Origin of the sequence: Tatumella morbirosei (assembly GCF_000757425.2) — a bacterium.
GTDB classification, from domain to species: domain Bacteria; phylum Pseudomonadota; class Gammaproteobacteria; order Enterobacterales; family Enterobacteriaceae; genus Tatumella; species Tatumella morbirosei.
Window position 1 is genome coordinate 288,357 of the sequence record NZ_JPKR02000004.1, and the last position, 230,686, is coordinate 519,042.

The window sequence follows — 230,686 nt, forward strand, 5'->3', positions numbered from 1 at the left end:
CATTAAGCAGGTAGCGGAAGAGCACAATTATCAGACGATTATTGCCAGTAACGACTATGATCCTCTGACCGAACAGCAAAAAATTATCACCCTTTTGTCATATCACATTGATGCACTGATTCTGACTGGCAGACAACACAGTACCGCTGCGATCGGCAGCATTCGTGCCTCCGGTGTACCGGTGGCTGAACTGATGGAAATTGGTCCTGGTGCGCTGGATTTGCAGGTGGGTTTTGATAACCAGCAGGCTGCCTGCGATATGACTGAACAACTGATTACCCGTGGGCGACAGCATATTGTTTTTCTGGGCTCGATGGATGATCCGCGGGATATCAGCCGCTACCGGGGTGTTCAACAGGCCCTGCAGCGCCGGGGAATGACAGGGCGGCATATTGTCCCGAAAGAGATCTCGTCAATGGCCCTTGGACAGAAAATGTTCGGGCAGATTATGCAGAGGTATCCGCAAACCGATGCGGTGTTCTGTACCAATGATGACCTGGCCGTGGGGGTTTTACTGGAATGTCAGGCCCGGAAAATCGAAGTTCCGCAGCAGATCGCGATTGCCGGATTCCATGGTCTGGATATCGGTCACGCCAATCAGCAAAAACTGGCCAGTGTGATTACGCCAAGGCTGGCTATCGGCCAGGTCGCGACCCGCCAGCTATTGAACAGACTGGAAGAAAACGGTAACCCGGCGGCGGCTGAACTCTGTATCGATCTGGGATACCGGCTATTTATGGGGGATACCCTGTAGCCGGTATCCCTTCCTGCTGCATCGGGCAGAGCCTGCCAGAAGCTGCGGTCAGCTTCCGGCACCGGCTTAGCGACGCGAACGTACCAGTTGATATCTCCGTGTCAGATACTCAACCGGCGCACTCCAGATATGTACCAGCCGGGTGAACGGGAACAGTAAAAACAGTGTCATCCCCAGCACCAGGTGTATCCGGTAAATCACCGCAACACCTTCCAGACTGGCCGCTGCATTTCCCCGGAAGGTTACTACGGATTGTGCCCAGCCTACCAGTTTCATCATCTCATTTCCGTCCATATGCTGTGCTGAGAACAGAATCGTTATCAGCCCCAGGCACGCCTGAATCAGCAATAAACTGAGGATCAGGATATCGGCACGGGTAGAGGTGGCACGAATACGCGGATTATACAGCCGGCGTTTCAGCAGCATGCCACCCCCCACCACGGTCATGACTCCGCAAATCCCCCCTGCCAGCATAGCCAGTTTCTGTTTGGCGGCAATCGACAGGAATGGCTCATATACCCAATGTGGGGTCAGCAGACCAAAAAGATGGCCGAATAAAATACCAAGAATACCAATATGGAACAGATTCGAAGCCAGAGTCATGCCTTTTTTATCCAGCATCTGACTGGAAGATGCCCGCCAGCTGTACTGGCCATAATCATAACGAAGCCAGCTACCCGCCAGAAACACCGTGCCACACAGGTAAGGGTATAGATCGAACAGAAAGGTATTCAGCCAGTTCATCATTTGCGGCCTCCTGCGGATAAATCCAGATATTGTGGGGTCACCTGCTGACTGAATCGCTGCCGGTATTGCTGTTCAGCCGCCTGCTTACACGCCGGATCTTCGATAAATTTCACCTGTTCCTCCTCCCAAAGTGCATCCATTGCCTGTGGGGTATCATCCCGGGATTCACCGGCAATCTTTTCCAGTACGCTGCTACTGCGCAACGGGCTATCTGCCAGGCTGAGTAGCGTGTCGAATAATACCCGGAATTCACTGTCACGCTGAGCCAGACGGCCACCGAGCAACGCCAGAATTTCTGCGATATCCCGCAATCCCTGTCGGCCTTCTTCTTCAGAACAGAGCGATAAATACTCCAGATAGACGGGCAGGTAGTCAGGTAGCTCACGGCTGTCAGCTTCAAGACCGGCAGCCCGATACTGTGCCAGAAGGTCGACCATCGCCTGACCCCGGTCACGGGATTCCGCATGGACATGTTCAAACAACAATAATGACGTGGCCCTGCCACGATCGAACGTCTCACACCACTGCTGTTGGCAGTCCAGCAGAGGTTTCTGCAGATAATTCCGGACAAACGGGTAGAGATCCGGGCAGTCGGCGGCCGTCAGTACCATGATTTCATCCGCCGCCTCCCATAACGCCGGGGACGGGTATTCGAGCAGGACGGCAATCAGTTTTAACGGTGACATCACTGGTCTCCTGTTTTGCCGGACACATCAATAGCATCGATACGGCGACTGTTAAACAGGTTGAAATGTGAATCACTTCCCTGGCAGCCATCGCCAAAACTAAAACCACAGCCGTTACGTTCCGGAAATGCGTCACGGGCCAGTTCACGGTGGCCGGAAGGCACGACAAAACGGTCTTCATAGTTGGCTATCGCCAGATAACGGTACATCTCTTCTGCCTGTTCGGCTGTCAGTCCGGTTTCCTCTAAGGCCCGGGTATCGGTAATGCCTTCAACGGTTTGGGCCCGTTTATAATGGCGCATTGCCATCATGCGTTTCAGTGCAGACAATACCGGCGCGGTGTCACCGGCCGTCAGCATATTGGCAAGATAACGCAGCGGTATCCGTAACTGTTCTACCGCCGGCAGCACGCCTTCAGACTCAAGCATTCCGGATTCGGCGGCAGACTGAAGGGGGGAGAGTGGCGGTACGTACCAGACCATTGGCAGAGTACGGTATTCCGGATGCAATGGCAGGGCCAGTTTCCATTCCATCGCCAGTTTCCAGACTGGCGAATTTTGTGCCGCTTCCAGAACATTCTGCGGAATGCCCTGTTGCAAAGCTTCAGCAATCACCTGCGGGTCGTTCGGGTCGAGGAAAACCTCTGTCTGGCGCTGGTATAAGTCCTGCTCACCGGCGGTGCTGGCGGCTGACAGGATTTTATCTGCGTCATACAGAAGCACACCGAGGTAACGAATGCGACCAACACAGGTTTCAGAACAGACGGTCGGCATTCCCGCTTCGATACGCGGATAACAGAAAATGCATTTCTCAGATTTTCCGCTTTTCCAGTTGAAGTAGATTTTTTTATACGGACAGCCACTGATGCATAAACGCCAGCCACGGCAACGGTCCTGATCTATCAGGACGATACCGTCTTCTTCTCGTTTATATATTGCGCCGCTCGGACAGGTGGCTACACAGGCCGGATTGAGGCAGTGCTCACACAGCCTCGGCATATACATCATAAAGGTATGTTCGAACTCGCCGTAGATCTGCTTTTCCATCTGTGCAAAGTTCTGGTCAGCAGAGCGTTTTTCGAACTCACCCCCCAGTATTTCTTCCCAGTTGGGCCCGGAGGAGATCTTATCCATTCGCTGACCGCTGATCAGGGAACGCGGACGGGCAGTAGGCTGATGTTTACCCTGCGGTGCGTTGTGCAGATGTTGATAATCAAAGGTAAAAGGTTCGTAGTAATCATCAATCCCCGGCACGACCGGGTTGGCGAAAATTTTACTCAGTACTCCGACTTTATTCCCCAGCCTCGGGGTGATGTGGCCATTAATTTTACGAATCCAGCCGCCCTGCCATTTCTCCTGATCCTCCCAGGCGGCGGGATAACCGATGCCTGGTTTACTTTCAACGTTATTGAACCAGGCATATTCCATACCTTCACGGCTGGTCCAGACGTTTTTGCAGGTCACAGAACAGGTATGACAGCCAATACATTTATCAAGGTTAAGCACCATGCCAACCTGGGAACGTATTTTCATTACTCCGCCTCCTGTATCTGGTCGCGGCCTTCATCATCCAGCCAACTGATATTTTTCATTTTTCGCACAATGATAAATTCGTCTCTGTTCGATCCGACGGTGCCGTAATAGTTGAATCCATAACACTGATGAACATAGCCACCAATCATATGCGTGGGTTTCGGGCTGATACGGGTCACCGAGTTATGGATGCCACCACGCATGCCGGTAACCTCCGAACCTGGAATATTGGTTATCCGCTCCTGAGCGTGATACATCATGGTCATCCCGGCAGGTACGCGTTGACTGACTACTGCGCGGGCCGTCAGAGCGCCATTGCTGTTAAATGCTTCTATCCAGTCGTTATCCCGAATGCCCATTTCCTGTGCATCCTGTTCGCTCATCCAGACAATCGGCCCGCCACGTGACAGCGTCAGCATTAGCAGGTTTTCGCTGTAGGTAGAGTGAATTCCCCATTTCTGATGCGGCGTCAGAAAGTTGAGTGTTTTTTCCGGATAACCGTTTGACGGAATATGGCTGAGTTGTTCAACGCTGCGGGTATTGACCGGTGGCCGGTAGCTCACCAGACTTTCACCGAAAGCCCGCATCCACGGATGATCCTGATATAACTGCTGACGGCCGGTGAGTGTTCGCCATGGGATCAGTTCATGAACATTGGTATAACAGGCGTTGTAAGACACATGCTCATCTTCCAGCCCTGACCAGGTAGGGCTGGAAATGATTTTCCGCGGTTGTGCCTGAATGTCCCGGAAACGGATCTTTTCATCCTGTTTTGGCATGGCGAGATGGGTATGGTCGCGGCCGGTGATTTTTCCCAGCGCCTGCCAGGCTTTGACGGCCACCTGGCCATTGGTTTCCGGGGCTAGTGCCAGAATCATTTCAGCGGCATCAATCGCGGTATTGAGTTGTGGCTGACCTTTCCCGGCTCCGGAATCACAACGATGGTTCAGTTGCCGCAGCAGTTCGACCTCTTTTTCGGTGTTCCAACTGATGCCTTTCCCGCCATTTCCCAGTTTTTCCAGCAGCGGACCCACAGATCCAAAACGCTCACTGAGTGCCGGATAATCCCGTTCCACCACCATAATATGCGGGGCGTTTTTACCGGGTTGCAGTGCGCATTCGCCTTTATGCCACTGTTTCACCTCATAAGGCTGTGCAAGCTCGGCTGGCGAATCATGCTGAATGGGTAATAACACCACATCACTTTCTACCCCGAGATGTCCCGGGCAAAGTGCCGAAAATGTTTTAGCAATCCCTTTATAGATATCCCAGTCGCTGCGTGACTCCCAGACCGGATCAACGGCGGCAGAGAGAGGATGAATAAACGGATGCATGTCCGAAGTATTCATATCATCTTTCTCATACCAGGTAGCGGTCGGCAGGACAATATCGGAAAACAGGCAGGTACTGGACATCCTGAAGTCCAGGGTGACCAGCAGATCGAGTTTGCCTTCGCGGGCCTTGGTCTGCCAGTCGACTTCTTCGGGCGACATCCCGGGCACGGCCACGGTTTCGCTGCCCTGGATACCGTGCTCAATACCCAGCAGATAGCGCAACATATATTCGTGCCCTTTGGCTGAGGAACCGAGCAGGTTGGAACGCCAGACAAACAGGTTACGCGGGTGATTGCTGCCGCTATCAGGTTGTTCACTGGCAAAGCGTAGTTTTCCGTTTTGCAGCGCCTCCACGGTATAATCTACCGGTGAAAGCCCGGCGGTTTTGGCATGCTGTGCAATATTCAGCGGATTGGTATTCAGTTGTGGAGAAGAGGGCAGCCATCCCATCCGTTCGGCACGGACATTAAAATCGATAAGCTGACCAGTAAATTCATCGGGATTAGCCAGCGGCGAAAGCAATTCTTTGACGGTGAGCTTTTCATAGCGCCACTGTCCGGAATGATTATAGAAAAATGAAGTGCTGTTCATATGGCGTGGCGGGCGGGCCCAGTCCAGGGCAAAGGCCAGAGGTTGCCAGCCGGTCTGTGGGCGGAGTTTTTCCTGACCCACATAATGGGCCCAGCCCCCGCCGGTTTGGCCAACGCAGCCGCAGAAAATCAGCATATTCATCAAACCACGGTAGTTCATATCCATGTGATACCAGTGGTTCATTCCCGCTCCGACGATAATCATCGAACGGCCGTGTGTTTTATGGGCGGTGTCGGCAAATTCCCTGGCGATACGGATAATCTGCTGGCGCGGAACACCACAAATCTGTTCTGCCCAGGCTGGGGTGCAGGCTTTCAGCTCATCATAACTGGCAGCCGACTGTTCATCGCCAAATCCCCGCTCTACACCATAATTGGCCAGGGTCAGATCATATACACTGACCACCTGGCCCTGACGGCCATCGGCCAGGGTAATCTGACGAACCGGCAGGGTATGAATCAGAATGGGTGACTGCTTCACATGACGGAAATGCGGAGATTCCTGACCGCCAAAATAAGGGAAAGCTACCCCGCATAAATCATCGTAACCGTCAGCCATTGTCAGTCGCAGTTCCTGATCCTGATCGGCGGCCCGGGCTTCAAGATTCCATTTTCCCTGCTGTCCCCAGCGGAAACCCGCGGAACCGTTGGGAATAACCAGTTGCCCTTGCTGATTAAAGGCGACGGTTTTCCAGTCCGGATTATTGGTTTCTCCCAGGTTTTCCGGCAGATCGGCGGCACGTAGTAGCCGCCCGGGCCGGTAATAGCCTTCACTGGTGTGCTCCAATAATACCAGCATTGGCATGTCGGTATAACGGCGACAGTAATTCAGGAAATAGTCACTGGGGTTCGTGATATGAAATTCTTTAAGAATCACATGGCCCATCGCCATCGCCAGTGCTGCATCGGTACCCTGTTTGGGTGCCAGCCAGTGGTCGCTAAGCTTGGCGACTTCGGCATAATCAGGGGTGATAGCTACTGTTTTGGTACCTTTGTACCGGACTTCAGTAAAGAAGTGAGCATCCGGGGTGCGTGTCTGGGGCACGTTAGAACCCCAGGCAATGATATACGCTGAGTTATACCAGTCTGCTGATTCCGGTACATCCGTCTGTTCACCCCAGGTCATCGGCGAGGCGGGGGGCAAATCACAGTACCAGTCATAAAAGCTCAGGCAGGTACCTCCCATCAACGACAGATAACGGGTACCTGCGGCATAAGAGACCATTGACATGGCCGGAATGGGGGAAAAGCCAGCAACGCGGTCCGGGCCATAATTTTTAACGGTCCAGATATTGGCTGCAGCAATCAACTGATTCAGCTCGTTCCAGTCAGATCTGACAAAGCCACCCCGGCCACGGGCCTGTTTATAGCTGGCTGATTTCGCTTCATCGTTGACGATACTGTCCCAGGCCATCACCGGATCACTGTGCTGCTGTAATGCTTCGCGCCACAGCCGAATAAGTTGCTTACGTACCAGAGGATATTTCAGGCGGTTTGCACTATAGATGTACCAGGAGTAGCTGGCTCCTCGTGGACAACCCCGCGGTTCATGGTTGGGTAAATCTGCGCGGGTACGCGGATAGTCTGTCTGCTGAGTTTCCCAGGTAACCAGACCGTTTTTGACATAAATTTTCCAGCTACAGGAGCCGGTACAGTTTACCCCGTGGGTTGAGCGGACGATTTTGTCATGTTGCCAGCGTTGCCGGTAACCGTCTTCCCAGTCACGGTTACTGTTCATCATCTGGCCGTGTTCCTGCGAGAAGGTGCCTTCTTTTTGCTTAAAATAGCGGAGTTTATCCAGTAATTTGCTCATATTGCTCTCTCTACAAAACCTGATTTATCGCTGTTGTTCTGTCAGACGCTGCTTATTCTCAACCTGTAAAGGGTTGAGTCATTGGCGGGCTGATTTTTTTCGGCCGTAGACCAGCCCTGTTATCAGTAAACAGACGATGTAAAAGATCAGGAAAAGTTTCATTGCACCCACGGGGGAGCCGGTGAGTGCCAGTGAAGTGCCGAAGGCTTTCGGGATAAAAAATCCACCAAAGGCTCCGATAGCGGAAATAAATCCGAGAGCTGAGGCAGTTTCGGTGACCGCTATCTGGCCAGCTTCGGCTTCGCTGGCACCGTCGGCCAGAGATTTGCTGATAGTCAGGCGGCGGAAAATCACCGCGATCATCTGGAAAGTCGAACCGCTACCCAGACCGGCAGTCAGGAATAAGCCCATAAATACGCAGTAGAACGCATTAAAATTACCTGAGCCTGCAGTGCCGTCCGGCAGAGTGATAAACAGTAATCCGCAGAAAATAACCATGAACAGGTAGTTGATGAATGTCACACGAACGCCACCAAATTTATCCGAGATAATCCCGCCGCAGGAACGGGCCAGAGCGCCGATAAATGGACCAAAAAAAGCCAGTTTCAGGATATCAACTCCCGGGAACTGGGTTTTAGCCAGCATCGCAAAACCGGCAGAAAAGCCGATAAATGAACCGAAAGTAGTAAGATACAGCAGGCTGAGCAACCACATATGGCCGCGTTTAAGTACCGGCAACTGCTGAGCTACCGACATACGTGTCCCGGGAACATCGTTCATTCCAAACCACGCGGCGAAAGTGGCGATTAACAACAGCGGCACCCAAATCCAGGCGGCGTTCGACAGCCAGAAAACCGAACCATCCGGCAGCAAAGTGCCCTGGCCTGCCATCTGGCCAAACAGCGGCACTACCAGAACCATCGGGGCCGCCAGTTGCATCACGCTGACTCCCAGATTCCCCAGGCCCCCGTTGATTCCTAACGCGCTGCCCTGGCGGGCTTTGGGAAAGAAAAAACTAATATTCCCCATGCTGGAAGCAAAATTGGCCCCGGCAAAACCACACAGCAGAGAAATAATAATAAAGGTGTTGTATCCGGTGGTGGGATCCTGAACGGCAATACCTAACCACAGGCAAGGAATAATCAGTATTACAGTGGAAATAGCTGTCCACTTACGACCACCTATTAATGGCACCATAAACGAGTAAGGTACCCGCAGAATAGCGCCCGACAGAGCCGGTAATGCCGTGAGCATAAATAATTGATCGGTAGTAAAATTAAATCCGGCTTTATTCAGATTAATCGACACCGCGCTGAATAACATCCAGACGCAAAATGACAGCAATAACGCAAATACCGAAATCCACAGATTACGTTGTGCTATCTTTTTTCCGGAATTTTCCCAGAATTGCTGATTTTCCGGTTCCCATTGTTTCAGAAGCCCGGAACGATGATTGTTTAACGACATGGCCTGGTCCAGTGTTGTAGGTGGATAACATTACCTGCATCAGGTAATAAGAATTTTAAAGGTGGTAAATTTCGGCAGTAATAAATGATTATCATTTTTAACTGCGGGTATATTTTTAATTATCAGTTACCAGTGAGTTAATTTTACCCTGAGTGACAGGGGGGACTGATTGATCCCGGACAGTATTTCGACGGGCACTATCAGTGAATAACTCTGTTTATTTGCTGCCTTATTATTTTTCTATTGTTCTCAGGCACCGGATAATTCCCGGGGAATACCGCGGCGGGTGGGAAATTCGCCAGCCCCGGCGATCAGCCGCCTTAACAGACTGTCGCTAAAGCAGGCTGAACCCCGGTTTTTCTGTCAGACAGATAAGCCATCATGATTGCCGTGCAATGTTACCGGTTAGCTTTCAGAAGGCGGATTATCGCACTGCGCAATGATTCCGGTTGCCTGCAACTGAACTCTGCCATCGACCACCCGCACCGGGTAAGCCGCCACTGAAAATTTTCCCTCTTCCAGACACCAGCCATCCCGCAGGCGGAAATGCTGTTTTTTCAGCGGGCTGGCGACCCACAATTCACCGTTATGCTCAGCAATAATGCCGCGGCTAAGAACGCTGGCCTGAAAGAACGGGTCAATATTACTAATGGCAAATAGTGACAGCGCTTTCGCAGGGCGAAACACCGCAATTTGCTGATTCTCCAGCAGAGCACAGACACCGGTGGCGGGCAGAATATCTTCAGCCAGGCAAATATCGGTCCATTGGCTCATGACGGGTCCTCCTCATACACTTGCGGAATACGTTCTGTGGGGGTGGCCGGACGATGCTGGTGGCCTTCCGGGACCATCTGTATCAGTGGGTCACGTTCGCAGCTGTTGATGAAATGCCGGAAACGCAGTTGCATCTCCGGTTGCCGGACTGTTTGCTGCCATTCACACTGGTATTGCTGACGGAGCAACTGCAACTCATCCTCTGACTGCTGTGCAATTTCCAGCTGATCATCAATGATGACCCGTTTCAGGTAATCAATACCGCCTTGCATATTGTCCAGCCACACCGAGGTTCGCTGTAATTTATCGGCAGTGCGCAGATAAAACATCATAAAACGGTCGATATAACGGATCAGCGTCTGCTGGTCGAGATCAGCCGCCAGTAGATCCGCGTGCCGGGGTTTCATTCCGCCGTTACCACACACATACAGGTTCCAGCCTTTTTCGCTGGCAATCACGCCAATATCCTTGCTCTGTGCTTCGGCACATTCACGGGTGCATCCTGAAACACCGAATTTCATTTTATGTGGGGTACGGATCCCTTTATACCGGTTCTCCAGCAATACCCCCAGACTGGTGCTGTCGCCGACACCGTAGCGACACCAGCGGCTTCCGACACAGGTTTTTGCCATACGCAGCGCCTTGGCATAGGCATGTCCGGTTTCAAAACCGGCTTCAGCCAACCTGTTCCAGATGGCAGGTAAGTCATCCTTTTGAACCCCGAACAGGGCTATCCGTTGAGAACCGGTGATTTTGCTGTACAAACTATATTCAGCGGCAATATCTCCCAGCACCCGCAGTTGTTGCGGCGTAATTTCTCCGCCGGCGGTGCGTGGGATCACTGAATAGCTGCCATCTTTCTGGATATTGGCGAGGAAATTGTCATTTGAATCCTGCAGCGGGACCAGCGCTGGCTGCAGAATATATTCGTTCCAGGCAGATGCCAGCAGGCTGGCCGCTGCGGGTTTACAAATTTCGCAGCCGTAACCTTGTCCGTATTTCTCCAGTAATACGGAAAAAGTTTTTATCTGCCCGACACGGATCAGGTGAAACAGCTCCTGGCGTGAGTAGGGGAAGTGTTCACAAAGATGGTTATTGATTTCTATTCCCTGGCGCGCCAGCTCACTGTTAAGTACCTGAGTCACCAAAGGCAGGCATCCTCCGCAGCCGGTTCCGGCATGAGTGGCGGCCTTGAGTGCTGCAACGGTGTGGCATCCTTGCTGAATGGCGTTAATTAACGCCCCTTTAGTGACATCAAAGCAGGAACATATCTGAGCGCTGTCGGGTAATTTATCGACCCCCATCACCGGTGCCGCATTTCCGGCTGTAACCGGCAGAATCAGTTGTTCGGGATTATCCGGCAAGTCGATATTGTTGAGCATCAGTTGCAGCAAATCACCGTAACTGCTGGTATCTCCCACCAGAACGGCGCCGAGCAGGCGACAGGGGGACTGGCTGACAATCAGGCGTTTGTAGACTTCTTTGCTCTCGTCCAGATAAACAAAACTCTGGCAACCCGGGGTGCGTCCATGAGCATCGCCAATGCCGCCCACATCGACACCCAATAGCTTTAATTTGGCGCTCAGATCCGCTCCATTGAAGCTTTCTGACTGGCCTGACAGTTGTGCGGCGGTGACCCGTGCCATCCGGTAGCCCGGGGCAACCAACCCGTAAATGTGCTGGTTCCAGCTGGCACATTCCCCGATGGCATAAATATCCGGATCGCTGGTCTGACAGTGATCGTTAATCACTATGCCACCTCTGTCGGCAACCTCAAGTCCGCACTGACGGGCGAGCGCATCCTGCGGCCGGATTCCGGTTGAGAATACGATAAAATCGGTTTCCAACTGAGAACCGTCGGCAAAGCAGAGTGTTTTGCGGGCTTGCTGGCCTTGCTGAATAATCTGCCGGGTATTTTTTCCGGTATGTACCCTGACCCCCAGGCGTTCGATTTTTTTTCGTAGCAGTTCGCCACCCTGGCGGTCGAGTTGCTCTGCCATCAGGACATCGGCAAATTCAACGACATGAGTCTCTATTCCGAGACTTTTCAGCGCGCCTGCCGCTTCCAGCCCCAGCAGTCCGCCACCGATAACGACTCCGCGTTTGCTGCGTAATGCACAGGTCTCAATAGCATTTAAATCGCCAATCGTCCGGTAAACAAAGCAATCCGCAGTATCACTACCCTCAATGGGGGGGACCCATGGCCGGGAACCGGTGGCGATCACCAGTTTGTCATAAGTCACAATGCGCCCGTGCCCGGAGCTGATCTGTTTCCGCTGACGGTCGATATTTACAGCCCGTTCCCCGGTAAAGACCCGCACCTGATGTTTTTCGTAGAAGCCTTCCCGCACCAGAGATAAATCCTCAGCGGTATGATGTGAGAAATAAGAGGAGAGATGGACGCGGTCATAGGCAACCCGGGGCTCTTCACAGAACACCGTAATCTCCAGGGTGTCGGCGGGCTGTTTATCGATCAGTTCCTCAATCAGCCGATGTCCCACCATGCCGTTGCCGATTACACACAGTCTGATATTACTCATTATGGCCTCATCATCATCAGGGAGTATTGACTCTACGACAAGGCAGGGTGGGACATATTGATGCACATCAAATGCATCTTTTGTTGTTCAGAAGACAATACCCCGGTTGGGTACAAGGCAAACACTGCGGCAATTCCCCCCAAAAAATCAGGAGAATGCGCTGGCTGAATCCTGCACAGAAAAATTGCGCGAAAACAGTCTGTTTATGGCTGTTATTACCCAAAGTGGTAAGAGAATTCTGTATTATCCGGAGTTGCCTTGTCAGGGTGAATATTGGCTGCTAGGGTTGATTCACAAGCAAAAACAAGGAAAACCATGATGAAAAAGACATTAACTGCTGTAGCAATTTCTATGACTTTCTTCACAGCTCACGTATTTGCAGAAACTACCAGCCAGCAACTGCAGGAACAGACGCAGCATCTGAAAAATTCAGCGTCTGAAACCTCGGAGAAAGCCAAAGACCGGACTTCCGAAGCGGCCACTGAAGCCCAACACCGTTTGCAGGAAAAAAACTCAGCAAGCTGTGAATAAGCTGAAAGGCGATAACAGTAAAAGTACTTCTCTGAAAGAAAAATCTCAGGAAACCTGGAATAAGACCAAAGAAGGTACTCAAAAAGGCTGGAACAAAACCAAAGAGACCACGCATTCGGCAGTCAACAGCACCGAAGAAGGCGCAACTAAAGCGTGGAATAAAACCAAGGATGCTGCTGCAAGCGCGAAAAAATCGATTACCGATTAATCAGCGCGAGTCCGGGCCCACGGGTCCGTTCAGCGATTTGCAAAAACCCCGGCCAGAGTGCCGGGGTTTTTGTCTGTAACACCGCTGTAATCTGGAGCCCGCAGGTTTTCCTCAATACATGAACTCGCCCACAGGCGGCAGAGATTATGGAAGATAGCGGCCATAGGTAGTCATCAGGCAGCGGGTGACACCGTTAGTCCAGCCGAAACCGTCCTGCAGAGGATATTCTCCGCCACCGCCGGGCCTGGCGCGCTGGCCGCTGATATCATATTTTTCAACCAGCTTGTGATGCAGCGAATAAAAATGGTTCACCGTGGTTAGCCAGTTAACCGCAATTTCTCTGGCCAGCCGGGTTTCGCCATAGGCATTCAGTCCTTCAATAGCCATCCATTGTAACGGAGCCCAGCCGTTGGGATTATCCCATTGCTCGCCACTGTCGACCATGGAGGATAACAACCCTCCGGAGGTCAGCAGCAGGTGACGCAGTTCAAGGGCCATCCGCCGTGCTTGTTCCTGAGTCGCAAGCCCGGTAAACAGTGGAACCACGGCAGCGGCAGAGAAACTGCCGGCAATTTTACGGCGCCAGTCGTAGTCACGGTAGACACCAGAAGTATCATCCCACAGGTAGTGGTTCATCGCTTTGCGTCTCGCATCGGCTTTCTTCTGCCAGCTGCGGGAAGTCAGTAACTCGCCTTCCTCTTCCGCCAGCCGGACGATGGTGGTTTCCAGCTTGTAGAGGAAAGCATTCAGATCGACCGGAATATACTGAGTGGTACGAATACTGGCTAAGCGTTTGGAATCCCGCAGCCACCGGGAAGAGTAATCCCAGCCAGAGGCCGCTCCGGCACGCAAATCACGGTACACCTCACTGGCGGGTCGGCCGGACTGCTTTGCCGTGGCGACATCTTCGCGCCAGGATTCGTCACGCGGGGTATCCCGGTCATCCCAGTAGCGGTTCAGAAAACTGCCGTCCGGCATTCTGACCACATGACGATGGGCCTGATCCGGCAACAGCGCCCCGGCACCATCCATCCAGTACTGATATTCACGAATGAGCTGCTGCAAATAGCGGGTACTGCCCGGCAAACCTGCCTGTTCAAACAGCTCGATCATCAGCGCAAATACCGGCGGTTGTGAACGACTCAGGTAGTAGGTCCGGTTGCCGTTAGGAATATGGCCATAAGTTTCTATCAGCCAGGCAAAATTATCCGCCATATCCTGCAACAAGTCTTTCCGGTTGCTTTCCGCCAGCCCCAGCATAGTGAAGTAGGAATCCCAGTAGTAGACTTCGCCAAAACGGCCGCCCGGCACCACATAGGGTTTCGGTAACGGCAACAGCGAAGAGAACGGCTGATGGTTACCTGGTTCGCGAACCAGTACCGGCCAGAGGTCATCAATATGCTGACACAGGGGTTTATTGGGATCTTCATTGTGATAAACATCGCCGACAGGGGGCGGCGTAAAATGTTGCCTGACAAAAGCATGCAGATCGAAGCGGCGGTTTTCACGGCGCTGACGGCGGTATTCAATCAGGATATCCAGCGGATCGCTGTTTGGAGAGCAGTCAGCGAAGGTTTTACTGTCTGCAAAGATCCGTGCTTTCTGAACATGCTCAAATAATTCGAGGTAGCGATCCGCCGGGGTCAGGGCATCGGCGGCCGGAAGCCCGTCAATAAGTTCCGGTTCTGGCTCATAATCTTCCATACCTTCCAGAATCAACTCATGCGGGTCGTTGTAATATTCGATCTCGTCGCTTAGCTGAGTCGCTTGTTCCGGAAAACGGTTCAGGGATGAAGTATTGATAACGACCTCCTCATCATCTTAGCCAAAAAATATTCATCACAGGGATTAAGTATAGACAATGTCGGGTTTACCAACGGTATTGCAGTGTAAAGCCAGCCGGGTAAAACGTTGCAAAATGCAAGCACCGTGGAACACGGTGCCTGGAAAGGTAGATTATTTTAGAGTATCGGCAATCGTCTGACTGAAAGGCGTTGTGGCCCGGCCAATCAGTTGACTCAGGGTTTTACTGTCGTCAAACAACCCTCCCTGAGCGGCTCCTGCATCTGAATTCGCCAGCATCTCTGCCAGTCCGTCCGGTAATCCGGCCTGTTTTAATGCGCCAGCAAATTCTTGCTGAGACAGATTGATATATTCGACTTTCTCCCCGCTCTGACGGGCGATTTCGTCACTGAATTGTTGCAGCGTATAGGCATCGTCGCCGGCCAGTTCGTAAATTTTTCCTGCCTGGTGGTCGGTGGTCATCACTTTAGCTGCGGCTTCTGCGTAATCCTGACGGGACGCTAAAGCGATTTTCCCCTCACCAGCAGCCCCGATAAAGGCATGATGAGTGAGTGCGGGGCCGATACTGGCCGCATAGTTTTCGCTGTACCAGCCATTACGCAGCAGTGCGTAACCGATACCCGATTTCGCCAGCCTGGCTTCGGTGGCACGGTGTTCGGTGGCGAGGCCCAACGGAGAAGTATCCGCATGCAACAGACTGGTATAGGCGATAAATTTAATCCCGGCCTGAACCGCGGCATCGATGACCGCAGCATGTTGTGCGTCACGTTTACCCACTTCACTGGAGGAGATCAGCAGGAGTTTCTCAGCACCCTGCAAAGCCGGCAGCAGTGTTTCCGGACGATTATAATCGGCTTCCCGCAAGGTAATACCGGCAGGTAATTTCTCTGCGGCACCGGCGGGATCTCGAACCAGCGCAATCAGCTCGCTGGCGGGCAGGGTTTTAAGCAGTTGTTGAATGACTTTACGACCTAGCTGGCCGGTAGCTCCGGTAATAGCAATCATAATATTCTCCAGGTTGAAATCCGGTGACAGTGATTACTATAAAAACTAAACTTACTTTTAGTAAGTACTTACAAAAAGGTTAGTCTGAAAAAATGTCAGGAAATTTACATCAAAAATATATCCGTGGTGAGTTGCTGAACGTGAACTGTTCATCCCGCCATATCCTGAAACGTCTTACCGGGCGCTGGAGTGTGCTGGTCATGCTGGCTCTGAAACAGGATGTTTTACGCTTTAGTGAATTACGCAGAAAAATTGGCGGCGTCAGTGAACGTATGCTGTCCCAGACTCTGCGTCACATGGAGCAGGATGGTTTTATCGCCCGTAAGGCCTATGATGTGGTTCCGCCGCATGTGGAATACTGGCTGACACCCCTTGGGCATGAAGCGGAGCAGAAGCTTATTGGTCTGGCTGACTGGCTGGAAGATAATGTGCAGCGTATCCAACAAAATCGTGAAGAGTTTGAGCAGCGCAAGGAGTCGCCGGAGCCCTGAACCTTCAGGATAAGAAGATTTTGTGGCCAGTGGAAAGATACATAAAATGCGATTAACCACTGCCAGATTAAAATTATTTATCCGTCTGTTTTTATTAAATTTATCTTACTATTCCTGACGAATAGTTGTCTCTGTGTTCGACATTCAGGTTATTTTTTCTTGTGGTAAAGATATATCATAGATAGATTATAGATCAGTAAATGAGAATCATTACATAACTCTGTGGCCAGCGGGATCACAGACTGATAACAGTAAAACTGAGAGAAATTCTATGTCTGCATCATTATCATCAGGACGTGCATTACCAAAGCGGGTAAGAAATGAGTTACGTTTTCGACAACTGACAGTGAGTCAGAAAACGCTGGTTGCCGGGAAGTTCTGGCGGGTAGAGTTCACCAGCGAAGCACTGGCGGGTTACCACTCTCCGGGTTTTGATGATCACAGTAAGATCTTTTTCCCTGACCCACAGACCGGCAAACTGCTACTGCCGCAGGTGACCGACGAAGGTATTGCCTGGCCTGACGGAGAACGCCCGATATCACGTGACTACACTCCGCTGTTTTTTGACGGAAAAACCCGCCTGACGCTGGATTTCTTCCGTCATGAACACGGTGTTGCCAGCCAGTGGGCAGAACAGGCGCAAGTCGGGGATTCCCTGGCTATCGGCGGACCACGTGGTTCGATGATTATCCCTGTCGATTACCGTGTCCAGCTGTTGGCATTTGACGAAAGCGGCCTGCCTGCCGTACAGCGGAGGTTAGCTGAAACTCAGGCTGAACGGCTAATATTACTGGCATTCACTGATGAAACACTGGTGAAAAATTATCTGCCGAACCTGCCGGCAAAGGCTGAACTCACTTGTTATGGCAGCGGGACAATGAACAGCGAAGGTATTGAGCGTTGCCGTCAGCAACTGGCGTCATTACAGCTACCGGAAGATGACTATTTCATCTGGCTGACAGGGGAAGGAGAGGCGGTTAAAGTGCTCAATGATTACTTTATTGAACAACGCCACTGCCACCCGGGACTGGTGCGTGGTGTAGCTTACTGGCACCGCAAAGGGTAACATTGGCCCCTGCCTGAAACCGGCAGGGGATAAAGGAACATTAACGATGAATATTGCTAAATCCGGTTTGCTGCAACGCCGCCGCCGTGAAAAGATTCTGGATGCCGCAGAAATCAGATTACTGGTGCTGAGTTTTCTTCAGCAACAACCCGCGCATGGCTATGAGCTGATAAAGTCGATTGAAACTCTCGCTCAGGGAGAATATACCCCAAGCCCGGGGATTATCTATCCGGCACTGATGTTGCTGGAAGAGATGGATGCTATTGTGCCGCAAAACCCGGATGCCGGACGAAAAAGCTATCAACTGACAGAGTACGGGCAGCAGTTACTGGAACAGGGACGTGCGCAGTTACTGGAAATCTCCGAACGACTGAAAATGCTGGCCGTTGTCGGGAAAAACCGCCGGATTCCGCAGATAGAAAGGGCGGTACATAATCTTAAAATGGCGCTGAACACGCGGCTGGCAGAACCTGACTTATCCCGCGAAACGCTCTATGCCCTGATTGATGCCCTGGACGACGCGGCAAAACGTATTGAGCGTAGTTGAACTGCGCTTACACCGTGGGCTGTTTATGATTATCGATATGACCAAGGTTTCTCTCAGGAAAACAGTAATCCCTGACCCGTTGCTTCAGTGTGACTGCATCCGGAAAACCTCCATCCCGTTTCCTCTCCCATAACAGTTCGCCGTCAGCGTGAATTTCAAAGATACCGCCACGCCCTGGCTGTAAGGTCACTGCGGCCAGGTCGTCGGCGAAGGTACTCAGGAGTTCCTGGGCCATCCATGATGAGCGCAGCAACCACTGGCACTGGCTGCAATAATGGATAGTAATGGTCGGGCGGTGAGTCATCTTAATGTTCCTGAATAGTTGATATTACTGGCCTGACGATGCGTTGTCGGCAGAGGGCTGGCAGTTGACAATCAGTCTGCCACGAACCTGACCGTTAAGTAAGTCATCTGCGCCACCAATGGCTGCCGCCAGCGGAATCACCCGGGCAATCTCTTCAAAGGTCGTCGCATCATAAACTTCCGCCAGCCTTTGCCAGGCCTCTCGACGCTGTGCCAGCGGACACATGACACTGTCTACCCCTGTCAGAGTGACTCCACGCAGAATAAAAGGCGCGACACTGGCCGGTAAATCCAGTCCCTGTGCCATACCGCAGGCTGCAACGACACCATTGCGAACGGTAGCCGCTAAAACGTTACTTAACGTGTGGCTGCCGACAGTATCAATCGCAGCTGCCCATTGTTCTTTAGCCAGGGGTTTTCCCGGCTGGTTTAGCCTGTCACGCGAAATAGTCCGCGATGCCCCGAGTGTACCGGTCAGATAGTCTTCATCGTCCTGGCGCCCGGTACTGGCCACGACCTGATATCCGGCCTGTGCCAGTAGCCAGACAGCAAAACTGCCCACTCCGCCACTGGCACCGGTCACCAGCACTTCCCCCTCTGCTGGTGTAATGCCTTGTTTTTCGAGTGCCATCAGGCACAGCATGGCCGTCAGCCCGGCGGTACCGATAGCCATAGTGCTGACCGGAGGCAGGGCGGCTGGCACAGGAACCAGCCAGTCACCTTCCACCGCCGCTTTTTCGGCCAGACCGCCCCAGTGATTTTCACCGACACCCCAGCCGGTAAGAATTGCCAGATCGCCGCTCTTCCATTGTGGATGCTGGCTGGCGGTAACTTCGCCGACAAAGTCGATGCCTGGTACCATCGGAAATGTACGGACGACAGGCGCACGATTCACAATAGCTAATGCATCTTTATAATTCAGACTGGAATATAAAACGTTAAGTGATACCGTCGCCGGTGGCAACTGAGACTCGTGTAACTGGCTGAGTGTCGTGCGGTAACCCTGTTCATCTTTTTCAATCAAAATTGCCTGAAACATAGTGACTCCCGGAGAAAGTGACGCCCGGCACTAAAGCGGTGCCGAAAAGCACAGGAAAGCATAATGCAGCATATCAGTGCCGGTGGTTTATCACAAAGTAGTGTGCACAGGAAAAATCGGGCGGGTAGCTGGCGGAAGGGGAACCCTGTCATCTTCGCCGTGACAGGGATAGTCGGGGTTATTTTAGCCTCTTACTCTTCAGGCAGACTGTTTGTGGCGAAACACTGTTTTCCGGCGGTGACGCGCGGTTTTTTCTCCGCCGCTGCCACCAGTATTTCAGTGATTTGGCCAGCTGGATGTAGCCGATAAACGGTTGCCGGGATCTGTTTTCATGAAATTCCATCTGTCGCCTCCTGTCATGTCTGAATCCTTATTTTCAGGAGCTTTACCAAAATAATACAGACGCAAAAAACATATTTATTTACCATACAGATGTGATAAGAGTGTCGCTGATGGTGATTTTACCTATCATTCTGTACTGTTTTATTTGTCTGTATGGTCATAACGGGGGATACAGTGTGACACGCTACCAGCAACTTGCCAGCCTGATTAGCGAAAGGATTATTCAGGGGTTATATCGGGAAGGGGAAAAGTTACCTTCAGTACGTACGCTGAGTCAGGAACACGGCGTGAGTATCAGTACGGTTCAACAAACCTATCAGTTACTGGAGCAGCAACGTCTGGTTACCGCGCAGCCTCGCTCTGGTTATTTTGTCGCCCCCCGGGAGGCTCCGCCCCCTGTCCCGGCGGTTTCCCGGCCGGTACAGCGCCCCGTGGACATAACGCAGTGGGATCAGGTCTATACCTTGCTGGAAGACAGCAAAGATCCTCAGATTGTCTCTTTTGGCGGAGGTTTCCCGGATGTCTCGCAACCCAGCCTGCAACCTCTGTGGCGTGAACTTAACCGTTTAATTCGTCAGCAACCGGCAGAAGTTCTTAATTATGATGAACTGGCAGGTAATTATGCTTTACGTGGTGAAATTGCCAGACTCATGCTCGATAGCGGTTCGCTAGTGACGGCGGATGACCTGATTATTACCAGTGGTTGTCATAATGCTTTGTCGCTGGCTCTGCTGGCGATATGCCGTCCCGGTGACATTGTTGCTGTTGAATCCCCGGCTTACTACGGCACGATGCAACTTTTGCGCGGGCTGGGGCTGAAAGCCATCGAAATCCCCACCGATCCTCAAAGCGGGCTAAGTACAGAGGCACTCGAACTGGCGCTGGAACAGTGGCCGATCAAAGGGATAATCCTGGTCCCGAACTGCAATAATCCGCTGGGCTTTATTATGCCGGAATCGCGTAAACGGGCAATTCTGTCACTGGTCCAGCAGCATGATATCGTTATTTTTGAAGACGATATATATGGCGATTTGGCCACAGAATACCCACGGCCGCGCACGATTCATTCTCTGGATATTGATGGCAGAGTGATGCTGTGCAGTTCGTTTTCCAAAACTATCGCGCCGGGCCTGCGTATCGGCTGGATAGCGCCGGGACGCTATTATGACCGTCTGCTACAAATGAAGTATGCGGTCAGTGGCACCAATGTCCCGGCGACTCAACTGGCGACTCTGGCATTTCTGCAAGGGGGACATTACTACCCACATGTCAGGCGTATGCGGCAAATCTATCTGCGGAATATGCAAACCTACACTCACTGGTTGCGTGAGTATTTCCCCGAAGGTATCTGCGTTACCCGGCCAAAAGGCGGGTTTATGTTATGGGTTGAGTTACCTCCACAGGTAGATATGGTATGTGTGGCCAATAAGTTAGCTCAGATTAAAATTCGGGTCGCACCAGGCTCTTTGTTCTCTGCATCAGGAAAACATCGTAACTGCCTGAGAATTAACTGTGCTTTGGCACCCGAAGAGAAATATCGCAAAGTCATGGAAAGACTCGGGGACGCTATTCACCAGGCGATGGAATAAGCGCTGTAGGTAATCCGGGTAGCCCCGGTTACCCTGCCACTGTGTCGGGGAATCCGGCGACGGGATGAATATTAAGTCACTAAATGTGTTTTTTCATTCCATAAGTTTTAATAAAATATTTATTTATCAATGCGTTGATTTGATGTTTGTTAATGGTGGCTGATTAATTATCTCTTGCCTGAGCCTTGCAAAGATGACATTATGAGCGCCGTTTATTTTTTGCCATCTACCAGCCTGCGAGGATATTACGGTGAACACTGTTTTCTGTTCTGCTCGTAATTTGATCATCTGCCAGCACTCCTGTGCTGTGTATCAGGGCACCTGCCGGAATACTCCGTTTTTCACCATGCGGTGAAGCCAGCCTGTGGCTGCTTGTTGGGCATGAGTAAAAACAGAGACAGTTCTGATTTTACTGATGTCCGTCATCCCGAACTGAACCAGGTTCACAGCCAGATATCTGACATTATTCGCCGGGGAATTTTCCCCATGCTGTGCCTTCGTGCACCCACTCATCCTTGACCTTTGGGGATTTGTGTTATGACACCTATGAAAATTGCGGCCAGTGCCGCGCTGATTCCGGTAATTTCTTCTGAGCGGCCGCTGGTGGCGCTGGAACACACTGATTTTACCGACGTTGCTGCGGTAGTGCTGACAGTGGCCGATGCCAGCAAAGCAATGCTCTCTTTGCTGAAGCGCAGTGGTTTTAACTTGCCGGTATTTGTGGCGGGTTCGTTGCCGTCTCAGGATAGCTCCGGAGTGATTACCGGTGAATATCATCCTGATACAGAAGGTAACGCGGCACTGGAACAGGCTGCCGCTCATTATCAGGAAGCGCTACTGCCGCCTTTTTACGACACACTGACCCGTTATGTCGGAATGAAAAACAGTACCTTCGCCTGTCCTGGTCATCAGGGCGGGGAGTTTTTCCGCAAACATCCCGCCGGCCGGCATTTCTATGACTTTTTTGGCGAGAATATTTTCCGTTCAGATATGTGTAATGCGGATGTCCGGCTGGGCGATCTGTTGATCCATGAGGGTTCTGCCAAAGATGCCCAGAAGTTTGCGGCAAAAGTCTTTAATGCGGATAAAACCTACTTTGTGCTGAACGGCACCTCCAGTGCCAACAAAGTGGTGACTAATGCGTTACTGACCCCGGGTGATCTGGTGCTGTTTGATCGCAATAACCACAAATCGAATCACCACGGTGCGTTAATTCAGGCCGGGGCGACACCGGTCTATCTGGAAGCGGCCCGTAATCCTTTTGGTTTTATCGGTGGTATTGATGCGCATTGCTTTGATGAGGCTTACCTGCGTAAGCAACTAAAACAGGTGGCGCCGGAGCGGGCCAAAGAAGCCCGGCCATTCCGCCTGGCAATTATCCAGCTCGGAACCTATGACGGTACCGTGTATAACGCGCGTCAGGTTGTCGATAAGATTGGTCATCTGTGTGATTACATCCTGTTCGACTCGGCCTGGCTGGGTTACGAACAGTTTATCCCGATGATGGCCGATTGTTCGCCATTATTGCTGGATTTGAATGAAAATGATCCGGGGATCTTTGTGACCCAGTCCGTGCACAAACAACTGGCCGGATTCTCTCAGACCTCGCAGATCCATAAGAAAGATAACCATATTCGTGGACAAAAGCGTTTCTGCCCGCATAAGCGGCTGAACAATGCCTTTATGTTACATGCTTCAACCAGTCCGTTTTATCCGCTGTTCGCTGCGCTGGATGTCAATGCGAAAATTCACCAGGGGCAGGCGGGTCGTCAGCTGTGGCAGGAGTGTGTCACTCTGGGTATTGAGGCACGTAAGGCCATTCTGTCACAGTGCCGGATGATACGTCCGTTCCTGCCGGAAACGGTGGATGGACAGCGCTGGGAAGATATTCCGACGCCAACTCTGGCTTCTGACCGTCGTTACTTCAGTTTTGAACCCGGAGCCCGCTGGCACGGTTTCGCCGGATATGCACAGGGACAGTATCTGGTCGATCCCTGTAAGTTATTGCTGACCACACCAGGGATTGATGCGGCCACCGGTGAGTACAGCAGTTTTGGTATCCCCGCGACTATTCTCGCCCACTACCTGCGGGAAAACGGTATTGTGCCGGAAAAATGTGACCTGAACTCGATTCTGTTCCTGCTGACCCCGGCAGAAAGCTCCGATAAGATGGCAAAATTGGTGGCTAAACTGGCTCAGTTTGAGCAGCATGTTGAACAGAATGCGTTACTGGAAGATGTTCTGCCGACCATTTATCGTAAATATCAGCAGCGCTACCAGGGATACACCCTGCGTCAGTTATGCCAGGAGATGCATTCACTGTATGTCAGCTACCAGGTGAAGGATCTGCAGAAAGCGATGTTCCGTCAGCAGAGCCTGCCAGCGGTAAGAATGAATGCGCAGCAGGCTCACCACCTCTATCTGAGGGGCGAAGTGGAGTTGGTACCTCTGTCGCAGGCGGAGGGAAGGATCGCCGCCGAAGGGGCCTTACCCTATCCGCCAGGTGTGTTATGTGTCGTGCCAGGCGAACTGTGGGGTGGCTCTGTTCAGCGCTATTTCCTGGCGCTGGAAGAGGGGATCAATCTGCTGCCAGGATTTTCTCCTGAGCTGCAGGGGGTTTATATCCGTGAGGATGAAAATCACACCCAACGTCTGTACGGCTGGGTATTGTTACCTGATGCGCTAAACTAAACGACGGCCCCCGCTACCGGCTAACCGGTAACGGGGAACGGTTAATAGCGATAATAGCTGTGCTGAGCGTTGTTTACTTTGTACAGATAACGCCGTGACTCCATCGCCGGGTGGTTATTGACCAGTGTCTGGTAAACTTCATCCGGTGACATGCCATTAATGATGCTAAAGGCACGATCTTTGTTAGATGAGAAGATACGTAACACACTTCCGGCACCGCCGTTGTAGGCCGTGATCACCGCGTAACGCCGCGAGACCGGATTAGTGATGCCTGCCAGATAGCTATTTTGCAGCAGTGACAGATAGGCCGTACCCGCATCAATATTATTGGCCGGATCCAGCAGATATCCACGGCTGGGTTTGCCCCATTTACCCTTCATCCGGAACACATCCACCCCGGCAGTATGCTGAACGACCTGCATCAGACCGAGTGCATCCGAGTTGCTGACCGCATACGGGTTAAAACTGGATTCGGTTTGCATAATCGCCAGGATCAGAGAAGAGTCAACACCGTACTGTTCTGAAGCTTTGCGGACCAGCGGCAGATACTTATGCGCACGTTTATTCAGATGGTTAGGAACCATCGGAATGGTGACCGACCAGATAACATGCAATCCTGACATCCGGCGCTGGAGTTTATATTTCAGCAGGTAGTCAGCAAAGCTGGCTGCCCGGCCTTGCCAGCGGATAGGATGACCGGTGTTATCCAGTACCTCTCCGTACAGCAGCGGTTCCTGGCTGAGTTTTATATCGTTAGCATCGGAGTAGAGGTCCACGTTACCGGGGTTTTCACCCACCAGTAAGGTGGTAATAATTGCCTGGCGCAGGCTGGCCATCGGGTCAGTACCGGCAATGGTCTCGATGGTGATATTACCGCTTTCAAAGTTAATATGACTGCGGGTGTAGTAGTTGTCGCTATATTTTACGTAGTCTTTTGGCCCGGCAATCAGTACCTCATTGATACCCCAGATATTCTCAATGTTATGGGCAAACTGCCCCATCAGAATGTCAAAGCCGTTGGTGTCTTTCACCCAGGCTTCATTAAATGCCGGGGTCTTATGGCTGGAGCAGGAGACCAGTAGCGGAGCAATCAACAGTAGCGGGTACAGTTTTTTCATTTTTTCTGTTTGGCTGATTGTGGGTAGCGAACGTTTTCAGGTAACACAGAATATTACGGTGCCGGAGGAGTATAGCCTTCAATATGCACATCTTTGCCCTCAAACAGAAAATTTATCATCTCCTGTTCCAGCACTTTACGATCTTCAGGATTCATCATGCTGAGTTTTTTCTCGTTGATCAGCATGGTTTGCTTGGTCATCCACTCCTGCCAGGCAGGTTTAGAGATTTCCTGAAAAATACGTTTCCCCAGTTCACCCGGATATAACTGAAAATCCTGTCCTTCAGCTTCGCGTTGCAGGTAAGTACAAAAAATTGTGCGACTCATTATTCTTCCTCGTTTGGCTTACGCGAATGTAAGACCAGTTGTTGCGGGTGTCTCAGCTCATTTAACAGGCGCTCTACCGGAGCGGCCAGCCCGACCTCGGGAGCACGCGCTAAGTTATACCAGAGACTGCTGCTTTCATCCATTAAAGAGCCGAAAGCCGGCTTGTTCAGATAACAGGGAATGATATCAAGATGAAAATGGCTGAAAGTGTGACGAAATGCGGTCATTTGCTGTAGTGAGCCACTTATTCCCTGTTTTTCCAGCCAGTTATGCATGGCTTGTTCGCTGTCGAACTGCGGAAAACAGTATAATCCCCCCCAGATTCCCACTGGAGGCCGCTGTTGCAACAGCACATTTTCACCCTGTTGCAGTAATAAAAACCAGGCTGTTTTCACTGGCTGGGCCTTTTTCGGTTTTTTCCCGGGATATTTCTCCCAGCTGTGGTGAGCATAAGCGATACATCCACTGCTTAGCGGGCAAAGCTCGCATTTGGGGCGTGAACGGGTACAGACCATGGCCCCGAGGTCCATCATGGCCTGATTAAACTCCCCGACACCCTGCGCGGGCGTGACCTGCTCGCTGAGTTGCCACAACCGTTTTTCTACCAGGCTTGTTCCAGGCCAGCCATCCACCGCATAGCAACGGGCCAACACCCGTTTTACATTGCCATCGAGGATAGGGTAGTGCTGTCCCAGCGACAGAGAGAGGATGGCGCCGGCGGTCGAGCGTCCGACGCCCGGTAAATCTGCGACATCTTCGAAGTTTTGTGGGAAAATCCCCCCGTGCTTTTCTGCCACCTGGCAGGCAGCCTTGTGCAGATTACGGGCCCGGGCGTAGTATCCCAGGCCGGTCCACAGATGCAGTACCTCGTCGAGCGGCGCGGCAGCCAGATCGGTGACCGTCGGGAAACGGGCCATAAAGCGTTCAAAATAAGGGATTACGGTGGCAACCTGAGTCTGCTGTAGCATCACTTCAGACAACCACACCTTATACGGGGTTTTTTGCTGTTGCCAGGGCAGGGTCTTACGCCCATATTTCTGGTACCAGTCGAGTGTGTACTGCGCAAATTGCGATGGTTGCATCATGACCGCGAAAATTTCCTCCAAAAGCTCACAAGGGGCAGGAATTCCAGCACAGACCTGCCAGACTGTAAACATGAACATTGCAAAGGCTTGCTTCCGGGGGCGAAGTTTGCATAATTCCCGTCTTTATTAAATATCAACCTACAGGCATTACTATGATCAATGATGTCATCACGCCGGAATTTGACGAGAATGGTCGTCCGTTACGGCGTATCCGCAGCTTTGTCCGTCGTCAGGGGCGGCTGACCAATGGCCAGCAGCATGCGCTGGACAATTACTGGCCGGAGATGGGGGTTGAGTTTACACCTGAACCGGTGAACTTTGCTGCACTGTTTGGCCGTGAAGCGCCGGTCGTATTAGAAATCGGTTTCGGTATGGGGGCTTCGCTGGTCACTATGGCACAGCAAAACCCCCATCAGGATTTTTTTGGGATTGAAGTTCATGCGCCCGGAGTCGGCGCCTGCCTGGGCGCGGCCCATGAAGCCGGGGTGACCAACCTGCGGGTGATGTGCCACGACGCAATGGAAGTGATGGAATCGATGATCCCTGATAATTCACTGCGCATGGTGCAGTTGTTCTTCCCGGATCCGTGGCATAAAGCCCGTCATAATAAACGTCGTATCGTTCAGGTACCTTTTGCTGAGCTGGTATTACGTAAGTTAAAACTGGGCGGTGATTTCCATATGGCGACCGACTGGGAAAATTATGCAGAGCATATGCTGGAAGTTATGCAGAGCATCCCGGGTTACCGTAACCATTCGAAAGAGGGGAACTTTGTACCGCGTCCGGAAAGTCGCCCGTTAACTAAGTTTGAACAACGTGGCCAGCGTCTGGGGCACGGGGTTTGGGATTTGATGTTTGAGAGGATTAAATAATGGCAGTACAGCGTAGTCGTCGTTTACGTAAGAAAATGCACCTGGCAGAATTCCAGGAACTGGGTTTTTCAGTCAGCTGGACCTTCGCAGCCGGGACTTCAGAGCAGGAGATTGATGCCACTCTGGATGCTTTTGTCGATGAGGTGATTGAACCTAATGGTCTGGCCTATGACGGCAGTGGTTATCTGCAATGGGAAGGGCTGGTCTGCCTGCAGCAAACCGGCAAATGCACCGATGAGCACCGCCAGCTGGTTCGCGAGTGGCTGGAAGCCAGAAAACTCTCAGAAGTCAAAGTTACGGAACTGTTTGACGTCTGGTGGGACTAAGTATCTGCAGGTAATTTTCCTGTTGTTATCAGTCAGTGAACCAGAGCCCGAAAGCAGAACATGTTTTACCGGGACAGAAAGGAGTATGCATGTTACGTGAAGTGATCGCTGTCGGGGTTTTGCTGGCTACCACCCCGGCGTGGGCAGATTATCAGTGCCCGGTAAAACCTCAGGATGATGTCGCTGTCACGGCGCAGCAGGTGGTTGTCAGCGGCAGTAATGGTAATCTGACCATCTCTCCGCAGGGAGAGATGACGTTTAACGGTAAGCCGGTGCAGGCTGACCAGGCACTCCGTCAGCAGGCGGTTGCCTATCAGGCCGCGTTACGCAGTGACTTACCCTGGATTGACCAGGGGGCCCGTCAACGGCTGGAAACCAGTCGTAGTGCGCTGGATAAAGTGATAGTTGAAAAACTGGGCTCTGACAGCCATGTGCGCACTCGCCTGGCAACACTGGACAGCGGCCTGAAAACACAGATGGATCGTGTGATTGAACACCGTGATGGCGGGCTCTATTTCCACCACGCAGCTATTGATCAGGTTAGGGCGGATGGTGAGAAGCTGGTGCAGAATGCCATGGGTGGAATACTGCAGGACAGCCTGAATGAACTGGGCAGTTCCAAATCATCAGGAGATAACCCGTTACAGGCATTAATGGGCAACCTCGGTGGTCTGCAGCAGTCTATTCGTAGTGAGGTCAGTAAGCAGGAAAAAGATTTCCAGGCGTTTGGTCAACAGGTGTGCGGCAAGGTCGGGGCACTTGAACAACAGCGCAAGGTTATCTGGCAACAAGTCAGTCAGTAATCTCTCCGGTATCAGCAGTATCACAGCCCCTGATACTGCTGAATTTCGGAATTAATTATTCCTGTTCCAGAAAAAATTCCAGCAGGCTGTTCAGAAACAGCCGTCCTTTCTCTGTCACCTGCCAGCTGGCTGTAGTCTCCTGCAAATAACCGGCCTGGATAGCCTGGTTCAGAGCAGGGCGAATGTGTTGTTCACTCAGCCCAGTCAAACGGCTAAATTCATCCCGCGGGCAGGGTTCAGATAACCGGAAACGGTTCATAAAAAACTCAAACGGTTTTTCGTCATCCGGCACGCTGTAACGTTTATCCAGGTATTCTCCGCGCATAAACCCTTTCGGGTGGCGGGTTTTCACGGTACGGATAATTTCTCCGTCAGCCTGCGTGAGTTTACCGTGGGAACCACAACCGATACCCAGATAATCACCAAAACGCCAGTAGTTGAGATTGTGCTGACATTGCAGGCCGGGCCGGGCATAAGCAGAGGTCTCATATTGCTGATAACCGGCATCAGTCAGTAGCTGGTGCCCCTGCTCGAAGATATCCCATAATGCATCATCATCCGGTAATACCGGGGGTCGTGAGGCAAACAGCGTATTGGGTTCAATCGTTAGCTGATACCAGGAGAGATGCGGCGGCGATAACGCAATCGCCTGTCGTAAGTCGTCTAAGGCTTCTTCCAGCGACTGATCCGGCAGGCCATGCATCAGATCCAGATTAAAACTACGTAGTCCCAGTCCGGCAGCCAGCTTAGCCGCCCGTTTTGCCTCCTCCGGCCCATGGATACGTCCCAGTCGTTGCAGTTTGGCCGGGCTGAAACTCTGTACCCCAATCGAAATACGGTTGACCCCTGCCTGCTGATAACCGCTGAAACGATCGGCTTCTACCGTGCCAGGGTTAGCTTCCATAGTAATCTCGGCATCGGCTGCCAGCGGTATACGCTGACGGACACCGTCCAGCAGCGCCTGCATGGCTTCGCTACTTAACAGACTGGGAGTACCACCGCCGATAAAAATCGTCGAAACTTCACGCCCTGAAGTCCGGGGGATATCAGAGTCCAGATCAGCCAGCAGATGCCCCACATAGTCCATATGCGGGACATCGCCTTTCAGGGCATGTGAATTAAAATCACAATACGGGCACTTCTGTACACACCAGGGAATATGAATATACAGACTCAGTGGTGGCAGATTACCCATTACGCAGAGCATCCAGCAGCAGTTTCAGTGCCTGCCCACGGTGTGAAATTGCCAGTTTTTCGGCTTTAGTCATCCCTGCCGCCGTGATATTCAGCTCTGGCAGGAAAAAAATTGGATCGTAACCAAACCCGCCTTCACCCTGACTTTCACGGGCAATAACACCGGGCCACTGACCATGAAACACCAGCGGTGTCGGGTCATCGGCATGGCGCAGGTAGACCAGCACGCAATGGAATGCCGCCTGGCGCTTTTCATCGGGAATCTCCTGCATCGCTGTCAGCAGTTTTTCCAGATTCTGTTGGTCAGTCGCCTCGACACCCGCATAACGGGCAGAGTAAATACCAGGAGCACCCCCCAGCACATCGACGGCCAGCCCTGAGTCGTCAGCAATTGCCGGCAGGCCGGTAACACGTGCTGCGTGGCGGGCTTTTATCAGCGCATTTTCGATAAAGGTCAGGCCGGTCTCTTCCACAGAATCGACGCCCAGATCGGTCTGAGCCACAATATCAAAACCAAAATCAGCCAGGGGTTCGGCCAGTTCACGCACTTTGCCGGGATTACCGGTTGCCAGTACAACTTTTTGCATAATCATTCCAACGTTCAGAGTTACAGCAGATACCAGAGTCCCGGAAACAGATCCATCCCGAGATAATTCAGTGCATAGAGAATCAGAATCACTACCATGGCAGAGAAGTCGATACCGCCCATGGCCGGCAGAATGCGGCGAACAGGTGCCATGAGTGGCTCTGTCAGCTGTACCAGCACATAATCTATCGGGCTGCGGCCCTGGCTCACCCAGCTCATCAGTGAACGGATCAGAATCACCCAGAACACCAGGTTACCGGCAGCTTTCAGCAACGACAGAACGCCAATCAACACATTACTCAGGCCAATCACAAAGCCACCGGACTGGATCAGCATCAGCAGTGGGAACTTGATAATGGTCAGTACCAGTGCCAGTACTAAAGACGCGGTATCAATCGGGCCCATTGCGGGGATAATACGGCGTAGTGGGCGGATCACCGGCTGAGTCAGTTTGACAATAAATTGTGCCAGTGGATTATAGAAATCACAGCGGGCCCACTGCATCCAGATACGTAGCAGCAGAACCATGACGTAAAGATCGATAACCGTTTTGACCAGAAAAGTCAGAGTGTACATGTGTGTCCTCAGTTATTGGGGGGAAGGGGTTGGATACTGGCGCGCACCAAAAATGGCGGAGCCAATACGAACCATCGTACTGCCGGCTTCAATGGCGGCGTCCATATCATCGCTCATTCCCAGCGACAGGGTATCAATCCCGCTGAATTCCGCCTGTAAAGCGTGAAATGCTGCGGCCATCTGTCGGCATACCGCCAGCTGTGACTGATAATCTTCTGATGGTGCGGGAATTGCCATCAGGCCACGTAATTTCAGATGGGGTAACTCAACAATCTGCCGGGCAAGGGCCGGAATATCACTGACACTGATCCCGGACTTGCTGGATTCATCGCTGATGTTAACCTGAATCAGCACATTCAGGGGGCCACGGTGTGGTGGTCGCTGATCGTTTAGTCGTTGTGCCAGTTTCTGTCGGTCCAGCGTATGGCACCAGTCAAAGTTTTCGGCCACCAGACGGCTTTTATTGGATTGTAACGGACCGATAAAGTGCCATTCCAGCCCGGCTAAATCTGCGGTCTGTGCGACTTTATCCACCCCTTCCTGGACATAATTTTCGCCAAAGCAACGTTGTCCCGCCAGCCAGGCTTCGCGGATGTCGCTCACAGGTTTGGTTTTACTCACTGCCAGCAGAGTAATCTGCTGTGGATCTCTGCCGCAACTTTCGGCAGCAGCGCGAATACGCTGACGGATCTGCTGTAAATTATGCTGAATGGAAGTCATCACCGGGCTGATTTATGGAGTTAGATGAAATTGTTGCGCTTAGTGTAAAGCATAATGCCTCTGATCTGCACCTTTGCTGTGGACATTTACCCTGGTGGCGTTGCCAGGGGCTGCTGACAGCTGTCCCGGGAATGGCCCCGGTCACTGATGCGACCCTGCAAAATTTTTTTGATGACTGTCTGACGGATGAGCAACAGCAACAACTCCGGATCCACGGCCACTGTGATGCCGCACTAACCATGGCAACAGGAACCCGGCTGAGAGCCTGTATTTTCCGCCGTAACGGCGGCATATCACTGGCATTACGCATTCTGCGCCAAAAAATCCCCTCCATGGAGAGCCTGGGTATGCCTGCCGTCTGTTACCGCCTGACCGGTGAAAATGCCGGACTGATACTCTTCAGCGGGGCGAGCGGTTGCGGAAAATCGACATCGCTGGCGGCGATGATGGGGGCAATCAGCCGTCAGCGGGCGCTGCATATTATTACCCTGGAAGATCCGATCGAGTATCTCTACGACAACCACCGATCTCTTATCCAGCAACGGGAAGCGGGAAGGGATTTTTCCTGTTACAGCCAGGGACTGATGGCGGCACTCCGCCAGGACCCGGATATCATTATGTTGGGAGAATTACGTGATCATCAGACGATCCGGCTGGCTTTGACAGCCGCAGAAACCGGACATCTGGTGCTGGCGACCCTGCATACCAGGGCGGCTGCACAAACTGTTGAGCGGCTGGTGGATAGTTTTCCTGCAGGCGAAAAATCGCTGGTCAGCAGACAGCTGGCCGCCGGTCTGACGGCAGTGATTGCACAGCGGCTGGTGAATGACGAAGCGCAGGCTACCCGGCAACGGGCGGAATTTGAAGTTATGCTGAATACCCCTGCAGTGGCCAGTGTCATCCGTGAAGGAAAAACGCATCTGCTGGCAGGGATAATACAGACCAGCTCGGCTGACGGAATGCAGAGTTTTCCACTCGCTGTTGGTGTAGAAACCGCCTCGTCGGCACAGGCAGGTTGGCTTGCTGACGAGGCGGGGAGAGGTGTCGCTGGTATCTGGCCAGGTGAGGCTTAAGGGGCTGCTGAGATAACCAGCCGGATACTGTTCTCATGCCAGTCAGCGCTGTCAAACGTCCTGCCATAAATCATTTTCAGGGTTGAAGTGCCGGCTTTACGGCCAATAAGATAAAATGTCTGCTGACCCGGGCATCCCACCATGCCGGCTTTACAGTCGGGTGACTGCTGGTAACTGCCGGGAATCAATAATACACCGGCAGGTAACTGGCTGACCATCCATTGATAGCCGGTGGATGGATTAGCCTCCAGCGTCAGCTTAACCGGTTTGCCTGCCACACCGTCCAGCTGTACAGGCACATCGGCTGCAGCCGCCGTAAACGTCATACAGCCCAGTGCCGCAGCCAGAAGGTAAACTAATCTGTTCATTGCTAAAACCCCGTTTTATGCTGTGATAAGCAATGATTATAGCATTAATTACTGATTATGGCAGCGCTGGGAGAGAAAGGACGTTGTTATTTCGCAGTCAGTAAAAGATAACCACAGGGGTTAATGATTATCGAACCAGCTTTCGAGGATGATCACCGCTGAACCTGAATCGACTTTTCCTTTGGTCAGTGCACGATAACCGCCGGTTTCGAACAGACCTGCACGGGCTTCCACAGTGCTTAAGCGTTCGTCCTGTAATTCAACCGCGACACCAAATCTGCCGTGCAGACGGTTGGCAAATTTACGGGCACGGGCAGTCAGTGGTTGCTCTGTCCCATCCATATTCAGTGGCAGACCGACCACCACTAAATCCGGCTGCCACTCTTTAAGCAGTTTTTCGATCACATTCCAGTCAGGGACCCCATCCTGTGCTTTGATGGCTGTCAGGGGTCTGGCGGTACCGGTCAGTTGCTGACCCACAGCCACACCGATACTCCGGGTGCCGAAATCGAATCCGAGTAAGGTTTTCACTGACATCAGGCATGCCCCGCTTCGCTGCTCATCTGACTGATATCGATCCCGATATGTTTAGCCGCGTTACGCCAGCGCTCTCCCGCCGGAGTATGGAACAGAATTTTTTCACTGGCCGGAATGGTCAGCCAGGCATTTTCCAGTATTTCATTTTCCAGCTGCGATTTTTCCCAGCTGCAGTAACCCAGCGCCACAATGATATTTTCGGGTTGCTGGTCGCTGCCCAACGATTCGAGAACATCTTTTGAGGTCGTCAGCACCGTGTGCTCAGAAATAGTAATACTGGAAGTAAACCTGTTTTCCGGTGAGTGCAGAATAAAACCGCGATCTTCTGCAACCGGGCCGCCGTTATACACCGGATTTTCTAATGAGTGTCCAGCATCATTTTGTTGCGGCGTAATGTCTAGTTTATTCAGCACCCCCTCAATGGTCAGGTTTTCCATGGGCTTATTCACTATCAGGCCCATGGCTCCTTCGTCGTTGTGCTCACAAACATAGATTACAGACCGTTTGAATATCGGGTCCTGTAATGAGGGCATCGCGATCAGAAAATGGTGCTGTAAATTCATACTGACTCTGTAAGTTTATCTGAAAAAAATATCCGGCAGCCTCCGGGCCGCCGGGCAAAACGCAGGCCGGAATTAGTGGCCCAGGCGTTTCTCGATAGCATCCATCAGCATGCCGGTAATCGAGATTGGGAATGCGGCCTCAATTTCACGTACACAGGTCGGGCTGGTGACATTAATTTCGGTCAGCCGGTCGCCGATAATATCCAGTCCGACAAAAATCAGGCCTTTTTGCTTCAGGACCGGGGCAACTTTACGGGCAATAGCCCAGTCACTGTCACTCAGCGGACGGGCTTCACCCCGGCCACCGGCCGCCAGGTTACCCCGGGTTTCGCCGGATTTAGGTATTCTTGCCAGGCAATAAGGCACCGGTTCTCCGTCGACGACCAGCACTCGCTTATCACCTTCTTTAATCGCCGGCAGATAGTTTTGTGCCATACAGAAGGTGGTATTCTCATGAGTCAGTGCTTCACAGATCACCGAAAAGTTAGGATCATCCTGTTTCACGCGGAAAATCGAGGTGCCACCCATGCCATCCAGCGGTTTCATAATGATATCGCCGTGTTCCTGCCAGAACTCGCGCAGTTTCTGCTGACTGCGGGTGACCAGGGTATCCGGAGTTAACTCCGCAAACCATGCAGTGAACAGTTTTTCGTTACAGTCACGCAGGCTCTGCGGCTTATTAACCACCAGGGTGCCCTGTTCTTCGGCACGTTCCAGAATGTAAGTGGCATAAATAAATTCGGTGTCGAACGGCGGATCTTTACGCATCAGAATCACATTCAGGTCTGCCAGCGGGATTTCCTGCTCGCTGCCGAACTGATACCAGCCGTCGTAGTTTTGTTCCACGGTAAGCAAGCGGGTGCGCGCGCTGGCTACACCACCACGCAGGTACAAATCATTCATTTCCATATAATGGATTTCATAACCCCGGCGCTGTGCTTCCAGCAGCATTGCAAAACTGGTGTCTTTCTTAATATTGATGTCCGCAATAGGATCCATCACTATGCCAAGCTTAATCATTCTTATCTCCTCGGAAGGCAGTAATGACTACCTTATCATTAACGGATTTTACCGGTTCAGGATCGTCAGGGCTTCACCGCAGGTGCCGGTTACAGGGCAGATTACCCTAAATCACCAAATCTTACCTGCAATGCTGTTAGCACGGTCAGTGCGGCGGTTTCGGTACGTAACACACGCGGCCCCAGCAGGATATCAGTAAATCCCTGACGAGAGGCCATGTCGATTTCATCGGCACTCAGACCGCCTTCCGGGCCAATCAGCATCCTTATCCTGTTGACTGGCAGCGGCAAAGTATTAATGCTCTGTGAAGCCCGCGGATGCAGATTCAGTTTCAGCCCCTGCTCCTGTTCTGCGCACCAGTCACTCAGTGACATCACCGGGCGGATTTCCGGGACCACATTTCTGCCCGACTGTTCACAGGCTGCAATGGCAATTTTCTGCCACTGCTGGCGCTTTTTCTCCAGCCTTTCAGCATCAAGTTTAACTCCGCAGCGTTCCGAAATTAGCGGTGTCACCTGATTCACCCCCAGTTCTATCGATTTCTGGATAGTAAACTCCATTTTCTCGCCACGTGACATCACCTGACCCAGGTGGAGAAATAGCGGCGATTCACGATTATCGGTGGTGCCTTCAGTGACCTGTACAGTAACGCTTTTTTTATCGGCACGCACAATGGTGGCACTAAAGGTCTGATTACTGCCATCGAATAGCTCCAGTAGCTGTCCTGCGGTCATCCTCAGTACCCGACCCACATGATTCGCTGCCTCTTCGCTAAGCTGAAATTCACTGTGATTCGTTATTGTTTCAGGGTGATAAATGCGGGGTATACGCATGAAAAATCTGCCAGTTCCGGGCCGGTATCTTATGACCAGCCCTCAGTAAATTTATGAGTCAGCAGTGTCTCTGCCCGTGATGAGAACGTCAACCGTGACACGTTGTTTTTTAACCAGCCAGTATTGACCGCTGTCGTTGCATTATGCCATAGCCGGAGCGGAGGAGGGCAATATTAGCAGAGACCTCAGGCCTGAAACTCGCCACGGGTCAGTTCACTGCCACAGTGGGTACAACGGTAGCGGGTTTCGCCGCGTAATACCCGGTTATGGCGTCGTACCGTCAACTGATGCTGTCGGCAGTGGCAGGTATAGGCAAAGGTCTTCTGTACAGTGTCGGTGCTAAAGCGATGAGTGCGGCTGGCGCTAACGCCTAACACCGTTTCCATCATCCATTTCCACTCCTTACCATGCGGAGCGACACGGCCAAACTCTTTCCAGACCAGCAGATGCGCCAGTTCATGGGGCACCACCTCGTCGATAAAGGGCTGTTTATTTTCCAGCAACAACACCGGGTTAAGACGAATTTCCCATTGTTGCAGCCAGGCCGTACCGGCAGTGGTTCCCCGTTGCTGATAGAGAACAGAGGGTTCAGGATAAGCCTGTTTCAGACTGTCATTAGCGCGCTGTAAGTGTTCACGCAGCGAACGCATAACGGCTTGCTGAAGGGCGATGGGCAGACGAGGTGTTTTCATAGCGGCAGCATAAAGCCAGTCAGGGCAGATTACAATCCGGGGCAGGGTAGCTCCAAAACAAAACAGGCAACGTTTCCGTTGCCTGTCGGGGTTACCGGGAGAAAGAATTAATTCTTATCACCGATATTACGTAATTTTTTACCCTGCATCAGGTTACGTTCGATGTGTTCCAGAGAAACGCTTTTGGTTTCAGGAATCAGAACCAGTGTCAGGATAATAAATAGTACGTTCAGTGCGGCGTACAGTCCGAAAGTCGCTGCATTTCCCAGAGTATTCAGCAGGGTCAGGAAGGTCGCGCCGACAATCATATTGGCAATCCAGTTAGTCGCTGTAGAAACGGTGATACCAAAATCACGTCCTTTCAGCGGCTGGATCTCAGAGCACAGTACCCAAATCAGCGGACCGGCACTCATCGCAAAACCGACGATAAAAATCAGCAGCATGGCGATAGCAAAATATTGCTGTCCCAGTGAATGCATGCCGATATGTAACATGGTTCCCAGGATACCCATACCTGCGGCCATCACAATAAAGCCGAGGATTAGCGTAGGTTTACGACCCCAGCGGTCAACCAGGCCGATAGCGATAAAGGTCGCCAGAACGTTGATACCGCCGACAATCACTGTCCCCCACATCTGCTGGGTGGTGTTGGTGAATCCGGCAATTTCAAAGATTTTTGGCGCGTAGTACATAATCACGTTCATCCCGGTAAACTGCTGCATCACCTGCAACAGAACACCCAGATAGACCGCACGACGGAAGTTCGGGTTAGAAGTAAACAGTGCCCAGCCAGTCTGCTTAACCTTCAGACTTTCACGGATTTCATCCAGCTCACGTTTAGCCTGTTCGCTGGTGTCGCGCAGCCGGTCAAGTACCCGTTGTGCATCCTTAAAGTTTCCTTTCGCCGCCAGCCAGCGTGGGCTGTTAGGCAGGAAGATAACCCCAACCAGCAGTAACAGGGCCGGGATAGTAATCACGCCCAGCATCCAGCGCCAGTCACCCGTGTAGCTGAACGCGGTATCTGAAAGATAAGCACCGACAATCCCGATGGTAATCATCAGCTGATACAGGGAGATCATACTGCCGCGGATTTTTTCCGGCGCGATCTCAGACAGATACAAAGGTGCAGTATAAGAGGCGATACCGACAGCCAGGCCTAACAGAACCCTGGCGGCAATCAGTACTTCCGGATTGCTGGCGAAGGCGGAGCACAGCGAGCCTGCCACAAACAGGATAGCTCCGGCCATCAGGCTCTTCTTACGGCCCAGTTGTGAAGACATCCAGCCACTACCGACGGCGCCCACCGCCGCACCAAACATCATGGAGCTGACGATCCATTCCTGCTGATGAGCCGTCACGTTAAATTCTTTTGCGATGAAAGGCAGGGCGCCGGCAATTACACCGATATCCAGACCAAACAGTAAACCCGCAAGTGCCGCAAGGAAGCAGACAAAAAATGTCATCATTTTGTTCGAGCTTCTGCTTTTATTAGTATTGCCGGGCATTTTAGCCTCCGCTGTTAACTATCATTCTTGTTGTAATGTTAAAAAAATCCCTTCAATTTATCAGTGAGCCAGATCACATTGATGTAATCGGTTACACATGATAACCCGCTGAAAGAAATATTTAATTCGAAAAAAACCTTTCAGCGCCAGCCGCAAGATTAAATTTTGTTTCCGGCAGGGTTCAGATTATAGCCTTGCACTGACGACTCAAAGCAACCCATTTTTAACGATTGAATTAATTTGTTATACCCTGAAAAATCTGAGAAATAATTATCAGGACGCTGTAATCGTTACCACTTGAGCTATATCACAAAATTGAGAGTGGTTTTCACAAAAGGCAGGAATAAGAAATCTGATTTCACAGCATTTTTTGTTTAGCAGGATTAATCATTAAGGTGGGGTATAGCCGGAAATAACGGGGCAGCAGCGCTGCCCCGTAACAACAATTACAGCCCGGCGGCTTCGCGCAGAGCTGCCGCTTTGTCGGTTTTTTCCCATGGGAAATGCTCACGGCCAAAGTGGCCATAGGCAGCAGTCTCACGGTAGATTGGGTGCAACAGATCCAGCATCTGGATCAGACCATATGGACGCAGGTCGAAGAATTCACGAACCAGCAGGGTCAGTGTTTCGGTTGGTACTTTCTCAGTGCCAAAGGTTTCAACCATGATAGAAGTAGGTTCAGCGACACCGATAGCATAAGACACCTGGATTTCACAACGGTCTGCCAGGCCTGCGGCCACGATATTTTTAGCTACATAACGAGCCGCGTAAGCTGCTGAACGGTCAACTTTAGACGGATCTTTACCAGAGAATGCGCCGCCACCATGACGAGCCATGCCGCCGTAGGTATCAACGATGATTTTGCGTCCGGTCAGACCACAGTCACCCATAGGTCCGCCAATCACAAAACGGCCGGTCGGGTTAATAAAGAATTTGGTTGAGCTGTTCAGCCATTCTGCGGGCAGTACCGGCTTGATAATGGTTTCCATTACTGCTTCCTGCAGCTCTTTCTGGCCAATATCTTCCGCGTGCTGGGTTGACAGCACCACCGCATCGATACCGACGATTTTACCGTCGTCATACTGGAAAGTGACCTGGCTTTTTGCGTCCGGACGCAGCCATGGCAGAGAGCCATCTTTACGCACTTCAGACTGACGCTGTACCAGGCGGTGTGCATAAGTCAGTGGTGCAGGCATCAGAACATCAGTTTCGTTAGTCGCATAACCAAACATCAGTCCCTGGTCTCCGGCACCCTGTTCCAGCGGATCTGCACGGTCAACACCCTGATTAATATCCGGCGATTGTTTACCGATAGCGCTTAATACTGCGCATGAGTTCGCGTCAAAGCCCATATCTGAGTGGATATAGCCGATATCACGGACCGTTTTACGGGCGATGTCTTCGATATCTACCCATGCACTGGTAGTGACTTCACCACCTACCAGTACCATTCCGGTTTTCACATAGGTTTCACAAGCTACGCGAGCTTTCGGATCTTGTTCAAGAATGGCATCCAGCACTGCATCAGAGATCTGATCAGCAATTTTATCGGGATGCCCTTCTGATACGGACTCGGATGTAAATAGGTGTTTTGCCATTTGTTCCTTACCTTACTCTCTGGTTTCAATTCAATCGCCTGGCGAACATCAATCATGCTCACTTTCGCTTCTTCAGACAACGCTGTGAGCGGTACAAGGTGTGCTTAAAAGCACAGACTGGAAAGACACTGCCTGGTTCTTAATCGTTTAGATGGAAAACCATCCGGACGTCCATTCTAGGGCAGTCTCCGGCCCGAATTCCAGACTTTTTTTCAGATTAAGCCATTGCGAAATGTAAAAGAGTGGAACACTGTACCCGTTTACGCCAATAATTCTTTGCTTTTTCAGGCCCTGAACGGTATAAACAGCCGCTGCTGCCCGTGAGGGTAGCCGGTGTTTCGTAGCGCCAAAATTGCGCTGCTGCAGGGTCGGGATGACGGTGATTCTGACCTTCACCCTCAGTACGTTTTCCGTATGCTTCTGGCATATGTGGAGGTGATAAAACTAATGAACCAGCCTTACTCATTATCTTTTGGTTCTCTGCCTGGTCCTGTTGTGCCGGGGTTCCTTTCTGTTGTCTCCGCAGGTTCTTATCCGCAAAATTTTTCCCGACGAAGTTACCTTAGCTGTGGTAATTATTCCGACACCTGCGCCGGTTAAGGTAGGCTTTCAGGTTCGGTATGACTGCGTCGCGTCGCCTGTGGCACTGTCCCAAAGGCTGATGTGATATCCGGTGATTTACCCTGAAGTCGCCACGCTTGCCAGCAGAGTGTGCTATACCTGGTGACAGAAGCAGGCACTTCGGTCAGGAGAAAAATCTCCATGCGAGAAAACAGCTGTTTCACATTTCAATCTAAGATAGAGGTTCGCGATGTCTGACGACATGAAGACTATTAAGGGTTCGTCAGCAGGCGAACATGGGGAACTGCGCTCAATGCAGGAAGTTGCAGTGAATGATCAGGAAGCCAGCCGGATGTTAAAGACCTATAACATCGCCTGGTGGGGGAATAACTATTATGACGTGAACGAACTCGGTCATATCAGTGTCTGCCCTAATCCGGATAAACCTGAGGTGCGGGTTGACCTGGCGAAACTGGTGAAGGAACGTGAGGCCCAGGGCCAGCGTCTGCCGGCACTGTTTTGCTTCCCACAAATTCTGCAACACCGTCTGCGCTCTATTAACGCTGCGTTTAAGCGTGCGCGTGAATCCTTCGGCTATACCGGTGATTACTTCCTGGTGTATCCCATCAAGGTGAACCAGCATAAGCGGGTCATCGAATCACTGATTAATTCCGGAGAACCGCTGGGGCTGGAAGCGGGTTCCAAAGCTGAACTGATGGCGGTGTTGGCACATGCCGGACAGACCCGTTCGGTGATTGTCTGTAACGGTTATAAAGACCGTGAATATATCCGCCTGGCCCTGATTGGTGAAAAGCTGGGCCATAAAGTCTATCTGGTTATCGAGAAGATGACTGAGGTGCGGCTGGTGCTGGAAGAAGCTGAACGCCTGAATGTGACACCGCGGCTGGGGATCCGTGCCCGGCTGGCTTCGCAGGGTTCCGGCAAATGGCAGTCAAGCGGGGGTGAAAAATCGAAGTTTGGTCTGTCAGCGTCTCAGGTACTGCAACTGGTAGACATTATGCGTAATGCCGGCCGGCTGGACAGCCTGCAACTGCTGCATTTCCACCTGGGGTCGCAGATGGCTAATATCCGCGATATTTCGACCGGGGTGCGTGAGTCTGCCCGTTTCTATGTGGAACTGGCAAAACTCGGCGTGAATATCAAATGCTTCGATGTGGGTGGCGGTCTGGGGGTTGACTATGAAGGTACCCGTTCTCAGTCTGACTGCTCAGTAAACTACGGGCTGAACGAGTACGCCAATAACGTGATTTGGGCAATTGGCGGCGCCTGTGATGAACATGGTCTGGAGCACCCGACGGTTATTACTGAATCCGGGCGTGCCGTGACGGCTCATCATACCGTTCTGGTGTCGAATATTATTGGTGTGGAACGTAATGAATTTACCACCCCACAGGCCCCGGCAGAAGATGCTCCGCGACCTATCGTCAGTATGTGGGACACCTGGCAGGAGATGCATGAGCCTAATGTCCGTCGTTCGCTGCGCGAGTGGCTGCATGACAGCCAGATGGACCTGTCTGATATTCATACCGGTTACTCTGCAGGGACTTATGATCTGAATCAGCGGGCCTGGGCAGAACAGCTCTATCTCAGCATCTGTCATTACACCCGTCAGCATCTGGACCCGAGCAACCGTGCCCACCGGCCGATTATCGATGAGTTGCAGGAACGGATGGCAGACAAGATCTATGTCAACTTCTCGCTGTTCCAGTCGATGCCGGATGCCTGGGGGATCGATCAGTTATTCCCGGTACTGCCGCTGGAAGGACTGAATAAATCGCCTGAACGTCGGGCGGTGCTGCTGGATATTACCTGCGATTCAGACGGTACTATCGACCACTATGTGGATGGTGACGGTATTGCGACCACCATGCCGATGCCGGAATATGATGCTGAAAACCCACCGATGCTGGGCTTCTTTATGGTCGGTGCTTATCAGGAAATTCTTGGCAATATGCATAACCTGTTCGGTGATACCGAAGCGGTGAATGTTTATGCTTTCGATGACGGTTCGGTCGATGTGGAATTGTCAGATGAAGGGGATACTGTCGCGGATATGCTGCAGTATGTTCAGCTGGATCCACGGGAATTACTGGAACTGTTCCATAAACAGGTCAATGCCAGTGTTATCGAAGAGGAACTGCGCGATCAGTTCCTGTCAGAATTTGAAAGTGGTCTGTATGGTTACACTTATCTGGAAGATGAGTAACCCGTTACCGCGGCGGGCAATGGCTGAACGCATGATTAGTGATTGCAGTCATTGCAGCGAAATACCATAATCATCTATCGCCCTTGTGCGTCGGGTTTAACGACACACAAGGGTTTTTTTTCGTCAAAATCAGGCCGGAATACTGCTCTTTTTCAGCAGATTACCGGTTTACGGAAATATAGAGGAACAACTATGTACCATACCCTGGGTAATGAATATGACAACTCTCTGGTGTCTAATGCCTTTGGTTTTATGCGGTTTCCGCTGAATTTTCAGCCTTATAACAGCGATGCTGAATGGGTGATCACCGGGGTTCCTTTTGATGCTGCCACCTCTGGTCGTCCTGGCAGCCGCCTGGGCCCGGGCGCTATTCGCCAGATTTCCACCAATCTGGCGTGGGAAGGCTGCCGCTGGCCATGGGACTTTGATCTTCGTCAGCGCCTGAAGGTGATCGACTGTGGCGATCTGGTGTATGCCTTTGGCGATTCTCAGGATATGTCGACTAAACTGCAGGCCCATGCCGAAAAGCTGCTGGCTAACGGCAAACGCATGCTGACGTTTGGGGGTGACCACTATATTTCTCTGCCATTATTGCGGGCACATGCCAAACATTTTGGCAAAATGGCGCTGGTACATTTTGATGCCCACACTGATACTTATTCGAACGGCCCGACCTTCGATCACGGTACCATGTTCTACCATGCGCCTAACGAAGGACTGATCGATCCGAATCATTCGGTGCAGATTGGTATCCGGACCGAATATGACAAACAACTGGGATTCAACGTGCTGGACGCAGCCCGTGTCAACGATCTGCCGGTAGACAGTATCCTGGCCGAAATTAAAAACACGGTCGGTGACCTGCCGGTGTATCTGACGTTTGATATTGACTGTCTGGACCCGGCACATGCCCCGGGTACCGGAACCCCGGTAATAGGTGGCCTGACATCCGATAAAGCCGCTAAACTGGTGCGTGGATTACAGGGGCTGAATATCGTGGGTATGGATCTGGTGGAAGTGGCACCGGGTTATGATCACGCGGATATCACGGCTCTGGCCGCAGCGACACTGGCGCTGGATATGTTGCACGTACAGGCAGCGAACAAAGCATAACTGACTTGTGTTCGTCTGCTGAAAAATGAAACGAACACCGAATGGGAAGGAGATTGACATGGGTTTACTGGATGAGCTGGTGGGTTCGCTGACTGGTGGTCAGCAAAATAATCTGGGCCAGTTACAGGCAGTCTGGAACTGGGTCCAGGAGCAGGGTGGAATTGAGGTGCTGATTCAGAAATTTCAGCAGGGTGGACTGGGCGAGGTTTTATCTTCGTGGCTGAGTAATGGCTCTAACCAGCCGGTCAGCAGTGGTGATATTCAGTCTGCATTCAGCAATGAAGACTTGCAGTCACTGGCAGATAAACTCGGTACTGACGTTAACGGCGCTTCCGGCACCTTATCTCAGTTGCTGCCACACCTGGTAGATAAAATCTCTCCACAGGGTGAAGTTCATCCTGAAGCCACTAGCAGCAACAGCCAGCTGGACCTGGGATCGCTGGTGAATAGTATTTTCAAAGGCTGATAGCCGCCAGTGTCAATTCAGCCGGTCTTCTGCAAGCAGGCCGGCTTATTTCATCACAGGCTTCAGCCAGCCGCAGACGTTTTTTCGCTCACCGGTGCCCTCAGAGCTATTTGGCGTAATATTCCCTGTCAACTGGCAACTATCCGGTGTGGTGAGGGTTTACACGGAAAATATTCCGCTATCATCGCTTCGGGCGGCAGATCTGTCGCCGAACTCGCATCAGTCGCACAATTCGCCGTCTGCGGCATATACTTTTGCCCTGTTTTTCATGTACATTGAAGGACTAAAGTATTTCTGCCTTGCCTGATAATTGTTGATTTTCAATGAAATAGCCAATTTCACTCAGGGAAGGCTTTTTGCCGATCTGGAGTTAAAACATGCCCTCACATAAAGAACTCGCCAATGCGATTCGCGCTCTCAGTATGGATGCCGTTCAGAAAGCCAATTCCGGTCACCCGGGTGCCCCTATGGGAATGGCGGACATCGCTGAAGTGTTATGGCGCGATTACCTGAACCATAACCCGCAGAACCCGTCATGGAGTGATCGTGACCGCTTCGTGCTGTCCAACGGCCACGGCTCAATGCTGATTTACAGCCTGCTGCACCTCACCGGTTATGATCTGCCGATTCAGGAACTGGCGAACTTCCGTCAGCTGCACTCACGCACTCCGGGCCACCCGGAATACGGCTACACGCCGGGCGTTGAAACCACCACCGGCCCTCTGGGACAGGGGATTGCCAATGCCGTCGGTTTCGCGATTGCTGAACGCACCCTGGCGGCACAGTTTAACCGTCCGGGCCATGACATCGTCGATCACCACACCTACGTGTTTATGGGCGACGGCTGTATGATGGAAGGGATCTCTCACGAGGTCTGCTCACTGGCCGGCACCCTGAAACTCGGTAAGCTGATGGCGTTCTATGATGACAACGGTATCTCTATCGATGGTCACACCGAAGGCTGGTTTACCGATGACACCGGACTGCGTTTTGAAGCTTACGGCTGGCATGTGATCCGTGGTATCGACGGTCACGACAGCGAAGCGGTGCGTAAAGCGATTGAAGAAGCCCGTAGCGTCACAGACAAGCCGTCACTGCTGATGTGTAAAACCGTGATTGGTTTCGGTTCACCGAACAAAGCCGGAACTCACGATGCACACGGAGCCGCGCTGGGTAACGAAGAAATTGCACTGACCCGTAAACAGCTGGGCTGGAACTATCCTCCGTTTGAAATCCCTGCCGATATTTACGCGGCCTGGGATGCCAAAGCGGCCGGTCAGGAAAAAGAGCAGGCGTGGAACCAGAAATTTGCCGCTTACCGCGAAGCCTTCCCTGAGCTGGCCAAAGAGTATGAGCGTCGTACCACCAGCCAGCTGCCGGCCAACTGGCAGGCAGAATCTCAGAAATATATTGAGCAACTGCAGGCGAATCCGGCGAATATCGCCAGCCGTAAAGCCTCACAGAATGCGATTGAATCTTTCGGCAAACTGCTGCCGGAATACCTGGGCGGCTCTGCTGACCTGGCGCCAAGCAACCTGACCATGTGGTCCGGCTCCAAACCGATTAACGAAGACCCGGCCGGTAACTACATCCATTACGGTGTCCGTGAATTCGGTATGACCGCGATTGCTAACGGTCTGGCTCTGCACGGTGGTTTCCTGCCATACACCGCCACCTTCCTGATGTTCGTGGAATATGCCCGTAACGCGGCGCGCATGGCCGCCCTGATGAAAATCCGTCAGGTACTGGTCTATACCCATGACTCCATCGGTCTGGGTGAAGACGGCCCGACTCATCAGCCGGTAGAGCAACTGGCCAGCCTGCGCACCACGCCTAATATGAGCACCTGGCGTCCGTGTGACCAGGTGGAATCTGCCGTGGCCTGGAAATATGCCATTGAACGTCAGGAAGGACCGAGCGCCCTGATTTTCTCCCGCCAGAACCTGACCCAGCAGCCGCGCAGCGCAGAGCAGCTGGCGAACGTGGCCCGCGGCGGTTATATCCTGAAAGACAGTGAAGGCCAGCCGGAACTGATCCTGATTGCGACCGGTTCAGAGGTTTCTCTGGCGGTGGACGCGGCAGACAAACTGACTGCTGAAGGGCGTAAAGTGCGGGTGGTTTCTATGCCATCCACCGATACCTTCGACAAACAGGATGCGGCGTACCGTGAATCTGTACTGCCTGCGGCGGTCAGCGCCCGTGTGGCGGTGGAAGCAGGAATCGCCGACTACTGGTACAAATATACCGGTCTGAACGGTGCGATTGTGGGAATGACCACCTTCGGTGAATCTGCTCCGGCGGACCTGCTGTTTAAAGAGTTCGGCTTTACCGTAGATAACGTGGTGGCGAAAGCGAAAGCGATTCTGTAACGGCACTTTCCGTCAGCGTAAATTTCAGCATGGCAGATCTCTGCCATGCTGTTTTTTTAACTGTAGCCGGCAGCAGCTAACTGTTTTTTTTATGCACAGTCATTGGTTAAAAATGTGAAGTTGATCGAAATATTAAGATCCCGGTTGATCTCAGTCATTCCCCGGTGACATGGCATGATTTATTCTCAGCTGAAGCGTTTCAGTTGGGCTGGTTCACTAGCATCAGTGGTTTGATTATTCTGCTGATGTCTTCAGACTGACAGAGGCTGTGACGGTCGCGGAGCGTACCGTGGCGGCAGTTTAAGGTAATGGTAGTGAAATGACCATCAGAATTGCTATTAATGGTTTTGGACGTATTGGCCGGGGTGTGCTGCGGGCGCTGTATGAAAGCGGACGCCATACCGAAATTTCGGTCATCGCAATCAATGAGCTGGCTGACAGTGAAGGGATTGTCCATTTACTGAAATACGATACCAGCCATGGTCGCTTCGCTTATGAGGTCCGGCTGGAAGATGAATTGCTGAAAGTGGGCCGCGACACCATTCGCCTGCTGCATCAACCCCTGATTAAAGATTTACCGTGGTCTGAGCTGGATATCGATATTGTCCTGGACTGTACCGGTAAATATGGCAGCCGTGCCGATGGCGAAGCACATCTGGCAGTCGGTGCCAAAAAGGTCTTGTTCTCGCACCCCGGAGGCAATGACCTGGATGCGACCGTGGTGTTTGGTGTCAATCACCAGTCGCTGCGGGAACAGGACCGGATAGTGTCGAATGCTTCCTGCACCACCAACTGTATTATTCCGGTGATTAAATTGCTGGATGATGCTTTCAGTATCGTGTCGGGAACCGTCACCACTATCCATTCATCGATGCACGATCAACAGGTCCTGGATGCATACCATGAGGATTTACGTCGGACCCGGGCCGCGAGTCAGTCGATTATCCCGGTAGATACCAAACTGGCGGCCGGGATTACACGGATACTTCCGAAATTTTCGGACCGGTTTGAAGCGATAGCGGTTCGCGTCCCGGTGATTAACGTGACGGCGATTGACCTGAGCGTGACACTGGAAACGGCAGTCTCTGCCGCAGAAGTTAATGCCGTGTTGCAAAACGCTGCTCACGGGGTATTTCGTGGTATAGTCGACTATACGGAATTACCGTTAGTTTCTGTCGATTTTAACCATGATCCGCACAGTGCCATCGTGGATGGTACGCAGACCCGGGTCAGTGGTCAGCACCTGGTGAAAACCCTGGTATGGTGCGATAACGAATGGGGCTTTGCTAACCGGATGCTGGATACTACGTTAGCAATGTCTGCAGGTAATTTCAGGTAAGGCGCGCTTGCGTCTGGCAAAACTTATGAGAGTTAACGAGAGGATTCACCATGTCTGTAATTAAAATGACCGATCTGGATCTTGCGGGTAAACGTGTACTGATTCGTGCCGACCTTAATGTGCCGGTAAAAGAAGGGAAAGTTACATCAGATGCCCGTATTCGTGCATCACTACCCACGATTGAATCGGCGCTGAAGCAGGGTGCGAAAGTGATGGTGACCTCGCATCTGGGTCGTCCGACGGAAGGTGAGTACAACGAAGAATTCTCCCTGTTGCCGGTGGTGAACTACCTGAAAGATAAACTGAGTGGTACCAGCGTGAAACTGGCAAAAGATTACCTGGACGGTGTTGATGTGCAGGCCGGTGAGCTGGTAGTGCTGGAAAATGTCCGTTTCAACAAGGGCGAGAAGAAAGACGACGAGACCCTGTCTAAAAAATACGCGGCGCTGTGTGATGTGTTCGTGATGGATGCTTTTGGTACCGCACACCGTGCTCAGGCATCCACTCACGGTGTGGGTAAATTCGCGCCAATCGCCTGTGCCGGCCCACTGCTGTCAGCAGAACTGGAAGCCCTGGGTAAAGCAATGAGTAATCCGGCTCGTCCGATGGTTGCTGTGGTTGGCGGGTCAAAAGTCTCTACCAAGTTTGATGTGCTGCAGTCTCTGGTCAATATTGCCGACACGGTGATTGTCGGTGGCGGTATCGCCAATACCTTCGTGGCTATCGATAATAAGGTCGGTAAATCACTCTACGAACCAGAATTTGTCGACGCAGCGAAAAAACTGCGCGATCAGTATGGTATCCCGGTGCCAGTTGACTCCCGTGTAGGTACAGAGTTTTCTGAAACCGCACCTGCTACCGTGAAAAAAGTGTCTGAAGTTCAGGACGACGAAGAGATCATGGATTTCGGTGACGAAACCGCGCAGGCGATGGCGAAGATCCTTAAAGAAGCCAAAACCATTCTGTGGAACGGTCCGGTGGGGGTCTTCGAGTTCCCTAACTTCCGTAAAGGCACCGAAATTGTGGCGAATGCGATTGCTGACAGTGAAGCATTCTCTGTAGCCGGTGGCGGCGATACTCTGGCCGCGATTGACCTGTTCGGTATTGAGAACAAAATCTCTTACATCTCAACCGGCGGCGGCGCATTCCTGGAATTTGTTGAAGGCAAAAAACTTCCGGCAGTTGCTATGCTGGAAGAGCGCGCAAAACAGTAATTCAGCAGCAGGTGCGGCCCGCTGGCTGCACCGATTTTGCCCGATTGACGGGCTTCCGTTTACGGCCAACGAAACAGGACAACGTTATGTCTAAAATTTTTGATTTCGTAAAACCTGGTGTAGTTACTGGCGAAGATGTGCAGAAGATCTTCAAAGTAGCCAAAGAAAATCACTTTGCTCTGCCGGCAGTTAACTGTGTAGGCAGCGACTCAATCAATGCGGTACTGGAAGCTGCGGCGAAAGCCAAAGCACCGGTCATTATTCAGTTTTCTAACGGCGGTGCTGCGTTTATTGCCGGTAAAGGCTATAAAACTGACAAACCTCAGGGTGCGTCAATCATGGGAGCCATTGCCGGTGCGCATCACGTGCATCTGATGGCAGAAGCCTATGGTGTGCCGGTGATCCTGCATACCGACCACTGTGCGAAGAAATTACTGCCGTGGATCGACGGGCTGCTGGATGCAGGTGAAGCGCACTTTGCAAAAACCGGTAAACCCCTGTTCTCTTCTCATATGATTGACCTGTCAGAAGAGTCACTGGAAGAAAATATCGAGATCAGCAGTAAGTACCTGGCCCGTATGGCTAAGATGGGTATGACACTGGAAATTGAACTGGGTTGTACCGGTGGCGAAGAAGATGGTGTCGACAACTCTCACCTGGATAACTCCGCGCTGTATACCCAGCCTGAAGATGTTGATTATGCCTATACCAAACTGAATGCTATCAGCCCGAACTTCACTATCGCGGCTTCATTCGGTAACGTTCACGGTGTCTATAAACCAGGTAACGTTCAGCTGACTCCAAAAATTCTGCGTAACTCTCAGGATTATGTGAGCGAGAAACACGGTCTGCCGCACAATGCCCTGAATTTTGTTTTCCACGGGGGTTCTGGTTCTTCTGCGGAAGAGATTAAAGAATCTATCGGTTACGGTGTGATTAAAATGAACATCGATACCGACACTCAGTGGGCGAACTGGCACGGTATTCTGGAGTTCTATAAAAAGAACGAAGGCTACCTGCAGTCACAGCTGGGTAACCCGGAAGGCGAAGATAAACCAAACAAAAAATACTATGACCCGCGCGTTTGGTTACGTGCTGCTCAGAGTTCTATGGTTGTTCGTCTGGAACAGGCCTTTAAAGAACTTAACGCTATCGACCGTTTGTAATCACTCAGAGGGTCAGAGAAAGCCTGCCGGTTGGCAGGCGTTTTTTTTGCGCCATGACCGGTCGCTTAACGCTTACCGGCCCTCTGCATCGGCTAAGTTGTCGCGGGGACCAGTGCTTTATTTTATATCGTTCGATATATAATTAATTGACAATTGGCGTGGTGTCCCATAAATTTATATCGATCGGTATTTAAATCATGCCGCGTCAATGTTTAACATCTCACTTGCCGGCGACAGCAGAATAAACCCGCAGTATCCACCGGCCTGTCGCCGGTTCATTCACTCTGTTTTTCCGGAAATCACTATGCACAATTTATCGTCACAGGTTATCGTCTATGTTACCTATCAGGGTACTGCTGACAGCCGGTTTGACCGGCGTTACTACACTGAACATCATCTGCCGTTGGTCATGCGGGCATGGCAACAGTACGGACTGGAGAGTGTCAGCGCCTTTTTTCCTGCAGAGACACGTCCCGGAACCCTGGCGATTTGCGAATGTATCTTTCGCGATGAACAGGCGGTTCAACAGGCGTTTAATGCCGAAGATGTCATGGGGGTAATACAGGACGTCCCGAAGTTTACCGATCTTATTCCTGCCCGTATCCGCGGCGTATCTTTGTAATCAGAAGGAGTGTGTGATGGAGTATGGCTTAATTGGGTTAGGGGCAATGGGGCGCGGCATCGCTGGCCGGTTACTGGCGGCAGGGCACAGCGTAAAATGCTGGACCCGATCCGGCAAGACTATGCCGGGTGTCGGGGCGGTAAATACCCCGGCGGAAGTTTTTCAGTCTGATGCTGTGCTGACGATGCTTTCTGATGATGCGGCGATTCGTGAAGTCGTCTTTGCCGGGGATTTTTTCAGCCAGTGCCGGCCCGGAGTTATTCATATCGTCAGTTCCACACTGTCGGTGGCTATGTCAGAGCAACTGACTGACTACCACCGTAAGGCTGGGATCGGATTTATTGCCGCGCCGGTACTGGGCCGCCCGGATGTGGCAGCCCGTGGAGAACTGAATATCCTCGCGGCCGGTCATCCGGATTTAATTGCCCGGGCTGAGCCGTTGTTTCAGGCGATTGGCCGCAAAGTCTGGCCGCTGGGAGATCACCCTCCCGCCGCTCATGCGGCCAAAATTGCCTGCAATATGATGATTGCGATGACAATTGAAGCCATCGCCGAGGCGGTCGCTCTGACCGATGTCAACGGTGTGCCCCGCGATGACTTTTTCGAGCTGATTCTGGGCACCCTGTTTGGCGGCCGATCCTATCAGGTCTATTCGCAGCTGATTGCCGAAGGGGAATACCAGCCGGGCTTTAAAGCCACTCTTGGGCTGAAAGATCTCAATCTGGCGACTGAGGCTGCGACACAACTGGCCGCACCCTTACCTATGTTGTCAGCGGTTCATCAGCAGATGTCGCGTGCCATTGAAGACGGGGGAGGGGAGCGTGACTGGTCGATTATGGCTGATTACACGCTACGCACCAGTCAGCCCAAAAAAGCTGAATAATCCGGAGAGTTAACCGGGGATATTCCCAAAATTGATAACAGCGGGTAATAATTTCCTAAAAACAGTGACTCAGCCGCCGGCGGATTTGGCAATCCGCCATTAATTGTTTACCCTTGGCGCTGATCGGCTGATAACAGCCTCTGTGGTTTCATTCAGGAATTTATTACAGGATTATTCGATGCAAGACTTAAACGTCGTTGATAGCATTCACAATGCCGGCAGCTGGCTGGCACGTAACCAGGAACTGTTACTAAGCTATGCGGTAAACGTTGCCGCCGCTCTGGCTATTTTGTTTGTGGGTTTTATTGTTGCCCGCATATTATCTAATGGTTTTAATAAACTCCTGCAGGCCCGCAGCATCGATCAAACAGTCGCCGACTTTTTATCGGTGTTGGTACGCTATGCCATTATCGCCTTTACGCTGATTGCCGCACTGAGCCGTGTCGGCGTTCAGACCGCATCGGTGATCGCTGTACTGGGTGCCGTAGGTCTGGCCGTGGGTCTGGCACTGCAAGGGTCCCTGTCTAACTTTGCCGCCGGTGTACTGCTGGTGACTTTCCGCCCGTTCCGTGTCGGCGAATATGTGGATGTAGGTGGTGCCGCCGGGACAGTCCTGAGTGTGCAGATTTTCTCAACCACCCTGAAAACCGTTGATGCAAAAATTGTGGTCGTACCTAACGGTAGTATCATTGCCGGTAAAATTATCAATTACAGTCGTGAACCCTTACGTCGTAATGAATTTATTATTGGTGTGTCTTACGATGCTGATATTGATAAGGTTTCAGAGATACTGCGTCAGGTGGTAGACGCCGACAGCCGTGTACTTAAAGACATGCCTGTGGTGGTGGCATTAAATGAGATGGCACCATCATCGTTAAACTTTATTGTCCGTTGCTGGAGCACCAGTGGTGATCTACAGCAAGTGTACTGGGATTTAATGGCTGCCTTTAAACGGGCGCTGGATGCCAACAGCATCGGTATTCCTTATCCGCAGATGGATGTGCATATCATCAATCCAACAGCGGAAAAAGCTGAAGAAAAAGCCTAATCTCTCCTGCCTGCCGGTGAGACTATCCCCGGCAGGCCTTTATTTTCCCCGCCTGATTAATTTTTCTAATTACGGATAAGTTCTTTCCATTTCACTTTTTGCCGGAAAATCGCCAGACTCTGCGCATTAATTGCCGGAGAACACTCTATGTTATTCTATTTACAAGGAATTACCCTTGGGGCAGCGCTCATCCTGCCGCTGGGACCACAAAATACCCTGATCCTCAATCAGGGAATATTACGCCGCTATGCTCTGATGTCTGCCAGCTTCTGTATTCTGAGCGATGTGGTACTGATTTGTGCCGGAGTATTTGGCGGAAGTGCGGTTCTGCAACACTCTCCGTTGGCGCTACAAATAATTACCTGGGCAGGTTGTGCCTTTCTGTTGTGGTATGGATGGGGAACCTTACGCCAGGCCCTGTGGCCTTCGACGCAACGCAGTGATCCGCAAACAGTTCAGCAGCAGCGTTTTAAAATTCTGCTGACCCTGATTGCGGTCACCTGGCTGAATCCTCATGTCTATCTGGATACCTTTGTGGTGCTCGGCAGCCTGGGAAGCCAGGTGCCGGCAGAGTCCCGGGGGTGGTTTGCGCTGGGGGCGGTAACGGCGTCGGTGGTCTGGTTTTATGCACTGGCTCTGCTGGCCAGCGCGCTGTCACCCTGGCTTAAACAGGGGCGTACTCAGCAGGTGATTAATCTGCTCGTCGCCGGCATGATGTTTTATCTGGCCATCAGGCTGGGCAGCGAAGGCGTGGCCATGCTGCGTACCGTAGTGTAAAACTGTGTCTGCCGCCGAACTTTCAGACGGCATCTGACTGCAATTTCCCGCTATTGCCTGTAATCTCAGGCGGTAAATTGCAGACAGGGAACCCTTATCGTGAAATTATTTCAGCTCGTTATCCCTGCCATCCTGGCGGGAAGCTTAACCTCAGTCGCGGCTCTGGCCGCAGAAGTTCCGGACTCACCGCATATCTCCACCTCCGGCCACGCTTCGGTTCAGGCAAAGCCGGATATGGCAACACTCAGCATTGTGGTGCAGCTCACCGCGCAACAGGCAACTGAGGCGAAAAAACAGGTAGACGCCAGGGTCGCCAAATATTTCGATTTTCTGCATAGCCAGGGAATAGAGAATAAAGATATCGATGCGGCCAATATCAACACCCAGCCGCAATATGATTACAGCAAGCAGGGCAAACCTCAGCTGACGGGCTATCAGGCCACCCGCCAGGTCACTGTGACGGTGCGGAAGATTGATAAACTCAATGATTTGCTGGATGGTGCCCTGAAAGGCGGGCTGAATGAAATCCGTTCGGTCACTCCGGGAGTCGCCGATGCAGCCCGCTATCAGCAGCAGGCCCGGCAGGAAGCGATTAAAGATGCCATCAGCCAGGCACAGGCTTTGGCTGCCGGTTTCCATGCCGAACTGGGGCCGGTATGGAGCATTCAGTATCATACCGGCAGTGACCGGCCACAGCCGGTGATGCGGATGTATGCACTGGCAAAAGCCAGCGCAGACACCACCCCGCAGGAAACTTATCAGCAGCAGAGCATCAATTTTGATGATGAGCTTAATGTGGTGTTTGAACTGAAACCACAACCTGCAACGACGAATTAACGCCGCAGGCAGGAAGATTAGCGGGCCTGGCCGGAGGGCGAATCGACCCCGGCCGGGAAATCATCCTGACGCAATACACCGTGACCATGTTCCAGCAGTGCGTCAGTCACACGGCGCATCAGTCGGCTTTCAGGCGCAAAACGATGCCAGTACAACATCCGCCGTTGGTAGAGCCCCGGGGTTAAATCGACCAGTTCACCGCGGGCGAGTTCACCACCGATCTGCAGATGGGGGATCATACAACAGACCGAACCTTGTCTTGCCAGCTGGACAAAGGCTTCTGATGAATTGACGATATGGCAGGGGACACTGCCCGGTGGCAAATCGAAATATTGTTGTAAGAAAGCCTGATGCATATCATCCAGATGATCGAACGCCACCGCCGGCGCTTTCAGCAGTGCGGAACGGGTTACCCCGTTGGGGAAATAGCGTTTGGCGAAATCCGGAGAGGCAACGAACAGATAATCCAGTGCGCCCAGCTGATCGACCAGACAACTTGGCAGGGCCTGAGGCTGGATACTGACTGCACCCACCACCTCACCGCGCCGCAATCGCTCCTGGGTACGGCTTTCATCTTCTACCTGTAAATTCAGACGTACCGGCGAATCGGCCAGCACATCTTTCAGCGCGGGTAACAGCCAGGTCGCCAGACTGTCGGCGTTGACCGCAATCGACAGTAACAACGGCGTGCTGCCGCCGGTTTCATCGGCCAGCCACTGTTCTTCCAGCATTTCAACCTGATGCAACAATGCCAGTAATTTCTGACCCTGCTCGGTCGGACGCGGCGGTACAGTCCGTACCAGCAGCGGCTGACCAAACAGATTCTCAAGCTGTTTAATTCTCTGCGAGACTGCAGACTGGGTAATACAAAGTTTTTGTGCGGCACGTTCAAATCCGCGCTCGCGAATAACTGCATCCAGAGCCTGAAGGGTTCGGTAATCCGGGCGTTTCATAGTTTTGCTCTCTGCTTCAGGGAGGACGTATCCTGCATTATAGTGTTTGCTTTGTGCTGTACGCCGCATTGTCAGAAAAAAATTGCGGTCTGCAATACAATCCACGCAATCTGCCCGCAACATTAATTATTTTTCCTGCTGCTTGTTTTATACTACGCCAACGAACAGAGCGTACAGGTTTAAACATATCATGAGCCGGGATGAACTTAAAAAAGCGGTAGGCTGGGCAGCACTCAGGTTTGTACAGCCGGGGTCAGTGGTTGGTGTAGGTACCGGTAGCACGGCAGCCCATTTTATTGATGCATTAGCGACAATAAAAAATGACATCGAAGGTGCGGTATCCAGCTCCGATGCCTCGACAGAGAAATTACTCAGCTATGGTATTCAGGTGTTTGATCTGAACACTATCGATCGTTTGTCGGTGTATGTCGACGGTGCGGATGAAATCAACCCGCAGATGCAAATGATCAAAGGAGGCGGGGCGGCACTGACCCGCGAAAAGATTATTGCGGCTGTGGCGGATAAATTTATCTGCATTGCCGATGAAAGCAAGCAGGTCGATGTGCTGGGGCGCTTCCCCCTGCCGGTTGAAGTCATTCCCATGGCAAGGTCTTACGTGGCCCGTCAGTTAGTTAAAATGGGGGGCTTACCGGAGTACCGTCAGAATGTGTTGACCGATAACGGTAATATTATTCTGGATGTTCATAATCTGAGTATCGTGAATCCACGGGAACTGGAGATTATGATTAATGCGCTGCCGGGTGTGGTGACAGTCGGACTGTTCGCCGCCAGGGGGGCTGATGTGGCATTAATTGGTACCGATCACGGAGTGATTACACTGACCAAAGACGACTAACTGTCGTCTTTTTTTTATCGCAGATTTTAGTGATTTATATCACAGTTTAGTCAACGACTGATAAAATCTGCTTCCCGGTAGCGTTCAGGATCTGCTTTTCCCCGCAATCTGCTGTAGCCCGCTGCCGGGCATGCTTTCAGGGCAATCGGTTTCTATTGCCCGTAGCGTAATATTTGTTATGTTGACAGAAGAAATTCTTATATTCGTCTCATTATCGTTAACCATAAGGTCGGGCAATGGCAAAGGTATCACTCGAGAAAGATAAAATTAAGTTCCTGCTGGTGGAAGGTGTTCATCAGACAGCACTGGATAATTTACGCGCAGCAGGCTACACCAACATCGAATTCCACAAAGGCGCGCTGGATACAGACGCTCTGAAAGAGTCGATTCGTGATGCGCACTTTATCGGTATCCGTTCCCGTTCCCAGTTAACTGAAGAAGTTTTCGCTGCCGCCGAAAAACTGGTCGCTGTCGGTTGTTTCTGTATCGGCACCAACCAGGTTGACCTGGATGCAGCCGGTAAACGTGGTATCCCGGTATTTAATGCACCTTTCTCTAACACCCGTTCGGTGGCAGAACTGGTGATCGGTGAACTGCTACTGTTACTGCGTGGCATTCCTGAAGCCAATGCCAAAGCGCACCGTGGAATCTGGAACAAAAATGCCAAGGGTTCCTTCGAAGCCCGTGGTAAGAAACTGGGGATTATTGGTTACGGCCACATCGGGATGCAGCTGGGTGTACTGGCGGAAAGCCTGGGCATGCATGTGTTCTTTTATGATGTGGAAGATAAGCTCCCGCTTGGGAATGCCACCCAGGTGAAAAAAATGCACGACCTGCTGGCGATGAGCGATGTGGTCACTCTGCATGTTCCTGAAACACCGAACACGCAGAATATGATCGGTGCTGAAGAGCTGGCCGCGATGAAAAAAGGCGGACTGCTGATCAATGCCTCACGCGGGACTGTTATCGATATTCCTGCGCTGTGTGACGCTCTGGCCAGCAAACATGTTGGCGGTGCAGCCATCGACGTTTATCCGGTGGAACCTGCGTCTAACAACGATCCGTTTATCTCTCCGCTGTGTGAGTTTGATAACGTGATCCTGACGCCGCATATCGGTGGATCGACCGAAGAAGCTCAGGAAAATATCGGTCTGGAGGTCTCTGGTAAGTTAATCAAATACTCTGACAACGGTTCTACCCTGTCAGCAGTGAACTTCCCGGAAGTCTCCCTGCCAGCCCATGCTGCCAGCGCCAGCCGTTTGCTGCATATTCATGAAAACCGTCCGGGTGTACTGACTGCCATTAACCAGATCTTTGCGGACCAGGGGATCAACATTGTCGGCCAGTACCTGCAAACTACTCCGTTTATGGGCTATGTGGTTATCGATATTGATGCACCACAGGAAATTGCTGATAAAGCGCTGGAAGCGATGAAAGGTATTCAGGGGACACTGCGCGCCCGTCTGCTGTACTAATGAGTGACTGACCACCCCGGGGGAGCAGTTTCTCCCCGTGATGAAAAGGGAAAAGCCTGGCTTTTCCCTTTTTTGTCTGCGGCGTACAGATGAGCAGATTCCACTGGCTGCTCATATCGCGCTAAGCGGCTCTCTGATCCCTGCTCTGTCTTTAGTTTACCGGTGAGTCACTGGCCGGTACGGGCGGTGGCCATTGCCAGACTCTGTCCGGGGTAATCAGTGCCGGCAGCGGGATATCCCAGTCTGCGACCGGTAACTCGCCGACCTGTTGACAGTGATGGGCAAATCCGACCGGCAGACAGCCATGTTGCTGCCAGCGCTGGAGTGTCCGGTCGTAATATCCGCCTCCCATCCCCAGCCGTTGCCCTTGGGCATCAAACGCCACCAGTGGCACCAGAATAACATCCAGCTCATCCAGAGTGGCCATCTGACGGATATCTAACCCGGGTTCAGGGATTCGTAGCTGGTTAGGGCGGAGCAGCGTTTCCGGCTGATAACGGATAAACAGCAAATTACCGGCAGAGAAGGGATGCAGCACCGGCAGGTAAACCTGCTGGCCCCTCTGCCACAATAATTCGATCAGCGGGCGGGTATCCAGTTCACCATCTACCGACAGGAACAGGGCGATTTTTTTTGCCTGACTGACAGGCAGAAAACTGACCGCCTGTTGCGCTGCCTGTTGTGCAGCCAGCTGTTGCTCTGCACCACTCAGCGCTCTGCGGCGGCGGCGGATTTCGCTACGAATCTGCTGACGTTGGTTGTCAGAGGTGGTTTCCACGATGCTGTCCATGATAATTGAGCAGGTCAGTCACTCTAACACAGAGTAAGCAGCGGGCAGAATGGTCAGCCTGTGTGGGGCAATGCATTCGCTTCAGACCCGGGGCCGCGCTCAGGAATCATAAGCACCTGCCGCCGGCAGAAACGGCTGTAATAACCGGAACCATTAAGTGCCAGGGGTACGCCCGCAAGAGGACAGGGTAACGACTTCAGAGTCAGTTCAGTACTGTATCAGTACGACATTAATACGACAGAGGGGAAATTTAGAAACCGAACTACAGAAAGGAGATCTCCGGGATGCCGCTACAGGCTGTAACCCTTGAACCCTTGGTTCAAGGTGAACATGTCGTCATTATCATCAGGCTTCCCGGACGAACCGGGCATGCTCACAGTTAATGAAGCGCCATATTCTGTTTGGTATGAAATATCGGCTCAGGGGACTGGCCCGTTCACAAACATCCCAGAGAATATTTACTTCATGATTAGTTTAGCACAGGATTCATGAAGTGTTATTCGAATTTTGGACCCTGACGATCAGTGATCCGACCCTGCTCGACTAATGCCTGTTCAATAGTCTGCTGTAACATACGAATACGTTGTTCCATATTCGATGCATAATCACGGGTCTTGTTCTTTTCCTGCGCTAACTCATGACAAATGTTTAACGCAGCGATAAACACCAACTGTTCGGTGTTGTTTACCCGGGTTCGGACTTTCAGGTCCTGTAAGCGCTGGTCAAGGTCAGCTGCTGCCGCAGTTAACGCTTCCTGCTGTTCCGGCGGACAATTGACTCTTAACGAACGACCAAATATCTGAATATCTACTGGTTGCGCAGACATGCCACCTTCCTGACTGATTACATTACCCGCTTCCGATGCTTTATATCGGGGAACGGGGGCCACTATATAGGCCTGAATAATAACTTACAACCCCTTTTCTGGAATCCTTCAGGCTGCTAGTGGTAGCATACCATGAACTTAACTCTCCAACATTGATGATTAACTATGTCCTTACAGAACGCACTACCTTCTTTTGAAGCCTTATCGGCCACCTTGTCGTTGCAGGGCGTAGGTATGACCGCGTCGGAGATGCACGGTCTGATCAGCGGTATAATCTGTGGTGGCAATCAGGATCACAGCTGGAAAACCCTGGTCCATGACCTGGCGAACGACGGTATGGCTTTCTCCCAGACTCTGTCTCAGCCATTGCAGCTGTTGCATGACTCTGTTCAGCAAACGCTGGAAGATGACGGCTTTATGTTCCGTCTGTTAATGCCCGATGACAGTAAAACCAGCGTATTCGAACGTGCGGATGCACTGGCCGGCTGGGTAAATCACTTCCTGTTGGGACTGGGCGTGACTCAGCCAAAACTGGATAAAGTCACCGGCGAAACCGGCGAAGCCATTGACGATCTGCGTACCATTGCTCAACTGGGGTACGATGAAGATGAAGATCAGGAAGAACTGGAGCAGTCACTGGAAGAAGTGGTGGAGTACGTCAGGGTTGCGGCGGTACTGTGCTATGAAACCTTTAACCGGCCACAACCGACAGCACCAGAAGTACAGAAACCTACGTTACATTAATCAATTTCCGTGCCTGAGCGCCGGGTAAACAGGGAGCCTGATTATGATTACTCTGGAAAATTATCTACAACGCCGCCAGTCTTTGCTGGCCAAAATGGTGCCCGGCAGTGCCGCATTAATCTTTGCCGCTCCGGAAGTCACCCGCAGCCGTGACACCGAGTATCTGTTTCGTCAGAACAGTGATTTCTGGTACTTCACCGGATTTAACGAACCAGAAGCGTTGCTGGTATTGATTAAAAGCGATGAAAATCATAATCACAGTGTACTGTTTAACCGCGTCCGTGACCTGAATGCTGAAATCTGGTTTGGCCGTCGTCTGGGGCAACAAGCGGCCCCGGAAAAGCTGGGGGTGGATAAGGCGTTACCCTGGGAGGATGTGGACCAGCAACTCTCGCAACTGCTCAATGGGCTGGATGTTGTTTATCACGCGCCGGGTGAGTATCCGTTTGCCGACCAGAAGCTCTCTTCCGCGCTGGAGACCTTACGCAATGGCAGCCGTCAAAATTTGCAGGCCCCGGCGACCGTCACTGACTGGCGGCCGTGGGTGCATGAAATGCGGTTATTTAAAGATGCCGAAGAGATAGCTATCCTGCGCAAAACCGGCAAAATTTCGGCACTGGCACATCAGCGTGCCATGGAACGCTGCTGCCCCGGGATGTTTGAATATCAGTTGGAAGGCGAAATCCTGCATGAGTTCAGCCGCCACGGTTCGCGGTTTGCTTCCTATAACACCATTGTGGGTGGCGGTGAAAATGGCTGTATTCTGCACTACACCGAAAATGAGAGCGAGTTGCGCGATGGTGATCTGGTCCTGATTGATGCCGGATGCGAACTCTATGGCTATGCCGGCGATATCACCCGGACGTTTCCGGTTAACGGACGTTTCAGCCCGGCACAACGACAGATTTATGACATAGTACTGGCCTCGCTGGAACATGCCTTATCGGTCTACCGGCCGGGCGTCAGTATCCGTGAAGTGAATGACCAGGTGATCCGTATTATGGTCAGCGGGCTGGTTGAACTGGGCGTGATGCAGGGCGATGTGGATACCCTGATTGCTGAAAATGCCCACCGGCAGTTTTATATGCACGGACTGGGTCACTGGATGGGGCTGGATGTGCATGATGTGGGCGACTATGGTTCTCCTTCCCGTGAACGGCTGCTGGAGCCAGGCATGGTACTGACCGTGGAGCCAGGGCTTTACATTGCGCCGGATGCCGATGTTCCTGCACAATATCGCGGGATTGGTATAAGAATTGAAGACGATATCCTGATTACTGAGCACGGTCATGAAAACCTGACCGATACTGTAGTAAAAACAGCAGATGATATCGAGGCACTGATGGCTGCGGCCAGAAAGTCACACCAGTAACGGATAAAATACGCCAGCATGAGCATGATAATTGCGGGGGGAGGGATGACCGGTGCGACCCTGGCACTGGCCGTTTCTCACCTGACGAATGGAAAACTTCCTGTCACTCTGATTGAAGCGACCACACCGGGTGAACGTGGTCATCCCGGCTTTGACGGCAGGGCCATCGCTCTGGCGGCCGGCACTTGTCAGCAGTTGCAGAATATTGGTGTCTGGCCTTCACTGAGCGACTGCGCGACAGCGATTACCGATATTCATGTCAGTGATCGCGGGCATCCAGGCTATGTCGGCATCAGTCACCGTGAATACGGGGTGCCAGCGCTGGGTAATGTGATTGAACTGCACGAAGCCGGTCAGCGTTTATTTGAGCGGCTAAAAAAAGCCCGTGGTGTCACGGTGATTTGCCCTGCACAGGTTACAGAGGTACATCGGACAGCAGAGCAGGTGACAGTAAGCCTGAATGATGGTCAGCAACTCAGCGGCAGTCTGCTGGTGATGGCAAATGGTTCGGGTTCCCCGCTGGCGGCAGGATGTGGTGTTCACTGGCAAAGAGAGGACTACCGGCAACTGGCAGTTATCGCCAATGTGACCACCAGTGAGCCCCCACGCGGCAGGGCCTATGAACGCTTCACCACCGACGGGCCACTGGCACTGCTGCCGATGTCCGGAAATCGTTTTTCGCTGGTTTGGAGCCTGCCGGCAGAACTGCGTGAACAGGTTCACCATTGGAGTGACCCGCAGTTTCTCGACCAGCTGCAACAGGCCTTTGGCTGGCGTCAGGGGCGTTTTCTGCACTGTGGCAAACGCGATTACTATCCTCTGGTGTTACAGCAGGCGACGGAGATCACCCGCCACCGGCTGGCGCTGGTGGGAAATGCCGCACAAACGCTGCATCCTATTGCCGGACAGGGATTTAATCTCGGGCTGCGAGATGTGATGACCCTGGCCGAAACCGTGGCGCAGGCCCATACGGAAGGGCAGGATACTGGCAGTTATTCGGTGCTGGAACAGTACCGGCAGCGTCGCCTGCCGGACAGACAGAAAACGGTCGCCATTACCGACGGACTGGTCAGGTTATTCTCTAATCAGGACCTGCCGTTAATTATCGGCCGAAATGCCGGTTTAAGTGTCATGGGTAAATTGCCGTGGCTTAAGCACCAACTGGCCGGGCGCACTCTGGGCTGGGTAAAACGTTAATGAGAGAACAGTGATGCAAAGCTTTGATGTTGTGATTGCCGGAGGCGGTATGGTCGGACTGGCCGTCGGCTGTGGGCTACAGGGGAGTGGGCTGAAGGTGGCGGTGCTGGAACAAACACCTCCCCGTGCTCCTGATATGCAGGCTGCCCCTGCCATCCGGGTGTCGGCAATCAACCTTGCCAGCGAACGGCTGCTCAGCCATCTCGGCGTATGGCAGGATATTCTGGCGATGCGGGCCAGTGCTTACCACGGGATGGAAGTCTGGGAAAAAGACAGCTTTGGTCATATCCGTTTTGATGAACGACCCCAGGGCATCGCCAGCCTGGGACATATTGTTGAAAATCAGGTGATTCACCATGCACTCTGGCAACGTGCCAGTCAGTGCAGCGATATCCAACTGATAGCGCCTGCTCAGTTACAACAGGTAGCCTTCGGTGATAACGAAGCCTTTGTTACCCTGCAGGACGGTACGATGTTAACCGCCAGATTGCTGGTGGCTGCCGACGGTGCCAACTCCTGGCTACGCGACAAAGCTGATATCCCTCTGGTATTCCGGGACTACCAGCATCATGCGCTGGTCGCCAATATCCGTACCGAACAGCCCCACGGGTCGGTCGCCCGGCAGATTTTTTATCCGGAAGGTATTCTGGCGTTTCTGCCATTACAGGACCCGCACCTCAGTTCCATCGTCTGGTCCTGTGATCCACAGCAGGCCAGCCGGGCGCAGGGCATGTCCGAAGATCAGTTTAATCAGCAACTGGCGGTAGCCTTTGACATGAAACTGGGGCATTGTCAGCTGGAAAGCGAGCGTAAAACCTTCCCGCTGACGGCCCGCTATGCACGTCAGTTTGCCGCCCACCGTCTGGCTCTGGTGGGCGATGCCGCCCATACCATCCATCCGCTGGCGGGGCAGGGCGTGAATCTCGGCTTTATGGATGCGGCTGAACTGATGGGTGAAATTCGCCGCTTACAGCAACAAGGGAAAGACATTGGTCAGCACCTCTATCTGCGTCGCTATGAGCGCAGCCGGAAACACAGTGCGGCCCTGATGCTGGCTTCGATGCAGGGCTTTCGCGATCTGTTTGCCGGTAGCAATCCGGCCCGTAAACTGCTGCGGGATATTGGCCTGAAACTGGCGGATACCTTACCCGGGGTGAAGCCTCAGTTACTTAAACAGGCGATGGGTCTGCATGATCTGCCTGACTGGCTGAAAAATAGTTAACTTTGCAATCCGGCCCGCATTCCTGCGGGCCACAATAAGATAATCTCCCCCCCTGTTCAGTGATTCATCACAGAGGCTAAGCGGTTCACCGGTTTTTGCTTCCGGTAAATGTCTCCCCGCCGGATAAGAAACTCCTATTATGGTAAAAATTTCACAGGGAATATAGTGCTTTAAGTATCTGAAATATGAACCTATAATCGGGCATTGCGGTTAGCGATGGTCATAATCTGAACGTCGGTTGCCCTTCGCCTGGCGCCGGTGCATTGCGACAGCGCTTATTATAATGACGGGGATAATGTTATGCAGTCATCAGCGACCACGGTGCCGGCGAATGACCAGCACAGCGCGTTAATTATTGTCGATGTACAGAATTGCTTTGTCACCGGCGGAACACTGGCGGTCGAGGGCGGTGAAACCATTATCCCGCTAATCAACCAGCTGGCAAGCCGCTTCTCCAACGTTATCCTGACCCAGGACTGGCATCCGGCCGGACATATCTCCTTCGCGGCGAATCATCCGGGGAAGCAAGCGGGTGAATTTATCGATACTCCCTACGGTCCGCAAATTCTCTGGCCGGTTCATGCGGTTCAGGGCAGTGAAGATGCTGCTCTGCATGCTGGTTTGCAGGTCCCTCATGCGCAGCTGATTATCCGCAAAGGTTGCCATTCCCATATCGACAGTTATTCGGCATTTACTGAAGCTGACCGGCAAACCACCACCGGACTCGCCGCTTACTTACGTGCCCGCGATATCCACACACTGTATATCGTGGGACTGGCAACCGATTTTTGCGTCTCGATGACAGCCATCGATGCCAGTCTGGCGGGCTTTACGACCTCGGTGATTGAGGATGCCTGTAAAGCTATCGATATACAGGGTTCACTGGCTGCCGCCCGCCAACAGATGCTTTCCCGGGGTGTGCAACTCATCCAGTCTTCTGCGCTTAACTAACACTATCCTGACAGGGAGACTCTATGTCTGTACTGACCACAGATCTGCCTCCTGCGGCGGACCCCGGGGATTCACGACCGATCCGGCTGGAAATTAATAATCTCACCGTGCGTTACGGGGACGTCACCGCGCTGAGTAATGTCAGCCTGCAGGTCCGGGAAGGCGAGTTTATCTGCATTCTTGGCGCTTCAGGCTGCGGCAAAAGTACCCTGTTTAACGTGGTCTCCGGGCTGCTGCCGTCCAGTGAAGGACGGATTATGCTGGAGGGAAAAGATGTCACGAATAAGCCAGGCCAGGTCGGCTATATGCTGCAAAAAGATCTGATGCTGCCGTGGCGTACCGTGCGCGGTAATATCACCCTGGCCGCCGCGTTAACCCGTGGAGTGAGTGCGGCCGATCGCCATCAGGCTGAGGAACTGGCGACCCGTTACGGGCTGGGGGATTTTCTCGACCATTATCCCCATGCGTTGTCGGGCGGAATGCGCCAGCGGGTAGCGATGATGCGAACCGTCGCCGCCGGCAAAGAAGTGATGCTGCTGGATGAACCCTTCGGTGCTCTGGATGCCCAGACCAGATTCAGTATGCAGGAGTGGTTATTACAAATCTGGCGTGACCTGAACCGCACGGTGCTGTTTGTCACCCACGATGTGGATGAAGCGATTTTCCTGGCGGACCGGATTGTGGTGATGACCCCGCGTCCGGGACGGATTGCCGAAATCCTGACGGTGCAACTGCCAAGGCCCCGCACCCTGGAAGATCTGACCGGAGAGACGTTTGTGCAGCTGAAACGGCAAATCATGAGCCGCCTGTATCACGATGAGAAACAAAACGGAGGGCGCCATGAATAATACTCAGCAACATCCCTGGCGGGCGGTGCTGGTCTGGCTGATTTCGCTGGTGATGATTATCGTGCTGTGGCAGTTGGTAATCTGGGTTTCCGGGCTGCCACAGTATGTGATTCCTTCTCCGCTAACCGCCTTCCGGACCCTGGTGGAAAATGGACAGCGCCTGCAGTTACTGACCTGGCAGACATTATCTGAAACCGCCATGGGGTATCTGCTTGGCGCGGTGGCGGGCTTTGTACTGGCATTGCTGATGGGGCAAATTCCACTGGTTCAGCGACTGGTCATGCCGGCGTTAATCGTTTCCCAGGCAGTGCCGATTGTCGCGATTGCCGCACCGCTGGTGATTATTTTTGGTTTCGGTCTGCTGCCTAAGCTGATTATCGTGGCCTGGATTGTCTTTTTCCCGGTGGTGGTCAATGTGCTGGACGGGCTGGCGGGCATCGACCGCGATATGCTGAACCTGGCCAGGCTGATGGGCGGCAAACCGCTGCGGGTATTTATGCTGGTCAAACTGCCGGCCTGCGTAGGTCCGTTGTTCTCCGGTCTTAAAATCGGGGCGACCTATGCGGTAACGGGCGCGGTGATCGGTGAATGGACGGCCTCGGCACAACAGGGGTTGGGCACATATCTGCTCAGCGCTAATGCGCGAATGGATACCGCCGGGGTATATGCGGCGATGATCCTGCTGACATCGATTGGCGTGGGTTCGTTTCTGATTGTCCTGGGCCTGGAAAGGATAGCTACCCCTTGGCGTAGCCGGACCAAAGCCCCGCGTTATTTACGTTAAGCCCGGTGAAACTCACCGTAACCTATTATCCCGACAGAGGTAGACACAGTGAAAGCAGCTATTATTCGTACCGCCATTCTCAGTGCATTACTGTCCGGTGTTTCGGCGGGCTTTGCGCATGCCGAAACTCTGACTCCGATCCGCTTTGTTTATGACTGGGCCGGCGCTGATCACGAATTGATCCCGATTGTGGTCGGGCAGGAAAAAGGTTTCTACCAGCAGGCGGGGCTGGACGTGAAAGTCATATTCCCGCCAGATTCGCAAACCACCGCCCGGATGCTGGCGCTGGGCCAGGCCGATGTTGGTCTGAATGCCACCACAGACGTGGTGTTTGCGGCCGATCAGGGGCTGCCGGTGATCGCGGTGGGTCTGTATGCCCAGCATAATAACTGGGGGCTGTTCACCCGCCCCGGAGTGCCGGTGTCACTGAAAGATCTGAAAGGTAAATCGATCGCGATCTATACCGATTCCTGGAGTAAAGCGATGATGCCGTTTGTGCTGAAAGCGGCAGGACTTCAGGAAAGTGATGTGAAATTTATTATTGCCCAGGACAGTGATGTGCCGTTGCTGCTGGCCGGTAAAGTGGATATTGCCACCAATACCAATAACTTCCTGGTTCCGGATGTGGAACTGTCACAAAACAAGACTCCGGGACAGCTGGTGGGTAAAGATGCCGGAGTGCCGGATGTGCCGGTATGGGCTTATACCGCCTCGACCCGCTATCTGCAGCAACATGGTGATGTAGCGAAGAAATGGATGCAGGCCACGATTAAAGCCACCGAATGGGCAGCGGCTCATCCGGATGATGCCGCAGAACTGTTGCATAAAGCCTATCCGGACAGTGGTTCAGTGGCTCTGAGCACCAAAGCCTGGAAAATTATCTCACCGGATATGAAAGGGCCGCAGGGTTACATGATGCAGAATGATGACAACTGGTTGCCGATTGCCAAAGCTTTGCAGGCGACCGGTCAGATTAAGACGGTGTTACCGGCCGATAAATACTACACCAATCAGTTACTCAAATAAGCGACTTATCACGACAGGCTCTGCGGAACGATATCCGCAGGGCAGGAGAGGGTATGGAAAAGATAATTATCGATTGTGACCCGGGTGTTGATGATGCTGTGGCATTAATGATGGCACTGGCCGCGGGTGAGCAGCTTGAGGTGTGCGGAATTACTACGGTAGCCGGTAATCTGCCTTTGCCGGCGGTCACCCGTAATGCATTACGTATTCTCTCTTTCCTGCAGCGGGAAGATATCCCGGTGTTTGCCGGATGTTCGCGGGCGATTTTTCCGGGACCCGCCCGCCTCTCGTCAGTACACGGCGCAGATGGCCTGGGCAACAGTGGCCTGCCTGAATCGGAGCTACGTCCCGCACAACAACATGCCGTCGATTTTATTATCGACACTGTGCTGGCGGCAGCTGGTGAGATTACACTCTGCGTGCTCGGCCCAATGACCAACATTGCCCTGGCTCTGATTAAGGCACCGGAAATAGCCCCGCAAATAAAACAGATAGTCGTGATGGGCGGGGCGGTATTCTGTCCGGGGAATACTACCCCGGCGGCTGAGTTTAATTTTGCCTGCGATCCCCATGCCGCCGAAGTGGTACTGGCGGCCGGAGTGCCACTGACCCTGTTCGGACTGGATGTGACCTCAAAGGCGCTGTTAACCGCACCGCGCATCGAAGCGTTGCGGCAATCGGATTCAGCGTCCTGTCAGCTGGCAGCCGTAATGCTGGCAGATTACGGCGCAGCCGATCCTTGTCTGCATGATCCCTGTGTGATCGCCGGACTGTTAGATCCTGACTGTTTTACGGGGATTCCGGCATGGGTGAGTGTCGACTGTACCCCCGGCATTAACTACGGGCGAAGTGTCGGTTTTGTCAGTGAACGGCATCTGGCCGGACGTCAGCCCAACGCGAAAGTGATTACCGGGGTCGATGACCAGCGGCTGTTCCGGTTACTGATGGATTTACTTAACCGCTGAATGTTGAGTAATGGAGCCTCGTTATGACGAATACGGCAGCCGGGATACGAGTCAACCTTACGCCGCTTTTCTGGTGGCTGTGGATGATGAATTATCAGCCCATGCGGCAGTTGATAACAAAGACTGGAAAGCCTCAGCAGCCGGGAGACATCGTGAATTGAACGATAATGGAGATATGAGAAGTAAAGAAACAGCGACACACTCAAAGCAAGCACTACAGGGTGAATGATATATTCAAGAAATCGATTAATATTTGTTAAAATATTAATCAGGTAAATAGTCAATCACGGGAATATCTTATAAATGGTCAGGTTTATTGTTGCTGGAATAGCTGTATTGTTATCAATAGGTAATGCAACTGCCGCTATTGAAGTATTCCTTGCACCTCCAGGCTGGCAACGCAGTACTGACTCTACTGTGGAAATTAAGGATTACCTTACCAGCAAAAAATCAGGTGACAAGACTGTTGAAAATTCGTATTTACCGGTAATTTTTTCTGCTGTTGAAATTTATCGTAATCAGGTTCAAAAACAGATTAATGGTATGTTTACTCAGACGGAACTGAAAAAATATTCTGGTACAATTTGCAAGATAGACATCACCACTGGAAATACAGCTATTGACGATCCCGACCCTCCGGAATTATTCGCATTAGACTACTATGCTGATAATTCCCGGGCTGGTTGTCAGGTCTTAATCAAAAAATTAGAGAAATTAGTTACTCATGGTCGCTTCCGACAATATCCTGTGCGCGCGAAAGAACATGGAATGCTATCTATTGATATGCTTTGGGTTTATAGCTAAAAGATATTCAAGTAGGCATCACACCTGATATTATATGTTCAATGCTATCTCGTTTGTATCAACGGTGGTTCGTTTACTGGGGTATTGTCAGGCAGATTAGAAAAGCAATTTGATGAGATGACCAGGGATTACAGTAAAGATCGCCTTCTGGCTGCGGGTTTCACGGTGAAGGAGTTACAGAAACTACAGAATAATATCGATAACTTTGGCGGTACGTTTAAGGAAGTTATCACAGAGTTAGCCCGAAGGTTTAAAATTTTCCTGTGGGTTTTCTGTTGTTGTGTTGCCTGTTTTTTGTTTCTTTGTTTTTTGAAGATTGATGACTCCGGATATATTTTTGGTGGTGGTATATCGTTACTTGTTGCAGTATTTATCATTGGGTTTTCTCAACCGCCAGTCATCTCATTTAAATGCTGGCAGTTTTGTCGGATAAATAAAGATTAGTTATTCTCTATGCCGGGGCGCGAATGGCATAAGTAAAGAAGTTGCCCATTATGCAATGGATAATCAAACCTCAGAGGGTTTGGTTGCTGATGCAACTATGTCCACCGCTGAATTTATGGGATTTAGCCGTCATAGTGGGCTCGGGCTATATAAATCAGTCTCGCTGGTTGCAAATGCCTGTAGCATATTCGGTCTGTTCAGACGCCCCGGGACATGGCGTTTATTTCGATATCTGCCCGCCGATGATTACCGGAAAGTCAGCACCCTAAGCCGTCCAAAACTTACAATGAAAATTGTCGGTTATGGTGTTAAAGCTAAGATCATATTTGACCTTATGTCTATTAATGATACGGCTTCGAATGAGTGATTAACCTGCGAAAGCGCCATGACTTATATGCCAGTTTCGCTGGCGTTAAATACCATATAAAAGGTAATACAACCGCCAGTGTGGTCGCAAGCGTGATGCTGGTAGCTACAGATGCCAGCATCAGTGTGAAAGCAAGCAGGGTAAAAGCAGCGATAGTTATCCACTTTGAGGCATTAAAGCGGTTAGCCAGATCATGGGTCACGGAATCCAGCGATCCGCCGTAATGAGCAATATTGTTTTTCAGTTTTTCCAGGTCTGCATGACTAAACCCTGACCTGAGTAGCATCACTCACTTTCATAGCAATCCACCTTCCATCCTTAAAATGCAGATACCACTTTGCAGCAACTATACACAAAAATTCCGGACAACGCCGGGTCATATTTAATCATTGGCTCTCAGGTTTTGTATATCACTTCAGCGGTAAGCCACCGTTCATTAAGCCTGAATTATATCGGGCCCGATTTACCTGTTTTTCTCAGATGCGGAATTTCCTGCATGAACCTCGAGTGATTGCCGGGACGCAGGATTCTGACTGTTTCACGCTAGACTCAGCACTGCTCAGCCTTGATTGCACCGTAATGGATCCTCGTTTGATTTATTCTAATTTGACGCTGTGCTTTGCCTTACTTTTTCTAATCCGAAGTGTTGGGAATGGAATCCTGTCTTAACATTAACCCCTACCGATACTCTGCAAATATGCTGAGTAAAGCTCATTATTCTGGAGTTTTAAACTGCCGTTTTATTATATTGTGATGTTTTTATCTGTAATTATTTGCGCACCATTATAGTGCACACCCCTGTTTCGCCATTATTTTGCTTATAGTTAATTTTGCCTTTCAGTGGTAAGTTTTTGCTAAGGATAACGTTTGCGTTGCGACAGAGAATCGTGGCGGCCTGACGGCTCAGGGTAAACCCTTACTTATCAACGGGACAGTTATGACTCAGCACACACCTTTGTTTGAACAGCATCAGGCCTGCGGGGCCAGAATGGTGGATTTTCACGGCTGGATGATGCCTCTGCATTACGGTTCTCAGATTGATGAACATCAGGCCGTCCGCCACGATGCCGGAATGTTCGATGTTTCACATATGACCATCGTGGATATCACCGGGCCGCGCAGCCGCGAGTTCCTGCGCTATCTGCTGGCGAATGATGTCGCCAAACTGACCGTTCCGGGCAAAGCCTTATACAGCGCGATGCTGAATGCTTCCGGAGGGGTGATTGATGATTTAATTGTCTATTTCCTGAGCGAGGAGTATTTCCGGCTGGTGGTCAACTCTGCCACCAGAGAAAAAGACCTGGCCTGGTTAACTGAGCATGCCCGCGGGTTTGGGGTGACATTACAGGAACGCAGCGAACTGGCACTGATAGCGGTGCAGGGGCCGCAGGCACAGCAGAAAGCCCGCAGCCTGTTTACCGACAGCCAGCGTCAGCAAACCGAAGGGCTGGCACCGTTTTTCGGGGTACAGAGTGGTGATTTGTTTATTGCCACCACCGGTTACACCGGCGAAGCAGGCTATGAAATTGCGCTGCCCGCCAGCCAGGCCGCTGACTTCTGGCAGAAGTTACTTCACGCCGGAGTGAAACCGGCCGGGCTCGGTGCCCGTGATACCCTGCGGCTGGAAGCCGGCATGAATCTGTATGGTCAGGAAATGGATGAGTCAGTGTCCCCGCTGGCGGCGAATATGGGCTGGACTATCGCCTGGCAACCGGAGGATCGCCAGTTTATCGGGCGTGAGGCACTGGAACAGCAACGCCGGCAGGGCCACGAAAAACTGGTCGGTCTGGTGCTGAAAGAAAAAGGTGTATTGCGAAATGAGCTGCCGGTGCTGTTTACTGACAGTGACGGTGTACAGCAGCAGGGGATTATCACCAGCGGTTCATTTTCCCCCACCCTGGGCTGCGGTATTGCCCTGGCAAGAGTTCCTGCCTCAATCACTGATACTGCGGTGGTACAAATTCGCCAGCGTGAGATGCCGGTCACCGTCACCCGGCCGGTGTTCGTTCGCGCCGGCAAACCTTTGGTATAAAGAATAATTTCAGGAGATAACCCTAATGAGCAATGTCCCGGCTGAACTTAAATACCGTGAAAGTCACGAGTGGGTGCGTTTTGAACAGGATGGCAGTGTAACGGTCGGCATTACCGAACATGCCCAGCAACTGCTGGGTGACATGGTGTTTGTTGACCTGCCTGAGGTGGGCGCTCAACTGCAACAGGGGGATGATTGTGCGGTGGCCGAATCCGTCAAAGCCGCATCCGATATCTATGCACCGCTTAACGGTGAAGTGATTGCTGTTAACCAAGCGCTGGGAGAAAACCCGGAGCTGGTCAACAGCGACCCTTACAGCGAAGGCTGGTTGTTCAGACTGCAACCTGCCGGTGGTGAAGATGGCCTGCTGGATGCAGCAGCCTATCAGGCCGCCATTGGCGAATAACTGCCAGACCCCGGCTGCACAGTCTGTGGCCGGAATGACCTTAAACGGCAGTCGCCAGTGATGCTGCCGTATTAATTCCAGCCTGATTCAGGACGCACAGCGATGACCCGGACTCTCAGCCAGCTTGAAAACCAGAACGACTTTATCTCCCGCCATATTGGCCCGACCGAACAGCAGCAACAAACCATGCTACAAAGCATCGGTGCGGACAGCTTACCGGCACTGATTAATGCGATTGTTCCGCAGTCCATCCGTTTGCCGGAACTGCCGGCGACAGGTGAAGCGGTCACTGAGCAACAGGCTCTGGCTGAGCTTAAGGCAATTGCCGGAAAAAATAAGTGTTATAAATCCTGGATAGGGATGGGTTACAGCGCGGTCATTACCCCGCCGGTGATCCTGCGAAATCTGCTGGAGAATCCGGGCTGGTACACCGCCTATACACCTTATCAGCCGGAGGTTTCTCAGGGCCGGCTGGAAGCACTGCTTAACTTTCAACAACTGACCCTGGATTTAACCGGCATGGATATCGCCTCGGCCTCGTTGCTGGATGAGGCGACTGCGGCGGCCGAAGCGATGGCCATGGCGAAACGCGTCAGTAAACTGAAAAATGCCAACAAATTCTTTGTAGCCGATGATGTCCATCCGCAAACCCTGGATGTGGTACGGACCCGTGCCGAAACCTTTGGTTTTGAACTGATCATTGACGCGGCAGAACGGGCGGCTGACCATCAGGACCTGTTTGGCGTCCTGCTGCAGTACTGCGGTACCCGCGGTCATCTGCATGACTACCGTGAAATCATCGCTCAGCTAAAACAACGCAAGGTGATTGTCAGTGTTGCCGCCGATTTTATGGCGCTGGTATTACTGACCTCACCGGGCGCTCAGGGCGCGGATATTGTCTTTGGGTCATCACAGCGTTTTGGTGTGCCTATGGGCTATGGCGGACCGCATGCGGCGTTCTTCGCCAGCCGTGACGAGCATAAACGTGCCATGCCGGGCCGGATTATCGGGGTATCACGGGATGTCAGCGGTAATCAGGCGCTGCGTATGGCCATGCAGACCCGTGAGCAACATATCCGCCGTGAAAAAGCCAATTCTAACATCTGTACCTCGCAGGTGTTGCTGGCCAATATTGCCGGAATGTATGCGGTGTGGCACGGGCCACAAGGGCTAAAAACCATTGCCGAACGTATTCACCGGATGACCGATATCCTGGCGGCCGCGTTGCAGCAACGGGGTATGAAAATCCGTAATCTTCAGTGGTTTGATACCCTGATGGTGGAAGTGAAAGACAAAGCGGCGGTACTGCAACGTGCGGCTGAGCATCAGGTTAACCTGCGCACCGATCTGCACCAGGCGGTGGGGATCACGCTGGATGAGACCACCGTGCGTCAGGATCTGCAGACTCTGATAACCATTCTGACCGGTGATACGGCACCCGCAGATATTGAAAGTCTCGATCAGTTACTGGCGGCAGAAAGTCACTCGATCCCGCAGGCGTTATATCGTACTGATGCCATCCTCAGCCACCCGGTGTTTAACCGTTATCACAGTGAAACGGAAATGATGCGTTATCTGCACCGGCTGGAGAAAAAAGATCTGGCTCTGAATCAGGCGATGATCCCGCTCGGTTCCTGCACCATGAAACTGAATGCCGCTGCAGAAATGTTGCCGATCACCTGGCCGGAATTTGCTGGGTTACACCCTTTTTGTCCGACCTCTCAGGCAGCCGGTTACCTGCAGATGATTGATATGTTGTCACGCTGGCTGGTGCAACTGACCGGCTACGATGCCCTCTGTATGCAGCCCAATTCCGGGGCCCAGGGGGAGTATGCCGGCCTGCTGGCTATCCGCCGTTATCATGAAAGCCGCCAGCAGCCGGAACGCAATATCTGCCTGATTCCGGCCTCTGCCCACGGCACCAATCCTGCCTCGGCACAAATGGCAGGGATGGAAGTGGTGGTGGTGGCCTGTGATAAACAGGGCAACATTGATCTGGATGATCTGCGTCTGAAAGCCGGGCAGGCGGGTGAACAACTCTCCTGTATTATGGTCACTTACCCCTCGACCCACGGTGTCTATGAGGCCACTATCGGTGAGGTCTGTGAAATTGTTCATCAGCACGGCGGCCAGGTCTATCTGGACGGTGCCAATATGAATGCCCAGGTCGGGCTCACCTCGCCCGGATTTATCGGCGCAGATGTTTCGCACCTTAATCTGCACAAAACATTCTGTATTCCGCATGGCGGCGGCGGGCCGGGAATGGGACCGATTGGCGTTAAAGCGCACCTGGCCCCGTTTGTTCCGGGCCACAGCGTGGTACAACTGGACGGCGTTCTGACCCGTGAAGGGGCGGTTTCGGCGGCACCTTTTGGCAGCGCCTCTATTTTGCCTATCAGCTGGATGTATATCCGGATGATGGGCGCAGAAGGTTTACGCCAGGCCAGCTCGGTGGCGATTCTGAATGCGAACTATATTGCCCGCCGGCTCAGCGATGCTTACCCGATTCTGTATACCGGCGCGCACGGACATGTGGCGCATGAATGTATTCTGGATATCCGCCCACTGAAAGAGCAGACCGGGATCAGTGAGATGGATATTGCCAAACGGCTGATTGACTACGGTTTCCACGCACCGACCATGTCATTCCCGGTGGCCGGCACACTGATGGTGGAACCTACCGAGTCGGAAAGTCAGCAGGAACTGGACCGGTTTATCGCCGCCATGCTGGCGATCCGCAGCGAAATAGACAAAGTGGCCGCGGGTGAATGGCCGGCGGACGATAACCCGCTGGTCAATGCCCCACATACCCAGCAGGAAATCACGGGGGACTGGCAGCACAGTTACTCCCGTGAACAGGCCGTTTTCCCGGCCGGCAGTGAGGATAAATACTGGCCGACAGTCAAACGGCTGGATGATGTTTATGGCGATCGTAATCTGTTCTGCTCCTGTGTACCGATCAGCGATTATCAGGCACAGTAAGGCTATTGCCGTCATAAAATTCGGTTAATGTTACTACCGCGGCTGTTTACAGACCGCGGTTTTTTATTGGGGAGGATCGATGAAGAAACTGAACACTGCCCGTCTGACCGGACGCCGCTTAACCGCACAGGACTGGCCGTTCTTTTTCCGGCTCTACCAGGACCGACAGGTAATGCGCTTTATCAGTGATCCGCTGACTGAGCCGGAAATCCGTGAACGCTTTAATCAACGCCTGGTTGACTGGGATCGCCACAGCAACCACTGGCTCTGTCTGTTACTTTGCGAGGCTGAACAGGGCAGGCCGGTCGGGCTTACCGGCTGGTGCATGACCGAGCCCGGGATTGCTGAAGCGGGTTTTATTCTCAGCCGTGACGGGCAGGGCAAAGGCTATGGCAGTGAGTCGTTGAATGCGCTGAGCAGGGCATTTTTTTCCGGCCACTACGGCCACCGGTTGTTCTGCCGGGTGACTGAAGGTAACAGCCCCTGCATACGCCTGATGGAGCGATGCGGTTTTCAGCACGAAGGTTGTTTAAGGCAAAGCTTCTGGCTTAACGGGGAGTGGCACAATGACCTGTTGTACTCACGGTTAGGCAGTGACCCGGCAGCCGCTGAACCGGTCCGCGCCGATTGATTTTGCACAGAAACGGGGGGATGCAGGGCCGGTCCCTCTGTCAGGTAATCCGGTTACAGCCGTTCACAAATTTATTTCGGCTTACAACTGTACACTGAAAATATTCTTCGCTACGCTGTCGGTGATTTATCAGGAATCCGGGAATAATTCAGGAAGCATTCGATGACCAAACACCGTTTTTTTCCGAAGGGATACTCCGTCGCCGAAGAAGTCGCCAACAGTGTCAGTCACGCCCTGGGATGTGTATTCGGTATTGTCGGGTTGGTATTATTACTGACTAAGGCAATTAAGACCCAGGCCGGTGCAATGGCAATCACCAGTTACAGCCTGTACGGTGGCAGCATGATCCTGCTGTTTTTTGCGTCCACGCTCTATCATGCCGTTCCCTCTCCGGGGGCGAAACCCTGGCTGAAGAAATTTGACCACTGTGCGATTTATCTGCTGATTGCCGGTACCTACACCCCGTTTTTGCTGGTGGGGCTGAAATCTCCGTTAGCCTACGGACTGATGGTAGTTATCTGGTTACTGGCGCTGGCGGGGATAATTTTTAAGCTGGGGTTTGCTCACCGCTTTAAAATCGTCTCGCTGGTCACCTATTTGCTGATGGGCTGGTTATCGCTGGTGGTGATTTATCAGATGGCGACGCGGCTCTCGCCCGCCTGTGTCTGGTTACTGGCCATCGGCGGGATTGTCTATTCGCTGGGGGTTATTTTCTATGTCTCACGGCGAATTCCGTTTAACCATGCCATCTGGCACGGCTTTGTGCTGGGGGGCGCAGTCTGCCACTTCTGCGCCATTTACTTTTACCTGCAATAAACTCCTGCTCGCGGCAGTGCCAGACTCAGACACTGCCGCAGAAGGTCAGTCGGCTTCTGCCAGGGAATAGGGCAGGGGTTGCACGTTAAGTACCGCGCCTTCATCCCCTTCCGGACGCAGAACCGCGTCACTCTCCAGGTCATTATTCAGTACCGCCTGCAGTGACAGTTGGCCGTTACTCAGCCTGACGGCAGCCAGCACGGTGCCGGTCCGGCGCCATTTATCGCCCATTTGCAATTCCAGCGAATCTCCGGCGGCCGGAGTTTTTTCACTGTGACCCGACAGCCAGTAGAGGGCACGTTTATTCGCGCCACGATATTTTGCCCGCGCCACCATCTCCTGACCGGTGTAGCAACCCTTTTTAAAACTGATGGCATTCAGAGCCTGCAGATTGGTCGCCTGCGGAATAAATTCGGCGCTGACAGCGCTGTCAATCACCGGCTCTCCGGCGGCGATATTCAGCGCCAGCCATTGCTGACTGTCTGCCGTCTGTGCGTTGTTTAACGCCTGACGTAATGCCGTGGTTTGTGGTTCACCGGCAATCACCAGAAAACGTTCCTCCGGTAACGGCAACCACAGCAGCAGGGTTTCACCGGCCATCACCCGTGGATTCTCACCGTCCGGTAACTGAGCAAATTGCCCGGCCAGTGCCTCGCGGGCGCCGCTGCCCGCCACGCCGGTCAGTTGACGGCTGTCGTCAATAGTCAGAGTGACTTTGGAAAATACCGCATATTTTTTTAGCTCGGTCAGTTGCTGTTCGCGGACCTGGCGGCGCAGCAGATAGCCGTAATCCTCAAGGTCATGGAACAGGCGCAGGCTACTCCACATCTTGCCTTTCGCATCACAATGGGCGGCCAGCCGGTGATCATTCTCCTCAAGGGCTGCGACATCCAGCGTAAGCTGACCCTGCAGATAGCTGGTGCTGTCAGGTCCGCGGGCGGTCACCAGTGCCCAGTCGTCGAGTGCGATAACGGTCAGTGGCAGGGCGTCTGCCGGTGCCGGGTATGAAAGAGTATTTGCGGGCATAAGAAGATCCTGTGACTGAATCTGAAGTACCGGTGCGCAAGAATCGGCGGTTGACCGTATTCCCGCACCGGTGACGAAATTGACCTGTATCTGCGCATTATTCACCAAAGCGGCGTTGCTGAAAAGGGCACAACCACACCACAAATGCGCAAGGAGAGGGATTTTGCCGGAAACCGACGACGAATTTAAGCTCACCCTTGCCGGCATGCGGCGCGGTGCGCAATTTTAACCGCCGGTCAGCGGAGAGAGTCGCAAGGGGCAGGTTATCCGGGGTAAACTGTCTGCCTGTCGGTTAACAGCACAGGATAAATAATGCCGAACATGACCTCCCCGGGAATCGAAGATAAATCCCGCGTTCAGTGGGCCTGCCGCCGTGGCATGCTGGAACTGGATATCGCGATTATGCCGTTCTTTAAATATGAATATGATTCGCTCAGTGACCACGATAAACAGTGCTTTATTAACCTGTTGCGGGCCGATGATCCTGATTTATTTAACTGGATGATGGAGCACGGCGAACCGGCAGACCCTGAGCTGAAACGGATGGTGAACCTGATTCGTGAACGCAACGCACAACGCGGGCCGGTGGCACTCTGAGCTGATGGCCTCACGGTGGGCAGTGCGGATTCAGCGGGGGGCAGAGGTTTTGCTGTTCATGTCGCTACTCTGTTCGCCCTGGCCGTTACTGTGGTCACCCCTGAAGCTGCTGGCTTTCCTGCTGGTCTGGCGGGAAGGGAAGCTGGCACGGCGGCGATTTTCTCAGCGCTCTGGAGCGATACAGCTCGATAATCAGGGTATCTGGTACTGGCAACAGCAACGCTGGCGGACGGTGCGAAATCCGGGCTGGCTTCCTTGTGCCGTATTACTGACACTGGAAAATGAACACAGCCAGCGAATCACATTCTGGCTGATGCAGGATGCCATGCCGGAAACTGACTGGCGTGGCCTGCGCATGCACTGGTTTTATTGTTGCAGGTTACCCGACTAACCGGCAGACGGGGCAGGTATTCCGCAGCACGGGCATCTGTTTCGTACTGATAATAATTTCTGACTGGCCCGGGCTAACTGAGTGTTCAATGTGCTTTACTGGCCGCAGTGAGAAATTTATCTGGTGCCAAACCGGCAATCGTGCCGCACTACATGGCCGCCGCAGGAGGTTGGCAGTAATAATTTCGGGCGAATATTAAGTACAAATATTATCCAAACAGGTCAGGCGTAAAAACTCACCGCTATACCCCCTCGCTGCCAGGGGATAGCGACTACGTGCCGCAGAGAAGTTATATAAGTTCCGTTACAGCAGATCTGACATTTCGGTCAGAATCTGTTCGCACCACTGCTCAATCCGTTCATCGGTCTGTTCAAACTGATTAACATCATCCAGCGCCAGCCCGACAAATTGTGAGCCTCCCGGCACTACCGCTTTCTGGCTGATAAACTCAAAGCCTTCGGTCGGCCAGTAGCCGATAAAGCGAACCCCCATCGGTTGCAGTAAATCATGCAGCATACCCAGCGCATCGAGAAACCATTCGCTGTAACCAATCTGATCGCCCATTCCGTACAGCGCCACAATTTTCCCCTGCAGCTGTAAGTCCGGCAGCATCGGCCAGATGGCTTCCCAGTCTTCCTGCAACTCACCGAAATCCCAGGTCGGGATACCCATAATCAGCAGGTCATAGTACTGCATGGATTCGGTGGTTCCGTCTTTGACATTGTGCAAAGTGACCAAATCCGCGCCGATAAAATCGCGGATTTTTTCCGCCACTATTTCGGTATAGCAGGTACTGGAACCATAGAATAATCCTATTTTCATACCATCAGTTGCTCAGTTGATCGAAAACTGCGGCGTATGGTAGCAGAGAATGGCGCTAAAGGCGCTGGCGTTATCCGGCTAATACAAGGTGAATTTGTGACTATTACGGGCAGGCCAGCCCAGCCAGTGCCGCCGGGGCTTGCGGAGATTATCTTAGCCATCCCCTGACCATTTCAGGCATAATGGCGGCACGGCGATAAATCTGTCGGCTAAACGTAAACAGCTGTGTTGCGAAAAAAGGAGGAAAGGTGCAGGAACAACAGCAACAGGAAGAAAACCTCAGCAGAATCGAACTGTTCCTCGACACGTTGTGGATTGAACGTAACCTGGCGCAAAATACCCTTTCCTCTTATCGCCAGGACCTGCATCAGCTCACCGACTGGCTGGCTGCGCATCAGCTCTCGTTACTGGAAGTGACCGCCGAAGATTTACAGAGTTTCCTTGCCGAACGTCTGGAAGGTGGTTATAAAGCCAGCAGTTCGGCCCGGCAACTCAGCGCAATGCGTCGCTTATTTCAGTATCTGTATCGGGAAAAGCTGCGCGGTGATGACCCCAGTGCGGTACTCTCATCGCCAAAACTGCCACAGCGGTTGCCCAAAGACCTGAGCGAATCACAGATTGAACGCCTGCTGCAGGCGCCTTCGACAGAAATTCCTCTGGAATTACGTGATAAAGCCATGCTGGAGTTACTCTATGCCACCGGATTACGGGTCTCTGAACTGGTGGGGTTATCCGTCAGCGACATCAGCCTGCGTCAGGGCGTGGTTCGGGTGACTGGTAAAGGCGATAAAGAACGGCTGGTACCTCTGGGGGAAGAGGCGGTGTACTGGCTGGAGCAATATCTGGAATATGGCCGTCCCTGGCTGACCAATGGCCAGTCAATGGATGTGATGTTCCCCAGCAACCGCGCACAGCAGATGACGCGGCAGACATTCTGGCACCGGATAAAGCACTACGCGTTGCTGGCCGGTATCGACAGCGAAAAGTTGTCACCGCACGTTTTGCGCCATGCCTTTGCCACGCATCTGTTAAATCACGGTGCCGATTTACGGGTAGTACAAATGTTGCTCGGTCACAGCGACCTGTCAACGACACAGATCTATACTCATGTAGCTAACGAACGGCTACGACAGTTACATCAACAGCATCATCCCCGGGGCTGAACCGGTGGACATAAAGGACGAGATGTTCATGAAAAAAACGCTTTTAGCAATGACCTTGTTGTGGTCAGCACTTTCCGGTCTGGCCCATGCAGACGATTCAGCAATTCAGAGCACTCTGCAGCGGCTGGGTGTTAAAGTGACCGATATCCAGCCATCGCCATTACCGGGCATGAAAACTGTGCTGACCGACAGCGGCGTTTTCTATATGAGCGATGATGGTAAGCAAATGATTCAGGGCCCGTTGTACGATGTCAGCGGTCCGCGTCCGGTTAACGTCACTTTCCGCCAGCTGGGCAAGAAAATGGAACAGATGGTGCCGGATATGATTATCTATAAAGCACCGAAACAAAAATATGTGGTAACGGTATTTACCGATATTACCTGTGGTTACTGCCGTAAGCTGCATCAGCAAATGGCGGATTATAATGCGTTAGGCATCACCGTGCGGTATCTGGCGTTCCCCCGTGAGGGGATGGGCGGCGAAGTGTCAAAAGCGATGCAATCGGTATGGTGTATGGCTGACCGTAATAAAGCCTTTGATGCGGCCATGAATGGCCAGACCCCGTCAACGGCCAGTTGTAATATAGACCTTGCCCGTCAGTACCAGCTGGGACTGATGTATGGCATTCAGGGGACGCCGGCCATCATTACCGAAAATGGCACACTGATCCCGGGCTATCAGGGACCACAGGAACTGAAACAATATCTCGATAGTCTGAATACAGGTAAGTAACTTTTGGCCGGAAAACATGTTTCGCAACTGCGCCGTCGTCAGGTGACCGCAGAAGTTGTTTTACCTGACGATATGCCGGCATTATTGCGTCGGTTATATACATTGCGCGGTGTTTGTTCAGCTACTGAGCTGGAACGCGGGGCCGCGGCCCTGTTGCCCTGGCAGGGGCTGAACGGAATTGAAACGGCGGCGGCACTACTGCACCAGGCGATGCTTACAGGGCAGCGGATTATGGTGGTGGGGGATTTCGACGCCGACGGCGCCACCAGTACCGCATTATCACTGCTGGCATTACGGGGTATGGGGGCAGAGAATGTTGATTTTCTGGTCCCTAACCGCTTTGAAGACGGCTATGGCCTGAGCCCCGAAGTGGTGGAACAGGCCCGGGCCCGTGGTGCAGAACTTATCCTGACCGTGGACAACGGTATTTCCTCACATGCCGGGGTGGCGCTGGCCAGTGAATATGGCATCCAGGTAGTGATCACCGATCACCACTTACCGGGCGACACCCTGCCGGCCGCCGCCGCGATCGTTAACCCTAATCTTGAAGAGTGCGGATTTCTGTCGCGTTCACTGGCGGGCGTTGGCGTGGCGTTTTATCTGATGCTGGCGCTGCGGGCGCATTTACGCGATCAACAGTGGTTCAGTGACCGCCCTCAACCCAACCTGGCCGAACTCCTCGACCTGGTGGCGCTGGGGACCGTCGCCGACGTGGTGCCGCTGGATGCCAATAACCGTATCCTGGTCTGGCAGGGGTTACAGCGTATCCGTGCCGGGAAATGTCGTCCCGGTATCCGTGCTTTACTGGAAGTCGCAAACCGCCAGCCGGCAAAACTGGTGGCCAGCGATCTCGGTTTCGCCCTCGGCCCGCGGTTGAATGCCGCCGGTCGGCTGGATGACATGTCGGTCGGTGTCGCATTATTACTGTGTAACGATACTCAACAGGCCCGGATGCTGGCCAGTGAACTGGACGCTCTGAATCAGACCCGCAAAGAGATTGAGCAGGGGATGCAGGCCGAAGCATTAAGCCTGTGCGACTCACTGGAACAGCAGCAACAGTTACCTAACGGCCTGGCTTTCTATCATCCGCAATGGCATCAGGGCGTGGTCGGCATTGTCGCCTCACGGCTGAAAGAGCGTTTTCATCGCCCGGTGTTCGCCTTTGCCCCTGCGGGCGACGGTACTCTGAAAGGATCGGGGCGTTCCATCAGCGGTCTGCATCTGCGCGATGTGCTGGAACGGCTGGATACCCTGAATCCCGGACTGATACTTAAGTTTGGCGGCCACGCGATGGCGGCGGGACTGTCACTCAACGAAGATCAGTTTGAACCCTTCCGGCAGGCATTTGCCGAACTTGCCGGAGAGTGGCTGGACGAACAGCAGCTCCAGGGAGTGGTCTGGTCCGATGGCGAACTTTCCGGCCAGGAACTGACTCTGCATACCGCCGAAATTCTGCGCGAAGCAGGCCCCTGGGGACAGGCTTTCCCGGAACCGGTGTTCGACGGTAAATTCCGCATCTTACAGCAACGGCTGGTCGGCGAACGCCACCTGAAACTGATGCTGGAGCCACTCGGCGGTGGCCCGCTGCTGGATGGTATCGCGTTTAATATCGACACCAGCCTGTGGCCGGATAACAGCATACAACAGGCGGAACTGGCCTATAAACTGGATGTAAATGAGTTTCGTGGCCAACGTAATGTGCAGCTGCTAGTCGAGCACCTCTGGCCGGTCAGCTGATCTTTCTTAATAAACGGGTTTTTCTGTGCAACAAATAGCCGCTTGCTGCTGCACAGGGGATACCCGAAACTTCACCTTTGCGGTACACTGTGTGGCCTTAATTAAGCCAATAACCGACCAACTAAAAGAACTATTACGCCATGTTTGAAATTAATCCGGTCAGAAACCGTATCCAGGACCTTACTGAGCGCAGCAATGTGCTTAGGGGGTATCTTTGACTACGATGCTAAAAGTGAACGTCTCGAAGAAGTAAATGCTGAGCTGGAACAGTCCGATGTGTGGAACGAACCGGAGCGCGCACAGGCGCTGGGTAAAGAGCGTTCTTCACTGGAAGTGATTGTTAACACCCTGAATCAGCTGGCTCAGGGGCTGGAAGATGTCAGCGGTCTGCTGGATCTGGCGGTGGAAGCGGACGACGAAGAGACATTCAACGAAGCAGTGGCTGAACTGGATGATCTGGACAAGAAACTGGCCGAACTGGAATTCCGCCGGATGTTCTCCGGGGAGTACGACAGTGCGGACTGCTATATCGACCTGCAGGCCGGGTCTGGTGGCACCGAAGCCCAGGACTGGGCCAGCATGCTGCTGCGCATGTATCTGCGCTGGGCCGAAGATAAAGGCTTTAAAACGGAAGTGATTGAAGAGTCTGATGGTGATGTCGCGGGGATTAAATCGGCGACTATCCGTATATCCGGGGAATATGCCTTCGGCTGGCTGCGTACCGAAACCGGCGTTCACCGTCTGGTACGTAAGAGTCCGTTCGACTCCGGCGGCCGCCGTCATACCTCGTTCAGCTCGGCATTTGTTTACCCGGAAGTCTCGGATGATATTGATATCGAGATTAACCCGGCCGATTTACGTATCGACGTTTACCGTGCCTCGGGTGCCGGTGGACAGCACGTTAACCGGACCGAATCGGCAGTGCGTATTACCCACATTCCGACCAACACGGTCACCCAGTGTCAGAATGACCGCTCCCAGCATAAAAACAAAGACCAGGCGATGAAGCAGATGAAGGCTAAGCTGTACGAGCTGGAAATGCAGAAAAAGAATGCCGAAAAACAGGCGCTGGAAGACAACAAATCTGATATCGGCTGGGGCAGCCAGATCCGTTCTTATGTACTGGATGATTCGCGGATTAAAGATCTGCGTACCGGCGTGGAAACACGTAATACCCAGGCGGTGCTGGATGGCGACCTCGACCGTTTTATTGAAGCAAGTTTAAAAGCAGGTTTATAAGGAACCCCCATGTCTGAACAACAACCACAGCACGCTGATGACAGCCAGGAACTCAACAACGAACTGAAAAGTCGTCGTGAGAAGCTGGCCGCGCTGCGCCAGAATGGCGTAGCATTCCCGAACGATTTCCGTCGCGATACCCTGTCGGACAAGCTGCATAAACAGTTTGATGATAAAGACAGTGAGCAACTGGAAGACCTCGGCATCGAAGTCAGCGTGGCCGGACGTATGATGACCCGGCGTATCATGGGGAAAGCCTCTTTTGTCACCCTGCAGGATAACGGCGGCCGTATTCAGCTGTATGTCTCCCGGGATGATTTAGCGGAAGGCTACTACAACGAACAATTTAAAAAATGGGACCTGGGCGATATCCTCGGGGCCCGCGGTAAATTGTTTAAAACCAAGACCGGTGAACTGTCGATCCATTGCAGCGAACTGCGTCTGCTGACCAAAGCACTGCGTCCGTTACCGGATAAATTCCACGGTCTGGCCGACCAGGAAACCCGCTATCGCCAGCGTTACCTGGACCTGATTGCTAACGAAGAATCCCGCCATACTTTTCAGGTGCGTTCTAAGATTATGGCGGGTATCCGTCAGTTCATGGTAAAACGCGAGTTTATGGAAGTGGAAACCCCGATGATGCAGGTGATCCCCGGCGGTGCGTCAGCCCGTCCGTTTATCACTCATCATAATGCGCTGGACATTGATATGTACCTGCGTATTGCGCCGGAACTCTATCTGAAGCGTCTGGTGGTCGGTGGTTTTGACCGGGTATTTGAAATCAACCGTAACTTCCGTAATGAAGGGATTTCGCCACGCCACAACCCTGAGTTCACCATGATGGAACTCTATATGGCGTATGCGGATTACAATGACCTGATTGAACTGACAGAAAGCCTGTTCCGTACCCTGGCAGAGAAAGTGCTGGGGCACACCGAAGTGGCCTACGGCGAACAGACGTTTGATTTTGGTAAGCCGTTTGCCCGCCTGACCATGCGTGAAGCGATTAAGAAATATCGTCCGGAAACTGAGCTGAGTGACCTGGATGATTTTGATAAGGCCACGGCCATTGCCGCGTCGCTGGGGATTAAAGTGGAGAAAAGCTGGGGGCTGGGACGTGTGGTCACCGAGATTTTCGAGGAGACTGCCGAAAGCCAGCTGATTCAGCCTACCTTTATTACCGAATATCCGGCCGAAGTATCACCGCTGGCACGGCGTAATGATCAGAACCCGGAAATCACCGACCGCTTTGAATTCTTTATCGGCGGTCGCGAGATTGGTAACGGCTTCTCGGAACTGAATGATGCCGAAGACCAGGCCGACCGTTTTCAGCAACAGGTGAATGCCAAAGATGCCGGTGATGATGAGGCGATGTTCTACGACGAAGACTATGTGACTGCCCTGGAGCATGGCCTGCCGCCAACCGCCGGGCTGGGGATTGGTATCGACCGGATGGTGATGCTGTTTACCAACAGCCATACCATTCGTGATGTGATTCTGTTCCCGGCGCTGCGCCCGGAAACAAAGTAATTCCCGCCTGCACCCCCGGGCAGTGAAGGCTGACCGGGGGGAGCTCAGATATCTGCGGTCCCGGGCGATATTGCCTGCCCGCAGCCATTTCACCCCGTTCATCTTACCCAAAACCATTCACCAGGCCTGCCCCTGCGCCTTACTCTCTCTGCCACACCTCAATGCTGGCCATTCTGCATCATCGATAAATATTGTAGTGCCGCTAATGTATTCTTTAGCGGAGAACTCTTATTGGTAGTCGTCACCAGGGGGCTGTTCCTGCGCTATTTTTAGCCAATTTCAAGTCTGACTGTCAGTAAAGGTAAAAAACCAGGAATTTCTCTATATATTTACCTGAATTAATTCTTAATAATTGGCAGATATTGCTGGAATTGTTGAACATTTGTTGAGACTTTATCCGGTGTCATTTTCGGAACTGCTTCCGGAAGGGCGAAAATCTGCAGATCTGCGCGGGCGGGTATCACCGGAAGACCGGCTGAACCTCTGCCTGAAGTGTACGGGTAGCTGTAAGCCCGGGGCGGTAGCGTGTCTGTGAAACGGTTTTTAGTACTTTTCTGCAAAAAAAAGCAGTCTAATCAGTAAACTCTGCTATTTTCTTAGTCATCCGCTAAAAGATCTGGTTAACCCCGAACAATTGTGATGAAAAAATCTACAGCGATTGCCCTTAATCCGCAGGCTCTGGCAGAATCATCAGCAAACGGGGTGAGTTAAGCGAAGTCACACTAAGAATAACCACAAATTCACCTTTATTTATATGTTAACGTCAGCCGGCTGCCACAGCCATACAGATTGTGCGGCCCGCAGGACAGCAAAGGAGACAGCACTGATGCATAACGCCTTAACCGGGGCAGATGACCTGCAGCCCAGCCAGCCGCGTCGCGGTGTAAAGAAGAGCCTGTTAGCTCTGGCCGTGGGTCTTGCATTATTGCCTGCTGCCAGCAGTTTTGCCGGCGGACTGGTATTACCCGACAGTGATTTACGTTCAGACCTGAGCTGGCTGGCCGATCGCGGGGTAATTCACCTTAGCCTGAGTACCTGGCCGTTAAGCGAAGATGCTATCGAAGCGGCTCTGGATAAGGCCCATCCTTCTTATGCTTCTGAGCAACTGGCACTGCAGCGGGTTCAGGAACGGTTACGGGTACTGAAATCTGATGTGCGGGTAAAAGCCTATACCTCTACCGACGGTTCCGGCCAGCCAAAACCTTTTGCCCAGTCTACCCCGGCCGATAACAGCCTGTCGGTGATTGCCAGCAACAGTGGTGACTGGTGGGATGTTAACCTGCAGGGTAACCTGGAGGCGGGGGAACAGATTGAATCCCCTTCCCGGGCCAACCTGAATAACAGCTATGGTGCGGTAAAAATCTGGGGCCAGTGGCTCTCATTTGGTCAGACCCCACAGTGGTGGGGGCCGGGTTATGAAGGCAGCCTGATCCGTTCCGATGCCGCCCGCCCGCTGACCGGGTTTATGCTGCAGCGTGATAAGCAGACCGCCCCGGAGACCTGGTGGCTGAACTGGATTGGCCCGTGGCAGTATCAGATTTCGGCTGCTCAGGAATCACAATACAACGCCGTACCTCATACCAAGATTATCGGCATGCGGCTCAGTGTGTCGCCGTGGCAGTCACTGGAACTGGGCGCCAGCCGGATTATGCAGTGGGGCGGTCAGGGGCGCCCGGAATCATTAAGTAACTTCTGGAACGGCTTTGTTGGTGATGATAATACTCCCAACGATCCGAACGAACCGGGTAACCAGCTGGCAGGCTTCGATGCCAAACTAAAACTGGAACCGACCCTCGGTATCCCGATCAGTATTTATGGTCAAATTATTGGTGAAGATGAGGCCGGTAAACTGCCTTCCTCGAATATGTATCTGGCCGGGGTGGAAGGGCACTACAGCATCGGCAAAAATGCACTGAACTGGTATGTGGAAGGTCACGATACCCGTACGGATATGGGCCGCACCAACTACAGCTATACCCACCACATCTATACCGATGGCTACTACCAGCAGGGTTATGCGCTGGGTGACAGCATTGGTGGCGATGGTCGCTTGCTGGCCACCAAAGCCGAACTGGTGACCGAAGATAACCAGCGCTGGAGCGTAAGGATGTTCTACGCCAAGGTAAATCCTAGAAACCAACGTATTAATTATGCTTTCCCGCATGCCGATACCCTGAAAGGGATACAGCTGGGCTGGGGGGGCGATGTGTATAAATCGGTGCGTCTGAACCTGAGCAGCTGGTACACCGATGCAAACCATAACGATAATAATGATCTGGGCGCCGGTGCCTCACTGGAAGTACCGTTTAATTTATAGTACTGACTACCCATCCTGCATAACAGCAGTCAGCGGCCGGGTTGGCACGCAGCAGAGTGCAGCAGGAGCCAGGGACGGTGAGAGTCAGCAGTGTCTACTATTAACTGATGAAATAAATTGATGAAAACAACCGTACTAAAATTAACCGCAGCAGCAGCCCTGGTGGGCCTGCTAAGTGGCTGTACTGTAGTGCCAGGACAGGGGCTAAACAGCCTGCGTAAAAATACCGTCGAACTGCCGGACAGCGACTATGACTGGGATAAACTGGTGAATGTTTATCCGATGACCCCGGATTTAATCGATCAGCTACGCCCTAAGCCGGTGGTGGCCCAGCCCAATCCGCAACTGGACAGCCTGCTCAGCAGTTACCAGTACCGTATTGGCCCTGGCGATGTACTGATGATTACCGTGTATGACCACCCGGAACTGACTACCCCGGCCGGTACCTATCGTAGTGCCAGCGATACCGGTAACTGGGTCGGTGCCGACGGAAATATCTTCTATCCGTATATCGGTAAGGTGCATGTGGCCGGTAAGACCCTGGATGAGGTGCGCGGTGAGCTAACGCGCCGGTTAGCCACTTATATCGAAAGTCCGCAGGTCGATGTAAGTGTGGCCGCCTTCCGTTCACAAAAAGCCTATGTGACCGGTGAAGTAGCGAAATCTGGCCAGCAGCCGATTACCAATGTGCCACTCACCATTATGGATGCGATTAATGCTGCCGGCGGCCTATCGGCAGACGCCGACTGGCGCAACGTGGTGCTGACCCATAATGGTAAAGACCAGTTAGTTTCCCTGCAGGCACTGATGCAGAAAGGGGATTTAATGGAAAATCACCTGTTGTATCCCGGCGATATTCTGTTTGTGCCACCGAATGACGATCAAAAAGTATTTGTGATGGGGGATGTGGGACAACAGAGTACCCTGAAAATGGACCGCAGTGGGATGACGCTGGCTGAGGCCCTGGGCAGTGCCCAGGGGATTAATCAGGCTACATCAGATGCGTCAGGAATATTTGTTGTCCGTAAAATACCTAAGGATAAAGACGGCCGCATTGCTAATATCTATCAGCTAAATGCCAAAGATGCTTCAACCATGGTACTAGCCAGTGAGTTTCAGTTGAAACCTTACGATATTGTGTATGTAACAGCTGCACCTGTGGTGCGTTGGAACCGCGTAATTTCGCAATTAGTACCGACAATTACTGGCGTTTACAATATGACCGAAACGGCAAATTACTATGGAAATCTGAAATAACTATGTTTAATTCAATCCTGGTGGTTTGCACCGGAAATATTTGTCGTTCACCGATCGGTGAACGAATGCTGCGCCGGGCATTGCCCGGTAAAAAGGTCGATTCGGCCGGGGTCGGGGCACTGGTGGACCATGCCGCCGATGCCTCGGCAATTAAAGTTGCGGAAAACCATAATCTGTCTCTGGAAGGGCATCAAGGACGGCAGTTTACCGGTACACTGGGGCGGCAATATGATCTGATCCTGGTGATGGAAAAACACCATATCGAACAGGTAACTAAAATTGCCCCCGAAGCACGGGGCAAGACCCTGCTAATTGGGCACTGGTTGTCAAATAAAGAGATCCCCGATCCGTACCGGCAGAGTATGGAAGCGTTTGAATTTGTCTATCAGTTACTGGACCAGGCATGTAACAGCTGGGCCGGTAAACTGGGCGGTTAACCTTAGGAAGTTAATGCATGTCATCCACAGTCACAAATAAAACAGCCAGCCCGGACTCTGATCAAATCGATCTGGGCCGTCTGGTTGGCGAAATTATCGATCATCGTAAACTGATTATCAGCGTTACAGCACTATTTACCGTACTAGCTATCGTTTATTCATTGTTTGCTACTCCTGTTTATCAGGCTGATGCGCTAATTCAGGTTGAGCAAAAGCAGGGTAATGCACTTTTGAGTAGCCTGAGTCAGATGTTACCAGATAGCCAGCCGGAATCTGCCCCTGAAATAGCACTACTGCAGTCCAGGATGATTCTTGGGAAAACGGTAGATGACCTTAACCTTCAGGCCCAAATAGAACAGGAGTATTTTCCTATTTTTGGCAAGGGATGGGCTCGGCTGACAGGCCATAAGGAAGGAAAGTTAACTGTAAGTAGACTATATGTAGCTAACCAGGATGGTAAAACTCCCAGTTTACTAGTGACTGTAGGATCAAATGGACAGTATACCTTGACAGGGGGAGAATATAACCTCACAGGACATATAGGAAAATTGTTAGAAGCAAGAGGGATTTCGATCCTTGTGTCTGATTATAATGCGGAAAAAGGTACGAAATTCAAAATAAATTATATAACACGTTTAGCAGCTATAAACACTTTACAACAATCATTCTCTGCTGCTGACCAAGGTAAAGACACAGGTATGCTAAACCTAGTTCTTTCAGGGGAAAATCCAGAAAGAATAAAGGAAATATTACAAAGTATCAGTGATAACTATCTGGCACAAAATATTGCTAGGCAGGCTGCACAAGATACAAAAAGTTTAGATTTTCTGAATAAGCAACTCCCTCAAGTACGTAGTGATTTAGATGCTGCTGAAGATAAGCTTAGTGCTTATCGTAAACGCAGTGATTCAGTCGACCTGAATATGCAAGCTCGGTCCGCCCTAGATCAAATTGTAAATGTCGATAATCAGCTTAATCAGCTAACCTTCAGGGAAGCCGAAGTTTCGCAACTTTTTACAAAAGATCACCCGACTTACCGTGCACTCTTAGAAAAGAGGCAGACATTAATTCAAGAAAAGGCAAAGTTAAACAAACAAGTATCAGGGATGCCTGCAACACAACAGGAAGTATTAAGACTGAGTCGAGATGTTGACTCTGGTAGAGCGGTATATATGCAATTACTAAATCGTCAGCAAGAGTTGAATATTGCAAAAAATAGTGCTATTGGAAATGTACGAATTGTTGATGATGCAGTCACAGAGCCTAAACCGATAAAACCTAAAAAAACACTAATAGTACTTATCGGAATTATACTAGGTAGTTTCATTTCAGTGGCTGTAGTGCTATTGAGAGTATTTTTACGCCGAGGTATTGAGTCACCGGAACAACTTGAAGAGCTGGGTATTAATGTCTATGCCAGTGTACCGGTATCCGAGTGGATGGCCCGCCAGACGCCAAAACGCTCACTAAAAGTTAAAGGTAAACAGAAAGAAAATACCAGCTTCCTGGCAGTTGATAATCCGGCCGATCTGGCGATTGAGGCGGTACGTAGCCTGCGTACCAGCCTGCACTTCGCAATGATGGAAGCACGTAATAATGTATTGATGATCTCCGGTGCCAGCCCGAATGCCGGTAAAACCTTTATTACCACCAACCTGGCGGAGGTGATTGCTCAGGGTGGCCAACGGGTACTGTTTATTGATGCGGATATGCGTAAAGGCTATGCCCACCAGATCTTTAAACACAGTACCGACCACGGGCTTTCGGATATTCTGTCCGGTAAATCCACCGTATCTCAGGGAATTAAACCGGTCTCCGGGGCTGGATTTGATTTTATAGCCCGGGGGGCAATACCACCTAACCCCGCAGAACTGTTGATGCATTCTCGTTTCCGGGAGTTAATAGACTGGGCCAGCCAGAACTACGATCTTGTGCTGGTGGATACCCCGCCAATTCTGGCAGTGACTGATGCGGCTGTAATAGGCCGTTATGCCGGAACCACACTGCTGGTGGCTCGATTTGAGCAGAATACCGCCAAAGAACTCGAGGTTAGTATTCGTCGCTTTGAACAGAGTGGCGTAGAAATTAAAGGATGTATCCTCAATGGCGTAATTAAAAAAGCCAGCAGCTACTATGGTTATGGTTATAATCACTACAATTATGATTACAACTCAAAATAATTTTTAAGATAAGCAAAGCTAAACAGCAAAGGGACTTGCTAGTAACAGCTTGAGGTTTATGATTTATGCAATCTGAATTAAAAATACATGCGAATGTGAAAAAAAAATAAATTTTATTCTTATGGTTCTCTTTATTTTTACATTCAGTGGTGTAGTTAACGTAATATCAGTAAAATTAGACCTCAAAATATTAAGAGTCTGGAAGGAAATACTGATTATACTGATTTTCTTAATGTCAGTACTTGATCTATTTATCAGGCGCGAGTCGAGTAAAACAAGACTATTTGTGTTGATATATATCATAATCCCTCTGATCATTTTGTATTTTTTAATGCCTTTCGGAGAGGATTTCACATTAATAGCTTATCAGTTTAAGGGGGATATGATTCCCCTCTTGGTTCCTGTATCTTTATATTTCATAATTAGAAATGAAAATGAATGGTATTATTTCTTTAGAAAATTCATCTATGTGATTTTATATACTGCAATAATAAATTCTTTTTTTATTTATTTTGAATCGGCATTTTCCAATCTATTTATAAGTACATTAGGGCTGAGCGAATATTACAATAATCGTGGTGGTGCTTCCGGAATTAGATTGGATAGCACACTGTGGGGCCTGCGTGCTATGGGAACGACTACAAGTTTTGGTATCGCAGGCACATTAACATTTCTCGCTTCGCTGATAATTATTGAGCTTAAACCTTTTAGTTTCAGGAAGAACTTCATATATTTCTTTTTTATTGTCGGAGCAATGGTGGCAACTACATATAAAACAACAATGATAGCCTTTGTTTTTTATATGATATATAAAGTAATTTCAATGTTTTTAAAAAATATAAAAAGTAAAAAGGTTTTTTATTAATATTTACAGTTATATTACTTTCGCTAATGAGTTATGTTTTTAATAACATGGCGTTCTATAATTATCTGGCAACAACAAAATATAAAGAGATTGCCTGGAGCTCTATATATGTTCGAGTTTTACAGCATCAAGATGTTACAAATGAGCTATCCCAACGGAACGATGATCTTTTAGGCGTTGGGCTTGGGGTTAATGGAACATCAGGGCCTCAAGATGCACTAAAAATGGAGAGTAAGGCCCTTGATAGTTTATATATTAATATTGTAAGTAACTATGGATTTCTTGGGTATTCGTTGTTTCTATTTGTTATGGGAATTGTATTTATATATTTGTGTTTAATAAATAATGTATTTAGTACTCTGGGATGCTTGGTTATATTTTATATAGTGGGTGTAGAAATGTTTACAAACAATACGCTAGGGGCCTTTCCTACTAATGTATATTGCTACTCCATAATTGTTTTAAGTTTGATGTACCCATATAGCAAATTAAAATTTCTGAGGAGATAGTTAACCATGAGGAAAATATTGGCCTTTATTATTATACTGTTATCGACTGAGGCTTTCAGTTTTGATTTAGGTGCTGGAGTACATTTCAATGAGAAAGATGATAATACAATCCAGCTTCTTTCTTCGTTGGGAATGAATTCATTTAGAACTGATTTTCCTTGGCAATTAGTTGAGAATGAAAAAGGGAAATACAAGTTGCGGGGTCGTCTTAAAAGTATTGACTTAGCGATTAATGAGGGGTTAAAGAAAAAAATCACCCCATTGCTAATTTTAGATTATGGAAATACTAATTATACTGATGGCTCATATCCAGAAAGTGATGATCAAATTAAAGCTTTTGCTGACTATTCTGGATGGGTAGCAAATAAATATAAAGGACGTGTAGAAACATATGAAATATGGAATGAATGGCTAGCGGGGACTGGATTAAAAAAACATAAAACGCCCCCACCACCTGAAGTTTTCATAAAGTTAATTAAAGAAACATCAAAGAGAATAAGAAATATTGACCCAAATGCAAAAATCATCGCAGGTGGGGCATCAGTGATTAAACCAGATGATTTGGTCTGGATGAATAAACTAATTGACTTAGGAGTACAGAAATATATAGATGGAATTTCAATTCATAACTATAACTATCATGAGAAAAACATCACTAATAGGGATGTAGAATACTCTGTGCAGTCCATAATTAAATTTGAAAATGAAATTAAAAAAATACAGGTAGAATTATACCACTATATATAACTGAAGTAGGATTTCCTAGTTGCGTTATGCATGATTATTGCATAACTAAGAAACAGATAATTAGTAATTATGAACTTTTTGTAACAGAGATGAAAAAATTGCCATATATAAAAGGTGTATGGTGGTATGATTTGAAAGATGATGGCAATAATAAGTTAGATAAAGAAAGTAACTTTGGACTCTATAATATAGACAGCACATTGAAATAAATTAAGGGTTAGTGAGTATGATTTATATCAACGGAAGGTTTTTCTCACAGCCAGTGACTGGTGTTCAAAGGTTCGCTAGAGAGATTACATCTAATTTAACACTAATAAGAAAAGATATTTGCGTATTAATACCTAAAGGACAGGCACAATATGTACCGGAAAACATACCTTTCAAAGAAGTTGGCATTTTAAAAGGTAGTTTATGGGAGCAGTTTGATATTCCATTTCATCTAAGAGGCAGGGATGATATATTAATTAACCTGACCAATACTGCCCCAATGTTTTATTGTAATAATATATTCACATTGCATGATATTATTTTCAATATATATCCTAAGTCATATAAATTAGCCAATAGATTTTATTATAAAATTAGTAGCTATGTTAACCTGAAGTATTCAAGAAAAATATTGACTGTAAGTGAATATTCAAAAAAATCTATCGTTGAATATTATGACTTCCTGGAAAGGGATAAAATTGACGTAATTTATAACTCAGTACCAAACTCTCTAATAAACTACCATTCTGAAGTGGATATGAGTTCAAGCTTAAAAAATAAACTAGGCGTGAATTTCTTCAAAGAAAAAAAAGTATTCAGTACCTTGTCATCATTTGATGAAAATAAAAATTTGAGTGTGGTTATTGATGCCTTTTTGAAAAGAAATGACGATACCACTCTTTTACTTATCGGTGGACATGTTTCAAATAGTCCATATATGAAATCTTTGCTACACGTTGAGAACATAGCTGTCACTGGTCGAGTTAGTGATGAGGAATTGATCAGTATTTATAAAAACTCTTACGGGTTTATAATACCATCTAAGTTAGAAGGATTTGGTATCCCTCCGCTAGAAGCGCAGTCTCAAGGTTGTCCTATTATATCTTCAGATAGGTCTTCACTGCCCGAAGTTTTAGGAGATAGTGCACTTTATTTCAACCCAGAATCATCACTTGATCTTTCGGATAAGATTAACATTATGATTAACAATTCAGAAATATATAATTCTCTGAAAAATAAGGCAAAAAATAATATTTGTAGATTTAGTTTTTTTGCTTCTGCAGAAAAACTTTCAAAAATAATTGATGAGATTTTAGATGATGGAAATAAAAAAGAAATTAAGTTCTTTTTAGTTGTTTCTACCCTCGGACGCAAAAAAGAACTAAAGTTATTACTTGAATCACTACATAAGCAAACATACAAAAAATTTCAACTTCATATAGTTGATCAAAATCGGGATGGCTTACTAGATGAGCTAATGGATGAGTATAAACACTTTATTGATTTATACCATCACAAGGTTGATTTTAAAGGTGTATCGAAAGGCAGATCATATGCATTGAACTATTTAAATAAATCGTTTGATGTTGTTTCTTTTCCTGACGATGATTGTATCTATTCATATAATTGTCTTGAAAAGGTAGCAAATAACTTTTTGAGTAACAAAATACATATTTTTAGCGGCACAAATGTAAGTCTTGAAGAGTATGAAGAATTCAACAAAGTAAATGATACTTCACGCGAATTAAATCTCTTTAATGTGTGGAAAAACGGTCCTACATATGTTTTCTTTTATAGTAATGAAGCAGTATCTACTGTAGGTGGATATGATGAGAACCTTGGCCCATCACCCAATGCTCCATATCTCTCAGGTGAAGATAGCGATTATTCTATTCGAATAATAAAAAAATATGGTAATGGAATTAAGGATAGAGATCTGAAAATAGCACACCCAAAATTAGTAGTGAATAAAGATGTGGATTACTATAAATGTGTTGGATATTCTCTGGGACGAATGAAAGTGATGGAAAAACACTCGTATCCATTTTGGTTTATTCTTATTAATAAGCTATATCCTATGAAGGGAGTGTTGTTAAATTTATTTGATAAGAAAATGAGGAAGTATTATTTATTGCAGCTTGTTGCTAGATGGTAGGGTTAAAATGAAAGTGTTATTAATCAATACTTATTATTATCCCTACGAAATAGGTGGGGCTGAAAAATCGGTTAAGTTACTGGCAGAAACACTAATAAACTTTGGGCATGATGTAACAGTATTGACATTGGGAGAATCTCACGATGTTGTCCTCAGTAATATTAATGGTGTCCGAATAGTAAGAATGCCTATGCAGAACTGTTATTGGCCTCCAAATGGCAATCAATCGATAATAAAAAAATTAAAATGGCACTGTGTTGATTTATATAATCGAAAATCCCTTTACTTTGCTTATAATTGTTTGAAAGGTGAAAATTTCGATATAATACACTCTAATAATATTTCCGGTTTTTCAGTGAGTATTTGGGGACTTTCAAAAAAATTAGGAGTTCCGCTTATTCACACGACCAGGGATTATTATTTGTTCCATCCGAATTGTACTCTTTTTAAAAATGGTATTAATCTAAGTGTTAATTCACTAAGTGTCAGACTACTGTCATTTTTCAAAAAAAAGTATTCTAAAAAAGTTAATGGCTATATTGGGATTAGCAATTATATAAAAAATTTACATTGTGATTCTGGATTCTTTAAAAAATCAATTTCTACAGTGATTTATAATAGTATTGATAAACCACTAAATCATTCAGAATACAATCAAGTTAATGTGAATATAGGCTCTTATAGTGACGGCAGTGAATTGTATAGAGGAATAGTATTCGGATATTTAGGGCGTATAGAGAAGGAAAAGGGAGTTAATTTTCTTTTGGAAACGCTTCAGGAATATTCTAAACCTTTTACTTTATTAATAGCTGGTGATGGTGATAAAGCATATATTGATTCTTTAAAAAAAATTAATTGGCCAAAAGATAAAAAAATAGTTTTCCTCGGTAAAACTAGTATTGAGGACTTTTTTCCAATGGTAGATTTACTTATTGTTCCATCATTGTGGAATGAACCAATGGGAAGGGTAGTAATTGAAGCTTATTCTTTTTCTGTACCTGTCATATCATCACAAGTCGGCGGACTTAGTGAGTTAATAGAGGATAAATCGACAGGATTTACGTTTATTGCTCATAACAAAGATAGTTTGCTCAATGCAATAGACAGTTATGAAAGAGAGTCTAGTCTTGAACTTAGAAAAAACGCTTTATCTAAATCAGATGAGTTTTCAAATAAGATTTTATATACAAATATTCTTTCTTTCTATAAAACTATAATTGAAAGTTATAAAGGTGAATGAAGTGATAACTCCAGTAATTATAGCCGGTGGCACCGGTAGTCGACTCTGGCCGATGTCCAGAGAATTATATCCTAAGCAATTCTTGAATATTTATGGCGAAAACTCGTTGCTTCAGGAAACACTCATTAGATTGAAGGGATTATCAATAAACGAATCAATGGTGATTTGCAATGAAAAGCATCGGTTTTTAGTAGCTGAACAATTACGCCAGATAGGGAATGATAACAATAGTATTATTTTAGAACCGGTTGGTAGAAACACTGCGCCAGCAATTACTTTAGCTGCTATAAATGCTCTAAAATCAGGAAATGACCCTCTTTTATTAGTACTTGCTGCAGATCATGTAATAGAAAACATAGATGAGTTTCATTCTGTTGTTGAAAAATCGATCTCCCTCGCTGAAGCGGGAAAAATGGTCACCTTTGGAATTGTGCCATCATCGCCAGAAACGGGATACGGATATATTAAACGCGGAGAAGAAATCACAGATGGTGGTTACCAAGTTTCTTGTTTCGTTGAAAAGCCAAACAGAGAAAATGCAGAATTATATTTTAAAAGTAACGAATACTATTGGAATAGTGGGATGTTCCTATTCAAAGCGAGTCGTTATATAGAGGAATTAGAAAAATTTAGGCCAGACATCTTATCTTCATGCGAAAAATCTATGGCTGGAGTAATTTGTGATGCTGAGCAGAGTTTTATAAGAATAGATGAAACTTCTTTTTCATCTTGTCCAGATGATTCCATAGACTATGCTGTTATGGAAAAAACTGGAGATGCAGTTGTAATACCGTTGAATGCAGGATGGAACGATGTAGGTTCGTGGTCAGCACTATGGGATATAGCTAACAAGGATGATAGAGGTAATGTATTAATAGGTGATGTATTTATTAAAGATACCAATAATTGTTATATCAACGCTGATGAAAAATTCGTTGCTACAGTAGGAATTAATGATCTGGTTATTGTCAACACAAAAGATGCATTGATGATAATAGATAAAAATAAAGTTCAGGATGTTAAAAAAATTGTTGAGTTTTTAAAGGTTAATAATAGAACTGAACACTCTAGTCACCGTGAATCATTTAGACCATGGGGAAAAAGTGATAAAGTAATTTCTGAAAATCGGTATACCATAAATAAATTAACTGTACGTCCAGGAGGTCGATTTTCCTTACAGCTACATCATCACCGAGCAGAGCACTGGATTATCCTGTCTGGAACAGCGAAAGTTACCATTGATGATGAGATTTCCTTATTAACGGAGAACCAATCGACCTTTATTCCTGTAGGTTCAATTCATATGTTAGAGAATCCTGGAAAAATACCACTAGTGATTCTTGAAGTTCAATCAGGAAGTTATTTAGAGGATGATGATATCATCCGAATTAAAGACTCTTATGGTCGTTGTTAGGAATTAATTATGTCAACTAAATTGTCTTGTTTTAAAGCATATGATATTCGTGGGAAGCTCGATGTTGAGCTCGATTGTGATGTTGCATACCGTATAGGGCGTGCGTACGGTCAATTTTTGAATCCTAAAAAAGTTGTTATCGGTGGAGATGTAAGGTTAACAAGTGAAAACCTTAAACTGTCTTTAGCCAGAGGTTTACAGGATTCAGGGGTGGACGTTATTGATTTAGGCACTACGGGCACGGAGGAGGTATATTTTGCCACATCTCATCTAAATGCTGATGGTGGCATCGAAGTAACAGCTAGTCATAACCCACTAGATTACAATGGTATGAAACTCGTAAAGGAATTCTCTAAACCAATAAGTGGTGACACTGGTCTTAGGGATATACAGCGTTTAGCAGAAGAAAATAGTTTTCCTGACGTTGTTAATTCCCAGAGAGGGACGTACAACCAACTAAGTACATTAGTTCAATATGTAAGTATGATTTTGAACTTTATTGATCTCAAAAATATATCTAGACCGATAAAACTAGTTGTCAATTCAGGCAATGGTGCAGCAGGTCATGTTATTGATGAAATTGAAAAAATATTTATAGAGAAAAAGGTACCTATCAGCTTTATAAAAATTCATCACAATCCTGATGGCAACTTCCCTAATGGAATCCCAAACCCATTATTACCAGACTGCAGGCAAGATACTACCGATGCAGTCATTGCGCATAATGCTGATATGGGAATTGCTTTTGATGGTGATTTTGACCGTTGCTTTCTGTTCGATGAATGCGGATGTTTTATCGAAGGCTACTATATTGTTGGTCTCTTGGCTGAATCTTTTCTTGAAAAAAATGTTAATGAAAAAATTATCCATGACCCTCGATTAAGTTGGAATACTATTGATATAGTAACAACTTGTGGAGGAATTCCAGTCGAATCTAAAACAGGTCATGCTTTCATAAAAGAAAAAATGCGATCTGAAGATGCTGTTTATGGTGGTGAAATGAGTGCTCATCATTATTTCAGAGATTTCTTTTACTGTGATAGTGGTATGATTCCGTGGCTATTAGTTGTCGAGCTTCTATGCGTAAAGAATACGACTTTAAGTAGTTTAGTTAATAAGCGAATTGATAAATATCCAGCATCTGGTGAAATAAATATTAATTTAAAAAATCCATCTGTTGCTATTGATTATATCCATTCTTATTATAAAGGAATCGCTGTTAATATTGATTTCCTTGATGGTCTCAGTATTGAATTCGAAAATTGGAGATTTAATTTAAGAAGTTCAAATACTGAACCTGTAGTTCGTTTGAATGTTGAATCAAAAGGTAATAAATCTCTGATGCAACTTAAAACGCAAGAGTTATTAGATATTCTTAAATCGTTTTAATTTGTTACCAGCATCATATGATGCTGGTGTATCATCGATAGGTGTGAAATGAAAAATAGTTTGGATGTAGGTATTGTTACAGATTGGCTTGTCACTTACGCTGGTGCTGAGAGAGTCATATCTGAGTTTATTAATTGTTTTCCTGATTCTAATGTTTACGCATTAATAGATTTCCTTAATAAAGAAGATCGTAAGAATTTTAGAGACAAGCATGCAGTGACTAGTTTTATTCAAAAATTGCCCTTTGCTAAAAATAAATATCATAATTATTTACCTTTAATGCCACTCGCAATTGAGCAAATTGACGTTTCAAAGCATGACTTGATCTTATCAAGTAGCCATGCTGTGGCGAAGGGTATTATAACTGGACCGGAACAACTTCACATAAGTTATGTTCATTCACCAATAAGGTATGCATGGGATCTTCAACATCAATATTTGAATGAAGCTGGACTTAGCCGCGGTCTAAAATCTGTACTAGCAAGAATTATTTTACATAAGATGAGAATATGGGATTATAGAACAGCTAATGGAGTGGATCACTTTATTGCTAATTCAAAATTTATTGCTAGGAGAATTCATAAGGTTTATGGAAGGGAATCGGATGTCATTTATCCTCCTGTAGATGTAAATAGATTCACTTTGTTTGAAAATAAAGAGGATTTTTACTTTACTGCATCCAGATTAGTTCCATATAAAAGAATTGATCTCATAGTAGAGGCTTTTAGTCACATGCCTAATAAGCGCCTGGTTGTTATTGGTGATGGAACTGAAATGGCGAAGATTAAGTCTAAAGCTACTTCTAATATTGAAATCCTTGGCTACCAATCTAATGATGTAATGGTTGATTGTATGCAAAAAGCAAAAGCTTTTGTTTTTGCTGCTGAAGAAGACTTTGGAATAACCCCTGTCGAAGCTATGGCATGTGGTACCCCAGTAATTGCATTAGGCAAAGGTGGTACTCAAGAAACAGTAAAATCTCTAGGTTCAGATAATCCAACAGGTATACTTTTCCAAAATCAGACCGTATCTGATATAATTGATGCCGTTAATTTATTCGAGGAATCTCAAGATAATATTCTGTCTTCGGATTGTCGAAGTAGAGCTATGGAATTTTCAATTGAACGCTTTAATAGAGAAATTAGTAATTATGTTAATAATAAGTGGTCGCTATTTCAGGCAAACAAAAAAGTAAATTATTGATTTTTTGTTATTACAATTAAAGGAATGGTATGGCTATTCATTATCAGAGATCCCGACCTAAAACCAATGCTTCTATAATTTCTATGCTGCAGCGGTTTTCAGATATATTTGTTATTTTGCTATCGCTTTTAACTGTCTCCTTTTTGAATGAAAAGTTTTTTGGGTACCATTATTTAGTCGTTTTTCTAATTGCTCTTGCGTTCTTTCAAATGATTGGCGGTATTACTGATTTCTACAGGTCATGGCGGGGTATAAAATTTTCCTCTGAAATGATTTTAATTATTCAAAATTGGACTTTAAGTTTATTCCTTTCTAGCGGTGCTTTATTTTTTTTGATAGTATATCAATATCCGGCACTATAATTTTAGAGTGGTATTTTTTAGTATGCTTTGGTGCTTTTATTTCCCGATTGTCTATCAGGTACTTTTCTGGTTTATTTAGGAAGTTAGGTTACAATACTAGAAATGTGGCAGTAGCTGGCAGTCTTGAGAGTGGTTTGTCATTGCTGTCAGGACTAAAAGAGCAGTCATGGCTTGGGTTTAATGTAGTGGGCTACTATCACGAGAATAACTGCCCAAGTACTAAATATCATTCTGATATAACTTATAAAGGTTCTCTACATGATCTGATCTCAGATGCTAAAAATGGATTGCTTGATCGAATTTATATCGCTTTGAAAATGAGTGATGAAGACCAAATCAAATGGCTTTTGAGTGAGCTTGCTGATTCAACATGTTCAGTTTTCATTATACCTGATTTGTTTACTTTCAACATATTGCAGTCGAGAACAGAAGAAATAAATGGTGTCACTGTTGTACCTATGTATGATACCCCGATGAATGGAATAAATATGCTTTTAAAAAGAATTGAAGATATTCTATTTTCATTTTTTATATTGCTTTTAATATTTCCATTGCTTATCTTAATCTCATTGGCCGTTAAATTAAATTCACCCGGTCCAGTTATATTCAGACAAACACGTTATGGAATTGATGGTAAACCCATTAAAGTTTGGAAGTTTCGTACAATGGTTGTGATGGAAAATTCTGATGTTGTAAAGCAAGCTAAAAAAAATGATTTAAGAATAACTTCAGTAGGTAAATTTCTCAGAAGATCTTCTCTTGATGAATTGCCACAATTTTTTAATGTACTTTTCGGAAGCATGTCAATTGTTGGACCCAGACCGCATGCTGTTGCTCATAATGAACAATATAGGAAATTGATCAAAGGTTATATGTTAAGACACAAAGTTAAACCAGGTATCACTGGCTTAGCTCAAATAAGTGGTTGGAGAGGTGAAACTGATACCCTTGATAAAATGGCTAAAAGGGTCGAATGTGATTTAGAGTATATTAGGTCTTGGAGTCTTTGGCTTGATTTTAAAATTATTTTTTTAACTATCTTTAAAGGCTTCTTTAGCAAGCAGGCTTATTAAATATCGGGTTTAATAATGAGAGTTACTATTTCTTACTTTCCAAAAAAAACTCTTCAGAATGCCTATTCTAGTAGAATGCTACAGATTTTGTCTGATGACTTTAATGTAGATGATTCTGATCTGAAATCTATAACAAAGGAATTGGTTAATTTTAATTTCTCTAAAAAAGAAGTTGTAATATTAAACTGGTTCGAGAATTCATTAATAAATAATCAAGGTAAAGTTACATTAAAGAAAGTTATTTTGACATATATAAAATTCATAATATTGAAACTTAAATATAAGAAATTAATTTATGTCAAACACAATGTATTCCCACATTCGACTGATAAAAAATATATAAATAATGCCATAAGACATATGGCTCTAATGACGCGATTTTCTAATGTAGTAATAGTTCACTCTCCTGCTTCTTTGTTGTCAGATGAGAAATATGTACCTCATCCTTTATATTCGCCAGTTAGACGAATGTCAGGTGAAACTAAAGATGAAAGTTTATTTGTGATCTTCGGCAGAATTGCTAGATATAAAAAGATTGAAGATGTTATCTTACATTTCCCTAAAAATAAAAAGTTGTTAGTTATAGGTCCCTGCGATGATGTATCTTATTTGAATCTATTAATTAATCTATCTAATAAGTTACCAAATGTTAGGGTTGTTGAAGGTTTTATGAATGATCACGAGGTTGTTGATATTTTGTCTTCAGCATCAAGAATGCTTATCACCCATTCGGACACAGATATGATAGTTTCAGGTAGTTTTTTTTATGCTATAGCAAATAATATACCAGTATTTGCAATTGAAACTCCTTTTTTAAAGTGGGCCGAAAACCGTTTGGCCTCTTCTGCACTTAATTGTTTTTCAAATCTTGATGATTTAATGGTCGCAATTTCTGGTTCTGTGGATAGTTATACTTATTCGCAAAAAGTTAAGGATGTCATTAAACGTGAGTTTGGTGACGCAGTAGTTAGGAGTAGAATGAGAGATGTTATAAATTGTAGCTTGAAAAAAAATAATCATTAATGGTGAGTTTTATGTCTCTACTTTCAAATGCTAAATGGAATGGCTTTTCCCAACTGTTCAAAGTTTTTGTTCAGGTTGTTAATTTAGTTTACTTGGCTAAAATTATACCTCCAGAGCAATATGGAATCCTAGCAATGGCCGCTGTTATTGTTAATTTAGGTGTTCTGCTACGAGATCTTGGAACTTCTTCCGCAATTATACAAAAAAAGGTTCTTAACGATAGGCTTAAAAATACAGTTTTTTGGCTCAATGTTGTACTTGGTTTTAGTGTCTTAGTTATTATTTTATTATTATCCCCACTTGTTTCAAGTTATTACCATCAGCCAGAAGTAATGCCTGTTCTCATGCTTCTTAGTTTAACCTTTCCACTGTCAAGTTGTGCCGCTGTTCATCTTGCTTTAATGGAACGAGAATCTAAATTCCGAGTAGTATCAAGTATAGAAGTTTCTTCGTCTTTACTTTCCGTTATAGTTGCAATTGTTTTAGCTAACTTAGGTTTTGGAGTATATAGTTTAGTTGCGCAAGCAATAGTTCAGAACCTTTCTTCTGCCATTTTGTTTTGGTTTTTCTCTAAGTGGTATCCGTCATTCAAATTCTTCATTAATAAAGAAGATTTATTTAGTATTTTGGGTTTTAGTACTAATGTTTCTTTGTTTAATATAATAAATTATTTATCACGCAATGCAGATAGTTTTATTATAGGTAAGTTTATGTCTGCTTTTATTTTAGGTAGTTATAATCTTGCTTATAGAATCATGCTCTTTCCTCTTCAAAGTTTAACTTTTGTTGTTTCCAGATCTTTATATCCTTTAATGAGCCACTACCAGGATGATGAAAACAAAGTTCAAGATATGTATTTGAATTCTGTTTTTGTAATAGTTTTGATTACTTCTCCTCTTATGAGTGGTATAGCTTTTTATGCTAAGCCTATAGTATATATAATCTTTGGGTCTAAATGGTATTTGACTGCTAGTGTTTTAGTATGGTTAGCACCAACTGCTATTATCCAATCTGTTTTAAGCACTACAGGTTCTGTTTTCATGGCTAAAAATAGAACTGATATACTTCTTAAACTTGGTATTCTTGGTGCTTTTTTGCAGGTGGGAGCTTTCATTATAGGTTCTCATTATTCGATTGTTGCATTTTCTAAGTTTTATCTAATAGCTAACGTGATTAATTTTTTTCCAGCTATGATATGTTTGCTTTCGTTGCTCAATGTTAGTTTTTTCTCTTTTTTCAAAGTTATGCTACCAGTTTTAATTTCTACTTTGCTTATGGTCTTAATGCTTTTTGTATTAAATTATTATTTTTTACCAGTTTCTGAAATTACTAACTTTGTCAGACTATTTTTTTGCTCATTAGTGGGTGTGGTTAGTTATATTCTTTCTCTGTATTTTTTATCTTCTAGGTTTCGTTTTTTTATTAAATCAAAACTAATTGTAAAGTAAGTGAATATTATGAAAAAACTTAAAAATGTCATTCAATATTATACTTGGGGTTCAAGTTCTTATTTGTACAATCTTCTCGGCATTGAGAATTCAGCTTCTCTACCTGCTGCTGAGCTTTGGATGGGGGCGCATCCGAAAGGTAGTTCTACTATTTTTATTAATGATGTCGAAGTTTCACTTAATAACTTCATATCTGAAAAACGCTCAATAGTTCTCGGTAATAAAATCCAGCAACGCTTCGGTGAATTGCCATTCCTTTTCAAGGTGCTTTGCGCGGATAAAGCTCTCTCGATTCAGGTTCATCCATCAAAATCGGCAGCAGAGGAAGGATTTTCGCGGGAAAATGCCTCCGGAATACCTCTGGATTCACCTGTTCGTAACTACAAAGATCCTAATCATAAGCCTGAGCTGGTTTTTGCCTTAACTCATTTTCGGGCAATGAATGCTTTCCGTGATTTAACCGAAATGGCTCAATTACTTGAACCTGTTAAAGATGCTCATCCTTCAGTAGAATCATTTATTAATTCGCCTGATGCTGAGCAACTGAAAACAGTTTTTGCCGACTTACTCAATCTGCAAGGACAGCAAAAGACTCATGCTCTTTCAGTGCTTAAATCATCACTTAAGGTCGAAAAGGGCATTGCATGGGAAACCATAAGCGACCTACTGTCAGACTATCCTGATGATGTTGGCCTGTTTATGCCATTGTTGCTCAATGTGATTGAATTACAACCTGGCGAAGCTATGTTCCTTCATGCAGAAACACCTCATGCTTACTTTAAAGGTGTTGGGCTCGAAGTGATGGCGAATTCAGATAACGTACTCCGTGCGGGGTTAACCCCGAAACATATTGATGTCCCTGAACTCCTTGCTAATGTAGTTTTCAAACCGGTTCCTTTCGATTCCCTCAAAACATCCCCGGTCACTGAAGGTAATACAGACTATTTCCCGGTTCCTGTCGATGACTTCTCTTTTTCGGTGCATCATGCAACCGAACATCCACAGGCTGTAAACCAGGACGGACCCGCTATTCTTTTCTGTATTGATGGTACGGTGAACTGTTCTGATAATGAACAAACCCTGGTATTGAAACCCGGAGATTCAGTTTTTGTTGGTGCTGAAGAAAAGGATATCACAGTAAGCGGGAATGGTCGTATCGCCCGTGCCTACGCCGAGCTTTAATCAATTCCCCGGGAATTCATTCCCGGGTTTTATCTGTATTAATCGTTGTGAAAGCCGTGTTTTAGGGCGCTAACGATATCGCCCTGTATACAATTACCCCTGCTTAAATTACATTCTGCCTGTCATTTTCTAAACTAATAATCATTGTTCAGCGCATAATATTCAACCAGATCCTCTGAATTATAATATATTTATCTAACCACCTCTCTTGCAGAATTTTCCCTTCCTTGTACTTCTTTTTGTATTTCTCCTGTTTATTTTTCTGAATAATCAAAATTTTGTGATCATGACCAATATATCTTCTCATTGTACTATTTCGTGGAACCGGATTATGCCATCATTTTCTTACATCAATGGTTAGCGTTAGAAATGATTCTGATTATGCAGGGATACATCAGACAGTACCTGCTATTTATCTGATGAGCAGCTAACCGGTCAGGTACCCGCCGAAACAAGGACTCTAATGGATACCGTAGAGCAATTAAATGGAAAGTATTTCTTTAATGGATTGTCTAATATTTCAGCTGCCGAACTGTATTTTTGGATTTTTTTAGATGAAACATCTAAACAATTAGGTGTGGATGACCTTTTTACACTTGCTTTGATAATTTTAGGGCAACCTTTAAAAAATACCCGGGCTAAACCCGCCGGTGCAACCAAAGGTACTTCATACCTGAGTTATTATCTGCGTCAGTGGCTTAAATCAGAAGTTAGAAACTGGCCAACGCTGACCACAGGTAGTATCAAACGTCGAAAATTCACCTATGTTAATAATTTAGGTGCATTTGTTGGCCGGTGGATTCCAGTCGTCGGAATAGTCATTCAGGCTTATAATGTGTCATCAATAACTTATAAAACAACCCTCAGATATAACCTGATTGCTCGTGGTAATGATAAATTATGGCGCTGACGCTGACAGAAAACACTGTTATCGAATGGTATAAAACCCGCTGGAACGGGCGTTTTTTTTCTCAAAGCAACCCTGGCCGGTAAGCCTGGATACCAGCCTTTCAACAGGTGATCATGCCTGGGTTGTTGAGACTGGTGAGGAAATCATGAATGATTTTTTTCAACGGTTTGAGGTTTCACCGGCAAGATTTAACTTGCTGACCTATTGGCCCATCGAGCCTGGATGGATACCCAATATACTTTTACCAGAATCGATGAAAGTTAACTATACCGCCCCCGAGGCACTGACACTCAAAATGCTGGCAGAATCGGTGAATGCCGGCTATTGGCTATACGATTAATTCAGCGACCGAGCGATAAAATTGCTGTAGCTGTCTATTTATTTCTGACCGATGACGGTGGCCCGGTTATCCGTGGCTCATCTGATGTACATCACCGGGAAGGGAGTATGGAATTCACTGCATTGCATTACGGATTAACTCTGCCTGTTGGTCCGATGACTGGCAAGATAACCGGTCCCCGCCAGCACTCTCCATTTCAGTTAACCAAACACCCGGATAGTGCATCACCTTATCTGTTCTAAGCCGCAGCAACGGGCCAGTCGCTTAAATCAGCTGAGTTTCTTTTTTATCATTAAATATTACTAATCCTCTCCCGGTACCTCTGGCGATATCCATTAGTAAAAAAACATTAATATGAGAATGATATTCATTTACATTGTGTGTGATTGGCCTTAGCTTTCCTGCAGGGGCTGGCGCATGGGGTTCCAGCCGGCAACAAATTGTTAGGAGCTAAAAGCAGAATGAAATCTTCAAAGTTACTTATAGGTGTAGCGCTGGGGTCGGTGATGTTTTCCGGGGCGGTGTTTGCCAAAGAATATCCGATTGGCGGGCCGGTTGAACATGACGGGATGCAGATTGCTTCATCTTATCTGCTGAACATTGAAACCAGCCCTTCGCCACAATCCATGGTGATGGGCAAAGATGTTATTCATCTGGAAACGGATGTTCATGCTACCAAAGGGAACAAGTGGGGCTTCTCTGAAGGTGAATGGATCCCGTATCTGTCGGTGGATTATGTGGTTCAGAAACAGGGTGACAGTAACTTCCTGGAGTTTGGCCAGTTGTTGCCAATGTCTGCCGATGACGGCGCACATTATGCCCATAGCGTGAAAATGGCCGGTGCCGGTACCTATAAAGTCACCCTGAAATACAATGCACCGGACGAGGCAGGCTACGCACGGCACATCGATAAGGCCACGGGTATTCCACAGTGGTTTGCACCCTTTACCGAAACCTTTACCTTCCATTACCCTCAGTAATAACCGCCGCGGTCTGTCCCTGTGGGGCAGGCCGGTCAGTGGTTATCTCTTTCCCCGCCTTTCCAGCCAGTTCCTTGGTTTATTCATTTGTTGTGCTGTGCGAAGATTATTGTTCCTGCCATCCTTAATCCGCCGGTTTCCTGTATCCAACTCATTAATCTGTCACAGTTTATTACTTTACTCCTTAATTCATTTGCGAATACTTTTGCCAATGGATGGTCTGTTTAGAAAAATCTGATTATTGCTGGTTTTATTTTACCGGTCACTTTTTTCAGATGATTTACCTGTGGTTTGGGGCGGGTCTCTTTTGCAATAAGTGCCCTGATGGTATTTATTTAATAAATATTTGCGCCAGATCTCATGTTTGTTGGTTGCTGTAGGTTAACTAACGGTTTGCCGTAATTAATGTTTTATATTTTTACCGGAATCCGAACGGGCAGATGCAACAAGGAACAGTGATGGATAAATTAATTAATACCATTCAGCATTATGACTGGGGCAGTAAAACCACATTAACCGAATTGTACGGTATTGAAAATCCTGAAAATCTGCCTATGGCCGAATTATGGATGGGCGCACATCCGGATGCCCCCTCCCGGGTAGTTGTGGCAGGCCAGCCTGTGAGCCTGGCGGAGTTAATTCGTCAACAACCCCAACAGTTACTCGGTGAGAAAGTGGCCCGCCGCTTTTCCGGGCTGCCTTATTTATTCAAAGTGTTATGTGCGGCCGGCCCTCTGTCAGTACAGGTGCATCCGGATAAGCAGGCCGCAGAGCAGGGTTTTCAGCGCGAAAATCAGGCCGGTATTCCGTTAAGCTCACCGCTACGCAACTATAAAGATAACAACCATAAACCTGAACTGGTGTATGCCCTGACACCGTTCAGGGCGATGAATGGTTTTCGCCCGCCGCAACAGATTGCCGGATTACTGGAGCCGCTTGTCGGTGCACATCCGCAAATTGGCGCTTTTGTCGCCAGGCCAGAGATGGCCGGGTTAAAAGCACTTTTTGCCGTATTGCTCTCCTTGCAGGGGGATGAGGCTGCGCTGGCGCTGAAATGGCTGGCAGAGGTCAGTGCCGGCTTACCGGGAGAGACCTGGCAGACCGTACGCAGCCTGCAGCACAGTTATCCGGGGGATATGGGGCAGTTTATGCCATTGCTGCTTAACGTGGTGGTGTTGCAACCGGGCCAGGCGATGTTTCTGTTTGCCAAAACCCCGCATGCTTATTTGCAGGGCAGCGGGCTGGAGATTATGGCGAATTCTAATAATGTGCTGCGCGCAGGGCTGACCGCTAAGCATATTGATATCCCCGAGCTGCTGGACAATGTTGAATTTGTCAGCCACCCGGCGGAACAGTTACTGACTCAGCCAGTTGTTTCGCAGCATGAAATTAGTTTTCCGGTGCCGGTGGATGACTTTAGCTTTGCTGTACATCAGTTGCAGCCCACGGCACAGGCGCTGTCATGGCCGGGTCCACGGATCATTTTGTGTCTGGAAGGTACGGCCCGTTGTGAGTGTTCCGGCCAGCAACTGACCCTGCGGCCCGGGGAGTCGGCGTTCATCCCGGCGAATGAAGGGCCTTTAACGGTCAGTGGCCAGGGCAGGCTGGCCGGTTCTTTCTGTGATATTAACTGAATTGTTTTTGCTGGCGGCAGAGAAAACTCTGCCCGCTATTTTTTGTGATCTTTATCAAGTTTGTTTTTATTTTTTTAATCATCTTAAAGATTTCTCCCGGTAAATCATTACGATAATTGAATTTAATATTTTTATTTTCATCAGGCTGACACTGGAAAAATCTGAGTTACACCGGTTTAACCGCGTTGTTATCAATATGTCACCCTGGTGAAATATATTAGTTTTAATAATGTCAGCTATCAGATAAGGTCGATTTAATCCCTCAATTTACTGCGCTTCATCACATATTTTATTTTTTTTAGAGAATAAAATAACTCCGTGAATGAATACACTTTCCTGACACCTGCGTGGCTTTTTTATCATAACAATGGCAGGTGCGGGACCTTTGAGAAAGATGTAGTTCAACGGGAGGTAGCAAGTGACTATTGCTATTGTGATTGGTACTCATGGTTGGGCGGCAGAACAACTGCTGAAAACCTCAGAAATGCTATTAGGTGAACAGGGAAACGTCGGCTGGATTGACTTTGTTCCCGGCGAGAATGCTGACACGTTAATTGAAAAATATACTGCGAGGTTAACTGAACTCGATACCAGTGAAGGTGTGCTGTTCCTGGTGGATACCTGGGGGGGCAGCCCGTTTAATGCCGCCAGCCGCATTGTGGTGGATAAAGAAAATTATGAAGTCATTGCCGGGGTTAACGTCCCTATGCTGGTCGAAACCTTTATGGCAAGAGACGATAACCCGACCTTTGCCGAACTGGTCGCACTGGCACTGGAAACCGGTCGCGAAGGTGTCCGGGCCCTGAAGCATCAGCCGGAAGAAGCCGCAGCCCCTGTGGCGGCACCTCAACCCGCCAAACCTGCCGTGGCCGCCCCGGCTAAACCTATGTCCGCCAGTGATTATATGGTCATCGGCCTGGCGCGTATCGATGACCGTCTGATTCATGGTCAGGTGGCGACCCGCTGGACCAAGGAAACCAATGTGACACGTATTATTGTGGTCAGCGATGAAGTGGCGGCTGATCAGGTGCGTAAAACATTGCTGACTCAGGTGGCTCCTCCCGGAGTGACGGCTCATGTCGTGGATATCGCCAAGATGCTGCGGGTGTATAACAACCCTAAATATGCCGGCCAGCGGGTTATGCTGCTGTTTACCAATCCAACGGATGTGGAACGGGTGGTCGAAGGGGGAGTGAAAATCACCAGCGTGAATATTGGGGGTATGGCGTTCCGTCAGGGTAAAACCCAGGTGAATAATGCCGTTTCTGTTGACCAGAAAGATATCGAGGCGTTCAAAAAACTTAATGCCCGGGGCATTGAGCTGGAAGTCCGGAAAGTCTCAAGCGATCAGAAACTCAAAATGATGGATCTTATCGGCAAAGTGAGCCAGTAGCCCTGGCCGCGGTGTCGCATTATCAGTTTAACCTCACAGGAGAAGTACAATGGAGATAACGACCCTTCAGATTGTACTGATATTCATCGTTGCCTGTATTTCCGGCATGGAGTCGATACTTGATGAGTTTCAGTTTCACCGTCCTCTGGTGGCCTGTACCTTAGTCGGTATAGTGCTTGGTGATATGAAAACCGGGATTATTATCGGCGGTACCTTAGAAATGATTGCTTTGGGCTGGATGAATATCGGTGCCGCGGTGGCCCCGGATGCTGCCCTGGCGTCAATTATATCCACCATCCTGGTTATTGCCGGGCATCAGGGTATCGGTGCCGGTATCGCGCTGGCCATTCCTCTGGCGGCGGCCGGCCAGGTATTAACCATTATTGTTCGTACCATCACCGTCGGCTTCCAGCATGCGGCCGATAAGGCGGCGAATAACGGTAACCTGACGGCACTCTCGTGGATACACGTTTCGGCATTACTGCTGCAGGCGATGCGTATTGCTATTCCTGCGGTCATTGTGGCTATTTCGGTCGGTACCAGCGAAGTGCAGTCTATGCTCAGCTCCATTCCGGAAGTCGTCACTAACGGCCTGAACATTGCGGGCGGCATGATAGTTGTGGTCGGTTACGCCATGGTCATTAATATGATGCGTGCCGGCTATCTGATGCCTTTCTTTTACCTGGGTTTTGTGACCGCAGCCTTCACCAATTTCAACCTGGTGGCGCTGGGTGTTATCGGGGCGGTCATGGCGGTGCTGTATATCCAGCTCAGCCCTAAATATAACCGTTCTGCGGCACCGGTGTCGGCGGCAACAAACAACGACCTTGATAACGAATTAGATTAAGAGGTGAGAGAAATGGTTGATACAGCTCGTCCTACAGAGAAAAAACTCACCCCCGGCGATATTCGTGGTGTCTTTATCCGTTCAAACCTGTTTCAGGGGTCATGGAACTTTGAACGTATGCAGGCGCTGGGGTTCTGTTTTTCGATGGTTCCGGCTATCCGCCGGTTGTACCCGGAAAATAACGATGCCCGTCGTCAGGCTATCAAGCGTCATCTGGAATTCTTTAACACCCATCCTTATGTGGCGGCGCCGGTACTGGGCGTAACACTGGCGATGGAAGAAAAACGTGCCAACGGCGCGGAAATCGATGATGCGGCGATAAACGGTATCAAAGTCGGTCTGATGGGCCCACTGGCCGGGGTCGGTGACCCGATTTACTGGGGAACGGTTCGTCCGGTATTTGCCGCTCTCGGGGCAGGGATTGCGATGAGTGGCAGCCTGCTCGGACCTTTACTGTTCTTTGTGCTGTTTAATATTGTGCGCCTGCTCACCCGCTATTACGGCGTGGCTTACGGATACCGTAAAGGGATTGATATCGTCAAAGATATGGGCGGTGGCTTCCTGCAAAAAATGACGGAAGGGGCGTCGATTCTCGGCTTATTTGTCATGGGGGCTTTGGTTAACAAATGGACCCACGTCAATATTCCGTTGGTGGTGTCAACTATCCGGGATCAGAACGGTGCTGAACATGTCACCACCGTGCAGACGATTCTCGACCAGTTGATGCCAGGTCTGGTGCCGTTATTGCTAACCTTCGCCTGTATGTGGCTGCTGCGTAAGAAAGTGAATGCGCTGTGGATCATTATTGGTTTCTTTGTCATCGGTATTGTAGGTTATGCGATAGGTTTGCTGGGTCTGTAATCTTAGTGTTTAAGCGGGGGCGGTCAGCCCCCGCTATGTTTTGGAGTGCTTATGTCGCTGACCGAGGTGGTTCTGTTGCTGTTTGTGGTCTGCCTGATGGGCTGGTTACTGTTTGATGAAGTGGTGACCGGCTGGCTGAAAGGGCCGACAACGCTGAAGGTGGGGTTATTACGCGGCAAGCGGATTGACGGGGCCATTTTTATCGGGCTGGTCGCGATATTGCTCTACAACAATATCCATAACCAGGGGTCAGCCCTGACCAACTGGTTGTTGTCGGTTCTGCTGCTGGCGGGTGTCTACCTTGTCTGGCTACGCCGGCCGATGTTGTTATTTAAACCCGGGGGATTCTGGTACTCTTCGTTGTTTATTCCTTACTCGCGGATTCAGAAAATGAATCTGTCAGAGGACGGGGTGTTAGTCATTGGTCTCGAATCACGTAATCTGCTGATCCGCGTACGAAACATTGATGATCTTGAACAAATTTACCGCACTATGGTGGCAACACACGGCTGAAAGCCGTGTTTTACTGTCCTTTATTACCCAGACCCCATTCCTCCTGATTCCTAAAAGCGCAAAAAATCTCATAATTTGTTTGGTTGTTATCGCCGGCAACGGCACAATAGCCTTCATTATTCCGCTCTGCCTGAGCATCGCAGAGTCTGGCAGTTTTACGCTTACTCAATGGACGTATGTACTATGAAAATTGCTATTGCCGGTACCGGCTATGTCGGGCTTTCTAATGGTATTCTGCTGGCACAACATAATGAAGTGGTCGCATTAGACATCGACCAGGCCAAAGTAGATAAACTGAATAACGGTATCTCTCCGATTGTTGATACCGAAATCGAACATTATCTGGCGACCAGACAGCTGAACTTTACCGCCACCACAGATAAGCAGCAGGCGTATGCCGGCGCCGATTATGTGATTGTCGCCACGCCAACCGATTATGATCCGGTCAATAACTACTTTAATACCAAAAGCGTTGAGTCGGTGATTAACGATGTGCTGGCGATTAACCCGCAGGCAACCATCGTGATTAAGTCGACTATCCCGGTGGGTTTTACCCGCGATCTGAAACAGCGTCTTGGGGTAGGCAATATTATATTCTCGCCTGAGTTTCTGCGCGAAGGTCGTGCGTTGTACGACAACCTGTACCCGTCCCGTATCGTGGTTGGCAGCCAGACCCCTGCCGGAAAACGCTTTGCCGAGCTGCTGGTGGAAGGTGCAGAGAAAGAAGATATTGCGGTACTGTTTACCGATGATACGGAAGCCGAAGCGATTAAACTGTTTGCCAATACTTATCTGGCGCTGCGCATTTCCTACTTTAATGAGCTGGACAGCTATGCCGAGCACCACGGCCTGAACAGCCGTCAAATCATCGAAGGTATCGGTCTGGATCCGCGTATCGGCAGCCATTACAACAATCCGTCTTTTGGCTATGGCGGTTACTGCCTGCCGAAAGATACCAAACAGTTGCTGGCTAACTATCACAATGTGCCAAACAACATTATCAGTGCGATTGTTGATGCAAACCGTACCCGTAAAGATTTTATCGCCGACAGTATTTTAAAGCGTAAACCGAAAAAAGTGGGTATCTATCGGTTGGTGATGAAGGCCGGTTCAGATAATTTCCGTGCCTCGGCGGTGCAGGGCATTATGAAGCGCCTGAAATCTAAAGGCGTAGAGGTGATGGTCTATGAACCGGTGCTGAATGAACCGCTGTTCTTTAATTCGCCGGTGACTCATGATGTGAATGAGCTGAAACAGCAGTGCGATGTGATTATTGCCAACCGTCTGGTCGACGAACTAAAAGATGTCAGTGATAAAGTCTATACCCGCGATCTGTTCGGCAGCGATTAAGTTTTTGTGAAAGAAAGCCCCGCCGCAGTGATCTGTTGTGGGGTTTCCCGATATTCTGAGTAAATCTCTCCGCGAAGAACATAAATTCAACTATTTAGTGATCTGGCCAGAAAATACTGTCTTTTCTGATGATTGCTCACGTCAGACTATGTCTACACTATCTCTGTTTCCGAAAATCAGCGTAGTCGTATTCAGGTGCGTCGATCAGAAATGATACGACTGATTAAAAGTGTGGGACAATAACAGTTGATCGCATGCCTGCGATCAACTGTCACTATTGAAAGTGACCGGTGGTGAGAAAATTGATCAGCCCTATGCTGTTGTGGACGGATGGCTAACTATGAAAATTGTGGTAACTGGTGGTGCCGGATTCATCGGTTCCGCAGTGGTAAGATACCTTATCAGGCACACTTCTGATGAGATAATTGTCATTGATAATCTGACTTATGCAGGCCATCTGTCCTCATTATCTGAAATCGCTGGCAACGAAAGATTTCGGTTTGAACGTCTTGATATCTGTGACAGAAAAGGCATAGAGGCGCTGATACTAAAGGTGCAGCCTGATGTGATAATGCATCTGGCCGCAGAAAGTCATGTAGACCGGTCTATTGATGGTCCTGCAACATTCATTAATACCAATATTGTCGGTACCTATAATTTGCTGGAAGCTGCCAGGTGCCTGTTGAATCAACGGGGGCAGGGGAGTCGAAGCAATTTTCTGTTTCATCATATCTCTACCGATGAGGTATACGGAGATCTGGATAATCCAACGGATTTCTTTCGGGAAGACACTCCATATGCACCCAGTAGCCCCTATTCGGCCTCAAAGGCTGCCAGTGACCATCTGGTGCGGGCATGGCACAGAACCTATGGCCTTCCGGCGATTGTGACCAATTGCTCAAACAACTACGGTCCCTATCATTATCCGGAAAAACTGATTCCTTTGACTATCCTGAATGCCCTGGAAGGAAAAACTATTCCTGTTTACGGCGATGGTAAACAGATCCGTGACTGGTTGTATGTCGATGACCATGCCCGCGCTCTGTATCAGGTCATAACCCACGGGAAGCCAGGAGAAACCTACAACATCGGTGGTAACAACGAACATACCAACATCGACGTTGTGACCCGTATTTGTGATCTGCTTGAAGAGTTACATCCGGTTAAACCGCAAGGGGTGTCACATTATCGGGAGTTGATTACTTATGTTACTGACAGACCCGGTCATGACAAACGTTATGCGATAGATGCGACTAAAATTAAATCTGAGCTGGGCTGGGAGGCTCAGGAGACTTTTAGTAGCGGATTACGTAAAACCGTACAATGGTATCTTGAACATACGGACTGGTGGCAGGCGGTAAGAGACCAAATGTCTGAAGCCTGAAGTCCCGGGGCGGATAATGATGAACACAGGAGAACTAATGAAAGGAATAGTGTTAGCAGGTGGAACCGGATCTCGTCTGTATCCCATAACCCAGGGGGTCTCTAAACAGTTGCTGCCGGTCTATGACAAACCGATGATCTACTATCCAATATCGGTCCTTATGCTTTCAGGTATCCGTGATATTTTAATCATCACTACGCCGGAGGATAATTCCTCTTTCAAACGTTTGTTGGGTGACGGGACGGCTTTTGGGGTTAATTTCAGTTATCAGATCCAGTCAGTTCCGGCGGGTCTGGCAGATGCGTATTTAATTGGTGAGGAATTTGTACAGGGCCAGCCTTCCGCATTAGTGTTAGGCGATAATGTTTTTTTTGGTCAGGGATTTGGCAGTAAGTTATCAGATGTCGCTCAGCGCACTTCAGGGGCGACAGTGTTTGGCTACCAGGTAAAAGATCCGCAACGCTATGGCGTGGTTGAAATAGACGAAAATACCAAAGCCCTTTCCCTGGAAGAAAAGCCGTTATTACCAAAATCTAACTGGGCGGTGACCGGTCTCTATTTTTATGATGAGCAGGTCGTTGAAATGGCGAAACGTGTTAAGCCATCTGCGCGTGGCGAACTTGAGATAACCTCGATTAATCAAATGTATCTTGAGGCCGGTCAGCTAAATGTCGAACGTCTGGGACGTGGTTTTGCATGGCTGGATACGGGGACTCACGAGAGTCTTCTTGATGCATCTCAGTTTATTCACACGATAGAAGAACGGCAGGGTTTTAAAGTGGCATGCCTTGAGGAGATTGCCTTCAGAAATGGCTGGTTAAGCAAAGAACAGGTTGCGGAACAAGCCAAAAGACTGGATAAAACGGGCTACGGGCAATATCTCGGACAGCTTATTGCTGGTTTTTGATATGAAGATACAGGATACGTTAATCCCGGATGTTAAAATCATCCAGCCGTCTGTTTATGACGATAATCGGGGTTTTTTCTTAGAGACTTTTCAAAAAAAACGTTATCAGCAGGCCCTGAATATTAATTTTGATTTTGTACAGGATAATCACTCCCGTTCTGCCAGGGGAGTTCTGAGGGGGATGCATTTTCAGAAGAAAAATCCTCAGGGTAAATTAGTCAGAGCTGTACAGGGTGAAATTTATGATGTGGTTGTTGATATACGAAAAGATTCTTTAACTTATGGGAAGTGGGTAAGTGCGAACTTATCTGAGACTAATAAATTCCAGTTATGGGTTCCTCCGGGACTGGCTCATGGGTTTTTGGTTCTGTCAGAAAGTGCCGATGTAGAGTATAAATGCACTGCGGAATATGAAGCCAACTATCAAATGAGCTTATTATGGAATGATCCTGATGTGGGAATTATATGGCAAACAGATTCCCCTTTTCTTTCTGAAAAGGACCAGCAAGGAGTATTGCTGAAGAATATATAAATGAAAGTTCTTCTTTGCGGCGGAAATGGTCAACTTGGAAAATATCTGCAAAGAGAAAGTCCACAGGAATGGCAAGTCACAGTCACCGGGAGAGATGAGTTAGACATTAGCGATCTTTCTGCAGTTGATATTTTTATCAGTGAACTTTGCCCGGATTATATTATTAATGCGGCAGCTTATACGGCTGTGGATAGGGCAGAGTGTGAGCCTCATCTGGCTGACGCTGTTAACCATCAGGGCGTCAGGAATCTGGCCCTGGCAGCGAAAGCGGCCGGAGCAAAATTAATCCATATTTCGACTGACTATATTTTTGATGGCCTGGCTGAGTCAGGCTACAGCGAATGTGTTTTACCAAACCCTGTCAATACATATGGGGCAACTAAGCTGGCCGGAGAAGAAATTCTTAAACAAATATTGCCCGGGGCTTTGATAATTCGCACCAGTTGGGTGTTTAGCGAGTTTGAAGGGAATTTCCTGCGCACTATTTTGCGTGTCTCCGGTGAAAGAAACTCTGTAAATGTCGTGTCGGATCAGTTTGGTTGTCCAACGTATGCAGGTGATTTGGCTAAAGCGATAATAGTTTTATCACAATCAGTAATATCGGGGGGGACATTTAATTTTTGCAATTATCCACCCGTTAGCTGGTATCAGTTTGCTGAATGTATTATTGATCAGGCTTTTGTTCAGGGATATCTGGCCGTGAAACCAGAACTGAATGCCATTAAAACGGCTGAGTATAACAGCGTTGCGGCCAGGCCAAAAAACACCAGTCTGGACTGTCAAAAGATAAGCCAGTATTTAGATTTATCGGACTGGAAACCATCGGTTGACTGGATTATTAACCGTCTGGTCGAAGAACTGAAAGATGTTAGCGATAAAGTCTATACCCGCGATCTGTTCGGCAGCGATTAAGTTGTCGTGAAAGAAGGCCCCGTCGCAGGCGTATTGCTACGTTACGTGCTGCGGGGCCTTACTTTACTCCCTGTTATACTGCAGCATCCGGGGTGCCCTCTGGCATCCTTGCCAGTACTGACACCCCTTCAGGGAGTCACTGCTTAGATATGAAGTCATAAGACATGTTTTGCTTAACAGCGGGATCGCTGATAAGTGATTACCTACTACTTACTTCTTATTTCTTACTTCTTACTTCTTACTACTTACTACTTACTTGTTACTTCTTCTTCTACTACTTCTTCTACTTCTTCTTCTACTTCTTACTGCCACTGCTTTCCTGACTTAACAGGACACCATGAAGTCTTGCGCAGACGGGCTGCTTATTGCTGATGGTTCTTACGGTCGGCCAGTAATTCATCAACAAACCGGGTATCTGCCGACTGAGTCGCTTCTATGCGGGCGATTGCATCGCTGAATTGCGGCAGATATTTTTTATGAGCGTATAACAACTGGTCCAGTACCTGGCGGGCGGTATCTCCGGCACGAATGAGTGGATTGATGGTGAAAGCATGCAGAGCCGCGCCGTAGTCACCCGTCACCGCGGCTTCAATCACCGTCTGCTCCATAGCTTTCATCAGTTGTACCATGCCGCGTGCGGCAGGGGGCAGGGTTCCCCATGTCAGAGGCTCGGCACCATGCGAGGTAATATAGGCAGAGACTTCTGCGATACAGTCATAAGGCAGGTCAGCCAGCGCACCGTTATTACGGGTGCTGACCACCATCAGTTTCCGGCTGTCGTTGTAAATTGATTCAATCAGGTCACAGGCCGCATCACTGTAATGAGCACCACCACGCTGCGCCAGTTCCGGCGGTTTTTCTTTCAGGTCCGGATTTTTATACATTTCAAACAGACGACTTTCGGTGGCTTTGACCACTTCGGCGCGGGTGGCGTAGTTTTCGAAATCTTCAACCGCATGCCCCAGCATCTGTTGTTCCAGATAATAATAGCGATGGTAACCGCAGGGCAGCAGACCGAGATGGCGAACCTGCTCAACATTAAACGGAATCTGATGAATATTGGTCAGGCCTTCGTTTTGCTGTTGTTGTGCATAAATCGCTTCCAGCAGGCCGGCGGTTCGCTCCGTTCCCTGTTTATCCCACACGCGATGCCAGTGGAAGTGATTCAGCCCGGCAAATTTAAAGAACAATGACTGTTCCGGTTGGTCCAGCAGCGTCTTTGCCTGCTCAATATGGCTGAACGGCACATTACACAGGCCGATAGTTTTCTCCCACTGACCGTAACGGATAGCCGCTTCGGTGACCATTCCTGCCGGGTTAGTGAAGTTAACCAGCCAGGCATTTGGACATTGCTGGCGCATATCTTTAATAATATCGAGGATGACCGGAATGGTACGCAGTGCTTTCATAATTCCGCCTGCGCCATTGGTTTCCTGACCCAGGTAACCATGGGCTAAAGGAATACACTCATCTTTCAGCCGGGCTTCCAGTAATCCAACGCGGAACTGTGTGGTGACAAAATCGGCATCTTTCAGTGCGGCTTTGCGGTCTAACGTCAAACGTACCTGCCAGGGGAGTCCGGCAGATTCAATCATCCGTCGGGCCATGTCGCCGACAATTTGTAACTTCTCTTTGCCTTCCTCAATATCAACCAGCCAGATCTCTTTGATCGGTAATTTATCTTTGCGGAGAATAAATCCTTCTATCAGCTCCGGGGTATAGCTTGAACCGCCCCCGATAGTGACTATTTTCATTCGGCTTCCTTTCTCTGTGAGGTGAGTGAATTGAATTTCTGATACAGCGCGACAATCTCTTCCGCCATTTCTCTGCACAGCATGGCATTCATGATATGATCCTGAGCGTGTACCATAATCAGGCTGACCGGTATTTTGCCGCAGCCTTCATCCAGGCCTATCAGTTGGGTCTGGCTGTTATGACACTGCCGGGCCGCCAGGGTAGACTGTTGCAGACAACCGGCGGCCTGTTCCCACTGGCCGCTACGGGCCGCCTGAATCGCTTCCATGGCGAAGGATTTAGACTCTCCGGCGCACAGAATTAAGTTGATCATCATTTCTTCGGTGATATCCATATCAGACTCCGCTGTTTTGTTCTTCGGCCAGTAAACTCCGTTCATAAAGCTTGCAGAACGGGTAGTAGATCAGTGCCGAGCTGCACACCAGCACCAATACCAGCAGTGCGGCATTAATATCCCAGCCGGTCGCCCAGGCAGCACCTATCGGGCCTGGCGAGGTCCAGGGGGCCAGTGAGACAATATGCGCCACCAGACCATATTTAATCGCAAACCACGCCAGTACCGCATTCACCACCGGGGTCAGGATAAACGGGATAAAGAACAAGGTGTTCATCACTATCGGGGAACCAAAGATCACCGGCTCATTGATGTTAAACAGCGAGGGAACCAGCGAGATTTTCCCGATAGAACGCAGATGGGCAGATTTACTGCGCAGGTACAGCAGTACCAGCCCGAGGGTGGCCCCGGAACCGCCGAGGGTAATAAAGAAAGCCCAGAAGGGTTCGACAAAAATATGTTCTGCCGGCAGGCCACTGGCCAGTTTGCTCTGGTTAATCCCAAGATTCGTCAGCCAGAATGCCTGTAGGAAGCCGCTGACAATGGTCGCGCCATGAATCCCCGCAAACCACAGCACGTGGCAGATAATGACCGCGATGATTACCGCCGGTAATGAGTCTGAGGCGGATAATAACGGGCTGAACAGCGCCATAATGGCCTGCGGAATCAGCATGCCGCTAAGTGACTGTACGGCCAGGCTGACCGGAAACAGGATTAACAGCACCAGTGATAAAGGAATTAACTGATTAAATGATTTACGGATATTATCCGGCACCTGCTCAGGCAGGCGGATACCGATGTTTTTCTGGTGTAAGACGCGTGACAGTTCACAGACCAGCACCGCGACAATAATGGCGGTGAAAATTCCGGAGCCGCCCAGATAGCTGCTCTCCATGGTGCCATTGTTCAGCGGGCAGCAGATCAGTAAAAAGGCGACCAGTGCCAGCAAGGCGGTATTCAGCCCCTCCAGTCGGTAGTGCCGCGCCAGGCAGTAACTAATGGCCGGGCAGATATACACCGACATAATCCCCATGGTCATATTATAGGGGGTGAGGAGCTGCTGTTTGTATTCGGCCGCTATATATAGCCAGCCGCGGGCAATAAAAAACTGGTTGTCTTCAGAAAAGGGCGGGTAAGCAAATATCAGTATAAAGGAACCGATAATCATAAATGGCATCACCGCGATAAACCCGTCACGGATGGCCATAATATGCCGCTGAGATGATATTTTGGCGGCAACCGGTAACATTACCTGCTCCAGCGAAGAAAACATGCGGTTAATATCCATATTTCCTCCGGGATTACATTGCCAACGCCGATTCCAGCACTTTATCGCCGCGCATCATGCCATAATCCCGGATATCGATAACGGCAACCGGAATATTCAGTGGCGCCAGTTTTTGCTGCACTTCGGCCAGTTTATATTTAACCTGGGGTCCCAGCAGACAACAGTCGATATTGGCAAGGTGGGAGTCTAATTCGTTGATACTTATGGCATTGATTTCTACGTCAATCGCCTGGTCTGCGGCATATTTCTGCATCCGGCTCACCAGCATGCTGGTGGACATTCCTGCGGCACAACAAAGCAGTATATTTTTCATGTTCATTCCCTGAGTACGTGAAATTCATCCTGAATGAAAATAATGCGCTATCGGGTTTATACAGGTTCTGATTAATTTATAGTGTGCGGAAAATCACATGTGGAAAATATAACCACTGTTTTTATTTTTATTATGGCCGACTGGTGAGTGATAACTTTTACCCGAACCATTAATTTATTTTTATTTTTGACTAAAGAAATTCCGGCTGTCGGAATAAACAGTGAAATATTTCAGTGTTGTTGTTTATTCGTGAAACACTCTGTATCCGCAGGCTCAGTTTTCACTTTTGCGGTTAGCGCAATTATGAATTGCAATCATAGTAGTTTGACCCGCGGCTGAGCTGTGCTTTACTAACAGGTGAGCTGTGCTGTTACATTCAATCATCCAGTCTGACCCGGTGGGGACCTGCACCTGTCGCCGGGTATCGTAGTTTCTAAAAATTATTACAGGAGTCTTTATGCCCGTAGCTCTACTGGCACTGGCACTGAGTGCGTTTGCTATCGGAACCACTGAGTTTGTGATTATGGGATTACTTCCCGAGGTGGCAGGGAATCTGCAAGTCTCCATCCCGTCAGCCGGCTGGCTTATCAGTGGCTATGCGCTGGGGGTGGCGATAGGGGCGCCGATTATGGCGTTGGTCACGGCGCGTCTGCCCCGTAAACGTACCTTATTGCTGCTGATGCTGATTTTTATTCTCGGTAATCTGATGTGCGCAATGGCGCCCAACTATCATCTGCTGATGCTGGCCAGAATCGTGACCGCGCTCTGTCATGGCGCCTTTTTTGGTATCGGTTCTGTGGTCGCGGCCAGCCTGGTGGCCCCTAATCGTCAGGCCTCAGCCGTAGCGCTGATGTTTACAGGGCTGACGCTGGCTAACGTTCTGGGCGTTCCTCTCGGAACCTGGTTCGGCCAGCTGTATGGCTGGCGTGCCACCTTCTGGGCGGTAGGCGGCATTGGGGTGCTGGCCTTTATCGGGCTGGCGCTGAGCCTGCCGGTTAACCATGAAGAAAAACCGGTCGACCTGATGAGCGAAATCAGTGCGCTGGCCAACGGCAAACTCTGGTTATCGCTTCTGATGACCGTGTGCTTTGCCGCAGCGATGTTTGCCTTGTTCAGCTATATCGCGCCGCTACTGTTGCAGGTGACCGGAATCAGTGACAAAGGGGTCAGTTGGACACTGTTCCTGATGGGGGCAGGCCTGACGCTGGGTAATATCCTGGGCGGACGGCTGGCGGACTGGAAAGTCTCTTTCAGCCTGTTGTTAAGCTTCACCCTGATTGCGGTATTTTCGCTGGTGTTCCGCTGGACCAGCAGCGAGATCTGGCTGGCTGAAATTACGCTGTTTATCTGGTCGATGGCGACGTTCTCGACCGTACCGGCGTTGCAAATCAATGTGGTACGCCATGGTAAAGATGCCCCGCATCTGGTCTCTACCCTGAACATTTCCGCCTTTAACCTGGGGAATGCCATTGGGGCATGGCTGGGCGGACTGGTGATTGGCCGTGGCCTGGGGCTGACCTTTGTGCCTGTCACCGCAGCAGCACTGGCCGTTGTCGGCTTACTGGTTGCGCTGCTTATCTTCCGTGGCGGGTCGCATGCACCGGCGCAGGAGCTGCGCCAGCAGTAACCACTTGCGTCAGCGACCGCCAGCCGGCAGTAGCTGATGTTCAATCTGCCGGACAAATTGTCCGGCCTGTTGTTGCAGGTGGCGAATAAATGCCCCGGTCAGCGCGGATGCTGGCCGGTGTAATGGCCGGATCAGGCTGACAGTAAACGGCACACTAATACTAAAACGTCGCATGACCACCCCACGCCCGGCGTAATCCAGCGCCGTCAGCGGATTAATAATCGATACCCCAACCCCCGCTTTCACCATGGCACACACCGATGCCGCACTGTGCGTCTCCATGCGCAGCATCCGGCTGACGTGCTGTTCGCGGAACAGATTATCCAGTAACTGCCGGTAACTGTCGTCTTTAGACAGGCTGATAAACGGCAATCCGGCAAAATCGGCTGGCGTCAGTTGTTGTCTGGCGGCCAGCGGATGCTGCTCCGGTAATACACAAACTTCATCAACGGTCAGTAGCGGTAGCCGCTCGGTACCTGCGGGTACGCTGTGGGTTTCGGTCATTCCCAGATCATAGCGCTGGGCAGAGAGCCACTCCTCAAGTAACGGCGATTCCCGGGGAATAATATTCATACTGACCGTCGGATAGAGTTCCAGAAACGGCTGGCAAAGTGCCGGTAGCAGAGACTGGGAGAAGGCTGGCAGGCAGGCCACCGAGAGTTCTGCCTGGTGAAAATCCCTTAATCCTTCGGCCACTTCACGTATCCGTTCCATACCATACCAACTGCGTTCGACCTCTTCGAACAGTCGTAACCCTTGTACTGTCGGTTGCAGCCGTCCACGTACCCGGCTAAACAGGCTGACGGACAGTTGATGTTCAAAACGGGCCAGTTCGCGGCTGAGGGTCGGCTGAGAAGTATGAAGGAACTCGGCCGCCTGGGTGAGGTTGCCACGGGTCATGATGGCGTGGAAGATCTCAATCTGACGCCAGTGTATTTTTTGCATAACTCAGAATACCAAAAATGCCCCGTTGACACGGGGCAGGGCAGGAGCAGAGGTGGCTCAGAACATGGTGTTAGTGTTGGCCGAGGTCGCCGGCACATCCTGGACCGAGTCCCAGTGCTCGACAATTTTGCCGTGTTCTACCCGGAAGATATCGACGATGGCACGGCCACGGTCGTCAGCATTTTTTACCGAATGAACCCGCAGGAACACCCGGTCACCGTAGGTGCCGTACTGGGTGATTTCAGAATGGGCCTGCGGGTTCGCCTTGAAATATCCGGCGAAATAACTGACAAACGGGGCACGCCCGTCAGGAACATGCGGATTATGTTGTTTATATCCCGGCGATAAGTCACGGTCGGCCGCCTGTAAATTGTGCTGGTTAAAAAATTCCTGATAGAACTGGTAAACCAGCTTCAGATTCTGGTTTTCCTGTTGCAGGTTCCGTGCCGGGCTGTTGTCTGATGGCGGTGGAAAGGGCTGACTGGCGGCGGCCAGGGCGCCGGCCGAACAGAACAGACTGACTGCCAGGATAACTGCATGCTTCATAAATTAATCTCCGTTTATTTCACAGAAGAGCCTCTGCCGGTGTCCGGTTCAGCTCTGACGATTCTGGTAGAGATCCCAGCGGTTACCGTACAAATCTTCAAATACCACCACGGTGCCGTACTCTTCTTCGCGCGGGTCTTCGCAAAACTGAACACCGGCTTTTAACATCTTATGGTAGTCACGCCAGAAATCATCGGTCTGCAGAAACAGGAACACTCTGCCACCACACTGGTTCCCGATAAATTCGGTTTGTCGCGGCTCAGACGCGCGGGCAAGCAGCAGATTGCAGTCGCTGTCCGGGTTAGGGGTCACCACCACCCAGCGTTTGCCGGGTTGCGGAGTATCTTCCACCAGAGTAAAACCCAGGCTGTGAGTATAGTAGTCAATCGCGCGGTCGTAATCGTCGACCACAATCGCCACATAGCCCATACATCTTTTCTGTGTTCGCAACGGAGGATTCCTTAGATAAGAACAGGTCAGGGGCGGCCAGAAGACAAAGCACTCAGGCAACCCATATCAGAAGTAAATAGATATCAGATGAAATGATATTTTTCAATATGGTCAGGCTGTGGCTTACTGTGGCTATCAGCACAGGAGAATAAAAATTATGCCACGCCCGTTAACCACCACCGACACCGCTCTCAACCAGCAAAACCTGCTGCCTCTGGCACAGCGTTATCAGGGGCCATTCTGGGCCTATGATGGCGAAGTGATCCACCGGCAGATCGAAAAGCTCCGTGACTTTGACGTGATCCGTTTTGCCCAGAAAGCCTGCTCAAATATTCATATTTTACGGCTGATGCGCGCCGCAGGCGTTAAAGTGGATTCGGTTTCGCTGGGAGAAATTGAACGGGCGTTAGTCGCCGGTTATCCGGCCGGAGGGGACGATATCGTGTTCACTGCTGATGTGCTGGATAATGCGGTATTACACCGGGTGGCTGAGTTGAAAATTCCGGTGAATGCCGGTTCGATAGATATGTTGCATCAACTGGCGGAAGTGTCTGCCGGTCATCCGGTATGGCTACGGATTAACCCGGGATTTGGTCATGGCCACAGTCAGAAAACCAATACCGGCGGTGAAAACAGTAAGCACGGTATCTGGTATCTGGCACTGAATGAAGCCTTACAGGTGGTCCGTGACAAAGGGCTGACGCTGGCGGGTCTGCATATGCATATCGGGTCCGGAGTCGATTATCAGCATCTGCAACAGGTATGTGACGCGATGGTTGACCAGGTGATTAGCAGTGGAGCCGATGTTCCGGCCATTTCTGCGGGGGGAGGATTATCCATCCCTTACCGCTATGCGGAAGCAGAAATCGACCCGGCGCACTATTACACCCTGTGGAACGGTGCGCGTCAGCGGATTGCCGATCATCTGGGGCACCCGGTCACCCTGGAAATTGAGCCGGGGCGTTTTCTGGTGGCGCAGTCCGGGGTGTTGGTCAGCCAGGTCCGTGCGGTGAAACAGATGGGAAGTCGCCATTTTGTGCTGGTGGATGCCGGGTTCAGTGACCTGATGCGCCCGTCGATGTACGGCAGTTATCATGAAATTTCGGTGATGCCCGCCGACGGACGTCAGGCTGACAGCAGCGTGACCTTTGATTCAGTGGTGGCCGGCCCGTTGTGTGAGTCCGGGGATGTGTTTACCCAGCTGGAAGGGGGCATGGTGGAGCCTCGTACACTGCCTCAGGTCAGCGTTGGCGATTACCTGGTATTTCATGATACCGGGGCGTATGGCGCATCTATGTCGTCAAACTACAACAGCCGGCCGCTGATCCCCGAAGTATTGTTTAGCGAGGGGCAGCCGCGTGAAATTCGTCGCGCCCAGACCATCGGTGAGTTGTTAGCACTGGAGTCAGAGACCCGCCAGTAATGGCAGGCGCCGGGCGGTTTAGCCCGGCTGATCGTTATATCTGGCGACCGAATGGCGGATCACCAGGGTAGGGTGAAACAGATGGGTGACCGGCGGAGCGGGTTCGTTCTTCGATAATGCCAGCGCCAGTGCGGCCGCCTGTTGGGCCATGGTGACAACCGGATACCGGATAGTGGTAAGACGAGGCCGCAGGTAACGGGAAACCAGCACATCATCAAAAACCCATCAGTGACATCTGCTGTGGTACCTGAATGCTGTTGTCATTGAGTGCCGCCAGCGCCCCTGCCGCCATGGAATCGTTATAACAGGCGACGGCGCTAAACTCTTTACCCTGGGCCAGCAAACTGATCATGGCCTGCTCGCCCCCGGTTTCGTCCGGCTCGCCGAAGGCGACCAGTTGTCGGTTGGCCGGAAGCTGATGATCGCTCAGAGCGCGGTAATAACCCGCCAGCCGGTCACTGGCATCTGAAATTGCGTGGTCAGAGCAGATAAACGCAATATTTTCATGGCCCTGCTGAATCAGATGGCGGGTGGCCAGCCAGCCTCCGTAATTGTCATCCAGCGCAATGCAGCGCTCTTCGAAGCCTGGCAGGGTGCGGTTAATCAGCACAATCCCCGGGATATAACGCATTAATTCCGACAGTTCATCATCCGGTATTTTTTTAACATGCAGCACCAGGGCTTCGCACTGATGGCGGATCAGTTGCTGAATGGCCAGCCGCTCCTGATGTTCATCGTGGTAGCCGTTACCAATCAGCAGGAAGTTATTGGTCTGGCTGGCAACTTCATCCACCGCTTTTACCATCGCCCCGAAGAAGGGATCCGCCACATCCGCCACGATAAGACCAATGGTCGCCGTGGTTTGTTGGGCCAGTGCACGGGCATTGGCGTTGGGCTGATAATGCAGTTCCTGCATCGCTTCCTGTACTGCCTGGCGTGAAGCTTCACTGGCTTTCGGCGAATGGTTGAGCACGCGTGAAACAGTGGCGACTGAGACGCCGGCGAGTCTGGCGACATCCTTTATCGTTGCCATGATGGGATTCCGGGAAAACGTTTACACATTGGACCAGTGTTACGGAAAAGCCGTCGGACTGCAAGCTGAGAAAATGTCGGCTAACCCGCAAATTTGATTTAAATAGTCAGGTTTTTCAGAATAATGACAGCGGTCCGGTGAGGCAGTGGCGCACAGCACCGGGTGGGCCTGGCAATCTGCAGGGGAGTGCGTAGAGAGTGCAATGTATTTGAAGCGTTAATCTCTAAATAGCTGCTTACATTTTGCGGACAACTGTTGCGTTTATGTTGTAGAGAGAAACAGTGGAAACCTGGTAAATTAAAGGTCCCAGAGGTATTGATGGGTGAACATCAAAAGTTTTGATTACACCAACCTGCGCTGAAGCGCAGGTTTTTTTTTGCCTCCGGTTTCTCATTTCTTCCGTTGCCCTGATATGCTATCAATGTTCACTCTCATTAAAGATTACCAACTGATACACACTTTCGCTGTGATCCTGCGGGTAAATTCATTATAAGACTGTGTTAATACGCCTTATTATTCATAATTCAGCGGAATGTTATGCCCCGGATAAAGAAGATACTGGGAAAAGACCAGATCAAATCAACGTTTAACCCTTTTCGTTTTCGCCTGGTATGTCTTGGTGTCGTAGGTTGCCTGGTATTTCTGGTACTGCGGGTAGGTGATTTGCAGTTACTGGATCATCCGATGCTGGAAAAAGAAGCTGACCAGCGTTCGCTACGTGAGGTCGTGTTGCCGACCAACCGTGGCACCCTGCTGGACAGAAACGGTGATACCCTGGCACTGAGCGTGCCGTCGCGGGATATTATTGCCGATCCACTCAAGGTGCTGGAAGCAAACCCCAATTTTTACGACCCGAAATGGGCCTATCTGGCGGCGGCACTGGATATGCGTCCTGAGCAGCTGGCGGCACAAATCACTGCCAGTCCGAAAAAACGTTTCCTCTATCTGGGCCGGAAAATCGAACTGGGTATCGCCAAAGACATCAGTCAACTGCATCTGACCGGGATCTCTTCGGTTTATGATGACAGCCGTTTTTATCCGATGAGTGATGCGGCAGCCCCGCTGATTGGCATTGTCGGTGCCGATAACAGTGGTCTGAACGGTATCGAGAAGAGTTTTGACAAAATTTTGCAGGGTGAACCGGGGAAAGAGAAGTACCGCCAGGATCGCCACGGCAATATCATTTCGATGATAAGTTACCAGCCACCCACCCAGCCGCCGACGGTACAGCTGAGTATCGATAAGTTTATCCAGTACACCATGTACAGTAAGCTGCGTGACGGCGTGTTACTCAACAAAGCAGACTCAGGTGCCGCGGTGATGGTGCGGGTAGACACCGGGGAAATCCTCGGCATGGCCTCTTATCCTTCGTACAACCCGAATAATTATGAAGATGCCACTCCGGCCCAGATGCGTAATGTCGCGATTAACGACAGCTTTGAGCCAGGGTCTACCGTTAAACCGCTGGTGGTGATGGAAGGATTGCAGCGCCATCTGGTTCGTCCGGATTCGGTGATTGATACTACCCCTTATACGGTGAATGGCCATCTGATTCGTGACGTCGGACACTGGCCGCGGCTGACCATGACCGGCATATTGCAGAAGTCGAGTGATATCGGGGTATCCCACATTGCGCTGGCGATGCCGGCAGAAGTGTTGGTGAATACTTACCGTTCCTTTGGTTTAGGCAGGCCAACCGATCTGGGGCTGACCGGTGAAAGCACCGGTTACTTCCCGCTGCACCGCCAGCGCTGGGCGGATATCGAGCGGGCGACGTTTGCGTTTGGTTATGGTTTACGTCTGACTCCGCTGCAGATTGCCCGTGAATACGCCACTCTGGGTTCATTCGGTATTTATCGCCCGTTATCGATAACCAAGGTTACCCCGCCGGTGGAAGGGACCCGGGTGGCCGATGAAGATGTGGTCCGTAGCGTGGTGCATATGATGGAAAGTGATGCATTGCCTGGTGGTTCAGGGGTCCGTGCCGCAGTACCTGGCTATCGTCTGGCGATTAAAACCGGTACCGCCGAAAAAATGGGCAGTAATGGTAAGTATGATGGCGGATATATTAACTATACTGCCGGGGTCGCTCCCGCCAGTCATCCGGTGGTGGCGTTAGTCATCATGGTGAACCACCCGACAGCAGGTACTCACTTCGGGGGGACGGTGGCCGCGCCGATTTTCGGTAATATTATCGGCCCGGTGCTGAAGTATCTGAATGTTCCGCCGGATGCACTTTACAGTACCAATGCCAGCCTGCCGCCGGGCACGGATACCTCAACTCCCGCCGATTAATCAACGGTGTACCGCAGACGGCGTCGTGGGACGAGATGTTCCCGGCGCTGCCTGCGCTGTTGTATCCTTCGGCTGGCCGCCCACTCTACTCGCCAGTGATAATAATCGGTCATTGTCATTGGCCGTTTCAGCCCCCTTACATTATATTTTGAAGCGCTTTACCTGTCAGGACTGACAGGGTTTAACGAAATTCTTACGTTTTGGCGGTGGAAATATAGCGGCTCTGTTGTCAATAATAGTCAGGATTTAATTTCATATCACCGTACAAAGATGACTTCTGTCTGGTGTATTCACATTCTCTGATAATCACGAAATCTGATGACTAATAACCAAAAGAAACCTGTTCGAACTCACTGGCTGAGATGGCTGTTGTTAGTGATCCTGTGTGCGATTATTGGCGGAGTCGTCTGGCGGGTGTGGTTTTCCGGCGGTGCGGCGGGGGGCTTTGCCGGCCCTGGTGGTCCCGGCGGCCATGGCCGTGGCGGAGAAACGCAAAAGCATCAGGGAGGCGGCGGCGGTCGTTGGGGCGGGATGGCAGGTGGCGGGGCGGCATCCATCGTGCATGCCGGCGTTGCCAGCCAGGCCGATGTCCCGGTCTACCTGAGTGCCCCTGGCACCGTGATCCCCAATGCCAGTGTCACCGTGACCAGTCGGGTCGACGGACAGTTAGAGAAAGTCTATTTCACCGAAGGTCAGAAGGTAAAAGCCGGCCAGTTGCTGGCACAAATCGATGACCGTACCTATCAGGCGACGCTGGCCCAGTATCAGGGGGCGCTGGCTCAGAATCAGGCATTACTCACCAGCGCACGGTTAACCCTCGCCCGTTACCGTAAACTGTTTGCCGAAGACTCACTTTCCCGCCAGGACCTGGAGACTCAGGAAGCCACCACCGGCCAGTACGCGGGTGCCGTAAAAGAAGATCAGGCTCAGATTGACAGTGCCAAAGTCAACATCGGCTATGCACGAATTACCGCGCCGATCAGTGGCCGGGTGGGGTTACGGCTGATCGATCCCGGCAATATGGTACAGAGCTCATCCACCACCGGGATTGTGACTATCACCCAGATGCAGCCTGCGGCAGTCACCTTCAGTGTGCCGCAGAGCAATATCCCGACCCTGATCAAAGCGCTGCATCATGGCGAAGCGTTACCGGCGACCGCTTTTGATCAAAACAACACGACGGTACTGGCGCAGGGTGAAGTCCGCTTTATCAGTAACAGCATAGATACCAGCACCGGCAGTATCGAAATGAAAGCCACCTTTGCTAACCAGGATGAAGCCCTGTATGCCAACCAGTTTGTGAATCTGCGCCTGCAGACCAGTGTGCTGAAAAATGCCACGGTGGTGCCGGTACAGGCCGTGCAGTTGAGCAGCGACGGCAGCTTTGTGTTTGTGATTAACGCCGACAACACGGTGACCCGCAAACAAATCACCCCCGGTCCGGTCTACGGTACCGATAAGCAGGTGGTGCTGAGCGGGGTGAATCCGGGTGACCGGCTGGTGACCGATGGCATCGATCGTCTGACCACTGGCGCGAAAGTGTCAGTCGCCACAGACACTACAGTCAACAGTACCACCACCGACAGTGCCGCCTCTGCAGCGGCAGCTGAAAATAAAGACAGTACGCAGGCAAGTCAGTAATGAATCCGTCCCGGCTATTTATTCAGCGCCCTGTCGCCACCATCCTGCTGATGGTGGGTATTTTGTTATCAGGTATCTTCGCTTACCGCTTTCTGTCGGTGTCAGCACTGCCGGAGGTCGATTACCCGACCATTCAGGTCACCACGCTCTATCCCGGGGCCAGTCCCGATGTTATGTCAACCTCGGTGACCTCACCGCTGGAACGTAATCTGGGAGAAATGGCGGGCTTGAGTCAGATGACCTCTGACAGCTCCGGTGGATCCTCGATTATTACCCTGCGTTTTGATCTGAATCTCTCGCTGGATGTCGCCGAACAGGAAGTTCAGGCAGCGATTAATACGGCAACCAGCCTGTTACCGGATGATCTGCCGAATCCGCCAACCTACAAAAAGGTCAACCCGGCAGATACGGCAGTGATTACCCTGGCGGCGACCTCCGATAACCTGCCACTGACCCGTATTCAGGATTTGGTGAATACCCGGGTCGCCCTGAAACTGTCACAAATCAGCGGGGTAGGGATGGTGACTCTGGCCGGCGGGAATCAGCCGGCTATCCGCGTACAACTGAATCCGCAGGCGCTGGCTGCCCATAACCTGACCCTGCAAGACGTGAATACCCTCATCTCCAACAGTAACGTTAACGGTTCAAAAGGCGGATTTGACGGTAAATACCATTCGGTCACCATTGATGCCAATGATCAGCTAAGAACCCCGGAAGAGTACGGTAATCTGATCCTCACCTGGCAGAACGGTTCAGCTTTACGCCTGAAAGATATTGCCACTATCACTCAGGGGGCTGAGAACCGTTTCCAGTCCGCGTGGGCCAATAAGAAACCGGCCATCATTATCAGCGTGCAGCGCCAGCCCGGGGCCAACGTTATCCAGGTGGTGGACGGTATTAAAGCGCAGTTGCCGAAATTGCAGGCAACCTTACCGGACGGGGTCAAACTGACGGTAGTTTCTGACCGTACCCAGACTATCCGGGCCTCGATCGAGGATGTGCAGTTCGAACTGTTACTGTCGGTGGCGCTGGTGGTGATGGTGACTTTCCTGTTCCTGCGTAATATTGCCGCCACCCTGATTCCGAGTGTTGCGGTGCCGCTGTCACTGGTGGGTACCTTTGGGGTGATGTATCTGCTGGATTTCAGCCTGAATAACCTGTCACTGATGGCGCTGACCATTGCCACCGGCTTTGTTATCGATGATGCCATCGTGGTGGTGGAAAATATCTCGCGCCGGCTGGAAGACGGGGAGTCGCCGATGCAGGCGGCCCTGAAGGGGTCGCAGCAAATCGGTTTCACCCTGATATCCCTGACATTCTCACTGATTGCGGTACTGATCCCGTTATTATTTATGGGAGATGTGGTCGGCAGACTGTTCCGCGAATTCGCGATTACCTTGGCGGTTTCGATACTGGTGTCGCTGGTGGTCTCGCTGACGCTGACCCCCATGCTCAGTGCTTATCTGTTGCGCCATATTCCCAAAGAGAAACAGTCACGCTTTTCCCGCAAAGGGGAGGAGGTGTTTGATAAGATTATCCGTGGTTATGATCGCCTGCTGACGGTTGTGCTAAACCATCAGAAAATAACCCTGCTGGTGGCACTGGCGACCTTTGCACTGACGGCACTGCTGTATCTGGCGGTTCCGAAAGGTTTCTTCCCGCCACAGGATACCGGGCTGATTCAGGGCGCCACTATTGCGTCTCAGGATATCTCATTCCAGGAGATGTCCCGGCGCCAGCAGCAACTGGCGGATGTGGTGTTGCAAAACCCGTCGGTGGAGTCGCTGACGTCGACTATCGGGATTGATGGTTCCAATACCAGCCTCAACAGTGGCCGGTTGCAGATTAACCTGAAACCCTTCTCTGAACGCAGTGACAGCGGGGCGGAAATCGTTAAACAGCTACAGCAGGCTGCGCTGCAGGTGCCGGGGATTAAGCTGTATATGCAACAGGCGCAGGATCTGACGGTTGATGATCAGGTCACCCCGAGCCAGTATCAGTTCACGCTGGCCTCGCTCGACAGTGAAGATCTGGTGAACTACACCCCGAAACTGATCGCAGCCCTGGCAAAATATCCGGAATTTAACAGTGTGGTCAGTAATCTGCAGGATCAGGGGCGGATAGCTTATGTCGATCTGGACCGCGATAAAGCAGCCCGTCTGGGGATTACCGCCTCCGATGTCGATACCGCCCTGTATAACGCCTTCGGTCAGCGGCTGGTATCGACCATCTTTACCCAGGCTAACCAGTATCGGGTGGTTCTGGAAGTGGCGCCGCAATATCAGCAAAGCCCGCAGTCGCTGAACGATATTTACCTGCAGTCCTCGGTGAAGACCAGCTCTGCCGCCGACAGCAGTGCATCCACCTCCACCACTGACAGTACCAGTAGCACCAGTACCTCTTCGGATACTACGACCACCACCGGCATGGTGAAACTGACCTCGATAGCCACTATCCATCAGCGACTGGGTTCACTGATGAATATGCGGCTTAATCAATATCCGGCGGTGATGGTGTCGTTTAATCTTAATCAGGGCTATTCGCTTGAGCAGGCACAGCAAGCGATCAGTGAAGTCAGCAAACAACTCTCGATGCCTGCATCAATTACCATGGCGTACCAGGGGGAAGCTTCGGCGTTCCAGGCGGCGACCGGCAATACGCTGTGGCTGATCCTGGCCGCACTGCTGACCATGTATCTGGTGCTCGGGATCCTCTATGAAAGCTTTATCCACCCGGTGACGATTCTGTCGACTCTGCCCTCGGCGGCGATTGGTGCGCTGCTGGCCCTGTTGCTGACCGGCAATGAGTTCAGCCTGATAGCACTGATCGGGGTGATCCTGCTCATCGGTATCGTGAAAAAGAATGCGATCATGATGATCGACTTCGCCCTGGAAGCCGAAAACAAACAACATATGTCACCGCGGGAGGCTATCCATCAGGCGTGCCTGTTACGTTTCCGGCCGATTCTGATGACCACCATGGCGGCGTTGCTGGGGGCATTACCGTTGATGCTGGCGACCGGGTCTGGATCTGAATTACGTGCACCGCTGGGGCTGGTGATTGTCGGCGGACTGATTGTCAGCCAGGTACTGACCCTGTTCTCTACCCCGGTGATCTATCTGTGGTTCGACGGGATTTCTCAGCGTGGTAAGCGTTACATAAAACGTAAACGCAACCCGCGGGGGGCCTCATGAATATCACCCGGCTGTTTATTTTCCGGCCGGTTGCCACCCTGTTGCTGACCATGGCCATACTGCTGTTGGGCGCGCTGGGTTACCGGCTACTGCCGGTGGCCCCGTTACCACAGGTGGATTTCCCGACGATTATGGTCAGTGCCAGCCTGCCTGGCGCCAGTCCGGAAACCATGGCAGCGACCGTCGCTACCCCGCTGGAGCGTTCGCTGGGGGAAATTGCCGGGGTCAGCGAAATGACCTCCAGCAGTTCGCAAAGCTCCACCACCATTATTTTGCAGTTTGATCTGAGCCGCGATATCAACGGTGCTGCCCGCGATGTGCAGGCGGCTATCAATGCTGCCCGCAGCCTGTTACCGAGCAGTATGCCGTCGTTACCCACTTACCGTAAGGCCAACCCGTCAGACGCGCCGATAGTCATGCTGGCGCTGACATCGCCAAACCGGACGGCGGGTGAGTTGTATGATATTGCCGAAAGTAAAGTCGAGCAGGTACTGGCGCAGGTCAACGGGGTCGGGGCCGTCAGCCTGTTTGGCAGTGCGTTACCGGCAGTGCGTATCGACCTGCAGCCGGCGAAACTGACCCAGTATGGTATCTCTCTGGATACGGTACGTCAGGCGGTGGCTAACAGTACCTCTAACCTGCCAAAAGGTTTTTTGCAGGGGGATAAACTCTCCTGGTCTATCGACAGTAACAGCCAGTTGGAGAGTGCCGCTTACTACCGTCACCTGATTGTGGTTTATCAGAATGGTAATGCCGTGCGACTCAGCGACGTGGCGACGGTGTATGACAATGTGCAGGATAAATTCAATGCCGGTTTCCTGAACGGAAGTCCGGCGGTGATGCTGGGGGTGACCCGGCAGGCCGGGGCGAACATGCTGCAGACCATTGATGCGATTAAAGCCCAGTTGCCGGCATTAAGAGCCAGTATTCCGGCCGACACCGCCCTGAAACTGGTGGTGGACCGTTCGCCGCTGGTACGCGCATCACTCTATGATACCGAAGAGACCCTGCTGGTGGCCGTGTTACTGGTGATTGCCGTGGTATTTGTGTTCCTGCATAACTGGCAGGCGGTACTGATCCCGGCGGTCGCACTGCCGGTGTCGCTGATTGGCACCTGTATGGTGATGTACCTGTTGGGTTACAGCCTGGATAACCTGTCGCTGATGGCACTGATTATTGCCACCGGGTTTGTGGTCGATGATGCCATCGTGGTGCTGGAAAATATCATGCGCCATATTGAATCCGGGCTGGGGCCGGTGCGGGCGTCAGTGCGGGGTGCCAGAGAGGTGAGCTTTACCGTACTGTCGATGACGGTCTCTCTGATAGCGGTATTTATCCCGATCCTGCTGATGGGCAGTATCGTTGGTCGTTTGTTCCGGGAATTTGCGGTCACTCTGACCATTTCGCTGGTCATCTCGATGGTGGTGTCGTTGAGTCTGACCCCGATGTTGTGTGCGCGGCTGTTGAAACGCCATTCACCGGTCACCAAACGTCCCCATCCACTGTTTCGCTGGATAGAAACTCAGCTAAATCGCCTGTTAACTGCCTATACCCATGGGCTGAGCTGGGTGATGGCACACCAGAAACTGACGATGTTCAGCCTGCTGCTGACCATCCTGCTGAATCTGTTCCTCTATTCCGTGGTACAGAAGGGCTTCTTCCCGAATCAGGATACCGGATTGCTGATCGGGGCCGTACGTGCGGATCAGAATATTTCATTCCAGGCGATGCTGCCCAAAGTGAAGCAGTTTACCCAAATTATTCGTTCCGATCCGGCGGTAGACTCGGTGATGTCGTCAATGGGGGGCGGTATGTTCGGTTCCCGTAACTCAGCAACGTTCTTTATTCGTCTGAAAGACTTCAGTCAGCGCTCTGCAACCGCCACCGAAGTCGCTAACCGGCTGACGATGAAAGGCAGCCATGTGGCGGGCGCGCAGATGTTCCTGATGGCAGCCCAGGATATTCATGTCGGCGGACGCAGTGCTAACGCGACCTACCAGTTCAGTTTGCAGGCCGATGACCTCGATCTGTTAAGGGTCTGGACCCCGAAGGTGGCGGCCGCACTCAGGGCGATTCCGCAGTTGACCAGTGTCGATTCAGATTCACAAACCGGCGGCCAGGAAGTGATGATCGATATCGACCGTGACCGGGCCACCCGCTTAGGGGTGAACGTGAATATGCTGGATACCCTGCTGAACAACTCGTTTAGCCAGCGCCAAATTGCCACCATTTATAAAACGCTGAATCAGTACCATGTGGTGATGATGCTGCAAAGCAGTGATACTCAGGATCCGACGGAGCTTCAGCATCTGTATGTCATTAATAACAGCGGAGACAGGATCCCGCTTTCCGCCTTTGCCAGCTTCAGAGGAGGCAATGCACCGTTGTCTGTGGCGCATCAGGGGCAGTCAGCCACCAGTACCATTGCCTTTAACCTGGCGGATGGTGTTTCGCTGGAACAGGCGCAGCAACTGATAAACCAGGCGATGGCGAAGATTGCGCTGCCGGATACTATCTCCGCCGGCTTCCAGGGCACGGCGAAAGCCTTTAGCCAACTGACGGCGACGATGCCGTGGCTGATTGCCGCAGCACTGCTGGCGGTGTATATCGTGCTGGGGATGCTGTATGAAAGTTATGTCCATCCACTGACGATACTCTCTACGCTGCCTTCCGCCGGCGTCGGGGCCTTATTGTTACTGCTGCTGACCAATACACAGTTGACCGTTATCGCGCTGATTGGGATTGTGCTGCTGATTGGGATTGTGAAAAAGAACGCGATTATGATGATCGACTTTGCGCTGGATGCTGAACGCCGGCAGGGGCTGACGCCACAACAGGCGATTACTCAGGCCTGTATTCATCGTTTCAGACCGATCATGATGACGACTCTGGCGGCATTCTTTGGCGCACTGCCACTGGCGCTGGGCCATGGCGGTGATGCCGATCTCCGTAGCCCGTTAGGGCTGGCGATTGCCGGTGGCCTGGCCCTTAGCCAGTTACTGACTCTCTTTACCACCCCGGTGGTGTATTTGTGGCTGGACCGGTTAAGCCGGGCCACTAAACGACAATGGCACCGTGTCCGGGCCCCAGGATCCTGATTGATGAAATTCACGAAAAAACTGACACCGGTCTGTCTGGCATTACTGCTCAGTGGTTGTATGGTGGGGCCGGACTATCATCGCCCGTCAGCGGATATTCCGCTTCAGTACAAAGAAGCGAAGGGCTGGCAACAGGCCCGGCCCGGGGATTCACTTCCCAAAGGGGAATGGTGGCGGGTCTACAATGATCCGGTGCTGAACCAGTTGATGCCACAGGTGGCGATTTCTAACCAGAACATCGCCATGTATCTGGCGCAATACCGGGAGGCTCAGGCGCTGGCCGCTCAGTCGAAAGCCGCGCTGTTCCCGACCGTTTCCGGCAGTGCCGGTTCAACCCGAAGTGCCAGCCACAGCAGTGGCAGCAACCCGGTGCAGAGTATTTCCAACAGCCATACGGCAGAGTTGTCTGCCAGCTGGGAACTGGATCTGTGGGGTAAGCTGCGGCGGACCCTGGAAGAAAACCGCGCCACCGCCTCGGCCAGTGCGGCGGAGTTGGCGAATGCCACCCTCAGTGCACAGTCTGAACTGGCGCAGGATTATTTCCAGCTACGCTTTATGGATCAGCGCATCGCGCTCTACCAGCAGAGTATCGATGCCTATAGCGGCTATTTAAGAGTGATTAATAACAAATACCAGGCCGGCAGTGAGGACAGAGCGACGCTGGCGCAGGCGCAAAATCAACTGGCAAGTACCCGCGCCACGGCACTGGACTATCAGTGGCAGCGTGCCCAGCTTGAACATGCGATAGCCTTATTACTGGGCAAAACACCTTCCGAATTCTCGTTGCCGGTAGCGCCTTTGCAGGGAACCCTGCCATCCATTCCGGCAGCCGTTCCCGGCACTCTGCTGCAACGCCGTCCGGATATCGCCTATGCCGAACGTAATGTGGCCGCGGCCAATGCGGCGGTGGGGGTGGCGATTGCCGGTTACTTCCCTGATCTGAGCATCAGTGCCAGCGGCGGATTCAGTTCATCCGTATTGCACAATTTATTCTCACTCCCGCAAAGGGTCTGGTCACTGGGGCCAGAGCTCAGCGGCACGGTACTGGACTTCGGTGCCACCTCTGCCGAAGTGAACCAGGCAAGGGCTTCGTATGATGCCAGTGTCGCCACCTATCGCCAGACCGTGCTGACGGCTATCCAGGGCGTTGAGGATGACCTGGTGGAACTGAATACCCTGCAACAAGAGATAGCGGCTCAGCAGGAAGCCACTACCGCGGCGATTGAATCTGCCCGGGTCACCCGTAATCAGTACGACGCCGGAATGATCGATTATCTGGATGTCGCGACCACCGAAAATACCAGTCTCAGCTCCCGCCAGAGCCTGCTTTCACTGCAGAGTACCCAGTGGGTGACCAGTGTTGCGTTGATAGCGGCACTGGGCGGTGGCTGGGACAGTTCACAGCTGCCTGACGCGCCAGCCGCCAGCCGCCAGTAATCCTGCCCCTTACAGCCACAGGTTTCTGAGTTTTCAGCGACCTGTGGCTGAGCACTAATTGCACAAAAATAGCGACATTTTCTGCCGGGGAATTGTGTCAGGCGACACAAACGTGTTTAATTCCTGATATTACTATCTGAAAGCTAAGGAGAGTGGATGTTTAGCTTGTTGCGAGGACTTTGTCGGGTACTGTGGCGCATCCGTGTTCAGGGAGACTTATCGGTACTGAATAACAGCAAAGTACTGCTTACGCCTAACCACGTCTCTTTCCTTGATGGTGTACTGCTGGCACTGTTTTTGCCGGTAAAACCGGTGTTTGCCGTCTGGTCCGGGTTGTCTGATAAGTGGTATATGAAGGCGGTTAAGTCACTGGTAGAAGTGGTGACACTCGACCCGTTAAAACCGATGTCAGTCAAACAGCTGATCCGCATTGTGGAACAGGGGCGGCCGGTGGTGATTTTCCCGGAAGGCCGGATTTCGGTGACCGGCTCGCTGATGAAAGTCTACAGTGGCGCGGGATTTGTGGCGGCGAAAAGCGGTGCCAGTGTGGTGCCGGTGCGGATTGAAGGTGCCGAATACAGCTGGTTTGCCCGTAAAAGTGGTGAAATCCGGCGTCGTGCTTTTCCTCAAATCTCCCTGCATATTCTGCCTGCCACCGTGATTCCGATGCCGGAGGCTCCCTCTGCCCGCCAGCGGCGTGCCCGGGCCGGTGAACACCTGCAACATATAATGATGGAAGCCCGGATGGCGGTGCGTCCCCGGCAAACCTTATTCGATGCCTATCTCAGCGCGGCCAAACGCTATGGCTGGCACCGTCCCTGTCTTGAAGATGTACAGTTTTCGCCGGACAGTTACCGTGGCTTATTGAAGAAAATTCTGGGTGTGGCCCGGTTGCTGGATAAATATTGTCCACCCACTGCCACTCCCGGGCTGTTACTGCCGAACACCTCCATCACCCCTGCGGTTATTTTAGGGGCGATACTGCGGGGCCGTGTTCCGGCGATGCTCAATTATTCCGCCGGGGTGAAAGGATTACAGGTGGCGGTCACTGCGGCGAAGATCACCACGATTTTTACCTCCCGCCAGTTCCTGGATAAGGGAAAACTCTGGTACCTGACCGAAGGGATCAGCGGGGTCAACTGGGTCTATCTGGAGGATTTGAAACCGGCACTGAAGTTCGGCGACAAACTGTGGATACTCTGGCATCTGGTGGTACCGCATAAAGCTCAGGTGGCGCAACAGCCGGAAGATGCGGCCATGATTCTGTTTACTTCCGGGTCTGAGGGGAACCCGAAAGGCGTGGTGCACAGCCATAAGAGCTTGCTGGCCAATGTGGAACAGATTCGTACCGTCGCGGATTTCCGGCCCGGTGATCGTTTTATGTCCTCGTTGCCACTGTTTCATGCCTTTGGCTTGACCGTCGGGTTGTTAACACCGCTGTTTACCGGCGCAGAAACCTTTCTGTATCCCAGCCCGCTGCACTACCGGATTATCCCCGAACTGGTCTATGACCGGAACTGTACCGTGCTGTTTGGTACCCCGGCCTTCCTGGCCCGCTATGCACAGTATGCGCATCCTTATGATTTCGCCCGACTGCGGTATGTGGTGGCGGGTGCCGAGAAGCTGCGTGACTCCACCCGCGACCTCTATATGGAGAAATTCGGGCTGCGTATTCTTGAAGGCTACGGAGCGACCGAATGTGCGCCGGTATTATCCATTAATGTGCCGATGGCTGCCCGCTTCAACACCGTTGGCCGTATCCTGCCGGCAATGGATTACCGCCTGATTTCCGTCCCGGGTATTGAAGATGGCGGGCGCTTGCAGGTCTGTGGTCCAAACCTGATGAAAGGTTACTTACGCCTGGAAGCCCCGGGGGTGATTGAGCCTCCGGCGGCAGATAACGGTGAAGGGGTGAGTGAAGCTGGCTGGTATGATACCGGCGATATTGTCAGCTTCGACAGCGAAGGGTTCTGCCAGATCCAGGGGCGGGTGAAACGCTTTGCCAAACTGGCAGGGGAGATGGTTTCTCTGGAAATCCCGGAACTGGTGGCTTTGCATGTTTCGGCTGATTATCAGCATGCATCATCAGTTAAATCTGATCCTCTGCGCGGTGAAGCCCTGGTATTATTTACCACAGATCCGCATCTGAACCGGGAGCGGTTACTCCAGGCCAGCCGTGAGCTGGGCTATAGTGAATTAACCGTCCCGCGGGATATCCGTTATTTGTCGCAGTTACCTGTGCTGGGTAGTGGAAAGCCCGATTATCAGCAACTGAAAGTGATGGCCGCAGACGCGGAACCGCAACCTGTCGGGAGTGATAATGAATGATTTGAGTTCAGGTCCTGCGCCCGAACGGAGCTCCGGTTTACGACCGGTACTACTGGCTCAGTTTTTTTCCGCCTTCGGTGATAACGCTTTATTATTCGCCACCCTGGCGGTGCTGAAACGCGCCGATTATGCCGAATGGACACAACCCGTGCTGCAAATGGTATTTGTGGTGGCTTATGTCGTGCTGGCCCCCTTTGTCGGACAGTTTGCCGACAGTTTCCCCAAAGGTCGGGTCATGATGTTAGCCAACGGGCTGAAATTTATCGGTGCCGCGTTGATTGGCATTAATTTTAATCCGTTTGTTGGTTATGCGCTGGTGGGTATTGGCGCGGCGGCTTACTCACCGGCCAAATACGGTATTCTTGGCGAGCTGATGAGCAAAGAGCAGCTGATTCGTGGCAATGGCCTGATGGAAAGCTCCACCATTGCGGCCATTCTACTCGGATCGGTAACCGGCGGTGTGCTGGCTGACTGGCATATCTCTACCGCGTTGCTGGTGTGTGCGGTGATTTATGCGCTGGCCGTGCTGGCGAATATGCTGATCCCACCTCTACCGGCGGCTAAGCCCGGTAAAAACTGGCGCTGGCGGCACATGGTCAGCCGTTTCCGTCAGGATGGGCAGGCCCTGTGGCAGGACACCGACACCCGTTTTTCGTTAATTGGTACCAGTATGTTCTGGGGCGCCGGAGTCACGTTACGTTTTCTGCTGGTACTGTGGGTGCCTGCCGCCTTGGGAATTGTGGATAATAAAACGCCGACATTGCTGAATGCGATGGTGGCTATCGGGATTGTGGGCGGCGCGTTACTGGCGGAAAAACTCATCTCTCTGAAGCATACCAGGCGATGCATGCCCGCCGGAATTCTGGTCGGCCTGGTGGTGGTCGCCTTCACCCTGACGCACCATCTGTACAGTGGAGGATTCTGGCTGATTATGCTCGGTATTTGTGGCGGGCTGTTTGTGGTGCCGTTAAATGCCCTGCTGCAGGTGCGTGGTCAGGCTTCTGTCGGGGCGGGGCCGGCGATCGCGGTACAAAATCTGGGTGAAAACATGGCCATGCTGGTTATGTTAGCCATCTATACGTTGGCTGTGCGTCTGGGAGCTTCTGCGGTATTGACGGGGATTGCCTTCGGTAGTCTGTTCTCGCTGGCGATTGTCGGTTTATGGATCTGGCAATGGAACCGGCAGCGTCAGCACTCACGTCAGCAGCCGCTGTAGCCTGCCGCGGCAGGCTACAGCTAAGCTGTTAAGGCGCCGGATAAGTATAGCGACGATGAATGGCTTCCAGTTGCTGCATCAGTTCTTCATCCAGTGTCAGATTAAAACTGTCAATATTCACCTTCAGCTGTTGTAGCGTGGTCGCGCCCAGCAGGGTACTGGCGACAAAAGGTTGCTGACGAACAAACGCCAGCGCCATCTGAGACGGGTCCAGACCATGTTGTTGTGCCAGGGCAACATAGGCCGCCACCGCTTCAGCAGACTGTTCTCCGGAGTAGCGGGTAAAGCGGCTAAACAGGGTATTTCTGGCATTCGCGGGTTGCTGACCGTTCAGGTACTTACCGCTTAAGGTCCCGAATCCGAGGGATGAATAGGCAAGTAACTCTACCCCTTCGTACTGGCTGATTTCCGCCAGTCCGACTTCAAAACTCCGGTTCAGCAGGCTGTAGGGGTTCTGGATGGTCACAATGCGCGGCAGTTCATGTTTTTCTGCCAGTTGCAGGTAGCGCATCACTCCCCAGGGGGTTTCATTCGAGACTCCGATATAGCGGATTTTTCCCGCCCGCACCTGTTCAGACAACGCTTCCAGGGTTTCCAGCAGTGTCACCGGCACATTTTCTTCGGTGTACTGATAGCCCAGCTTGCCAAAAAAGTTGGCGGGACGTTGCGGCCAGTGGATCTGATACAAATCGAGGTAATCGGTATTCAACCGTTGCAGGCTGGCATCCAGTGCCGCCCGGATATTTTTGCGGTCAACCGCCTGACCGGGACGGATCTGCGCATCACTGCCTCTGGCAGGGCCGGCCACCTTACTGGCCAGGATAATCTTGTCACGGTTGCCGGTTTTTTTCAGCCAGCTGCCAATATATTGCTCGGTCAGCCCCTGAGTTTCCGGGCGGGGAGGGACCGGATACATCTCGGCGGTATCCACCAGGTTGATTCCCTGGCTCAGGGCGAAATCTAATTGCGCATGTGCATCGGCTTCACTGTTTTGCTCGCCGAAGGTCATGGTACCCAGGCCCAGCTGACTCACTTCCAGCGAACTATGGGGAATGCGATGATAGAGCATTGCTGGTTTCCTTTTTGTCATGGTTGTCATGATGGGTAAAGGGAAATCTACACTGGCACCCGGCGCAAGTCCAGACCCGCCGGACGTCGCGGTCTGTTTCGCCGGAACAGGGCGGCAGGGATTCCCGGACAGGCGTAAACTCAGCTTATCTGCTGTTTGGCGTTCGACGTCCGGACCCATCAGCTCCGGTCAGGAGAGTGTAGAAAATATTGTCGGGAGGGGAGCATCACCGAAAAAACGATAACCTGCTGCCGCGATCTCTGTCACTGTCTTATCAGAAAGTGGTAATGTCGGGCAGCACCTGAAAGAATTATTCTGAACGACCTAGCGTTCAATAATACCGGAGATTTCGTCACCATTAATCTGGATGAGATTGCCAGCTTCATCGGTGTATTCCACCAGACCGGTATCTTTATCTATTTTGGGTTTCCCGTCAGTCATGATCATCCGGCCATCTTTGGTCGCCATCACGTAGTGGCTGCTGCAGCCCGCTAACAGTGCACTGCCCAACAAAATGCCACACAGGGCGGTTTTTTTTAGATTTTTCATTCTGTTCCCCGACAGGTTTTAGATTCATTATTCCTGGTATAAATGATTTACACAAGGTAAACCAACCGGACAGGTCTGAATTAAAAAATAAACAGCCAAAAAGCAGTAACTAAATATTAACGGGGAGTGACCGGCAGCCCACAGTGGCGTTTTGCACTGCTGACTACCGGCCAGAAAGTATGGCGGAAACTTAGTGGGTGTTTTTCTTACCGCGCAGCAGATTGAGTAATTCGACCCCCATCGAAAAGAACATCGCGAAATAGATGTAGCCTTTTGGCACGTGTACAGCAAAACTTTCCAGTATCAGGGTAAAACCCACCAGGATCAAAAATGCCAGCGCCAGCATTTTTATCGTCGGATGGCGCTCAACAAACTCACCAATCGCCTTTGCGGCAAACATCATCATCAGTACGGCAATCACGACCGCAGCCATCATAATAAACAGATGGTCTGACAAACCGACGGCAGTAATTACTGAGTCGAGGCTGAAGATGATATCCAGCAGCATGATTTGCACTATCGCACCGATAAAGGAATGAACGCGGCTCTGCGGCGCTTCTTCATCTCCCTCGATAGTTTCGTGGATCTCTTTACCGGATTTCCAGATAAGAAATAATCCCCCGGCCAGCAATATCAGGTCTCTGGCAGAAAAATCATGACTCATCAGGGTAAATAATGGCGTCGTCAGACGCACCACCCAGGCGATGGAAGCCAGCAATGCCAGTCTCATCAGCATAGCCGCCATCAGGCCTAAACGCCGCGCACTGTTTTGCTGATGTGCCGGCAGTTTAGACACGACCAGCGAAAGAAAAATGATATTGTCGATACCCAGCACAACTTCCAGAACAATCAGTGTCCCGAGCGCCAGCCAGGCATTAGGGTCCGCAATCCACTCGAACATACTCACATCAATCCTAAACGAAAGCTAAACAGGGAGTATAACCGGGCTATATTCTGCGACTAAAGTAAAAAATGACGGGCCAGCAGGGGGCCGGTAAAGGTTTTCTTCAGATAAAAACCCCGTGGCAATGTCATGACGGGTTCTCCCTGCGGACCGATGCCTTCGGTCAGGGCTTTACTATTGGCCGCTTTGGGACGGATTTGCAGATACTGACCATGCCTGGCGGTAATCTTATCCACCTCACCCAGCACAATCATATCCATCAGTTCTTCCCAGTCTGCCCGCAGCATTTGATCCTCCTGTTCCGAAGGGCTCCATAACAGCGGGCTGCCTATCCGGCGCTGTTTCAGAGGGATGGTCCTGGAGCCTTCAACCGGAATCCATAACACCCGGGACAGCTTGTGCCGAAGATGGCTGTGTTGCCACTCTACGCCTGTGTTGCCGGTTAAAGGTGCAACACAGACAAAGGTAGTTTCCAGCGGACGCCCAAGGCTATCCACCGGGATGGTTTTCAGTTCAATTCCCAGGTGAGCGAAGTCCTGCTCTGCTTTGCTACCGGCACTGGCGCCCAGATGAAGTTCAATCAGGGTACCGACCCAGCCTTTATCCCGTCGCAGATCTGCCGGCACAGAAAGTGCCAGTGCCGCAGCCAGTTCCTCCAGAGACTGGCCCGCCAGAGCATAGGCTCGTTGCATCAGTACCTGCTCATTTTCCGGGACAGGAACGGGTGGGGAAGGATAATTCATAGGGCTCCCGGGGTTGATTAAAAATTGCCCTGCTGTGATCTGTGAACCATACACAGGATAAATTACAGGGGATAAACCAGATAATAGCATGATTAATCGTGATTTTTTATCCTGTTGTTCGCTGCAAACCGCTCAGGACCCCGGGTTTATACCTTGTTGTCATCAATAATAAACAGGATTATACGCCCTGTTATCCACAGAAAATTGGGATAACTGTGAATTAACCCGACTACTGGTTCGATTTACAGCCTTGACTTTACCTGAAAGTGCCAAATTTTTGGCTGTTGTGGGCAACATCTCGCCATAAACTGTGGATAAAAATGGCGGTGGTTAAAATTTGTGCATTGAGCTAAGTGCGGTTTGTGATGGATGAATTTTTTGTGAATCTTTAGAGTGGAAAATATGATTAACTTTATAATATATATGGGTTATTTTATTTTTGTTTCGCGAGGTGAATCGTATTTATCTACTGCATTATTCAGGGAATTCCCGCGTTCTGCACAAAGCTATCCACAGAAAAGGTGCATAAAATTACCTTTCATTGACCGTTTCTGTTTATAACTTGACTAAAAATTGTGAGTTATCCCGGAATTATTATAGTGAAAGCCCATCAGCCAATGGTTTACCGCCTGTAAGGAGTATGAAACAATCAGGCTATCTAAAGATAGCTTTGAGGTAGTCTGGTGATCGATGATGATGGCTACCGCCCGAATGTTGGGATTGTAATCTGTAACAGGCAAGGACAGGTTCTGTGGGCCAGGCGGTTTGGACAACATTCCTGGCAATTTCCTCAGGGAGGAATTAACCCTGGTGAAACCCCGGAACAGGCGATGTATCGCGAGTTGTTCGAAGAAGTCGGGTTGCATCGTAAAGATGTACGTATTATCGCCTCTACCCGTAACTGGCTACGTTACAAGTTGCCTAAACGTTTGGTGCGTTGGGATACCCGGCCGGTATGTATCGGCCAGAAACAAAAATGGTTTCTGTTACAGCTGCAATCTCATGATGGCGCTATCAATGTCCAGGGAAGCAGTACGCCTGAATTTGATGGCTGGCGCTGGGTAAGTTTCTGGTATCCGGTGCGGCAGGTTGTTTCTTTCAAACGGGATGTGTATCGCCGGGTGATGAAAGAGTTTGCTACTGTCGTGATGTCTGTCGCGGAAAATTCACTGCAACGCAGTCAACCCTCTGGCAGAAGAAAAAGAGGATAGAGCATGCCGCTGATGCTCACTCAGTTGCGCGATATTGTCGAAAAGGTGGCCAGTGCTTCCCGGTTGAATGAGGCACTGGAGATCCTGGTCCACGAAATTTGCCGTGTGATGGAAACCGAAGTCTGCTCGGTGTATCTGGCCGACCAGGAGCGTCAGTGCTATTACCTGATGGCGACCCGCGGTTTGAAAAAGCCGCGGGGTCGCACCATTACTCTCGCTCTGGATGAAGGGATTGTCGGGCTGGTCGGCCGGCTTGCCGAGCCGATTAACCTTGCTGATGTTCAAAGTCACCCCAGTTTCAAATTTATCCCGTCGGTAAAAGAGGAGAACTATCGTTCATTCCTCGGGGCGCCCATTATCAACCGCCGTCAGGTGCTGGGGGTTTTGGTCGTTCAGCAGCGTGAACTGCGTTCCTTTGATGAGACCGAAGAGTCGTTCCTGATGACCCTGGCCACCCAGGTCGGAACCTTACTCTCTCAGTCACAGGTCGGACAGCTGTTTGGCGTGTTTCGCCAGAGCCGCATCCGGGCGATTGCGGCTTCTCCCGGGGTCGCTGTCGCCCCCGGCTGGGTAGACCATATTCAGCCGACGCTGGACCAGGTCACTCAGGCTTCCACCCTGAATACAGGGCAGGAAAAAGAACGTTTACTGCAGGCTATCAGTGAATCCGGCGACGAGTTTCGGCGTTACAGTAAACGCTTCACCTCCAGTGTGCAGAAAGAAAGTGCGGCGATTTTCGATCTCTATTCCCACCTGCTCAGCGATCCGCGTCTGAAGAAGGATCTGCTGGCGGAGATTGATCGGGGTTCCGTAGCGGAATGGGCGGTGAAAACGGTGATTGAACAATACGCCGGACAGTTTGCCGACCTGAAAGATGCCTATCTGCGTGAACGCAGCGGGGATATCCGCGAACTGGGCCAGCGTTTGCTGTTCCACCTTGATGACAGTCTGCAGGGCACCAATGCCTGGCCGGAACGCTTTGTGCTGGTGGCCGATGAACTGACAGCCACCGCGCTGGCCGAAGTACCGCCGGAACGGCTGGCGGGGGTCGTGGTACGTGATGGTGCCGCCAACTCTCATGCCGCGATCCTGACCCGTGCCATGGGGATACCGGCAGTGATGGGGGCGGATATTCGCCCGGAACAGCTGAATAAACATCTGTTAATTGTTGATGGTTACCGTGGCGAGTTACTGGTCGATCCGGAACCGATCCTGATTAAAGAGTATCAACGGCTGATCCGCGAAGAGAATGCCCTGAGTAAAACGGCCGAAACAGTGGCAGAACAACCGGGTGAGCTGAAAAGCGGCGAGAACATTGAGATTCTGTTGAATGCGGGGCTCAGTGCTGAACTGGAACAGGCACTGAACAACTGGGTTGACGGGGTTGGACTCTACCGGACCGAAGTGCCGTTTATGTTACAAAGCGGTTTCCCTTCTGAAGAAGAGCAGGTTGCGCAGTATCAGGGAATGTTGCAACTGTTTAATAACAAGTCGGTCACGCTACGAACTCTGGATATTGGTGCGGATAAACAGCTGCCTTATATGCCGATTAGCGAAGAGAACCCGAGTCTGGGATGGCGCGGAATTCGCCTGACACTGGATCAACCGGATATTTTTCTGGTGCAGGTCAGGGCGATGCTGAGGGCGAACGCGGCATCCGGTAATCTGAATATTCTGCTGCCGATGGTCACCAGCATTGATGAGATTGATGATGCCCGTAAACTGATTGAGCGGGCAGGTCATGAGGTCGAAGAGATGCTGGGCTACGTGATCCCCCGGCCGAAGGTTGGCATCATGATTGAAGTGCCGTCGATGGTATTTTTGATCCCTCAGGTTGCCCGCAGTGTGGATTTTATCTCCGTGGGCAGTAATGACCTGACCCAGTACCTGCTGGCGGTGGACCGGAACAACACCCGGGTGGCCAATCTGTACGATCCCTTACATCCGTCGGTTTTGCAGGCGCTGTACCACATTAGTGCGGAAGCCCGCAGGCATAATCTGCCGATGAGCTTGTGCGGGGAAATGGCCGGCGATCCGATGTGTGTGGCCTTGCTGATAGGTATGGGGTTCCGTCATCTGAGCATGAACGGCAAAAATGTGCCCAGGGTTAAGTATCTGTTACGCCACCTGGATTGCAGTGAAACGGAACAGCTGGCTGAGCAGGTGTTACAGGCCAGTACCGCCAGTGAAATTCGTTATCAGGTCGCGGTTTTTATGGAGCGGCGTGGATTAGGAGGCTTGATCCGTGGCGGGCGCTAAGTGCTCATTCATGTTTACATTTGCCTCTCACACCGACTGAGAGGCTGTGCTATCATGCGCTCCTCTTTACTGTCTGGCTCCCGGGAATCCCCGTGACGGCAGGCTTTCAGATAGAAAGAATAATGGTGAAAGATGACTAACGGCTATCTTGCTTTTCCAAAATTTGACCCGGTGATTTTTTCTGTCGGTCCGGTTTCGCTTCACTGGTACGGTCTGATGTATCTTGTCGGTTTCATTTTTGCCATGTGGCTGGCGGGTCGTCGGGCGAATAAGCCAGGCAGTGGCTGGACCAAAAATGAGGTCGAAAATTTACTCTATGCCGGTTTCCTGGGGGTCTTCCTGGGCGGACGTATCGGTTATGTCCTGTTCTATAATCTGCCGCTGTTCCTGGCGAATCCCCTCTATTTATTCAAGGTGTGGGATGGTGGCATGTCATTCCACGGGGGACTGATTGGTGTCATTATTGTGATGCTGATTTTTGCCCGCCGTACTCACCGTACTTTCTTTCAGGTGTCTGATTTTATTGCCCCGTTAATCCCGTTTGGTCTGGGGGCTGGTCGTCTGGGGAATTTTATTAACGGTGAGTTGTGGGGCCGTGTTGACCCAAACTGTCCGTGGGCGATGCTGTTCCCGGGGTCCCGTGAAGAAGATGTGGCACTGGTAGCGACGCATCCACAATGGCAATCGTTGCTGGATACCTATGGGGTATTGCCACGTCATCCGTCGCAGATTTATGAGCTGTTACTGGAAGGGGTGATTTTGTTTATCATCCTGAATGTGTTTATTCGAAAACCGCGCCCACGGGGAAGTGTTTCTGGTCTGTTCCTGATTGGTTACGGCGCTTTCCGGATTATTGTGGAATTTTTCCGTCAGCCGGATGCCCAGTTGGGACTGTTCGATGGCGTAATCAGTATGGGGCAGATCCTCTCCATACCAATGATTCTGGCCGGTGTTATTATGATGATTTGGGCTTACCGTACCAGCCCCCTGAAACAACCGGGTGAAGTAAAATGAAACAGTATCTGGAACTGATGCAGAAGGTGTTAAACGAAGGCACAGCCAAAGACGACCGTACCGGCACCGGGACGTTGTCGATTTTTGGTCATCAGATGCGTTTCGATCTGCAGCAGGGCTTCCCGCTGGTTACCACCAAAAAATGTCATCTGCGTTCCATTATTCATGAACTATTATGGTTCCTGCAGGGTGACACCAATATTGGTTACCTGAAAGACAATAAAGTCAGTATCTGGGATGAATGGGCGGATGAAAATGGCGATTTAGGCCCGGTTTATGGCAAACAGTGGCGTAGCTGGCCCGCCGCCGATGGTCGTCATATCGACCAGATCAGCGAAGTGATCCGCCAGCTAAAACAAGACCCGAATTCACGGCGTATTATTGTTTCTGCGTGGAATGTCGGTGAGCTGGATAAAATGGCGCTGGCGCCGTGTCATGCCTTTTTCCAGTTTTATGTGGCTGACGGACGCCTCAGTTGCCAGTTATATCAACGTTCCTGTGATATTTTCCTCGGACTGCCATTTAATATCGCCAGTTATGCTCTGCTGGTCCATATGGTGGCACAGCAATGTGATCTGCAGGTGGGGGATTTTGTCTGGACAGGCGGGGATACCCATCTGTACAACAATCACCTGGAACAGACCCGTTTGCAGTTAACCCGCGAACCACGTCCGTTACCGGTGCTAAAAATTAAGCGTAAGCCGGAATCTATTTTCGATTATCGCTTTGAAGATTTCGAGATTGAAGGTTATGACCCGCATCCGGCTATCAAAGCCCCGGTCGCTGTCTGATTTCACTTCTCCGGTCCTGAAATAACGCGGCAGAGCCTGACAGCTCTGCCGTTTTTTTTGGGTTGATGTCTCAGAATTGCGGGGGCTTTCTGGTTTGCCCTGCGGGTGTCTGCAATCTGTATTCCGGGCCTACGGCCAGCCACCTAAACCCTCAGTTTTCGCCTGTCGTCTGGATAAATTGTTCGCCACACTGGGGCAATGAACAGAAACCGATTAATGATATCCACCGGTGGATTCACGATACCGGAACTGATGGTCGTTTTGCTGATTATTGCCCTGCTGGCCGGTGGCGCCGGGCATTTCTGGCAAAACTGGCGTCACCGGCAGCAACTGTCAGAAACCGCCCGCCAGTTGCATTTTTTCCTTACCGGGATTCGTGAATATGCACACCGCACCAACCGCGATTTACCCTTGACGGTAACACAGCGCGACGGTTACTGGTGTGTTGATGCTCATCCGCGGCCGGAAGCCAGAGACTGTAGCCAGCCGGGGCGTTTTGTCTGGCGATCACCCTATCCTCAGCAGGCCGCTCCTGAGGTTAACGGAGAACCCGGGTTCTATGGTCGTCGGAGTGTGGCGCGGGCCGGAAGTATTGAGTTTGGGCCGGCAGAGCTGCGCTGGCGGGTGATCATTTCGGCGTATGCCCGAATCCGGGTCTGCCCGCCGGAACAGGAGGGGTGTGTGTGAAAAAATTCCCGCGGTTACCTTCATCGCAAAGGATTACGGCCGGCTTTACTTTAGGCGAAATGCTGCTGGCACTGTTACTCACCGGCATCATATTTCTTGCCGCCGGGCAGTTTTTTCCGCAGTTGTTTCAGCAAACCCGCCGGTTACAGCAACAGCAGTTGCTGGCTCAGGAGATTCAGCAGTTGATGCTGATTCTCGAAAAAAGCCTGCGCCGCGCAGGTTATTGCCAACAGGCGCCCTGTATCCTGCCCGCCATCACGATAAGTCAGGATGGACACTGCCTGATTGTGCGGGGTCAGGAGCGACGCCGGGTGTCAGCCGGACTGGCTGGGGCATTACACAATGAAAGTTATGGTTACCGCTGGCGTGCAGGGCAGATAGAAACCCGGCGCGGTGTGACCGGGTGTCAGGGCAGTGGCTGGGAACGGCTGACAGACCCAGCGACTCTGCGGGTGGATGAACTGGCTTTTAGTCTGCAGGCACCCCGCATTGGCATCAGCTTACGGGTGTCAGCCGGGCCGGATATCCGCCTGCAACGTCAGCACTGGTTACTGGCGGAAAATTTGTGAACCGCCGGGGCAGCAGTCCGCTATTAATGGTGATGGGACTGTTATTGTCAGGGATTATATTACTGCATGGCAGCGCCCGGTTACTGGAAAACAGCATGGCAGGCATAGCGGATGAAACAGTTTATTTGCGGGACTTCTACCAGGCGCAGTCGGCATTGCAATGGGGGTTATCACGCCAGTGGCCGAAGGCGGCCGGCTGGCAATGCCAGTCTCCCGATTCCCTGGAGTGGCGGAGTTGTCTGTTATGGCAAACCGCCGATACCGCACTGTTACTGGGACAGTCAGCCAACGGTGAAAAAAATCTTTGGCGGCAGGTGGCTGCCGCTAACACGGCTGGCCGGAAGGTGGTGGCGGTGCCTGTCGGATGGACCGACCTCTGTCCGCTACCGGACGAGGCATTGTGCGCCGTGTCGTCGCCAGGGGTTTAGTCTGGCAGAATGTCTGATTGCGTTACTTATTTTATCACTGAGCGTTTTGCTGCTTTCCGGATATCATCAGCAACTGGTATATGGTTTCCGGGTACGGCAGGCACAGCGTGATGCCGGTTGGGCAGCGACCCAGGTGCTGGCCGGTAAACCCCCGGCAGGATGGGACAGTGAGTTGCAGCGGAAAATGACGGAGGATGGCTGTCTGCGGATTACCGCGAAAGTGCAGGGGCCGTTTAACCGGCATGCTGAGCTGGAACAGTTGTTTTGTCCGCCGTTTAATCAACACCTGCCGCAATAAGTGTGCTAAGGCTTGCAACCGGTGGGTGAGCAGGTAGAGTGACGGGCATAGCCGGCAGCAGTTTCAGGAGAGAATATGTTCAGCGTTTACCATTCCAATCATCTGGATATTTTGAAGGATCTGACTGCCCATATCATAAAAGTGCAGCCGCTGGAGGATCCTTTTGCCAGTGAAGTGGTGTTGGTGCAAAGCCCGGGGATGGCGCAGTGGTTGCAGATGTCACTGGCAGAAACCTTTGGGATTGCGGCGAATATAGAATTTCCGCTGCCAGCCACCTTTATCTGGCAGATGTTTGTCCGGGTATTACCCGATATTCCTCAGCAGAGCGCGTTTAATAAAAGTGCAATGAGCTGGAAGCTGATGACGCTGTTACCAGAGATGCTGGAACGCGACGATTTTCTGCCTCTGCGCCATTACCTGACTGACGATGAGGATAAACGTAAGCTCTTTCAGCTCAGTAGCCGTATTGCCGACCTGTTTGACCAGTATCTGGTCTATCGCCCTGACTGGCTCAATTTGTGGGAGCAGCAGCAGATGGCTGAGGGACCTGGCGAGGCTCAACTCTGGCAGGCCCCGTTATGGCGCGCGCTGGTGGAATATACCGCCGAACTGGGCCAGCCAGAATGGCACCGTGCTAACCTCTATTCACGGTTTATTCAGGCGCTGGAGCAGAGTACTACACCGCCACCCGGACTGCCGCCACGGGTATTTATCTGCGGTATTTCGGCATTACCCCCGGTATACCTGCAGGCCTTACAGGCACTGGGCCGGCATATTGATATTCACTTGTTGTTTACCAACCCCTGTCGTGATTACTGGGGGGATATCCGTGATGCTGCGTTTCTTGCCAGGCTACAAAACCGCCAGCGCCGGCTCCATAACTCCTCGCAGCAACGGACAATGTTCCGCCAGCCGGATCAGGCTGCATCGCTGTTTACTGCCGACGGGGAACAGCAACTGACCCAGCCGTTACTCGCCTCCTGGGGTAAACTCGGGCGGGATAATCTCTATTTGCTGGCACAGATGGATGCGCTGGACAATGAAATAGATGCCTTCGCCGAACCCGGTCGTGATACTCTGCTACACAGCCTGCAACAAGATATTCTTAACCTGGAAGATCATGCGGTGACCGGGCTGACGTTAGAACAATTCAATGATAGTGGCCGTAAGCGACGTCTGGCCACAGATGATGAGTCGTTTTCGCTACATGCCTGCCATAGCCCACAACGTGAAACCGAGGTGTTGCAGGATTACCTGCTGGCTCTGATGGAAGCCGATCCTGAGCTGAAGCCGCGGGATATCATTGTGATGGTTGCCGATATCGACAGTTACTCGCCGTTTATTCAGTCGGTGTTTGGCGGAGCTGACCGGCAACGTCATATCCCGTTTGCCATTTCAGACCGACGAGCCAGCCATGCTCATCCGGTCATTCAGGCGTTTCTGCAGCTGTTGTCACTGCCTGACAGCCGTTTTACGCCGGAAGATGTGCTGGCGTTGCTGGAGGTTCCCGCGCTGGCAGCCCGATTCGCGATTAATGAACAGGGGTTAACCACCTTACGGCACTGGGTAGATGAATCCGGTGTTCGCTGGGGGCTGGATGACCACAGTGTCAGTGAGCTTGCGCTGCCGGTGACCGGACAACATACCTGGCAGTTTGGTCTGCAGCGAATGTTGCTGGGGTATGCACTGGACAGTGACCAGGGCGACTGGCAGGGGATTTTACCCTACGATGAAGCTGCCGGGCTGATGGCGGAACTTGCCGGGCAGTTGGCGGAATTACTCAGTTGCCTGGCGGAGTGGCGCCAACGTTTACGACAGAATCTGACCCTGACTGACTGGCAGCCCTGCTGTCGCGAGATGATGACGACTTTTTTCGCGGGGGATGCAGACAGTGAAGCCGCCCTGGCTATTATTGATGAGCAGTGGCGACAGTTGACTGAGCAGGGGATTGAGGCCCGTTATCCGGCCGAAATTCCGGTCACGATACTGCGTGATGAACTGCGTTCGAAACTCGATCAACAGCGGATCAGCCAGCGTTTCCTGGCAGGCCAGGTGAACTTCTGTACCCTGATGCCAATGCGTTCTATCCCCTTTAAAGTGGTTTGCCTGTTAGGAATGAATGATGGCGTTTACCCGCGAACCCTGACGCCTTCAGGGTTTGACCTGATGCAACAATCCCCCCGTCGGGGAGATCGCAGCCGTCGGGATGATGACCGTTACCTGTTTCTTGAAGCCCTGGTGTCTGCCCGTGACCGGTTGTATATCAGCTATATCGGCCGAAGTATTCAGGACAACCGGGAGCGGCTGCCCTCGGTTCTGGTCAGTGAACTGTGCGAATATATTTCGCAGAGTTTTTGCCTGCCAGGAGATGAAATACTCAATGTGGACGACAGTGCACGGCGGGTCGCTGAACATCTGGTACATCATCACAGCCGCACCCCGTTTGCGGAACAAAACTTTATTCCGCACCGTGGCGGGCAGAGTTTTGCCAGTGAATGGCTGCCTTCAGCCCTCGGACAGGGAGAGGCGATGCCTGACTTTGCTCAGCCACTGCCCGATTTTCAGTGTCAGGAAATCACCCTGAATCAGCTGATAAGCTTCTGGCGACATCCGGTACGGGCATGGTTTACCGAGCGTCTGGGAGTACGGTTTGTCGATCAGCAGGAGGATCTCCCCGATACCGAACCTTTTGAACTGGATAATCTGCAACGTTATCAGCTAAATCAACAGTTACTGAACACGCTGATTTTCGGACAGGATAGTGAACTGTTTTTCCGCCGTCAGCGTCTGGCAGGGCATCTGCCCTATGGCGCATTTGGCTCAATTTTGCGTGAGAAACAGCTGGCTGAGATGCAGGAAATTGCCGGTCTGGTGCAGGGACAAATCGCAGAAACCCGCAGCATCGAGGTCGATCTGGAACTGTCGGTACGGCTGACTGGCTGGCTGACCGGTGTTCAGCCGGATGGCATTTTACGCTGGCGTCCCGGGGAGCTGAACCTGAGTGATGGCCTGCTGTTATGGACAGAGCATATGGTGTATTGCGCACTGGGCGGTCAGGGTATCAGCCGGATGTATGGGCGTAAGAACAGTTGCTGGCGTTTTTTACCGCTGCCTCAGGCAGAGGCCACTGAGCAACTCGAACGTCTGATAGCCGGTTACAGGCAGGGAATGAATCAGCCGTTGCTACTGCTAAAAGGTTGCGGCGGAAGCTGGCTGACGGCCAGTCTGGGGAAAGATAATCAGCTGTTGAAGGATGAAGAGACCCAACGCAAAGCCCTGCAGAAACTGACCGATGCCTGGAATGGTAATTTTCTGGTGCCTGGTGAAGGGAGTGACCCTTGCCTGAAACGGCTATCCCGTGAGGCAGACCCGCTGATGATTCAGGAGATATGCTCCGCGGCTGAGCGGTGGTATCTGCCGGTGATTTTAGCCCATGTCGCCGAATAAGCTGGCGGCGTCGGGACTGATAATATTAACCATGAGTAACTGATGATGAGTTTGCAACAGGCTGAAACACTGGAACCGTTACTTTTGCCTTTGCAGGGCCAGAGACTGATTGAAGCCTCGGCCGGCACCGGTAAAACCTATACCATTGGTATTCTGTATCTGCGTTTGTTGCTGGGACTGGGCGGCGAACACGCCTACAGCCGTCCGTTATCGGTCGAAGAGATATTGGTGGTGACTTTTACTGAAGCCGCCACCGCAGAATTACGCGGACGTATCCGTGACAATATCCATGGTTTACGGATTGCCTGTATTCGTGCGGTTGACGGTAAGCGCCGTGAAGCCGAATCCACCGCCCCGTCAGACCAGCCTCTGGTCGAACAGGACAGCGCCTGGCAACCTTTGCTGCAACAGATTACCGATTTACCGGCCGCCGCCGGGTTATTGCTGGCGGCAGAGCGTCAAATGGATGAAGCCTCAATATTCACCATCCATGGCTTTTGCCAACGTATGCTGAATATGAATGCCTTTGAGTCCGGGATGCTGTTTGAACAACAACTGGTGGAAAACCAGCAACAGTTACTGAGCCAGGCCGCCGCCGATTTTTGGCGCCGTTACTGTTATCCGCTGGAGATGGATACTGCCCGCGCAGTTCTGGATAACTTTAGCGGTCCTGAGCATTTACTGGCTTCTCTGTTGCCGTGGTTGCAGGGGGAGATGCCGGAGATTAAAGCCCCGGTCGCTGAAGATCAGAGTCTGCAACAATGCCATCAGCAGAATATGCAGCGTATTGATGCGCTGAAACAGGCCTGGTCTGCGGCGTCGCGGGACATCCGGGAGTTGGTTGAGCAGTCTGATGTAGATAAGCGCAGCTACAGCAAAAAGAATTTACCGGTCTGGCTGGAAAAACTGGATCTTTGGGCCGCAGATGCACACAGCGGTTATCAGCTGCCAAAAGAACTTGAAAGATTTACTCAAAGTGCACTGAACGAAAAAACCAAAAAGGGCCAGGCTCCACAGCATCCGGTATTTACGCAAATTGAACTGTTTTTACAGCAGCCAGTCACCCTTTATGATTGTCTGGTCAGTCATGCATTGCGCGAAATTCGTCTTTCTGTGGTACAGCAAAAGCGCCAACAGGCCTTGTTAAGTTTTGATGATCTGCTCAGCCGGCTGGATTATGCCTTGCAACACGAGGCGGGGCCGGCGTTGGCCGAATCTATCCGCCAGCGTTACCCTGTGGCAATGATTGATGAATTTCAGGATACCGACCCGTTACAGTACCGGATCTTCAATACACTGTATGGTGGCCAGGCGCAAAATGCCATGTTGCTGATTGGTGATCCAAAACAGGCTATCTATGCCTTTCGTGGCGCGGATATTTTCACCTATATTACCGCTAGAAAACAAGTCAGTGCTCACTATACGCTGGGCACCAACTGGCGTTCGTCACCGGCGATGGTCGCCGGCGTAAACCGTTTGTTCTCCGGCACAGAAAACCCTTTTATCTTCAGCGACATTCCTTTTCAGCCGGTCGCTTCCAGTGAGCGTAACCAGGCGCTCAGCCTGCAACTGGACGGAGAGATCCAGCCGGCACTGCGCTTCTGGCTGGCCCCCGGCGAAGGCATGGGGGTAAGTGAGTACCAGCAAATCATGGCGAAACAGGCGGCGAATGATATTGCCCGCTGGCTGACGGCCGGACATCAGGGTAAGGCCTGTTTTATCGACAGTAAGCAGCAGTCAAGACCGGTGACGGCTGCAGATATTACGGTGCTGGTGCGTAGCAGCCGTGAAGCCGGAATCATCCGTGAAGCCTTACAGGCCAAAGGGATTGCCTCGGTATATCTCTCCAGCCGCGACAATGTCTGGCTGACGACCGAAGCCCGGGAACTGTTGTGGATTTTACAGGCAATACTGGCTCCTGAGCAGGAGCGGACGTTACGCACTGCGCTGGCCACTTCCATTATTGGTACCGATGCCGCGACCCTGGAACAGATAAGCCAGGACAGTCAGCGCTGGGACGAGGTTACGGACCAGTTTGCCGGCTGGCAGTTGTTGTGGCGCCAGTCCGGAATCCTGCCGATGTTACGCGACCTGATGATTCAGCAACGGCTGGCAGAAAATTTACTGGCCAGTGAGGGCGGAGAACGGCGTCTGACTGACATCATGCACCTGGGTGAGCTTTTACAGGAAGCCTCTGTACAACTGGACAGTCCCCACGCGCTGGTCCGCTATCTCAGCCGGCAGATTCTGCATCCGGATATCAACGCCAGCAGCCAGCAGTTGCGACTGGAAAGTGATCGTCATCTGGTGCAGATAGTCACTATTCATAAATCGAAAGGGCTTGAATATCCCCTGGTATGGTTACCCTTCGCCGCCAGTTGGCGACAGGCGGAAGCCGCTTTATATCATGACCGGGAAAGCTATTCGGCGGTGCTGGATTTACAAAAGCAGGAACAGAGCCTCGAACTTGCCGAGGAGGAGCGACGTGCCGAGGATTTAAGGCTGCTCTATGTCGCGTTGACCCGTTCGGTCTGGCATTGCAGTATCGGTCTGGCTCCGCTGTTCCGTGGAAACCGTAAAGCTCAGGGAGAGACCGATATCCATCACAGTGCTATTGGTTATCTGTTACAGCAGGGGCAGCCAGCCACGGCAGAACAGCTACGTCAGTACTTACTCAGCCTGGAAGACGGGAATATCGGGGTGGTGAGTGCTGATAATGCCGAGGCCGGCGACTGGCATGACACAGTAATCTCAGATAAGGCGCTGTCCAGCCGTCAACTGACCAGATCACTCAATGATTTCTGGCGGGTCACCAGCTACTCGGGCCTGCAACGACACGGCGGCTCACGTCTGCTGGATATCATGCCGGGTTTTGATATTGATGCAGCCGGTGAGCAGCAAAATGAACAACCCTTGTCACTGACCGCGCATCACTTTCCGCGTGGCGCAGGTCCGGGGACATTTCTGCACAGCCTGTTTGAACAACTGGAGTTTAGTCAGCCGGTGTCTGAACAGTGGCTGGCCGACCAGCTGGCCGCACACGGTTATCCGCCTCACTGGGTTCCGGTATTGCTGCAGTGGCTGAATACTTTGCTTAACACCCCGCTGGCGACTGACGGGTTATCATTATCGGCGTTGTCGCCACAGGACCGGCTGGTGGAAATGGAGTTTTATCTGCCGATTGGTCAGTTGTTACAACCGCAGGCACTGGATAACCTAATGCGACGTTTCGATGATTTGTCTGCGCGGGCTCCGGCGGTGGATTTCTTCCAGGTGAAAGGCATGCTGAAAGGCTTTATCGATTTGGTCTTCCGCTGGCAGGGTAAATATTACCTGCTGGACTATAAGTCAAACTGGCTGGGTGCTGACAGTAGTGCCTATACCCCGCAGGCGATGCAGCAGGCAATGATTGATCATCGTTACGATATGCAATATCAGTTGTATAGCCTGGCGTTGCACCGTTACCTGCAGCAGCGGATTAACGGTTACCAGTACCAACAACATTTTGGTGGGGTGTTCTACCTGTTCCTGCGGGGAATGGGAGGAGAACAGCCGGATAACGGGGTGTTTTATACCTGCCCGGAAGAAGACTTTATCCGGAGTCTGGATAACCTGTTTGCCGGGAATGAGGGAATGACTGATGTCTGAATTTGAACAGTTGCTGAGACAGGCTCAGGACGCTCAGATGTTTCGACCACTGGACCTGCGTTTTGCCAGGCTGGTGGAGCCCGGTGGGACGTCCCCGGAGTTACTGGCTGCCGCCTGTCTGAGTGCCGGCAGTGGAGAAGGGCATGTTTGTTTACCGTTATCCCTGCTTCGGCCGGATAAGCTATTTTCCGGTCGTCAGTTAGCGCTGGCCACAGAGCTCTGGCAGGCCGCCCGGGCACCACAGGAAGCAGAGTTATGGCAGGAACGGCTCAGTCACTGGAATGCGGTGAGTGATGGCTCACTGGCCGCTCCACTGGTGCTGGACAACCACAGGCTTTATTTGCACCGGATGTGGCACCAGGAACGCCAGGTGGCTGATTTCTTTTCCAGTGAATTACCGGCGAAACTTCCCGAAACTTCAGAAGTGAGAGCTATCCTTGATCAGTTATTTGGTGAGGAAGGTAATAACTGGCAGAAAATAGCCGCGGCAGTGGCCCTGACCCGGCAACACTCCGTGATCTCCGGCGGCCCGGGGACCGGCAAGACCACCACGGTAGCCCGGCTGCTGGCGGCCTTACTACTGCTGGAACCACAACGGTTACGTATCTGTCTGGCGGCTCCCACCGGTAAAGCGGCCGCCAGGCTGACGGAGTCGCTGGGTAAAGCGTTACAGGCTTTGCCGGTCAGTGATGCCCTGAAATCCCGTTTTCCGCAGGAAGCGACCACCCTGCACCGGTTACTGGGCGCCAGGCCGGGCACCCGTAGCCTGCGTTATCATGCCGGGAATCCGTTACATCTGGATGTTCTGGTGGTCGATGAAGCATCCATGGTGGATTTATCAATGATGGCTTCTCTGATCAGTGCCTTGCCGCCTGCGGCACGGGTCATCTTTCTCGGAGATCGTGATCAGCTGGCCTCGGTGGAAGCCGGGGCGGTGCTGGGGGATATCTGCCGTTGCGCGGAGTATGGTTACAGCCCGCAGCGGGCCAGCGAGCTTGCTGAGCTCACCGGCGCCAGCCTGAGTGGAACAGTGGTTGAGCAGGCACCTGCGGTGCGTGACAGCCTGTGCCTGCTGCGCCAAAGTTACCGTTTTTCTGCCGGTTCCGGTATCGGGCAACTGGCGGCTGCGGTTAACCAGGGCGATTTGTCCCGGCTCGACACTATCCGTCAGGGCGACTATCAGGATATTGCTCTGCGCTCTCTGGGCTCAGCCGATGACTGGCTGGAGATGCTGGGAGAAATCAGTGACGGTTATGCCGGAATGCTGGAAATGATCCGTCAGCAGTCTGCCCCTGAAGCCGTTCTGCAGGCCTTCGGCCGCTACCAGTTGCTTTGTGCATTGCGTGAAGGACCCTTTGGCGTTAGTGGTCTGAATCAAAGGATAGAGCAACGCTTACGCCAGCAAAAGCGCCTCGCCCCGGCCAGCGGCCAGTGGTATTCAGGAAGACCGGTGATGATAACCCGTAATGACAGTGCATTAGGGCTGTTTAACGGCGATACCGGCATCACCATGGCGGATAGTCACGGGCAACTGAAGGTCCACTTTATGCTTCCGGAAGGGGATGTTAAAGCGGTGCAGCCGAGTCGTTTACCCCCGCATGATACTGCCTGGGCGATGACCGTGCATAAATCTCAGGGGTCGGAATTTGACCACACCGCACTGATATTACCGCCTCAGTTCAGCCCGGTGCTGAGTCGTGAACTGGTGTATACCGCCATTACCCGTGCCCGTAAACAACTGACCATTTACAGTGACGAACAGCTGTTTAACCGGGCGGTTCAGTCGCGAACGGTAAGACGCAGTGGACTGTCGTGGCAACTGGCACAGACCGAAGCCTGACGTATTTCTGCAACGCCCGCCTCTGTCTGACAGAGACGGGCGCTAACTCAGGTCAGGTTCAGCATCAGCACTTTGGAACGACGCTGATAGTTGTACATTTTCTTTTTGGTTTCCGGCAGGGATTCGATATCCACCGGAATAAAGCCACGTTCCTGGAACCAGTGGATACTGCGGGTCGTCAGAACAAAAATTTTCCGCAGCCCCATCATTCGTGCCTGCAGGCAAACATGCTGCAACAATAACTCACCTCTGGACGAACTGCGGTATTCCGGATGCACCGCCACGCACGCCATCTCGCCAATCATCTCTTCAGGGAACGGATAGAGTGCGGCACAGGCTATGGTCAGGTTATCGCGGACAACCACGGTAAATTTATTGATTTCCATTTCCAGCTGTTCGCGGGAACGGCGAACCAGAATACCCTGTTGTTCTAACGGCCGGATTAACTCCAGTATTCCGCCGATATCGTCGATAGTGGCTTTACGGATCTGCTCGGCAGACTCCATCACCACCTGAGTACCAATACCTTCCCGCGAAAACAGTTCCTGTAACAGCGCGCCGTCTTCCTGATAACTGATCAGATGACTGCGGGGAACACCGCTGCGGCACGCCTGAACAGCGCCACGTAAAAAACGCACGGTGCCGGACAGATATTCTCCCTGTTGCTCAAAAGTGTCTACCCGAAGCTGTGCCTGGTTCGGGAACATTTCCGACACGATATTGCCTTCAGCGTCGGTCACGCCTTGTTCCGAGCAGAAACCAATCATTTTTTCTGCTTTCAGTTTGATGGCTACCTGAGTGGCCACTTCTTCCGAGGTCAGGTTGAAGCTCTCACCGGTGACAGAAACGGCCACCGGGCCAATCAGCACAATAGCGTCATTATCCAACTGACGATGAATCGCCTGATGGTCGATACGGCGGATACGTCCTGAGTGGCAGTAATCCACCCCATCATCGACTCCCAGGGGCTGAGCGATAATAAAATTACCGCTGACGACATTGATATGGGCGCCCTGAAGCGGAGTATTGCTAAGACTCATCGATAGGCGGGCGGTAATTTCCAGTTGCAGACGGCCGGCAGCCTGTTTCACCAGTTCCAGCGAAGTTGCGTCAGTGACACGGGTATGTTTGTGATACAACGGCTCCAACTGATGGTCGGCCAGATTCGCATCAATCTGTGGACGGGCACCGTAGACCAGTACCAGGCGAATCCCCAGGCTATGCAATAATCCAATATCATTCACAATGCCGGAGAAGTTCTCATGTTCAATGGCTTCACCACCAAGCATAATGACAAAAGTCTTGTCGCGATGGGCGTTGATGTACGGGACGGTATGACGAAACCCCTGAACTAATTCGGTACTACGTTCCTTCACGGCACTCTCCGGATGAATGGTTATTCGGTTTTATTGTGTTTTTATTCTTTTATGCGTGGGTTTGCAAGTCCTGTCCCGGCCACCGGTTCACCGCTTAGTTCACGATTTTTCGTTAATATAACTTAATTATCATGGGATTAAGTCAGTATTCATCATCATTGGCGGTGAAATGTTTTCTTACCGGAATCACTGTTTGTTGCCATTTTAACCCGTTGCCCGGGGCAGAGAAATGGCGCCGCGCTGTATCTGCCCCTGCCGGGAGATAGGCTGCGTCACTTTGACTGAACAAGGGAACATCAGGCCGCTAAACTAAAGTATGATTCAGTGAAATGACAAACTGATGCTGTCTGATGATTAGGTTGGCTATGCCATGCTTACAGGCGCGAAAATGAGGTTATGGCTGCTGCTGTGAACGGAAGGTAAGAAACATATGCAGGATCCCCATCGTGGCATGTGCCCAGAAATAGGTTTCGATATAGAGAGTCAGTGACTTATGCAGGTGTAAAACCTGGTGCGCCAGGGAGGCATTAGCGCCGTCGAAAGTTATCAGCACAAACCACAATCCGCCACAGACCGCAACCGCATGCAGCGACACAACCCCCAGGCCCTGTACGGTAGCTGCAATACCGCCCGGATGAGCATCGGGTAAGCGTAAACTGAAGAGTGTTCTGAGGTCTTGCCGAATGCCGCGAAAATCCAGGCAAAGCCAGCAAAAATAATAGCGGAAGCCCCGTTGGGAAAGCATCCAGCAAAGCATAATGACACCTAACACCAGAGTGGCAAATCCTGAAATAATATGCAGCCATGTCACTATGCCATCCAGGGAGAATTGTCCCAGGGCTTTCCGGTGTGTCAGGTTGGAATTTATGATCTGAGCCAGAATCAGTAATGCAATCAGCATATGTAGATAACGAAAGAACCGGCTGTCCTGGTGTGGGAGTAGATCACGGATACGATTAGCCATAGCATCAGCCTCGTGGAGAAATTTTTGGTAATATGCCTGCGAAATGTTAGCAATACCTTAATATCCGGAACCTTATCTCTGTTAATCAACCCATAGCCTTTTCCCCGCGACGATCTCGCTCTGTAGATAACGCGTTAGTCCTCACACCGGATAACCCTGACCCGAATGAATACTGACACATCCGAAGGATCTGCTGGTGAGAAGATATTACCGGGGGGAGTCCGCAGAGTTTTTGATTAATCAGTAAAGCGGTCTCAGGAAGAAGAGTGGAACGAAAGCGGCAGAGACAGATGTGAACGCGTAGGTGTCAGAAGCAACGGGTAAAGTCGGAATTACCCCCCGCCAGAGCAAGGGGTAAGAGAAGATCAGGCGACAGAAGAAGGAAGATTAGAACCGGTATCCCGACCTGCCAGGAATCCGTAGAAAATGTAACCTACCAGGGTAATAATGGTGCCGCCAAATACGGCTTCCACGCCACAGGAATAGACCCCGTAGATGCTGTACAGTACCGCAAAGGTACTGACCAGAGAGGCAATACGATACTGCGATTTACTGACATGGTTTTTCTGCATCATCACCTGCAGGCCGGTCATCGACAGTACATAAGGTACCATGTTGATAAATACCGCCAGGTTCAACAGCATATTGAACTGTTTCAGCAGGTTCGGAGAAATCGTCATCGATGCCAGTAACAGTTCCAGTACCAGCATAATCAGCATACCGGCAATAGGTGCATCATTTTTACTGATTTTACCGAAGACTTTCGGGAATAATTTGTCGTCGGCCGCGGCTTTCGACACCTGAGCATTAGTAAACTGCCAGCCCAGCAGCGAACCGATACAAGCGATAACCGCCAGCGCGGTGATAATTTGTCCGACCAGTGGCGTAAACATCATTGAGAACACCAGACCGAACGGTGCGTCGGAGGTGACCAGTTGATCATTGGGTACAATCCCCTGAATCACAGTGGTTGACGCAATGTAGACGATAGCTGCAAATCCGGTACCAAACAGGCAGGCCAGCGGGACGTTACGCTCAGGATTCTCGACCGCATCAGAGTTAGCACCTGCTGACTCTACACCCAGGAATGCCCATAATGTCAGTGAAATACCGGAAGAAATGGCACCGCCGGTAGACATTGAATGTGGGTTCCAGGAGGCACTAAAAATGGCCGGATCGAACCAGAACCAGCCGATCACCGACAGACCGGCTACCGGAATAATGATCCCCCATATGGTGAAGCTTGAGATTTTTCCGGTAATTTTGGGGCCTTTGAAGTTAGCAATCATGGTCACCACCAATATTGCTACCACAGTCAGGAAGGTATGAACCGGTGAACTTTTGATCCATGGCGCGAACGGTGCCATATAGCCTGCAGCAGAGACGGCAATAGCAACACAACTGATCACCAGACAGATATAGTAAGTGTAAGAGGCAATGAAAAAGGCTGATTTGCCATGAGCCTCTTCGGCGTACGCTGACATTCCGCCGGCACGACGGCACAAGGCACCACACTTCGCGAAAGTATAGGCGATACACATCGCACCGACTACGGTCACCGCCCATGATAAAATTGAAATTGCTCCGGTTTCAGCAAGGCTGGCAGGCAGCATGATGATACCTGAGCCCATCATATTCACGGCGACGAGGACCGTCAGATCGACGACTCCCATTTTCCTGGAATTAGAAGCCATAATATTCTCCTGGTTAAAATTATCTGATATTTATATTTGTATTTAAATTCTGTTTTTTTGAATTTAAATATATTTGGTTTTCTTGAAATTAAGTTTTTCTGGCACCACAGTAAATGGAATTATCTTAAATTGAAATTGATCGATATCAAAAACCAGTGGCTTAAATTTATTTTCATATAAATATTCAGATGCCATTTTTTAACAAAATAATAATATATGCGGTTGTTTTTAATTGTTTTTGTGTTGTATTTTTATTGGGTGCTCATATGGAAAATCATATCTTATGAATGAGTATTTAAATATTTTTTTTCGGGAAAAATTAAGCTGGAAAATTTAATTTCTATCGTTTAATTTCATCTGCATCAGGTCAGGCCAATTGTCTTTTTGACTTTCTCACCAGGGAATACATCGCTTGTTTATTCTTCTTTTAAATAAGTGGTGCATGCCTGACCGTTTATACAAAGTATAATAATGAGGATCTTATGTGTGATAAAAATTATTTAGTGGTGGTTAATAAAGCCCTAAGTACTACAACACCACTCACTCCGATTGAGCAAACCGTCGAAAAAATTACCACTTCACTGTTCAGTAAAGGTGAGCAGGTACGTTTTTCCGCCAACTATGCTGAAGCGACCAACTATGTCAGTTCAACAGCGCCGGTCGATTGCGTGATGCTGGAGTGGGCGCCGGAAAAAAGCGCAGAAATTACGGCGTTTTTAAAACAACTGCGTATCCGTCATGAAAAAGCCCCTACTTTTTTACTGATTAATTCTCACCAGGATAATGCTTCTGTGCCTGCGGAGATCATGGGGGATGTGAGTGAAACCTTCCTGGTGTTGGATGACACCACTGATTTTATCGTGGGCCGTTTGCAGTCAGCCGTGGCGCGTTATGAAAAAGTCATTATGCCGCCACTGATGGCGGCGATGATGAAGTATGCGAAAGAGAAAGAATATTCATGGTCGGCCCCTGGACACCAGGGGGGGATTGGTTTCTGTAAAACACCGGTAGGTCGTAAATTCTTCGATTTTTACGGAGAAAATATCTTCCGTACCGATATGGGTATCGAGAGGGCTTGTCTGGGATCGATGCTGGATCACACCGGAGCCTTCGGTGAGAGCGAAAAATATATCGCCGGAGTGTTTGGCGCTGATCGTTCTTACTCTCTGGTGGTGGGAACGTCCGGAGCAAACCGTACCATTATGCAGGCCTGCTGTACTGACCAGGATATCGCGATCTGTGACCGTAACAGTCACAAGTCCATCGAGCAGGGGCTGATGCTGACCGGCGTTCATCCGGTTTATATGACTCCCACCCGTAATGCTTACGGTATTATTGGCCCGATTCCAAAAGCTCAGATGCAACCTGAGGCTCTGCGCCAGAAGATTAAACAAAACCATTTCGCCAGTGAAGCGGCGAATCAGCGGCCGGTCTATAGCGTGGTGACCAACTGTACCTATGACGGTCTGATTTATAATGGCGACACTATCCAGCAGTTACTGGGACAGAGTTGCGATCGTATTCATTTCGATGAGGCCTGGTTTGGTTATTCACGTTTTAACCCGATTTATAAAGGCTTCCACGCGATGCGGGGTGATAAAGCTCAGCATACGGCCGATCAGCCGACCATTTTTGCGACCCACTCTACCCACAAATTACTGAATGCATTGTCCCAGGCCTCCTATATCCACATTCGTGAAGGTCGTGGGAATGTCAAACCGGCACAGTTCAGTCAGGCATACATGATGCATGCCACCACCTCGCCTTTATACTCTATTGCCGCGTCTAACGATGTTGCAGCGGCGATGATGGAAGGTAATCAGGGTATCAACCTGACGACCGAGGTGATCGAGGAAGCCGTGGAGTTCCGCCAGGCGGTTGCCCGTTCATTCCGTGAGGCTGAACAAAATAATGACTGGTTCTTTAAACCCTGGAATGCTCAGACGGTCACCTGTCCGCGTAGCGGAAACCGGTATGATTTTGCAGATGCGCCGATAGAGTTACTGGTCAAAGAGCAGTCATGCTGGACGCTTGACCCGCAGGACAGCTGGCATGGTTTCAGTGATCTGGACGAAAACTGGGTGATGCTGGACCCGGTAAAAGTCAGTCTGTTAACCCCGGGACTGAACAGCGATGGCAGCCTGCAGGACAACGGCATCCCTGCAGCACTGGTGACCGCTTATCTCTCCAGTCTGGGGATTGTGCCGACCCGCACTACCGATTTCCAGGTGATGTTCCTGTTCTCAATGGGCGTGACCAAAGGTAAATGGGCCACCCTGATGAACAGCCTGATGTCATTTAAAAAGCATTATGATGCCGATGCTCTGCTGGCTGAAGTGTTACCTGGCCTGGTGGAAACCGACCCGGCATTGTACGGCAATATGACGATGCAGCAGCTGGGTCAGCGCATGATTTCGTTCCTGAAAACACATAACCCGAGTGAGCAACTGAATAAAGCCTATTCTTCGCTGCCACAGATGGATATGTTGCCACGCGATGCATATACACAGCTGGTCAGGGATAATACCGAGCTGGTCTCTATTTTCGAGCTGGCAGGGCGCACTGCAGCTAACTCCGTGATCCCTTATCCACCAGGAATCCCTATGCTGATGTCCGGTGAGAATTTCGGCGATAAAAACAGTCCGCAAATTGCATACCTGCAGGCACTTCAGGCTTGGGATGATGCTTTCCCGGGGTTCGAACATGAGACCGAAGGGGCAGAGAAAGAGCAAGGGGTTTATCACGTGATGTGTGTCAAAGCCTGATAACTCTTCCGTTCTGTTCACCTGATATAGTTCCGAACGTTAATATTAAGGTAATAATCATCAGTCAGCAGCAGGAATAACCTGCTGCTGACTTTCTGTTATTTATTTCTGGGAAATAAATATTCAATTTATAATGGTCAGATTAATTAATGTGAAGCAATTTTTTACGGGTCATTAATGTAATGAAATGTTAAGCGATGTATTTATCTGTGGGGGGTTGCTTACAGAGCCTGAAGTCGTGGGTGAATTACATGATTAAAGTCAATGAATGATTATTCTGTGAATATTTATCGGGAGTATTTTCTCAGGAAATGGTATTTCTTACCCCGACAAAAATAATATTCCCTGTGTATTCCATTAATTCAGAGAACATCATGACTAATACCATAAAAAACATTAAACATTTAGATCTCGATAAGGCCTTTCAGCAACTGTTAAGAGAGGAACGATTTGGCTCCCAGGCCGAATTTGTTGAATATCTGACGGCGCATGGTTTTGCTCATATCAATCAGTCCAAAGTATCGCGAATGCTGACCAGTTATGGTGCGGTCAGAACCCGTAACGCCAGAATGGAGATGGTCTATTGCCTGCCGGCGGAGCGGGGGATTCCTACCGCGAAAACGACCCTGAAAAGTTCTGTGCTGAGTGTTGAAACCAATGACTGGATGGTCGTTGCACATACGGTTCCCGGTGCGGCACCTTTGATTGCCCGCTTACTTGATTCCTGCGGAAAATCAGATGGGATCCTGGGAACCGTAGCTGGCGATGATACTATCTTTGTCGTTCCGGTGATTGGTATTAATTCTCAACAGTTACAGAAATCAGTAATAGGTATTCTAAATTCAGATGGCTGAAGAATATTACTATTCGGGTTAACTGATTATATTTTCTGTGGTCAACTTGAAAAGGTGATTTATGGATATTAAATCTGTTCTGGCCGGACTGGTCAGACAGGCGATGGCAGAGAGTAATATAACAACAGATAAATCTGTTACTGCACGTCCGTCAGCTCGTCCGGAGTTCGGCGATTATCAGATAGATAGTATGATGGCTATCGGCAAATCTCAGGGACAGAATCCGTTGCAGTTAGCAGAGCGGATTGCCGCACAGCTGATGAATAATAAACAGTGCAAAGAAATTATTGCACGGGCGGAAGCCGTCAAACCCGGGTTTATTAATCTGTTTCTTAATGATGGGTGGCTTCAGTATCAGACTGGTCTGGCATTGAATGATGCCCGGTTGTTGGTTGAAAAACAGCCAGCGCAGCATGTGGTGGTGGATTACTCCTCACCTAATGTCGCCAAAGAGATGCATGTCGGTCATTTGCGTTCAACCATTATCGGTGATGCCAGTGTCCGGACGTTAGAGTTTCTGGGGCATAAGGTCACACGGGTGAATCACATTGGGGACTGGGGAACTCAGTTCGGTATGTTGATTGCCTGTCTGGAAAAAGCCGAAAATGACGGCGATATTTCCCTGTCTGACCTGGAAGGTTTTTACCGTGCGGCCAAAAAGCTGTACGACGAAGATCCGGAATTTGCGCTCAAAGCCCGCCGCTACGTGGTTAAACTACAACAGGGGGACGAGTATTGTCGCCGGATGTGGCATAAGCTGGTGGACATTTCGATGACGCAGAACCAGAAAAATTACGACCGGTTAGGTGTCTCGTTGTCGTCCGCTGATATTCGTGGCGAGAGTTCTTACAATGCGATGCTGCCAGAGATCGTCAATGATCTGCTGGAACGCGGTATTGCGACCGAAGAAGCCGATACGGTGATGGTGTATCTGGAAAGTTATCGCAATAAGCAGGGTGATCCGATGGGAGTGATCATCCGTAAACAGGATGGCGGCTATCTGTACACCACCACCGATATCGCCTGTGCGAAATACCGATATCAGACACTGCATGCCGATCGCATTCTTTATTATATTGATGCGCGGCAACATCAGCATTTAATGATGGCCTGGGAAATTGTCCGCCGTGCCGGATATGTCCCGCCGTCGGTCAGCCTGGAGCATCATAAATTTGGCATGATGCTGGACAGAGAGGGCAAGCCGTTTAAAACCCGGGAAGGAGGAACTATCCGGCTGTCAGAACTGCTGGAGGAAGCCGTCGTTCGCGCACATAAACTGGTCAGTGAAAAATCCCCTCATTTGCCGGCCGCCGAACTGCGTGAACTTTCAGAAATCATCGGTATTGGTGCGGTGAAATATGCAGATCTGTCGAAAAACCGGATAACGGATTATGTGTTCGACTGGGACTTAATGCTGAGTTTTGAAGGCAATACCGCGCCTTATATTCAGTATGCCTGTGCGCGCATCAGTTCGATACTGCGTAAAGCAGAGCTGATTCAGCCGCAGGGCGACCCTGTGGTGACCTCGCTGAAGTTTACTTCAGACACTGAGCGGAGCCTGGCGGTGAAGATTCTTCAGTTTGAAGAAGCATTACTGGCAGTGGCACGGGAAGGGATGCCTAACATCATGTGTAGTTATCTCTACGAGCTGGCTTCTCTGTTCTCAGGGTTTTATGCGGCATCACCTATTCTGAATCATGATCAACCGCAGGAACGACAGAGCCGTCTGGCGCTGGCCGCACTGACAGGGCGTGTATTAAGGCAGGGGATGGATACGCTGGGACTCAGGGTGCCGGAAAGAATGTAAATCTGAGCAGGCCCCGGGCCTGCTCATCGGTTTCTGCAGACGAAAAAAAAGCTTATCAAAACAGATTTGATAAGCTTTCTTATGTTGGTTGCGGGGGCCGGATTTGAACCGACGACCTTCGGGTTATGAGCCCGACGAGCTACCAGGCTGCTCCACCCCGCGTCCGCGTGACTGTCATTACTGCTTTTACATTGTATTGGTTGCGGGGGCCGGATTTGAACCGACGACCTTCGGGTTATGAGCCCGACGAGCTACCAGGCTGCTCCACCCCGCGTCCGTGGAAGCGCACTATACTCCTCATGGGATCTGATGCAACCCATTTTTTAGAAAAACCGTAAAAAAAACCGTGGTCTGCTGAATTTTCCGGCGGTTTTTGTCTTTTTATGTAAATCCCCGGGGTGGGGGCGGCGGATGATTTAATTATCCGGTTCCCTCTGCTATCTTCGCCACAGACAAATCAGTAAAGGCAGCATTAATGAAAGGAAACCGGATAAAATATGCAGTGACGGGGGTTATTCTGGCCTTACTTGCCGGATGTTCTTCAAAACCTACCGATCGCGGTCAACAGTATAAAGATGGCAAGCTCAGTCAGCCGTTTGCATTAGTTAACCAGCCTAATGCACATGGTGCACCGGTCAATGCCCGGGATTTTGCCAGTCAGGTCAGGCAGATTCAACTCGCTTCAGGCGGATTGTTTAACCGCAACCGCAGTACCTATCAGGCCATCGAAAGCTGGCTGGCATCAGGTGGCAATACCCGCCAGTTGCGGCAGTTTGGTGTAGATGCCTGGCAGATGGAAGGCACTGATAATTACGGTAATGTACAGTTTACCGGTTATTACACTCCGGTTATCGAAGCCCGTTATACCCGACAGGGTGAATTTCAGTATCCTATCTACCGGATGCCGCCCCGTAAACGAGGCCACAAACTCCCCAGCCGTGCCGAAATCTATAATGGTGCGCTCGATTCACGTTACGTGATTGCCTGGAGTAATTCTTTAATCGATAACTTTATGATGGATGTTCAGGGCAGCGGATATGTTGATTTCGGCGATGGTCGTCCACTGACCTTCTTCGGCTATGGTGGCAAGAATGGCTGGGCTTATCACAGTATTGGCAAAGAACTGATCGATCGCGGTGAGGTGAAGCGCGAAGACATGTCAATGCAGGCGATTCGTGAATGGGCGCAGAATCATTCTTATCAGGAAGTCCGGGCTTTACTGGAGACCAATGCTTCTTTCGTGTTTTTCAAACCGGAAGAGTACACTCCTGTCCGGGGAGCCAGCGCGGTGCCTCTGGTAGCCAAAGCCTCGGTAGCCTCCGATCGTTCACTGATCCCGCCAGGCACGGTGCTGTTAGCTGAAATTCCGCAGCTGAATGATCAGGGCAAATTCAACGGTACTTATCAGATGCGGCTGATGGTGGCTCTGGATGTTGGCGGAGCGATTAAAGGTCAACATTTCGATATTTATCAGGGGATTGGTCCCGGCGCCGCACAACTTGCTGGCTTTTATAATCACTATGGACGAGTTTGGGTGTTAAAATCAGCGCCCGGGACAGGACTACTGACCCGTTAATTGTCCGGGCCTCCTGCGGGAGGCCATAAAGAGTATGGCGACCGGAACCCCACAGTGTTCCGGTCATGAAGTGAATAAAAGAGGAACTATGCCGGAAGTTACCGATAGCTGGCGCCAGCGGTTTGGCGGTACAGGGCGTCTGTATGGTCAGCAGGCGTTGAATGATTTTGCGCAGGCCCGTTTTTGTGTGGTGGGCATTGGTGGCGTGGGTTCATGGGCCGCAGAAGCGCTGGCCCGTACCGGTATCGGCAGTCTGACATTAATCGATATGGATGACGTTTGTGTCACCAATACTAACCGGCAGATTCATGCACTGCGCGGCAATGTCGGGCAATCCAAAACAGAAGTCATGGCTGATCGTATTCGCCAGATAAACCCGGAATGTGACGTGGTGTGCGTGGATGATTTTGTCACTCCCGATAATGTTGCTGCGCTTATCGGGTCTGGTTTTGATTATGTGATTGATGCTATCGACAGTGTCAGGCCAAAAGCCGCGCTACTGGCATACTGCCGCCGTTACAAAATTCCGCTGATTACCACCGGCGGGGCCGGCGGGCAGATCGACCCTACCCAAATCATGGTGGCCGATCTGGCCAAAACTATTCAGGATCCCTTGGCGGCTAAGTTACGTGAACGGCTGAAGTCAGACTATTCAGTGGTAAAAAACAGTAAGGGTAAGCTGGGGATCGATTGTGTCTTTTCCACCGAAGCGCTGGTCTACCCACAACCGGATGGGTCGGTGTGTGCCTCGCGCAGTACCGCCGAAGGGCCAAAGCGTATGGACTGTGAAGCAGGATTTGGTGCTGCCACTATGGTCACTGCCAGTTTTGGTTTTATCGCGGTTGCACACGCGCTGAAGAAATATCTCGCGCGCAGGCAGCGTCAGAGTGCTGCGTCTGCCCTCTGACGAATCATGCTGTTCAGGTTTCTGCCGCCTGTCTGATGGCGGCAGCCAGTGCATCCAGGCCACTACTGCGGCTGGCACTTAATTGTTGTTTCAGTCCGAGTGTGTCAAATATAGCCAGTGGGTCCTGACTGAGGATCTCACTGGCTGTTTTTCCTTCATTGAGGGTCAGCAGAACAGCCAGTAACCCCTTAACGATGCGCCCTTCACTGTCACCATAAAAATGCAGACGGCCATCCGGCAGTTTCTGACTCCCCAGCCAGACCCGGTTTTCGCAGCCAGAGATCTCAATCGCCGGCTGTTTCAGTGTTTCCGGCAGTGGCGGCAGTTGTCGGCTCAACATGATCAGTTGCCGGTAGCGCTCTTCCCAGTGTTGAAAAGCAGAAAATTGCTGTAGCAGCTTAGCTTCTGTGATTTCACTCCCAAACGGATGGGGCGCAATTATTTCATTCATGATTTTACTCGCTTAACAACAGAACGGCTGTGCTGACCGCATGGACCAGGGCGTCCACATCCTGCTGATTATTGTAAGGGGCAAAAGAGGCCCGTAACGTGCCAGGGGTGTTTAGCGCGGCCATCAGGGGTTGAGCACAGTGTTGTCCGGCTCGCAGAGCAATATTCTGCTCAGCCAGTAAGGTCACCAGATCCGCAGGGTGGATACCCTCAATGGTAAATGACAACAAGGGGGCTGAGTGCTGGCGAAAACTGCGGAAGCCGGGCAGCGCAGCCAGCCGAATTTCTGCGTCACTGGCCAGCGACTGACTCCACCTCTCTGCCTGCGGAAGATTGACCTCAGATAAAAATTTCAGAGTGGCATTAAAGCCATAAACGCCGGCAATATTCGGGGTACCTGCTTCAAAGCCCCAGGGCGCGGGGCGCGGGGTAAAGCCTTCAAAGCTGACATCGTCAATCATTTTGCCACCGCCTACCCACGGGGTCATTTCACTGAGTCGTTCCTCACGGGCAAACAGCACGCCAAGTCCGGTAGGGCCGTACATTTTATGGCAGGAAAACAGATAAAAATCGACCGCCAGTTGCTGTAAATCCGGCGGCTGATGAACCACCCCCTGCGCTCCGTCGACCAAAACCTTCACTCCGGCGGCATGTGCCAGCGCGACGATTTTTTCTAAATCAGGAAGGGCGCCGGTGACGTTTGACATCTGACTGACAGCCAGCAAGCGGGTTCTCGGCGTCAGCAGCCCGGGTAACAGATCATAACGTGGCAATCCCTGCGCGGTGACCGGCCATTTTACCACCTTTGCACCACGCTGCTTCGCAATCATCAGCCACGGCAGCAGGTTGGAATGATGTTCCATTTCGCTGACCAGAATCTGATCTCCCGGTGTTAATTGCTGACTCAGCCAGCTGTTGGCGACCAGATTTACCGATTCGGTGGCACCCCGGGTCCAGATGATCTGTCGTGCAGCACCTGCATTGAGTAGATCAGCGACCTGTTGACGGGTATTTTCATATATTTCGGTCAACCGACGGGCCTGAACATGTTGGCTGCGGTGAACCGTGCCTGAAGTACGGTAAAATTCCCGGGTGGCTTCTGTCATTGCCCGCGGCTTCAGGGCGGTAGCCGCACTGTCCAGATAGATCTCCCGGCTGTCCAGAGCAGGGAACTGGCGGCGAAATTCCGCAGGGTCAAAACCATTCATAACATACTCGTGTCTGATAAATTTAAGATAAGCCTGAAAATGCCTCTGTTTACTGGCGGATTATCCACTTTGTCTTATGCTTTTATAAGCTGACTGTCAGCAGAGAATCGCATAAGACAGTTGTCACAGCGATCACTGACAGGCCGCGTCATTCAATGATGACTGACAGTATAAGATACCCTGATTAAGGAGATAATAAATGAAAAAGCCTATTGCAGCAGCATTCGTTGTTTCAGCACTGGTGTTTACCCTGGCGGGTTGTTCTTCTAATTATGTTCTGCACACTAACGATGGCCGTACTGTGGTGACTCAGGGGAAACCCACCGTCGATGATGATACCGGCATGATGGTTTACAAAGACAGTAATGGTAACAAGCAACAGATTAACCGCTCTGACGTTAAAGATATGACTGAAGTCGGACAATAAGTGGTGACAGCCGCTGTGCTGACAGCGGCTGACTGATTGCCCCGGACACCTCTGGTGTCACGGGGTTATTGTTCCTTATAATGAGTTTCGATGACTGCGCTATTTTGCTTTTCTCTTCCCTGTCAGGTCGCCCATCCTCTGCTTTTCACCAGGTCCAACTCCCTCTGTTATGCTTTTTTTGCATAAACTAAATCTATCCAAACTGAGTAAATAATCACGCGCAAACGATTGGCTTCTGCTGTGGTATCACAAAGCATGCATAAGTATTGCGTAAGGTTGATTTGGTAGTGATATATGCTGACTGGTGGTTTTCAGGCAAAAAAAAACACCGCTAAAAGCGGTGCTGTAAAAAATATAAACTATGGACAGACAGGGTATATCACAGGAAATTAAGCAGGTCTGAAAAACAGACCCAATGCAAACACAACATCACCACCCAAAGCCAAAAGCCTCTGGTACCCTGAGGTACAAGACACTTTCCGTTCCGGCTCAGGAAGTGGCGCAACTATAGGTATTTGCTGGAGCTTCCTCAATGGACAATTTATAATGCTTCGGATTAATAAAACTAATGCCTGAATCTTGAAGGTTTTGGTATCCCTGAGTCTGTGAATCTGAAGAGTGTTATGTCCAAACGTCTGCCACCACTCAATGCGCTGAAAGTTTTTGATGCAGCGGCGCGGCATTTGAGTTTTACCCGTGCTGCCGAAGAGTTGTTTGTTACCCAGGCGGCGGTCAGCCACCAGATTAAGTCACTTGAGGATTTTCTGGGGCTGAAACTTTTCCGTCGCCGTAATCGTTCATTATTGCTGACCGAAGAAGGTCAAAGCTATTCGCTGGATATCAAAGAGATTTTCGCCTCGTTAAATGATGCCACTCGCAAGCTCCAGGCGCGCAGTGCCAAAGGGGCATTAACCGTCAGCCTGCTCCCCAGTTTCGCGATTCAGTGGCTGGTCCCGCGACTCTCCAGCTTTAACCAGGATTGTCCGGGGATTGATGTGCGAATCCAGGCCGTCGACCGGGAAGAGGATAAACTCTCCGATGATGTGGACGTCGCGATTTTTTACGGTCGCGGTAACTGGCCCGGGTTACGGGTCGAAAAACTCTATGCTGAGTATCTGTTACCGGTCTGCTCTCCGGCCCTGCTGACCGGAGAGCATTCTCTCAAGAGTCCGGCGGATCTCAGCTACTTCACCCTGCTGCATGATGCATCACGGCGTGACTGGCAAACCTACACCCGTCAGTTGGGGTTAAGCGGGGTAAATGTTCAGCAAGGCCCGATATTCAGCCATTCTTCGATGGTTTTACAGGCGGCAATTCACGGGCAGGGGATCGCGCTGGCGAATAATGTTATGGTGCAGAGCGAAATTGAGAGCGGACGATTAGTTTGTCCGTTTAATGATGTTTTAGCCAGTCAGAACGCTTTTTATCTGGTTTGCCATGACAGTCAGGCAGATCTGGGTAAAATAGCCGCTTTCCGGCAATGGATTCTGGCACGTGCTGCCAGTGAGCAGGAAAAATTTCGATTCAGGTATGATTAATTCTCGCCGCAGTGGCACGAGGGCAGGATGAGGAGCAGGTGATGTCCAGCCGTACTATGTTTATTTTTGTGGCTGTCAGCGGTTTTCTGCTGGTGGCTTTTGGTGCATTTGGTGCCCATGTATTGAGTAAAACTCTGGGAAATAATGAAATGGCCTGGATTCATACCGGGCTGGAATACCAGGCATACCACACCCTGGCGATTCTCGGGCTGGCCGCAGCTATGTTACGCAGAGCGAATATCTGGTTTTACTGGAGCGCTGCGATGCTGGCGCTGGGCACCGTATTATTCAGCGGCAGCCTGTATTGTCTGGCGCTGTCCCACCTGAAGTTTTTAGTGTTTATTACGCCTGTCGGTGGACTCTGTTTCCTCGCCGGTTGGTTTTTGATGTTGATTGGCGCTCTGCGTCTGAAAAAGAAGGGCGAGCAGCCATGAACAAAGTCTTGTTATATTGCCGGTCGGGTTTTGAAAAAGAGTGCGCGGCGGAAATTACGGCGCGTGCGACTGAATTACAGGTTTTTGGTTTTGCCCGGGTGAAGGACAATTCCGGCTATGTAATTTTCGAATGCTATCAGTATGAAGATGCCGATAAGCTGATTCGGGAGATTGCTTTCCAGTCACTGATCTTTGCCCGGCAGATGATTGTGGTGGGGGAACTTCTGCGGGACCTGCCACAGGAAGACCGGATTTCTCCGATAGTCGGCATGCTGACCGGGGTAGTAGAGAAGGGCGGCGATCTACGGGTTGAAGTTCCGGATACTAATGAAGCGAAAGAATTACTGAAATTCTGCCGTAAGTTTACGGTGCCATTGCGTGCGGCATTACGTAAAGAGGGTATTCTGCTGAATTATGAAAGTAGTAAGCGTCCGGTGGTTCATGTTTTCTTTATCGCTTCCGGGACCTGCTATGTCGGATATTCCTTGCCGGAGAATAACTCGTCACTGTTTATGGGCATTCCCCGGCTGAAGTTCCCGTCCGATGCACCCAGCCGTTCTACGCTGAAACTCGAAGAAGCATTTCACGTGTTTGTACCGGCGGATGAATGGGATGAACGTCTGGCCAGCGGGATGTATGCCGTGGATCTGGGGGCCTGCCCCGGGGGATGGACTTATCAGCTGGTGAAACGCAGTATGATGGTGTATGCCGTGGATAATGGCCCTATGGCACCCTCACTGATGGAGACCGGGCAGGTGATGCATCATCGCGAAGATGGCTTTAAATTCCGTCCACCAAAAACCAACATCAGTTGGCTGGTGTGCGATATGGTAGAAAAACCGGTGCGCGTCGCTTCCCTGATGACAGAGTGGCTGGTCAATGGCTGGTGCCGTGAGGCGATTTTTAACCTGAAACTGCCGATGAAAAAACGCTATGAGGAAGTTTCACAAAATCTGCAAATGATTGAACAGGCATTGTCTGCCGCTGGTGTTAATGCTCAGATTCAGGCCCGGCAGTTATATCACGACAGAGAAGAAGTGACAGTTCATATCCGGCGTATCTGGAGTGCTCATCCTGGCCGGCTGGACGAACGGGGGTAACCCCCGGATTTATCTGCTGCCCGGCAGATAACGCAAACTTTTCAGATTGCCCTGCAAACAGAGCCCGGCAGAGAGCCGGGACACCTGACGTGACAGCAGGGCAGTTTCCATCTCCCCTCGTAATTTCTTCTGCCACTTTTCCGGCACCTGATCCAGCTGTTGATATAACTGTTCCAGGTTATGGAAACGACCTATCAGTTCGCTGGCACTCCTGGGGCCGATACCGGCCACTCCCGGGATTTTACTGCTGCTGATACCGCATAATCCCCAATAATCAGGCAGTTGTTGTGGCGTTACCCCATATTCTTCACGAATAAAAGGCACATCGAGCCAGCGTTTCTGAAAATAATCGCGCAAACGGATATCCGGGGCCAGCAACTGGCAATAGCCTTTATCGGTCGACACTATGGTGGCCTGATGCCCGGCCTGCGACATTTTACAGGCCAGCGTGGCGGCCAGATCATCAGCTTCATCTTCGCCGGCTTGCCAGCAGTGAACTCCGGATTGTTCAAATATCTGCTGAAGCGCCGGCATCATCTGGCGTAACTGTTCCGGCATTTCCGGACGTCCGGCTTTATAACCCGGCAGCAACTCATGTCGCCAGCCGTGACGTTGCAGGGGATTATCAAACACCGCCACCACATGCGTAGGCTGACTGTGCTGCAGTAACTGGTGAGTCGCGGCACGCACACCGTTAGCACACTGCTCCCCCTGCACGGCGTGAATCCGTCGTATGAGGTTTAGGGCATCGATAATTAACAAATGATAAGTCATAACCGCCGGAAATAAGTGATCAGGAGATAATCAGGGGGTGGAAAGATTGCCGGCAACCCGGGGCCGCCGGCAGACCATAGGATCAGAGGATAATTTCGTAGCAGGGTTCATAAGCACTGCCCGGTAATTTCATCCGGTGCTGAGCTATGAAGCCCTGCAACAGAGCATCCATCCGTTGCATAATATCGGCATCCCCATGAATTTTAAAGGGTCCGTGGGCACGAATTTCCCGTATCCCGCTATCTTTCACATTTCCTGCGACAATACCGGAAAACATGCGACGCAGATCCGCGGCCAGTTTATCTTTTGGCTGATCCTTATGCAGGTTCAGCGCCGTCATATTGGCATGGGTTGGCTGGAACGGCAGTTGCAGTTCGGGTTCAATACGTAATGACCAGTTAAAACTGTAGGCGTCACCAGTCTGGCGACGATACTCTTTCACTGCCGGCATGGCCTGTTTTATCGCTTTGGCCACTGCCGGTGCATCATCAATAATGATTTGATAATGACGGGTGGCTTCTTCTCCCAGGGTGTTAACAATAAAATCATCCAGTACGCGAAAATAGTCGGCGCTTTCCCGGGGGCCGGTCAGGATTAACGGTAACACCTGGTGCTGATTGGCCGGGTGCATCAGAATTCCTAACAAATACAGCAGTTCTTCCGCGGTACCGACACCCCCGGGAAAAATGATGATGCCATGAGCAATCCGCACAAAAGCTTCCAGACGCTTTTCGATATCCGGCATGATAATCAGCTCGTTGACCAGCGGGTTAGGGGGTTCTGCCGCAATGATTGACGGTTCGGTCAGGCCGATGAATCTGCCTTCACGATAACGTTGCTGTGCGTGACCGACCGCCGCCCCCTTCATAGGGGCCTCCATAACACCGGGTCCGCAGCCGGTACAAATATTCAATTCCCGCAGACCAAGCTGGGTACCCACATCACGGCAGTATTGATATTCAACCGCATTCACTGAGTGACCTCCCCAGCACACGACATTATTCGGTAATTCGCCGATATGCAGTGCACGGGCATTACGCAGGATGGAAAATACCAGGTTGGTAATAAAGGCTGAATCTTCAGTATGAGGATCCCGAAAAGCCTGAGAATTATTCAGTTGTCCGGTCACGAACAGGATATCACGCAGTACTGCGAATAAATTGGCCTGCAACGAGCGGATAATTTGTCCGTCAACAAAAGCATCTTCCGGTGGGTTGATTAATTCCAGTTTCACACCGCGTTCACGGCGTAACACATTAATATCAAAATCCCCGAAGCGGGATAGCAGCTGCTGGCTGTTATCGGTCAGACTCCCGGAGTTCAGTACCGCCAGCGAGCAGTTACGGAACAGTTGGTATAAATCACTGCTGGCAGTTTGTTTCAGCATATCCACTTCCATCTGGGAAAGCAGATCCATTGCCCCGAGCGGGCTGATATGTGTAATCAAGAGAACTCCTTACTCCCCATGGGGAACTGCTGCATCATACATCGGCTGAACCAGGAATTGCCGTGACTGAGGCTCCCTGTCCGGTCATCCGTCTGACAACCGGGTCCTCTAAGTATCGCTATAGTCTGAATTTTAACAAGGTTTATCCGTGCGGATTCTGCGCTAAGAGGACCGGAAACAGTGACCCCGGGTGTCACGGAGTTGCCGGTCAGAATACGTTAACCGATACTCCGCCAGCCGGAACAGGGTATTCCCGCAAGGCAGAGATTAGCAAAGGGTTACTGGCGGGCCAGACGTACCGTTGGGGCGTCAAAACTGACGTTGCTGCGCCATGGGTTAATATCCAGGCCTCCACGGCGAGTATAACGGGCATAAACGGTCAGTTCTTCAGGCTGACAGAACTTAAGCAGATCACAGAAGATACGCTCCACACATTGCTCATGAAATTCGTTATGCTGCCGGAAAGAGAGCAGATAACGCAGTAGTGGCTCACGACGGATACGTGGTCCGCGATAGCGGATCATCACTGATCCCCAGTCTGGCTGGGAAGTGATTAGACAATTCGACTTCAGTAAATGGCTAACCAGAGTCTCTTCGACGACCTGAGTTTCGGAGGCACCCGCCAGCAGGGTGTTATCAAAACTATAATTATCCACGCTCACTGGCAGTGAATCGATACACTCTCCGCGGAAGGAGCCCACTGGCTGACCTTCAAATTCGTCCAGGCTGTGCAGGGTAATTCTGACCTCTCCCTGAGCACAGGCCGAGAGGTCCTGTTCAAGTGTCTGTCTGACCGATTCCCGGTCGGCAAATTTTGTCTGATTAAAGCTGTTGAGATAGAGTTTAAAACTTTTAGATTCAATCAGGTTAAGACTGGCGGCACTCAGGGCCATATGACCGATGGCGACCTGGGGAACTCCCAGAGAATTCAGCCACGAGAGTTCATATAAGGTCCACAGGTCCTCTCCGTGGAAGGGCAAGTTATCATCGTGCAGTTTCAGAGCATCGCGGTTAAGACTTCGCGGCACCGGCTGTAACAACTGTGGTGCATAATGTTCTGTGTAAGAGGTTTGTTTCCCAAGGGGCAGCCCTTCAAGCGCCTGGTGATGGTCATAATGATTCATAACAGTACCACTGGTAAAATAGAGTTGTGCTCAGTGTACCCGATCAGAAGTGAGAAAATGAATGATGCAGCAAACCTTAGATGCCATGAGGCAGTTTAGCCGCCGTTATTGTGATGAGTGGCAGCAGCAAACCGGCCATCTTCCCTACAGTCGTGAACTGTATGGTATTGATTCACCGTGTGAAGTCAGCCGGGATACGCAGGGAGTTTACTGGCAGCCGCAATCCTTTACTCTGCCTTCATCTCTGGATGCGGTAGAACGTGGCCTGGAGATAACCCTGCAACCGGCAGTCACCGCCTGGTATACCGCGCAGTTTGCCGGGGATATGCAGGCTGAATGGTTCGGACTGCCAGTGACTTTGCTGCAGGTATGGAATGAAGCTGATTTCAGTCGTGTTCAGGAAAATCTGATTGGTCATCTGGTGATGAAGCGGCGGCTGAAACAGACTCCCACCTTATTTATTGCGGCGACCGACCAGGATACGGAAATTATTTCGATATGCAATCTCAGTGGTGAAGTCATCCGGGAGTCACTGGGTACCAAAAAACGTGAAGTTCTGTCAGAAACTGTCGATGATTTTCTTAATAAATTAGTTGTTGTTGTAACAAAATAACCTGTTTTTAACGATTAATACGTAAGAGATCTCTTACTTCAGGTGTAAGAGATCAAAAATCAGATTTTATTTCAGTCAGGCATCCCCTGGATAAAACCCTATTCTTTCAGTGGTTTATTTTAAAGTCATTGAAATATATAGATAAATAGGATTTTTTCAGTGAAAATTGTGTTGCGAAAAATAGCAACTCTGACAGAATAGCTTCCACGGGCAGGATGCCATGGATACTTAGGTTTTCAGGACGAAACCAACCCAGGGAGGGTGGTGTTCTACAGGATGTAAGACACCGCAAGGCGGGTAAAGGAAGAACCAGCCTGCTCTGACAAAGAGTGAATAACACCTCCGCAGGAGGGAAAATTGCTGTAGCGGATGTATAGCGCCTCATTGGACCGGATCGCAGTCAGGATGACCTTGCTGATACTGAATAAGTCCACTGAATTGCAGGGAGCAAGAATGTAGCCGGATTGCTGCGAACAGACTGGGAGTACTGTTTTTTACAGTACTCCCTTTTTTATCCCCTCGCTTTTACGGGTTGCAATGTTATGCTGGCGCGGTTTTTATCCGTATTCAGGAGATACCCGTGACTTCGCATTCGATTATTCTGCAGCGGCTGGCTCAGCTGGAACAGATTCTGCGTGACCATCAGTTATGGCAGCAGAGTGCTCCCGAACCTCAGGCTCTGAGCAGCGACCAGCCTTTTTGTCTGGATACGTTGCATCCGCTCGAATGGCTGCAATGGGTATTAATCCCTCGCCTGGCTGCCCTTGTGGAGACCGGCGGAGAATTGCCCGCCAATATGGCCGTGACCCCTTATTTTGAAATGGCGCTGGAGCCGCAGCTCAGCGTCCGCCCCGTGTTACTGGTGACCTTAAGTCAGCTTGACGGTCTGTTTGCACAAGAATCTGTTTAATGCTTGAAATTATCTATCAGGATCAATGGCTGGTCGCGGTCAATAAACCGGCAGGTATGCTGGTTCACCGTAGCTGGCTGGATCGCCATGAAACTCGTTTTGTCATGCAGACCCTGCGTGATCAACTGGATCAGCATGTATTCACCGTTCACCGGCTGGATCGCCCCACGTCGGGTGTGTTGTTGTTTGCGTTATCAGCCGAAGTTGCCAGACTGTTATCTCAACAGTTTGAACAACACCAGATGCAGAAAACTTACCACGCCATTGTGCGTGGCTGGCTGAATGAAGAAGGGATCCTCGATTATCCGTTGATGGAAGAGCTGGATAAAATCGCTGACAAACATTCACAGGTTCCCCGGGAAGCTCAACCGGCGGTGACCGATTATCAGCCTCTGGGGCATGCGGAGCTCCCGGTGCCGGTGGGACGTTATAACAGTTGCCGTTACACGCTGATGGAACTCAGCCCGCGTACCGGAAGGAAACATCAGTTGCGCCGTCATATGTCTCACCTCCGGCATCCGATCATCGGCGACAGCCGACACGGTGATTTACGGCAGAACCGCGGCGCTGCTGAACATTTTGGTTGCCGGAGACTCATGCTGCACGCCAGCCGGCTGGAGCTGACTCATCCGGTCACCGGAGAACTATTGCAGTTGCAGGCCGGACCCGATAGTGTCTGGGTGCAGGCGTTTGAACACTTTGGCTGGCAGGCGTTGCTGGCAAAATTACCCGCCGTGACTCAGGCTGAGCAAGGGAGCAGCAGTGCCCCGGCGAGTACAGAGGAAAGTTAATGGCTAATATCGGAATTTATGTCGGGACAGTGTATGGCAATGCGTTGCTGGTCGCAGAGCAGGCAGAGCCGCTGTTGGTCGCGGCCGGACATCAGGTGCAGATATTTGAAGAGCCTGATCTCAGCCAGTGGCTGGATGAAAGTATCAACGTCCGGTTGATTATCACCTCGACCACAGGCCAGGGCGAACTTCCTGACTCGATTGCCGGGCTGTATTATGCCATGAAAGAGCAGACAGGTTATCAGCCTTCCGTCCGCTATGGTGTGATTGCTCTGGGCGACAGCAGCTACGAAAACTATTGCGCCGCAGGATTGTTATTTGATGAACTTCTTCAGGAACACCAGGCCCAACGAATAGCTGATGTTTTGCTGATTGATGCCGGCGAACATCCGGAGCCTGAAGAGGTTGCCTTACCCCGGATTGAACAGTGGGCCGGCTTGCTGTAGTCATCCGTCAGGCTGAGCGAGGGTTATGCCTTAGCCAGCCACTCTTTACCTGCAATAAGAACCCTGTCCGTTTCATCGAGCAGCTCAAAGATCTCCGGCTCCAGCTCACGGGGATCAGGCTGCTTACGCAGCGCTTCTTCCAGCCGTTGACAACATTGTTGTAACTGCGGCACGCCACAATAAGCACAGCTCCCCTGCAGTTTATGGACCTGGTGCAAAATATCCTGATGCAACCCGGGAAGCAGTGGCCCGGTTAATACCTGTTGTACTTCAGGGAGCGAATTCAGTAACATTTCCAGCATCTCTTTTGCCAGACAGGTTTTCCCGGCCGCCCGTTGCAGGGCGAGTGGCCAGTCGATGACACTGTCCTGCGAGTGTGGGGTATCTTTCGTTTGCTGTGGGGCATAGCGGGATAACAGCCGGTAAAGTATTTTTTCATTGACCGGTTTAGCTAACGATTCATTCATTCCGGCCGCTAAAAATTGCTGTTGCTGTTTCTCCAGAGGGAAAGCAGTGACTGCAATAATCGGGGTATGTTGATGCAAAGGCAGTTCACGGATTTGAGTGCTGGCCTGCAAACCATCGATTTCCGGCATCTGCACATCCATCAGGATGGCATCGAGTGGCCTCTGACTGGCGATGTCGATAGCCTGTTTAGCGCTTTGACATAATATGCAGTCAGTCACCTGATCTTTCAGCAGAGCGCCAATCAGTTTCAGGTTAGCCGCATTGTCATCCACGGCCAGAACGGTCAGTGGCAGGCGAGGCATCGCGGCCAGCGGTACTTGCTGTTTGGTTGAAAGTGGCTGATAGCGCAAGGCCTGAATAATTTTCGGAAGCGTCAGAGGTTTCACGATAACCCGCAGACCCTGTTGTCTTAGTGTTTCTGCATCGTTCATCAGGGGGGCTGGCAGCAGCATAATGATTTTTCGGCCATGCTGATGCAGTGTTTCAGGAAGGCGGGCCGACAGAAGTTGTTGTACTGTCAGGTCCGGCGGCACGGCATAGATCAGCCAGTCGGCCTGCTGAGGCGGGAGATGCTGTGGGGTCTGGAAATGTTGTACCTGCCAGGGTAAACCGCTCAGGGAGGCCTTGCCATCGCAGGCAGCCTGTGGGTGCGATTCAATATAAAATAGCTGTTGGCCGTTGACTGCCGGATACCCAGCGGCCACTGCCGGTATTTGCGGGCTGAGGGGGAATGTCAGTAATACGGTGAATATTGTGCCTTGCGGGTCGTGGTGGCTGACGTCGATGGTGCCGGCCATTTTATGCACCAGCTGACGGGTAATTTCCAGCCCGAGACCTGTGCCGCCATGACGGCGGGAGATACTGGCATCCGCCTGAATGAAGGCATCAAAAATCCGGCTTTGTTGCTGTTGGCTAATCCCGATGCCGGTGTCACTCACCTGTAATTGCAAAGTGACTTCATCAGGTTGTTGATCAAGGGTTTCGATAGCGACTCTGACGGTACCCTGGGGGGTGAATTTTATGGCATTGTCGATCAAATTCATCAGTATTTGCCGGAAGCGCAACGGATCACCTTTCAGGTTATCGGGGAGCTTCGGATCAATACTGACGGTCAGTTCCAGCCCTTTATCATGGGCGGCGGGCGCCAGAAGTTCTAGTGTTTCATCCAGGGTCGCCCGTAACGGAAACGGAATAGACTCCAGCGTCAGTTGTCCCGCCTCAAGTTTAGAGAAATCCAGCACATCGTTGATGATTGTCAGCAGATGACCGGCGGAGCGCTCAATGGTTTTCAAATAATCGCGCTGAGTCTCATCCAGGGGCGTTTTGAGTAACTGGCGACTGAAACCGATGACACCGTTCAGCGGGGTGCGTAATTCATGTGACATGGTGGAAAGGAATCCGGACTTAAGGCGCACAACCTGCTGCGCTCTTTTGTTGGCCAGGTCCAGTTCAATATTACGAATCTCCAGTTGCTCCAGGGTTTCACGTAAATCTGAGGTCGCCTGATTAATGCTTTCCTGCATCTCTTGATGGTATTCCTCCAGTGAAGCGGCCATCCCGTTGATCCCTTTCTGTAGCAGGCTGAGCTCCCCCGGTATCACACCCGTGACCCGGCTGCCGGAATGTCCGCGACCAATCCGGTCCACCGTCAGGGCCATTTTACGAATAGGCAGGGTGATATCATGGCTTAAACGCCAGGCAATCAGTAATGCGGCTCCCAGGCTGGTGATGAGCAATAACGCAGAAATAAAAATTTCCTGGTAGAGTTCCAGACGGATAGCCCGTAAATCCAGTTCAATAGCCACATAGCCGAGGATATTTTTCCTGTGACTACGGCTACCCGGCGATGTTCTTTGCGCATCTTTTCCACGAGAAATGATCGGGGTACGCAGGATGGTCAGGTTTCCCTGACGTATCATGGCCACATCGTCAGTAAAAGGCGTGGTGTGGCCGCTCATCATCAACCCGGTGTTCTGATTGTTGTTCGAACTGACATACAGTTGTTTTTGGTTGTCGAACACACTAATGGCACGGACAATAGAAGAATGGCGTCGGTGCAACAGACTGACCAGATTTCGAATCGCATCTTTGTCATAATAGGTCATGCCGTATTCGCAGGAGACCGCCAGAGGTTCTATGATATTAGTACCCGCGAATAGCAGCTGGCGTTGCAATTCACTATAGCGATGAATAACAAACCAGGAACTCATTAACAGACCCAGGGCTAAGGTCGGTGCCAGAGTCAACAGAATCATCCGTGCGCGCAGGCTGAGTTTAGTCATAATTTTTACAGTTGATGTTTTCCATCCGCTCCCTGAAATTTGCCGGAATTTGCTCCGGCAGCTGTTGGGCAATGAGTCATTTTAAGAGAATAAATAACTGATGGTGCAATTTTACTCGTCTGCAAAGCGTAGCCGCCCACAAAAAGAGCTGGAGGTTACCATTGATGAACTTGACCCTTTTGGTCAGGGGGTCGCCCGCCATCAGGGCAAAACACTGTTTGTCAGCGGAGCACTACCGGGGGAAAAGGTCCGCGTGACAATACTGGAGGATAAACGCCAGTTTTCCCGCGGGAAGACGACCCGTTTGTTGAGCAAAAGCCCGCAACGTGTCGCTCCGCGCTGTCAGCACTTTGGTGTTTGCGGCGGATGTCAGCAACAACATGCCACCCGGGAGTTGCAGCACCAAAGTAAGACAGGGGGGTTGCAACGCATGCTGAGTCAGTCTGCCGGCCGGAGTATTGCCGTTGAACAGATTATCAGTGCTGATGAGTGGCATTATCGTCGCCGTGCCCGGCTCAGTTTACGGTGGAATAAACCACAGCAACAGCTGGATATGGGGTTTCGCAAAAATGGCAGTAATGACATCGTCAATATCAGTCAGTGCCCTGTGTTGGTGCAACCACTCACCCGGTTGTTGCCTGAACTGCGCCAGTGTTTAACCGAATTACAGGGTGTTCGTCAGTTAGGACATCTTGAACTGGTTCAGGCAGACAACACGACGGTACTGGTATTGCGGCATCTGAAACCATTTTCTGCCGAAGACTTAGCAAAACTGGAACGATTTTCGCAGAGTCACCAACTGACGTTGTTTTTTGCGGCGGACAATGACACTCTGCAACATATTTGCGGAGAAATGCCCTATTATCAGTCGCATAACCTTAAGTTATCCTTTAGTCCTCAGGATTTTATTCAGGTCAATGATAAGGTAAACCAGCAGATGGTGGCGACAGCGATAGACTGGCTGGCATTGCAACCCGGAGACAGGGTGCTGGATCTGTTTTGTGGTATGGGCAATTTCACCCTGCCATTAGGAAAATTTGTAGAAAATGTGGTGGGTGTGGAAGGGGTTGCAGCATTAGTCCGTCAGGCAGCGTATAATGCGCAGGATAATGATTTGCCGAATGTCTCATTTTTCCGGCACGACTTAGAGCAGGATGTGACAGGTCAGCCCTGGGCAACACAAGGATTCAACAAGGTATTACTCGATCCGGCCAGAGCAGGTGCGGCAGGGATAATGTCACATATTATCGCGCTGGCACCTGAGCGAATCCTGTACGTATCCTGTAATCCAGCGACGCTGGCCCGCGATAGCGAACCGCTTCTGGCGGCAGGGTATGTCCTGCAACGGGTCGCAATGCTGGATATGTTTCCCCACACCAGCCATCTGGAATCAATGGTGCTGTTTAGCAGAACCGAAACGACCTGACGGGTCGTCATGCAGGAGAAGTTATGGTTGCGGTACGAAGTGCGCATATGAATACGGCGGGGGAATTTGCCCTTGAACAGTGGATTGCCAGTCTCGGGATTGCTAATGAGCAGTCCTGTCAGCGTCTGGCGGACTGCTGGCGTTATTGCGAAACGGAAACCAGCGACCATCCGCGGCAACCCATGCTGCTGTGGCGCGGTATTGAGATGGTCGAAATTCTGACTGAGCTCAGTATGGACAACGATACCCTGCGGGCAGCACTTCTCTTCCCGCTGGCCAACGAAAATGTTGTCACTGAAGAGCAACTGGAAGAACGTTTTGGCAAAGGGATCGTTTCGCTGGTTCATGGTGTGCGTGATATGGATGCCATTCGCCAGCTAAAAGCCACACATAATGACTCCATGGCTTCAGAACAGGTGGATAACGTCCGCCGGATGTTGCTGGCTATGGTGGAAGATTTCCGTTGTGTGGTTATTAAACTGGCAGAGCGGGTGGCACATCTGCGGGAAATGAAAGATGCCCCGGAAGATGAACGGGTTCTTGCCGCCAAAGAGAGTACTAACATTTATGCGCCACTGGCCAACCGGCTGGGAATTGGTCAGCTGAAATGGGAACTGGAAGATTACTGCTTCCGTTATCTTCATCCTGACGAATATAAACGTATTGCCAAACTGCTGCATGAGCGGCGGATTGACCGTGAGCAGTATATTGAGAATTTTGTCGACAGCCTGCGTCAGGAAATTGCCCGCGAAGGTGTGCGTGCCGAAGTTTACGGGCGACCAAAGCATATCTATAGCATCTGGCGTAAGATGCAGAAAAAATCGCTCTCTTTCGATGAACTGTTCGATGTTCGTGCGGTACGTATTGTGGCAGACCGGCTGCAGGATTGTTACGGTGCGTTGGGGATTGTCCATACCCTTTACCGTCATCTGCCCAGTGAGTTTGATGATTATGTCGCGAACCCGAAACCTAACGGCTATCAGTCGATTCATACGGTGGTATTAGGGCCCAAAGGAAAAACGGTAGAGATTCAGATCCGCACCCGGCAAATGCATGAAGATGCTGAACTGGGGGTGGCGGCACACTGGAAATATAAGGAAGGTCCGGGGATTACCAGTGCGCGTGGAGCGGCCGGCCATGAAGAGCGCATCGCCTGGTTACGCCGTCTGATAGCCTGGCAGGAAGAGATGGCTGACAGCGGTGAAATGCTGGAAGAAGTCCGCAGTCAGGTGTTTGATGACCGGGTGTATGTGTTTACCCCGAAAGGCGATGTTATAGATCTGCCGGCAGGTTCAACCCCTCTGGATTTTGCTTATCACATTCACAGTGATATTGGTCATCGTTGTATTGGTGCCAAAATTAGCGGGCGGATCGTGCCGTTCACCTATCAGTTGCAAATGGGTGATCAGGTCGAAGTGATTACCCAGAAACAACCCAACCCAAGCCGGGACTGGCTGAACCCCAATCTGGGATATATAACGACCAGCCGTGGCCGGGCCAAGGTCCATGCCTGGTTCCGTAAACAAGACAGAGATAAAAATATCCTTGCCGGGCGGCAGATCCTTGACAGCGAACTGAGCCGCATGGATATCAGCCTTAAAGAGGCTGAGAAGCTGTTGTTGCCGCGTTATAACATGACCTCGATGGATGAGGTACTCGCCGCGATTGGTGGCGGAGATATTCGTCTTAACCAGATGGTTAACTTCCTGCAAGGGAAACTGAATAAACCGACGGCCGAAGAAGAAGACCGTATTGCGTTACGTCAGTTAACCCAGAAGAGCCATAACCCTCAGCATTCCCATAAAGAGAGCGGAAGGGTGGTGGTGGAAGGTGTGGGTAACCTGATGCACCATATTGCCCGTTGCTGCCAGCCGATTCCCGGCGATGATATTGTCGGATTCATCACTCAGGGGCGGGGGATTTCCATTCACCGTGCCGACTGTGATCAACTGGCAGAGCTGATGAATCATGCGCCAGAACGAATTGTCGATGCGGTCTGGGGGGAAAGCTACTCCAGTGGATATTCGCTAGTGGTCCGGGTGGTCGCAAATGATCGTAGTGGATTGTTACGGGATATCACCACCATCCTGGCGAATGAAAAGGTGAATGTGTTAGGAGTTTCCAGCCACAGCGATACCAAAAAGCAACTGGCAACGATCGATATGGATATTGAAATTTATAACCAACAGGTACTGGGCCGGATTCTGGGTCGTCTGAACCAGGTTCCGGATATTATCGACGCCAAACGCCGCCATTAGCATCATACAGCGCGGTGACCCGCGAGATACGGGGTCACCGCGATCTTCTGCCCATCTTCCTGATTTCCGGATTGAGCAATGAATGAATCACACACTGCACTTCAACGTCTGCTAACCATTATGCAACAGTTGCGGGACCCGCAGCAGGGCTGTCCCTGGGATAAACAGCAAACTTTTGACAGCATTGCGCCCTATACCCTCGAAGAGACTTATGAAGTTTTGGACGCTATTTCCCGTAAAGATTTTGTCGATCTGCGGGAAGAGCTGGGGGATTTGCTGTTCCAGGTCGTGTTTTACGCCCAAATGGCCGGGGAACAACAGCTGTTTGATTTTACCGATATATGTAACAGTATCAGTGCCAAACTTGAGCGTCGACACCCTCATATTTTTGCCGGTAATGAGCGCAGCGATATCACAGAGATCAACCGTCACTGGGAACAGCTGAAACAACAGGAACGCCAGGCAAAAGCGCTCACTTCAGCGCTGGATGATATACCGCGAGCCATGCCAGCTCTGATGCGGGCCTATAAGATACAAAAACGCTGTCGCAACGTCGGTTTTGACTGGACGGAAACCGGTCCGGTACTGGATAAAGTGCACGAAGAGATTGCCGAAGTGATGGAAGAAGCCAACCGGCCAATCATTGACCCGCAGCGGCTGGAGGAGGAAATCGGTGATCTGCTGTTTGCTACCGTTAACCTGTCCCGGCATCTTGGCAGTAAGGCTGAGACCGCGTTGCAGAAAGCCAACGATAAATTCGAAAAACGTTTTCGTCAGGTAGAGCAGATTATTGCTGAACAAGGATTGACGATGCAGCAAGCCACTCTTCCGCAAATGGAAGAGGCCTGGCAACAGGTCAAAAAGCAGGAAAAATCGGGATTCTGAATTCCGCGAAACCGCTTCTGCGGCGTGAGAATACGCCGCAGAAGCAGGTATAACCGAAAGTTTTACCTCAGGTTTTAGTACTCGCCTTTTTCACCTGGTGCAGGAATAAAGGTTGGCTGTCCCTTCACCCCGGAATAGGTCAGAATAAGTATTGTTTCTTCATTACCGCTGACCCCGCGGTGGTAGTCATTTACAGACTCAGTAAATGCCTGACCCTGTTTAAAGGTTTCTGATTTTCCGGACGCTTTGTCCTGCAGCGTCAACTGGCCTTTAAGGACATAGCCGGCATTTGGAAAACCATGCTTATGCCATGGGAGCGCCGAATTCGCCGGAATCGTCAGTTTGATGACCGTCAGTTCAGGACGTTCTGTCGGATAATGGTCATAGGGTTTACCATTCCAGGATGATTGGCTCTGGGCCAGAATATCAGCCTTACCTGATGCTGTCGGTGGATCCGCGGCCAGAGTTGATGCAGATACAGACAATAAGCTCAACGCGAAGACAGGCAGGGTAAAGTATTTTTTCATATTAACCTCTGGTTGTTATTTGTTCACTTTAAGCCGTTCAGGCAAAATAAGCGTAGTCAAGGGTTTCAGGATCTTTCTATTGACAAAAAAAGAACATTTGCTTTCACATTTTGTAACATGCAGAGGTTTTTTCAGGGTGGGTGTTATTGTACGGCGATGATTGCAAACAAGAATCTTGTTATTTTTTACCGTTTAAGTCAGAAATTAGCGCCCGGGCGTGCTCACAGTCAGTTTTTGCCGTGGCTAACACGTTTCAGCTTTTTGATTAAAACTGAAAGAATTGTGATTAAAATCAACCCCTGAGCCTCTTTTATCGCGTAGTGTGTCGGTTACGCAGAGTGAAGAGGCTTTGAATCATCATTTGTGGCGGATGCGCCTTTCAGGTAGACTGTGTTCCCGTCCTGGTGATTCCACCATCTTTAAACCTTAACTCTCAGGTTCAGCATGACAACGAACTATATTTTTGTGACCGGCGGGGTCGTTTCCTCTCTGGGTAAAGGCATTGCTGCAGCCTCTCTGGCAGCTATTCTTGAAGCTCGTGGTCTGAAAGTGACCATTATGAAGCTTGACCCTTATATTAACGTCGATCCAGGCACCATGAGCCCAACCCAGCATGGTGAAGTATTTGTCACTGATGATGGTGCAGAGACGGATCTGGACCTGGGTCATTACGAACGTTTTATCCGCACGCGGATGTCCCGCCGTAATAACTTTACTACCGGACGTATCTACTCTGAAGTGTTACGTAAAGAGCGACGTGGCGACTACCTGGGTGCGACGATTCAGGTGATCCCGCACATTACTAATGCGATTAAAGAACGCATTATCGAAGGCGGCGAAGGCCACGATGTGGTACTGGTGGAAATTGGCGGTACGGTAGGTGATATCGAGTCACTGCCGTTCCTGGAAGCTATCCGTCAGATGGCGGTGGATGTCGGTCGTGAACATACTCTGTATATGCACCTGACACTGGTTCCTTACCTGGCGGCAGCCGGGGAGGTAAAAACCAAACCGACGCAACACTCTGTTAAAGAATTGTTATCGATCGGAATCCAGCCAGATGTGCTAATCTGTCGTTCGGACCGTGCGGTGCCAGCGAATGAGCGCGCTAAAATCGCGTTGTTCTGTAACGTGTCAGAGAAAGCGGTTATCTCACTGAAAGATGTGGATTCCATCTATAAAATTCCGGGCATGCTGAAATCTCAGGGGCTGGATGACTTTATCTGTAAGCGGTTTAACCTGAATGCTCCACAGGCTGATTTGTCTGAATGGGAACAGGTAATTTACGAAGAAGCCAATCCTGGTGGTGAAGTGACTATCGGGATGGTGGGTAAATACGTTGAACTGCCTGATGCGTATAAGTCAGTGATTGAAGCGCTGAAGCACGCGGGTCTGAAAAACCGTGTGACAGTGAACATCAAACTGATTGACTCACAGGATGTTGAAACCCGTGGGGTTGAATTACTGGCTGGCCTGGATGCTATCCTGATCCCTGGTGGATTTGGTTCACGCGGTATCGAAGGTAAAATTATTACGGCTCAGTATGCCCGTGAGAATAAGATTCCGTATCTCGGTATTTGCCTGGGTATGCAGGTGGCACTGATTGAGTTTGCCCGTAACGTGGCAGGAATGACCGGAGCCAGTTCAACGGAGTTCGAACCTGACTGTAAATATCCGGTGGTTGCGCTGATTACTGAATGGCGTGATGAAGAAGGTAATGTTGAAGTACGCGATGAGCAGAGTGATTTAGGCGGTACCATGCGCCTGGGTAGCCAGGCTTGCCAGTTATCTGAAGACAGCCTGGTGAGTAAGATGTACGGTGCTCAGACGATTGTGGAACGTCATCGTCACCGTTATGAAGTGAATAATCTGTTACTGAAGCCTATTGAAGCCGCAGGTTTACGGATTGCGGGTCGTTCCGGAGATGACCAACTGGTAGAAATTATCGAAAACCCAAATCATCCGTGGTTTGTGGCCTGCCAGTTCCATCCGGAATTTACCTCTACACCGCGTGATGGTCACCCGCTGTTTGCCGGATTTGTTAAGGCATCGGTTGATTATCAGAAAAGTCTGGCGAAGTAAGCTTATCACTGCAACGCGCGAACTTTTCGCGCGTTGCTTGTCTTAGGATTAAGAAGTTTTAGCTTAACTTGTACTGAGGAAAAACGAATGTCCAAAATCGTAAAAGTCATCGGTCGTGAAATCATCGATTCACGTGGTAACCCGACTGTTGAAGCAGAAGTACATCTGGAAGGTGGTTTCGTTGGACTGGCAGCTGCACCGTCAGGAGCTTCTACGGGGTCCCGTGAAGCGCTGGAACTGCGTGATGGCGATAAATCTCGTTTCCTGGGTAAAGGCGTGACCAAAGCCGTCGCTGCCGTTAACGGGCCAATTGCTGATGCGGTGACCGGTAAAGATGCCAAAGACCAGGCGAACATCGATAAAATCATGATCGAACTGGATGGTACCGAAAACAAGTCTAAGTTTGGTGCTAACGCTATCCTCGCGGTTTCACTGGCAGCCGCTAAAGCCGCGGCCGCTTCTAAAGGCTTGCCTCTGTACGCACACATTGCTGAACTGAACGGAACCGCAGGTAAGTTCTCTATGCCATTGCCTATGATGAACATCATCAATGGTGGTGAACATGCTGACAATAACGTTGATATTCAGGAATTTATGATCCAGCCGGTGGGCGCTTCCAGCATTAAAGAAGCTATCCGTATTGGTTCTGAAGTTTTCCATCATCTGGCTAAAGTTCTGAAGGCCAAAGGCCTGAACACCGCAGTGGGTGATGAGGGTGGTTATGCACCTAACCTGGCCTCTAACGCAGAAGCATTAGCGGTTATCGCAGAAGCGGTAAAAGCAGCCGGCTATGAGCTGGGTAAAGATGTGACTCTGGCCATGGACTGTGCGGCGTCTGAGTTCTATAACAAAGAAACCGGTAACTATGAACTGAAAGGTGAAGGTAAAACCTTTACTTCTCAGGAGTTCACGCATTACCTGGAGCAGTTGACTCAGCAATATCCAATCGTCTCTATCGAAGATGGCCTGAATGAATCTGACTGGGAAGGTTTTGCTTACCAGACTAAAGTGCTGGGCGATAAGCTGCAACTGGTCGGTGATGACCTGTTCGTAACCAATACTAAAATCCTGAAAGAAGGGATTGAAAAAGGTATTGCTAACTCTATCCTGATCAAATTTAACCAGATCGGTTCTCTGACCGAAACTCTGGCTGCGATCAAAATGGCGAAAGATGCCGGTTACACTGCGGTCATTTCTCACCGTTCAGGTGAAACCGAAGATGCGACCATCGCCGACCTGGCGGTAGGTACTGCTGCGGGCCAAATCAAAACCGGTTCAATGAGCCGTTCTGACCGTGTTGCTAAATACAACCAGTTGATCCGTATCGAAGAAGCACTGGGTCAGAAAGCTCAGTTCAACGGACGCAAAGAGATTAAAGGTCAGGCATAATCACTGCCAGTGACCTGATACCTGAAACCCTCTGACCTGTGTCAGAGGGTTTTTTTTATCAACAGACAGGGGCTGACATCAGAAGCTGATGGTTAATTTTCTCTATTTCATTAACGCTCAGTAAGCCAAACGGGTAAATCACACTTTGTTGGCTTTGTCCCTGTTCCCGTGGGGTATGGCGAAAAATATCTAACGGGAAAAGAGTATGGTTGAGTAACTCTTCGGGGATTAACTTTACTTCGGCACGGAAAGTAAGAAAGCCGGCATTATTCAGTCCGCAAGCCCGGGTTTCCGGCCAAAGTTGTTGTATACCCTTCAGCGCCAGTAGCGCTTTATGTTTTCGCGTTTGCAGGCTATCGGTCAGATATTTCATAAAATGCGATGAATCGAAAAATGCACTGAGCAGTGCTCTGGTCAGAGGATTCGTTTCACTGTTCAGTAACGGCAGGTAACGCTGCATCAGCTGCTTCAGCCTGACAGGCGCCGCGATACAGCAAATATTCATACCGTTACCGGTCAGTTCAGACAAATGGGTCAGGTAGATAATCTGCGGATCGGGATAATGCCGGCTGAGTGCAGGAATGACTGACTGACCAAATCCCAGCATCGCAGCACTATCATTTTCGATAATGAATGCATTGTGTCGGGCTGCCCACTGACAAAGCTTCTGCCGTCTCGTCATACTCAGGCAACTCCCGGTGGGGAACTGTAGTGCCGGAGAGGTAAAAATTAAATCTGCACCTTTCAGTGGAAACTCTTCGACCCGAATGCCCTGGTCATCGACAGTGACCGGAATAACCTGAAAGTTAAGACAACGGAACAATTCCTGTACATTCAGCGGGCAGGGGTCTTCCACCAGAACGGTCACGTTTTTTCGGGTGCTGGCGAGCGTTTTACCTATCAGCAGCAATGCCTCCTGCATTCCGGACAGCATCAGCAGGTTTTCGGGCTGTAATGAAATTCCCCTGGAAATTCGGATAAACCGGCACAGACTTTTCCTGAGTTGTCTGTCGCTGACTTCACTCTGATTCCATCCTGCAGGTTGTCTGGCTGAGCTATTATTCAGACACCAGCGGCGAATAAAATGTTTTGGTAACTGCATCCGGTGGTGATGTTCGAGCCACTGATAAACACAGGTGGCCGGGCTTCTGTTATCTGCAGATTCTGGTATCCCTCCACTGACTGTATTGTCGACCAGTGGGTCGGGCGAGGGGTCTGCCAGTGCCGGGGTACCGGTGACCAGATAACCACTGCGTTCATGACCCTGAATGTACCCCAGACTTTCCAGACTTTTATAAACCAGCATAACGGTACCGCGTGAAACTTTATATCGATCACTCATCGTACGTATTGATGGCAGAAAATCGCCCCGTTTCAGGGTGCCAATAAAAATCATTTGACACACATCATCTATGATCTGTTGTTTAATGGTTTGTTTGTTCAGCATTTAAACATGTTCCCTATGAATATTACTGAATTATTCTTGTATAGATAACATGTAACCAAAGGATTTCGCAAGATAAATAAAATATTGTTACCAGTTTGTGTTTAATTATTTTTCGGGTGTTATCATGAGACTGTGAGGTTGATCTTTAAGAATAAATATCAGAAAGTAGTCAGGTAATAATAAACAAGGTGATGGAATATTCCTATGGGGAAATATATCGTAGCGGTAGATGTAACGCTATTGACTAACGGTTTTGGTCAGTAATTTCGGTGATATACACTGCCCTGGTCAGATTGATTTTAAAATAAGGCCAGTGACATTTTTAAATTTCAATTTTGTTACTTGTTTATCCCCGGGCTGAACGTATCATGAGGTCGTTAACCAGGGCGCCCGGTAACGCAGTATGAAGGATTATTGTTAACTATATTTAATAGATACTATCATATTTAAGGATGACTACCCATGATTAACCAACTGACCTCATTGTCACTGAAAGCACAGATCGCTGTGAAAGAGCGCGGGTACCGTGCATTCAGGGCGCTGTCTAAAGAAGATGGTGTCACCGCCATCGAATATGCGGTAATTGCGGTTGCTATCAGTGGTATGTTGCTGGCCTTATTTGGTTCAGATGACGCGACCTTCCTGAAGGCGATCAAAGATAAATTTACCCTGCTGGGTAATAATATCACCAGCGCTAATGCCGTTCCAAAATCTTAACCGATAATTTTATTAAGGAGGCGTGACTGGCCTCCTTGTTTTGTAAAGTCATATGCTTATATTTCTTTATGGTCTGCTGGCCTTTGTGTTGTTATCAGTGTGCTATACCGATATTTCTTCCAGGAGAATAAAGAATAATGCGGTTGTCTTTATTGCGGTGTTGTCGTTGACAATATCTGTCGTTCAGGGCAACAGCATTAATATATTCTGGCCATTTATCACGCTGGTGTTGGGAATGTTTTTGGTGACCGTGAATGTTATCGGGGCTGGTGATATTAAGCTTATTTCAGCGCTCAGCCTGTCTCTTCCTGCGAAGCAGATGGCTGATTTTATCTTCTGGATTACATTATCCGGAATACCACTGATTCTTATTGTGGTTGCCTTACGACTGTGGCATCCGGGGAGCAAAAAAATGACGCTCCCCTATGGTGTTGCAATCAGTTGTGGTTATTTACTTCATCTATTGGGATAAACAGGACATTCAGTGAACCAGAGACTATTGGTAATTTTGGCTGTTTTATTACTTATTGTCGGCGCATTTGGCTTGCTGATGAGTAACGGTACCCCGGAACCCACCGATACCCCGGTCTCCTACCGGCTGGTGAATTATTTTGTCAGTGAAAAAGCACTCCCCGCAGGCAGTTTGTTAAGAGATGAGGATTTAGCCATGAAAACCGAATCTTTGCCCGCGGACAATGTGACAGGGTCGGAAATGACGGTTGAATCACTGCGAGGGATGTTTCTGGTCACCCCAAAACAGCCCGGTGAGCGCATTTTGGCCGGAGATATTAGTCCCGACGATCCAAAGAACAAGCTGGCCGCCGCCAATATGATTCGCTACAACACGGTGATTAATGAGCGGTTTACCGGTGCGATACAGCAACTACGGCCGGGGGATTATGTGGATGTTTATTTGCGATTTATGGCCGAAAACACCCGGCCCCGGCGTAAGAACAGCGAAGGCATTTTGCAGGGAGAATCCTCGCTGAATTTATTTCGGATCTTCGAAGCCAGAAGGGTGATCAGCCGGCCGGAAAGAGCCTCATCATCGCTGCTGGAGCGCCAGTCATTGTCAGAGAGCCGGGATGACAAAGCCACAGGGAGTCTGTCTCTCGATTTAGAGCTTAGCCCGGGCGATCTGAAAAGGCTGTATCTGGTCACCCAGAAATACGAAGTGATTCTTTTTCCTGTCACCCAGGATAAGGTTCAGCGGAAGGCTACCAGCGTAAAGCCAGCGACAGCTAAAGGAACAGCTAAATGAATTGCCTGACCCGACATTTACCCCGTTGTTATGGATTACGGTTGTGGTCTGTCGCTTTGTTGCTGGCTGGCTTGCTGTTGCCGTTATCCTCTTTTGCCGAAACCCTGTACCTGTCGAAAGGGGGGGCCCGGACCCTAAAAATGAATACCGTGATTGATACCGTATTTACCACCGATCCGGAAATCGTCGATTACAACCTGATCAGTGACCGTGAAGTGGTGATCTATGGCATCCAGAACGGGATTGGCGAGATTCTGCTGGTACAGAACGATGTGACGCGAAAAATTAAAGTGGTGGTGGATCCGCTGGTGGGAAAACTGGCCTCTCAGATACAGGATCAGTTTCCCGGTTCCACCATTGAACTGAGGAAGGTCGGTGACAGCTATATTCTCGCGGGGGTTGCGGTAGATGAAGAGAGTCGCGACGCGATTTACCAGATAGTCGGTGAAGCGTTGGGGATGGAAGCCGAAATTAAGGATACCACTATTAAAACTGAGAATACCGGTGAGTTAAAGATTACCGCGCTCAGGCAATTCCAGTACAAGAAACTGCAAAACCGTATGCGTCTTCCGCAGGCGAATCAGGTCAATGTCAAAATTTCGATAGTCGAACTGAACAAAACCTACAGTGACAGCCTGGGAATCGAGTGGGGGCAGGCACTGGATGTGGGCAACTTTGTCCTCAATAAACTGAAGTTTAATGCCAACGAACTGACGTCAATGATTCATGCGTTGGGGAATGAATCGGTGGCCAGAGTACTCGCCGAACCGAATTTGTCCGTTTTGTCCGGTGAAACCGCAGATTTCCTCGTCGGGGGGGAAATTCCTGTGGTGACCAGTTCATCGAACGGGACTTCCGTCGAGTACAAAGAAATCGGGGTCCGGATGACCATTGGTGCCAAGGTCGAGAACAGCCAGAAGGTCAAGCTGATGATCTATCAGGAAGTCAGTAATGTCGATTCTCAAAACACATCCACCGGCACCAGTTATATTCTTCCTACGCTGAAGTCGCGTAAAGCCAGGACCACTGTCGAGCTGGCAGACGGCGAGAGCTTTGTACTGGCGGGTTTACTGAGCGAATCGGAACAGGAAGTGCTGAAGAAAGTTCCCTTTATTGGCGATATTCCGGTGCTCGGCGCATTTTTCCGTTCAACGGCGGCTCACCGGGAGAAAACAGAACTGGTGGTGGTGGCCACGATTAATCTGGTACGGCCTATCTCCTCCAGTCAGGTCACCTTACCGGCCTGGCAGCGCAGTAGTTTGCTGGAGCGCTATTTTAATATCAGTAACGTGAAAGGCAGCAGCGCAGAGAAAGGTGTAGTTAATTTTATAGAGCAGGGCGGTTTTATTTATTAGCGAGGCAGTGTATGCGGCAATGGATTCTGCTGTTTATAGGATTATGGAGTTGTGCCGCCACGGCCGCTCAGGGGTATCAGTTTCAGTTGAAAGGTCGCAGCGATATAGATCAGGAGATTCTGGTCTCTGAGGTCGTTTCCTTTCACCAGTTTCTCGGCGGCTCACTTGCTGTGCAATGGTATCTCAATGATGCCGATGCCCTGGCGGAGCGCATCAGGCAGCGGCTGATTAATGCCGGAATTTCGCCTAACCGGGTCCGGTTACAGAAAAAGCCGGTACAGAACACCACCTCACAAGTAGCGCTGGTGAGCATTACTCTGACCACCAAAAAAAATGATGCGTTATGTCAGTCGAGAAAAAGCACTTACCATTTCGACAGTTACCCCGAACTTGGCTGTGCGATAGACAATAACCTCAATACGTCATTGCGCCGGTAATTGACTGACTCACAGAGCGGCAGGGAGGCCGAATGCTGTTATTTTCCTCCAATGAAAAAAGCCAACAGACCGATAGCGAAAGTGTCCTGGTGATCGCTGCGGATACGCAGGTGATGGATAAAATTTGCGAGCAACTGACGATACGGGATACCGGAGAAATTCGTCGTTTTGCCGGTTCGGTAACGCAACTGGAAAATTATACCGAATCTGCGGATGTCAACGTGGTGGTTTTTGAAGTCAGTGAAGCCGATACCCCCGAATCGGTCGCACAGCTGATGGAGTTGCATATTTCACGTACCGCAATCCAGATAGCTATTGGTCACCGGGATTCACTGATGCTGGCCGACAGTTATCTGCAACAGCGCATTTTTTACTGCCATTACCCGTCACAGCTTAATCGCATCGGTTCGCTTATTGCGGCGAAAAGCCAGCCAGGCAGAGATGTGAACAGCGCAGTTAAAATGTCTATCCTGGGCTGCAAAGGGGGGATTGGGACTTCCTCTCTCAGTTACTACATCGCTGAAGATATTGCCAGACTTCGCCAGTCAGCCACTTTACTGGTGCAGGGGAGTGGAGGCAGCCGCAATCTGGATCTGATTTCCCGTGTTTCGATCAGCAATGAAGTCACGTTGTTGCAGAACAATTTCTATGCAATGTATGAAGAGAAAAGCCATGCGTGGTATTTCAACAATCCGGTCTATGACCGTCATCAGTGCGTGATATTTGACTTCAGTGCCTATAACGCCTCTGACGAAGATATCGAAAATGTACTGACCCATTCTGATTGTGTGTTGTTGGTCTGCGACCGAAATCTGTCTTCTGTCCGTGTGGCGAAGAAAATCATTGAAGCCAATACCCATCTGCAAAGCAGCAATAACGGGATAAAACGACTCTATCTCTGCTTTAACCAGCATCATCCGAAAGTCAGTGGCGAAGTCAATGCCCGTGAAGCCGGAGACCTGGTAGGACAGCCTGCGGATATTGTTGTCCCTTATCTGCTGAAATCCGGAGACCCTTCAATGTCGCTGGATTTCAGCGGTAAGCACAGAGCTACCCTGCAAAACATCAGTTATCTGCTGTTAGGCAAAAAAAGGACCACTGCAGAAAAATCAACCTCGTTATTTTCGGACCTGAAAAAACGGCTCACAAGGACGTCTGAATAATTATGAATCAAAAGTATGCAGAGCTTGCCCGGCAATTACGCAGTCTGGCCTTACCCAGGCTTGATCTCGATCAGATAGACAAAATGCTCGATGACCGTAATGCCCTGATCCGCGAAATATCTCAGGTTATCCACCGGACCAGCGTCGAGCACAGTCAGTACCTGCCTGCCGAAGAGACCCGTGAACTGGCATCGGCCATGGCGGATGAAATTCTTGGCGTCGGCCCGCTACGTGAACTGATGGAAGATGAGTCTGTCAGCGATATTCTGGTTAACGGTCCTGAGAATATTTTCGTAGAACGCAGTGGCAAGCTGGTTTTCACCGGTAAGCGTTTTGTTGATAACCAGCAACTGACGGATATTGCTAAACGTCTGGTCAGCCGGGTGGGTCGACGGGTGGATGAATCCCAGCCTCTGGTGGATGCCCGTATGGCTGATGGTAGCAGGCTGAATGTGGTGATTAATCCGGTGGCGCTGGATGGCACCTCCATCTCTATACGTAAATTCAGCAATGTCTCCCGTACCCTGCGTGATTTAGTCAACTGGGGGGCGATGAGTGAACAGATGGCCAATTTTCTGTCCATTGCGGTTCGCTGTCAGGGCAATATTGTGATTTCCGGAGGGACAGGTTCAGGTAAAACGACACTGCTCAATGCTCTGTCACAGCATATCAATAGCGATGAACGCATTATTACTCTGGAAGATGCCGCAGAATTAAAACTGCAACAGCAACATGTAGTGAGGCTGGAAACCCGGATGGCCGGTGCAGAGAACACCGGCCAGATCACCATGCGGGATCTGATGATTAATACTCTGCGTATGCGTCCCGACAGGATCATTGTCGGGGAGTGCCGTGGCGGTGAAACGTTTGAAATGTTGCAGGCCATGAACACCGGACATGATGGTTCAATGACCACTCTGCATGCTAACTCACCGCGAGATGCGGTGGCCCGTCTGGAAAATATGGTCATGATGGCCAATCTCAGCCTGCCGATTGAGGCTATTCGCCGCAATATTACCTCGGCGGTTAACCTGATTATTCAGGCGAGTCGTCTACACGACGGGTCGAGAAAAATTACCCATGTGACCGAAGTGATGGGGCTGGAAGGCGATACTATCGTATTACAGGATATCTTCAATTTCGCCGTGGATGACAGTGTGCAGGGGAAAGTGGTTGGGCGTTTTGTCACCCCCGGCCTGTCTGGTCGTTCCAGCGTCTACCAGCGTGCCAGAGAGCATGGCTGTGAAGACCTGTTGAAATCGGTCTTCGGGTAATCCGATGAACCTGTTATTCATTTTACTGCTGGTCATGGCGGGACTTTGTCTGCTGATTGTTCTGCAGAGAAACAAGTTTACCCGCCAGTCGCTCTCTTATTCCGGACAGCGCAAACAGGTACTAATGTCGATTATCAGTCAGAAAACGGCTACGGTGTCTGATGAAGCATCGCTGATTGACCGGCTGAAATCCGGAACAGAAGAGCGGTTGTCGGCGATTTTCCGGGTGTTTCACGCCGGCAGCAGCGCCGCACTGATAAAAAATCTGCTGATTCCGGTGGTGGTGACGATGGCGCTACTGGCACTCAATGTACTGTATATCGGTTTTCCACTGAGTTGGGTGCTAGCCGTCGGGCTGTTTGCCAGTTACCTGGTCACCTACAAAATTTTGAAAAAACGTCGTTACCAGCAGTTCTCTGTTGATTTTAGTGAAGCGCTGACCACCATTGGCGGCGCGATTTCTTCCGGCCGGACATTTTTACAGGCCATGTCTGATTACAGCCAAAACTCCAACAACTCTCTGTCCCGTGAATTTACGGCAATTTCCCGTCGCCTGAATTTTGGGGAACAGGCCGAAGTGGTGTTTATGGAGTCCTGGCGAAATTATCCCTACCGGGAATATTACTTTTTCATTGTCGCCATTCTGCTGAATATCAACAGTGGGGGCAGGTTGCGGGAGGTTCTGAACAAGTTGCAGCGCTCTATTTCCAACAGTATCGCCATGGAAAAAAAGATGCTGTCGATGACCTCTGAAATGCGAATGTCTTCAAAGATAACCGGCGCCATCCCGTTTGTGTTTCTGATACTGCTGAAATTTATCAGTCCGGAAAATTTCCATTATGTACTGGAAGATGAGGATGGCCGGGTATTGCTGTATTACCTGATTGGCAGTGAGACTTTGGGGCTGCTGGTCATCAAATTTCTGATGAGGAAATTGTAATCATGAGTCCGATGCTGATTATGCTGATAACGGTGGTGATAGTGGTGGCCGGTAACCTGGTGCTTAACAAAGTCAGAGCCAGCAAACTCAGGCAGGCGCTGGTGGTAGAGGACGCCACCGTACACAAACTGAAAATACAGCAACTGAAAGAACACCATCACACCGAAATTGTCCTGGAACAGAACAATCCCTTGCTGAATCTCTACCGCAGGCTGGATGCCAATATGGCTTATAAGATGTTGATGTCACTGGGAATGTTTTTACTGATTATGCTGGCGGGCAAGCTGACCGGACAATCTCTTAGCCGTGAGTCGTTGTTGATGGCCGCCATGATAAGTCTGGTCACGACCATTATCCTGCCCGGCACGCTGCGTTCTTTGTTTGTGAAACGGCGGGTTAAAGTTCTGAGTTCTGAGCTGCCATGGATGATTGAACTGCTGGCCATCAGCGTGCAGTGCGGGATGACTATTGAGCAATCCTTCCGGTTTTTATCTGACAAGATGTCCGGCATCAATCCGGATTTTGTGCCTTTTATCAACCGGCTGGTGCGAAGAACCGAGGTCAGTGGCCTGAGTTCGGCGCTGGACCATTTCTACCGCGAATTACCCTCGGCAGAGACCCGCATGTTTTGTGCGATGTTGCAGCAAAGCCTGCAGTACGGATCGTCGATGTACGAACAACTGACCGAACTGGCCCGTGAAATAAGGGAAGTCCAGTTACTGGCCACCGAAGAAAAGATTGGTCAGCTTGGCGCAAAAATGAGTGTGCCGTTAATTCTGTTCTTTATGTTTCCGGTAATCATTATTGTTGCTGCACCGGGTGTCATGAGACTGATGGGACAAATGGGAAATTAATGACGTGAAAATGCTAAAACGGATAGCAACATCAGCAATGATATGTCTTCTGGCCGGTTGCAGTCAGCCTTCCACCACGGTAGCCGGTAAACGTTTTGCTCTGAATGAGGGAAAAGCAGACGAGCAACTATTGCTCAGGACCGGGAACTACTCCGGGCTTATCAAAATGAAGCAGCAGGAACTGAAGAAAAATAATTCACCGGAGACCCGCTATCAGTTGGCGGAATATTATTATCTGTCAGGTGATTTCAACTCTTCATTATTCCACCTGCAAAAATTACTGGCAGCAGGGGGCAGCCTGAAGGTGTATTTACTGGAGAGTAAAAACCTTAGTTCGTTAAAGAAATATAAAGAAGCCCTCAGTTTTGTGGCAATGGCTTTGAACAAAAATAAAAATAATGGTGAGGCGCTGAACCTGAAAGGGGTTATTCAGGCTGAAATGGGCGATCTTAAGGGGGCATTAGCCAGTTTTGAACTGGCACGCAATGCTTATTTCCAGGAAGAATCTGTGGTTAACAACATCGCCATGATTTATATCGTGCAAAAACGTTATCACGAAGCGGTACAGATGCTGTTGCCGGTCTATCTCAGGGGCTACCGTAATCCTCAGCTGGAACATAACCTGGCCTTCGCACTGGTGAAAACCGGTGATTTACGCTACGCCAAAGAGATTATTAAGCGCGGCAACTATGCCAAAAACCCGGATATGCTGGTGGCGGATCTTTTCAGGGTAGAAAGTTTCTGATGTTATTACCGGAGCAGGTTATGCGTACCATGATCAGAATGATAAAGCGTTTAGGGAACCGTGAACACGGATCGATCACCCTGGAATTTGCCTTTATATTTATTATTTTCGTCTTTTTTGTGTTTCTTATTTTTGAAGTCTGCCGGTATATGTATATCTCTGCCTCGGTAGATTTAACCTTAGCTGAAGCCGCAAGGATCACATCGCGCTCAGAAGAAATCGTGGACTACCCTGATTTATTCGCCCGAACGGTGGATGAACAAAGTGATCTGTTATCGATGTTTATCGATCCTGATGATTTCACCTTAAAAATTACCTATTGCAGCTCTGTCAGTGCTGCCATGACAGGAAATTGTAGCAGCGGTAGTGGCAGCAAATATCCGCTGGCGATTTACAGCGCAAGCTACCGCTACCAGCCGTTACTGTTTAGCTATGATGATGATGACAGCAGTATCAGCCAGCTTCTCACCAGCCTGAATAAGCCAATTAGCCGGCGGCTGGTCTATGTACAGGAATATGAACGGGGAGATCAGTGACATGACATGGAAGAGAATGCTTTTACGGCAGGGAAGATCGGAGCAGGGTTCTGTCATCGTTGAAGCTGCTTTTATTTTTCCTTTGCTGGTCATACTGGGTTGTGGAGCGATGGATTATGGGTTCTGGCTGCTGACCCGCAGTAAAGCTGAGCGGATAACGGCGTCTCTGGCCGCAGTGATCCGCGAGCGAACCACCCTTTATGAAGGCCGTGAGACCTTAACCACCACCGATGTGAACCAGTTGGTGAGTCTGGCCAAATATATGGCGAATGATAGTAGTGTCGATAAATTATGTGTACAGGTGGAAAGCCTGAGTTTTAAAAGCGTCACCACCACTCCTCAGGCCGATCAGTACCAAAAACTAACGGGCGGGGCCGCAAAATGCTCCCCCGGGGTGACGCCACTGACCAGTTACAGTGAACTCTCGCCGATGAGTATTCGTGGCCGATGGGTGCCGCTCTATCAGGTGACACTGAGCGTCCCCGCCCCCAGGGGCAGTATCTCCGCTCTGCTGAATCACCTGGAAGCACTGCCTGAGACTATTACGGTGTCTAATATCGTGCTGGTACGCTAAACAGAGGCCGGAGATGAAAAGAGGCTTCCACGCGCTGTTGATCGGTAGCTGTTGTTTATCGGTGGCCGTGGCAGCGACAGGTAAACGGACGTCACCTGCGGCTCCTGTGGCAGGCAGAGCCCAGGCTATTATTTTTATCGACAGTAATACTCCCACTGATATTCGTATTAGCCGGGAGATAAATCATCAGTTGTATCTGAGTCCGACTCTGGCACGACGACTGGCAGTCACGCTGATAGACATTAATCCGGCAGGATTCAGTTTGACAGGGGCAGCAAGATATCTGAAAGACCCGGCGGGAATCTGGGTAGAGAAATACCGGCCGCCAGGGATACCGGCTCTGTTTTGTCTGCAAGGCACCCGCCAACAATTTTATAATCTAACTACAGCGGAAGACATACGGAAATGTTTATAAAAAGGCTGAACTCTGTGCTACGCCGGTTCAGGAGTGAACGTGGCGTCATGATTATTCCTCTGGCGATTCTATTCCCTATATTATTCGGATTGATGGCCTTAGGCATTAACAGTGTCTCTATGCTGGCAAACAGGGCGCGTATGGCCGATGCGGTGTCAGAGGCAACCCTGGCAGTATCGACCGCTACCATGGCCAATGATAACCAGACGGTCAGCGGCCGGCAGGAGATAGAGAAAATGCGCGGCACCGTGGCATCGTGGATGAAATACTATTTTCCGTCGATGAAAAGCGCACCGGAAGTGGAATTCACCGTGATAGAAGGACAGCAACTCGCCAGCTCCGAGACCCGCTACACCTATTATAATGTTGATGTTGCCGTCACCTTACCGCAACTGTTCCTCTACCAGACAGTGACTGTAGATAAGACAGACTATACGCTGAGGGCAGGCAGGGGGCATGTGAACAAATATGTCTCGAAACCGGCCGATTATGTGTTTGTGGTCGATTTTTCCGGATCTCAACGGGGTCCCCGCCTCAATATTCTGAAGAGTGTGTTTGCTGAAATTACCGACTTCGTACTGAAAAACAGCCCGGGCTCGAAAATTGCCATCGTTCCCTTTAGTACCGGGGTGTCGGTGATTATGCCGGGAACCAATCAGCGTGGCGGGCAAAACGTCGGATGTTCGGTGCTGTTTGTGCCCAACCCCGGGTGGGATATTAATTATGCGTTCTGGGGAGATAAGAACGTTTCCACCGCTTATGCGAACAGTCCGCTCAATACCCAAACTTACTATATGGACTATTACCGGTATAAATTTTATAAAAATTTTGTTGCTGCCTCTTCCCCGACCATTAAAGAAGCAGATATGCGCAAGCGCTGGTGCCGTCAGAACCCTACTAAGGGTGTCAAAGAGGGGCGGGTCGAATATTCCTGTTTTGATCCCCGGGATAAATACCCGGACCCGTCGGACCCCCGTAATCAGCTGGAAGATATTTTCAGTGATGAGTCTCTGAAGCTGATTAACAGTGAATATGCGAAGGCGGCCAGGGTCTATTCAAAGCAGATAACAACATGGACTATTGAACACGATGCGGCGATCAATTATCCGGCCACACTGGAAAAAATGTTTGATAATGATGCCATTATTACCTTTCCGGTACTCTGGACAGCGAATACATCATCTTATCGCCCTTACTACCAAATGTGTCAGCAGGTGGGCTGGTGGAAGTATACCACAGGCAATGACCTGACCAAACAGAGTGCCAGGTCGTGGCTGATACCGCTGACGGATTCACAGTCATTACTCGATCAGTTCCAGACGATGGATGCTTATGGCTATACCCATCTCTCGTCCGGGCTTATTCGCTCGGTTCCGGTCATGATGGAGGGCACCAACCGCCGTAAGGTATTTATTATGATGTCGGATGGTCAGGAGAGCGACCACCCGCAGATTACCACCGATAAATGGCTGAAAACCTATAAACTCTGTCAGAAGATTGAGGAGGGGTTTCTGTCCCGACCGAAAACTAATACCGGCAGCGTTGAGCTCTATTATATCTCCACCACCAATGCTACAAAGTGGGTAAATTACTGGGCAGAAAACTGTACCGGCGTGGCTCGTTCCAAAACCGCGACTGAACGCGACGATTTAGTGAAGCTGATTAAGGGGATTATTACCGATGAAACCGGCCATCTGGCGGTAGATTAATTCACACGGGGAGTCTGAGGTTCGCCGGCGCCGCAGGATCAGACATGATCTGCGGCGCCGGATCTGTAATAATAGCCGATTACTTAAACACGACTATTGAGCCAGTAATGCAGTACCCGATTAACGAAATGTTTCAAACCCTTCAGGGCGAAGGCTTTTTCACCGGTGTACCGGCGATATTTATCCGTTTACAGGGTTGCCCCGTGGGCTGTGCCTGGTGTGATACCAAACATACCTGGGAAAAATTACCGGAGAATGCGGTCCCGGTAGGGGATATTCTGACCAAGACGGTCGAAAGTGATCAATGGGGCAATGCTGACGCTCTGACTATCCTGAAAATGATTGGCCAGCAGGGCTGGACTGCCCGCCATGTGGTAATTACCGGTGGAGAACCGGCGATTTATGATCTACGGCCACTGACGGAAGCGCTGGAAGCCTTTGGTTATCGTTGCCAGATAGAGACCAGCGGAACCCATCCGGTGCAGTGTTCGGAGGACACTTTTGTCACGGTTTCTCCGAAGGTTAATATGCGTGGTGGTTATGACGTTCTGACCCCGGCCTTGCTTCGTGCCGATGAAATTAAACACCCTGTGGCACGGCAGCGGGATATCGATGCGCTGGATGAATTGCTGGTCAATATTCAGGATGAGAAATCACGGGTTATTGCGTTGCAGCCCATCAGTTGTAAGCAGGATGCGACAGAGTTATGCATCAGTACCTGTATCGCCAGAAACTGGCGACTCTCTATGCAGACTCATAAATATCTGAATATTGCCTGACCGTCAGGCAGGCGGGAATACATAGCGGATCACTCCTGATCCGCTGTGATTATCCGCGATAGGTGCAGCCTGCGGTGCAGGTCTCTTTGATCATAACGGCACTCAGCAATGGCAACAGAGGTTTCATTTTCTGCCAAATCCAGATGGCCAGCACTTCACTGGTAGGATTTTCCAGCCCTTCGATTTCGTTCAGATAATGGTGATCGAGTTGTTCATACAGCGGTTTAAAGCGTGCTTTTAGCTCAGCAAAGTCCATGACCCAGCCGGTATGAGGATCCACTTCGCCGGTAATCTCCAGACGAACCAGGAATGAGTGGCCATGCAGGCGGCCACATTTGTGTCCATCCGGCACATGTGGCAGGTAGTGAGCGGCTTCAAACTGAAATTCTTTGAATAATGTGGTGACTGACATAATAGGTTCCAGGCGTTAAAGGCGCAGATTCTACCGCAAAACCCGTGTTATCTCACATTTTTCCCGGTAATTTTCCCCGGGGTCAGCATGATCAAGCTGGCGTCACCGGTCATTACTCTGCTTACCACTTTTTCTGGTTAATACTACCGATAAAACCATTTAGCTAATTTGGTTATGTGATATGCATAAGCCGTCTTTAACGTGCATACTTTTGCCGTTAACCTTACAGTCTTTATTCCTTTTCCGCCGATGATACTGGAATCATAAACGCAATGACCAATCAGGCTCCACAGCTTCCGCTCTCGGCGGAACAGCTGACACAACTACAAAAGACCACTCAGGATTTTTCCGTTACCCAGCTGGCCTGGCTTTCCGGCTATTTCTGGGGAAGAGTCAGTGGTGAAACCACGGCCCAGCCAGGCGCTACGGCACCGGCGGCTGCCAGCACTGTGAGTCAGGCTCCCGCAGTGACGGTCATTTCTGCTTCACAGACCGGGAATGCACGCCGGCTGGCAGAACAGTTACGGGATGATTTACTGGCCGCCGGGGTGACCGTCACTCTGGTCAATGCCGGAGATTACAAGTTTAAGCAGATCGGGCAGGAAAAATTGCTGCTGATCGTGACCTCGACTCAGGGGGAAGGTGAGCCCCCGGAAGAAGCCGTGGCGTTGCATAAATTCCTGCTGTCGAAGAAAGCACCAAAATTCACCGGTACTGCTTTCGCGGTATTCGGTCTGGGTGATACTTCTTATGAGTTTTTCTGTAAGGCAGGGAAAGATTTTGACCAGCGGCTGGAAGAACTGGGGGCTGAACGTCTGCTGGCCCGGGCCGATGCGGATGTCGATTTCCAGTCCACCGCGGATCAGTGGCGTCAGGAGATTGTCGCCCTGCTGAAACAGCGTCTGCCGGCCTCCTCTGCGGTTGAGGTTTCACGGGCAGCCAGCGGGGCGACCGATGAGATTGACAGTACGCCATACACCAAAGAACAACCCCTGGTCGCCTCGCTGTCGGTCAATCAGAAAATTACCGGCAATGATTCGGAAAAAGATATCCGCCATCTGGAGATTGATTTAGGCAGTTCCGGGTTGCGTTACCGTCCGGGTGATGCGTTGGGCATCTGGTATGAAAATGATCCTCAGCTGGTCGAAGAGCTGCTGGGACTGTTATGGCTGGATGGATCACAGCAAGTCAGCCTGAAAGGGGAAACTCTTTCGCTCTCCACTGCTCTGCAACAGCATTTTGAACTGACGGTGAATACCCCGCAAATTGTCGAAAAGTATGCCCACCTGTCTGGCAACAGCGAATTACTGGCGCTGGTCAGTGATAAAGCGGCGTTACAGGCTTACGCACAGCAGTGGCCGATTGTGGATATGGTGCGGCACGCGCCTACCGAACTGCATGCGGAACAACTGACCGAACTGTTGCGTCCACTGACACCGCGTCTGTACTCCATCGCCTCTTCACAGGCCGAAACAGAAGATGAAGTGCATATTACGGTGGGCGTCGTACGCTACGATATTGAAGGCCGTGCCCGCAGTGGCGGAGCTTCCGGTTTCCTTGCCGACCGTTTGCCGGAAGAGGGTGAGGTTCGGGTATTTATCGAACATAACGATAACTTCCGTTTGCCGGAAGACCCTGAAGCGCCGGTGATTATGATAGGCCCTGGCACCGGGATTGCCCCCTTCCGTGCCTTTATCCAACAGCGTGACAATGATGCTGCCGGCGGTAAAAACTGGTTGTTCTTTGGCAACCCGCACTTTACGGAAGACTTCCTGTATCAGGTGGAATGGCAACGGTATGTCAAAGAGGGGCTGTTAACCCATATTGATCTGGCCTGGTCGCGTGACCAGCAACAGAAAGTCTACGTTCAGGACAAACTGCGGGAGAAAGGGGCCGAGGTCTGGCGCTGGATTGCCGAAGGTGCACACCTGTATGTCTGCGGTGATGCCAGCCGGATGGCAAAAGATGTGGAACAGGCGCTGGTGGATATCATTGCCGAATATGGACAGATGGACAGCGAATCAGCCGACGAATATTTGAGTGAGCTGCGCATAGCGCGCCGTTACCAGAGAGATGTGTACTAATGAGTAATAAAAATCCGGGTCCACTCGTGGTGGAAGGCAAGCTCGCCGATGCAGAGCGTCTTAAAAAAGAGAGCAATTATCTGCGTGGTACGATTACTGACGATCTGACCGATGGTCTGACCGGTGGCTTTCGTGGTGATAACTTTCTGCTGATCCGTTTCCACGGAATGTATCAGCAGGATGACCGTGATATTCGTGCCAGCCGTGCCGAACAGAAACTGGAACCACGCCATGCCATGATGCTGCGTTGCCGGTTGCCGGGCGGAATTATTACGCCTCAGCAATGGCTGGCGATCGACCGTTTTGCCAGCGACAAAACCATCTACGGCAGTATCCGGCTGACTAACCGCCAGACCTTCCAGTTTCACGGGATTCTGAAGAAAAATGTCAAACCGGCCCATCAGATGCTGCATGAAGTCGGGCTGGATGCATTAGCCACGGCCAATGACGTTAACCGTAACGTACTTTGTACCTCGAATCCGGTGGAATCGGAACTGCATCAGGAAGCTTATGAATGGGCGAAACGCCTGTCTGAGCATCTGTTACCCCAGACCCGTGCCTATGCAGAAATCTGGTGGGATCAGGAAAAGGTCGCCACCACTGATGAAGAACCGATTCTGGGGTCCACCTATCTGCCTCGTAAGTTCAAAACCACGGTGGTGATCCCACCGAATAACGATGTGGACCTGCATGCCAATGATATGAACTTTGTGGCAGTGGCCGAAAATGGCAAGCTGATCGGTTTTAACCTGCTGTTAGGCGGCGGTCTGTCTATCGATCACGGCAATAAAGCCACCTATGCCCGCACCGCCAGCGAAATTGGTTTCCTGCCGCTGGATAAAACTCTGGAAGTTGCGGCGGCGGTGGTCACCACTCAGCGTGACTGGGGTAACCGTACCGATCGTAAAAATGCCAAAACCAAATACACCCTGGAACGTGTGGGTGTGGATGTGTTTAAGGCGGAAGTGGAGCGCCGTGCCGGCATCACTTTTGAAGCGATTCGCCCTTACGAATTTACCACCCGTGGCGACAGATTCGGCTGGATTAAAGGCATTGACGGCAAATGGCATCTGACGCTGTTTATCGAAAATGGCCGTCTTCTGGACTCACCGCAACGGACGTTAAAGACCGGTGTTGCGGAAATTGCTAAGATTCATCAGGGCGATTTCCGGCTTACTGCTAACCAGAACCTGATTGTCGCCGGTGTTCCGGAACAGCAAAAACAGGCGATTGAAGATCTGGCCCGTGCACATGGTTTAATGGAGTCGGTGACAGCTCAGCGCGAAAACTCCATGGCCTGTGTCGCTTTCCCGACCTGTCCGCTGGCCATGGCAGAAGCTGAGCGCTTCCTGCCGGCGTTTGTCGATGAAGTCGAAACCCTTATGGCCCGTCATGGGGTGGCAGAAGAGCACATTGTATTACGTGTCACTGGCTGTCCTAACGGATGTGGCAGGGCGCTGCTGGCAGAAGCGGGCTTAGTGGGTAAAGCGCCGGGTCGTTATAATCTGCATCTGGGCGGTAACCGGATTGGTACCCGTATTCCACGGATGTATCGTGAAAATATCACCCAACAGGAAATCCTGGCAGTACTGGATGAACTGATTGGTCGCTGGGCGAAAGAACGTCAGCCTGATGAAGGTTTCGGTGACTTCGTGATCCGTGTCGGGGTAGTTAAACCGGTTCTGGATCCGGCCCGGGACTTCTGGGAATAACGGAGGAAACGATGGCAGAGTTGCAGTTATCTGAACTGAATACGCTGGATAAGTCACAGCAACAACAGGCGCTGGCAGAAGTCAATCAGCATCTGGAAACCCTGAGTGCTGAACAACGGGTGGAATGGGGGCTGGCGAATCTGCCGGGTAATTTTGTACTCAGTTCCAGTTTCGGCATTCAGGCTGCGGTTTGCCTGCATCTGGTGACCCGCCAGCAGCCGGATATTCCGGTCATTTTGACCGATACCGGCTATCTGTTTCCGGAAACCTATCAGTTTATCGACCAGCTGACTTCTCAGTTACAACTGAATCTGCAGGTGTTCCGTGCGACAGAATCAGCCGCGTGGCAAGAAGCCCGTTACGGGAAACTGTGGGAACAGGGCGTTGAGGGTATCGAAAAATACAATACCCTCAATAAAGTCGAACCGATGAACCGGGCCCTGGAAACGCTGCAGGCCGCCTCATGGTTTGCCGGTCTGCGTCGTGAACAATCCCAAAGTCGTGCCGGATTACCTGTGTTATCGGTACAGCGCGGGGTATTTAAGCTTTTGCCGATTATTGACTGGGATAACCGTCAGGTTTACCAGTACCTGAAACAACATGGGCTGCAATATCACCCGTTGTGGGATCAGGGGTATTTATCGGTAGGGGACACCCATACCACCCGTAAATGGGAACCCGGTATGGCAGAAGAAGAAACCCGCTTTTTTGGTCTGAAGCGGGAGTGTGGCCTGCACGAAGGCTAACCCAACTGCCGCCGGTGTTTAGCCGGCGGTAGTGTTCATTTGCCTGATAAACGGCAGCAATATACTGATAACCTCACGGCTGCGTTTTGCCAGCCGGCCCGGCATCCGCTGGTCTATGTATTCCAGATTATCTTTGTCGGTCAGATCACCCAGTAAGGTTGCCTGGCGGCGATGTCCATCACTGTCTGCGGTGACCAGCAGGTAAGGCAGCCCTGCTTTATCGAACGGCGTAGCCTCGCGATTATCCGCGCCACTGAGCCGGGTCGCATGGGCCGGTATCCCCAACCGGTGTGCAATCGCCAGTGCTTTACCGGCGCTATCTGCCTGCTCTGTGGCGGAGGTTTTGACGCCACTGACAAAATCCAGGCGTTTACCGGCGATGAGCTCATCCAGATTGATGACTAACCGCGTGTTTTGTCGCTCGTTATCACTCATCCGGGAAAGGTAATTTTCCATGCCCTGCATGCTATTTTCGGTGGCACTTAGCGCCACAAACCGGATGCCATAACGCAGACGGTCATTCGACAGCTGCTTCGCCAGTTCCAGCATGACACCCAGTGCAGCAGCATTGTTATCCACTCCCTGCAAACGTAATCCGCCAATATCCTGTTGCTGCTGGCGGGTATTTTCTGGGATGCGGGTATCAAGGTGAGCCATAATGACTATCTCACCGGGTAACAGGCCATTTTTGGCTGCGATAACCGAAGTCGCCGTCACCTTCTGCAGGACCGGCTCACCAGACTGAGGCTGCCAGCGGTAGGCGGTATTCTGCTGACGTGTGTCACTCTGGTATCCCAGTCTTTTAAGGTGCTGATTAATATATTCTGCAGCCATTAGCTCGGCGGGGCTGCCGGCCATCCTTCCCGGAAACAGACTGGCAATTTGTCGGGTTTGTTGGTTAGCATACTGCCCGATGGATGTCGTGGACGCCGCGATGGCACTGAAACTCAGGCCGCAACAGAGTGCCAGCAGGCAGGCTCTGTGGCGGAAAGGGGCTGGCATAGTACAGATTCCTCTGGGATAAAGGGCAAAGCCGGAATAGCGGTTAGTATGAAACTCTGTCAGGTAATCCGCCATACCTGTTTATCCGAAAGCCTGGCTGTTTTGTGCTGTTTTTAAAGGCCTTGATTTGTATATATATTCCATTCTGTTACTGCTCATTCCAAAACGACATTTCAATACCGGCTGGTCAGTCGTATAGTGCCTGTTATTCAGAATAAAAATACCAGGGATACTGTGGATTATCTTCCAGTCTTTGCAGACCTCACAGGCCGGCCAGTTTTAGTGGTGGGCGGTGGGGATGTTGCTGCGCGAAAAATTCACCTGTTGCGTCGCTCAGGTGCCGTCATTCAACTGGTTGCTCGTGAGTTATGTCCAGAACTGCAGGAACTCCACCAGCAACAGGAGATCCAATGGCAGGCCACGGAGTTTGCCGAACAGCAGCTGGATACCGTCTTCCTGGTGATTGCTGCGACCGATGATTCGGCGCTGAATCAGCGGGTGTTTGAGGCGGCTGAGTTACGGCAAAAACTGGTGAATGTGGTGGATGATCAGTCCCGTTGCACCTTTATTTTTCCTTCGATTGTTGACCGGTCTCCGCTGGTCGTCGCTATCTCTTCCGGCGGGACTGCACCGGTTCTGGCGCGGATCTGGCGCGAAAAACTGGAGGCATTATTGCCGGTAAGCCTCGGAGATATGGCCCGGATTGCCGGCCAGTGGCGGGATAAGGTGAAACAGCAGTTTCCTTCGATGAAACAGCGCCGTTACTACTGGGAACGGTTACTGGGGGGACGTTTTGGTGCCCTGGTCGCCGCCGGACGCTTTAAAGAGGCGGATCAACTGGCGGAAAGAGAGTTACATCACCAGGATAATCCGAAAGGTGAAATTTATCTGGTGGGTGCGGGCCCGGGTGACCCGGGACTGCTGACTCTGCGTGGATTGCAGGTGCTGCAACTGGCGGATGTGGTGTTGTATGACCACCTGGTGAGCGACGAAGTCCTGGATCTGTGCCGTCGTGATGCCGACAGAATTTGTGTCGGTAAACGTGCCGGTGCGCATCTGGTCATTCAGGAAGAGACTAACCGGTTGTTGGTCAGTCACGCATTACAGGGTAAACGGGTCGTCCGGCTGAAAGGCGGCGATCCGTTTATTTTCGGGCGGGGCGGCGAAGAATTGCAGGTCGCAGCTGAAGCCGGGATTCCGTTTCAGGTGGTACCGGGAATTACCGCCGCTTCCGGTGCGACGGCCTATGCGGGGATTCCGCTGACCCATCGTGATCACTCCCAGAGTGTGTTGTTTATTACCGGACATTGCCGTGCGGGCAGTGAACTGGACTGGCCTTCACTGGCCCGGGCCAGACAGACCCTGGCGATTTATATGGGGGCTGTAAATGCTGCCACCATCAGCAGCCAGTTGATTGCCCATGGGCGGTCAGGGACAACGCCGGTGGCGATTATCAGTCGCGGGACCAGAGCGGATCAACAAATTATAAAAGGCACATTAGCCGGCCTCGAATCACTTGCACAACAGGCGCCTTCTCCGGCGTTACTGGTTATCGGCGAGGTGGTCCTGTTAGGGGATCAACTCGCCTGGTTTCAAACTTCATCATCGCAGCTTCACGAAGACCCGCTGCTGAACCCTTCTGTTTGAGGAACGTTGTATGGATCAAAAACGATTAACTCATCTGCGCCAGCTGGAAGCAGAGAGTATTCATATCATCCGCGAGGTGGCTGCCGAGTTCAGCAACCCGGTCATGATGTATTCCATTGGTAAAGATTCCTCAGTGATGCTGCATCTGGCCCGCAAGGCATTTCATCCGGGAAAATTACCCTTCCCGCTGCTGCATGTGGATACCGGCTGGAAATTTCGTGAAATGTATGAGTTCCGCGACCGCACCGTAAAAAATATTGGTGCAGAGCTGCTGGTGCATCGTAACCCTGAAGGGGTCGCGATGGGGATTAACCCGTTTGTCCATGGCAGTGCCAAACACACCGACATCATGAAAACCGAAGGGCTGAAACAGGCGCTGAATAAATACGGTTTTGATGCGGCATTCGGTGGCGCCCGACGGGATGAAGAAAAATCCCGTGCCAAGGAGCGAATTTATTCGTTCCGCGATCGTTTTCACCGCTGGGATCCGAAAAACCAGCGTCCGGAGTTATGGCACAACTATAACGGCCAGATTAATAAAGGCGAGAGCATCCGTGTATTCCCGCTGTCAAACTGGACCGAGCTGGATATCTGGCAATATATTTTCCTGGAAAATATCGAAATTGTTCCGTTGTACCTGGCGGCTCCGCGTCCGGTGCTGGAACGTGACGGTATGCTGATGATGGTGGATGATGACCGGATCAATCTGCAACCGGGTGAAGAGATTAAGCAACGGATGGTTCGTTTCCGTACCTTAGGCTGCTGGCCGCTGACCGGTGCTGTGGAATCTGAAGCACAGTCACTTCCAGAGATTATTGAGGAGATGCTGGTCTCAACCACCAGTGAGCGTCAGGGCCGGGTGATTGACCGCGATCAGTCCGGTTCGATGGAACTCAAAAAACGCCAGGGATACTTCTGAGGAGACTGCCATGAATGAATTATTAGCACAACAGATTGCCGATCAGGGTGGCGTAGAAGCCTGGCTGACTGCACAACAACATAAAAGCCTGCTGCGTTTTCTGACCTGCGGCAGTGTCGATGACGGAAAAAGTACCCTGATTGGTCGCCTGTTACACGATACCCGGCAGATCTATGAGGATCAGCTCTCTTCACTGCAAAATGACAGTAAACGTCATGGTACTCAGGGTGAGAAACTCGACCTGGCATTACTGGTCGATGGTCTACAGGCCGAACGTGAGCAGGGGATTACCATCGATGTCGCTTACCGCTATTTTTCGACCGAAAAGCGTAAGTTCATTATTGCGGATACTCCGGGACACGAACAGTATACCCGCAATATGGCCACCGGTGCCTCTACCTGTGATCTCTCTATTTTACTGATTGACGCCCGTAAAGGGGTACTGGATCAGACCCGTCGTCACAGTTATATCTCCACGCTGTTGGGGATTAAGCATCTGATTGTGGCAGTGAATAAAATGGATTTGGTGGACTATAGCCAGGAAGTTTTCAACAACATTCAGACCGACTATCTGGATTTTGCCAGTCAGCTACCGGATGACCTGGATATTCGTTTTGTCCCGCTTTCCGCGCTGACCGGCGATAACGTGGTCAGTACCAGCGAAAATATGCCGTGGTACAACGGTCCGGGGCTGCTGGAAATTCTGGAAACCGTACAAATACGCCGCGACACAGAACAGCAGGCCATGCGCTTCCCTGTTCAGTATGTTAACCGTCCAAATCTCGATTTTCGTGGTTATGCCGGTACGCTGGCGTCAGGACAAGTTCGGGTGGGCCAGCAGGTCAAAGTGTTGCCTTCGGGCGTAAAATCGACGGTCGCGCGGATTGTTACCTTTGATGAAGATCTGACCGAAGCTTACGCCGGGGAAGCGATTACGCTGGTGCTGGCTGATGAAATTGATATTAGCCGTGGCGATCTGCTGCTGGATGCCGAAGATACTTTGCAGGCGGTTCAAAGCGCAGAGATTGATGTGGTCTGGATGGCGGAACAACCCCTTAAAGTGGGTAGCAGTTATCAGGTGAAAGTGGCGGGCAAACAGGCCCGTGCCACCATTGATAGTATTTTGCATCAGGTGAACATTAACACTCTGGAAACCTTTGAAGTGGACGAACTGCCACTTAACGGAATTGGCCGTGTGGTTGTGACTTTTGATGAGCCAGTGGTGATTGATGCGTATGCCCAAAATGCGGTGACCGGCGGGCTGATCTTTATCGACCGGTTAACTAATGTGACCGTCGGGGCAGGGATGGTATTTGCGCTGCGTAATACGCCTGAGACACAGGATGCACAGCAATACGGTGCCTTTGAGCGTGAATTAAATGCGTTGATTCGTAAACATTATCCGCATTGGGGTGCCCGCGATATTTCAGGGGGCCGTTAATGGCGGAACATGATGAAAATGTAGTCTGGCATCCGCACACCGTTACCCGTGCGGATCGTGAACAGCGACAGGGTCATCGTGGTGCAGTGGTGTGGTTCACCGGGCTGTCAGGGTCCGGTAAATCCACGCTGGCAGATGCGGTTGAACAGCAGTTGTTTCAGGCCGGGGTAAACACCTTCCTGCTGGACGGTGACAATGTGCGGCATGGCTTATGCCGTGATCTTGGTTTTAGTGATGCCGACCGGAAAGAGAATATCCGCCGTGTCGGTGAAGTCGCCAGACTGATGGCAGATGCCGGGCTGCTGGTACTCACCGCCTTTATCTCGCCACACCGTAGCGAACGGCAGATGGTCAGAGAATTACTGGAAGCGGGGCAGTTTATCGAGGTATTTGTGGATACCCCGCTACATATCTGCGAAGCACGGGATCCGAAAGGACTTTACCGTAAAGCACGTGCCGGTGAACTGACCAATTTCACAGGGATAGATGCTGTTTATGAGGTGCCGGAACAACCGGAATTGCACCTGAATGGCGAACAATTAGTTACAAAACTGAGCGAGGAAATCATCGATCTACTGCGCAGGCAGGATATTATCGATCTTTAAGACGGCGGGGCGTTTCTCAGACCCCGACGGTTACTGACAGGATTGATATGCAGAACGTGACGACCTTACCAGCCAAACAACATGATACCCCCGTAGAGCGGCCGGCGGCTTCTCTTTCCGGGGGGATCATCGGCTTTTTTGCGTATCTTCTGGCGCTGGCGACACCGTTTTTCTATTTCGGTGCCAGCGTGTTGTTCTTCTTTATGTATACCTGGCCTTTCTTTCTGGCACTGCTTCCGGTCTCTGTCATTACGGGGATTGCCCTCAGTATCTGGTTTAATAACCGCCTGGTCCGGACGTTGATATTCACACTTCTGATTGTGATTTCATTTTTCTGGGTGTTATTTTCCTTCCTTGCTGGCTGGAAATAGCCATCAGCCGCGGTTCCCGCGGGACAAAAAAACTGCCTTTGTCGCCCGGGTTTCACGGTCCCACCGTCTGAATTATCATGAAAAACACGACATTTTTCTCTCCACAGTGGAGTCCTGCCAAAAGTTATGGGATGATTGAGCCGTTTTTCAGGGGGCGGGGATGGGAAAACTGACAATATTGTTACTGGTTTTACTTGGCTGGCTACAGTACTCGCTGTGGCTCGGTAAAAACGGTATTCATGATTACACCACAGTAAATCAGGAAGTGGCGGTTCAGCAGGCTGGCAATGCCAAACTGAAAGCGCGAAATGATCAGTTGTTCGCTGAAATCGATGATCTGAACGGTGGTTCTGAAGCTATCGAAGAGCGGGCACGTAATGAGCTGGGAATGATACGACCCGGCGAAACTTTCTATCGTCTGGTGCCAGAGCAAAATAAACGCAACGCGCAATCCGCAATGCCAAACCAACAACGATAAAAAAGACAATAATGAATAGCACCGTATCCCTTCCGGATGTGATTGCTGTAGTCCCGGCCGCCGGCATCGGTAGCCGGATGCAATCCGATCGTCCAAAACAATACCTGACCATTGGCCAACGTACTTTGCTCGAATACAGCATTGTGTCTTTGCTAAGCCATCCGGCGATAAAACAGGTGGTGGTTGCCCTGCATCCCGATGATCGGCAATTCTTCAGGTTGCCGTTATCTGCTGACCCACGAATTCGTACCGTCACCGGCGGTGATTCGCGTGCTGATTCTGTGCGTGCGGGTCTTGAAGCCATTCATGATGCCCGATGGGTACTGGTTCACGATGCGGCGCGACCCTGTCTGCATCCTGACGACCTGCAACGCCTGCTGGAGCTGACTCTCAGTAGCAAGTCAGGAGGCATACTGGCTTCTCCGGTGCGCGATACCATGAAACGGGCTGAACCGCGTAACCCGCTGATTGCCCATACCGTTGACCGCGAAGACCTCTGGCATGCGCTTACCCCGCAGTTGTTTCCGTACCGACTTCTGGCAGATTGCCTGCAGCGGGCGATAGATGAAGGGGCGGTGATCACCGATGAAGCTTCTGCACTCGAACATTGTGGTTACCATCCGCAACTGGTCTACGGGCGCAGTGATAATATTAAAGTGACCCGGCCGGAAGATTTAGCGTTGGCAGAATTCTTTTTAACCCGCATACACTCAGAGGAGAACGCATGATGCGTATCGGCCATGGTTTTGATGTTCACGCATTTGGCGGAGAAGGCCCGCTGGTGATAGGCGGAGTCAGAATTCCGTTTGACCGTGGATTTATTGCACACTCGGATGGTGATGTGGCGCTACATGCCTTAACCGATGCATTGCTGGGCGCGGTGGCGATGGGAGATATCGGCAAACTGTTTCCGGATACTGACCCGGCATTTAAAGGCGCCGACAGCCGTGGGCTGCTGCGCGAAGCCTGGTCACGGATCAGTAGCAAAGGATATCAGATAGGCAATGTGGATATCACGCTTATCGCCCAGGCGCCAAAAATGTTGCCACATGTTGCCCAGATGCGGGTCAACATCGCTGAAGATTTAGGTTGCCATATGGACCAGGTGAATGTGAAAGCCACCACCACCGAAAAACTGGGTTTTACCGGGCGTGGTGAAGGCATTGCCTGTGAAGCTGTAGCATTACTGACGGTGACCGGAAAATGAACATGAATGACCTCCTGTATCTGCATGGTCAGCCGCAGATATCAGGTTTGATAAAAACGGTAGCTGAAGACTTCCGGGTCACCGAAGACCTGGGCTATTCACCTGATGGCGAAGGCGAGCAGTTACTGGTCCGGTTACGTAAAACCGGGTGTAACACCCGCTTTGTGGCCGATGCGCTGGCAAAATATCTGAAAATTCCGGCCAGAGAGGTCAGTTTTGCCGGGATGAAAGATCGTCATGCGGTCACTGAACAGACGTTTTGCCTGCGCTTACCGGGTAAAGATATGCCGGATATGAGTGGTTTTGTGCTGGAGGGCTGTGAAATCCTGCAGGTCAGCCGTCACAAACGTAAAATCCGCACGGGTGCGCTGGCAGGAAATGCATTCAGCCTGATACTTCGCCAGGTCAGTGATCAGGCGGCTGCAGAACAGCGGCTGTCTTTGATTGCCCGTGACGGGGTGGTGAACTATTTCGGTGAGCAACGATTTGGTCGTAACGGCCATAATCTGACCATGGCCAGCCAGTGGGCGAGGGGAGAAATCACGGTTCGTGATCGCAGTAAGCGTAGTTTGCTTCTCTCTGCGGCGCGAAGTGCTATGTTTAATCAGGTAACCAGTGCACGGCTGGCTGCTCAGGGAAATTTGACCACCCTGGTTGAAGGAGATTGCGTACAGCTGTCCGGGCGGGGAAGCTGGTTTGTTGTGACAGCCGAAGAGCTCGATGATGTGCGCCAGCGGTTGCAGCAGGGAGAACTTCGCCTGACCGCACCGCTGGCAGGCAAAGGTTCCGCAGGTCCACAGGCTGAAGCCTTAAGTTTCGAACAACAGATTCTGGACAGACACTCTGAGCTTTGTGCATTGCTGGTCAAAGAAAAAGTGGACGCTGCACGACGAGCCATGCTGGTCGTTCCGAAAGAGTTGCGTTGGCACTGGCTGGACACGACTACGCTACAACTGGATTTCTGGCTGCCTGCGGGGAGCTTTGCCACCAGTATTGTCCGTGAACTTTTACAACAAGGAGGTGGGTTTGAGGATATTGCTGAGTAATGACGACGGGGTATTTGCCCCGGGCATCCAGGTCCTGGCGGGTGAGTTACGGAAAATGGCCGAGGTACAGATTGTCGCTCCGGACCGCAACCGCAGCGGTGCTTCAAACGCCCTGACGCTGGAGTCACCGTTACGAACATTTACTCACAGCAATGGCGATGTTGCGGTATTAATGGGCACCCCAACCGACTGTGTCTTTCTGGGGGTGAATGCACTGATGCAGCCAAAACCGGATATTGTCGTCTCTGGCATCAATGCCGGGCCGAATCTGGGTGATGATGTTATTTATTCGGGCACTGTGGCCGCGGCGATGGAAGGACGCCACCTGGGGTTACCGGCGCTGGCGATTTCGCTCAACGGACAGACTCACTATGCCACGGCTGCTGCGGCCGCCTGCGCGATTTTACAGGCTTTACAACGTGTACCGTTACGCACCGGACGCATTCTGAATATTAACGTCCCTGATCTGCCGATGCAGGAGATTAAGGGCTATCGGGTCACCCGATGTGGCCGGCGGCATCCTTCTGACCAGGTCATTACCCAGAAAGATCCGCGCGGTGAAACTATCTACTGGATTGGTCCACTGGCCGGGGTTCTGGACGCCGGACCGGATACGGATTTTTCGGCTATTGAACAAGGTTACATTTCAATTACCGCACTGGATGCCGACCTGACTGCACATCGTGCTCAGGAAAAACTGGCAGACTGGCTGGAACTGGCTGAGGTTGCATTGCCATGCTGAACAAACGCATTGAAACGTTACTGACATTGCTGCGTAAGCAGGGAATCACTGATGAGCATATTTTACGTGCCATCGCCGACGTCCCGCGGGAACATTTCATCGATGAAGCGTTTGAACATAAGGCCTGGGACAACAATGCATTACCGATTGGTTATGGCCAGACGATTTCTCAGCCTTATATGGTGGCAAGAATGACCGAGCTGCTTGGGCTGACTTCCCGGTCCCGGGTACTGGAAATTGGTACCGGGTCAGGATATCAGACAGCCATCCTGGCTCATCTGGTGGATCATGTTTATTCTGTAGAACGGATTAAAGGACTGCAGTGGCAGGCAAAACGGCGGCTAAAGCAGCTGGATTTGCATAATATCTCTACCCGCCATGGCGATGGCTGGTTGGGCTGGCCTTCCCGTGGTCCATTTGATGCTATTATTGTAACCGCAGCACCCCCGGAGATTCCGGCAGCCTTGTGCGGGCAACTGAGTGAACAGGGCGTGATGGTTCTGCCGGTGGGGGATGAGCATCAGGTATTACGACGCATTCAACGTTCAGGGGATAATTTCATCGACGATGTCATCGAACCTGTACGTTTTGTACCCCTGATTCAGGGTGATCTGGCCTGATATTAATGATTTACTGAACTTTACTTTATCGCGTAGCGTGGCACTGTCAGGATTGTCAGTACCACCCGCCCTTTAAGTGGCCGTCACGACCGGGCAGAAGGAAGGCCTTCTGTACCCGTGGCTGGTCATCACTCTTCCGCTTGTTATCATGGGGGAAAAATGATCACGGGAAGCACACTATTTCAATTTCGCCGTTTTGCGGTAATGGCTATCGCCGCGGCCGTACTGGCAGGATGCAGTTCCGAAAATAATCAGGCCCCAATTTCCGCCATTGGCGGTACTGCAGGTGGACATAGCGGCAGCGCTCCGCTTAACAATTCCGGGCGTGCTGCCGCGCCTCAGATGAACAGCACTGTTCCCTCTGGCCCCGGTAACGGGATGACGGCGGCGTCACCGCGCGTCGAATCTTCCTCTGCTGTACCGGCGCAAGCTCCGGTCCGGACCGAAAATGGCCATATTGTTTACAATCGCAGTTATGGGAATATTCCGAAAGGCAGCTATAATGGACCTACCTACACAGTAAAACGGGGCGATACCCTGTTTTACATTGCCTGGATCACTGGCAATGATTTCCGCGATCTTGCACAACGCAATAATGTCGCGGCTCCCTACAGCCTGAGTGTGGGCCAGGTATTACAGGTAGGTAACAGTTCCGGTCAGCCGATTACCGGTGGCAATGCTATTTCGATAGCTGATTCCTCTCAACCTTCCAAAAATCAATCGGTGACACCTACTCCTCGCACGGTTGCGCAGCAGCCAGTAATTACGTACTCTGAAGATTCTGATGACGAAACAAGCAGTACCGTAAGCAGTGGCAGTAAATTGCTGCCGTCAAAACCACTGGTCACAGGAAGTGCTTCTGCACCGATTACCGCGCCAGCGAATCCACCGACGGCCAGCAGTACTTCAGCCAGTTCAGCGCCAATCACCGGATGGCGTTGGCCGACTGAAGGTAAAATTATTGACAATTTCTCTGCCTCCGAAGGCGGCAATAAAGGTATTGATATTGCCGGTTCCCGGGGACAGCCAGTTGTCGCTACAGCTGCAGGTCGTGTTGTTTATGCGGGTAATGCGCTCAGGGGCTACGGCAACCTGATCATCATTAAACATAATGATGATTACCTGAGTGCTTATGCACACAACGATACGATGCTGGTCCGCGAACAACAGGAAGTGAGCGCAGGACAAAAAATTGCAACCATGGGCAGTACCGGTACCAGCTCAGTAAGATTGCACTTTGAAATTCGTTATAAGGGGAAATCCGTCAATCCGTTGCGCTATTTACCGCAACGTTAACAGGCAGAGCTGAAATGGCTCTGCCCGGGATAAGGGGAGGAGCCATTGATGAGCCAGAATACACTTAAAGTTGATGAGTTACATGAAGATGCGTTTGATGAGAATGGTAATGAGACCTTCGATGAGACTGCACTGGTAGCAAATGACTCTAAAGATGATGAAGTTACGGATGATGACCTGCTATCTCAGACAAGTAATCAACGGGTTATGGATGCAACCCAGCTCTACCTGGGGGAGATTGGATATTCACCCCTGTTGACAGCTGAAGAGGAAGTGCTGTTCGCACGCAGAGCACTGCGCGGGGATGTGGCTGCACGCCGCCGGATGATCGAAAGTAATCTGCGGTTAGTTGTAAAAATCTCACGTCGTTACAGTAATCGTGGGCTGGCGTTGCTGGATCTGATCGAGGAAGGAAACCTTGGCCTGATTCGCGCGGTAGAAAAATTTGATCCGGAGCGCGGATTCCGTTTTTCCACTTACGCGACCTGGTGGATCCGCCAGACTATTGAGCGGGCGATTATGAATCAGACCCGGACCATCCGGTTGCCGATTCATATCGTGAAAGAGCTGAACGTTTATCTGCGTACTGCGCGGGAATTAGCTCACGTACTTGACCACGAGCCAAGTGCCGAAGAGATTGCCGAGCAACTGGATAAACCCGTTGAAGATGTCAGCCGGATGCTGCGCTTAAACGAAAGAATTACCTCAGTAGATACCCCGTTAGGTGGAGACTCTGATAAGGCGTTGCTGGATATCCTGTCGGATGATAACGATACCGGACCGGAAGATCGTACCCAGAACAATGATATGAAACAGAGCATTGTGAAGTGGTTGTACGAGCTGAATCCAAAACAACGTGAGGTTCTGGCAAGACGTTTCGGCTTGCTGGGCTATGAGGCAGCGACTCTGGAAGATGTCGGCCAGGAAATTTCCTTAACCCGTGAACGTGTCCGTCAGATTCAGGTGGAAGGTTTACGCCGGTTGCGGGAGATACTACAGGGACAGGGTTTGAGCATTGAAGCGTTATTTCGCGAGTAACATGGACAGTTAACAGGGAATGTGTATTCGCGAAACAATCCTTTATCATTGATGATGAAAACTGAGAGCAGCCTGTTTCAACAGGCTGCTTTCTTTTTGGCTGCGGTTAAGTGTTAAGCGCAGCCACTACAGATTCAGACCAGATTTTTTAACCGGTATAACCACTCCAGTGCCTGGCGGGGCGACAAACTGTCCGGGTCTAAGGCTTCAAGTGCCTCTACGGCAGGTGAGATCTCACTGGTCAGCAGGTTTAGCTGAGAACCATCGGCATGTGAAGGAGGGTTCTGAGCCGAAATTTGCTCGAGTTCACGCAGTTTTTGTCTGGCCCGTTTTATCACATCTTTTGGTACTCCGGCCAAAGCCGCTACCGCCAGCCCGTAACTTTTGCTCGCCGGACCATTCTGCACACTGTGCATAAAAGCAATGCTGTCACCATGTTCCATCGCATCCAGATGGACATTCTCCACTCCCTCAAGGCTGTCCGGCAATGTGGTCAGCTCAAAGTAATGGGTGGCAAACAAAGTCATCGCTTTAATGCGGTTAGCCAGATTCTCGGCACAGGCCCAGGCCAGTGACAAGCCATCGTAAGTTGAAGTCCCCCGGCCAATCTCATCCATCAACACCAGGCTGTGTGCCGTAGCATTGTGCAGAATATTAGCCGTTTCGGTCATCTCCACCATAAAGGTGGAACGGCCGGAAGCCAGGTCATCGGCAGCGCCCACGCGGGTGAAAATCCGGTCAATAGGGCCCAAAGTCACGGTATCTGCCGGCACATAGCTTCCGGTCCAGGCCAGCAGCGCAATCAGCGCTGTCTGACGCATATAGGTACTTTTACCGCCCATATTAGGTCCGGTAACAATCA

204 protein-coding genes, 2 tRNA genes, 1 other RNA gene and 2 pseudogenes (2 of these 209 only partly in view) are annotated in these 230,686 nt (G+C 50.6%); 148 read left to right on the forward strand and 61 right to left on the reverse strand.

Translation table 11 applies throughout. From position 1 onward, the window contains the following. Positions 1 to 754, forward strand: partial view of a substrate-binding domain-containing protein gene (locus HA49_RS12590; protein ID WP_038017969.1) — the 3' portion only. The gene continues 251 nt to the left of window position 1, outside the view; the window shows 754 of its 1,005 coding nt (coding positions 252–1,005); the start codon falls outside the window, past its left edge; it ends in the stop codon at positions 752 to 754. 66 nt (positions 755 to 820) lie between these two features. On the opposite strand, the gene narI is transcribed toward HA49_RS12590, so the two are convergent. From narI to nirB, 7 genes are all read right to left on the reverse strand, one after another. After that, entirely contained in the window at positions 821 to 1,498 is a 678-nt protein-coding gene (narI, locus tag HA49_RS12595; RefSeq protein ID WP_038019312.1) for a respiratory nitrate reductase subunit gamma, read from the reverse strand. Beyond that, positions 1,498 to 2,187, reverse strand: coding sequence for a nitrate reductase molybdenum cofactor assembly chaperone (gene narJ / locus HA49_RS12600; protein ID WP_038017972.1), 690 nt, complete (start codon positions 2,185 to 2,187; stop codon positions 1,498 to 1,500). The genes narI and narJ overlap by 1 nt, the downstream gene beginning before the upstream one ends. Then, positions 2,187 to 3,719 carry a nitrate reductase subunit beta gene (gene narH / locus HA49_RS12605; protein ID WP_038017974.1) on the reverse strand — a complete coding sequence of 511 codons (1,533 nt, stop codon included), beginning with the start codon at positions 3,717 to 3,719 and terminating at the stop codon, positions 2,187 to 2,189. The genes narJ and narH overlap by 1 nt, the downstream gene beginning before the upstream one ends. Then, positions 3,719 to 7,456, reverse strand: coding sequence for a nitrate reductase subunit alpha (locus HA49_RS12610; protein WP_038017977.1), 3,738 nt, complete (start codon positions 7,454 to 7,456; stop codon positions 3,719 to 3,721). Before HA49_RS12610 ends, narH begins: the two co-directional genes overlap by 1 nt. 78 nt (positions 7,457 to 7,534) lie before the next feature. Further along, entirely contained in the window at positions 7,535 to 8,923 is a 1,389-nt protein-coding gene (locus HA49_RS12615) for a NarK family nitrate/nitrite MFS transporter (RefSeq protein WP_038017981.1), read from the reverse strand. A 405-nt stretch (positions 8,924 to 9,328) separates the two neighbouring features. After that, positions 9,329 to 9,697: a nitrite reductase small subunit NirD gene (gene nirD / locus HA49_RS12620; RefSeq protein ID WP_046791819.1), complete on the reverse strand. Its 369-nt coding sequence runs from the start codon at positions 9,695 to 9,697 to the stop codon at positions 9,329 to 9,331. After that, positions 9,694 to 12,237 carry a nitrite reductase large subunit NirB gene (gene nirB / locus HA49_RS12625; protein ID WP_038017984.1) on the reverse strand — a complete coding sequence of 848 codons (2,544 nt, stop codon included), beginning with the start codon at positions 12,235 to 12,237 and terminating at the stop codon, positions 9,694 to 9,696. Before nirB ends, nirD begins: the two co-directional genes overlap by 4 nt. Before the next feature lie 318 nt (positions 12,238 to 12,555). Here nirB and HA49_RS20610 point away from each other — a divergent pair, with 318 nt between their 5' ends. Both HA49_RS20610 and HA49_RS12630 read left to right on the forward strand, forming a co-directional pair. Beyond that, positions 12,556 to 12,768, forward strand: coding sequence for a hypothetical protein (locus tag HA49_RS20610; protein WP_052752491.1), 213 nt, complete (start codon positions 12,556 to 12,558; stop codon positions 12,766 to 12,768). Beyond that, a complete protein-coding gene (locus HA49_RS12630; RefSeq protein ID WP_052752492.1) occupies positions 12,761 to 12,976 on the forward strand; it encodes a hypothetical protein in 216 nt (71 codons plus the stop codon). The genes HA49_RS20610 and HA49_RS12630 overlap by 8 nt, the downstream gene beginning before the upstream one ends. A 144-nt stretch (positions 12,977 to 13,120) precedes the next feature. Here the strand turns inward: HA49_RS12630 and treF are convergent, their stop codons facing one another. Both treF and HA49_RS12640 read right to left on the reverse strand, forming a co-directional pair. Then, entirely contained in the window at positions 13,121 to 14,779 is a 1,659-nt protein-coding gene (treF, locus tag HA49_RS12635) for an alpha,alpha-trehalase TreF (RefSeq protein ID WP_156994645.1), read from the reverse strand. Between the two features lie 153 nt (positions 14,780 to 14,932). Then, positions 14,933 to 15,784 carry an SDR family oxidoreductase gene (locus tag HA49_RS12640; protein WP_038017990.1) on the reverse strand — a complete coding sequence of 284 codons (852 nt, stop codon included), beginning with the start codon at positions 15,782 to 15,784 and terminating at the stop codon, positions 14,933 to 14,935. A gap of 92 nt (positions 15,785 to 15,876) precedes the next feature. Here HA49_RS12640 and HA49_RS12645 point away from each other — a divergent pair, with 92 nt between their 5' ends. The 3 genes from HA49_RS12645 to HA49_RS12655 all read left to right on the forward strand — a co-directional run bounded on the left by HA49_RS12645 (position 15,877) and on the right by HA49_RS12655 (position 17,888). Beyond that, the gene (locus HA49_RS12645) at positions 15,877 to 16,275 is read left to right on the forward strand and encodes a winged helix-turn-helix transcriptional regulator (protein WP_038017993.1); all 399 of its coding nucleotides are present in this window, start codon (positions 15,877 to 15,879) and stop codon (positions 16,273 to 16,275) included. 271 nt (positions 16,276 to 16,546) lie between these two features. Next, positions 16,547 to 17,341: a siderophore-interacting protein gene (locus tag HA49_RS12650; RefSeq protein WP_038017995.1), complete on the forward strand. Its 795-nt coding sequence runs from the start codon at positions 16,547 to 16,549 to the stop codon at positions 17,339 to 17,341. Positions 17,342 to 17,387: 46 nt separating this feature from the next. Beyond that, positions 17,388 to 17,888, forward strand: coding sequence for a PadR family transcriptional regulator (locus HA49_RS12655; protein WP_038018000.1), 501 nt, complete (start codon positions 17,388 to 17,390; stop codon positions 17,886 to 17,888). A 7-nt stretch (positions 17,889 to 17,895) separates the two neighbouring features. On the opposite strand, the gene HA49_RS12660 is transcribed toward HA49_RS12655, so the two are convergent. Further along, on the reverse strand, positions 17,896 to 18,192 hold the full coding sequence (locus tag HA49_RS12660; protein WP_038018005.1) for an Rdx family protein: 297 nt from the start codon (positions 18,190 to 18,192) through the stop codon (positions 17,896 to 17,898). Between the two features lie 24 nt (positions 18,193 to 18,216). Then, positions 18,217 to 19,230: an acrylyl-CoA reductase (NADPH) gene (acuI, locus tag HA49_RS12665; protein WP_038018008.1), complete on the reverse strand. Its 1,014-nt coding sequence runs from the start codon at positions 19,228 to 19,230 to the stop codon at positions 18,217 to 18,219. Between the two features lie 518 nt (positions 19,231 to 19,748). Here acuI and HA49_RS12675 point away from each other — a divergent pair. Both HA49_RS12675 and HA49_RS12685 read left to right on the forward strand, forming a co-directional pair. Beyond that, positions 19,749 to 21,161 carry an aminotransferase-like domain-containing protein gene (locus HA49_RS12675; RefSeq protein WP_038019317.1) on the forward strand — a complete coding sequence of 471 codons (1,413 nt, stop codon included), beginning with the start codon at positions 19,749 to 19,751 and terminating at the stop codon, positions 21,159 to 21,161. A 537-nt stretch (positions 21,162 to 21,698) separates the two neighbouring features. Then, a complete protein-coding gene (locus HA49_RS12685; protein WP_038018018.1) occupies positions 21,699 to 23,852 on the forward strand; it encodes an ornithine decarboxylase in 2,154 nt (717 codons plus the stop codon). Positions 23,853 to 23,893: 41 nt separating this feature from the next. On the opposite strand, the gene mltC is transcribed toward HA49_RS12685, so the two are convergent. The 3 genes from mltC to mutY are packed head-to-tail and all read right to left on the reverse strand — an operon-like array spanning position 23,894 to position 26,381. Then, entirely contained in the window at positions 23,894 to 24,970 is a 1,077-nt protein-coding gene (gene mltC, locus HA49_RS12690; RefSeq protein WP_038018020.1) for a membrane-bound lytic murein transglycosylase MltC, read from the reverse strand. A gap of 53 nt (positions 24,971 to 25,023) precedes the next feature. Next, positions 25,024 to 25,296, reverse strand: coding sequence for an oxidative damage protection protein (locus HA49_RS12695; protein ID WP_038018022.1), 273 nt, complete (start codon positions 25,294 to 25,296; stop codon positions 25,024 to 25,026). Further along, positions 25,296 to 26,381 (reverse strand): A/G-specific adenine glycosylase, encoded by a 1,086-nt coding sequence (mutY, locus tag HA49_RS12700; RefSeq protein WP_038019320.1) that lies wholly within the window; start codon positions 26,379 to 26,381, stop codon positions 25,296 to 25,298. The genes HA49_RS12695 and mutY overlap by 1 nt, the downstream gene beginning before the upstream one ends. Positions 26,382 to 26,533: 152 nt before the next feature. Here mutY and trmB point away from each other — a divergent pair, with 152 nt between their 5' ends. The 3 genes from trmB to HA49_RS12715 all read left to right on the forward strand — a co-directional run bounded on the left by trmB (position 26,534) and on the right by HA49_RS12715 (position 28,382). Beyond that, entirely contained in the window at positions 26,534 to 27,253 is a 720-nt protein-coding gene (gene trmB / locus HA49_RS12705; protein ID WP_038018024.1) for a tRNA (guanosine(46)-N7)-methyltransferase TrmB, read from the forward strand. Beyond that, on the forward strand, positions 27,253 to 27,579 hold the full coding sequence (locus HA49_RS12710) for a YggL family protein (protein ID WP_038018026.1): 327 nt from the start codon (positions 27,253 to 27,255) through the stop codon (positions 27,577 to 27,579). The genes trmB and HA49_RS12710 overlap by 1 nt, the downstream gene beginning before the upstream one ends. An 89-nt stretch (positions 27,580 to 27,668) precedes the next feature. Then, positions 27,669 to 28,382 (forward strand): DUF2884 family protein, encoded by a 714-nt coding sequence (locus tag HA49_RS12715; protein ID WP_038018028.1) that lies wholly within the window; start codon positions 27,669 to 27,671, stop codon positions 28,380 to 28,382. Between the two features lie 55 nt (positions 28,383 to 28,437). Here the strand turns inward: HA49_RS12715 and hemW are convergent, their stop codons facing one another. Genes hemW through HA49_RS12735 form a run of 4 tightly spaced genes read right to left on the reverse strand, consistent with a single transcriptional unit; the run spans position 28,438 to position 31,458 of the window. Continuing rightward, positions 28,438 to 29,577, reverse strand: coding sequence for a radical SAM family heme chaperone HemW (gene hemW, locus HA49_RS12720; protein WP_038018030.1), 1,140 nt, complete (start codon positions 29,575 to 29,577; stop codon positions 28,438 to 28,440). Beyond that, positions 29,570 to 30,163, reverse strand: coding sequence for an RdgB/HAM1 family non-canonical purine NTP pyrophosphatase (gene rdgB, locus HA49_RS12725; protein ID WP_038019323.1), 594 nt, complete (start codon positions 30,161 to 30,163; stop codon positions 29,570 to 29,572). The genes hemW and rdgB overlap by 8 nt, the downstream gene beginning before the upstream one ends. A 20-nt stretch (positions 30,164 to 30,183) precedes the next feature. After that, positions 30,184 to 30,738: a YggT family protein gene (locus HA49_RS12730; protein ID WP_038018031.1), complete on the reverse strand. Its 555-nt coding sequence runs from the start codon at positions 30,736 to 30,738 to the stop codon at positions 30,184 to 30,186. 12 nt (positions 30,739 to 30,750) lie between these two features. Then, a complete protein-coding gene (locus HA49_RS12735) occupies positions 30,751 to 31,458 on the reverse strand; it encodes a YggS family pyridoxal phosphate-dependent enzyme (RefSeq protein ID WP_038018034.1) in 708 nt (235 codons plus the stop codon). Between the two features lie 14 nt (positions 31,459 to 31,472). On the opposite strand from HA49_RS12735, the gene HA49_RS12740 reads away from it, so the two are divergent. Further along, positions 31,473 to 32,531: a type IV pilus twitching motility protein PilT gene (locus HA49_RS12740; RefSeq protein WP_072055938.1), complete on the forward strand. Its 1,059-nt coding sequence runs from the start codon at positions 31,473 to 31,475 to the stop codon at positions 32,529 to 32,531. Here HA49_RS12740 and HA49_RS12745 read toward each other — a convergent pair. The 8 genes from HA49_RS12745 to metK all read right to left on the reverse strand — a co-directional run bounded on the left by HA49_RS12745 (position 32,528) and on the right by metK (position 39,647). Further along, positions 32,528 to 32,899 carry a protease inhibitor I42 family protein gene (locus HA49_RS12745; protein WP_038018037.1) on the reverse strand — a complete coding sequence of 124 codons (372 nt, stop codon included), beginning with the start codon at positions 32,897 to 32,899 and terminating at the stop codon, positions 32,528 to 32,530. The two genes, HA49_RS12740 and HA49_RS12745, sit on opposite strands and share 4 nt — an antisense overlap. 120 nt (positions 32,900 to 33,019) lie before the next feature. After that, a complete protein-coding gene (gene ruvX / locus HA49_RS12750; protein WP_038018040.1) occupies positions 33,020 to 33,436 on the reverse strand; it encodes a Holliday junction resolvase RuvX in 417 nt (138 codons plus the stop codon). After that, positions 33,436 to 33,999 (reverse strand): YqgE/AlgH family protein, encoded by a 564-nt coding sequence (locus HA49_RS12755; RefSeq protein WP_038018042.1) that lies wholly within the window; start codon positions 33,997 to 33,999, stop codon positions 33,436 to 33,438. Before HA49_RS12755 ends, ruvX begins: the two co-directional genes overlap by 1 nt. A gap of 72 nt (positions 34,000 to 34,071) precedes the next feature. Further along, positions 34,072 to 35,019, reverse strand: coding sequence for a glutathione synthase (gene gshB, locus HA49_RS12760; protein WP_038018044.1), 948 nt, complete (start codon positions 35,017 to 35,019; stop codon positions 34,072 to 34,074). 101 nt (positions 35,020 to 35,120) lie between these two features. After that, complete coding sequence (gene rsmE, locus HA49_RS12765; RefSeq protein ID WP_038018046.1) at positions 35,121 to 35,852, reverse strand: 16S rRNA (uracil(1498)-N(3))-methyltransferase; 732 nt, start codon at positions 35,850 to 35,852, stop codon at positions 35,121 to 35,123. 185 nt (positions 35,853 to 36,037) lie between these two features. Then, the gene (locus HA49_RS12770; protein ID WP_046791821.1) at positions 36,038 to 36,544 is read right to left on the reverse strand and encodes a SprT family zinc-dependent metalloprotease; all 507 of its coding nucleotides are present in this window, start codon (positions 36,542 to 36,544) and stop codon (positions 36,038 to 36,040) included. 107 nt (positions 36,545 to 36,651) lie between these two features. Then, positions 36,652 to 38,049, reverse strand: a complete 1,398-nt coding sequence (locus HA49_RS12775; RefSeq protein WP_038018053.1) for a sugar porter family MFS transporter — start codon at positions 38,047 to 38,049, stop codon at positions 36,652 to 36,654. Between the two features lie 446 nt (positions 38,050 to 38,495). Continuing rightward, on the reverse strand, positions 38,496 to 39,647 hold the full coding sequence (gene metK, locus HA49_RS12780) for a methionine adenosyltransferase (protein ID WP_038018055.1): 1,152 nt from the start codon (positions 39,645 to 39,647) through the stop codon (positions 38,496 to 38,498). Between the two features lie 811 nt (positions 39,648 to 40,458). Between metK and speA the strand changes: the two genes are divergently transcribed. From speA to HA49_RS12845, 12 genes are all read left to right on the forward strand, one after another. Then, positions 40,459 to 42,435 carry a biosynthetic arginine decarboxylase gene (gene speA / locus HA49_RS12790; RefSeq protein WP_038018059.1) on the forward strand — a complete coding sequence of 659 codons (1,977 nt, stop codon included), beginning with the start codon at positions 40,459 to 40,461 and terminating at the stop codon, positions 42,433 to 42,435. 192 nt (positions 42,436 to 42,627) lie between these two features. Continuing rightward, on the forward strand, positions 42,628 to 43,548 hold the full coding sequence (gene speB, locus HA49_RS12795; protein WP_038018061.1) for an agmatinase: 921 nt from the start codon (positions 42,628 to 42,630) through the stop codon (positions 43,546 to 43,548). 58 nt (positions 43,549 to 43,606) lie between these two features. Next, positions 43,607 to 44,014, forward strand: coding sequence for a YidB family protein (locus tag HA49_RS12800; RefSeq protein WP_038018064.1), 408 nt, complete (start codon positions 43,607 to 43,609; stop codon positions 44,012 to 44,014). A gap of 377 nt (positions 44,015 to 44,391) precedes the next feature. Then, positions 44,392 to 46,383: a transketolase gene (gene tkt / locus HA49_RS12805; protein ID WP_038018068.1), complete on the forward strand. Its 1,992-nt coding sequence runs from the start codon at positions 44,392 to 44,394 to the stop codon at positions 46,381 to 46,383. A gap of 319 nt (positions 46,384 to 46,702) precedes the next feature. Further along, the gene (gene epd, locus HA49_RS12810; protein WP_038018071.1) at positions 46,703 to 47,722 is read left to right on the forward strand and encodes an erythrose-4-phosphate dehydrogenase; all 1,020 of its coding nucleotides are present in this window, start codon (positions 46,703 to 46,705) and stop codon (positions 47,720 to 47,722) included. A gap of 50 nt (positions 47,723 to 47,772) precedes the next feature. Beyond that, a complete protein-coding gene (pgk, locus tag HA49_RS12815; RefSeq protein ID WP_038018072.1) occupies positions 47,773 to 48,936 on the forward strand; it encodes a phosphoglycerate kinase in 1,164 nt (387 codons plus the stop codon). 86 nt (positions 48,937 to 49,022) lie between these two features. Next, positions 49,023 to 50,102 (forward strand): class II fructose-bisphosphate aldolase, encoded by a 1,080-nt coding sequence (gene fbaA / locus HA49_RS12820; protein ID WP_038018074.1) that lies wholly within the window; start codon positions 49,023 to 49,025, stop codon positions 50,100 to 50,102. Positions 50,103 to 50,406: 304 nt separating this feature from the next. Next, positions 50,407 to 50,724, forward strand: a complete 318-nt coding sequence (locus HA49_RS12825; protein ID WP_038018077.1) for an EthD family reductase — start codon at positions 50,407 to 50,409, stop codon at positions 50,722 to 50,724. A 16-nt stretch (positions 50,725 to 50,740) separates the two neighbouring features. Then, the gene (locus HA49_RS12830) at positions 50,741 to 51,607 is read left to right on the forward strand and encodes an NAD(P)-dependent oxidoreductase (protein WP_038018080.1); all 867 of its coding nucleotides are present in this window, start codon (positions 50,741 to 50,743) and stop codon (positions 51,605 to 51,607) included. A 178-nt stretch (positions 51,608 to 51,785) separates the two neighbouring features. Continuing rightward, positions 51,786 to 52,655 (forward strand): small-conductance mechanosensitive channel MscS, encoded by an 870-nt coding sequence (mscS, locus tag HA49_RS12835; protein ID WP_038018084.1) that lies wholly within the window; start codon positions 51,786 to 51,788, stop codon positions 52,653 to 52,655. A 147-nt stretch (positions 52,656 to 52,802) separates the two neighbouring features. After that, positions 52,803 to 53,432 carry a LysE family transporter gene (locus HA49_RS12840; RefSeq protein ID WP_038018085.1) on the forward strand — a complete coding sequence of 210 codons (630 nt, stop codon included), beginning with the start codon at positions 52,803 to 52,805 and terminating at the stop codon, positions 53,430 to 53,432. A gap of 99 nt (positions 53,433 to 53,531) precedes the next feature. Continuing rightward, complete coding sequence (locus HA49_RS12845; RefSeq protein ID WP_038018088.1) at positions 53,532 to 54,269, forward strand: oxidative stress defense protein; 738 nt, start codon at positions 53,532 to 53,534, stop codon at positions 54,267 to 54,269. A gap of 17 nt (positions 54,270 to 54,286) precedes the next feature. On the opposite strand, the gene HA49_RS12850 is transcribed toward HA49_RS12845, so the two are convergent. Continuing rightward, positions 54,287 to 55,222 (reverse strand): LysR family transcriptional regulator ArgP, encoded by a 936-nt coding sequence (locus HA49_RS12850; RefSeq protein ID WP_038019328.1) that lies wholly within the window; start codon positions 55,220 to 55,222, stop codon positions 54,287 to 54,289. 190 nt (positions 55,223 to 55,412) lie between these two features. Between HA49_RS12850 and rpiA the strand changes: the two genes are divergently transcribed. Continuing rightward, positions 55,413 to 56,078 (forward strand): ribose-5-phosphate isomerase RpiA, encoded by a 666-nt coding sequence (rpiA, locus tag HA49_RS12855; protein WP_038018091.1) that lies wholly within the window; start codon positions 55,413 to 55,415, stop codon positions 56,076 to 56,078. Between the two features lie 236 nt (positions 56,079 to 56,314). Further along, positions 56,315 to 57,553 (forward strand): phosphoglycerate dehydrogenase, encoded by a 1,239-nt coding sequence (gene serA / locus HA49_RS12860; protein WP_038018093.1) that lies wholly within the window; start codon positions 56,315 to 56,317, stop codon positions 57,551 to 57,553. Positions 57,554 to 57,704: 151 nt separating this feature from the next. On the opposite strand, the gene HA49_RS12865 is transcribed toward serA, so the two are convergent. The 3 genes from HA49_RS12865 to zapA all read right to left on the reverse strand — a co-directional run bounded on the left by HA49_RS12865 (position 57,705) and on the right by zapA (position 59,169). Next, positions 57,705 to 58,331, reverse strand: a complete 627-nt coding sequence (locus HA49_RS12865) for a 5-formyltetrahydrofolate cyclo-ligase (RefSeq protein ID WP_245610200.1) — start codon at positions 58,329 to 58,331, stop codon at positions 57,705 to 57,707. Between the two features lie 284 nt (positions 58,332 to 58,615). Continuing rightward, a non-coding RNA gene (gene ssrS / locus HA49_RS20925) (6S RNA) lies at positions 58,616 to 58,800 on the reverse strand. A 39-nt stretch (positions 58,801 to 58,839) separates the two neighbouring features. Further along, positions 58,840 to 59,169: a cell division protein ZapA gene (gene zapA, locus HA49_RS12870; protein WP_038018096.1), complete on the reverse strand. Its 330-nt coding sequence runs from the start codon at positions 59,167 to 59,169 to the stop codon at positions 58,840 to 58,842. A 165-nt stretch (positions 59,170 to 59,334) separates the two neighbouring features. On the opposite strand from zapA, the gene HA49_RS12875 reads away from it, so the two are divergent. From HA49_RS12875 to HA49_RS12935, 12 genes are all read left to right on the forward strand, one after another. Then, positions 59,335 to 59,913, forward strand: coding sequence for a YecA/YgfB family protein (locus HA49_RS12875; protein WP_038018097.1), 579 nt, complete (start codon positions 59,335 to 59,337; stop codon positions 59,911 to 59,913). 43 nt (positions 59,914 to 59,956) lie between these two features. Further along, a complete protein-coding gene (gene pepP / locus HA49_RS12880) occupies positions 59,957 to 61,285 on the forward strand; it encodes a Xaa-Pro aminopeptidase (protein WP_038018100.1) in 1,329 nt (442 codons plus the stop codon). An 18-nt stretch (positions 61,286 to 61,303) separates the two neighbouring features. Continuing rightward, a complete protein-coding gene (gene ubiH, locus HA49_RS12885; RefSeq protein ID WP_038018103.1) occupies positions 61,304 to 62,482 on the forward strand; it encodes a 2-octaprenyl-6-methoxyphenyl hydroxylase in 1,179 nt (392 codons plus the stop codon). A gap of 13 nt (positions 62,483 to 62,495) precedes the next feature. Continuing rightward, positions 62,496 to 63,704 carry an FAD-dependent 2-octaprenylphenol hydroxylase gene (gene ubiI / locus HA49_RS12890; RefSeq protein ID WP_038018105.1) on the forward strand — a complete coding sequence of 403 codons (1,209 nt, stop codon included), beginning with the start codon at positions 62,496 to 62,498 and terminating at the stop codon, positions 63,702 to 63,704. A gap of 300 nt (positions 63,705 to 64,004) precedes the next feature. Next, positions 64,005 to 64,655: a bifunctional nicotinamidase/pyrazinamidase gene (pncA, locus tag HA49_RS12895; RefSeq protein WP_046791823.1), complete on the forward strand. Its 651-nt coding sequence runs from the start codon at positions 64,005 to 64,007 to the stop codon at positions 64,653 to 64,655. Positions 64,656 to 64,678: 23 nt separating this feature from the next. Continuing rightward, complete coding sequence (locus HA49_RS12900) at positions 64,679 to 65,503, forward strand: ABC transporter ATP-binding protein (RefSeq protein ID WP_046791824.1); 825 nt, start codon at positions 64,679 to 64,681, stop codon at positions 65,501 to 65,503. After that, entirely contained in the window at positions 65,496 to 66,287 is a 792-nt protein-coding gene (locus HA49_RS12905; RefSeq protein WP_038018108.1) for an ABC transporter permease, read from the forward strand. Before HA49_RS12900 ends, HA49_RS12905 begins: the two co-directional genes overlap by 8 nt. A 48-nt stretch (positions 66,288 to 66,335) precedes the next feature. Further along, the gene (locus HA49_RS12910) at positions 66,336 to 67,313 is read left to right on the forward strand and encodes an ABC transporter substrate-binding protein (RefSeq protein WP_038018110.1); all 978 of its coding nucleotides are present in this window, start codon (positions 66,336 to 66,338) and stop codon (positions 67,311 to 67,313) included. A gap of 53 nt (positions 67,314 to 67,366) precedes the next feature. Continuing rightward, the gene (locus HA49_RS12915) at positions 67,367 to 68,278 is read left to right on the forward strand and encodes a nucleoside hydrolase (RefSeq protein ID WP_038018113.1); all 912 of its coding nucleotides are present in this window, start codon (positions 67,367 to 67,369) and stop codon (positions 68,276 to 68,278) included. Between the two features lie 10 nt (positions 68,279 to 68,288). Beyond that, positions 68,289 to 68,507, forward strand: coding sequence for a hypothetical protein (locus HA49_RS12920; RefSeq protein WP_038018117.1), 219 nt, complete (start codon positions 68,289 to 68,291; stop codon positions 68,505 to 68,507). 74 nt (positions 68,508 to 68,581) lie between these two features. Further along, on the forward strand, positions 68,582 to 69,082 hold the full coding sequence (locus tag HA49_RS12925) for a hypothetical protein (RefSeq protein ID WP_038018120.1): 501 nt from the start codon (positions 68,582 to 68,584) through the stop codon (positions 69,080 to 69,082). 439 nt (positions 69,083 to 69,521) lie between these two features. Then, positions 69,522 to 69,893 carry a DUF4225 domain-containing protein gene (locus HA49_RS12935; RefSeq protein ID WP_281177716.1) on the forward strand — a complete coding sequence of 124 codons (372 nt, stop codon included), beginning with the start codon at positions 69,522 to 69,524 and terminating at the stop codon, positions 69,891 to 69,893. Here HA49_RS12935 and HA49_RS12940 read toward each other — a convergent pair. Further along, complete coding sequence (locus HA49_RS12940) at positions 69,868 to 70,179, reverse strand: hypothetical protein (RefSeq protein ID WP_038018124.1); 312 nt, start codon at positions 70,177 to 70,179, stop codon at positions 69,868 to 69,870. The genes HA49_RS12935 and HA49_RS12940 overlap by 26 nt on opposite strands. A 651-nt stretch (positions 70,180 to 70,830) precedes the next feature. Between HA49_RS12940 and gcvT the strand changes: the two genes are divergently transcribed. From gcvT to trhA, 5 genes are all read left to right on the forward strand, one after another. Next, positions 70,831 to 71,925, forward strand: coding sequence for a glycine cleavage system aminomethyltransferase GcvT (gene gcvT, locus HA49_RS12945; protein WP_038018127.1), 1,095 nt, complete (start codon positions 70,831 to 70,833; stop codon positions 71,923 to 71,925). Positions 71,926 to 71,950: 25 nt separating this feature from the next. After that, positions 71,951 to 72,331, forward strand: a complete 381-nt coding sequence (gcvH, locus tag HA49_RS12950) for a glycine cleavage system protein GcvH (protein ID WP_038018129.1) — start codon at positions 71,951 to 71,953, stop codon at positions 72,329 to 72,331. 102 nt (positions 72,332 to 72,433) lie between these two features. Further along, complete coding sequence (gcvP, locus tag HA49_RS12955; RefSeq protein ID WP_038018132.1) at positions 72,434 to 75,313, forward strand: aminomethyl-transferring glycine dehydrogenase; 2,880 nt, start codon at positions 72,434 to 72,436, stop codon at positions 75,311 to 75,313. Positions 75,314 to 75,392: 79 nt separating this feature from the next. Then, positions 75,393 to 75,944 carry a GNAT family N-acetyltransferase gene (locus HA49_RS12960; RefSeq protein ID WP_038018136.1) on the forward strand — a complete coding sequence of 184 codons (552 nt, stop codon included), beginning with the start codon at positions 75,393 to 75,395 and terminating at the stop codon, positions 75,942 to 75,944. A 162-nt stretch (positions 75,945 to 76,106) separates the two neighbouring features. Continuing rightward, positions 76,107 to 76,760, forward strand: a complete 654-nt coding sequence (trhA, locus tag HA49_RS12970; RefSeq protein ID WP_046791826.1) for a PAQR family membrane homeostasis protein TrhA — start codon at positions 76,107 to 76,109, stop codon at positions 76,758 to 76,760. 45 nt (positions 76,761 to 76,805) lie between these two features. Here the strand turns inward: trhA and ygfZ are convergent, their stop codons facing one another. Beyond that, a complete protein-coding gene (ygfZ, locus tag HA49_RS12975; RefSeq protein WP_038019342.1) occupies positions 76,806 to 77,786 on the reverse strand; it encodes a tRNA-modifying protein YgfZ in 981 nt (326 codons plus the stop codon). Between the two features lie 321 nt (positions 77,787 to 78,107). On the opposite strand from ygfZ, the gene sdhE reads away from it, so the two are divergent. Both sdhE and HA49_RS12985 read left to right on the forward strand, forming a co-directional pair. Then, on the forward strand, positions 78,108 to 78,383 hold the full coding sequence (gene sdhE, locus HA49_RS12980) for an FAD assembly factor SdhE (RefSeq protein ID WP_038019344.1): 276 nt from the start codon (positions 78,108 to 78,110) through the stop codon (positions 78,381 to 78,383). A 4-nt stretch (positions 78,384 to 78,387) separates the two neighbouring features. After that, the gene (locus HA49_RS12985; protein WP_052752493.1) at positions 78,388 to 78,774 is read left to right on the forward strand and encodes a protein YgfX; all 387 of its coding nucleotides are present in this window, start codon (positions 78,388 to 78,390) and stop codon (positions 78,772 to 78,774) included. Between the two features lie 303 nt (positions 78,775 to 79,077). Here the strand turns inward: HA49_RS12985 and fldB are convergent, their stop codons facing one another. Next, the gene (fldB, locus tag HA49_RS12990) at positions 79,078 to 79,596 is read right to left on the reverse strand and encodes a flavodoxin FldB (protein WP_038018145.1); all 519 of its coding nucleotides are present in this window, start codon (positions 79,594 to 79,596) and stop codon (positions 79,078 to 79,080) included. Positions 79,597 to 79,844: 248 nt separating this feature from the next. Between fldB and xerD the strand changes: the two genes are divergently transcribed. The 34 genes and pseudogenes from xerD (at position 79,845) to rfbD (ending at position 119,350) form a co-directional block, all read left to right on the forward strand. Continuing rightward, on the forward strand, positions 79,845 to 80,759 hold the full coding sequence (gene xerD, locus HA49_RS12995; protein WP_038018148.1) for a site-specific tyrosine recombinase XerD: 915 nt from the start codon (positions 79,845 to 79,847) through the stop codon (positions 80,757 to 80,759). 28 nt (positions 80,760 to 80,787) lie between these two features. Continuing rightward, positions 80,788 to 81,492, forward strand: coding sequence for a bifunctional protein-disulfide isomerase/oxidoreductase DsbC (gene dsbC, locus HA49_RS13000; protein WP_038019347.1), 705 nt, complete (start codon positions 80,788 to 80,790; stop codon positions 81,490 to 81,492). 3 nt (positions 81,493 to 81,495) lie between these two features. Beyond that, positions 81,496 to 83,229: a single-stranded-DNA-specific exonuclease RecJ gene (gene recJ / locus HA49_RS13005; RefSeq protein WP_038018151.1), complete on the forward strand. Its 1,734-nt coding sequence runs from the start codon at positions 81,496 to 81,498 to the stop codon at positions 83,227 to 83,229. A gap of 140 nt (positions 83,230 to 83,369) precedes the next feature. After that, positions 83,370 to 84,468 (forward strand): peptide chain release factor 2 gene (gene prfB, locus HA49_RS13010; protein WP_156994647.1). Its coding sequence is split into 2 segments (ribosomal slippage): positions 83,370 to 83,444 and positions 83,446 to 84,468, totalling 1,098 coding nucleotides; the frame shifts between segments, so codons are not numbered across the junction. A gap of 9 nt (positions 84,469 to 84,477) precedes the next feature. Continuing rightward, positions 84,478 to 85,998: a lysine--tRNA ligase gene (gene lysS / locus HA49_RS13015; protein WP_038018154.1), complete on the forward strand. Its 1,521-nt coding sequence runs from the start codon at positions 84,478 to 84,480 to the stop codon at positions 85,996 to 85,998. 826 nt (positions 85,999 to 86,824) lie between these two features. Further along, complete coding sequence (locus HA49_RS13020; protein WP_046791827.1) at positions 86,825 to 88,315, forward strand: capsule assembly Wzi family protein; 1,491 nt, start codon at positions 86,825 to 86,827, stop codon at positions 88,313 to 88,315. A 120-nt stretch (positions 88,316 to 88,435) separates the two neighbouring features. Next, a complete protein-coding gene (locus HA49_RS13025) occupies positions 88,436 to 89,572 on the forward strand; it encodes a polysaccharide export protein (RefSeq protein WP_038018157.1) in 1,137 nt (378 codons plus the stop codon). A gap of 2 nt (positions 89,573 to 89,574) precedes the next feature. After that, positions 89,575 to 90,009, forward strand: coding sequence for an arsenate reductase/protein-tyrosine-phosphatase family protein (locus tag HA49_RS13030; protein ID WP_038018160.1), 435 nt, complete (start codon positions 89,575 to 89,577; stop codon positions 90,007 to 90,009). Between the two features lie 17 nt (positions 90,010 to 90,026). Continuing rightward, positions 90,027 to 92,189: a polysaccharide biosynthesis tyrosine autokinase gene (locus HA49_RS13035; RefSeq protein ID WP_038018163.1), complete on the forward strand. Its 2,163-nt coding sequence runs from the start codon at positions 90,027 to 90,029 to the stop codon at positions 92,187 to 92,189. Between the two features lie 232 nt (positions 92,190 to 92,421). Continuing rightward, a complete protein-coding gene (locus tag HA49_RS13040; protein WP_156994649.1) occupies positions 92,422 to 93,054 on the forward strand; it encodes a hypothetical protein in 633 nt (210 codons plus the stop codon). A gap of 515 nt (positions 93,055 to 93,569) precedes the next feature. Beyond that, positions 93,570 to 94,310, forward strand: coding sequence for a cellulase family glycosylhydrolase (locus HA49_RS13050; RefSeq protein WP_052752494.1), 741 nt, complete (start codon positions 93,570 to 93,572; stop codon positions 94,308 to 94,310). A 226-nt stretch (positions 94,311 to 94,536) separates the two neighbouring features. Then, positions 94,537 to 96,453 carry a glycosyltransferase gene (locus HA49_RS20620; protein ID WP_052752496.1) on the forward strand — a complete coding sequence of 639 codons (1,917 nt, stop codon included), beginning with the start codon at positions 94,537 to 94,539 and terminating at the stop codon, positions 96,451 to 96,453. A 7-nt stretch (positions 96,454 to 96,460) separates the two neighbouring features. Beyond that, positions 96,461 to 97,693, forward strand: coding sequence for a glycosyltransferase family 4 protein (locus tag HA49_RS13060; RefSeq protein WP_156994651.1), 1,233 nt, complete (start codon positions 96,461 to 96,463; stop codon positions 97,691 to 97,693). A gap of 1 nt (position 97,694) precedes the next feature. Beyond that, entirely contained in the window at positions 97,695 to 99,107 is a 1,413-nt protein-coding gene (locus HA49_RS13065) for a mannose-1-phosphate guanylyltransferase/mannose-6-phosphate isomerase (RefSeq protein WP_038018172.1), read from the forward strand. 9 nt (positions 99,108 to 99,116) lie between these two features. Continuing rightward, entirely contained in the window at positions 99,117 to 100,496 is a 1,380-nt protein-coding gene (locus HA49_RS13070; protein ID WP_038018174.1) for a phosphohexomutase domain-containing protein, read from the forward strand. Positions 100,497 to 100,544: 48 nt separating this feature from the next. After that, positions 100,545 to 101,699: a glycosyltransferase family 4 protein gene (locus HA49_RS13075; protein ID WP_038018177.1), complete on the forward strand. Its 1,155-nt coding sequence runs from the start codon at positions 100,545 to 100,547 to the stop codon at positions 101,697 to 101,699. Between the two features lie 29 nt (positions 101,700 to 101,728). Further along, a pseudogene (gene wcaJ, locus HA49_RS13080) lies at positions 101,729 to 103,134 on the forward strand (undecaprenyl-phosphate glucose phosphotransferase). A gap of 15 nt (positions 103,135 to 103,149) precedes the next feature. Next, a complete protein-coding gene (locus HA49_RS13085) occupies positions 103,150 to 104,157 on the forward strand; it encodes a glycosyltransferase family protein (protein ID WP_046791828.1) in 1,008 nt (335 codons plus the stop codon). Between the two features lie 11 nt (positions 104,158 to 104,168). Continuing rightward, the gene (locus HA49_RS13090; protein WP_046791829.1) at positions 104,169 to 105,605 is read left to right on the forward strand and encodes a lipopolysaccharide biosynthesis protein; all 1,437 of its coding nucleotides are present in this window, start codon (positions 104,169 to 104,171) and stop codon (positions 105,603 to 105,605) included. Positions 105,606 to 105,614: 9 nt separating this feature from the next. Then, complete coding sequence (gene manA, locus HA49_RS13095; RefSeq protein WP_038019363.1) at positions 105,615 to 106,787, forward strand: mannose-6-phosphate isomerase; 1,173 nt, start codon at positions 105,615 to 105,617, stop codon at positions 106,785 to 106,787. A 463-nt stretch (positions 106,788 to 107,250) separates the two neighbouring features. Continuing rightward, entirely contained in the window at positions 107,251 to 107,697 is a 447-nt protein-coding gene (locus HA49_RS13100) for an STM2901 family protein (RefSeq protein WP_038018183.1), read from the forward strand. A gap of 85 nt (positions 107,698 to 107,782) precedes the next feature. Continuing rightward, a complete protein-coding gene (locus HA49_RS13105; RefSeq protein WP_245610217.1) occupies positions 107,783 to 108,037 on the forward strand; it encodes a DUF1493 family protein in 255 nt (84 codons plus the stop codon). Beyond that, entirely contained in the window at positions 108,022 to 108,279 is a 258-nt protein-coding gene (locus tag HA49_RS13110; protein WP_052752498.1) for a type VI secretion system tube protein Hcp, read from the forward strand. The genes HA49_RS13105 and HA49_RS13110 overlap by 16 nt, the downstream gene beginning before the upstream one ends. A gap of 219 nt (positions 108,280 to 108,498) precedes the next feature. Continuing rightward, complete coding sequence (locus tag HA49_RS13115) at positions 108,499 to 109,017, forward strand: iron transporter (protein WP_038018186.1); 519 nt, start codon at positions 108,499 to 108,501, stop codon at positions 109,015 to 109,017. Positions 109,018 to 109,475: 458 nt separating this feature from the next. Next, complete coding sequence (gene manA / locus HA49_RS13120) at positions 109,476 to 110,651, forward strand: mannose-6-phosphate isomerase (RefSeq protein WP_038018188.1); 1,176 nt, start codon at positions 109,476 to 109,478, stop codon at positions 110,649 to 110,651. A gap of 418 nt (positions 110,652 to 111,069) precedes the next feature. Next, a complete protein-coding gene (manX, locus tag HA49_RS13125; protein WP_038018191.1) occupies positions 111,070 to 112,044 on the forward strand; it encodes a PTS mannose transporter subunit IIAB in 975 nt (324 codons plus the stop codon). 49 nt (positions 112,045 to 112,093) lie between these two features. Continuing rightward, positions 112,094 to 112,891 carry a PTS mannose/fructose/sorbose transporter subunit IIC gene (locus HA49_RS13130; RefSeq protein WP_038018194.1) on the forward strand — a complete coding sequence of 266 codons (798 nt, stop codon included), beginning with the start codon at positions 112,094 to 112,096 and terminating at the stop codon, positions 112,889 to 112,891. Between the two features lie 12 nt (positions 112,892 to 112,903). Next, the gene (locus tag HA49_RS13135; RefSeq protein WP_038018198.1) at positions 112,904 to 113,752 is read left to right on the forward strand and encodes a PTS mannose transporter subunit IID; all 849 of its coding nucleotides are present in this window, start codon (positions 112,904 to 112,906) and stop codon (positions 113,750 to 113,752) included. A gap of 51 nt (positions 113,753 to 113,803) precedes the next feature. Next, on the forward strand, positions 113,804 to 114,265 hold the full coding sequence (locus HA49_RS13140) for a DUF986 family protein (protein WP_038018202.1): 462 nt from the start codon (positions 113,804 to 113,806) through the stop codon (positions 114,263 to 114,265). A 183-nt stretch (positions 114,266 to 114,448) separates the two neighbouring features. Next, the gene (locus HA49_RS13145; RefSeq protein WP_038018205.1) at positions 114,449 to 115,615 is read left to right on the forward strand and encodes a nucleotide sugar dehydrogenase; all 1,167 of its coding nucleotides are present in this window, start codon (positions 114,449 to 114,451) and stop codon (positions 115,613 to 115,615) included. A gap of 340 nt (positions 115,616 to 115,955) precedes the next feature. After that, entirely contained in the window at positions 115,956 to 116,999 is a 1,044-nt protein-coding gene (rfbB, locus tag HA49_RS13150; RefSeq protein WP_038018207.1) for a dTDP-glucose 4,6-dehydratase, read from the forward strand. A 37-nt stretch (positions 117,000 to 117,036) separates the two neighbouring features. Next, on the forward strand, positions 117,037 to 117,906 hold the full coding sequence (gene rfbA, locus HA49_RS13155; protein ID WP_038018210.1) for a glucose-1-phosphate thymidylyltransferase RfbA: 870 nt from the start codon (positions 117,037 to 117,039) through the stop codon (positions 117,904 to 117,906). A gap of 1 nt (position 117,907) precedes the next feature. Continuing rightward, positions 117,908 to 118,438 (forward strand): dTDP-4-dehydrorhamnose 3,5-epimerase, encoded by a 531-nt coding sequence (gene rfbC / locus HA49_RS13160; protein WP_038018213.1) that lies wholly within the window; start codon positions 117,908 to 117,910, stop codon positions 118,436 to 118,438. Next, positions 118,439 to 119,350: a dTDP-4-dehydrorhamnose reductase gene (gene rfbD / locus HA49_RS13165; protein ID WP_046791830.1), complete on the forward strand. Its 912-nt coding sequence runs from the start codon at positions 118,439 to 118,441 to the stop codon at positions 119,348 to 119,350. 362 nt (positions 119,351 to 119,712) lie between these two features. Here the strand turns inward: rfbD and HA49_RS13170 are convergent, their stop codons facing one another. Genes HA49_RS13170 through HA49_RS13185 form a run of 4 tightly spaced genes read right to left on the reverse strand, consistent with a single transcriptional unit; the run spans position 119,713 to position 123,040 of the window. Then, positions 119,713 to 121,104: a 6-phospho-beta-glucosidase gene (locus HA49_RS13170; protein WP_038018216.1), complete on the reverse strand. Its 1,392-nt coding sequence runs from the start codon at positions 121,102 to 121,104 to the stop codon at positions 119,713 to 119,715. Beyond that, positions 121,101 to 121,439: a PTS lactose/cellobiose transporter subunit IIA gene (locus tag HA49_RS13175; protein ID WP_038018219.1), complete on the reverse strand. Its 339-nt coding sequence runs from the start codon at positions 121,437 to 121,439 to the stop codon at positions 121,101 to 121,103. Before HA49_RS13175 ends, HA49_RS13170 begins: the two co-directional genes overlap by 4 nt. A 1-nt stretch (position 121,440) precedes the next feature. Next, the gene (locus HA49_RS13180) at positions 121,441 to 122,727 is read right to left on the reverse strand and encodes a PTS sugar transporter subunit IIC (protein ID WP_038018222.1); all 1,287 of its coding nucleotides are present in this window, start codon (positions 122,725 to 122,727) and stop codon (positions 121,441 to 121,443) included. A gap of 13 nt (positions 122,728 to 122,740) precedes the next feature. Next, positions 122,741 to 123,040, reverse strand: a complete 300-nt coding sequence (locus HA49_RS13185; RefSeq protein WP_038018225.1) for a PTS sugar transporter subunit IIB — start codon at positions 123,038 to 123,040, stop codon at positions 122,741 to 122,743. A 457-nt stretch (positions 123,041 to 123,497) separates the two neighbouring features. On the opposite strand from HA49_RS13185, the gene HA49_RS13190 reads away from it, so the two are divergent. Beyond that, positions 123,498 to 124,667, forward strand: coding sequence for an MFS transporter (locus tag HA49_RS13190; RefSeq protein WP_038018228.1), 1,170 nt, complete (start codon positions 123,498 to 123,500; stop codon positions 124,665 to 124,667). 9 nt (positions 124,668 to 124,676) lie between these two features. Here the strand turns inward: HA49_RS13190 and HA49_RS13195 are convergent, their stop codons facing one another. The 3 genes from HA49_RS13195 to HA49_RS13205 are packed head-to-tail and all read right to left on the reverse strand — an operon-like array spanning position 124,677 to position 126,608. After that, positions 124,677 to 125,612: a LysR family transcriptional regulator gene (locus HA49_RS13195; RefSeq protein WP_038018231.1), complete on the reverse strand. Its 936-nt coding sequence runs from the start codon at positions 125,610 to 125,612 to the stop codon at positions 124,677 to 124,679. A gap of 57 nt (positions 125,613 to 125,669) precedes the next feature. Then, positions 125,670 to 126,158, reverse strand: coding sequence for a nuclear transport factor 2 family protein (locus HA49_RS13200; protein WP_038018234.1), 489 nt, complete (start codon positions 126,156 to 126,158; stop codon positions 125,670 to 125,672). A gap of 48 nt (positions 126,159 to 126,206) precedes the next feature. Next, complete coding sequence (locus tag HA49_RS13205) at positions 126,207 to 126,608, reverse strand: VOC family protein (RefSeq protein ID WP_038018238.1); 402 nt, start codon at positions 126,606 to 126,608, stop codon at positions 126,207 to 126,209. 157 nt (positions 126,609 to 126,765) lie between these two features. Here HA49_RS13205 and lysA point away from each other — a divergent pair, with 157 nt between their 5' ends. Next, positions 126,766 to 128,031 (forward strand): diaminopimelate decarboxylase, encoded by a 1,266-nt coding sequence (gene lysA / locus HA49_RS13210; RefSeq protein WP_038018241.1) that lies wholly within the window; start codon positions 126,766 to 126,768, stop codon positions 128,029 to 128,031. A gap of 18 nt (positions 128,032 to 128,049) precedes the next feature. Here the strand turns inward: lysA and galR are convergent. Next, positions 128,050 to 129,064 (reverse strand): annotated as a pseudogene (galR, locus tag HA49_RS13215) (HTH-type transcriptional regulator GalR). A 537-nt stretch (positions 129,065 to 129,601) separates the two neighbouring features. Here galR and HA49_RS13220 point away from each other — a divergent pair. The 7 genes from HA49_RS13220 (at position 129,602) to lplT (ending at position 144,273) form a co-directional block, all read left to right on the forward strand. Then, positions 129,602 to 131,359: a penicillin-binding transpeptidase domain-containing protein gene (locus HA49_RS13220; RefSeq protein WP_038018243.1), complete on the forward strand. Its 1,758-nt coding sequence runs from the start codon at positions 129,602 to 129,604 to the stop codon at positions 131,357 to 131,359. A gap of 318 nt (positions 131,360 to 131,677) precedes the next feature. Next, positions 131,678 to 133,000: an MdtA/MuxA family multidrug efflux RND transporter periplasmic adaptor subunit gene (locus HA49_RS13225; protein WP_046791831.1), complete on the forward strand. Its 1,323-nt coding sequence runs from the start codon at positions 131,678 to 131,680 to the stop codon at positions 132,998 to 133,000. Beyond that, entirely contained in the window at positions 133,000 to 136,194 is a 3,195-nt protein-coding gene (locus tag HA49_RS13230) for an efflux RND transporter permease subunit (protein ID WP_038018245.1), read from the forward strand. The genes HA49_RS13225 and HA49_RS13230 overlap by 1 nt, the downstream gene beginning before the upstream one ends. Continuing rightward, the gene (locus tag HA49_RS13235) at positions 136,191 to 139,292 is read left to right on the forward strand and encodes an efflux RND transporter permease subunit (protein WP_038018247.1); all 3,102 of its coding nucleotides are present in this window, start codon (positions 136,191 to 136,193) and stop codon (positions 139,290 to 139,292) included. Before HA49_RS13230 ends, HA49_RS13235 begins: the two co-directional genes overlap by 4 nt. 3 nt (positions 139,293 to 139,295) lie before the next feature. Then, the gene (locus HA49_RS13240) at positions 139,296 to 140,729 is read left to right on the forward strand and encodes an efflux transporter outer membrane subunit (RefSeq protein WP_038018249.1); all 1,434 of its coding nucleotides are present in this window, start codon (positions 139,296 to 139,298) and stop codon (positions 140,727 to 140,729) included. Positions 140,730 to 140,885: 156 nt separating this feature from the next. Further along, positions 140,886 to 143,057, forward strand: coding sequence for a bifunctional acyl-ACP--phospholipid O-acyltransferase/long-chain-fatty-acid--ACP ligase (aas, locus tag HA49_RS13245; RefSeq protein ID WP_038018251.1), 2,172 nt, complete (start codon positions 140,886 to 140,888; stop codon positions 143,055 to 143,057). Beyond that, entirely contained in the window at positions 143,050 to 144,273 is a 1,224-nt protein-coding gene (gene lplT / locus HA49_RS13250; protein WP_038018253.1) for a lysophospholipid transporter LplT, read from the forward strand. Before aas ends, lplT begins: the two co-directional genes overlap by 8 nt. A gap of 28 nt (positions 144,274 to 144,301) precedes the next feature. Here the strand turns inward: lplT and HA49_RS13255 are convergent, their stop codons facing one another. The 4 genes from HA49_RS13255 to mutH form a co-directional block, all read right to left on the reverse strand. Next, positions 144,302 to 145,342 carry an NADP(H)-dependent aldo-keto reductase gene (locus HA49_RS13255; RefSeq protein WP_038019371.1) on the reverse strand — a complete coding sequence of 347 codons (1,041 nt, stop codon included), beginning with the start codon at positions 145,340 to 145,342 and terminating at the stop codon, positions 144,302 to 144,304. 324 nt (positions 145,343 to 145,666) lie between these two features. Further along, a complete protein-coding gene (locus HA49_RS13260; RefSeq protein WP_038018255.1) occupies positions 145,667 to 145,891 on the reverse strand; it encodes a YgdI/YgdR family lipoprotein in 225 nt (74 codons plus the stop codon). A gap of 190 nt (positions 145,892 to 146,081) precedes the next feature. Continuing rightward, positions 146,082 to 146,792 (reverse strand): TerC family protein, encoded by a 711-nt coding sequence (locus HA49_RS13265; RefSeq protein WP_038018257.1) that lies wholly within the window; start codon positions 146,790 to 146,792, stop codon positions 146,082 to 146,084. 59 nt (positions 146,793 to 146,851) lie between these two features. After that, positions 146,852 to 147,538, reverse strand: a complete 687-nt coding sequence (gene mutH / locus HA49_RS13270; RefSeq protein WP_038018259.1) for a DNA mismatch repair endonuclease MutH — start codon at positions 147,536 to 147,538, stop codon at positions 146,852 to 146,854. A gap of 683 nt (positions 147,539 to 148,221) precedes the next feature. On the opposite strand from mutH, the gene rppH reads away from it, so the two are divergent. From rppH to recD, 11 genes are all read left to right on the forward strand, one after another. Next, a complete protein-coding gene (gene rppH / locus HA49_RS13275; protein WP_038018261.1) occupies positions 148,222 to 148,749 on the forward strand; it encodes an RNA pyrophosphohydrolase in 528 nt (175 codons plus the stop codon). Positions 148,750 to 148,761: 12 nt separating this feature from the next. After that, positions 148,762 to 151,008, forward strand: a complete 2,247-nt coding sequence (ptsP, locus tag HA49_RS13280; protein WP_038019373.1) for a phosphoenolpyruvate--protein phosphotransferase — start codon at positions 148,762 to 148,764, stop codon at positions 151,006 to 151,008. Positions 151,009 to 151,140: 132 nt separating this feature from the next. Beyond that, a complete protein-coding gene (gene lgt, locus HA49_RS13285; RefSeq protein WP_038018263.1) occupies positions 151,141 to 152,022 on the forward strand; it encodes a prolipoprotein diacylglyceryl transferase in 882 nt (293 codons plus the stop codon). Beyond that, the gene (gene thyA, locus HA49_RS13290) at positions 152,019 to 152,813 is read left to right on the forward strand and encodes a thymidylate synthase (RefSeq protein WP_038018265.1); all 795 of its coding nucleotides are present in this window, start codon (positions 152,019 to 152,021) and stop codon (positions 152,811 to 152,813) included. The genes lgt and thyA overlap by 4 nt, the downstream gene beginning before the upstream one ends. Positions 152,814 to 153,029: 216 nt before the next feature. Next, on the forward strand, positions 153,030 to 153,500 hold the full coding sequence (locus HA49_RS13295) for a prepilin-type N-terminal cleavage/methylation domain-containing protein (protein WP_052752499.1): 471 nt from the start codon (positions 153,030 to 153,032) through the stop codon (positions 153,498 to 153,500). Then, a complete protein-coding gene (locus HA49_RS13300; protein ID WP_052752500.1) occupies positions 153,497 to 154,069 on the forward strand; it encodes a prepilin peptidase-dependent protein in 573 nt (190 codons plus the stop codon). The genes HA49_RS13295 and HA49_RS13300 overlap by 4 nt, the downstream gene beginning before the upstream one ends. Then, positions 154,066 to 154,497, forward strand: coding sequence for a DUF2509 family protein (locus HA49_RS21830; RefSeq protein WP_052752501.1), 432 nt, complete (start codon positions 154,066 to 154,068; stop codon positions 154,495 to 154,497). Before HA49_RS13300 ends, HA49_RS21830 begins: the two co-directional genes overlap by 4 nt. Before the next feature lie 46 nt (positions 154,498 to 154,543). Continuing rightward, positions 154,544 to 154,795, forward strand: coding sequence for a prepilin-type N-terminal cleavage/methylation domain-containing protein (locus tag HA49_RS21835; RefSeq protein WP_052752502.1), 252 nt, complete (start codon positions 154,544 to 154,546; stop codon positions 154,793 to 154,795). Positions 154,796 to 154,870: 75 nt separating this feature from the next. After that, a complete protein-coding gene (gene recC, locus HA49_RS13315; RefSeq protein WP_038018269.1) occupies positions 154,871 to 158,242 on the forward strand; it encodes an exodeoxyribonuclease V subunit gamma in 3,372 nt (1,123 codons plus the stop codon). Between the two features lie 45 nt (positions 158,243 to 158,287). Further along, on the forward strand, positions 158,288 to 161,890 hold the full coding sequence (gene recB, locus HA49_RS13320) for an exodeoxyribonuclease V subunit beta (protein ID WP_038019385.1): 3,603 nt from the start codon (positions 158,288 to 158,290) through the stop codon (positions 161,888 to 161,890). Further along, complete coding sequence (gene recD / locus HA49_RS13325; RefSeq protein ID WP_038018272.1) at positions 161,883 to 163,730, forward strand: exodeoxyribonuclease V subunit alpha; 1,848 nt, start codon at positions 161,883 to 161,885, stop codon at positions 163,728 to 163,730. The genes recB and recD overlap by 8 nt, the downstream gene beginning before the upstream one ends. A 47-nt stretch (positions 163,731 to 163,777) precedes the next feature. Here the strand turns inward: recD and argA are convergent, their stop codons facing one another. The 3 genes from argA to potE all read right to left on the reverse strand — a co-directional run bounded on the left by argA (position 163,778) and on the right by potE (position 167,764). Beyond that, entirely contained in the window at positions 163,778 to 165,106 is a 1,329-nt protein-coding gene (gene argA, locus HA49_RS13330) for an amino-acid N-acetyltransferase (RefSeq protein ID WP_038018275.1), read from the reverse strand. A gap of 394 nt (positions 165,107 to 165,500) precedes the next feature. Continuing rightward, on the reverse strand, positions 165,501 to 166,070 hold the full coding sequence (locus HA49_RS13335) for a cytochrome b/b6 domain-containing protein (protein ID WP_038018277.1): 570 nt from the start codon (positions 166,068 to 166,070) through the stop codon (positions 165,501 to 165,503). Between the two features lie 365 nt (positions 166,071 to 166,435). Further along, positions 166,436 to 167,764: a putrescine-ornithine antiporter gene (gene potE / locus HA49_RS13340; protein ID WP_038018280.1), complete on the reverse strand. Its 1,329-nt coding sequence runs from the start codon at positions 167,762 to 167,764 to the stop codon at positions 166,436 to 166,438. Between the two features lie 482 nt (positions 167,765 to 168,246). Between potE and adiA the strand changes: the two genes are divergently transcribed. From adiA to argS, 3 genes are all read left to right on the forward strand, one after another. Next, a complete protein-coding gene (gene adiA / locus HA49_RS13345; RefSeq protein ID WP_038018283.1) occupies positions 168,247 to 170,529 on the forward strand; it encodes an arginine decarboxylase in 2,283 nt (760 codons plus the stop codon). A 374-nt stretch (positions 170,530 to 170,903) separates the two neighbouring features. Next, entirely contained in the window at positions 170,904 to 171,383 is a 480-nt protein-coding gene (gene argR / locus HA49_RS13350; protein WP_046791861.1) for a transcriptional regulator ArgR, read from the forward strand. A gap of 61 nt (positions 171,384 to 171,444) precedes the next feature. Next, the gene (gene argS, locus HA49_RS13355; RefSeq protein ID WP_038018287.1) at positions 171,445 to 173,190 is read left to right on the forward strand and encodes an arginine--tRNA ligase; all 1,746 of its coding nucleotides are present in this window, start codon (positions 171,445 to 171,447) and stop codon (positions 173,188 to 173,190) included. A gap of 85 nt (positions 173,191 to 173,275) precedes the next feature. Here the strand turns inward: argS and HA49_RS13360 are convergent. Then, a tRNA-Met gene (locus HA49_RS13360) sits at positions 173,276 to 173,352 on the reverse strand. A 35-nt stretch (positions 173,353 to 173,387) separates the two neighbouring features. Continuing rightward, positions 173,388 to 173,464 (reverse strand) — tRNA-Met (locus HA49_RS13365). A 201-nt stretch (positions 173,465 to 173,665) separates the two neighbouring features. Here HA49_RS13365 and mltA point away from each other — a divergent pair. Together mltA and tcdA are read left to right on the forward strand one after the other, a co-directional pair. After that, a complete protein-coding gene (gene mltA / locus HA49_RS13370) occupies positions 173,666 to 174,766 on the forward strand; it encodes a murein transglycosylase A (RefSeq protein ID WP_046791832.1) in 1,101 nt (366 codons plus the stop codon). A gap of 88 nt (positions 174,767 to 174,854) precedes the next feature. Further along, positions 174,855 to 175,673 carry a tRNA cyclic N6-threonylcarbamoyladenosine(37) synthase TcdA gene (gene tcdA / locus HA49_RS13375; RefSeq protein ID WP_038019393.1) on the forward strand — a complete coding sequence of 273 codons (819 nt, stop codon included), beginning with the start codon at positions 174,855 to 174,857 and terminating at the stop codon, positions 175,671 to 175,673. Positions 175,674 to 175,686: 13 nt separating this feature from the next. Here tcdA and csdE read toward each other — a convergent pair whose 3' ends face one another. After that, on the reverse strand, positions 175,687 to 176,124 hold the full coding sequence (gene csdE, locus HA49_RS13380) for a cysteine desulfurase sulfur acceptor subunit CsdE (RefSeq protein ID WP_038018290.1): 438 nt from the start codon (positions 176,122 to 176,124) through the stop codon (positions 175,687 to 175,689). Between the two features lie 4 nt (positions 176,125 to 176,128). Next, on the reverse strand, positions 176,129 to 177,331 hold the full coding sequence (gene csdA, locus HA49_RS13385; protein ID WP_038018293.1) for a cysteine desulfurase CsdA: 1,203 nt from the start codon (positions 177,329 to 177,331) through the stop codon (positions 176,129 to 176,131). A gap of 199 nt (positions 177,332 to 177,530) precedes the next feature. Between csdA and HA49_RS13390 the strand changes: the two genes are divergently transcribed. The 4 genes from HA49_RS13390 (at position 177,531) to rlmM (ending at position 180,830) form a co-directional block, all read left to right on the forward strand. Then, entirely contained in the window at positions 177,531 to 177,758 is a 228-nt protein-coding gene (locus tag HA49_RS13390; RefSeq protein ID WP_038018295.1) for a YgdI/YgdR family lipoprotein, read from the forward strand. A 623-nt stretch (positions 177,759 to 178,381) separates the two neighbouring features. Next, entirely contained in the window at positions 178,382 to 179,296 is a 915-nt protein-coding gene (locus HA49_RS13395; RefSeq protein ID WP_038018297.1) for a transcriptional regulator GcvA, read from the forward strand. A gap of 41 nt (positions 179,297 to 179,337) precedes the next feature. Continuing rightward, positions 179,338 to 179,730 (forward strand): DUF423 domain-containing protein, encoded by a 393-nt coding sequence (locus HA49_RS13400; protein WP_038018300.1) that lies wholly within the window; start codon positions 179,338 to 179,340, stop codon positions 179,728 to 179,730. Then, positions 179,727 to 180,830, forward strand: coding sequence for a 23S rRNA (cytidine(2498)-2'-O)-methyltransferase RlmM (rlmM, locus tag HA49_RS13405; protein WP_038018303.1), 1,104 nt, complete (start codon positions 179,727 to 179,729; stop codon positions 180,828 to 180,830). The genes HA49_RS13400 and rlmM overlap by 4 nt, the downstream gene beginning before the upstream one ends. A 9-nt stretch (positions 180,831 to 180,839) precedes the next feature. On the opposite strand, the gene xni is transcribed toward rlmM, so the two are convergent. From xni to queF, 3 genes are all read right to left on the reverse strand, one after another. After that, positions 180,840 to 181,604, reverse strand: coding sequence for a flap endonuclease Xni (gene xni, locus HA49_RS13410; protein WP_038018306.1), 765 nt, complete (start codon positions 181,602 to 181,604; stop codon positions 180,840 to 180,842). Positions 181,605 to 181,686: 82 nt separating this feature from the next. Then, entirely contained in the window at positions 181,687 to 183,051 is a 1,365-nt protein-coding gene (ppnN, locus tag HA49_RS13415) for a nucleotide 5'-monophosphate nucleosidase PpnN (RefSeq protein WP_038018309.1), read from the reverse strand. A gap of 278 nt (positions 183,052 to 183,329) precedes the next feature. Next, positions 183,330 to 184,175 (reverse strand): NADPH-dependent 7-cyano-7-deazaguanine reductase QueF, encoded by an 846-nt coding sequence (queF, locus tag HA49_RS13420; RefSeq protein WP_038018312.1) that lies wholly within the window; start codon positions 184,173 to 184,175, stop codon positions 183,330 to 183,332. Positions 184,176 to 184,236: 61 nt separating this feature from the next. Here queF and syd point away from each other — a divergent pair, with 61 nt between their 5' ends. The 4 genes from syd (at position 184,237) to HA49_RS13440 (ending at position 186,935) form a co-directional block, all read left to right on the forward strand. Next, on the forward strand, positions 184,237 to 184,788 hold the full coding sequence (gene syd, locus HA49_RS13425; protein ID WP_038018315.1) for a SecY-interacting protein: 552 nt from the start codon (positions 184,237 to 184,239) through the stop codon (positions 184,786 to 184,788). Between the two features lie 580 nt (positions 184,789 to 185,368). Further along, a complete protein-coding gene (locus tag HA49_RS13430) occupies positions 185,369 to 185,698 on the forward strand; it encodes a YqcC family protein (RefSeq protein ID WP_038018318.1) in 330 nt (109 codons plus the stop codon). Beyond that, positions 185,698 to 186,489 carry a tRNA pseudouridine(65) synthase TruC gene (gene truC, locus HA49_RS13435; protein WP_038018320.1) on the forward strand — a complete coding sequence of 264 codons (792 nt, stop codon included), beginning with the start codon at positions 185,698 to 185,700 and terminating at the stop codon, positions 186,487 to 186,489. Before HA49_RS13430 ends, truC begins: the two co-directional genes overlap by 1 nt. Beyond that, the gene (locus HA49_RS13440; RefSeq protein ID WP_038018323.1) at positions 186,489 to 186,935 is read left to right on the forward strand and encodes a flavodoxin; all 447 of its coding nucleotides are present in this window, start codon (positions 186,489 to 186,491) and stop codon (positions 186,933 to 186,935) included. Before truC ends, HA49_RS13440 begins: the two co-directional genes overlap by 1 nt. A 23-nt stretch (positions 186,936 to 186,958) precedes the next feature. Here HA49_RS13440 and barA read toward each other — a convergent pair whose 3' ends face one another. Then, entirely contained in the window at positions 186,959 to 189,685 is a 2,727-nt protein-coding gene (barA, locus tag HA49_RS13445) for a two-component sensor histidine kinase BarA (protein ID WP_038018326.1), read from the reverse strand. Positions 189,686 to 189,785: 100 nt separating this feature from the next. Here barA and rlmD point away from each other — a divergent pair, with 100 nt between their 5' ends. The 3 genes from rlmD (at position 189,786) to mazG (ending at position 194,254) form a co-directional block, all read left to right on the forward strand. Further along, positions 189,786 to 191,111, forward strand: a complete 1,326-nt coding sequence (gene rlmD, locus HA49_RS13450) for a 23S rRNA (uracil(1939)-C(5))-methyltransferase RlmD (RefSeq protein ID WP_038018329.1) — start codon at positions 189,786 to 189,788, stop codon at positions 191,109 to 191,111. 23 nt (positions 191,112 to 191,134) lie between these two features. Further along, entirely contained in the window at positions 191,135 to 193,369 is a 2,235-nt protein-coding gene (gene relA, locus HA49_RS13455; RefSeq protein ID WP_038018333.1) for a GTP diphosphokinase, read from the forward strand. 78 nt (positions 193,370 to 193,447) lie between these two features. Next, positions 193,448 to 194,254, forward strand: a complete 807-nt coding sequence (mazG, locus tag HA49_RS13460; protein ID WP_038018336.1) for a nucleoside triphosphate pyrophosphohydrolase — start codon at positions 193,448 to 193,450, stop codon at positions 194,252 to 194,254. Between the two features lie 74 nt (positions 194,255 to 194,328). Here the strand turns inward: mazG and HA49_RS13465 are convergent, their stop codons facing one another. After that, entirely contained in the window at positions 194,329 to 194,781 is a 453-nt protein-coding gene (locus HA49_RS13465; RefSeq protein ID WP_038018340.1) for a cupin domain-containing protein, read from the reverse strand. Between the two features lie 444 nt (positions 194,782 to 195,225). Between HA49_RS13465 and pyrG the strand changes: the two genes are divergently transcribed. Then, positions 195,226 to 196,863 carry a glutamine hydrolyzing CTP synthase gene (gene pyrG, locus HA49_RS13470; protein ID WP_038018345.1) on the forward strand — a complete coding sequence of 546 codons (1,638 nt, stop codon included), beginning with the start codon at positions 195,226 to 195,228 and terminating at the stop codon, positions 196,861 to 196,863. An 87-nt stretch (positions 196,864 to 196,950) separates the two neighbouring features. After that, positions 196,951 to 198,252 (forward strand): phosphopyruvate hydratase, encoded by a 1,302-nt coding sequence (gene eno, locus HA49_RS13475; protein ID WP_038018348.1) that lies wholly within the window; start codon positions 196,951 to 196,953, stop codon positions 198,250 to 198,252. 58 nt (positions 198,253 to 198,310) lie between these two features. Here the strand turns inward: eno and HA49_RS13480 are convergent, their stop codons facing one another. Then, positions 198,311 to 199,699, reverse strand: a complete 1,389-nt coding sequence (locus tag HA49_RS13480; protein WP_038018351.1) for an aminotransferase-like domain-containing protein — start codon at positions 199,697 to 199,699, stop codon at positions 198,311 to 198,313. Positions 199,700 to 200,161: 462 nt separating this feature from the next. Between HA49_RS13480 and HA49_RS13485 the strand changes: the two genes are divergently transcribed. The 15 genes from HA49_RS13485 to queE all read left to right on the forward strand — a co-directional run bounded on the left by HA49_RS13485 (position 200,162) and on the right by queE (position 212,458). After that, positions 200,162 to 200,416 (forward strand): Flp family type IVb pilin, encoded by a 255-nt coding sequence (locus tag HA49_RS13485; RefSeq protein ID WP_038018353.1) that lies wholly within the window; start codon positions 200,162 to 200,164, stop codon positions 200,414 to 200,416. A 52-nt stretch (positions 200,417 to 200,468) separates the two neighbouring features. Beyond that, positions 200,469 to 200,888, forward strand: coding sequence for an A24 family peptidase (locus tag HA49_RS13490; RefSeq protein ID WP_038018355.1), 420 nt, complete (start codon positions 200,469 to 200,471; stop codon positions 200,886 to 200,888). 12 nt (positions 200,889 to 200,900) lie between these two features. Further along, on the forward strand, positions 200,901 to 201,677 hold the full coding sequence (locus HA49_RS13495; RefSeq protein ID WP_038018358.1) for an RcpC/CpaB family pilus assembly protein: 777 nt from the start codon (positions 200,901 to 200,903) through the stop codon (positions 201,675 to 201,677). Further along, entirely contained in the window at positions 201,674 to 203,032 is a 1,359-nt protein-coding gene (locus HA49_RS13500; RefSeq protein ID WP_038018360.1) for a type II and III secretion system protein family protein, read from the forward strand. The genes HA49_RS13495 and HA49_RS13500 overlap by 4 nt, the downstream gene beginning before the upstream one ends. An 11-nt stretch (positions 203,033 to 203,043) precedes the next feature. Beyond that, positions 203,044 to 203,469, forward strand: coding sequence for a hypothetical protein (locus tag HA49_RS13505; RefSeq protein ID WP_038018363.1), 426 nt, complete (start codon positions 203,044 to 203,046; stop codon positions 203,467 to 203,469). Positions 203,470 to 203,501: 32 nt separating this feature from the next. After that, complete coding sequence (locus tag HA49_RS13510; protein WP_038018367.1) at positions 203,502 to 204,632, forward strand: CpaE/TadZ family protein; 1,131 nt, start codon at positions 203,502 to 203,504, stop codon at positions 204,630 to 204,632. A 2-nt stretch (positions 204,633 to 204,634) separates the two neighbouring features. After that, positions 204,635 to 205,906: a TadA family conjugal transfer-associated ATPase gene (locus HA49_RS13515; protein ID WP_038018368.1), complete on the forward strand. Its 1,272-nt coding sequence runs from the start codon at positions 204,635 to 204,637 to the stop codon at positions 205,904 to 205,906. 4 nt (positions 205,907 to 205,910) lie between these two features. Then, a complete protein-coding gene (locus HA49_RS13520) occupies positions 205,911 to 206,846 on the forward strand; it encodes a type II secretion system F family protein (RefSeq protein WP_052752503.1) in 936 nt (311 codons plus the stop codon). A gap of 2 nt (positions 206,847 to 206,848) precedes the next feature. Continuing rightward, positions 206,849 to 207,700: a type II secretion system F family protein gene (locus tag HA49_RS13525; RefSeq protein WP_052752504.1), complete on the forward strand. Its 852-nt coding sequence runs from the start codon at positions 206,849 to 206,851 to the stop codon at positions 207,698 to 207,700. A gap of 10 nt (positions 207,701 to 207,710) precedes the next feature. Continuing rightward, a complete protein-coding gene (locus tag HA49_RS13530; RefSeq protein WP_038018370.1) occupies positions 207,711 to 208,445 on the forward strand; it encodes a tetratricopeptide repeat protein in 735 nt (244 codons plus the stop codon). Positions 208,446 to 208,465: 20 nt separating this feature from the next. Next, positions 208,466 to 208,981: a TadE/TadG family type IV pilus assembly protein gene (locus HA49_RS13535; protein ID WP_169748773.1), complete on the forward strand. Its 516-nt coding sequence runs from the start codon at positions 208,466 to 208,468 to the stop codon at positions 208,979 to 208,981. A gap of 1 nt (position 208,982) precedes the next feature. Continuing rightward, positions 208,983 to 209,555, forward strand: a complete 573-nt coding sequence (tadF, locus tag HA49_RS13540) for a tight adherence pilus pseudopilin TadF (protein ID WP_038018374.1) — start codon at positions 208,983 to 208,985, stop codon at positions 209,553 to 209,555. Positions 209,556 to 209,568: 13 nt separating this feature from the next. Beyond that, positions 209,569 to 209,970: a hypothetical protein gene (locus tag HA49_RS13545; protein ID WP_052752506.1), complete on the forward strand. Its 402-nt coding sequence runs from the start codon at positions 209,569 to 209,571 to the stop codon at positions 209,968 to 209,970. 47 nt (positions 209,971 to 210,017) lie between these two features. Beyond that, a complete protein-coding gene (locus HA49_RS13550) occupies positions 210,018 to 211,679 on the forward strand; it encodes a TadE/TadG family type IV pilus assembly protein (RefSeq protein ID WP_038018376.1) in 1,662 nt (553 codons plus the stop codon). Positions 211,680 to 211,786: 107 nt separating this feature from the next. Then, positions 211,787 to 212,458, forward strand: a complete 672-nt coding sequence (gene queE / locus HA49_RS13555; protein ID WP_038019402.1) for a 7-carboxy-7-deazaguanine synthase QueE — start codon at positions 211,787 to 211,789, stop codon at positions 212,456 to 212,458. 49 nt (positions 212,459 to 212,507) lie between these two features. Here queE and queD read toward each other — a convergent pair whose 3' ends face one another. Next, positions 212,508 to 212,870 carry a 6-carboxytetrahydropterin synthase QueD gene (queD, locus tag HA49_RS13560; RefSeq protein WP_038018378.1) on the reverse strand — a complete coding sequence of 121 codons (363 nt, stop codon included), beginning with the start codon at positions 212,868 to 212,870 and terminating at the stop codon, positions 212,508 to 212,510. A 272-nt stretch (positions 212,871 to 213,142) separates the two neighbouring features. On the opposite strand from queD, the gene cysJ reads away from it, so the two are divergent. The 3 genes from cysJ to HA49_RS13575 are packed head-to-tail and all read left to right on the forward strand — an operon-like array spanning position 213,143 to position 217,412. After that, positions 213,143 to 214,954, forward strand: a complete 1,812-nt coding sequence (gene cysJ, locus HA49_RS13565) for an NADPH-dependent assimilatory sulfite reductase flavoprotein subunit (protein WP_038018379.1) — start codon at positions 213,143 to 213,145, stop codon at positions 214,952 to 214,954. Then, positions 214,954 to 216,666 (forward strand): assimilatory sulfite reductase (NADPH) hemoprotein subunit, encoded by a 1,713-nt coding sequence (gene cysI / locus HA49_RS13570; RefSeq protein WP_038018382.1) that lies wholly within the window; start codon positions 214,954 to 214,956, stop codon positions 216,664 to 216,666. The genes cysJ and cysI overlap by 1 nt, the downstream gene beginning before the upstream one ends. Before the next feature lie 11 nt (positions 216,667 to 216,677). Continuing rightward, a complete protein-coding gene (locus HA49_RS13575) occupies positions 216,678 to 217,412 on the forward strand; it encodes a phosphoadenylyl-sulfate reductase (RefSeq protein ID WP_038018385.1) in 735 nt (244 codons plus the stop codon). Between the two features lie 18 nt (positions 217,413 to 217,430). Here the strand turns inward: HA49_RS13575 and HA49_RS13580 are convergent, their stop codons facing one another. Further along, the gene (locus tag HA49_RS13580; RefSeq protein ID WP_245610202.1) at positions 217,431 to 218,489 is read right to left on the reverse strand and encodes an aminopeptidase; all 1,059 of its coding nucleotides are present in this window, start codon (positions 218,487 to 218,489) and stop codon (positions 217,431 to 217,433) included. 159 nt (positions 218,490 to 218,648) lie between these two features. On the opposite strand from HA49_RS13580, the gene cysG reads away from it, so the two are divergent. From cysG to rpoS, 13 genes are all read left to right on the forward strand, one after another. Next, the gene (gene cysG, locus HA49_RS13585) at positions 218,649 to 220,061 is read left to right on the forward strand and encodes a siroheme synthase CysG (protein ID WP_038019405.1); all 1,413 of its coding nucleotides are present in this window, start codon (positions 218,649 to 218,651) and stop codon (positions 220,059 to 220,061) included. 10 nt (positions 220,062 to 220,071) lie between these two features. Next, positions 220,072 to 220,980 (forward strand): sulfate adenylyltransferase subunit CysD, encoded by a 909-nt coding sequence (gene cysD / locus HA49_RS13590; RefSeq protein ID WP_038018387.1) that lies wholly within the window; start codon positions 220,072 to 220,074, stop codon positions 220,978 to 220,980. Between the two features lie 10 nt (positions 220,981 to 220,990). Beyond that, on the forward strand, positions 220,991 to 222,421 hold the full coding sequence (gene cysN / locus HA49_RS13595; RefSeq protein WP_038018390.1) for a sulfate adenylyltransferase subunit CysN: 1,431 nt from the start codon (positions 220,991 to 220,993) through the stop codon (positions 222,419 to 222,421). Continuing rightward, entirely contained in the window at positions 222,421 to 223,026 is a 606-nt protein-coding gene (cysC, locus tag HA49_RS13600; protein ID WP_038018393.1) for an adenylyl-sulfate kinase, read from the forward strand. The genes cysN and cysC overlap by 1 nt, the downstream gene beginning before the upstream one ends. Positions 223,027 to 223,073: 47 nt before the next feature. Beyond that, a complete protein-coding gene (locus HA49_RS13605) occupies positions 223,074 to 223,397 on the forward strand; it encodes a DUF3561 family protein (RefSeq protein ID WP_038018396.1) in 324 nt (107 codons plus the stop codon). A gap of 160 nt (positions 223,398 to 223,557) precedes the next feature. Further along, a complete protein-coding gene (gene ftsB, locus HA49_RS13610) occupies positions 223,558 to 223,875 on the forward strand; it encodes a cell division protein FtsB (protein WP_038018398.1) in 318 nt (105 codons plus the stop codon). 11 nt (positions 223,876 to 223,886) lie between these two features. Continuing rightward, positions 223,887 to 224,603: a 2-C-methyl-D-erythritol 4-phosphate cytidylyltransferase gene (gene ispD, locus HA49_RS13615; protein WP_038018400.1), complete on the forward strand. Its 717-nt coding sequence runs from the start codon at positions 223,887 to 223,889 to the stop codon at positions 224,601 to 224,603. After that, positions 224,603 to 225,082, forward strand: a complete 480-nt coding sequence (ispF, locus tag HA49_RS13620) for a 2-C-methyl-D-erythritol 2,4-cyclodiphosphate synthase (protein WP_038019408.1) — start codon at positions 224,603 to 224,605, stop codon at positions 225,080 to 225,082. Before ispD ends, ispF begins: the two co-directional genes overlap by 1 nt. Positions 225,083 to 225,084: 2 nt before the next feature. Next, positions 225,085 to 226,128: a tRNA pseudouridine(13) synthase TruD gene (gene truD / locus HA49_RS13625; RefSeq protein WP_156994655.1), complete on the forward strand. Its 1,044-nt coding sequence runs from the start codon at positions 225,085 to 225,087 to the stop codon at positions 226,126 to 226,128. Next, positions 226,109 to 226,870, forward strand: a complete 762-nt coding sequence (gene surE / locus HA49_RS13630; protein WP_038018405.1) for a 5'/3'-nucleotidase SurE — start codon at positions 226,109 to 226,111, stop codon at positions 226,868 to 226,870. The genes truD and surE overlap by 20 nt, the downstream gene beginning before the upstream one ends. Next, positions 226,864 to 227,490: a protein-L-isoaspartate(D-aspartate) O-methyltransferase gene (locus HA49_RS13635; protein ID WP_038018408.1), complete on the forward strand. Its 627-nt coding sequence runs from the start codon at positions 226,864 to 226,866 to the stop codon at positions 227,488 to 227,490. The genes surE and HA49_RS13635 overlap by 7 nt, the downstream gene beginning before the upstream one ends. A 159-nt stretch (positions 227,491 to 227,649) precedes the next feature. Then, positions 227,650 to 228,786 carry a murein hydrolase activator NlpD gene (gene nlpD / locus HA49_RS13640; RefSeq protein WP_038018410.1) on the forward strand — a complete coding sequence of 379 codons (1,137 nt, stop codon included), beginning with the start codon at positions 227,650 to 227,652 and terminating at the stop codon, positions 228,784 to 228,786. 48 nt (positions 228,787 to 228,834) lie between these two features. Beyond that, positions 228,835 to 229,824 carry an RNA polymerase sigma factor RpoS gene (gene rpoS / locus HA49_RS13645; protein ID WP_038018413.1) on the forward strand — a complete coding sequence of 330 codons (990 nt, stop codon included), beginning with the start codon at positions 228,835 to 228,837 and terminating at the stop codon, positions 229,822 to 229,824. 134 nt (positions 229,825 to 229,958) lie between these two features. Here rpoS and mutS read toward each other — a convergent pair whose 3' ends face one another. Beyond that, positions 229,959 to 230,686: the end of a DNA mismatch repair protein MutS gene (gene mutS / locus HA49_RS13650; RefSeq protein WP_038018415.1), read on the reverse strand. The gene runs 1,840 nt beyond the window's last position; only the last 728 of its 2,568 coding nucleotides appear in the window; its start codon lies off the right edge, out of view; its stop codon occupies positions 229,959 to 229,961.

Bases quoted from the DNA above. Each gene is read 5' to 3' on its own strand.
- HA49_RS13265 (WP_038018257.1), bottom strand. From the start codon at position 146,792: ATGTTCGAGTGGATTGCGGACCCTAATGCCTGGCTGGCGCTCGGGACA.
- HA49_RS12850 (WP_038019328.1), bottom strand. From the start codon at position 55,222: ATGAAACGCCCGGATTACCGAACCCTTCAGGCTCTGGATGCAGTTATT.
- recD (WP_038018272.1), top strand. From the start codon at position 161,883: ATGTCTGAATTTGAACAGTTGCTGAGACAGGCTCAGGACGCTCAGATG.
- HA49_RS12715 (WP_038018028.1), top strand. From the start codon at position 27,669: ATGTTACGTGAAGTGATCGCTGTCGGGGTTTTGCTGGCTACCACCCCG.
- HA49_RS20620 (WP_052752496.1), top strand. From the start codon at position 94,537: ATGATTTATATCAACGGAAGGTTTTTCTCACAGCCAGTGACTGGTGTT.
- recC (WP_038018269.1), top strand. From the start codon at position 154,871: ATGTTCAGCGTTTACCATTCCAATCATCTGGATATTTTGAAGGATCTG.
- HA49_RS13400 (WP_038018300.1), top strand. From the start codon at position 179,338: ATGTCCAGCCGTACTATGTTTATTTTTGTGGCTGTCAGCGGTTTTCTG.
- ruvX (WP_038018040.1), bottom strand. From the start codon at position 33,436: ATGTCAGTGAAAACCTTACTCGGATTCGATTTCGGCACCCGGAGTATC.
- HA49_RS12925 (WP_038018120.1), top strand. From the start codon at position 68,582: ATGGTCAGGTTTATTGTTGCTGGAATAGCTGTATTGTTATCAATAGGT.
- HA49_RS12825 (WP_038018077.1), top strand. From the start codon at position 50,407: ATGCACAATTTATCGTCACAGGTTATCGTCTATGTTACCTATCAGGGT.
- rpiA (WP_038018091.1), top strand. From the start codon at position 55,413: ATGAGCCGGGATGAACTTAAAAAAGCGGTAGGCTGGGCAGCACTCAGG.
- fbaA (WP_038018074.1), top strand. From the start codon at position 49,023: ATGTCTAAAATTTTTGATTTCGTAAAACCTGGTGTAGTTACTGGCGAA.
- HA49_RS13635 (WP_038018408.1), top strand. From the start codon at position 226,864: ATGCTGAACAAACGCATTGAAACGTTACTGACATTGCTGCGTAAGCAG.
- HA49_RS13035 (WP_038018163.1), top strand. From the start codon at position 90,027: ATGTCATCCACAGTCACAAATAAAACAGCCAGCCCGGACTCTGATCAA.
- truC (WP_038018320.1), top strand. From the start codon at position 185,698: ATGCTTGAAATTATCTATCAGGATCAATGGCTGGTCGCGGTCAATAAA.
- HA49_RS13170 (WP_038018216.1), bottom strand. From the start codon at position 121,104: ATGAAAATAGTCACTATCGGGGGCGGTTCAAGCTATACCCCGGAGCTG.
- HA49_RS13190 (WP_038018228.1), top strand. From the start codon at position 123,498: ATGCCCGTAGCTCTACTGGCACTGGCACTGAGTGCGTTTGCTATCGGA.
- HA49_RS13535 (WP_169748773.1), top strand. From the start codon at position 208,466: ATGCGTACCATGATCAGAATGATAAAGCGTTTAGGGAACCGTGAACAC.
- HA49_RS13180 (WP_038018222.1), bottom strand. From the start codon at position 122,727: ATGGATATTAACCGCATGTTTTCTTCGCTGGAGCAGGTAATGTTACCG.
- HA49_RS13510 (WP_038018367.1), top strand. From the start codon at position 203,502: ATGCTGTTATTTTCCTCCAATGAAAAAAGCCAACAGACCGATAGCGAA.
- ispF (WP_038019408.1), top strand. From the start codon at position 224,603: ATGCGTATCGGCCATGGTTTTGATGTTCACGCATTTGGCGGAGAAGGC.
- pncA (WP_046791823.1), top strand. From the start codon at position 64,005: ATGCAGTCATCAGCGACCACGGTGCCGGCGAATGACCAGCACAGCGCG.
- HA49_RS13135 (WP_038018198.1), top strand. From the start codon at position 112,904: ATGGTTGATACAGCTCGTCCTACAGAGAAAAAACTCACCCCCGGCGAT.
- cysI (WP_038018382.1), top strand. From the start codon at position 214,954: ATGAGTAATAAAAATCCGGGTCCACTCGTGGTGGAAGGCAAGCTCGCC.
- HA49_RS12645 (WP_038017993.1), top strand. From the start codon at position 15,877: ATGTCAGGAAATTTACATCAAAAATATATCCGTGGTGAGTTGCTGAAC.
- lgt (WP_038018263.1), top strand. From the start codon at position 151,141: ATGACTAACGGCTATCTTGCTTTTCCAAAATTTGACCCGGTGATTTTT.
- pyrG (WP_038018345.1), top strand. From the start codon at position 195,226: ATGACAACGAACTATATTTTTGTGACCGGCGGGGTCGTTTCCTCTCTG.
- queE (WP_038019402.1), top strand. From the start codon at position 211,787: ATGCAGTACCCGATTAACGAAATGTTTCAAACCCTTCAGGGCGAAGGC.
- gshB (WP_038018044.1), bottom strand. From the start codon at position 35,019: ATGATTAAGCTTGGCATAGTGATGGATCCTATTGCGGACATCAATATT.
- HA49_RS13390 (WP_038018295.1), top strand. From the start codon at position 177,531: ATGAAAAAGCCTATTGCAGCAGCATTCGTTGTTTCAGCACTGGTGTTT.
- truD (WP_156994655.1), top strand. From the start codon at position 225,085: ATGAATGACCTCCTGTATCTGCATGGTCAGCCGCAGATATCAGGTTTG.
- HA49_RS13545 (WP_052752506.1), top strand. From the start codon at position 209,569: ATGAAAAGAGGCTTCCACGCGCTGTTGATCGGTAGCTGTTGTTTATCG.
- HA49_RS12685 (WP_038018018.1), top strand. From the start codon at position 21,699: ATGACACCTATGAAAATTGCGGCCAGTGCCGCGCTGATTCCGGTAATT.
- HA49_RS13085 (WP_046791828.1), top strand. From the start codon at position 103,150: ATGAGAGTTACTATTTCTTACTTTCCAAAAAAAACTCTTCAGAATGCC.
- trmB (WP_038018024.1), top strand. From the start codon at position 26,534: ATGATCAATGATGTCATCACGCCGGAATTTGACGAGAATGGTCGTCCG.
- HA49_RS13605 (WP_038018396.1), top strand. From the start codon at position 223,074: ATGCAGAACGTGACGACCTTACCAGCCAAACAACATGATACCCCCGTA.
- rfbA (WP_038018210.1), top strand. From the start codon at position 117,037: ATGAAAGGAATAGTGTTAGCAGGTGGAACCGGATCTCGTCTGTATCCC.
- HA49_RS13490 (WP_038018355.1), top strand. From the start codon at position 200,469: ATGCTTATATTTCTTTATGGTCTGCTGGCCTTTGTGTTGTTATCAGTG.
- HA49_RS12710 (WP_038018026.1), top strand. From the start codon at position 27,253: ATGGCAGTACAGCGTAGTCGTCGTTTACGTAAGAAAATGCACCTGGCA.
- HA49_RS13255 (WP_038019371.1), bottom strand. From the start codon at position 145,342: ATGCTCTATCATCGCATTCCCCATAGTTCGCTGGAAGTGAGTCAGCTG.
- HA49_RS12695 (WP_038018022.1), bottom strand. From the start codon at position 25,296: ATGAGTCGCACAATTTTTTGTACTTACCTGCAACGCGAAGCTGAAGGA.
- HA49_RS13030 (WP_038018160.1), top strand. From the start codon at position 89,575: ATGTTTAATTCAATCCTGGTGGTTTGCACCGGAAATATTTGTCGTTCA.
- mltA (WP_046791832.1), top strand. From the start codon at position 173,666: ATGAAAGGAAACCGGATAAAATATGCAGTGACGGGGGTTATTCTGGCC.
- HA49_RS13235 (WP_038018247.1), top strand. From the start codon at position 136,191: ATGAATATCACCCGGCTGTTTATTTTCCGGCCGGTTGCCACCCTGTTG.
- HA49_RS13525 (WP_052752504.1), top strand. From the start codon at position 206,849: ATGAGTCCGATGCTGATTATGCTGATAACGGTGGTGATAGTGGTGGCC.
- HA49_RS13060 (WP_156994651.1), top strand. From the start codon at position 96,461: ATGAAAGTGTTATTAATCAATACTTATTATTATCCCTACGAAATAGGT.
- HA49_RS13225 (WP_046791831.1), top strand. From the start codon at position 131,678: ATGACTAATAACCAAAAGAAACCTGTTCGAACTCACTGGCTGAGATGG.
- argR (WP_046791861.1), top strand. From the start codon at position 170,904: ATGACTAATACCATAAAAAACATTAAACATTTAGATCTCGATAAGGCC.
- narH (WP_038017974.1), bottom strand. From the start codon at position 3,719: ATGAAAATACGTTCCCAGGTTGGCATGGTGCTTAACCTTGATAAATGT.
- nlpD (WP_038018410.1), top strand. From the start codon at position 227,650: ATGATCACGGGAAGCACACTATTTCAATTTCGCCGTTTTGCGGTAATG.
- HA49_RS12740 (WP_072055938.1), top strand. From the start codon at position 31,473: ATGGAGTTAGATGAAATTGTTGCGCTTAGTGTAAAGCATAATGCCTCT.
- HA49_RS12755 (WP_038018042.1), bottom strand. From the start codon at position 33,999: ATGAATTTACAGCACCATTTTCTGATCGCGATGCCCTCATTACAGGAC.
- adiA (WP_038018283.1), top strand. From the start codon at position 168,247: ATGTGTGATAAAAATTATTTAGTGGTGGTTAATAAAGCCCTAAGTACT.
- HA49_RS13465 (WP_038018340.1), bottom strand. From the start codon at position 194,781: ATGAAAAAATACTTTACCCTGCCTGTCTTCGCGTTGAGCTTATTGTCT.
- HA49_RS12655 (WP_038018000.1), top strand. From the start codon at position 17,388: ATGAATATTGCTAAATCCGGTTTGCTGCAACGCCGCCGCCGTGAAAAG.
- serA (WP_038018093.1), top strand. From the start codon at position 56,315: ATGGCAAAGGTATCACTCGAGAAAGATAAAATTAAGTTCCTGCTGGTG.
- rlmD (WP_038018329.1), top strand. From the start codon at position 189,786: ATGGTGCAATTTTACTCGTCTGCAAAGCGTAGCCGCCCACAAAAAGAG.
- nirB (WP_038017984.1), bottom strand. From the start codon at position 12,237: ATGAGTAATATCAGACTGTGTGTAATCGGCAACGGCATGGTGGGACAT.
- speA (WP_038018059.1), top strand. From the start codon at position 40,459: ATGTCTGACGACATGAAGACTATTAAGGGTTCGTCAGCAGGCGAACAT.
- tadF (WP_038018374.1), top strand. From the start codon at position 208,983: ATGACATGGAAGAGAATGCTTTTACGGCAGGGAAGATCGGAGCAGGGT.
- HA49_RS13200 (WP_038018234.1), bottom strand. From the start codon at position 126,158: ATGAAGCATGCAGTTATCCTGGCAGTCAGTCTGTTCTGTTCGGCCGGC.
- rlmM (WP_038018303.1), top strand. From the start codon at position 179,727: ATGAACAAAGTCTTGTTATATTGCCGGTCGGGTTTTGAAAAAGAGTGC.
- HA49_RS13020 (WP_046791827.1), top strand. From the start codon at position 86,825: ATGCATAACGCCTTAACCGGGGCAGATGACCTGCAGCCCAGCCAGCCG.
- HA49_RS13240 (WP_038018249.1), top strand. From the start codon at position 139,296: ATGAAATTCACGAAAAAACTGACACCGGTCTGTCTGGCATTACTGCTC.
- ubiI (WP_038018105.1), top strand. From the start codon at position 62,496: ATGCAAAGCTTTGATGTTGTGATTGCCGGAGGCGGTATGGTCGGACTG.
- HA49_RS12800 (WP_038018064.1), top strand. From the start codon at position 43,607: ATGGGTTTACTGGATGAGCTGGTGGGTTCGCTGACTGGTGGTCAGCAA.
- HA49_RS13530 (WP_038018370.1), top strand. From the start codon at position 207,711: ATGCTAAAACGGATAGCAACATCAGCAATGATATGTCTTCTGGCCGGT.
- HA49_RS13550 (WP_038018376.1), top strand. From the start codon at position 210,018: ATGATTATTCCTCTGGCGATTCTATTCCCTATATTATTCGGATTGATG.
- rsmE (WP_038018046.1), bottom strand. From the start codon at position 35,852: ATGCGTATACCCCGCATTTATCACCCTGAAACAATAACGAATCACAGT.
- thyA (WP_038018265.1), top strand. From the start codon at position 152,019: ATGAAACAGTATCTGGAACTGATGCAGAAGGTGTTAAACGAAGGCACA.
- ptsP (WP_038019373.1), top strand. From the start codon at position 148,762: ATGCTCACTCAGTTGCGCGATATTGTCGAAAAGGTGGCCAGTGCTTCC.
- rfbD (WP_046791830.1), top strand. From the start codon at position 118,439: ATGAAAGTTCTTCTTTGCGGCGGAAATGGTCAACTTGGAAAATATCTG.
- speB (WP_038018061.1), top strand. From the start codon at position 42,628: ATGTACCATACCCTGGGTAATGAATATGACAACTCTCTGGTGTCTAAT.
- HA49_RS12775 (WP_038018053.1), bottom strand. From the start codon at position 38,049: ATGCCCGGCAATACTAATAAAAGCAGAAGCTCGAACAAAATGATGACA.
- HA49_RS12730 (WP_038018031.1), bottom strand. From the start codon at position 30,738: ATGTACACTCTGACTTTTCTGGTCAAAACGGTTATCGATCTTTACGTC.
- argS (WP_038018287.1), top strand. From the start codon at position 171,445: ATGGATATTAAATCTGTTCTGGCCGGACTGGTCAGACAGGCGATGGCA.
- epd (WP_038018071.1), top strand. From the start codon at position 46,703: ATGACCATCAGAATTGCTATTAATGGTTTTGGACGTATTGGCCGGGGT.
- aas (WP_038018251.1), top strand. From the start codon at position 140,886: ATGTTTAGCTTGTTGCGAGGACTTTGTCGGGTACTGTGGCGCATCCGT.
- ubiH (WP_038018103.1), top strand. From the start codon at position 61,304: ATGAGCATGATAATTGCGGGGGGAGGGATGACCGGTGCGACCCTGGCA.
- HA49_RS12960 (WP_038018136.1), top strand. From the start codon at position 75,393: ATGAAGAAACTGAACACTGCCCGTCTGACCGGACGCCGCTTAACCGCA.
- trhA (WP_046791826.1), top strand. From the start codon at position 76,107: ATGACCAAACACCGTTTTTTTCCGAAGGGATACTCCGTCGCCGAAGAA.
- pepP (WP_038018100.1), top strand. From the start codon at position 59,957: ATGATTACTCTGGAAAATTATCTACAACGCCGCCAGTCTTTGCTGGCC.
- HA49_RS13505 (WP_038018363.1), top strand. From the start codon at position 203,044: ATGCGGCAATGGATTCTGCTGTTTATAGGATTATGGAGTTGTGCCGCC.
- HA49_RS13130 (WP_038018194.1), top strand. From the start codon at position 112,094: ATGGAGATAACGACCCTTCAGATTGTACTGATATTCATCGTTGCCTGT.
- pgk (WP_038018072.1), top strand. From the start codon at position 47,773: ATGTCTGTAATTAAAATGACCGATCTGGATCTTGCGGGTAAACGTGTA.
- HA49_RS13440 (WP_038018323.1), top strand. From the start codon at position 186,489: ATGGCTAATATCGGAATTTATGTCGGGACAGTGTATGGCAATGCGTTG.
- HA49_RS13140 (WP_038018202.1), top strand. From the start codon at position 113,804: ATGTCGCTGACCGAGGTGGTTCTGTTGCTGTTTGTGGTCTGCCTGATG.
- narJ (WP_038017972.1), bottom strand. From the start codon at position 2,187: ATGTCACCGTTAAAACTGATTGCCGTCCTGCTCGAATACCCGTCCCCG.
- HA49_RS12615 (WP_038017981.1), bottom strand. From the start codon at position 8,923: ATGTCGTTAAACAATCATCGTTCCGGGCTTCTGAAACAATGGGAACCG.
- HA49_RS12940 (WP_038018124.1), bottom strand. From the start codon at position 70,179: ATGCTACTCAGGTCAGGGTTTAGTCATGCAGACCTGGAAAAACTGAAA.
- ftsB (WP_038018398.1), top strand. From the start codon at position 223,558: ATGGGAAAACTGACAATATTGTTACTGGTTTTACTTGGCTGGCTACAG.
- HA49_RS13515 (WP_038018368.1), top strand. From the start codon at position 204,635: ATGAATCAAAAGTATGCAGAGCTTGCCCGGCAATTACGCAGTCTGGCC.
- HA49_RS13480 (WP_038018351.1), bottom strand. From the start codon at position 199,699: ATGCTGAACAAACAAACCATTAAACAACAGATCATAGATGATGTGTGT.
- gcvH (WP_038018129.1), top strand. From the start codon at position 71,951: ATGAGCAATGTCCCGGCTGAACTTAAATACCGTGAAAGTCACGAGTGG.
- hemW (WP_038018030.1), bottom strand. From the start codon at position 29,577: ATGGGTAATCTGCCACCACTGAGTCTGTATATTCATATTCCCTGGTGT.
- HA49_RS12840 (WP_038018085.1), top strand. From the start codon at position 52,803: ATGTTATTCTATTTACAAGGAATTACCCTTGGGGCAGCGCTCATCCTG.
- rfbC (WP_038018213.1), top strand. From the start codon at position 117,908: ATGAAGATACAGGATACGTTAATCCCGGATGTTAAAATCATCCAGCCG.
- HA49_RS12660 (WP_038018005.1), bottom strand. From the start codon at position 18,192: ATGACTCACCGCCCGACCATTACTATCCATTATTGCAGCCAGTGCCAG.
- HA49_RS13025 (WP_038018157.1), top strand. From the start codon at position 88,436: ATGAAAACAACCGTACTAAAATTAACCGCAGCAGCAGCCCTGGTGGGC.
- syd (WP_038018315.1), top strand. From the start codon at position 184,237: ATGATGCAGCAAACCTTAGATGCCATGAGGCAGTTTAGCCGCCGTTAT.
- nirD (WP_046791819.1), bottom strand. From the start codon at position 9,697: ATGAGCCAATGGACCGATATTTGCCTGGCTGAAGATATTCTGCCCGCC.
- metK (WP_038018055.1), bottom strand. From the start codon at position 39,647: ATGGCAAAACACCTATTTACATCCGAGTCCGTATCAGAAGGGCATCCC.
- zapA (WP_038018096.1), bottom strand. From the start codon at position 59,169: ATGTCTGCGCAACCAGTAGATATTCAGATATTTGGTCGTTCGTTAAGA.
- lysA (WP_038018241.1), top strand. From the start codon at position 126,766: ATGCCACGCCCGTTAACCACCACCGACACCGCTCTCAACCAGCAAAAC.
- eno (WP_038018348.1), top strand. From the start codon at position 196,951: ATGTCCAAAATCGTAAAAGTCATCGGTCGTGAAATCATCGATTCACGT.
- HA49_RS13185 (WP_038018225.1), bottom strand. From the start codon at position 123,040: ATGAAAAATATACTGCTTTGTTGTGCCGCAGGAATGTCCACCAGCATG.
- dsbC (WP_038019347.1), top strand. From the start codon at position 80,788: ATGAAAAAAACGCTTTTAGCAATGACCTTGTTGTGGTCAGCACTTTCC.
- fldB (WP_038018145.1), bottom strand. From the start codon at position 79,596: ATGAAAATAGGATTATTCTATGGTTCCAGTACCTGCTATACCGAAATA.
- HA49_RS13195 (WP_038018231.1), bottom strand. From the start codon at position 125,612: ATGCAAAAAATACACTGGCGTCAGATTGAGATCTTCCACGCCATCATG.
- manA (WP_038019363.1), top strand. From the start codon at position 105,615: ATGAAAAAACTTAAAAATGTCATTCAATATTATACTTGGGGTTCAAGT.
- lplT (WP_038018253.1), top strand. From the start codon at position 143,050: ATGAATGATTTGAGTTCAGGTCCTGCGCCCGAACGGAGCTCCGGTTTA.
- HA49_RS13075 (WP_038018177.1), top strand. From the start codon at position 100,545: ATGAAAAATAGTTTGGATGTAGGTATTGTTACAGATTGGCTTGTCACT.
- cysJ (WP_038018379.1), top strand. From the start codon at position 213,143: ATGACCAATCAGGCTCCACAGCTTCCGCTCTCGGCGGAACAGCTGACA.
- lysS (WP_038018154.1), top strand. From the start codon at position 84,478: ATGTCTGAACAACAACCACAGCACGCTGATGACAGCCAGGAACTCAAC.
- narI (WP_038019312.1), bottom strand. From the start codon at position 1,498: ATGAACTGGCTGAATACCTTTCTGTTCGATCTATACCCTTACCTGTGT.
- HA49_RS12640 (WP_038017990.1), bottom strand. From the start codon at position 15,784: ATGATTGCTATTACCGGAGCTACCGGCCAGCTAGGTCGTAAAGTCATT.
- manA (WP_038018188.1), top strand. From the start codon at position 109,476: ATGGATAAATTAATTAATACCATTCAGCATTATGACTGGGGCAGTAAA.
- xni (WP_038018306.1), bottom strand. From the start codon at position 181,604: ATGACTTATCATTTGTTAATTATCGATGCCCTAAACCTCATACGACGG.
- HA49_RS13090 (WP_046791829.1), top strand. From the start codon at position 104,169: ATGTCTCTACTTTCAAATGCTAAATGGAATGGCTTTTCCCAACTGTTC.
- HA49_RS13040 (WP_156994649.1), top strand. From the start codon at position 92,422: ATGTCAGTACTTGATCTATTTATCAGGCGCGAGTCGAGTAAAACAAGA.
- HA49_RS12830 (WP_038018080.1), top strand. From the start codon at position 50,741: ATGGAGTATGGCTTAATTGGGTTAGGGGCAATGGGGCGCGGCATCGCT.
- HA49_RS13485 (WP_038018353.1), top strand. From the start codon at position 200,162: ATGATTAACCAACTGACCTCATTGTCACTGAAAGCACAGATCGCTGTG.
- HA49_RS13580 (WP_245610202.1), bottom strand. From the start codon at position 218,489: ATGGCGGATTACCTGACAGAGTTTCATACTAACCGCTATTCCGGCTTT.
- HA49_RS12905 (WP_038018108.1), top strand. From the start codon at position 65,496: ATGAATAATACTCAGCAACATCCCTGGCGGGCGGTGCTGGTCTGGCTG.
- HA49_RS13500 (WP_038018360.1), top strand. From the start codon at position 201,674: ATGAATTGCCTGACCCGACATTTACCCCGTTGTTATGGATTACGGTTG.
- HA49_RS13175 (WP_038018219.1), bottom strand. From the start codon at position 121,439: ATGGATATCACCGAAGAAATGATGATCAACTTAATTCTGTGCGCCGGA.
- HA49_RS13335 (WP_038018277.1), bottom strand. From the start codon at position 166,070: ATGGCTAATCGTATCCGTGATCTACTCCCACACCAGGACAGCCGGTTC.
- ispD (WP_038018400.1), top strand. From the start codon at position 223,887: ATGAATAGCACCGTATCCCTTCCGGATGTGATTGCTGTAGTCCCGGCC.
- HA49_RS13115 (WP_038018186.1), top strand. From the start codon at position 108,499: ATGAAATCTTCAAAGTTACTTATAGGTGTAGCGCTGGGGTCGGTGATG.
- HA49_RS12610 (WP_038017977.1), bottom strand. From the start codon at position 7,456: ATGAGCAAATTACTGGATAAACTCCGCTATTTTAAGCAAAAAGAAGGC.
- cysN (WP_038018390.1), top strand. From the start codon at position 220,991: ATGAATGAATTATTAGCACAACAGATTGCCGATCAGGGTGGCGTAGAA.
- rdgB (WP_038019323.1), bottom strand. From the start codon at position 30,163: ATGCAAAAAGTTGTACTGGCAACCGGTAATCCCGGCAAAGTGCGTGAA.
- HA49_RS13230 (WP_038018245.1), top strand. From the start codon at position 133,000: ATGAATCCGTCCCGGCTATTTATTCAGCGCCCTGTCGCCACCATCCTG.
- queD (WP_038018378.1), bottom strand. From the start codon at position 212,870: ATGTCAGTCACCACATTATTCAAAGAATTTCAGTTTGAAGCCGCTCAC.
- HA49_RS13395 (WP_038018297.1), top strand. From the start codon at position 178,382: ATGTCCAAACGTCTGCCACCACTCAATGCGCTGAAAGTTTTTGATGCA.
- HA49_RS13050 (WP_052752494.1), top strand. From the start codon at position 93,570: ATGAGGAAAATATTGGCCTTTATTATTATACTGTTATCGACTGAGGCT.
- cysC (WP_038018393.1), top strand. From the start codon at position 222,421: ATGGCGGAACATGATGAAAATGTAGTCTGGCATCCGCACACCGTTACC.
- HA49_RS13575 (WP_038018385.1), top strand. From the start codon at position 216,678: ATGGCAGAGTTGCAGTTATCTGAACTGAATACGCTGGATAAGTCACAG.
- potE (WP_038018280.1), bottom strand. From the start codon at position 167,764: ATGGCTTCTAATTCCAGGAAAATGGGAGTCGTCGATCTGACGGTCCTC.
- HA49_RS13520 (WP_052752503.1), top strand. From the start codon at position 205,911: ATGAACCTGTTATTCATTTTACTGCTGGTCATGGCGGGACTTTGTCTG.
- rpoS (WP_038018413.1), top strand. From the start codon at position 228,835: ATGAGCCAGAATACACTTAAAGTTGATGAGTTACATGAAGATGCGTTT.
- tkt (WP_038018068.1), top strand. From the start codon at position 44,392: ATGCCCTCACATAAAGAACTCGCCAATGCGATTCGCGCTCTCAGTATG.
- HA49_RS13220 (WP_038018243.1), top strand. From the start codon at position 129,602: ATGCCCCGGATAAAGAAGATACTGGGAAAAGACCAGATCAAATCAACG.
- tcdA (WP_038019393.1), top strand. From the start codon at position 174,855: ATGCCGGAAGTTACCGATAGCTGGCGCCAGCGGTTTGGCGGTACAGGG.
- acuI (WP_038018008.1), bottom strand. From the start codon at position 19,230: ATGTTTCAGGCAATTTTGATTGAAAAAGATGAACAGGGTTACCGCACG.
- ygfZ (WP_038019342.1), bottom strand. From the start codon at position 77,786: ATGCCCGCAAATACTCTTTCATACCCGGCACCGGCAGACGCCCTGCCA.
- cysD (WP_038018387.1), top strand. From the start codon at position 220,072: ATGGATCAAAAACGATTAACTCATCTGCGCCAGCTGGAAGCAGAGAGT.
- HA49_RS13100 (WP_038018183.1), top strand. From the start codon at position 107,251: ATGGATACCGTAGAGCAATTAAATGGAAAGTATTTCTTTAATGGATTG.
- HA49_RS12650 (WP_038017995.1), top strand. From the start codon at position 16,547: ATGTCTGCATCATTATCATCAGGACGTGCATTACCAAAGCGGGTAAGA.
- HA49_RS13070 (WP_038018174.1), top strand. From the start codon at position 99,117: ATGTCAACTAAATTGTCTTGTTTTAAAGCATATGATATTCGTGGGAAG.
- HA49_RS12915 (WP_038018113.1), top strand. From the start codon at position 67,367: ATGGAAAAGATAATTATCGATTGTGACCCGGGTGTTGATGATGCTGTG.
- mltC (WP_038018020.1), bottom strand. From the start codon at position 24,970: ATGAAAAAACTGTACCCGCTACTGTTGATTGCTCCGCTACTGGTCTCC.
- HA49_RS12770 (WP_046791821.1), bottom strand. From the start codon at position 36,544: ATGAAAACACCTCGTCTGCCCATCGCCCTTCAGCAAGCCGTTATGCGT.
- HA49_RS20610 (WP_052752491.1), top strand. From the start codon at position 12,556: ATGAAAAAGACATTAACTGCTGTAGCAATTTCTATGACTTTCTTCACA.
- HA49_RS13295 (WP_052752499.1), top strand. From the start codon at position 153,030: ATGATATCCACCGGTGGATTCACGATACCGGAACTGATGGTCGTTTTG.
- HA49_RS12875 (WP_038018097.1), top strand. From the start codon at position 59,335: ATGTCCTTACAGAACGCACTACCTTCTTTTGAAGCCTTATCGGCCACC.
- gcvT (WP_038018127.1), top strand. From the start codon at position 70,831: ATGACTCAGCACACACCTTTGTTTGAACAGCATCAGGCCTGCGGGGCC.
- mscS (WP_038018084.1), top strand. From the start codon at position 51,786: ATGCAAGACTTAAACGTCGTTGATAGCATTCACAATGCCGGCAGCTGG.
- HA49_RS12900 (WP_046791824.1), top strand. From the start codon at position 64,679: ATGTCTGTACTGACCACAGATCTGCCTCCTGCGGCGGACCCCGGGGAT.
- rfbB (WP_038018207.1), top strand. From the start codon at position 115,956: ATGAAAATTGTGGTAACTGGTGGTGCCGGATTCATCGGTTCCGCAGTG.
- HA49_RS13145 (WP_038018205.1), top strand. From the start codon at position 114,449: ATGAAAATTGCTATTGCCGGTACCGGCTATGTCGGGCTTTCTAATGGT.
- HA49_RS12920 (WP_038018117.1), top strand. From the start codon at position 68,289: ATGGAGCCTCGTTATGACGAATACGGCAGCCGGGATACGAGTCAACCT.
- gcvP (WP_038018132.1), top strand. From the start codon at position 72,434: ATGACCCGGACTCTCAGCCAGCTTGAAAACCAGAACGACTTTATCTCC.
- HA49_RS12985 (WP_052752493.1), top strand. From the start codon at position 78,388: ATGGCCTCACGGTGGGCAGTGCGGATTCAGCGGGGGGCAGAGGTTTTG.
- mazG (WP_038018336.1), top strand. From the start codon at position 193,448: ATGAATGAATCACACACTGCACTTCAACGTCTGCTAACCATTATGCAA.
- barA (WP_038018326.1), bottom strand. From the start codon at position 189,685: ATGACTAAACTCAGCCTGCGCGCACGGATGATTCTGTTGACTCTGGCA.
- relA (WP_038018333.1), top strand. From the start codon at position 191,135: ATGGTTGCGGTACGAAGTGCGCATATGAATACGGCGGGGGAATTTGCC.
- mutY (WP_038019320.1), bottom strand. From the start codon at position 26,381: ATGATGCAACCATCGCAATTTGCGCAGTACACACTCGACTGGTACCAG.
- recB (WP_038019385.1), top strand. From the start codon at position 158,288: ATGAGTTTGCAACAGGCTGAAACACTGGAACCGTTACTTTTGCCTTTG.
- mutH (WP_038018259.1), bottom strand. From the start codon at position 147,538: ATGAATTATCCTTCCCCACCCGTTCCTGTCCCGGAAAATGAGCAGGTA.
- sdhE (WP_038019344.1), top strand. From the start codon at position 78,108: ATGACCTCCCCGGGAATCGAAGATAAATCCCGCGTTCAGTGGGCCTGC.
- HA49_RS13260 (WP_038018255.1), bottom strand. From the start codon at position 145,891: ATGAAAAATCTAAAAAAAACCGCCCTGTGTGGCATTTTGTTGGGCAGT.
- csdA (WP_038018293.1), bottom strand. From the start codon at position 177,331: ATGAATGGTTTTGACCCTGCGGAATTTCGCCGCCAGTTCCCTGCTCTG.
- csdE (WP_038018290.1), bottom strand. From the start codon at position 176,124: ATGAATGAAATAATTGCGCCCCATCCGTTTGGGAGTGAAATCACAGAA.
- HA49_RS12735 (WP_038018034.1), bottom strand. From the start codon at position 31,458: ATGACTTCCATTCAGCATAATTTACAGCAGATCCGTCAGCGTATTCGC.
- queF (WP_038018312.1), bottom strand. From the start codon at position 184,175: ATGAATCATTATGACCATCACCAGGCGCTTGAAGGGCTGCCCCTTGGG.
- HA49_RS12745 (WP_038018037.1), bottom strand. From the start codon at position 32,899: ATGAACAGATTAGTTTACCTTCTGGCTGCGGCACTGGGCTGTATGACG.